The sequence below is a fragment of the Tepidiphilus succinatimandens genome (assembly GCF_006503695.1).
Lineage (GTDB): Bacteria > Pseudomonadota > Gammaproteobacteria > Burkholderiales > Rhodocyclaceae > Tepidiphilus > Tepidiphilus succinatimandens.
In genome coordinates, this window is sequence record NZ_SBIK01000001.1 from 163759 (window position 1) to 384134 (window position 220376).

Annotated in this window: 233 protein-coding genes, 1 tRNA gene, 4 pseudogenes and 1 riboswitch (1 of these 239 running past the window's edge); of the genes and pseudogenes, 97 read left to right on the forward strand and 141 right to left on the reverse strand. The window is 66.8% G+C overall.

Annotated features, from left to right (window positions below):
• From EPD82_RS12120 to yjgA, 3 genes are all read right to left on the reverse strand, one after another.
• Positions 1-682, reverse strand: a 682-nt coding sequence (locus tag EPD82_RS12120) for a 3-deoxy-7-phosphoheptulonate synthase (protein ID WP_240803290.1), incomplete at its 3' end; no start/stop codon positions are given.
• Positions 683-699: 17 nt separating this feature from the next.
• Positions 700-1290 (reverse strand): molybdopterin adenylyltransferase, encoded by a 591-nt coding sequence (gene mog, locus EPD82_RS00795; RefSeq protein ID WP_055422578.1) that lies wholly within the window; start codon positions 1288-1290, stop codon positions 700-702.
• Positions 1287-1850 carry a ribosome biogenesis factor YjgA gene (gene yjgA / locus EPD82_RS00800; protein ID WP_072247874.1) on the reverse strand — a complete coding sequence of 188 codons (564 nt, stop codon included), beginning with the start codon at positions 1848-1850 and terminating at the stop codon, positions 1287-1289. Before yjgA ends, mog begins: the two co-directional genes overlap by 4 nt.
• Before the next feature lie 71 nt (positions 1851-1921).
• On the opposite strand from yjgA, the gene pmbA reads away from it, so the two are divergent.
• The gene (gene pmbA / locus EPD82_RS00805; protein WP_141054329.1) at positions 1922-3268 is read left to right on the forward strand and encodes a metalloprotease PmbA; all 1347 of its coding nucleotides are present in this window, start codon (positions 1922-1924) and stop codon (positions 3266-3268) included.
• Between the two features lie 95 nt (positions 3269-3363).
• Entirely contained in the window at positions 3364-4446 is a 1083-nt protein-coding gene (locus EPD82_RS00810; RefSeq protein WP_141054332.1) for a TRAP transporter substrate-binding protein, read from the forward strand.
• Positions 4447-4494: 48 nt separating this feature from the next.
• Here EPD82_RS00810 and trpE read toward each other — a convergent pair whose 3' ends face one another.
• From trpE to EPD82_RS00850, 8 genes are all read right to left on the reverse strand, one after another.
• Positions 4495-5985 (reverse strand): anthranilate synthase component I, encoded by a 1491-nt coding sequence (gene trpE / locus EPD82_RS00815; RefSeq protein WP_055422574.1) that lies wholly within the window; start codon positions 5983-5985, stop codon positions 4495-4497.
• 19 nt (positions 5986-6004) lie between these two features.
• Positions 6005-6676 (reverse strand): phosphoglycolate phosphatase, encoded by a 672-nt coding sequence (gph, locus tag EPD82_RS00820; protein ID WP_055422573.1) that lies wholly within the window; start codon positions 6674-6676, stop codon positions 6005-6007.
• On the reverse strand, positions 6673-7389 hold the full coding sequence (rpe, locus tag EPD82_RS00825) for a ribulose-phosphate 3-epimerase (protein ID WP_055422572.1): 717 nt from the start codon (positions 7387-7389) through the stop codon (positions 6673-6675). Before rpe ends, gph begins: the two co-directional genes overlap by 4 nt.
• Positions 7386-8045 (reverse strand): FHA domain-containing protein, encoded by a 660-nt coding sequence (locus EPD82_RS00830; RefSeq protein ID WP_055422571.1) that lies wholly within the window; start codon positions 8043-8045, stop codon positions 7386-7388. Before EPD82_RS00830 ends, rpe begins: the two co-directional genes overlap by 4 nt.
• Before the next feature lie 9 nt (positions 8046-8054).
• Positions 8055-9008 carry an ornithine cyclodeaminase family protein gene (locus EPD82_RS00835; protein ID WP_055422570.1) on the reverse strand — a complete coding sequence of 318 codons (954 nt, stop codon included), beginning with the start codon at positions 9006-9008 and terminating at the stop codon, positions 8055-8057.
• A 28-nt stretch (positions 9009-9036) separates the two neighbouring features.
• Positions 9037-9930: a succinate--CoA ligase subunit alpha gene (sucD, locus tag EPD82_RS00840; protein WP_055422569.1), complete on the reverse strand. Its 894-nt coding sequence runs from the start codon at positions 9928-9930 to the stop codon at positions 9037-9039.
• Between the two features lie 26 nt (positions 9931-9956).
• Positions 9957-11126 (reverse strand): ADP-forming succinate--CoA ligase subunit beta, encoded by a 1170-nt coding sequence (gene sucC / locus EPD82_RS00845; RefSeq protein WP_055422568.1) that lies wholly within the window; start codon positions 11124-11126, stop codon positions 9957-9959.
• A gap of 204 nt (positions 11127-11330) precedes the next feature.
• Positions 11331-12077: a Nif3-like dinuclear metal center hexameric protein gene (locus EPD82_RS00850; protein ID WP_055422567.1), complete on the reverse strand. Its 747-nt coding sequence runs from the start codon at positions 12075-12077 to the stop codon at positions 11331-11333.
• A 24-nt stretch (positions 12078-12101) separates the two neighbouring features.
• On the opposite strand from EPD82_RS00850, the gene EPD82_RS00855 reads away from it, so the two are divergent.
• The gene (locus tag EPD82_RS00855; RefSeq protein WP_055422566.1) at positions 12102-13244 is read left to right on the forward strand and encodes a S1C family serine protease; all 1143 of its coding nucleotides are present in this window, start codon (positions 12102-12104) and stop codon (positions 13242-13244) included.
• Between the two features lie 13 nt (positions 13245-13257).
• Here the strand turns inward: EPD82_RS00855 and tatC are convergent, their stop codons facing one another.
• From tatC to hisB, 10 genes are all read right to left on the reverse strand, one after another.
• Positions 13258-14049: a twin-arginine translocase subunit TatC gene (gene tatC, locus EPD82_RS00860; RefSeq protein WP_141054335.1), complete on the reverse strand. Its 792-nt coding sequence runs from the start codon at positions 14047-14049 to the stop codon at positions 13258-13260.
• Positions 14049-14609: a Sec-independent protein translocase protein TatB gene (gene tatB / locus EPD82_RS00865; protein ID WP_141054338.1), complete on the reverse strand. Its 561-nt coding sequence runs from the start codon at positions 14607-14609 to the stop codon at positions 14049-14051. Before tatB ends, tatC begins: the two co-directional genes overlap by 1 nt.
• A 38-nt stretch (positions 14610-14647) precedes the next feature.
• Positions 14648-14887 carry a Sec-independent protein translocase subunit TatA gene (gene tatA, locus EPD82_RS00870; RefSeq protein WP_141054341.1) on the reverse strand — a complete coding sequence of 80 codons (240 nt, stop codon included), beginning with the start codon at positions 14885-14887 and terminating at the stop codon, positions 14648-14650.
• A gap of 30 nt (positions 14888-14917) precedes the next feature.
• The gene (locus tag EPD82_RS00875) at positions 14918-15283 is read right to left on the reverse strand and encodes a histidine triad nucleotide-binding protein (protein ID WP_141054343.1); all 366 of its coding nucleotides are present in this window, start codon (positions 15281-15283) and stop codon (positions 14918-14920) included.
• Positions 15280-15651 carry a phosphoribosyl-ATP diphosphatase gene (locus tag EPD82_RS00880; protein WP_141054346.1) on the reverse strand — a complete coding sequence of 124 codons (372 nt, stop codon included), beginning with the start codon at positions 15649-15651 and terminating at the stop codon, positions 15280-15282. Before EPD82_RS00880 ends, EPD82_RS00875 begins: the two co-directional genes overlap by 4 nt.
• On the reverse strand, positions 15648-16034 hold the full coding sequence (hisI, locus tag EPD82_RS00885) for a phosphoribosyl-AMP cyclohydrolase (protein ID WP_141054349.1): 387 nt from the start codon (positions 16032-16034) through the stop codon (positions 15648-15650). Before hisI ends, EPD82_RS00880 begins: the two co-directional genes overlap by 4 nt.
• Positions 16031-16789, reverse strand: a complete 759-nt coding sequence (gene hisF / locus EPD82_RS00890; RefSeq protein WP_028874112.1) for an imidazole glycerol phosphate synthase subunit HisF — start codon at positions 16787-16789, stop codon at positions 16031-16033. The genes hisI and hisF overlap by 4 nt, the downstream gene beginning before the upstream one ends.
• A complete protein-coding gene (hisA, locus tag EPD82_RS00895; protein ID WP_055422560.1) occupies positions 16789-17556 on the reverse strand; it encodes a 1-(5-phosphoribosyl)-5-[(5-phosphoribosylamino)methylideneamino]imidazole-4-carboxamide isomerase in 768 nt (255 codons plus the stop codon). Before hisA ends, hisF begins: the two co-directional genes overlap by 1 nt.
• Positions 17557-17640: 84 nt before the next feature.
• Positions 17641-18276 carry an imidazole glycerol phosphate synthase subunit HisH gene (hisH, locus tag EPD82_RS00900; protein ID WP_055422559.1) on the reverse strand — a complete coding sequence of 212 codons (636 nt, stop codon included), beginning with the start codon at positions 18274-18276 and terminating at the stop codon, positions 17641-17643.
• 7 nt (positions 18277-18283) lie between these two features.
• On the reverse strand, positions 18284-18889 hold the full coding sequence (gene hisB / locus EPD82_RS00905) for an imidazoleglycerol-phosphate dehydratase HisB (protein WP_141054352.1): 606 nt from the start codon (positions 18887-18889) through the stop codon (positions 18284-18286).
• A 90-nt stretch (positions 18890-18979) separates the two neighbouring features.
• Between hisB and hisC the strand changes: the two genes are divergently transcribed.
• Positions 18980-20056 carry a histidinol-phosphate transaminase gene (gene hisC, locus EPD82_RS00910; protein WP_055422557.1) on the forward strand — a complete coding sequence of 359 codons (1077 nt, stop codon included), beginning with the start codon at positions 18980-18982 and terminating at the stop codon, positions 20054-20056.
• 29 nt (positions 20057-20085) lie between these two features.
• Here hisC and EPD82_RS00915 read toward each other — a convergent pair whose 3' ends face one another.
• Genes EPD82_RS00915 through EPD82_RS00980 form a run of 14 tightly spaced genes read right to left on the reverse strand, consistent with a single transcriptional unit; the run spans position 20086 to position 29579 of the window.
• On the reverse strand, positions 20086-20307 hold the full coding sequence (locus tag EPD82_RS00915) for a type II toxin-antitoxin system HicA family toxin (RefSeq protein ID WP_055422556.1): 222 nt from the start codon (positions 20305-20307) through the stop codon (positions 20086-20088).
• Positions 20300-20506, reverse strand: coding sequence for a hypothetical protein (locus tag EPD82_RS00920; protein ID WP_055422555.1), 207 nt, complete (start codon positions 20504-20506; stop codon positions 20300-20302). Before EPD82_RS00920 ends, EPD82_RS00915 begins: the two co-directional genes overlap by 8 nt.
• 28 nt (positions 20507-20534) lie before the next feature.
• A complete protein-coding gene (gene hisD / locus EPD82_RS00925) occupies positions 20535-21863 on the reverse strand; it encodes a histidinol dehydrogenase (RefSeq protein WP_055422554.1) in 1329 nt (442 codons plus the stop codon).
• Positions 21844-22500, reverse strand: coding sequence for an ATP phosphoribosyltransferase (gene hisG / locus EPD82_RS00930; RefSeq protein WP_055422553.1), 657 nt, complete (start codon positions 22498-22500; stop codon positions 21844-21846). Before hisG ends, hisD begins: the two co-directional genes overlap by 20 nt.
• 9 nt (positions 22501-22509) lie before the next feature.
• On the reverse strand, positions 22510-23760 hold the full coding sequence (gene murA / locus EPD82_RS00935; RefSeq protein WP_055422552.1) for a UDP-N-acetylglucosamine 1-carboxyvinyltransferase: 1251 nt from the start codon (positions 23758-23760) through the stop codon (positions 22510-22512).
• Positions 23761-23771: 11 nt separating this feature from the next.
• On the reverse strand, positions 23772-24032 hold the full coding sequence (locus EPD82_RS00940) for a BolA family protein (protein ID WP_055422551.1): 261 nt from the start codon (positions 24030-24032) through the stop codon (positions 23772-23774).
• A 17-nt stretch (positions 24033-24049) separates the two neighbouring features.
• Positions 24050-24820 (reverse strand): ABC transporter permease, encoded by a 771-nt coding sequence (locus EPD82_RS00945; RefSeq protein WP_055422550.1) that lies wholly within the window; start codon positions 24818-24820, stop codon positions 24050-24052.
• Positions 24813-25706, reverse strand: coding sequence for an ABC transporter ATP-binding protein (locus EPD82_RS00950; RefSeq protein WP_055422549.1), 894 nt, complete (start codon positions 25704-25706; stop codon positions 24813-24815). Before EPD82_RS00950 ends, EPD82_RS00945 begins: the two co-directional genes overlap by 8 nt.
• Positions 25703-26008, reverse strand: coding sequence for an STAS domain-containing protein (locus tag EPD82_RS00955; RefSeq protein WP_141054357.1), 306 nt, complete (start codon positions 26006-26008; stop codon positions 25703-25705). Before EPD82_RS00955 ends, EPD82_RS00950 begins: the two co-directional genes overlap by 4 nt.
• An 8-nt stretch (positions 26009-26016) precedes the next feature.
• Complete coding sequence (locus EPD82_RS00960; protein WP_198288955.1) at positions 26017-26670, reverse strand: MlaC/ttg2D family ABC transporter substrate-binding protein; 654 nt, start codon at positions 26668-26670, stop codon at positions 26017-26019.
• 41 nt (positions 26671-26711) lie between these two features.
• A complete protein-coding gene (locus EPD82_RS00965; RefSeq protein WP_206202121.1) occupies positions 26712-27452 on the reverse strand; it encodes an MlaA family lipoprotein in 741 nt (246 codons plus the stop codon).
• Between the two features lie 18 nt (positions 27453-27470).
• Positions 27471-27941, reverse strand: coding sequence for an outer membrane lipid asymmetry maintenance protein MlaD (gene mlaD / locus EPD82_RS00970; RefSeq protein WP_141054360.1), 471 nt, complete (start codon positions 27939-27941; stop codon positions 27471-27473).
• 28 nt (positions 27942-27969) lie between these two features.
• Positions 27970-28752 carry a lipid asymmetry maintenance ABC transporter permease subunit MlaE gene (mlaE, locus tag EPD82_RS00975; protein WP_028874097.1) on the reverse strand — a complete coding sequence of 261 codons (783 nt, stop codon included), beginning with the start codon at positions 28750-28752 and terminating at the stop codon, positions 27970-27972.
• Entirely contained in the window at positions 28749-29579 is an 831-nt protein-coding gene (locus EPD82_RS00980) for an ABC transporter ATP-binding protein (protein ID WP_055422545.1), read from the reverse strand. Before EPD82_RS00980 ends, mlaE begins: the two co-directional genes overlap by 4 nt.
• Positions 29580-29713: 134 nt before the next feature.
• Between EPD82_RS00980 and EPD82_RS00985 the strand changes: the two genes are divergently transcribed.
• Genes EPD82_RS00985 through EPD82_RS00995 form a run of 3 tightly spaced genes read left to right on the forward strand, consistent with a single transcriptional unit; the run spans position 29714 to position 31151 of the window.
• Complete coding sequence (locus EPD82_RS00985) at positions 29714-29959, forward strand: hypothetical protein (RefSeq protein WP_141054363.1); 246 nt, start codon at positions 29714-29716, stop codon at positions 29957-29959.
• 17 nt (positions 29960-29976) lie between these two features.
• A complete protein-coding gene (locus tag EPD82_RS00990; RefSeq protein WP_055422543.1) occupies positions 29977-30606 on the forward strand; it encodes a FlgO family outer membrane protein in 630 nt (209 codons plus the stop codon).
• The gene (locus EPD82_RS00995; protein ID WP_055422542.1) at positions 30603-31151 is read left to right on the forward strand and encodes a FlgO family outer membrane protein; all 549 of its coding nucleotides are present in this window, start codon (positions 30603-30605) and stop codon (positions 31149-31151) included. Before EPD82_RS00990 ends, EPD82_RS00995 begins: the two co-directional genes overlap by 4 nt.
• A 43-nt stretch (positions 31152-31194) precedes the next feature.
• Here the strand turns inward: EPD82_RS00995 and EPD82_RS01000 are convergent, their stop codons facing one another.
• Positions 31195-33165, reverse strand: a complete 1971-nt coding sequence (locus tag EPD82_RS01000; protein ID WP_141054364.1) for a monovalent cation:proton antiporter family protein — start codon at positions 33163-33165, stop codon at positions 31195-31197.
• Positions 33166-33233: 68 nt separating this feature from the next.
• Between EPD82_RS01000 and EPD82_RS01005 the strand changes: the two genes are divergently transcribed.
• The 10 genes from EPD82_RS01005 to EPD82_RS01050 all read left to right on the forward strand — a co-directional run bounded on the left by EPD82_RS01005 (position 33234) and on the right by EPD82_RS01050 (position 41863).
• Positions 33234-34214 (forward strand): KpsF/GutQ family sugar-phosphate isomerase, encoded by a 981-nt coding sequence (locus tag EPD82_RS01005; RefSeq protein WP_028874093.1) that lies wholly within the window; start codon positions 33234-33236, stop codon positions 34212-34214.
• The gene (locus EPD82_RS01010; RefSeq protein ID WP_055422540.1) at positions 34214-34741 is read left to right on the forward strand and encodes a KdsC family phosphatase; all 528 of its coding nucleotides are present in this window, start codon (positions 34214-34216) and stop codon (positions 34739-34741) included. Before EPD82_RS01005 ends, EPD82_RS01010 begins: the two co-directional genes overlap by 1 nt.
• Positions 34738-35421, forward strand: a complete 684-nt coding sequence (gene lptC / locus EPD82_RS01015) for an LPS export ABC transporter periplasmic protein LptC (protein WP_141054365.1) — start codon at positions 34738-34740, stop codon at positions 35419-35421. The genes EPD82_RS01010 and lptC overlap by 4 nt, the downstream gene beginning before the upstream one ends.
• On the forward strand, positions 35418-35942 hold the full coding sequence (lptA, locus tag EPD82_RS01020; protein ID WP_141054366.1) for a lipopolysaccharide transport periplasmic protein LptA: 525 nt from the start codon (positions 35418-35420) through the stop codon (positions 35940-35942). Before lptC ends, lptA begins: the two co-directional genes overlap by 4 nt.
• A 29-nt stretch (positions 35943-35971) precedes the next feature.
• A complete protein-coding gene (locus EPD82_RS01025) occupies positions 35972-36748 on the forward strand; it encodes an enoyl-CoA hydratase (protein ID WP_055422537.1) in 777 nt (258 codons plus the stop codon).
• A gap of 193 nt (positions 36749-36941) precedes the next feature.
• On the forward strand, positions 36942-37553 hold the full coding sequence (gene phaP, locus EPD82_RS01030; RefSeq protein ID WP_055422536.1) for a phasin family protein: 612 nt from the start codon (positions 36942-36944) through the stop codon (positions 37551-37553).
• Between the two features lie 128 nt (positions 37554-37681).
• A complete protein-coding gene (gene lptM, locus EPD82_RS12310) occupies positions 37682-37786 on the forward strand; it encodes an LPS translocon maturation chaperone LptM (protein ID WP_072247872.1) in 105 nt (34 codons plus the stop codon).
• The gene (lysA, locus tag EPD82_RS01040) at positions 37783-39030 is read left to right on the forward strand and encodes a diaminopimelate decarboxylase (protein ID WP_141054367.1); all 1248 of its coding nucleotides are present in this window, start codon (positions 37783-37785) and stop codon (positions 39028-39030) included. Before lptM ends, lysA begins: the two co-directional genes overlap by 4 nt.
• Positions 39027-40490 carry a D-alanyl-D-alanine carboxypeptidase/D-alanyl-D-alanine endopeptidase gene (dacB, locus tag EPD82_RS01045; RefSeq protein WP_141054368.1) on the forward strand — a complete coding sequence of 488 codons (1464 nt, stop codon included), beginning with the start codon at positions 39027-39029 and terminating at the stop codon, positions 40488-40490. The genes lysA and dacB overlap by 4 nt, the downstream gene beginning before the upstream one ends.
• A 71-nt stretch (positions 40491-40561) precedes the next feature.
• Positions 40562-41863, forward strand: coding sequence for a M23 family metallopeptidase (locus EPD82_RS01050; protein WP_141054369.1), 1302 nt, complete (start codon positions 40562-40564; stop codon positions 41861-41863).
• Positions 41864-41872: 9 nt separating this feature from the next.
• On the opposite strand, the gene rfbC is transcribed toward EPD82_RS01050, so the two are convergent.
• The 8 genes from rfbC to EPD82_RS01090 are packed head-to-tail and all read right to left on the reverse strand — an operon-like array spanning position 41873 to position 49038.
• Positions 41873-42424 (reverse strand): dTDP-4-dehydrorhamnose 3,5-epimerase, encoded by a 552-nt coding sequence (gene rfbC, locus EPD82_RS01055; RefSeq protein WP_141054372.1) that lies wholly within the window; start codon positions 42422-42424, stop codon positions 41873-41875.
• Entirely contained in the window at positions 42424-43323 is a 900-nt protein-coding gene (gene rfbA / locus EPD82_RS01060) for a glucose-1-phosphate thymidylyltransferase RfbA (RefSeq protein WP_141054375.1), read from the reverse strand. The genes rfbC and rfbA overlap by 1 nt, the downstream gene beginning before the upstream one ends.
• Positions 43324-43333: 10 nt before the next feature.
• Positions 43334-44245 (reverse strand): dTDP-4-dehydrorhamnose reductase, encoded by a 912-nt coding sequence (gene rfbD, locus EPD82_RS01065; RefSeq protein ID WP_141054377.1) that lies wholly within the window; start codon positions 44243-44245, stop codon positions 43334-43336.
• Positions 44242-45324 carry a dTDP-glucose 4,6-dehydratase gene (gene rfbB / locus EPD82_RS01070; RefSeq protein ID WP_055422530.1) on the reverse strand — a complete coding sequence of 361 codons (1083 nt, stop codon included), beginning with the start codon at positions 45322-45324 and terminating at the stop codon, positions 44242-44244. Before rfbB ends, rfbD begins: the two co-directional genes overlap by 4 nt.
• Positions 45325-45363: 39 nt before the next feature.
• Positions 45364-46542, reverse strand: coding sequence for a cardiolipin synthase ClsB (clsB, locus tag EPD82_RS01075; protein WP_206202124.1), 1179 nt, complete (start codon positions 46540-46542; stop codon positions 45364-45366).
• A gap of 39 nt (positions 46543-46581) precedes the next feature.
• Positions 46582-47439, reverse strand: coding sequence for an endonuclease/exonuclease/phosphatase family protein (locus EPD82_RS01080; protein WP_206202125.1), 858 nt, complete (start codon positions 47437-47439; stop codon positions 46582-46584).
• Between the two features lie 8 nt (positions 47440-47447).
• Positions 47448-48560 (reverse strand): quinolinate synthase NadA, encoded by a 1113-nt coding sequence (nadA, locus tag EPD82_RS01085; RefSeq protein ID WP_141054380.1) that lies wholly within the window; start codon positions 48558-48560, stop codon positions 47448-47450.
• Positions 48561-48585: 25 nt separating this feature from the next.
• On the reverse strand, positions 48586-49038 hold the full coding sequence (locus EPD82_RS01090; RefSeq protein ID WP_141054383.1) for a rhodanese-like domain-containing protein: 453 nt from the start codon (positions 49036-49038) through the stop codon (positions 48586-48588).
• Positions 49039-49048: 10 nt separating this feature from the next.
• On the opposite strand from EPD82_RS01090, the gene EPD82_RS01095 reads away from it, so the two are divergent.
• From EPD82_RS01095 to EPD82_RS01150, 12 genes are all read left to right on the forward strand, one after another.
• On the forward strand, positions 49049-50323 hold the full coding sequence (locus EPD82_RS01095) for a cation diffusion facilitator family transporter (RefSeq protein WP_206202127.1): 1275 nt from the start codon (positions 49049-49051) through the stop codon (positions 50321-50323).
• A gap of 68 nt (positions 50324-50391) precedes the next feature.
• Positions 50392-51777 carry a type I glutamate--ammonia ligase gene (gene glnA, locus EPD82_RS01100; protein WP_055422527.1) on the forward strand — a complete coding sequence of 462 codons (1386 nt, stop codon included), beginning with the start codon at positions 50392-50394 and terminating at the stop codon, positions 51775-51777.
• Between the two features lie 76 nt (positions 51778-51853).
• A complete protein-coding gene (locus EPD82_RS01105) occupies positions 51854-52303 on the forward strand; it encodes a DUF4124 domain-containing protein (protein ID WP_170210748.1) in 450 nt (149 codons plus the stop codon).
• 62 nt (positions 52304-52365) lie between these two features.
• Complete coding sequence (gene glnL / locus EPD82_RS01110) at positions 52366-53415, forward strand: nitrogen regulation protein NR(II) (protein ID WP_141054389.1); 1050 nt, start codon at positions 52366-52368, stop codon at positions 53413-53415.
• Entirely contained in the window at positions 53412-54803 is a 1392-nt protein-coding gene (gene ntrC / locus EPD82_RS01115) for a nitrogen regulation protein NR(I) (protein WP_141054392.1), read from the forward strand. Before glnL ends, ntrC begins: the two co-directional genes overlap by 4 nt.
• A gap of 45 nt (positions 54804-54848) precedes the next feature.
• Entirely contained in the window at positions 54849-55652 is an 804-nt protein-coding gene (locus tag EPD82_RS01120; protein WP_141054396.1) for a biotin--[acetyl-CoA-carboxylase] ligase, read from the forward strand.
• Positions 55649-56410 (forward strand): type III pantothenate kinase, encoded by a 762-nt coding sequence (locus EPD82_RS01125; RefSeq protein WP_141054400.1) that lies wholly within the window; start codon positions 55649-55651, stop codon positions 56408-56410. The genes EPD82_RS01120 and EPD82_RS01125 overlap by 4 nt, the downstream gene beginning before the upstream one ends.
• Positions 56407-57774: a TrpB-like pyridoxal phosphate-dependent enzyme gene (locus tag EPD82_RS01130; protein ID WP_141054403.1), complete on the forward strand. Its 1368-nt coding sequence runs from the start codon at positions 56407-56409 to the stop codon at positions 57772-57774. Before EPD82_RS01125 ends, EPD82_RS01130 begins: the two co-directional genes overlap by 4 nt.
• A 17-nt stretch (positions 57775-57791) precedes the next feature.
• Positions 57792-58583, forward strand: coding sequence for an SPOR domain-containing protein (locus EPD82_RS01135; RefSeq protein ID WP_141054406.1), 792 nt, complete (start codon positions 57792-57794; stop codon positions 58581-58583).
• Positions 58571-59206: a dephospho-CoA kinase gene (coaE, locus tag EPD82_RS01140; protein ID WP_141054409.1), complete on the forward strand. Its 636-nt coding sequence runs from the start codon at positions 58571-58573 to the stop codon at positions 59204-59206. Before EPD82_RS01135 ends, coaE begins: the two co-directional genes overlap by 13 nt.
• Entirely contained in the window at positions 59203-59961 is a 759-nt protein-coding gene (zapD, locus tag EPD82_RS01145) for a cell division protein ZapD (protein WP_141054412.1), read from the forward strand. Before coaE ends, zapD begins: the two co-directional genes overlap by 4 nt.
• A gap of 15 nt (positions 59962-59976) precedes the next feature.
• Entirely contained in the window at positions 59977-60180 is a 204-nt protein-coding gene (locus EPD82_RS01150; RefSeq protein ID WP_141054415.1) for a DNA gyrase inhibitor YacG, read from the forward strand.
• 4 nt (positions 60181-60184) lie between these two features.
• Here the strand turns inward: EPD82_RS01150 and EPD82_RS01155 are convergent, their stop codons facing one another.
• From EPD82_RS01155 to EPD82_RS01175, 5 genes are all read right to left on the reverse strand, one after another.
• On the reverse strand, positions 60185-61135 hold the full coding sequence (locus tag EPD82_RS01155) for a Nudix family hydrolase (RefSeq protein ID WP_170210749.1): 951 nt from the start codon (positions 61133-61135) through the stop codon (positions 60185-60187).
• On the reverse strand, positions 61132-62028 hold the full coding sequence (locus EPD82_RS01160; protein WP_141054837.1) for an ATP-binding protein: 897 nt from the start codon (positions 62026-62028) through the stop codon (positions 61132-61134). Before EPD82_RS01160 ends, EPD82_RS01155 begins: the two co-directional genes overlap by 4 nt.
• 168 nt (positions 62029-62196) lie before the next feature.
• Entirely contained in the window at positions 62197-62484 is a 288-nt protein-coding gene (locus EPD82_RS01165) for a HigA family addiction module antitoxin (RefSeq protein WP_055422514.1), read from the reverse strand.
• Between the two features lie 38 nt (positions 62485-62522).
• Positions 62523-62804 (reverse strand): type II toxin-antitoxin system RelE/ParE family toxin, encoded by a 282-nt coding sequence (locus tag EPD82_RS01170; RefSeq protein ID WP_141054421.1) that lies wholly within the window; start codon positions 62802-62804, stop codon positions 62523-62525.
• A 151-nt stretch (positions 62805-62955) separates the two neighbouring features.
• Positions 62956-63513 carry a DsbC family protein gene (locus EPD82_RS01175; RefSeq protein ID WP_206202128.1) on the reverse strand — a complete coding sequence of 186 codons (558 nt, stop codon included), beginning with the start codon at positions 63511-63513 and terminating at the stop codon, positions 62956-62958.
• A gap of 107 nt (positions 63514-63620) precedes the next feature.
• On the opposite strand from EPD82_RS01175, the gene mltA reads away from it, so the two are divergent.
• Entirely contained in the window at positions 63621-64823 is a 1203-nt protein-coding gene (mltA, locus tag EPD82_RS01180; protein WP_141054428.1) for a murein transglycosylase A, read from the forward strand.
• A gap of 47 nt (positions 64824-64870) precedes the next feature.
• On the opposite strand, the gene EPD82_RS01185 is transcribed toward mltA, so the two are convergent.
• The 13 genes from EPD82_RS01185 to EPD82_RS01240 all read right to left on the reverse strand — a co-directional run bounded on the left by EPD82_RS01185 (position 64871) and on the right by EPD82_RS01240 (position 79257).
• Positions 64871-65977 (reverse strand): aromatic ring-hydroxylating oxygenase subunit alpha, encoded by a 1107-nt coding sequence (locus EPD82_RS01185; protein ID WP_141054431.1) that lies wholly within the window; start codon positions 65975-65977, stop codon positions 64871-64873.
• 130 nt (positions 65978-66107) lie between these two features.
• Entirely contained in the window at positions 66108-67298 is a 1191-nt protein-coding gene (locus EPD82_RS01190; protein WP_141054434.1) for a class I SAM-dependent rRNA methyltransferase, read from the reverse strand.
• A 14-nt stretch (positions 67299-67312) separates the two neighbouring features.
• Entirely contained in the window at positions 67313-68209 is an 897-nt protein-coding gene (locus EPD82_RS01195) for a tyrosine recombinase XerC (RefSeq protein ID WP_055422509.1), read from the reverse strand.
• A gap of 5 nt (positions 68210-68214) precedes the next feature.
• A complete protein-coding gene (locus EPD82_RS01200) occupies positions 68215-68847 on the reverse strand; it encodes a DUF484 family protein (protein WP_141054437.1) in 633 nt (210 codons plus the stop codon).
• Positions 68844-69701 (reverse strand): diaminopimelate epimerase, encoded by an 858-nt coding sequence (gene dapF, locus EPD82_RS01205; protein ID WP_141054440.1) that lies wholly within the window; start codon positions 69699-69701, stop codon positions 68844-68846. The genes EPD82_RS01200 and dapF overlap by 4 nt, the downstream gene beginning before the upstream one ends.
• A complete protein-coding gene (gene glcF / locus EPD82_RS01210; protein WP_141054443.1) occupies positions 69698-70933 on the reverse strand; it encodes a glycolate oxidase subunit GlcF in 1236 nt (411 codons plus the stop codon). Before glcF ends, dapF begins: the two co-directional genes overlap by 4 nt.
• Positions 70934-70936: 3 nt before the next feature.
• Positions 70937-72001 carry a glycolate oxidase subunit GlcE gene (gene glcE / locus EPD82_RS01215; RefSeq protein ID WP_141054446.1) on the reverse strand — a complete coding sequence of 355 codons (1065 nt, stop codon included), beginning with the start codon at positions 71999-72001 and terminating at the stop codon, positions 70937-70939.
• Positions 71998-72141 carry a hypothetical protein gene (locus EPD82_RS11860; protein WP_170210750.1) on the reverse strand — a complete coding sequence of 48 codons (144 nt, stop codon included), beginning with the start codon at positions 72139-72141 and terminating at the stop codon, positions 71998-72000. The genes glcE and EPD82_RS11860 overlap by 4 nt, the downstream gene beginning before the upstream one ends.
• Positions 72138-73628 carry an FAD-linked oxidase C-terminal domain-containing protein gene (locus EPD82_RS01220; RefSeq protein ID WP_055422504.1) on the reverse strand — a complete coding sequence of 497 codons (1491 nt, stop codon included), beginning with the start codon at positions 73626-73628 and terminating at the stop codon, positions 72138-72140. The genes EPD82_RS11860 and EPD82_RS01220 overlap by 4 nt, the downstream gene beginning before the upstream one ends.
• The gene (locus tag EPD82_RS01225; protein ID WP_072247870.1) at positions 73621-74361 is read right to left on the reverse strand and encodes a FadR/GntR family transcriptional regulator; all 741 of its coding nucleotides are present in this window, start codon (positions 74359-74361) and stop codon (positions 73621-73623) included. The genes EPD82_RS01220 and EPD82_RS01225 overlap by 8 nt, the downstream gene beginning before the upstream one ends.
• Positions 74362-74455: 94 nt before the next feature.
• Positions 74456-76402 (reverse strand): dynamin family protein, encoded by a 1947-nt coding sequence (locus tag EPD82_RS01230; RefSeq protein WP_170210751.1) that lies wholly within the window; start codon positions 76400-76402, stop codon positions 74456-74458.
• 34 nt (positions 76403-76436) lie between these two features.
• Positions 76437-77258 (reverse strand): bifunctional DNA-formamidopyrimidine glycosylase/DNA-(apurinic or apyrimidinic site) lyase, encoded by an 822-nt coding sequence (gene mutM, locus EPD82_RS01235; protein ID WP_141054452.1) that lies wholly within the window; start codon positions 77256-77258, stop codon positions 76437-76439.
• Positions 77251-79257: a YgiQ family radical SAM protein gene (locus EPD82_RS01240; protein ID WP_141054840.1), complete on the reverse strand. Its 2007-nt coding sequence runs from the start codon at positions 79255-79257 to the stop codon at positions 77251-77253. Before EPD82_RS01240 ends, mutM begins: the two co-directional genes overlap by 8 nt.
• 158 nt (positions 79258-79415) lie before the next feature.
• On the opposite strand from EPD82_RS01240, the gene EPD82_RS01245 reads away from it, so the two are divergent.
• The 10 genes from EPD82_RS01245 to EPD82_RS01290 all read left to right on the forward strand — a co-directional run bounded on the left by EPD82_RS01245 (position 79416) and on the right by EPD82_RS01290 (position 88593).
• Positions 79416-80180, forward strand: coding sequence for a (Fe-S)-binding protein (locus EPD82_RS01245; protein ID WP_141054455.1), 765 nt, complete (start codon positions 79416-79418; stop codon positions 80178-80180).
• 12 nt (positions 80181-80192) lie between these two features.
• Positions 80193-81599, forward strand: coding sequence for a LutB/LldF family L-lactate oxidation iron-sulfur protein (locus EPD82_RS01250; RefSeq protein WP_141054458.1), 1407 nt, complete (start codon positions 80193-80195; stop codon positions 81597-81599).
• A complete protein-coding gene (locus tag EPD82_RS01255) occupies positions 81596-82291 on the forward strand; it encodes a LutC/YkgG family protein (protein WP_055422498.1) in 696 nt (231 codons plus the stop codon). Before EPD82_RS01250 ends, EPD82_RS01255 begins: the two co-directional genes overlap by 4 nt.
• 26 nt (positions 82292-82317) lie before the next feature.
• On the forward strand, positions 82318-83163 hold the full coding sequence (yghU, locus tag EPD82_RS01260; protein ID WP_141054461.1) for a glutathione-dependent disulfide-bond oxidoreductase: 846 nt from the start codon (positions 82318-82320) through the stop codon (positions 83161-83163).
• 150 nt (positions 83164-83313) lie between these two features.
• Positions 83314-83583, forward strand: coding sequence for a type II toxin-antitoxin system ParD family antitoxin (locus EPD82_RS01265; protein WP_141054465.1), 270 nt, complete (start codon positions 83314-83316; stop codon positions 83581-83583).
• Positions 83583-83924: a type II toxin-antitoxin system RelE/ParE family toxin gene (locus EPD82_RS01270; protein WP_141054470.1), complete on the forward strand. Its 342-nt coding sequence runs from the start codon at positions 83583-83585 to the stop codon at positions 83922-83924. The genes EPD82_RS01265 and EPD82_RS01270 overlap by 1 nt, the downstream gene beginning before the upstream one ends.
• A gap of 6 nt (positions 83925-83930) precedes the next feature.
• Positions 83931-85538 carry a site-specific DNA-methyltransferase gene (locus tag EPD82_RS01275; protein ID WP_141054473.1) on the forward strand — a complete coding sequence of 536 codons (1608 nt, stop codon included), beginning with the start codon at positions 83931-83933 and terminating at the stop codon, positions 85536-85538.
• 3 nt (positions 85539-85541) lie between these two features.
• Positions 85542-86063: an ATPase gene (locus tag EPD82_RS01280; protein WP_141054476.1), complete on the forward strand. Its 522-nt coding sequence runs from the start codon at positions 85542-85544 to the stop codon at positions 86061-86063.
• Positions 86060-86278, forward strand: a complete 219-nt coding sequence (locus tag EPD82_RS01285) for a hypothetical protein (protein WP_055422493.1) — start codon at positions 86060-86062, stop codon at positions 86276-86278. The genes EPD82_RS01280 and EPD82_RS01285 overlap by 4 nt, the downstream gene beginning before the upstream one ends.
• Positions 86275-88593, forward strand: coding sequence for a DEAD/DEAH box helicase (locus EPD82_RS01290; RefSeq protein WP_206202130.1), 2319 nt, complete (start codon positions 86275-86277; stop codon positions 88591-88593). The genes EPD82_RS01285 and EPD82_RS01290 overlap by 4 nt, the downstream gene beginning before the upstream one ends.
• Before the next feature lie 30 nt (positions 88594-88623).
• On the opposite strand, the gene EPD82_RS01295 is transcribed toward EPD82_RS01290, so the two are convergent.
• The 6 genes from EPD82_RS01295 to EPD82_RS01320 are packed head-to-tail and all read right to left on the reverse strand — an operon-like array spanning position 88624 to position 93349.
• Complete coding sequence (locus tag EPD82_RS01295; protein WP_141054480.1) at positions 88624-88938, reverse strand: hypothetical protein; 315 nt, start codon at positions 88936-88938, stop codon at positions 88624-88626.
• A complete protein-coding gene (locus EPD82_RS01300) occupies positions 88935-89336 on the reverse strand; it encodes a GPW/gp25 family protein (protein WP_141054483.1) in 402 nt (133 codons plus the stop codon). The genes EPD82_RS01295 and EPD82_RS01300 overlap by 4 nt, the downstream gene beginning before the upstream one ends.
• Complete coding sequence (locus EPD82_RS01305) at positions 89333-90385, reverse strand: phage late control D family protein (protein WP_141054486.1); 1053 nt, start codon at positions 90383-90385, stop codon at positions 89333-89335. The genes EPD82_RS01300 and EPD82_RS01305 overlap by 4 nt, the downstream gene beginning before the upstream one ends.
• On the reverse strand, positions 90385-90597 hold the full coding sequence (locus EPD82_RS01310; protein WP_141054490.1) for a tail protein X: 213 nt from the start codon (positions 90595-90597) through the stop codon (positions 90385-90387). The genes EPD82_RS01305 and EPD82_RS01310 overlap by 1 nt, the downstream gene beginning before the upstream one ends.
• Positions 90594-91019, reverse strand: coding sequence for a phage tail protein (locus EPD82_RS01315; protein ID WP_170210752.1), 426 nt, complete (start codon positions 91017-91019; stop codon positions 90594-90596). Before EPD82_RS01315 ends, EPD82_RS01310 begins: the two co-directional genes overlap by 4 nt.
• Positions 91019-93349: a phage tail tape measure protein gene (locus EPD82_RS01320; protein WP_141054493.1), complete on the reverse strand. Its 2331-nt coding sequence runs from the start codon at positions 93347-93349 to the stop codon at positions 91019-91021. The genes EPD82_RS01315 and EPD82_RS01320 overlap by 1 nt, the downstream gene beginning before the upstream one ends.
• Between EPD82_RS01320 and EPD82_RS01325 the strand changes: the two genes are divergently transcribed.
• Positions 93348-93530 (forward strand): hypothetical protein, encoded by a 183-nt coding sequence (locus EPD82_RS01325; protein ID WP_141054496.1) that lies wholly within the window; start codon positions 93348-93350, stop codon positions 93528-93530. The genes EPD82_RS01320 and EPD82_RS01325 overlap by 2 nt on opposite strands.
• Here EPD82_RS01325 and EPD82_RS01330 read toward each other — a convergent pair.
• From EPD82_RS01330 to EPD82_RS01420, 19 genes are all read right to left on the reverse strand, one after another.
• Complete coding sequence (locus EPD82_RS01330) at positions 93527-93661, reverse strand: GpE family phage tail protein (protein WP_141054500.1); 135 nt, start codon at positions 93659-93661, stop codon at positions 93527-93529. The two genes, EPD82_RS01325 and EPD82_RS01330, sit on opposite strands and share 4 nt — an antisense overlap.
• 8 nt (positions 93662-93669) lie before the next feature.
• Positions 93670-93915: a phage tail assembly protein gene (locus EPD82_RS01335; RefSeq protein WP_141054503.1), complete on the reverse strand. Its 246-nt coding sequence runs from the start codon at positions 93913-93915 to the stop codon at positions 93670-93672.
• Positions 93916-94137 carry a hypothetical protein gene (locus EPD82_RS01340; RefSeq protein ID WP_141054507.1) on the reverse strand — a complete coding sequence of 74 codons (222 nt, stop codon included), beginning with the start codon at positions 94135-94137 and terminating at the stop codon, positions 93916-93918. It lies immediately after the preceding gene.
• A 10-nt stretch (positions 94138-94147) separates the two neighbouring features.
• Positions 94148-94654: a phage major tail tube protein gene (locus EPD82_RS01345; RefSeq protein WP_141054510.1), complete on the reverse strand. Its 507-nt coding sequence runs from the start codon at positions 94652-94654 to the stop codon at positions 94148-94150.
• A gap of 12 nt (positions 94655-94666) precedes the next feature.
• Entirely contained in the window at positions 94667-95830 is a 1164-nt protein-coding gene (locus tag EPD82_RS01350; RefSeq protein ID WP_141054513.1) for a phage tail sheath subtilisin-like domain-containing protein, read from the reverse strand.
• A gap of 26 nt (positions 95831-95856) precedes the next feature.
• Entirely contained in the window at positions 95857-96270 is a 414-nt protein-coding gene (locus EPD82_RS01355) for a hypothetical protein (protein WP_141054516.1), read from the reverse strand.
• Complete coding sequence (locus EPD82_RS01360) at positions 96267-97529, reverse strand: reverse transcriptase domain-containing protein (RefSeq protein ID WP_206202131.1); 1263 nt, start codon at positions 97527-97529, stop codon at positions 96267-96269. The genes EPD82_RS01355 and EPD82_RS01360 overlap by 4 nt, the downstream gene beginning before the upstream one ends.
• Positions 97513-97878: a diversity-generating retroelement protein Avd gene (gene avd, locus EPD82_RS01365; RefSeq protein ID WP_170210753.1), complete on the reverse strand. Its 366-nt coding sequence runs from the start codon at positions 97876-97878 to the stop codon at positions 97513-97515. Before avd ends, EPD82_RS01360 begins: the two co-directional genes overlap by 17 nt.
• 54 nt (positions 97879-97932) lie before the next feature.
• Positions 97933-99087: a phage major tropism determinant gene (locus EPD82_RS01370; RefSeq protein WP_141054522.1), complete on the reverse strand. Its 1155-nt coding sequence runs from the start codon at positions 99085-99087 to the stop codon at positions 97933-97935.
• An 11-nt stretch (positions 99088-99098) separates the two neighbouring features.
• Positions 99099-99500 carry a hypothetical protein gene (locus EPD82_RS01375; protein ID WP_141054525.1) on the reverse strand — a complete coding sequence of 134 codons (402 nt, stop codon included), beginning with the start codon at positions 99498-99500 and terminating at the stop codon, positions 99099-99101.
• An 11-nt stretch (positions 99501-99511) separates the two neighbouring features.
• Positions 99512-101755 (reverse strand): hypothetical protein, encoded by a 2244-nt coding sequence (locus EPD82_RS01380; protein ID WP_141054530.1) that lies wholly within the window; start codon positions 101753-101755, stop codon positions 99512-99514.
• A gap of 3 nt (positions 101756-101758) precedes the next feature.
• Positions 101759-102976 (reverse strand): phage tail protein, encoded by a 1218-nt coding sequence (locus EPD82_RS01385; protein WP_141054533.1) that lies wholly within the window; start codon positions 102974-102976, stop codon positions 101759-101761.
• Positions 102969-103913: a baseplate assembly protein gene (locus EPD82_RS01390; protein WP_141054536.1), complete on the reverse strand. Its 945-nt coding sequence runs from the start codon at positions 103911-103913 to the stop codon at positions 102969-102971. Before EPD82_RS01390 ends, EPD82_RS01385 begins: the two co-directional genes overlap by 8 nt.
• Entirely contained in the window at positions 103904-104452 is a 549-nt protein-coding gene (locus EPD82_RS01395; RefSeq protein ID WP_170210754.1) for a phage baseplate assembly protein V, read from the reverse strand. The genes EPD82_RS01390 and EPD82_RS01395 overlap by 10 nt, the downstream gene beginning before the upstream one ends.
• The gene (locus EPD82_RS01400; RefSeq protein ID WP_170210755.1) at positions 104449-104928 is read right to left on the reverse strand and encodes a hypothetical protein; all 480 of its coding nucleotides are present in this window, start codon (positions 104926-104928) and stop codon (positions 104449-104451) included. Before EPD82_RS01400 ends, EPD82_RS01395 begins: the two co-directional genes overlap by 4 nt.
• A gap of 2 nt (positions 104929-104930) precedes the next feature.
• The gene (locus tag EPD82_RS01405; RefSeq protein WP_141054546.1) at positions 104931-105245 is read right to left on the reverse strand and encodes a hypothetical protein; all 315 of its coding nucleotides are present in this window, start codon (positions 105243-105245) and stop codon (positions 104931-104933) included.
• Between the two features lie 67 nt (positions 105246-105312).
• Positions 105313-105681: a hypothetical protein gene (locus EPD82_RS01410; RefSeq protein ID WP_141054549.1), complete on the reverse strand. Its 369-nt coding sequence runs from the start codon at positions 105679-105681 to the stop codon at positions 105313-105315.
• Positions 105682-105689: 8 nt separating this feature from the next.
• A complete protein-coding gene (locus tag EPD82_RS01415; RefSeq protein WP_170210756.1) occupies positions 105690-106583 on the reverse strand; it encodes a phage major capsid family protein in 894 nt (297 codons plus the stop codon).
• 13 nt (positions 106584-106596) lie between these two features.
• Positions 106597-107298 carry an XkdF-like putative serine protease domain-containing protein gene (locus EPD82_RS01420; protein ID WP_170210757.1) on the reverse strand — a complete coding sequence of 234 codons (702 nt, stop codon included), beginning with the start codon at positions 107296-107298 and terminating at the stop codon, positions 106597-106599.
• Positions 107299-107467: 169 nt separating this feature from the next.
• Between EPD82_RS01420 and EPD82_RS01425 the strand changes: the two genes are divergently transcribed.
• The 6 genes from EPD82_RS01425 to EPD82_RS01450 are packed head-to-tail and all read left to right on the forward strand — an operon-like array spanning position 107468 to position 112015.
• Positions 107468-108589 carry a phage portal protein gene (locus EPD82_RS01425; RefSeq protein WP_141054558.1) on the forward strand — a complete coding sequence of 374 codons (1122 nt, stop codon included), beginning with the start codon at positions 107468-107470 and terminating at the stop codon, positions 108587-108589.
• An 11-nt stretch (positions 108590-108600) separates the two neighbouring features.
• Entirely contained in the window at positions 108601-110373 is a 1773-nt protein-coding gene (locus tag EPD82_RS01430; RefSeq protein ID WP_170210758.1) for a terminase large subunit domain-containing protein, read from the forward strand.
• On the forward strand, positions 110367-110807 hold the full coding sequence (locus EPD82_RS01435; protein ID WP_141054564.1) for a phage virion morphogenesis protein: 441 nt from the start codon (positions 110367-110369) through the stop codon (positions 110805-110807). Before EPD82_RS01430 ends, EPD82_RS01435 begins: the two co-directional genes overlap by 7 nt.
• Positions 110804-111286 (forward strand): lysozyme, encoded by a 483-nt coding sequence (locus tag EPD82_RS01440; RefSeq protein ID WP_141054567.1) that lies wholly within the window; start codon positions 110804-110806, stop codon positions 111284-111286. The genes EPD82_RS01435 and EPD82_RS01440 overlap by 4 nt, the downstream gene beginning before the upstream one ends.
• Positions 111283-111819: a hypothetical protein gene (locus tag EPD82_RS01445; protein ID WP_170210759.1), complete on the forward strand. Its 537-nt coding sequence runs from the start codon at positions 111283-111285 to the stop codon at positions 111817-111819. Before EPD82_RS01440 ends, EPD82_RS01445 begins: the two co-directional genes overlap by 4 nt.
• Positions 111809-112015, forward strand: coding sequence for a hypothetical protein (locus EPD82_RS01450; protein ID WP_141054572.1), 207 nt, complete (start codon positions 111809-111811; stop codon positions 112013-112015). The genes EPD82_RS01445 and EPD82_RS01450 overlap by 11 nt, the downstream gene beginning before the upstream one ends.
• A gap of 90 nt (positions 112016-112105) precedes the next feature.
• Here EPD82_RS01450 and EPD82_RS01455 read toward each other — a convergent pair whose 3' ends face one another.
• From EPD82_RS01455 to EPD82_RS01495, 10 genes and pseudogenes are all read right to left on the reverse strand, one after another.
• Positions 112106-113020: a phage minor head protein gene (locus EPD82_RS01455; protein ID WP_141054575.1), complete on the reverse strand. Its 915-nt coding sequence runs from the start codon at positions 113018-113020 to the stop codon at positions 112106-112108.
• Between the two features lie 61 nt (positions 113021-113081).
• Positions 113082-113144: pseudogene (locus EPD82_RS12315) on the reverse strand (hypothetical protein); the annotation flags it as partial.
• Complete coding sequence (locus tag EPD82_RS01460; protein WP_141054578.1) at positions 113141-113488, reverse strand: hypothetical protein; 348 nt, start codon at positions 113486-113488, stop codon at positions 113141-113143. The gene EPD82_RS01460 and the pseudogene EPD82_RS12315, both read right to left, overlap by 4 nt.
• 19 nt (positions 113489-113507) lie before the next feature.
• Entirely contained in the window at positions 113508-114017 is a 510-nt protein-coding gene (locus EPD82_RS01465) for a hypothetical protein (protein ID WP_141054581.1), read from the reverse strand.
• Positions 114008-114433, reverse strand: coding sequence for a phage protein GemA/Gp16 family protein (locus tag EPD82_RS01470; RefSeq protein WP_141054584.1), 426 nt, complete (start codon positions 114431-114433; stop codon positions 114008-114010). The genes EPD82_RS01465 and EPD82_RS01470 overlap by 10 nt, the downstream gene beginning before the upstream one ends.
• The gene (locus EPD82_RS01475) at positions 114417-114608 is read right to left on the reverse strand and encodes a hypothetical protein (protein ID WP_141054587.1); all 192 of its coding nucleotides are present in this window, start codon (positions 114606-114608) and stop codon (positions 114417-114419) included. Before EPD82_RS01475 ends, EPD82_RS01470 begins: the two co-directional genes overlap by 17 nt.
• A gap of 61 nt (positions 114609-114669) precedes the next feature.
• Positions 114670-115131, reverse strand: coding sequence for a hypothetical protein (locus EPD82_RS01480; protein ID WP_141054590.1), 462 nt, complete (start codon positions 115129-115131; stop codon positions 114670-114672).
• 69 nt (positions 115132-115200) lie between these two features.
• On the reverse strand, positions 115201-116142 hold the full coding sequence (locus EPD82_RS01485; protein ID WP_170210760.1) for an AAA family ATPase: 942 nt from the start codon (positions 116140-116142) through the stop codon (positions 115201-115203).
• Positions 116143-116170: 28 nt separating this feature from the next.
• Entirely contained in the window at positions 116171-118396 is a 2226-nt protein-coding gene (locus EPD82_RS01490) for a transposase domain-containing protein (protein ID WP_141054596.1), read from the reverse strand.
• Entirely contained in the window at positions 118393-118593 is a 201-nt protein-coding gene (locus EPD82_RS01495; protein WP_141054599.1) for a DNA-binding protein, read from the reverse strand. The genes EPD82_RS01490 and EPD82_RS01495 overlap by 4 nt, the downstream gene beginning before the upstream one ends.
• A 232-nt stretch (positions 118594-118825) precedes the next feature.
• On the opposite strand from EPD82_RS01495, the gene EPD82_RS01500 reads away from it, so the two are divergent.
• The 3 genes from EPD82_RS01500 to EPD82_RS12000 all read left to right on the forward strand — a co-directional run bounded on the left by EPD82_RS01500 (position 118826) and on the right by EPD82_RS12000 (position 120260).
• Positions 118826-119239 carry a helix-turn-helix domain-containing protein gene (locus EPD82_RS01500; protein WP_141054602.1) on the forward strand — a complete coding sequence of 138 codons (414 nt, stop codon included), beginning with the start codon at positions 118826-118828 and terminating at the stop codon, positions 119237-119239.
• Positions 119240-119582: 343 nt separating this feature from the next.
• Positions 119583-119885 (forward strand): hypothetical protein, encoded by a 303-nt coding sequence (locus EPD82_RS01505; protein WP_206202132.1) that lies wholly within the window; start codon positions 119583-119585, stop codon positions 119883-119885.
• A gap of 48 nt (positions 119886-119933) precedes the next feature.
• A complete protein-coding gene (locus EPD82_RS12000; RefSeq protein WP_206202133.1) occupies positions 119934-120260 on the forward strand; it encodes a helix-turn-helix domain-containing protein in 327 nt (108 codons plus the stop codon).
• Positions 120261-120295: 35 nt separating this feature from the next.
• On the opposite strand, the gene EPD82_RS01515 is transcribed toward EPD82_RS12000, so the two are convergent.
• From EPD82_RS01515 to parS, 14 genes and pseudogenes are all read right to left on the reverse strand, one after another.
• Complete coding sequence (locus tag EPD82_RS01515; RefSeq protein WP_141054605.1) at positions 120296-121450, reverse strand: FAD-dependent oxidoreductase; 1155 nt, start codon at positions 121448-121450, stop codon at positions 120296-120298.
• 65 nt (positions 121451-121515) lie between these two features.
• Positions 121516-121860 carry a carboxymuconolactone decarboxylase family protein gene (locus tag EPD82_RS01520; protein WP_141054608.1) on the reverse strand — a complete coding sequence of 115 codons (345 nt, stop codon included), beginning with the start codon at positions 121858-121860 and terminating at the stop codon, positions 121516-121518.
• A gap of 1 nt (position 121861) precedes the next feature.
• Positions 121862-122407: an OsmC family protein gene (locus EPD82_RS01525; protein WP_141054611.1), complete on the reverse strand. Its 546-nt coding sequence runs from the start codon at positions 122405-122407 to the stop codon at positions 121862-121864.
• 118 nt (positions 122408-122525) lie between these two features.
• The gene (gene cynS / locus EPD82_RS01530) at positions 122526-122969 is read right to left on the reverse strand and encodes a cyanase (protein ID WP_141054614.1); all 444 of its coding nucleotides are present in this window, start codon (positions 122967-122969) and stop codon (positions 122526-122528) included.
• A 22-nt stretch (positions 122970-122991) separates the two neighbouring features.
• Complete coding sequence (locus EPD82_RS01535) at positions 122992-123903, reverse strand: ABC transporter ATP-binding protein (protein WP_141054617.1); 912 nt, start codon at positions 123901-123903, stop codon at positions 122992-122994.
• A 5-nt stretch (positions 123904-123908) separates the two neighbouring features.
• Entirely contained in the window at positions 123909-124751 is an 843-nt protein-coding gene (gene ntrB / locus EPD82_RS01540; RefSeq protein ID WP_141054620.1) for a nitrate ABC transporter permease, read from the reverse strand.
• Between the two features lie 10 nt (positions 124752-124761).
• Positions 124762-126105: a CmpA/NrtA family ABC transporter substrate-binding protein gene (locus EPD82_RS01545; protein WP_141054623.1), complete on the reverse strand. Its 1344-nt coding sequence runs from the start codon at positions 126103-126105 to the stop codon at positions 124762-124764.
• A 165-nt stretch (positions 126106-126270) separates the two neighbouring features.
• Positions 126271-126447, reverse strand: a pseudogene (locus tag EPD82_RS01550) (rubredoxin); the annotation flags it as partial.
• A 14-nt stretch (positions 126448-126461) separates the two neighbouring features.
• Positions 126462-127643, reverse strand: coding sequence for an acyl-CoA dehydrogenase family protein (locus EPD82_RS01555; RefSeq protein WP_206202134.1), 1182 nt, complete (start codon positions 127641-127643; stop codon positions 126462-126464).
• 150 nt (positions 127644-127793) lie between these two features.
• Positions 127794-129419 (reverse strand): sigma-54 interaction domain-containing protein, encoded by a 1626-nt coding sequence (locus EPD82_RS01560; RefSeq protein WP_141054629.1) that lies wholly within the window; start codon positions 129417-129419, stop codon positions 127794-127796.
• Between the two features lie 156 nt (positions 129420-129575).
• Positions 129576-129749: a hypothetical protein gene (locus tag EPD82_RS11865; RefSeq protein WP_170210761.1), complete on the reverse strand. Its 174-nt coding sequence runs from the start codon at positions 129747-129749 to the stop codon at positions 129576-129578.
• A gap of 45 nt (positions 129750-129794) precedes the next feature.
• Positions 129795-130094 (reverse strand): annotated as a pseudogene (locus EPD82_RS01565) (IS21 family transposase); the annotation flags it as partial.
• Positions 130095-130255: 161 nt separating this feature from the next.
• On the reverse strand, positions 130256-130732 hold the full coding sequence (locus tag EPD82_RS01570; RefSeq protein ID WP_141054635.1) for an RES family NAD+ phosphorylase: 477 nt from the start codon (positions 130730-130732) through the stop codon (positions 130256-130258).
• Positions 130732-131184 carry a type II RES/Xre toxin-antitoxin system antitoxin gene (parS, locus tag EPD82_RS01575; RefSeq protein ID WP_141054638.1) on the reverse strand — a complete coding sequence of 151 codons (453 nt, stop codon included), beginning with the start codon at positions 131182-131184 and terminating at the stop codon, positions 130732-130734. The genes EPD82_RS01570 and parS overlap by 1 nt, the downstream gene beginning before the upstream one ends.
• 105 nt (positions 131185-131289) lie before the next feature.
• Here parS and EPD82_RS12470 point away from each other — a divergent pair.
• Positions 131290-131394, forward strand: a pseudogene (locus EPD82_RS12470) (oxidoreductase); the annotation flags it as partial.
• A 140-nt stretch (positions 131395-131534) separates the two neighbouring features.
• Here the strand turns inward: EPD82_RS12470 and glmS are convergent.
• Positions 131535-133367, reverse strand: coding sequence for a glutamine--fructose-6-phosphate transaminase (isomerizing) (glmS, locus tag EPD82_RS01585; protein WP_141054641.1), 1833 nt, complete (start codon positions 133365-133367; stop codon positions 131535-131537).
• A 4-nt stretch (positions 133368-133371) separates the two neighbouring features.
• Positions 133372-134739 carry a bifunctional UDP-N-acetylglucosamine diphosphorylase/glucosamine-1-phosphate N-acetyltransferase GlmU gene (glmU, locus tag EPD82_RS01590; RefSeq protein ID WP_141054644.1) on the reverse strand — a complete coding sequence of 456 codons (1368 nt, stop codon included), beginning with the start codon at positions 134737-134739 and terminating at the stop codon, positions 133372-133374.
• 147 nt (positions 134740-134886) lie between these two features.
• On the opposite strand from glmU, the gene EPD82_RS01595 reads away from it, so the two are divergent.
• The 4 genes from EPD82_RS01595 (at position 134887) to EPD82_RS01610 (ending at position 140049) form a co-directional block, all read left to right on the forward strand.
• Entirely contained in the window at positions 134887-136302 is a 1416-nt protein-coding gene (locus tag EPD82_RS01595) for a bifunctional enoyl-CoA hydratase/phosphate acetyltransferase (protein ID WP_141054647.1), read from the forward strand.
• A gap of 18 nt (positions 136303-136320) precedes the next feature.
• Positions 136321-137580, forward strand: coding sequence for an acetate/propionate family kinase (locus tag EPD82_RS01600; RefSeq protein WP_141054650.1), 1260 nt, complete (start codon positions 136321-136323; stop codon positions 137578-137580).
• Positions 137577-139304 (forward strand): proline--tRNA ligase, encoded by a 1728-nt coding sequence (locus EPD82_RS01605; protein ID WP_141054655.1) that lies wholly within the window; start codon positions 137577-137579, stop codon positions 139302-139304. Before EPD82_RS01600 ends, EPD82_RS01605 begins: the two co-directional genes overlap by 4 nt.
• Before the next feature lie 88 nt (positions 139305-139392).
• Complete coding sequence (locus EPD82_RS01610) at positions 139393-140049, forward strand: lytic transglycosylase domain-containing protein (RefSeq protein WP_141054861.1); 657 nt, start codon at positions 139393-139395, stop codon at positions 140047-140049.
• On the opposite strand, the gene tldD is transcribed toward EPD82_RS01610, so the two are convergent.
• From tldD to EPD82_RS01625, 3 genes are read right to left on the reverse strand one after another with little or no spacing between them, the layout of a single operon-like run.
• The gene (gene tldD / locus EPD82_RS01615) at positions 140024-141484 is read right to left on the reverse strand and encodes a metalloprotease TldD (protein WP_141054858.1); all 1461 of its coding nucleotides are present in this window, start codon (positions 141482-141484) and stop codon (positions 140024-140026) included. The two genes, EPD82_RS01610 and tldD, sit on opposite strands and share 26 nt — an antisense overlap.
• 5 nt (positions 141485-141489) lie before the next feature.
• Positions 141490-142341, reverse strand: a complete 852-nt coding sequence (locus EPD82_RS01620; protein WP_408646096.1) for a carbon-nitrogen hydrolase family protein — start codon at positions 142339-142341, stop codon at positions 141490-141492.
• Complete coding sequence (locus EPD82_RS01625; RefSeq protein WP_141054658.1) at positions 142338-145592, reverse strand: YhdP family phospholipid transporter; 3255 nt, start codon at positions 145590-145592, stop codon at positions 142338-142340. Before EPD82_RS01625 ends, EPD82_RS01620 begins: the two co-directional genes overlap by 4 nt.
• 122 nt (positions 145593-145714) lie before the next feature.
• Here EPD82_RS01625 and glnE point away from each other — a divergent pair, with 122 nt between their 5' ends.
• From glnE to EPD82_RS01650, 5 genes are all read left to right on the forward strand, one after another.
• On the forward strand, positions 145715-148390 hold the full coding sequence (gene glnE / locus EPD82_RS01630) for a bifunctional [glutamate--ammonia ligase]-adenylyl-L-tyrosine phosphorylase/[glutamate--ammonia-ligase] adenylyltransferase (protein ID WP_055422480.1): 2676 nt from the start codon (positions 145715-145717) through the stop codon (positions 148388-148390).
• 16 nt (positions 148391-148406) lie between these two features.
• Complete coding sequence (locus EPD82_RS01635; RefSeq protein WP_141054661.1) at positions 148407-149900, forward strand: CYTH and CHAD domain-containing protein; 1494 nt, start codon at positions 148407-148409, stop codon at positions 149898-149900.
• A gap of 5 nt (positions 149901-149905) precedes the next feature.
• Positions 149906-150361 (forward strand): SixA phosphatase family protein, encoded by a 456-nt coding sequence (locus tag EPD82_RS01640; RefSeq protein WP_055422478.1) that lies wholly within the window; start codon positions 149906-149908, stop codon positions 150359-150361.
• A gap of 146 nt (positions 150362-150507) precedes the next feature.
• Positions 150508-151446, forward strand: coding sequence for a hypothetical protein (locus EPD82_RS01645; protein ID WP_055422477.1), 939 nt, complete (start codon positions 150508-150510; stop codon positions 151444-151446).
• 42 nt (positions 151447-151488) lie between these two features.
• A complete protein-coding gene (locus EPD82_RS01650) occupies positions 151489-152130 on the forward strand; it encodes a DUF2238 domain-containing protein (RefSeq protein ID WP_141054664.1) in 642 nt (213 codons plus the stop codon).
• On the opposite strand, the gene mnmA is transcribed toward EPD82_RS01650, so the two are convergent.
• On the reverse strand, positions 152090-153262 hold the full coding sequence (gene mnmA, locus EPD82_RS01655; RefSeq protein WP_141054667.1) for a tRNA 2-thiouridine(34) synthase MnmA: 1173 nt from the start codon (positions 153260-153262) through the stop codon (positions 152090-152092). The two genes, EPD82_RS01650 and mnmA, sit on opposite strands and share 41 nt — an antisense overlap.
• Positions 153263-153271: 9 nt before the next feature.
• Positions 153272-153733, reverse strand: coding sequence for an NUDIX hydrolase (locus EPD82_RS01660; RefSeq protein WP_141054670.1), 462 nt, complete (start codon positions 153731-153733; stop codon positions 153272-153274).
• A 215-nt stretch (positions 153734-153948) separates the two neighbouring features.
• On the opposite strand from EPD82_RS01660, the gene EPD82_RS01665 reads away from it, so the two are divergent.
• Positions 153949-154578, forward strand: a complete 630-nt coding sequence (locus tag EPD82_RS01665; RefSeq protein WP_055422474.1) for a glutathione S-transferase family protein — start codon at positions 153949-153951, stop codon at positions 154576-154578.
• 15 nt (positions 154579-154593) lie between these two features.
• Here EPD82_RS01665 and EPD82_RS01670 read toward each other — a convergent pair whose 3' ends face one another.
• On the reverse strand, positions 154594-155169 hold the full coding sequence (locus tag EPD82_RS01670; RefSeq protein ID WP_055422473.1) for a chalcone isomerase family protein: 576 nt from the start codon (positions 155167-155169) through the stop codon (positions 154594-154596).
• A gap of 187 nt (positions 155170-155356) precedes the next feature.
• On the opposite strand from EPD82_RS01670, the gene ylqF reads away from it, so the two are divergent.
• A complete protein-coding gene (gene ylqF / locus EPD82_RS01675; RefSeq protein WP_141054673.1) occupies positions 155357-156271 on the forward strand; it encodes a ribosome biogenesis GTPase YlqF in 915 nt (304 codons plus the stop codon).
• Here the strand turns inward: ylqF and EPD82_RS01680 are convergent.
• A complete protein-coding gene (locus EPD82_RS01680; protein ID WP_141054676.1) occupies positions 156253-157146 on the reverse strand; it encodes a TonB family protein in 894 nt (297 codons plus the stop codon). The genes ylqF and EPD82_RS01680 overlap by 19 nt on opposite strands.
• 119 nt (positions 157147-157265) lie before the next feature.
• On the opposite strand from EPD82_RS01680, the gene EPD82_RS01685 reads away from it, so the two are divergent.
• Positions 157266-157832 carry a hypothetical protein gene (locus EPD82_RS01685; RefSeq protein WP_141054679.1) on the forward strand — a complete coding sequence of 189 codons (567 nt, stop codon included), beginning with the start codon at positions 157266-157268 and terminating at the stop codon, positions 157830-157832.
• 3 nt (positions 157833-157835) lie between these two features.
• Here EPD82_RS01685 and EPD82_RS01690 read toward each other — a convergent pair whose 3' ends face one another.
• Together EPD82_RS01690 and cysK are read right to left on the reverse strand one after the other, a co-directional pair.
• Positions 157836-158708 (reverse strand): 23S rRNA (adenine(2030)-N(6))-methyltransferase RlmJ, encoded by an 873-nt coding sequence (locus EPD82_RS01690; protein ID WP_141054684.1) that lies wholly within the window; start codon positions 158706-158708, stop codon positions 157836-157838.
• Positions 158709-158727: 19 nt separating this feature from the next.
• The gene (gene cysK, locus EPD82_RS01695) at positions 158728-159708 is read right to left on the reverse strand and encodes a cysteine synthase A (RefSeq protein WP_055422468.1); all 981 of its coding nucleotides are present in this window, start codon (positions 159706-159708) and stop codon (positions 158728-158730) included.
• Between the two features lie 157 nt (positions 159709-159865).
• Between cysK and EPD82_RS01700 the strand changes: the two genes are divergently transcribed.
• The 5 genes from EPD82_RS01700 to ttcA all read left to right on the forward strand — a co-directional run bounded on the left by EPD82_RS01700 (position 159866) and on the right by ttcA (position 162058).
• Positions 159866-159941: transfer RNA gene (locus EPD82_RS01700), tRNA-Asn, on the forward strand.
• Positions 159942-160000: 59 nt separating this feature from the next.
• Positions 160001-160429: a pyrimidine dimer DNA glycosylase/endonuclease V gene (locus EPD82_RS01705; protein ID WP_141054687.1), complete on the forward strand. Its 429-nt coding sequence runs from the start codon at positions 160001-160003 to the stop codon at positions 160427-160429.
• Positions 160430-160628: 199 nt separating this feature from the next.
• Complete coding sequence (locus tag EPD82_RS01710) at positions 160629-160823, forward strand: type II toxin-antitoxin system HicA family toxin (RefSeq protein ID WP_055422719.1); 195 nt, start codon at positions 160629-160631, stop codon at positions 160821-160823.
• A 1-nt stretch (position 160824) separates the two neighbouring features.
• A complete protein-coding gene (locus tag EPD82_RS01715; protein WP_055422466.1) occupies positions 160825-161037 on the forward strand; it encodes a type II toxin-antitoxin system HicB family antitoxin in 213 nt (70 codons plus the stop codon).
• Between the two features lie 139 nt (positions 161038-161176).
• Entirely contained in the window at positions 161177-162058 is an 882-nt protein-coding gene (gene ttcA, locus EPD82_RS01720; RefSeq protein ID WP_082438314.1) for a tRNA 2-thiocytidine(32) synthetase TtcA, read from the forward strand.
• Here ttcA and EPD82_RS01725 read toward each other — a convergent pair.
• Positions 162048-164369, reverse strand: a complete 2322-nt coding sequence (locus EPD82_RS01725; RefSeq protein WP_141054690.1) for a TonB-dependent receptor plug domain-containing protein — start codon at positions 164367-164369, stop codon at positions 162048-162050. The genes ttcA and EPD82_RS01725 overlap by 11 nt on opposite strands.
• A gap of 226 nt (positions 164370-164595) precedes the next feature.
• On the opposite strand from EPD82_RS01725, the gene EPD82_RS01730 reads away from it, so the two are divergent.
• The 3 genes from EPD82_RS01730 to EPD82_RS01740 are packed head-to-tail and all read left to right on the forward strand — an operon-like array spanning position 164596 to position 166229.
• Positions 164596-165216 carry an SCO family protein gene (locus EPD82_RS01730; protein ID WP_141054695.1) on the forward strand — a complete coding sequence of 207 codons (621 nt, stop codon included), beginning with the start codon at positions 164596-164598 and terminating at the stop codon, positions 165214-165216.
• Positions 165217-165247: 31 nt separating this feature from the next.
• Positions 165248-165730 carry a copper chaperone PCu(A)C gene (locus EPD82_RS01735; protein WP_055422463.1) on the forward strand — a complete coding sequence of 161 codons (483 nt, stop codon included), beginning with the start codon at positions 165248-165250 and terminating at the stop codon, positions 165728-165730.
• Positions 165720-166229 (forward strand): Crp/Fnr family transcriptional regulator, encoded by a 510-nt coding sequence (locus EPD82_RS01740; protein ID WP_141054698.1) that lies wholly within the window; start codon positions 165720-165722, stop codon positions 166227-166229. Before EPD82_RS01735 ends, EPD82_RS01740 begins: the two co-directional genes overlap by 11 nt.
• On the opposite strand, the gene cfa is transcribed toward EPD82_RS01740, so the two are convergent.
• Together cfa and EPD82_RS01750 are read right to left on the reverse strand one after the other, a co-directional pair.
• Complete coding sequence (cfa, locus tag EPD82_RS01745) at positions 166222-167415, reverse strand: cyclopropane fatty acyl phospholipid synthase (RefSeq protein WP_141054701.1); 1194 nt, start codon at positions 167413-167415, stop codon at positions 166222-166224. The two genes, EPD82_RS01740 and cfa, sit on opposite strands and share 8 nt — an antisense overlap.
• 54 nt (positions 167416-167469) lie before the next feature.
• The gene (locus EPD82_RS01750) at positions 167470-168936 is read right to left on the reverse strand and encodes a catalase (RefSeq protein WP_055422461.1); all 1467 of its coding nucleotides are present in this window, start codon (positions 168934-168936) and stop codon (positions 167470-167472) included.
• Between the two features lie 288 nt (positions 168937-169224).
• Between EPD82_RS01750 and EPD82_RS01755 the strand changes: the two genes are divergently transcribed.
• Entirely contained in the window at positions 169225-171114 is a 1890-nt protein-coding gene (locus EPD82_RS01755) for a potassium transporter Kup (protein ID WP_055422460.1), read from the forward strand.
• Positions 171115-171171: 57 nt separating this feature from the next.
• Here EPD82_RS01755 and ahpF read toward each other — a convergent pair whose 3' ends face one another.
• Positions 171172-172755, reverse strand: a complete 1584-nt coding sequence (gene ahpF, locus EPD82_RS01760) for an alkyl hydroperoxide reductase subunit F (protein ID WP_055422717.1) — start codon at positions 172753-172755, stop codon at positions 171172-171174.
• A 168-nt stretch (positions 172756-172923) separates the two neighbouring features.
• Positions 172924-173487: an alkyl hydroperoxide reductase subunit C gene (gene ahpC / locus EPD82_RS01765; RefSeq protein WP_141054704.1), complete on the reverse strand. Its 564-nt coding sequence runs from the start codon at positions 173485-173487 to the stop codon at positions 172924-172926.
• A gap of 262 nt (positions 173488-173749) precedes the next feature.
• On the opposite strand from ahpC, the gene EPD82_RS01770 reads away from it, so the two are divergent.
• Positions 173750-177646: a DUF3683 domain-containing protein gene (locus EPD82_RS01770; RefSeq protein ID WP_055422458.1), complete on the forward strand. Its 3897-nt coding sequence runs from the start codon at positions 173750-173752 to the stop codon at positions 177644-177646.
• A gap of 39 nt (positions 177647-177685) precedes the next feature.
• Here EPD82_RS01770 and EPD82_RS01775 read toward each other — a convergent pair whose 3' ends face one another.
• Together EPD82_RS01775 and pyrE are read right to left on the reverse strand one after the other, a co-directional pair.
• The gene (locus EPD82_RS01775) at positions 177686-178216 is read right to left on the reverse strand and encodes a hypothetical protein (protein WP_141054708.1); all 531 of its coding nucleotides are present in this window, start codon (positions 178214-178216) and stop codon (positions 177686-177688) included.
• Positions 178217-178311: 95 nt separating this feature from the next.
• Positions 178312-178971, reverse strand: a complete 660-nt coding sequence (pyrE, locus tag EPD82_RS01780) for an orotate phosphoribosyltransferase (RefSeq protein WP_141054711.1) — start codon at positions 178969-178971, stop codon at positions 178312-178314.
• An 82-nt stretch (positions 178972-179053) separates the two neighbouring features.
• Here pyrE and EPD82_RS01785 point away from each other — a divergent pair, with 82 nt between their 5' ends.
• Genes EPD82_RS01785 through EPD82_RS01795 form a run of 3 tightly spaced genes read left to right on the forward strand, consistent with a single transcriptional unit; the run spans position 179054 to position 180774 of the window.
• On the forward strand, positions 179054-179854 hold the full coding sequence (locus tag EPD82_RS01785; protein WP_141054714.1) for an exodeoxyribonuclease III: 801 nt from the start codon (positions 179054-179056) through the stop codon (positions 179852-179854).
• A gap of 29 nt (positions 179855-179883) precedes the next feature.
• Entirely contained in the window at positions 179884-180441 is a 558-nt protein-coding gene (locus tag EPD82_RS01790) for a hypoxanthine-guanine phosphoribosyltransferase (RefSeq protein ID WP_141054717.1), read from the forward strand.
• 12 nt (positions 180442-180453) lie between these two features.
• Entirely contained in the window at positions 180454-180774 is a 321-nt protein-coding gene (locus tag EPD82_RS01795; protein WP_141054719.1) for a DUF1840 domain-containing protein, read from the forward strand.
• A gap of 48 nt (positions 180775-180822) precedes the next feature.
• On the opposite strand, the gene murB is transcribed toward EPD82_RS01795, so the two are convergent.
• Both murB and EPD82_RS01805 read right to left on the reverse strand, forming a co-directional pair.
• Positions 180823-181869: a UDP-N-acetylmuramate dehydrogenase gene (gene murB, locus EPD82_RS01800; protein WP_141054722.1), complete on the reverse strand. Its 1047-nt coding sequence runs from the start codon at positions 181867-181869 to the stop codon at positions 180823-180825.
• Positions 181866-182423 (reverse strand): PACE efflux transporter, encoded by a 558-nt coding sequence (locus EPD82_RS01805; RefSeq protein WP_206202137.1) that lies wholly within the window; start codon positions 182421-182423, stop codon positions 181866-181868. Before EPD82_RS01805 ends, murB begins: the two co-directional genes overlap by 4 nt.
• 31 nt (positions 182424-182454) lie before the next feature.
• On the opposite strand from EPD82_RS01805, the gene EPD82_RS01810 reads away from it, so the two are divergent.
• The 5 genes from EPD82_RS01810 to EPD82_RS01830 are packed head-to-tail and all read left to right on the forward strand — an operon-like array spanning position 182455 to position 187059.
• Positions 182455-183228, forward strand: a complete 774-nt coding sequence (locus EPD82_RS01810) for an ABC transporter ATP-binding protein (protein WP_055422450.1) — start codon at positions 182455-182457, stop codon at positions 183226-183228.
• Complete coding sequence (locus tag EPD82_RS01815; protein ID WP_055422449.1) at positions 183225-183959, forward strand: ABC transporter ATP-binding protein; 735 nt, start codon at positions 183225-183227, stop codon at positions 183957-183959. The genes EPD82_RS01810 and EPD82_RS01815 overlap by 4 nt, the downstream gene beginning before the upstream one ends.
• A 13-nt stretch (positions 183960-183972) precedes the next feature.
• A complete protein-coding gene (locus tag EPD82_RS01820; RefSeq protein WP_141054864.1) occupies positions 183973-184836 on the forward strand; it encodes a branched-chain amino acid ABC transporter permease in 864 nt (287 codons plus the stop codon).
• An 11-nt stretch (positions 184837-184847) separates the two neighbouring features.
• Positions 184848-185807, forward strand: a complete 960-nt coding sequence (locus EPD82_RS01825; RefSeq protein ID WP_141054727.1) for a branched-chain amino acid ABC transporter permease — start codon at positions 184848-184850, stop codon at positions 185805-185807.
• Positions 185808-185853: 46 nt separating this feature from the next.
• The gene (locus EPD82_RS01830) at positions 185854-187059 is read left to right on the forward strand and encodes an ABC transporter substrate-binding protein (protein WP_055422446.1); all 1206 of its coding nucleotides are present in this window, start codon (positions 185854-185856) and stop codon (positions 187057-187059) included.
• Between the two features lie 37 nt (positions 187060-187096).
• Here the strand turns inward: EPD82_RS01830 and EPD82_RS01835 are convergent, their stop codons facing one another.
• Positions 187097-188701 carry a peptide chain release factor 3 gene (locus EPD82_RS01835; RefSeq protein ID WP_141054730.1) on the reverse strand — a complete coding sequence of 535 codons (1605 nt, stop codon included), beginning with the start codon at positions 188699-188701 and terminating at the stop codon, positions 187097-187099.
• A 50-nt stretch (positions 188702-188751) separates the two neighbouring features.
• Between EPD82_RS01835 and EPD82_RS01840 the strand changes: the two genes are divergently transcribed.
• From EPD82_RS01840 to EPD82_RS01855, 4 genes are all read left to right on the forward strand, one after another.
• Positions 188752-189957, forward strand: a complete 1206-nt coding sequence (locus EPD82_RS01840; protein WP_141054733.1) for an exo-beta-N-acetylmuramidase NamZ family protein — start codon at positions 188752-188754, stop codon at positions 189955-189957.
• A 73-nt stretch (positions 189958-190030) separates the two neighbouring features.
• Positions 190031-192091, forward strand: a complete 2061-nt coding sequence (locus EPD82_RS01845; protein WP_141054736.1) for a diguanylate cyclase — start codon at positions 190031-190033, stop codon at positions 192089-192091.
• Complete coding sequence (locus EPD82_RS01850) at positions 192088-193059, forward strand: ABC transporter substrate-binding protein (protein WP_141054739.1); 972 nt, start codon at positions 192088-192090, stop codon at positions 193057-193059. Before EPD82_RS01845 ends, EPD82_RS01850 begins: the two co-directional genes overlap by 4 nt.
• A 16-nt stretch (positions 193060-193075) precedes the next feature.
• The gene (locus EPD82_RS01855) at positions 193076-195538 is read left to right on the forward strand and encodes a putative bifunctional diguanylate cyclase/phosphodiesterase (protein ID WP_170210762.1); all 2463 of its coding nucleotides are present in this window, start codon (positions 193076-193078) and stop codon (positions 195536-195538) included.
• Here the strand turns inward: EPD82_RS01855 and EPD82_RS01860 are convergent.
• Positions 195529-196185, reverse strand: a complete 657-nt coding sequence (locus EPD82_RS01860) for a hypothetical protein (RefSeq protein WP_141054745.1) — start codon at positions 196183-196185, stop codon at positions 195529-195531. The genes EPD82_RS01855 and EPD82_RS01860 overlap by 10 nt on opposite strands.
• Positions 196186-196296: 111 nt before the next feature.
• Between EPD82_RS01860 and EPD82_RS01865 the strand changes: the two genes are divergently transcribed.
• From EPD82_RS01865 to EPD82_RS01880, 4 genes are read left to right on the forward strand one after another with little or no spacing between them, the layout of a single operon-like run.
• Positions 196297-196932: a TetR/AcrR family transcriptional regulator gene (locus EPD82_RS01865; RefSeq protein WP_141054749.1), complete on the forward strand. Its 636-nt coding sequence runs from the start codon at positions 196297-196299 to the stop codon at positions 196930-196932.
• Entirely contained in the window at positions 196929-198068 is a 1140-nt protein-coding gene (locus tag EPD82_RS01870) for an efflux RND transporter periplasmic adaptor subunit (RefSeq protein WP_141054752.1), read from the forward strand. Before EPD82_RS01865 ends, EPD82_RS01870 begins: the two co-directional genes overlap by 4 nt.
• Positions 198069-198079: 11 nt before the next feature.
• Complete coding sequence (locus EPD82_RS01875) at positions 198080-201202, forward strand: efflux RND transporter permease subunit (protein ID WP_141054755.1); 3123 nt, start codon at positions 198080-198082, stop codon at positions 201200-201202.
• Positions 201195-202637 (forward strand): efflux transporter outer membrane subunit, encoded by a 1443-nt coding sequence (locus tag EPD82_RS01880; protein WP_141054758.1) that lies wholly within the window; start codon positions 201195-201197, stop codon positions 202635-202637. The genes EPD82_RS01875 and EPD82_RS01880 overlap by 8 nt, the downstream gene beginning before the upstream one ends.
• A gap of 1 nt (position 202638) precedes the next feature.
• On the opposite strand, the gene metH is transcribed toward EPD82_RS01880, so the two are convergent.
• The 6 genes from metH to EPD82_RS01910 all read right to left on the reverse strand — a co-directional run bounded on the left by metH (position 202639) and on the right by EPD82_RS01910 (position 210775).
• Positions 202639-206322: a methionine synthase gene (gene metH, locus EPD82_RS01885; protein ID WP_141054761.1), complete on the reverse strand. Its 3684-nt coding sequence runs from the start codon at positions 206320-206322 to the stop codon at positions 202639-202641.
• A gap of 51 nt (positions 206323-206373) precedes the next feature.
• A riboswitch (S-adenosyl-L-homocysteine riboswitch) is annotated at positions 206374-206440 on the reverse strand.
• 9 nt (positions 206441-206449) lie between these two features.
• A complete protein-coding gene (hemW, locus tag EPD82_RS01890; RefSeq protein ID WP_206202139.1) occupies positions 206450-207595 on the reverse strand; it encodes a radical SAM family heme chaperone HemW in 1146 nt (381 codons plus the stop codon).
• Positions 207592-208203 (reverse strand): RdgB/HAM1 family non-canonical purine NTP pyrophosphatase, encoded by a 612-nt coding sequence (gene rdgB, locus EPD82_RS01895; RefSeq protein ID WP_206202140.1) that lies wholly within the window; start codon positions 208201-208203, stop codon positions 207592-207594. Before rdgB ends, hemW begins: the two co-directional genes overlap by 4 nt.
• Positions 208200-208913, reverse strand: a complete 714-nt coding sequence (gene rph / locus EPD82_RS01900; protein ID WP_141054764.1) for a ribonuclease PH — start codon at positions 208911-208913, stop codon at positions 208200-208202. Before rph ends, rdgB begins: the two co-directional genes overlap by 4 nt.
• Positions 208914-208916: 3 nt before the next feature.
• Entirely contained in the window at positions 208917-209834 is a 918-nt protein-coding gene (locus EPD82_RS01905) for a PP2C family protein-serine/threonine phosphatase (RefSeq protein WP_055422431.1), read from the reverse strand.
• Entirely contained in the window at positions 209831-210775 is a 945-nt protein-coding gene (locus tag EPD82_RS01910) for a serine/threonine protein kinase (protein ID WP_141054767.1), read from the reverse strand. The genes EPD82_RS01905 and EPD82_RS01910 overlap by 4 nt, the downstream gene beginning before the upstream one ends.
• A 62-nt stretch (positions 210776-210837) precedes the next feature.
• On the opposite strand from EPD82_RS01910, the gene EPD82_RS01915 reads away from it, so the two are divergent.
• From EPD82_RS01915 to EPD82_RS01950, 8 genes are all read left to right on the forward strand, one after another.
• A complete protein-coding gene (locus EPD82_RS01915) occupies positions 210838-211689 on the forward strand; it encodes a YicC/YloC family endoribonuclease (RefSeq protein ID WP_206202141.1) in 852 nt (283 codons plus the stop codon).
• Complete coding sequence (gene gmk / locus EPD82_RS01920; RefSeq protein WP_055422428.1) at positions 211686-212312, forward strand: guanylate kinase; 627 nt, start codon at positions 211686-211688, stop codon at positions 212310-212312. The genes EPD82_RS01915 and gmk overlap by 4 nt, the downstream gene beginning before the upstream one ends.
• A 4-nt stretch (positions 212313-212316) precedes the next feature.
• Positions 212317-212535: a DNA-directed RNA polymerase subunit omega gene (rpoZ, locus tag EPD82_RS01925; protein ID WP_055422427.1), complete on the forward strand. Its 219-nt coding sequence runs from the start codon at positions 212317-212319 to the stop codon at positions 212533-212535.
• Positions 212536-212542: 7 nt separating this feature from the next.
• On the forward strand, positions 212543-214777 hold the full coding sequence (locus tag EPD82_RS01930; RefSeq protein ID WP_141054773.1) for a RelA/SpoT family protein: 2235 nt from the start codon (positions 212543-212545) through the stop codon (positions 214775-214777).
• Between the two features lie 83 nt (positions 214778-214860).
• Positions 214861-215313, forward strand: a complete 453-nt coding sequence (gene dksA / locus EPD82_RS01935) for an RNA polymerase-binding protein DksA (protein WP_072247866.1) — start codon at positions 214861-214863, stop codon at positions 215311-215313.
• Positions 215314-215356: 43 nt separating this feature from the next.
• Positions 215357-216817: a cysteine--tRNA ligase gene (gene cysS / locus EPD82_RS01940; protein WP_141054776.1), complete on the forward strand. Its 1461-nt coding sequence runs from the start codon at positions 215357-215359 to the stop codon at positions 216815-216817.
• Between the two features lie 12 nt (positions 216818-216829).
• On the forward strand, positions 216830-217024 hold the full coding sequence (locus EPD82_RS01945) for a DUF3460 family protein (RefSeq protein ID WP_037989220.1): 195 nt from the start codon (positions 216830-216832) through the stop codon (positions 217022-217024).
• Positions 217025-217028: 4 nt separating this feature from the next.
• The gene (locus EPD82_RS01950) at positions 217029-218471 is read left to right on the forward strand and encodes an exonuclease domain-containing protein (RefSeq protein ID WP_141054779.1); all 1443 of its coding nucleotides are present in this window, start codon (positions 217029-217031) and stop codon (positions 218469-218471) included.
• 158 nt (positions 218472-218629) lie between these two features.
• On the opposite strand, the gene EPD82_RS01955 is transcribed toward EPD82_RS01950, so the two are convergent.
• Positions 218630-219532 carry an AEC family transporter gene (locus EPD82_RS01955; protein WP_055422423.1) on the reverse strand — a complete coding sequence of 301 codons (903 nt, stop codon included), beginning with the start codon at positions 219530-219532 and terminating at the stop codon, positions 218630-218632.
• Positions 219533-219541: 9 nt separating this feature from the next.
• Positions 219542-220376, reverse strand: partial view of an ATP-dependent protease ATPase subunit HslU gene (gene hslU / locus EPD82_RS01960; protein ID WP_055422422.1) — the 3' portion only. It continues 491 nt past the right edge of the window; 835 of the gene's 1326 nt are visible here — the last part of the coding sequence; its start codon lies beyond the right edge, outside the window — the gene reads right to left on this strand; it ends in the stop codon at positions 219542-219544.

Consider the following 220376-nt stretch of genomic DNA (forward strand, 5'->3'; position numbering starts at 1 on the left):
CGATGGCCGAGTGCCCGGCCTTGGTCACCGACAGGAAATGGTGCGGCGCCTGGGCCGCCTTGATGGCGTCGATGGCGATGCGCACGTTGCCGTCGGTGCCGTTCTTGAACCCGACCGGGCAGGAGAGACCCGAAGCGAGCTCGCGGTGCACCTGGCTCTCGGTGGTACGCGCCCCGATCGCGCCCCAGGCGATGAGGTCGGCGATGTACTGCGGCGTGATCATGTCGAGGAACTCGGTGGCGGCCGGCAGCCCCATCTCGGTGATCTCCCACAACAATCGACGGGCGAGGCGAATGCCGTCGTTGATGCGGTAGGAGTCGTCCAGGTAGGGATCGTTGATGAGTCCTTTCCAGCCCACCGTCGTGCGCGGTTTCTCGAAGTAGACCCGCATCACCACCAGCAGCTCGCCGCGCAGCCGGTCAGCCTGTTCCTTGAGCCGGCGGGCGTACTCCAGCGCCGCTTCCGGATCGTGGATGGAGCACGGCCCGACGATCGCGAGCAGCCGGTCGTCGGCGCCGTAGAGGATGCGATGGATCGCCTGGCGCGCGAGGAAGGTGGTCTCGGCCGAGGCCGGCGTGGCGGGAAACTCGCGCAACACGTGCGCTGGTGGCACGAGCTCCTTGATCTCCTTGATGCGCACGTCGTCGACGTGCAAACGGGTATGGGCTTTGACGGTGTTCATAGGCTTTCCTCGTTGGCTCATCCCTGAGAGGGTTTGACGGCGCTCTTGGGGCGAAACGCTGCGACGACCGCGGGATCCGTTTCCAGATAGGGCCCGCCGATGAGATCGATCGCGTAGGGAATCGCCGCGAAGATGCCGGCGTGGATCACCTTGCCGTCGGCATCGCGCAGCCCCTCCAGGGTTTCCTGAATGGACTTCGGCTGCCCCGGAAGGTTCACGATCAGGGTGCGACCGCGGATCACCGCCACCTGGCGCGACAGGATGGCGGTGGGGACGAAACGCAGGCCGATGCGCCGCATCTCTTCGCCAAAGCCGGGCAGCTCCTTCTCACCCACGGCGAGCGTCGCCTCGGGCGTGACGTCGCGCGGGGCCGGACCCGTCCCGCCGGTGGTGAAGACGAGGCAGCAGCCGAGCTCGTCGGCCAGTTCGATCAAGGTGCGCTCGATCACGGGCCGCTCGTCGGGAATCAGGCGCTTCTCCGCGCGCCAGGGCGAAACGAGCGCCCGGGAAAGCCATGCCTCCAGCGCCGGCAGGCCACGATCCTCATAGACGCCCTGGCTTGCCCGATCGCTCACCGACACGAGTCCGATCACCGCTTCCGCCTTCATTCCTCTCCCCCTTCTTCTGCGGCCGAATCCAACCTTCCCTCTGCCTCGCGCGCCTCGAAGAGCACCTTCAGCTCGCGATAGAGCGCACGATAGGACTCACCCGTCGGCTCCCCCTTCTGCCGTTCTTCCAGCACCTTGCGCCGCAGCGCACGCAGGTGCTGCACGTCGGCCTGCGGCGCCCAGGCAAGGATCTCGCCCAGCACGCGTTCGTCTTCGAGGAAACGCTCGCGCAGCCGTTCCAGCTGCGCCCGGCGCGCTTTGGCCTGCGGCGAATCGCCCTCCAGCCCGGCAAGCCGCTGTGCGATTCCCGCCGCATCGACGTCGCGCATGAGGCGGCCGACGTACTGCATCTGCCGCCGCCGCGCCTCATGCTTGCCTTCCAGACGCTTGGCTTCCAGGATGGCCCCAAGCAGAGTTTCGGGCAGATCGAGCCGCGCCAGACGCTCGCGCGACAGCGCCGTGAGCCGCTCGCCCAAATCCTGCAAGGCGAGCATCGCTTTCTTTCGCCTCGTCTTCGAGGGCGGAGCTTCGGGGCGGGACGGCGGCAGGGAGGAGGTCATCGGCAAGGATTGCTCGGGATTACGGTCAGGGAAGGATAGAATTATAAGCCAGTCCCTCAGGAGAGCCCGGAATGCCAGCGGTCGAATTTGCCTATCCCCGCGATGAACTCGCACGCATCGCCGAGGCGGCGCTCGCCCAGGCGCGCACGCTCGGCGCCGATGCGGCCGAAGTCAGCGTCTCCGAAGACCGGGGCCTGTCGGTGACGGTGCGCCGCGGCGCGCTCGAGACGCTCGAACACCATCACGACAAGGGTTTGAGCGTCACGGTCTATGTCGGCCAGCGCCAAGGGCATGCAAGCTCGAGCGACCTGAACCCGGAGGCGATCGAACGCACCGTCGCCGCTGCCGTGGCCATCGCCCGGCTCACCGCCGAAGACGATGCGGCCGGCTTGCCCGAGGCGCAGCGCCTGGCCGACCCGCAGCGCGTTCCCGACCTCTCGCTTTTCCACCCCTGGGCGCTGGAAGCGGAAGCGGCGATCGAACTCGCCCGCGCCTGCGAGGCGGCCGCCCTCGCGGTGGATGCCCGCATCGCCAATTCCGAAGGGGCGACGGTCTCGACCCAGGCGCACCAGTTCGTGCTCGCCAATTCGCTCGGTTTCCTCGCCGGCTACCCGACCACGGCGCATAGCCTCTCCTGCAGCGTGATCGCCCAGGACGAAGCGGGCATGGAGCGCGACCATTGGTGGGATTGGCGGCGCGATCCGCTCGATCTCGAACCGGCCGAGACGATCGGACGCAGTGCCGGACGGCGGGCGATCGCCCGGCTCGGCGCCCGGCGCCTCCCCACCGGTACCTACCCCGTCGTGTTCGACCACACCGTCTCGGGCAGCCTGCTGTCCCACTTCGTCCATGCCGCGAGCGGCGGCGCCCTCTACCGCAAGTCCTCCTTCCTGCTCGGTAAACTCGGCGAACGCATCTTCTCCCCCCTCGTCACCGTGCTCGAGGATCCTTTCATCGCCAAGGCCCCCGGTTCGGCCCCTTTCGACGACGAGGGCGTGGCCACGGCCAAACGCACCGTGGTGGCCGAAGGCGTGCTGCAGGGCTGGTTCCTCTCCACCTACTCCGGGCGCAAACTGGGCCTGCCGAGCACCGGCAACGCCGGCGGAGCGCACAACCTGTTCGTGCCGCCGACGCACGAAAGTCGCGAAGCGCTGCTGCGCGAGATGGGGCGGGGTCTGCTCGTCACCGAACTGATGGGGCATGGCGTCAATCCCGTCACCGGCGATTATTCCCGCGGCGCGGCCGGCTTCTGGGTGGAGGGTGGTGAAATCGTCCACCCGGTGAGCGAGATCACCATCGCCGGCAATTTGCTGCAGATGTTCGCCGCCATCGGCGGCGTGGCCGACGACGCCCGTCCCTGCCACCGCTACCGCCTCGGCTCCACCCTGATCGAAGCGATGCAGGTGGCCGGCGACTGAAGCCAGGGCACACGCGAGCTCTGGTTTTTACGCTACCATCGCAACGGCGTTTCGGCGCGCCATCCAGCCTTCAACCACACAAAGGGAGACCCACCATGCAACGACGCAAGTTCCTCCAGGGAGCCGGCATCGCCGGCATTCTCGCCAGCGGCACCGCTCCAGCCATCGTCATGGCGCAGCAGAACATCCGCTGGCGCCTCGCCTCGAGCTTTCCCAAGTCGCTCGACACCATCTTCGGCGCGGCCGAGGAGATGAGCAAAACCATCAGCGAACTCTCCGAAGGCAAGTTCCAGATCGACGTCTTCGCCGCCGGCGAGCTGGTGCCGGCCTTCGGCGTCTTCGACGCGGTGCAGCAAGGTACCGTCGAGATGGCCCACACCGCCTCGTACTACTACGTCGGCAAGAACGACGCGCTTGCCTTCGACTGCGCCGTCCCCTTCGGCCTCAACGCACGCATGATCAACGCCTGGATGTACGACGCCGGCGGTCTGCAGCTGATGCGCGAGCTCTTCGCCCGCTACGACATCGTCAACTTCCCCCTGGGCAACACCGGCGCCCAGTGGGGCGGCTGGTACCGCAAGGAGATCAAGTCGGTCGAGGATCTGAAAGGGCTGAAAATCCGCATCAGCAACCTCGCCGGCCGCGTGCTCACCAAACTGGGCGCCGTGCCGCAGGCGATCCCCGGGGGCGAGCTCTACCAGGCGCTGGAAAAAGGCACGATCGATGCGGTGGAATGGACCACCGTCTATGACGACTACAAGCTCGGTTTCCACAAGGTGGCACCCTACGGCTACTACCCCGCATGGTGGGAAGGCGGCGCCCAGCTGTCGCTCTACGTCAACAAGAAAGCCTACGAAGGGCTGCCCAAGCGCTACCAGGAACTGATCCGCATCGCCGCGAGCGACGCCCACACCCGCATGACGGCAAAGTACGACGCACGCAATCCCGACACCATCCGCAAGCTGGTCGCGGAAGGAGCGAAGATCAACCGCTTCCCCAAAGACATGATGGACGCCTCGTTCAAGGCCCGCAACGAGCTCTTCGCCGAGCTCAACGACACCAACCCCGACTGGAAGAAGATCTACGCGCACTACGAGAAATTCCTGCGCGACGAGTACTCCTGGTTCCGCCTCTCGGAGATGAGCTACGACCAGTACATGACGAGCATCAAGCTCTGAGCCGGCCAGGTTTTTGGGTGGCAAAGAACGGCCCCGCGGGGCCGTTCCTCATTGCGCCGGCGGCTCGTCCAACCCCGCTTCGGCCATCTCGGCGGCCTTGAGCATGGCGCGCGCCTTGTTGCGCGTCTCCTGCCATTCGGCCTCCGGGTTGGAATCGGCGACGATGCCCGCGCCCGCCTGCACGTGGATGGTCCCGTCCTTGATGACGGCGGTGCGGATGGCGATCGCCAGATCCATTTCCCCGTGAAAGCCGATGTAGCCCACCGCCCCGGCGTAGATGCCGCGCTTCACCGGTTCGAGCTCATCGATGATCTCCATCGCCCGCACCTTGGGTGCGCCGCTCACCGTTCCGGCGGGGAAGGCGGCGCGCAGCACCGACAAGGGCGTCTCGCGCTCACCGAGCTCGCCCTCGACCTGCGAGACGATGTGCATCACGTGCGAATAGCGCTCGATGGCGAAGGACTCGGTCACTTTCACCGAACCGGTCTTGGCCACGCGCCCCACGTCGTTGCGCCCCAGATCGAGCAGCTGCACGTGCTCGGCGCGCTCCTTCTCGTCGGCAAGCAGCTCCCGCTCCAGCGCCTGATCTTCGGCCGGGGTGGCGCCGCGCGGGCGGGTGCCGGCGATGGGACGCACGATCACCTTGCGCGCCGTGCCTTCGTCTTCGAGGCGCACGAGGATCTCGGGCGAGGCGCCCACCACGTGAAACTCCTCGAAGTCGAAGTAGAAGAGATAGGGCGAAGGATTGAGCGAACGGATGGCGCGGTAGAGCGTGAGCGGATCGGCGCGAAAGGGCTTGCTCATGCGCTGCGACAGCACCACCTGCATGACGTCGCCCTCGACGATGTAGCGCTTGATCCGCTCCACGGCCGCTTTGAAAGCTTCCTCGCCGAAGGCCGACGCCGGCTCGCTGGGGGGAAAGGGGCGCGAGACGGGGATACGCACCGGCGTGCGCAGCCGCTCGAGCAGTTCCTGCAGGCGTTTCTTGGCACGGCGATAGGCTCCGGGCACCTCGGGCTCGGCGTAGACCACCAGCGTGAGCTTGCCGGTGAGGTTGTCGACGATGGCGAGCTCTTCGGAGACGAGCAAAAGGATGTCGGGCGTGCCGATCGGATCGGGTTTCTCGATGCCGGCAAGGCGCGGCTCGATGTAGCGCACCGTGTCGTAGCCGAAGTAGCCCACGAGCCCGCCGAGGAAGCGCGGCAGCCCGGCACGCGGCGGCACCTTGATGCGATCGAGATACTCGCCGATGAAGGTGAGCGGATCGCCGTAGTCGCGCCGCTCCACGAGCCGGTTGCCGTGCAGCAGCAAGGCGCTGCGGCCGTAGACTTCGAGGCGCACCGGGCTGGAGAGCCCAATCATGGAATAGCGCCCAAAACGCTCGCCACCCTGTACCGATTCGAGCAGGTAGCTCCAGGGTCCATCGGCGAGCTTGAGATACAAGGAGAGCGGCGTGTCGAGGTCGCAAAAGGTGGTGAGCGTGACCGGGATGCGGTTGTAGCCCTGCGCCGCGAGGGCGTCGAATTCGGATTCCTGCATGGCTTCGCCCTGGAAGGACTCAAGCCAAGTAGTTTAGCAGCTCCGGGAAGCGATCGAGAAAGACGGCGACCGGCAGACGACGCAAAGCGTCGGGATCGCCGTAGCCATAGGTGACGAGTGCCACCGCCACCCCTGCCCCCTGTCCTGCCTGGGCGTCGATGGCCGAATCGCCCACGAGCAGCGCCCGCTCGGCCGGACGGTTGAGGTGTTCACAGGCGTGCAGCACCATGGCCGGATCGGGTTTCTTCACCGGCAGGGTGTCGCCGGCGACGACGACGTCGAAAAACGGCGCCAGATCGAGCGCTTCGAGCAGCGGCAGGGTGAATTCCCAGTCCTTGTTGGTGACGCAGCCCATCACCAGGCCGCGGCAGGAAAGTTCGGCGAGCGTCTCCGGCACACCCTCGTAGGGGCGGCTGGCCGTGCCATTGACCACGGCGTAGTGCGCCTTGAAGCGGTTCGTGGCTTCGGCCACCTCCGCCGGGTCGGTACGGCCGTTGGCGGCCATGAAGCGGCGCACCAGCTCGGCGATGCCATCGCCCACCCAGCCGCGGATCGCCTGCGGCGAGGAAACCGGCAGGCCGAGGTCGCTCAAGGTGCGCGCCGCAGCCTCGGCGAGGTCGGGCAAGGTGTCGACCAGGGTTCCGTCCAGATCGAACAGCAAGGCTTCCGCCGCGATCGGCTTGGCACTCATCTTTTCTTCCTTTCCACGGTTTGCAGCCGGGCCTTCATCCCAGCGATGATCGAATCGTAGCGGTGGGGATCCTCTGAGCGGGCGGCGCCGAACACCGCCGAACCGGCGACGAAGACGTCCGCCCCCGCTTCCGCCACCTCGGCGAGGTTGTCGAGGTTCACGCCGCCGTCGACTTCCAGAAGCAGACGGCGGCCACTCTCATCGGCATAACGATCCAGCATGGTACGCGCGGCGGCGATTTTTTTCAAGGCATGCGGAATGAAGCGCTGGCCGCCGAAACCGGGGTTGACGCTCATGAGCAGCACGAAATCGAGCCGATCGAGTACGTGTTCGAGCCAGACGAGCGGGGTGGCCGGATTGAGCACGAGCCCCGCGCGGCAGCCGCAGGAGCGGATGAGCTCGAGCGTGCGGTCGACGTGCTCGGACGCTTCGGGGTGAAAGGAGATGAGATCGGCCCCCGCCTCGGCGAACTGCGGCACCAGCGCATCGACCGGTTTCACCATCAGATGCACGTCGATCGGCACGGTGGCGTAGGGCTTGATCGCACGGCACACCATTGGCCCCATCGTGAGATTGGGGACGTAGTGGTTGTCCATCACGTCGAAGTGGATCCAGTCCGCCCCGGCGGCGATCACGTCGCGCACTTCTTCACCGAGACGGGCAAAATCGGCCGACAAGAGACTGGGAGCGATCAAGAAAGTCGAGGCATTCATGAGGCGGGGGGTGGCGCGTAGAGGAAGATGAATTCCACGGTGTCGATCACCACGCGATCCCGGTCGTGCAGCGGCACGAAGGGCGCGTTGGGGAAGACGCCGTTGATCTTGGGTGGCGCTCCGCTTTCGTGGCGCAGTAACACCCGCCAGCCCTGATCGATGAGGGCGATGACGGTGTGTCCGGCCTTCCCCAGGCGGGTCACCTCGCGCACCAGGGGAATCGTGCGGGTCTGACCGTTGTTCATGCCCATCCGCAGTTGGGGAACGAGCCCGCGGCGCAGCAGCGCGTCTTGGGTGGCGGCGGGCCAAGGAGGGGTGCGCTCGAGGCGGGAAGCACCGTAGAGGAAATGGTAACGGGCGATGCGAAACGCTTCGCCCGGCTTGAGGCGGTATTGCTGGATCTTCTTGCCCTCGACCCAGGTGCCGTTGCGGCTGCCCAAATCCTCGAGAAGGAGCTCGCCCCTCGAGGGCTGCAGGCGGGCATGCTGCCCGCTCACCGCCAGGCTATCGATGCGCAGATCGTTGCCCGGTTTGCGGCCGATGAAGAACTCGCGGGCGGGAAGATCGACGCGCACGAGCTCGCTGCCGTGATGGATGACCCGCAAGTGCCCCGCCCCTGCGGCAGGGGCGGGATCGGAATCAGTCGCAACCCCCATGGCATGTCCTCAGTAGGGCAAGGGACGACCCAGCCCGCGCTCGCGCGCGCGTTCGAGCACCAGGGCCGCCACGGCGAGATCCTGCACCGCCATGCCCTGCGATTCGAAGAGGGTGATCTGGCGCCCGTCCCTGCGTCCGGGGCGCATGCCGGCGATCACCTCGCCCAGTTCTGCCCACAGCCCCGGGCGGGTGCGGCCTTTCTCCAGCGCCGGCAGCAGGTCACCCGCCTCGCGCAAGGCCACCTCGCGGCTGTCGACGCAGATGAGGTCGGCGCGCAGCACGGCCTTCTCCGGTAGCTCTTGGCGCGCGAGGCTGTTCGAGCCGGCGGCGGTGACATGCACCCCCTCTTCGAGCCAGTCGGCCTCGAGCACCGGCTTGGGCGAGGTGGTGACGGTGACGACGACGTCGGCGCCACGCACCGCCGCCTCGATGGACTCGGCCGGCACGAACTTCCGCCCGGTACGTTGCACCATGGTCTCGCAGAAGGCGCGCACGTGCTCGGGGGTACGCGCGGCGACACGGAAGGTCTCGATCGGCAGTGCTTCGGCAAGCGCCAGCGCCTGCCCCTGGGCCTGCCAGCCGGCGCCGACGATGGCGGCGATCTTCGCATCGGGCCGAGCGAGGTATTTCGCCGCCACGCCGCCAGCCGCGCCGGTTCGCATCATGCCCAGCGTGTCGGCTTCCAGCACGGCCACGGGCTCGCCCGTGTCGCTGTCGAAGACGTGCACCCAGAAGCGGGCGCGGCCGCCCGAGGAGGTATAGACCTTGAAGCCGGTGAGCCGCTTGTCCGGCACCGCGCCTTGCAGCATGTGCGTCATCGAGGTGGGCAGGCGCACGCGCTGTCGGGGGTAATCCACGACTTCGCCCCTGGCGTGCGCCGCCATCACCGCCTCGACGGCGGCCATCACGGAGGGCATGTCGAGCAGCCCGGCGACTTCTTCTTCCTGCAGATAAATGGCCACGCTCGCCTCCTCGGCGCCAGGGATGGGATCAGAGCAGGCTCTTCATCAGCTTGCCCATCTCGGACGGGTTGCGCGTGACCTTGAAGCCGCACGCTTCCATGATCTCGAGCTTGGCCTGGGCCGTTTCGGCGCCCGTGGAGATGATGGCGCCGGCGTGCCCCATGCGCTTGCCCGGGGGCGCCGTGACCCCGGCGATGAAGCCGACCACCGGTTTTTTGAAGTGCTCCTTGCACCACATGGCGGCGTCGACTTCATCGGTGCCGCCGATCTCGCCGATCATGATGACGGCGTCGGTGTCGGGATCGTCGTTGAACATCTTCATCACGTCGAGGTGCTTGAGTCCGTTGATCGGGTCGCCGCCGATGCCCACCGCGGTCGACTGCCCCAGGCCGAGCTCGGTGAGCTGCGCCACCGCTTCGTAGGTGAGCGTGCCGGAGCGTGACACCACTCCGATGCGGCCTTTCTTGTGGATGTGACCGGGCATGATGCCGATCTTGAGTTCGTCGGGCGTGATGACGCCGGGGCAGTTGGGGCCCAGCAGCAGCGTCTCCTTGCCGCCGGCGGCGACCTTGTGCTTCATCTTGTTGCGCACGATGAGCATGTCACGCACCGGGATGCCCTCGGTGATGCAGATGACGAGGTCGAGGTCGGCCTCGACCGCCTCCCAGATGGCATCGGCCGCGCCGGCCGGCGGCACGTAGATGACCGAAACGGTGGCGCCGGTGGCCTCTTTCGCTTCTTTCACCGTGGCAAAGATGGGGATGTCGAAGATCTTCTCGCCGGCTTTCTTGGGGTTGACGCCGGCCACGAAGCAGTTGCGGCCGTTGGCGTACTCGAGGCACTTCTCGGTATGGAACTGACCGGTCTTGCCGGTGATGCCCTGCGTGATGACTTTCGTGTCTTTGTTGATCAGGATCGACATGGGTGGATTCCTTGGCGGCGGTTCGGTCAATGAGCGGCGGAGACGGCGGCGACGATCTTCTGCGCCGCGTCGGCCATCGTTTCGGCGGAGATGATGGGCAGGCCGGATTCGGCGAGGATTTTCTTGCCGATGTCCTCGTTCGTACCCTTCATGCGCACCACGAGCGGCACGTTCAACTGCACTTCGCGCGCGGCGGCCACCACGCCGTTGGCGATGGTGTCGCAGCGCATGATGCCGCCGAAGATGTTGACCAGGATGCCCTTCACCTTGGGATTGCGCAGCATGATCTTGAAGGCCGCGGTGACCTTTTCGGTGGTGGCGCCGCCGCCGACGTCGAGGAAGTTGGCCGGCTCGCCGCCGAAGAGCTTGATCGTGTCCATGGTGGCCATGGCCAGCCCCGCGCCATTGACCAGGCAGCCGATGTTGCCGTCGAGCGCGATGTAGGAGAGCCCGTACTTGGAGGCTTCCACCTCGTCCGGATCCTCTTCGTCGAGGTCGCGGTAGGCCACGATCTCGGGATGGCGGAAGAGCGCGTTGTCGTCGAAATTGAACTTCGCATCCAGCGCCTTGATGCCGCCGTCGCCTTCGAGGATGAGCGGGTTGATCTCGGCGAGCGAAGCATCCGTCTCCATGTAGCAGGTATAGAGTTTTTTCAGGGTGTCGACGGCCGCCGGCACGGACGCCTCGGGAATGCCGATGCCGCGTGCGAGCCGCTCGGCCTCTTCGTCGGGGAAACCGACGATGGGATCGATGAAGGCCTTGAGGATCTTCTCGGGAGTCTTCGCCGCGACTTCCTCGATCTCCATGCCGCCCTCGCTGGAGGCAAGCACCGCGACTTTCTGCGTGGCCCGGTCGGTGAGGATCGAGACGTAGTATTCGTGTTTGATGTCGGCGCCCTCTTCGATGAGCAGGCGCTTGACGATCTGGCCTTCGGGGCCGGTCTGGTGCGTCACCAGGCGCATGCCGAGGATGGCCGAAGCGTGCTGGCGCACCTCGTCGAGCGAGCGGGCGAGCTTGACGCCGCCGCCCTTGCCGCGCCCGCCGGCGTGGATCTGCGCCTTCACCACCCACACGGGGCCGCCGAGCGACTTGGCCACTTCCAGCGCTTCCTCCACCGAAAACGCCGGCCCGCCCTTGGGCGTGCGGATGCCGAACTTTCTCAGGACTTCCTTGGCTTGGTATTCATGGATTTTCATGTTCACCCTTCGTTTTTCCATGCCCGATCGGGCACGAGGTTGATCGGTCGCACCGCAGCGGATCGCGACGGCGCGGCGTTCTCCCGGGGCCGAACGTTTCGGCCCCGTCCCTTGGTTTGGCACGGATAATTATAACGACAATCGTCCCCGCCTTCGTGCGGCGGTGCACGATTTCTTCGTTTGCGGCCAGCGCTCGGTGCGCTTTCAGACGGGGCTCGGCACTTCATGATAGTCGACCACGAGCCCAAATTCCTGCGCCAGCCAACACCCCAGTGCCTGCACGCCGAAGCGCTCGGTGGCGTGGTGCCCTGCGGCGATGAAGGCCACGCCCGCATCACGCGCCAGATGCACGCAGGGCTCGGAGACTTCGCCGGTAATATAGACGTCGACGCCCTCGGCGATCGCGGCGGCGAACTCGCCCTGCGCCGCGCCGCTACACCAGGCGAGCCGCTCGATGCGCCGTTGCGGCTCGCCCAGCACCAGCGGCTCATGGCCCAGCATGGCGTTCAGCCGTTCGGCCAGGGCGGAGAGCGTGAGCGGCTCTTCGGGCCAGCCGAGCCAGACGAGATCCTCCCCGCCGCAGCGGCCCTCGGGGCGCCAGCCCATCGCCCGCGCCCAGGCGGCGTTGTTGCCCACTTCCGGATGCGCGTCGAGCGGCAGGTGATAGGCGATGAGGCTCACTTCGTGCACGAGGAGCGGCCGCAGGCGCCGGAGCCGCCAGGCGGTGAGGGTAGGATCCTCGCCGCGCCAGAAAAAGCCGTGATGCACCAGGATCGCGTCGTAGCCGCCAGCGATCGCGCGTTCGATGAGCGCGACGTTGGCCGTCACGCCGCAGAGCACGCGCCTCACGTCCGGCCGTCCTTCCACTTGCAGCCCGTTTGGGCAATAATCGCGAAACGATGCAGGCTGCAAGAGGCCGTCCAGGGCCACCACCAGATCCGACAATCGCATGTTCGCCGCTCCTTTGGGGAATCGATGAAGAAACTGTGGCAGATTTTCGCGCAAACCGTCACCGTCGTCGCCCTCGCCGGCTTCGTCGTGGCGCATCTGAAGCCGCACTGGTGGTTCGGCGCGGGCGCCCCGCTCACCGTCGAACGCAACGCGCCCGCCGCCGCGGCGGCCAAGGACTACCGCCTCGCCGCCGCCCGAGGGGCCGCCGCCGTCGTCTCGCTGCAGCCGATGGAGGCGGATCGGGCGGAGGCAGAGAAAGCCCCGCGGCGGCTGCAGCTGCCCGAGGGTCACCCCGACATTCCCCTGCCCGACGAAGACTCGCCCCGCCTGCCCGAAGCCATGGGCTCGGCCGTCCTCATCGCCGAGGATGGCGTGCTGGTCACCAACGCCCACGTCGTGGAAGGGAACGAGCGCTTTCTTGCGCGTTTTGGCGACGGGCGCAGCATCCCGGCGCGCGTGGCGGGACGCGATCAGGAGAGCGACCTCGCGATCCTGCGGCTCGAAGCCCCCGGCCCCTTCGCCGCCCTACCCTTCGCACCCGCCGACAGCTTTGCCGTGGGCGACGTGGTGCTCGCGGTGGGGCATCCCTTCGGCGTGGGGCAGACGGTGACGATGGGAATCATCTCGGCGCTGGGGCGCAACGACCTGGGCCTTTCCACGTTCGAGAATTTCATCCAGACCGACGCGGCGATCAATCCCGGCAATTCGGGCGGCGCTCTCATCGACACCCAGGGGCGGCTGGTGGGCATCAACACCGCCATCTTCTCGCGCACCGGTGGGTCGCTCGGCATCGGGTTCGCCATTCCGGTGCAGATCGCGCAGCCGGTGGTCGAGGAGCTGCGCTCGCGCGGTTATGTGCGTCGCGGCTGGGTCGGAGTGCAGTTGCAGCCGCTGGAAGCAGCCCTTGCCGAGGCCATGGGCGTGATGGCGCGCGAAGGGGCGCTGGTGGCGGCGGTGCTGCCCGACTCGCCGGCTGCCGCCGCTGGCCTCAGGCCCGGCGATGTCATCCTCGCCATCGACGGCAAACCGACGCGCACCGTGCGCGAAGTGCTCGACACGGTGGCGGCGATCCCGCCGGGCAAGGAGGTCACACTGCTTCTGGAACGCGAACGGCGCACGCTCGAGGTGAAGCTCGTCGCCGGTGAGCGGCCGCGACCGGGCTCGTGACCTTTCTTCCGCGTCAGTCCTGCATCCGCTGCGGCGACTTCTCTTCCCGCGGCGCGGGCAAGGTCTCTTCGGCCGCGTCCTTGGCCGAAGCGCTCCACCGTACGAAGACGACTCCCAGCTCGTAGAGCAGGATCATCGGCACCGCCAGCATGAACTGGGAGACGACGTCGGGCGGAGTGACGACCGCCGCGACGACGAAGGCGCCGACGATCACGTAAGGCCGGGCCTGGCGCAGCTTGGCGGCGTCGACCACCCCGGCCTTGGCGAGCAGGATCACCGCGATCGGCACTTCGAAGGTGATGCCGAAGGCGACGAACATGGTCATCACGAAGCCGAGATACTGCTCGATGTCCGGCGCCACCTGGACGCTCGCAGGAGCGAATTCGGCGATGAAGCGGAACACCCCGCGAAAGACGAAGAAGTAGCAGAAGGCCACGCCGAGCAGAAAAAGCGCGGTGGAGGCGATCACCAGCGGCGCGACGAGGCGCTTTTCGTGGGCATACAGGCCGGGGGCGACGAAAGCCCAGGCCTGGTAGAGCACGTAGGGCAGCGCGATGAGGAAGGCGAGCAGCATCGTCACCTTGATCGGCACGAAAAACGGGGTGACCACGCCGGTGGCGATCATGGTCGCGCCGGCCGGCAAGGCATCGAGCATCGGCTTGGCGAGCAGGTCGTACCAGAATCCCGCCCAAGGCGCCAGACAGAGGAAGACGAGCAGTACCGCGATCGCCGAGTGGACCAGGCGGCTGCGCAGCTCGACCAGATGCGACAGGAAACTCTCTTCGCCGGACGTCGGTTCGCTCATCACGTCTTTCCGCTGCCAGGAGAGGGGGATGCCACTGGAACGGGCTCGGCAGGGGATGGGGCCAGCCCCAGGCCGGAGGGCAAGCTCATGGCCTCGCGTGCATCACCCGAAGGCGCGGTGCCCGTGCCAGCCGTCGAGCCCGAAGGGGCAGGCGGATGGGGGTGCGTCATGGGCAGCTCCCGTCCCGATGCCCGCACATCCGCCTTGGCGGACGGCACATCCTCCGGTTCGGCAGCGTGCGACGGGAGCGGCTCGCCGACAGCAAGCGCCTGACGCGCCTCCTCGACGCTCTGACGCAGCGGCGCCTGGACCTCCTCGGCCTGACGGCGCATCGTCTCCTGCAGCTCGCGCGCCTGGGATTCGATCTGGGCCTGCAGTTTCTTCAGTTCCTCGAGCTGGAGCTCACGCTCGATGTCCGCCTTGACGCCGGAGACGTAGCGCTGCAAGCGTCCGATGAGCTCTCCCGCCGTACGGGCCGCCTTGGGCAGGCGCTCGGGACCGAGCACGATGAGCGCCACCACGGCGATCACGATCATCTCGGAGAAGCCGATGTCGAACACACTCGCTCCTCAGCCGGACAACGAATGCGGCAGCCGGCTCACGCCTGCGTCCGCGACGCGTCGCTCTTCTCCCGCACGCCCCCTTCGATCGTGGTCTGGTCGCTCACGGCCTTGGGTGAAGCGGCGGCGGGCTCTTCTTCCGCGCTCTTCATCCCTTCCTTGAACCCGCGTACGGCGCCGCCCAGATCCTGCCCGATGTTGCGCAGCTTCTTCGTGCCGAAGATCATCACGACGATGAGCAGCACGATGAGCCAGTGCCAGATGCTAAACGAACCCATGACAGTTCTCCTATGACCTACGTCGCCGCTTCAGCGCTTGAGCATGATGGGCAGCGGCTCGTTTCCCCCGCCGAGGAGATGCACGTGCAGGTGCATCACTTCCTGGCGACCGATGCGCCCGGTGTTGATGATGGTGCGCCAGCCATCGGCACAGCCGGCCGCGAGCGCCACCTTGGTGGCGGCGACCATCAGGCGCCCCATCCAGCCGGCGTCGGCGTCGGTGAGCTCCTTGGTCGAGGGGATGTGGTGCTTGGGGATCACCAGCAGATGAACCGGCGCCACGGGACGGATGTCGTGAAACGCCAGCACCTCGTCGTCTTCATAGACTTTCTTCGCCGGAATCTCGCCGGCGACGATCTTGCAGAACACGCAGTTCGGATCGGCTTGCGTCGTCATGCTTTCCCCCCTTTGGCAATCACCACGGACTCGGCCTCGGCCGCCGTGGCCAGACGCGAGCGCTTCTCGTCGATGCCCGAGACGCCTTCGCGGCGGCGGAACTCGGCGGCCACGTCTTCGACCGACAGGCCGAAGTGCGCCAGCAGCACCAGCGTGTGGAACCACAGGTCGGTGACTTCCCACACCAGATGCAGCCGGTCGCCGTCCTTGGCCGCCATGATCACTTCGGCGGCCTCCTCGGCCACTTTCTTAAGGATCGCCTCCGTACCCTTCTGGTACAGGCTGGAGACGTAGGACTGGTCGGGATCGGCCGCCTTGCGTTCCATCAACGTCTGGCTGACGCGGCGCAGTACTTCCAGGTCGATCATGAGTATATCTCCTTCGGATCCTTGACCACCGCTTCGACGACTTCCCAGCCCCCGTCGCGCCAGCGGCGGTAGAAACAACTCCGCCGTCCGGTGTGACAGGCGATGCCGCCCTTTTGTTCGACGCGCAGCAGCAGCGCGTCGCCATCGCAGTCGAGCCGCAGCTCGACGAGCTTTTGCACGTGTCCGGAAGTCTCGCCCTTGGCCCACAGCCGACCGCGCGAGCGCGACCAATAGACGGCCTGCCCGCGCGCGAGCGTCTCGGCCAGAGATTCGCGGTTCATCCAGGCGAGCATGAGCACTTCGCCCGTGGCTGCGTCCTGGGCGATTGCCGGCACCAGGCCGTCTTCGCCCCAGCGCACGGCGTCGAACAGATCTTCGCTCACAGCCGTACCTCCACGCCGGCCGCCTGCATCGCCTCCTTGGCCTGGCGGATGCTGTATTCACCGAAATGGAAGATGGAGGCGGCGAGCACCGCGTCGGCGTGCCCCTCGGTGACGCCTTCGACCAGATGCTGCAGCGTGCCCACGCCGCCGCTCGCGATCACCGGCACGGGCACGGCGTCGGACACCGCGCGGGTGAGTTCGAGGTCGAACCCCTGCCTGGTGCCGTCGCGATCCATGCTGGTGAGGAGGATCTCACCTGCGCCGAGCGCACAGACTTTCTGCGCCCATTCGATGGCGTCGAGCCCCGTGTCGACGCGCCCGCCGTGGGTAAACACCGACCAGCGTCCGGGCGCGACGCGTTTGGCGTCGATGGCCACGACGATGGCCTGCGAGCCGACGCGATCGGCCGCCTCGGCGATGAGCTCGGGCCGCTGTACCGCCGCGGTGTTGATGCTCACCTTGTCGGCCCCGGCAAGGAGCAGCGCGCGCACGTCCTCGAGGCGGCGCACGCCCCCGCCCACGGTCAGCGGGATGAAGACGCACTCGGCCACCCGCGAGACGACCTCGAGCAGGATGGCGCGCTCTTCGCTCGAAGCCGTGATGTCAAGGAAAGTGAGTTCGTCGGCCCCCTCGGCATCGTAGCGCCGCGCGATCTCCACCGGGTCGCCCGCATCGCGCAGCGACACGAAATTGACCCCCTTGACCACGCGCCCGGCATGGACGTCCAGACAGGGGATGACGCGCTTGGCGAGCATCAGGCCGTCCTTTGCGCACTGCGCCGCGCCGCGAGTTCGTCGGCGAGCGCCTGCGCGGCCTTGAAGTCCAGCGTGCCTTCGTAGATGGCGCGCCCGGTGATCGCCCCCATCACGCCATCTTCCTCGATGGCGCACAGCGCCTCGATGTCGGCGAGCGTGGCGATGCCGCCGCTGGCAATGACCGGAGTGGCACGCAACGCACGCGCGAGCCGCGCCGTCGCCTCGACGTTCACCCCCGAGAGCATCCCGTCGCGGCCGATGTCGGTATAGACGACGGCCTCCACGCCGTAGTCCTCGAACTTGCGCGCGAGCTCGACGACGTCGTGGCCGCTCGAACGTGCCCAGCCGTCGATCGCCACCTTGCCGTCCTTGGCGTCCAGCCCCACCATGACGTGACCGGGGAAGGCGACACAGGCGTCCTGCAGGAAACCGGGATGCTTCACCGCGGCCGTGCCGATGATGACGTATTCGATGCCCAGCTCCACGTAGCGGTCGATCGTGTCGAGGTCGCGGATGCCGCCGCCGAGCTGCACCGGCACCTCGCCGTCGATTTCTTCCAGGATGGCCTCGATCGCCGCGAGGTTCTTCGGCTTGCCGGCGAAGGCCCCGTCGAGGTCGACGAGGTGAAGCCGCCGCGCCCCCTGGTCGAGCCAGTGGCGCGCCATGGCGGCCGGATCTTCGGAGAATACCGTGGCCTCTTCCATGCGCCCCTGGCGCAAGCGGACGCATTGGCCGTTTTTCAGGTCGATGGCGGGAATCAAGAGCATGATGTCACAGGTCCCCTTGGGCGGTCTCGGCCGCCGTCGTTGTCACCCGGTGCGGCAAACCGCACCTCCTCCCCTGCGCCGCGCTCATGGAGCCCAGCGCACGAAGCGCTCGAGTAGCGCCAGCCCTGCCCGCCCGCTCTTCTCGGGGTGGAATTGCACCGCCACGAGATTGTCGTGCGCCACCGCCGAGGCGAAGACGACGCCGTAATCGGTGCGGGCGAGCACGAGTGAATCATCACGCGGCGCGACGTAGTAGCTGTGCACGAAATAATAGCGCTCGCCGCTGCCCTGCACCGGCAAGATGGGATGCTCGCGCACGTTCTCGACCCGGTTCCAGCCCATGTGCGGCACCTTGAGATGCGCCTGCCCGGGAGCGAACGCCCCGTCGCGCGGGAAACGCACCACCTCGCCGGCAAAAAGGCCGAGCCCGGCGGCACCCCCTTCTTCGGATCGCTCGAAGAGCATCTGCAGGCCGACGCAAATGCCGAGAAACGGCCGCTCGCGCGCCGCCCAGGCCACCGCCTCGTGCATCTCCTGACGCTGCAGCGCCCCCATGCAATCGGGCATCGCTCCCTGGCCGGGAAAGACGATGCGGTCGGCCTCGCGCACCTCGCGCGGCGTGCGCGCCAAGGCCACCTCGACGCCAGGAGCGACGGCCTGCAGCGCCTTCTGCACCGAGCGCAGGTTCCCCATGCCGTAATCGATCACCGCGATCTTCATGGCTGGCTCACAGCACCCCTTTGGTCGAGGGCATCCGTCCCTCCAGGCGTGGATCGCGGTCGCAGGCCATGCGCAGCGCCCGGCCGAAGGCCTTGAAGAGCGTCTCGCACTGATGGTGGGCATTGACGCCGCGCAAGGTGTCGAGATGCAGCGTCACCGCGGCGTGATTGACGAACCCCTGGAAGAATTCGCGCACCAGATCGACGTCGAAGGCGCCGATGCGCGCACGGGTGAATTCGCAGCAGAAAACGAGCCCCGGGCGGCCGGAGAGGTCGACCACCGCGCGCGACAGCGCCTCGTCGAGCGGCACGTAGGCGTGCCCGTAGCGGGACACGCCGCGCTTGTCGCCCAAAGCCTTGGCAAACGCCTGGCCGAAGGTGATGCCGACGTCCTCGACCGTGTGGTGGTCGTCGATATGCGTGTCGCCCTCGGCGCGGATCTCGAGGTCGATGAGGCCATGGCGGGCCACTTGCTCCAGCATGTGGTCAAGAAAAGGCACGCCGCTGGAGAGTTCGGCGCGGCCGTTGCCGTCGAGATCGAGCGCCACACGCACGCGGGTCTCGAGGGTGTTGCGTTCGACGACGGCGGTGCGGCCCACTGAGGATTCGGTCATGGAAAAGCCGGAGAAACGGAACGTGGCGACCCGCGCATGATACCATTGGCCGTGTCAAGCGTAGCAACCCCGATTCCGAGAAAACGGCGCATGGACGATCGTTACTGGAGCCCCACCGTCAAGCGGCTCACCCCCTACGTTCCGGGCGAGCAGCCCCGAATCCCCGATCTCGTCAAACTGAACACCAACGAGCATCCGCACGGCCCTTCGCCTCGGGTACTCGCCGCCATCCAGTCCGAGCTCGACGAGCGGCTGCGTCTCTATCCCGACCCCGAAGCGACGGCGCTGCGCCACGAACTTGCGCAACGCCACGGCGTGGAGCTGGACAACGTCTTCGTCGGCAATGGCTCCGACGAAGTGCTCGCCTTCGCCTTCCAGGCGCTCCTGGGTCATTCGGGGCCGGTCTGGTTTCCCGACGTCACCTACAGTTTCTATCCCGTCTATTGCACGCTCTATGGCCTGCCCCACGAGACGGTGCCACTGACCGACGACTTCCGTCTGCCCACAGACGCCTTCCTGCCCCAGCAGGGGCGCGCCGCCGGCGGCATCGTCTTCGCCAATCCGAACGCCCCCACCGGCATCGCCCTGGAACTCACCGAAGTCGAACGCATCGTGGCCGGCAACCCGCAGTGCGTGGTCCTGGTCGACGAGGCCTACGTCGATTTCGGGGCGCAGAGCGCCATCCCGCTCGTCAAGCACTACCCCAACCTCCTGGTGGTGCAGACTTTCTCCAAGAGCCGGGCGCTTGCCGGATTGCGCGTGGGCTACGCCATCGGCCAGGCGCCGCTCATCGAGGCCTTGCGCCGCGTCAAGGACAGCTTCAATTCCTACCCCCTCGACCGGCTCGCCCAGGTCGGGGCGATCGCGGCGCTGCAGGACGAAGCGCACTTCGAGGCCATGCGGCTGGACGTGATCGCCACACGCGCCTCGCTCGCGCGCGGGCTCGAAGCGCTGGGCTTCGAAGTGCTCCCCTCGCAGGCGAACTTCGTCTTCGCCCGCCACCGGGAACGGAGCGGCGCGGAGCTCGCGCAGTCCTTGCGCGAACGCAAGGTGCTGGTGCGCCGCTTCGATCAACCGCGCATCGCCGATTTCCTGCGCATCACCGTAGGCACCCGCGAGCAGTGCGCCCGGCTACTGGAGGCGCTCGCCGAGATCCTGGGGGGTTAGGAGTAAAGACCATATCTACATGTCAAGCATCAGGCATGAAGCGCCTCGAGAAACGCCTCGATGGAAACGCCAGCCTGCTTGAGCACGCCGACCAAAGTGCCAACTTTCAGCTCACGGTGATTCGGCACGACGCATCCTGCCGAGCCGCGACGCATCACGAGATGACTGCCTCGCTGACGCACGATCACGAACCCGAGCCGCTCCAAAGCGCGCACGACTTCGGCCCCGGATACGACCGGCAATTTAGGCATGTTCGGGCACGTCGAACGTCGTCAGCAATGGCCGCCCGGCAACGGCCAGGGGAAATTCCTCCAGGTAGAGCGCCGTCGCCTCACGCAAGTTGGCCAAAGCCTCTTCGATGGTTTCGCCCTGCGTCGTCGTGCCGGTTTCGGGGTTGAATGCCACATAGCCCCCTTCCGGCGCCGGAGTCAAAACAGCGGATAGTTCCATCGATCCTTCCTCATCGGTTCTCACGCCATCAAGGCAAAATGCGCATCTGCGCCGAACGCGCGTGCGCCATGAGCCCTTCGCCTTGGGCGAGCGTGGCAGCGATGGGGGCGAGCTTTTGCGCGCCGGCGCGCGATACGGCGACGAGGCTCGTGCGCTTCTGGAAATCGTAGACGCCCAGGGGGGAAGAGAAACGGGCGCTGCGCATCGTCGGCAGCACGTGGTTCGGCCCGGCGCAGTAGTCGCCGATCGCCTCCACCGACCAGTGGCCGAGGAAGATCGCCCCGGCATGACGGATCTTGTCGGCCCAGGGTTCGGGATCTTCCAGGGCGAGCTCGAGGTGCTCGGGGGCGATGCGGTTGGCGATCGCCACCGCCTGCTCCAGGTCATCCACCCGGATGAGCGCGCCGCGATGGGCGAGCGAGGCGGCGATCACCTCGCGGCGCGGCATCGTCGGCAGTAGCCGCTCGATGGCTTCGGCCACTGCATCCAGAAAATCCGCCTGCGTGCTCACCAGGATCGATTGCGCGAGTTCGTCGTGCTCGGCTTGGGCGAAGAGATCCATCGCCACCCAGGCCGGATCGCCCGAGCCATCGGAGAGGATCAGCACTTCGGAGGGCCCCGCCACCATGTCGATGCCCACCACGCCGAAGACGCGCCGCTTGGCTTCGGCCACGTAGGCGTTGCCGGGGCCGACGATCTTGTCGACCTGCGGAATCGTCTGTGTGCCGTAGGCGAGCGCCGCCACCGCCTGCGCCCCGCCGAGGGTGAAGACGCGATCGACTCCGGTGAGGTGCGCTGCGGCGAGCACCAGGGGATTTTTCTCGCCGCGCGGCGTGGGCACGGTCATGATGAGCTCGCCCACGCCGGCCACTTTGGCCGGGATGGCGTTCATCAGCACCGAGCTGGGATAGGCGGCGCGCCCGCCGGGGACGTAGAGCCCGACGCGATCGAGCGGCGTCACTTTCTGCCCCAGGCGCGTGCCGTCCGCCTCCTCGATCACCCAGCCCTCGAGTTTTTGCCGCTCGTGGAAGGTTTCGATGCGCTCGGCGGCACGCACCAGGGCGTCTTTCTGCTCGGCGGGCAGCGCGGCAAAGGCCTCGGCGAGCGCCGACTTCGGTAGTTCCAGCTCGGCCATGTGGGTCACGGTCAGACCATCGAAGCGGCGGGTATAGTCGAGTACCGCCGCATCGCCCGTGGTGCGCACCGCGCGCAGGATCTCGTCGACGGCGCGGCCGACGGCCTCGTCCGTCTGCGCCTCGAAGGCGAGCAGCGCGTCGAGCTGGGCGAAGAAGTCGGGGTCGCGCACGTCCAGCCGGCGGATGCGCGCGGCGGACGAATCAGGCGTCTGGCTGGTCATGGAGGGTCTCCGCGAAGGTGTCGATGAGCGGCTGCACCAAGGTACGCTTGAGCTTCAAGGCGGCCTGGTTGACGATCAGACGGCTGGAAATGGACATGATTTCCTCGACCTCGACCAGATGATTGGCGCGCAGCGTGTTGCCCGACGAGACGAGGTCGACGATGGCATCGGCCAGGCCAACCAAGGGCGCGAGTTCCATCGAACCGTAGAGCTTGATGAGATCGACGTGTACGCCCTTGGCGGCGAAATGCGCCTTGGCGGTCTTGAGGTACTTGGTCGCCACGCGGATGCGGCTGCCGAGCTGAACCGCCGCGCCATAATCGAACCCCTCGGGCACGGCCACGCACAGGCGGCAGCGGGCGATGCGCAGGTCGAGCGGCTGATACAGCCCCTGCCCGCCATGCTCGAGCAGCACGTCCCGCCCGGCGATGCCCAGGTCCGCCGCCCCGTATTGCACGTAGGTGGGCACGTCGGTGGCGCGCACGATGAGCAGCCGCACCTCGGGACGGTTGGTCTCGAGGATGAGCCGACGCGAGGTCTCGGGGTCGTCCTGCGGCACGATGCCGGCCGCTGCGAGCAGCGGCAGCGTCTCAGTGAAGATGCGCCCCTTGGAGAGCGCGAGCGTGATCCGTTCCATGAGCCGATTCTACCGGATGCGGCGCACCTGGGCACCCAAGGCGCCGAGCTTTTCTTCGAGCTGCTCGTAGCCGCGATCCAGATGATAGATGCGCTCGATCACCGTCTCGCCTTCGGCCTTGAGCGCGGCCACCACCAGCCCGGCAGATGCCCGCAGGTCGGTGGCCATGACGGTGGCCCCGTCGAGCCGCGCCACCCCCTTGACCACGGCGGTGTTGCCGTCGATACGGATGTCGGCTCCGAGTCGCTGCAGCTCGACGGCGTGCATGAAGCGGTTCTCGAAGATGGTTTCGCGGATGACACCGCTGCCCTCGGCCACCGTGTCGAGGGCCATGAATTGCGCCTGCATGTCGGTGGGGAAACCCGGGTAGGGAGCGGTGCGCACGTCCACCGCCCGCAGCCGCGGCGGCGCCTCCAGCGCCACCCAGTCGGGGCCGGTCTCGATGCGGCAACCGGCCTCGGCGAGCTTGGCGAGCACCGCTTCGAGCGCATCGGGGTCGGCCCGGGTGAGCCGGACCTGCCCCCCCGTGATGGCGGCGGCGCACAGATAGGTGCCGGTCTCGATGCGGTCGGGCATGACGCGATAGCGGGCGCCATGCAACCGACGCACGCCGCGCACGCGCAGGGTGTCGGTGCCAATGCCTTCGATGTCCGCGCCCATGGCCACCAGGCAGCGGGCGAGATCGCTCACCTCCGGTTCGCGCGCCGCGTTCTCGATCACCGTCGTTCCCTCGGCCAGGCACGCGGCCATGAGCAGGTTCTCGGTGCCGGTGACGGTGACCAGATCCGGCACGAGCCGCGCCCCGCGCAATCCTGGCGTGGTGGCGTGGATGTAGCCGTGTTCGACGCGCACCTCGGCACCCAGCGCCTGCAACCCCTTGATGTGCTGGTCGACCGGGCGCGCGCCGATGGCACAGCCGCCGGGCAGGCTCACGACGGCTTCGCGGCAGCGCGCCACCAGCGGCCCCAGCACGAGGATGGAGGCGCGCATCGTCTTGACGAGCTCATAAGGCGCTTCGGGGGACGCGATGCGCTGCGCCTGCAGCCGCAGGGTCGCACCCTCGCGCTCGATCGCCACCCCCATGCGCGCCAGGAGCGCGAGCAGGGTGTCGACGTCGCGCAAGCGCGGAACGTTCTCGATCTCGAGCGGCTCGTCGGTGAGCAGCGCCGCGCACAGAATGGGCAGCGCCGCGTTCTTCGCCCCGGAGACGGGGATCTCACCGGCAAGCCGCGCGCCGCCGACGATGGCGAGTTTGTCCACCCCGTTCTCCTTCAGCGCGACTCGAGCTCGGAGCGCAGCCGTTCCCACTCCTCGGGCGTGAGGGTGGTGAGCGCAAGGGCGTGGATCTCCGTGCCCATCGCCGGGCCCAGCGCCTGATAGACCAGCTGGTGCTGCTGCACCTTGCGCTTGCCGCGAAACGCCTCGCTCACCACCAGGCCGGTGAAATGCACCCCATCCTCGCCCTCGACCTGCACGTGCAGGCAGGGCAGATGGGCCGCGATGGCCGCTTCGATCGCCTTGGGATCGTACATGTCGGGCTCCAGGAAGCTCATTGACGCAGTTTGTAGCCGCGGGCGAGCAGGGCCAGCGTCAGCGCCACCACCACGGCCGTGGCCGCGAGCGACACCCCCAGACTCACCCAGGGATTGGTGTCCGCCTGGCCGAAAAAGCCATAGCGAAAGCCGTCGATCAGGAAGAAGAACGGGTTGAGGTGGGACACTTTCTGCCAGAAGGGAGGTAGCGCCGCGATCGAGTAGAACACCCCCGAGAGCATGGTGAGCGGCATGACGAGGAAGTTCTGGAAGGCGGCGAGCTGGTCGAACTTGTCCGCCCAGATGCCGGCGACGATTCCCAGCGACCCCAGCAGCAGCGAACCGATCACCGCAAAAGCGAGCGCCCACAGCGGCGCGGCGAGCGGCAGATCGACGAAGACGAGCCCCACCAGGATCACCCCCAACCCCACGGCGAGTCCCCGCACCACGCAGGCGAGCGCGTAGCCCCAGAAAAATTCCTGGTGCGACAAAGGCGGCAGGAGCACGAAGACGATGTTACCCGTCACCTTGCTCTGAATGAGCGAAGAGCTGGAGTTGGCGAAAGCGTTTTGCAGCACCGACATGATCGCAAGACCCGGGATGAGAAAGGCCGTATAGGGTACCTCGCCGTAGGTCGTCACATGCCGGTCGAGCACGTTGGAGAAGATGAGCAGAAAGAGCAGCGCGTTGAGGATGGGCGCGGCCACCGTCTGGAAAGCCACTTTCCAGAAGCGCATCACTTCCTTGTAGAAGAGCGTGCGGAACCCCGCGCCGAAACATTCAGGCACTTCGCATCACCTCGACGAAGACGCGCTCCAGATCCGGCTCGCCCACGCGTAGCTCGCGCACCTCGGCCCCGGCCTCGCGCAGGCGGCGCAAGATGAGTTCGATGTCGGTGTAGTGCTCGAAGGGGATGCGCACCCAGCCATCCTCGCCTGCCTCGCCGCCCAAGGCGAGCGCCGCCTGGGGCTGGTCGAGCCGCACTTCCAGCTCATGGGCCTGGAAGCGCGCGAGCAGCCGCTCGGTGGTATCGAGCGCCACGATGCGGCCGGCCTTGAGCATGGCGATGCGGTGGCACAGCGACTCGGCCTCTTCGAGATAATGGGTGGTGAGCAGAATCGTGTGTCCTTGATCGTTGAGCTTCTGGATGAACTGCCACAGGCCGTGGCGCAGCTCCACGTCCACGCCGGCGGTGGGCTCGTCGAGCACGATCACCGGCGGGCGATGTACCAGGGCCTGCGCCACCAGTACCCGGCGCTTCATCCCACCCGAGAGCGTGCGCATGTTGGCCTCGGCCTTGTCGGCCAGCCCCAGGCCGTGCAGCAGCTCCTCGATCCAGGCTTCGTTGCGGGTGAGGCCGAAATAGCCGGACTGGATGCGCAGGATCTCGCGCACCGTGAAGAAGGGGTCGAAGACGAGCTCCTGAGGAACCACGCCGATGGCACGGCGCGCCTGGCGGTAGTCGCGCACGACATCGAAGCCCATGACGCGCACGCTGCCCTCGCTCGGGCGCGCCAGCCCCGCCAGAAGCGAAATGAGCGTGGTCTTGCCTGCCCCGTTGGGTCCGAGCAGGCCGAAGAATTCGCCGCGCTCGATGGTGAGGTCTACGCCAGCGAGCGCCGTAAAGCCACCATAGCGCTTGACGGCGCCTTGCAAGGCAATGGCAGCGGTCATGTCCCGGACGGCTCCGGCGCCAAGGGCAACAGGGTATCGACGCCGTAGAGCTGCGCGAGCGCCAGCGCCTGATGTGGCAGACCGGCGATCTCGATCGTGGCCCCGCACCGGCGCGCCCGACGCAGCCAGTCGATGAGGAGGGCCACCAGCGAGGAATCGCAGCCGCTCACGCCAGAAGCATCGACGAGGACGCGCGAGCCGGCAGCGACCCCCTCCGGCCAGCGGTCGAGGAAACCGGTGACACTGCGTAGATCGATGCGCCCTTCGAGCGGCACGCGCAGCGCCTGGCCTGAAGCAGACATCGCCTTGCTCACCCCTGCTTCGCCGTATCGGCCGGCATGGTCTCGCCGTGGGCATTCTTCTCGGCAAGTGTCTGGATGAGCCCGTCGATCCCCTTGGCCTGGATCTCCTGGCCGAAGGTGCTGCGATAGCTGGTGACCAGGCTCACGCCGGCCACCACCACGTCGAACACTTTCCAGCCGTCACCTTTGAGTTCCATGACGTAGTCGATGGCGATCGGCTCGCTGCCAGGACGGATCACCATCGAGGAGACGCGCACGGTCTTGTCGCCCGGCGCCATGCGCAGCGGCTTGAATTCGAGTTTCTCGTCACGGTATTCGCGCAGCGCGTTGGCGTAGGTGCGCACCAGCAGGGTCTTGAATTCCTGGGTGAGGCGTTTGCGCTGCTCGGGTGTGGCCTGGCGCCAGGGCTGACCGACGGCGAGCATCGTCATGCGCTCGAAGTCGAAATGCGGCAGGACGCGCTGCTCCACGTAGGCGAGCCATTCGTTCATGTCCGCATCGGTCTTGATCGGGCGCTGTTTGAGCCGCTCGATCACCTCGTCGGAAATCTCCTTGACCAGCACGTCCGGCGCCTTGGGTTCGGCCCGCAGGGCCGCCCCCCATGTCATGGCCAGTAGAGCCAGGCAGGCGGCCAACCATCGCCGCATCATCGTTTGCTTCATCGCACATCCTCTCTCATGTCGGGTTCGGGAAAGCCAGATATTCAGCGACTCCCGCCGTTCGAAGCGCCGTTGCCGTTGAAATCCTCATATTCGATCGGCGGGTTGCCGTCGTGTATCAGATAATTACGCCGCTGGAAGTAGACATCGCGCAGGTGTGCGTACTTGTCGATGATCTGCCCTTCGGTAGCCCGATCGGCCGGCAGCAGCTCGGCGCGCTTGACCACGATCTCGGCCGCCTTGAAGGAATATTTCGCCGCATCGCCTTCGACGTAGGTGGTCGGATCGCTGTAGTAGTCGACCGGCAGCGCGGCGGTGTCGCGCAGGTTGTGACCACCGAAGAGCGGCAGCACGAGGTAAGGGCCGTCGCCCACGCCCCACACGGCGAGCGTCTGGCCAAAATCTTCGTTGTGCTTGGGCAAACCCGCCTCGCTCGCGATGTCGAGCACGCCAAGCAGCCCCCAGGTGGAGTTGAAGGCGAAGCGAACGAGGTCGTTCAAGGCTGCCTGCGGCTTGCCCTGCAGCAGGTTGTTGGCCGCGTTGCCCAGATCGCCCAGGTTGCTGAAGAAGTTGCCCACGCCCGTCTTCACCGGCGAAGGCAGGACGTTGTCGTAGACCACCGCCGCCGGGCGGATCACGACGGTATCGAGCGCGTCGTTGACCTGGAACATCGCCCGGTTGAAGCCTTCCCAAGGGTCCTTGGGATTGGACGGTTGGCTGGTCGCGCAGCCCGACATTGCCACGCAGGCGGCGATCGCCGCGATCGCACGGGTTTTCTTGTTCACCTCGTTCCCCTTTCCTCGTTATTTGCTGCCGCCTTCGGCCGCCTTGTTGAACAGGAACTGGCCGATCAGCTTTTCCAGCACCAGCGCCGACTGGGTCATCTCGATGCGATCGCCGTCCTTGAGCATCTCGCTATCGGCTCCGGCCGCCAGCCCGACATATTGCTCGCCCAAGAGGCCCGAGGTCAAGATCGAAGCGATCGTATCCTTGGGAAAAGGATAGGCCGCCGAGACCTTCATTTCCACTTCGGCCTGGTACGTCTGCGGGTCGAAACGGATCGCTGCGACCCGGCCCACGACCACCCCGGCGCTCTTGACCGGAGCCTTGACCTTGAGCCCGCCGATGTCCTCGAAGCGCGCGCGCAGCGTGATCGTCTCGCCCCGCGTTCCTTCCTCCGAGACGTTGGCCACCTGCATCGCCAGGAACATCAGCGCCGCGAACCCCAGCGCCACGAACGCCCCCACCCACAGATCCAGTATCGCTCGATTCATCGCCACTCCCGGGACCGTCGCCCGTCCGTCATTTACCGATATACATGAAAGAAGTCAGAATGAAATCCAACGCCAGCACCATCAGCGAGGAATAGACCACCGTCTTCGTGATCGCCCGCGACACGCCCTCGGCCGTCGGCGTGCAGTCGTAGCCTTGGAAGACCGCGATGAGGCTAACCGCCCAGCCGAACACGAAGCTCTTGACGACACCGTTCACCACGTCTTCGCGGAAGTCGACGGAATTGGCCATCTGCGACCAGAAGGTGCCGTTGTCCACGCCGATGACCACCACGCCGATGAACCAGCCGCCGATGACCCCGACGGTGCTGAAGATGGCCGCCAAGAGCGGCATGGACAGCACCCCGCCCCAGAAGCGCGGCGCCACCACGCGGGCGATGGGGTTGACGGCCATCATGTCCATGGCCGTGAGCTGCTCGGTGGCCTTCATGAGGCCGATCTCGGCGGTGACCGCCGAACCGGCACGGCTGGCGAAGAGCAGCGCCGCCACCACCGGCCCGAGCTCGCGCAGCAGCGACAGCGCCACGATGCTGCCGAGTGCCGACTCCGAACCGAATCGCTGCAAAGTGTCGTAGCCCTGCAAGCCCAGCACCATGCCGACGAACGCGCCCGAGACCACGATGATCACGAGCGAGAGCACGCCGGAAAAATAGAGCTCGCGGATCGTGAGGGAAAAACGCGCGAACGACGGCCCCGAGTGGCGCAGCATCGCGAAGAGGAAGCGGGTCGCGAATCCGACCTGCCACACCCCATCGACGGTGAGATGCCCCAGGGTACGCAGCAGCTGGATCATGGCGCGACCTCCGCTTCGAGGAGCAAGCTTTCTTCGAGGGGAGGCGCCGGATAATGAAACGGCACGGGTCCGTCGGCTTCGGCGTAAATGAACTGATGCACGAAGGGATCGGGGGAATTCCGGATTTCGTCGGGCGTGCCCTGGGCGATGATCTTCCCCTGCGAGACGAGATAGACGTAATCGACGATGGACAGCGACTCGACCACGTCGTGCGTCACCAGGATGGAGGCGGCACCCAGCGCATCGTTGAGCTTGCGGATCGCCTGCCCGATCACGCCGAGCGAGATCGGATCGAGCCCGGCGAAAGGCTCGTCGTACATGATGAGTTCCGGGTCGAGTGCCACCGAGCGGGCAAGCGCCACGCGCCGCGCCATGCCACCCGAGAGCTCACTGGGCATGAGCGTGGCGGCTCCCCGCAGACCCACCGCGTTGAGCTTCAAGAGCACGAGGTCGCGGATCATGGATTCGGGCAGGTCGGTGTGCTCACGCAAGGGGAAAGCGACGTTGTCGAACACCGACAGATCGGTAAAGAGCGCACCGAACTGGAAGAGCATCCCCATGCGCCGGCGCAGGGCGTAGAGCTCCTTTTCGGAGATGCGCTCCAGAGACTGGCCGAACACGCGCACGCTTCCCTTGCGGGCGCGCAGCTGGCCGGAGACGAGACGCAGCAAAGTCGTCTTGCCCGAACCGCTGCCGCCCATCACGGCCACGAGCTGCCCGCGGCGCACCGAAAAATCGATGCCGGAGAGGATCAGGCGCTCGCCGTAGCCGGCGTCGACGCCGCGCAACTCGACCACTGGATCTGCAGAATGAGGATTCGTCGTCACCGTCTCACTTCCACCTCGGATCTGCCCAATGATACACGAAACCCGCAAACGGGACCAAGCAGGCGGCCGCGACGAAAATCCTAAAGTCCGCGCTCGGTGCGCCGATAACCCTACAAAACCCGGAGCCCAGCAAAATGCGCCCCCTGACACTTTTACCCTCACTCCTGACGCTCATCCTCCTTGCCGGCTGCGCCTCGCAGCATCAGAATGTACAGGTCGTCGTGAGCGGCAACGGTGGTCCGGAGGCCAGCGCAAGCGTTCGCGGCACCCGCAAACCTTCGCCTCCGCCGGGCGATTATGCCTACACGTACGTCGAAAATTACGACCCCTCGTCTGGCGAAGACTTCCTCGTCACCCATCGCCCAGGCGAGCGCAATTGATGTCCAGGAGAACGACGATGAAACGCCTCGCCCCTCTTTGCCTCGCCCTGCTGCTGGCGGCTTGCGCCCAGAGCGCCACCCGCGAAGTGAGCACCACCTCTGCTCCTGCCGCCCCGGCAAGCCCTGCAACCGCTCCCGACGCCCTCGCCTACCGTCCAGCCAATTCCGGCGCGGCCCGGTTCAACAGCAAAATCATCTTTCTCGCCGACCAGATCGAACGCAACATCCAGCACAAGAACCTGCTACCGGCGGTGCTGGCGAGCACCTTCGTCAATCTCGACGATCTCGACGATACCTCGCCGCTGGGGCGCCTCATCACGGAAAACCTCATCCACGAGCTGCAGGTGCGCCACTGGAACGTCTACGACATCCGCCTGAGCAAAGCGGTAGCCGTAAATCCTGCGGGCGAATTCGTCCTCACCCGCGACCCCAAACTGCTCGAATACCAATACCTGGTCGCCGGCGTGCTCGCCGGCACCTATTCGGTCACCGACGACGAAGTCTTCGTCAATGCCCGGGTGATCGACGTCAATACCGGCGTGGTCGTGAGCTCTGGCCAGATCAGCCTGCCCATCGACGACTTCGTCGCCCGGCTGCTCGTCGATGGCGACCAGCTCAAACCGATGCGCATCATCCGCGGCAAATGACCTTCCGCTTCTCGGCTACGGCCGCGGCGTTGCTCACGGCGGGGCTCCTTTCCGCCTGCAGCCTCGCCCCCACGGCCAGCATGTGCCGCGAAGCGACCGAGAACGAGCTCGGTCGCATGGCCCGGCAGACCTGCCCGCGCGGCGGCAGCGTCATCATCCCCGATTTCGTCGAGGTCGACGGATACCGCACGGGGCGCTTTGGCAAGGCGCTGGGCGAAGCGTTTGGTCTGGCGTGGAGCCGGCATTGCGCCGCGCCCATGCGCCAGGTCGAGGTAGGCGAGCACCTCAGCCTCGACGAGGACGGCCTGCGGCTCCTCACCCGCGACCCCGAATCGATCCGGCAAGACATCGTGATCGACCGCTACGCCCTCGTCGGCACCTACCGCCGCGTGGGCGAGGCGCTGCAGCTCGGCGTGCGCCGCATCGATCTGGTCGACGGCACGGTGCGCGCCGCCGCCTCGGGCCAGATTCCCGAGCGCTGCTTCGGTGCGGAACCGACCCGCCGCGGCAGCAAGGAAAAGCTGCGCACCACGGTCAGCGATTGATGGTCCCGCGCGGGGATCGTCCGGCGGCTCGGCGTGCGAGCGCTCACGGCCCCTGCAGCAGAATCGCCTCGCCGCGCTCGAGCGCTGCCTGCTCGCCACGCAGGATCACCACGTCGCCCGCCTGCAATACCAGCTGCGGTTCCGGCGTCTGGGCGCGGATGCCGCGCCGGCGCACCGCCGCCACCGTCACGCCGCACTCTTCCAATCCCACATCTCCCAGGCGCCGCCCTACCGCCCAGGAATCGGGCGACAAAAGCACCGAATGCAGACGCATGCCGCCCTCGCCCGCTTCGCTCTCGTCGGAGCGGCCGGCGAAATAGCCGCGCAGCAGCGCATAGCGCTGCGCCCGGATCTCGCGGATGCGCCGCGCCACGCGCGTGAGCGGCATGCCGATGAGCGCCAGCGTGTGCGTGGCCAGCATCAGGCTCACCTCGATCGCCTCCGAGATCACCGCCGTCGCTCCGGCCGCCATCAAGCGATCGACGTCGTTCTCGGTGCGGGCGCGTACCACCACCGGCACGTCCGGGCGCAATTCGCGCAGCACCGACAGCACGCGCAGCGATGCCCCCAGTTCGGCAAAGGTCACCACCACCGCCCGCGCCCGCAACAAACCCGCCGCGATCAGGGTCTCGCGCCGGCTCGCGTCACCGTAGAGTACGCTCTCGCCGGCCACTTCCGCCTCCCGCACCCGCTCCGGATCGAGGTCGAGCGCCACCGTGGGCACCGCCTCGTGCTCGAGCAGCCGCGCCAGATACTGACCCGTGCGCCCGTAGCCGAGCACCAGCACGTGCTGCTTGACGAGCATGGTGCGCGAGGCGATCTGGGTGAGTTCCATCGAGCGGGCGAGCCACTCTGAGGCGACGAAGCGCAGCACCAGCCGATCGGACACCGCGACGATCAAGGGTGCGGCCAGCATCGACAAGACTAGCGCCGCCACCGCCGTCTGCAGCCATGCCGACGGCAGCAGACCCAGCCCCGCCGTCTGCGCGAGCAGCACGAAGCCGAACTCGCCGCCCGTACATAGCCACAGTGCCGAGCGCATCGCCACTGCCGCGTTCGAACCCAGGGCGCGCGAGGCGCCCCACACCACCGCCGCCTTGATGCCCAGCATGCCGACGAGCAGCAGCACGACGAAGACGAAATTGCGCGTCACCTCGCCCACGTCGAGGAACATGCCCACCGTAATGAAGAAGAGACCGAGCAGTACATCGCGAAACGGCTTGATGTCCTCTTCCACCTGGTAGCGGTATTCCGTCCCCGAGATCAGCATGCCGGCGAGAAACGCCCCCAGCGCCAGCGACAGCCCCAGGGCGTTGGAGAGCGCAGCCATCCCCAGCGTCACCAGCAGGACGTTGAGCATGAAGAGTTCGGGCGATTTCTGCCGCGCCACCCAGGTGAACCAGCGGCGCATCACCGGCTGTCCGAAGCGCAGCACCAGCACGAGCAGCACGGCGATCTTGAGCACCGCCGCCCCCAGCGTCACCCACCAGCGCTCGCCGTCGGGCGCCGCCAGGGCGGGCACCAGAATGAGCAGCGGCACCACCGCCAGATCCTGGAAGAGCAGCACACCGATCACTTCCCGTCCGTGCGCTTTGTCGAGCTCCAGCCGCTCGACGAGCAGTTTCGAGAGGATGGCCGTCGAAGACATCGTCAGTGCCCCGCCCAGCGCCCAGGCCGCCAGCAGCGACAAACCCAGAGACCAGCCGAGGAGCGTGAACACCAGGTGCGTGACGAGCACCTGCAGCGCCCCCAGGCCCAGGACCACGCGGCGCATCGCGTTCAACTGCGCCAACGAGAACTCCAGGCCGATCGAGAACATGAGGAAGACGACGCCGAACTCGGCCAGCACCGCCGCCCCGCCCTCCTCCGGCATCAGGCCGAGCGCGTGCGGCCCCACCGCCACGCCGACGAGCAGATACCCCATCAGCGCCGGCAAGCCCATGCTCTTGAACAAGGCTACCGCCGCGAGCGAACCCGCCAGCAGCAGCAAGACCGTCGTCAAGCCTCCCTCCATGAAAAACCCGCTCCCTGCGTTTTTGCTATACTGGGCTTCCCAGTATAAACGAGGCCGCAGCCGAGCCCATGGATCGCCCTCTCGATCCCGGGCGCATCCTCGAGAGCGCCCGGCGCACCCTGCGCATCGAATCCGAAGCCATCGCCGCCCTCGCCGAGCGGCTCGGCCCTTCCTTCGCCGAAGCCGTGCGGCTCGTCCTCGGCGCGCGCGGCCGGGTCATCGTCACCGGCGTGGGCAAATCCGGCCATATCGGGCGCAAGATCGCCGCCACCCTCGCCTCGACCGGCACCCCCGCCTACTTCGTCCATGCCGCGGAGGCCGCGCACGGGGATCTCGGCATGATCGCCCCCGACGACGTCGTCATCGCCATCTCCTACTCTGGCGCGAGCGACGAGGTGCTGATGATCCTGCCCGCCATCAAGCGCCAGGGCGCCGCCTTGATCGCCCTCACCGGTCGGCCGGACTCGCCGCTCGCGCGCCAGAGCGACGTGCACCTCGACGTGAGCGTGCGCGAAGAAGCCTGCCCGCACAACATCGCCCCCACTGCGAGCACCACCGCCGCGCTCGCCATGGGCGACGCGCTCGCGATCGCGCTCCTGCAAGCGCGCGGCTTCGGTCCGGAGGATTTCGCCCGCTCGCACCCCGGCGGCGCGCTCGGGCGCCGGCTGCTCACGCGCGTGGCCGACGTCATGCGCCCGCGCCCCGAGGTCCCGACCGCGCCACCCAACGTTCCCCTCACCGAAGCGCTGCTCACCATGTCGCGCGGCGGCATGGGCATGGTCGCGGTGGTCGATGCCGACGACCGGCCGCTGGGCATCTTCACCGACGGTGACCTGCGCCGCACCATCGAACAGGGCGCCGACCTGCGCAGCGAGACGCTCGCGCAGCGCATGAACCCATCGCCCAAGACCATCTCCCCCGAGGCGCTCGCCGCCGAAGCGGCGCGCCGCATGGAAGATGCGCGCATCAGCCAGATGCTGGTGGTCGAGGACGGCCGGCTCGTCGGGGCGCTGCACATGCACGACCTCATGCGCGCCAAGGTGCTGTGATGACCACCGCCACGGCCAAAGCCGCCCGCGTACGTCTAATGGGCTTCGACGTCGACGGCGTGCTCACCGACGGGCGCCTTTACTACGGCCCCGAGGGCGACACCCTCAAGGCGTTCCATACGCTCGACGGGCACGGACTCAAGCTGCTCGCCCGCGCTGGAATCGAACCGATCGTCATTTCCGGCCGAACTTCCGCCGCCCTGGCGCGCCGCTGCGCCGAGCTGGGGCTGCCGCTGGCGATGGGAATCGAAGACAAACACGCCGAGATGGCGACGCGGCTCGCCGCGCGCGGGCTCGGGTTCGAGGCGGCCGGCTACATGGGCGACGACGTCGTCGACCTGCCCCTCATGCTTTCCTGCGGCTTCAGCGCGGCGCCGGCCGACGCGCACGAGCTCGTCAAGTCGCGCGCCGACTGGATCGCCCCTCGCCCGGGCGGGCGCGGCGCCGTGCGCGCGCTGTGCGACTTCCTCCTGCACGCCCAAGGGCGCTGGGACGAGCTCCTCGCGCCCTACCTTCGCGCCCCATGACCCTCCTCCGCCCCACCGTCCTCCTGCCGCTCCTCTTCGCCACGCTGGTGGCCGCCTTCTCCTTCTGGCTCGAACGGCGGGTGAATCTGCTCACGCAGTCGCCTCCCGTGGAGCCCGCCGGCGAGATCGACCTCGTCTCCGGCGAGCTCGCGGTCGACGTCTATTCCGATACCGGTCTGCCCATGCACCACATCGAGGCCGATCATGCCATCCATTACCTCGCCGGCGATCGGACCGCGCTCGAGCGTCCGCGCGTCACGTCCCTGCGCGAGGACGTGCGCTTCACCGGCCGTGCCCAGCGGGCCGACGTCTTCGATCATGGCGAGCGCATCGAAGCCTTCGGCGACGTGCTCGTCACCCGAGTGCTCGACGGCGCCGAGACCCGCTACGAGGGGCAGATGCTCGTCTGGTGGCCCGACGAGGGCCGCGCCCGCTCCGACCTGCCCGTCGTGATCACTCGCGGCGAGCGCCGCGCCACCGGCGACCGGATGGAGGCCGAAGACCATCTCGCGAAAATCACCCTGATCGGCAACGCGCACGTGCATTGGCCGCCCGAGCCCAAGACGGCTGCCAACGCGCTTGCGCCGGCAAAACCCGCCGCTGGCAAAACGACCGCACCCACCCCTCGCGCCAGACCCGATTCCCGCCAACCCGCCCCCCGACGGAGTCCCAGCCGATGACCCGCCTTTTTCTGCTCCTCTGCCTGCTGTTCGTGCTCGCCGTACCGCTCGCGCACGCGGAGAAGGCCGACAAACAAAAGCCCATCGAGATCGATGCCGACCGCATCCACGTCGACGACCGGCAGAAAGTGCACGTCTTCGAGGGCAACGTGCTCATGAAACAGGGCACGCTGGAGATCCGGGGCGATCGCGTGGTCGTGACGCAAGACGAGCAGGGCTTCAAGACGGGCGTGGCCACCGCCCAGGGCGGCAGGCTCGCCACCTTCAAGCAGAAGCGCGACAACAGCAACGAATGGGTCACCGGAGAAGCCGAGCGGCTCGAGTACGACGCGCGCACCAACAAGATCAAGCTCATCGGCCGGGCCCGCGCCACTTCCGGCCAGGACGAAGTACGCGGCGCCTACATCGAATACGACCAGAACACCGACCAGTACTACGTCACCACCGCCGGCGGTGCCTCCAGCGCCCCCTCGGGCCGCGTGCGCGCCGTGATCCAGCCCAAGGACGACGGCGGACAATGAGTTTTTCCCACCCACGAGAGGAGCACTTCATGGACTACCAGAACATCATCGTCGAGACCCACGGCCGCGTCGGTCTCATCCGGCTCAACCGGCCCAAGCAGCTCAACGCCCTCAACGATGCGCTGGTCGACGAGCTGGGGCATGCGCTCGACGTCTTCGAGGCCGACGAAGGAATCGGCGCCATCGTCATCACCGGCAGCGAGAAAGCCTTCGCCGCCGGCGCCGACATCGCCGCCATGGCCAATTTCTCCTACATGGACGCCTACAAGGGCAACTACATCACGCGCAACTGGGAACGCGTCAAGACCTGCCGCAAGCCGGTGATCGCCGCGGTGGCCGGTTTCGCTTTGGGCGGCGGCTGCGAGCTCGCCATGATGTGCGACCTCATCATCGCCGCCGACAACGCCAAGTTCGGCCAGCCCGAAGTCAAGCTCGGCATCCTGCCCGGCGCCGGTGGCACCCAGCGCCTGCCGCGCGCCGTGGGCAAGGCAAAAGCCATGGAGATGTGTCTCACCGGCCGCTTCATGGATGCCGAAGAGGCCGAGCGCAGCGGCCTGGTGGCGCGCGTGGTGCCGGCCGAGCGGCTGCTCGAAGACGCCCTCGAGACCGCCAAGACCATCGCCAGCTACTCGCTGCCGGTGGTCATGATGATCAAGGAGTGCGTCAACCGCGCCTACGAGAGCCCCCTCAACGAGGGACTCCTCTTCGAGCGCCGCACTTTCCATTCCAGCTTCGCGCTCGAAGACCAGAAGGAAGGCATGGCTGCCTTCCTCGAGAAACGCGCGCCGCAGTTCAAGCACCGCTGATCTCCCGGCATCCCGACGCCGCACCCGCGCCACGATCCCCTTGGGTGAGGATCGTGGCGCGGAACCTTGCAAGGCATCGAACATTCAAAGGCTTTGTGCAACGCACAAAATCACTTGACACGCAGAAATCCTTGAACTATAGTGAGTGCGTTGCTGCGATGCAGCAATCTCAATCCCTCAAGGAGGACGTACCATGAGCACCACCGACACCCTCACCCAACGCGGCCGTCAAATCTCCGATGCCTGGCTCGCCGTCGCCAGTTCCGGCTTCTCCACCATCGAACGCCTCATCGCGCTGCAGATGAACGCCCTGCGCGAAACGATCGAGCAGTCGCTCGCCCACGCCAAGCAAGTGGCCGAGACCAAGGACGCGCAGGAATTCTTCAAGCTGCAGCAGGAAGCCCTCACCCCCTCGATCGAGAAAACGCTCGCTTATCAGCGCAACGTCTACGAAGTGCTGCAGCAGAGCCAGACCGAGATCGCCAAGATCGTCGAGACCCAGCTCTCCGATCTCAACCGGCAGATGATCGAGCTGCTCGACAAGATGGCCAAGTCCGCACCCACCGGTGCCGAGACGGTCATCGCTGCGGCCAAGTCCGCCATCGCCGCGGCCAACAGCGCCTATGACAATCTCGCCAAGGCCGCCAAACAGGTGGCCGAGATCGCCGAAGCCAACATGACGGCGGCGACCAACGCCACCGTCAAGGCCGTGACCTCCGCCTCGCAGCAGCTCGCCACCAAAGCCGCTCCGGCGGCGACGGCTGCCCGGAAACCCTCGGCGAGCGCTTCCCAAAGCGCGGCCTGAGTCGCAAACTGAATGCGGTGCCATGCACCGCGTTGCGTGAAACGCCCGCCCCGAGCGGGCGTTTTGCTTTCCCCCTGCCCCCGGCTCTGCTAGGATAGCGTTTCGACCGAACTTCCTTCCTGCAGACCATGCGTTTTCTCCTCCCCCTCGTCCTTGCCCTGGCGCTTTCCGGCTGCGGCGTGAAAGGACCGCTCTACCTGCCTTCCCCGCCCTCCTCGGGGGGATCGAAATGAATTTTCCCATGCCGACGCTACGGGTCACGGCGCACGGACTCGCCCTCGAAGACGTTCCGCTCACGACCATCGCGGCCACTTACGGCACGCCCTGCTACGTCTATTCGCGCACGGCGATCGAAGAAGCGTTCGAGCGCTATCGCACGGCGCTGCCGCCCGAGCGCGCCGAGATCTGCTACGCGGTCAAGGCCAATGGCAACCTATCGATCCTGCGGCTGCTCGCTGCGCGCGGAGCGGGCTTCGACATCGTCTCCCGCGGCGAGCTCGAGCGCGTGCTCGCGGCCGGCGGTGAGGCGAAGCGCGTCGTCTTCTCGGGCGTCGCCAAAGGGGCCGCCGAGATCCGCCGCGCGCTGGAAGTGGGCATCGGCGTGTTCAACGTCGAATCGGCGGCGGAGCTCACCCGCATCGCGCACATCGCCCGCGAGATGGGGCGACGCGCCCCGGTGGCGCTACGCATCAACCCCGACGTCGACCCCAAGACGCATCCCTACATCTCCACCGGGCTCAAGCGCAACAAGTTCGGCATTCCCGTGGCGGAAGCGCTCGCGCTCTACCGCCAGGCCAAGTCGATGCCCGAGCTCGAGCTCGTGGGCATCGCCTGCCACATCGGCTCGCAGCTGCTCGACCCTTCCCCGCTGCTGGAAGCTGCCGAGCGCGTGAAAGACGCGGTAGAGCAGCTCGAGCGCGACGGCATCGCGCTGCGGCACATCGACCTGGGCGGGGGGTTAGGCATCCGCTACCGCGACGAGACCCCGCCCGACATCCCCGCCGTGCTGCGCGCGCTCGCCGAGCGTTTCGCCGATCGGCCCGAGCGGCTGATGTTCGAGCCGGGGCGCTCCCTCGTCGGCAACGCGGGTTTGCTGCTCACGCGCGTCGAATACCTCAAGCACGGCGAGGAGCAGGACTTCGCCCTGGTCGATGCCGGCATGAACGACCTGATGCGCCCGGCGCTCTACGACGCCTGGCACGAGATCGTCCCGGTCGTGCCGCGCTCCGGACCGGTACGCCGCTACGACGTGGTCGGGCCGGTGTGCGAATCGTCCGATTTTCTCGGCCGCGGGCGCGAACTCGCCCTCGAATCCGGCGACCTTTTGGCGGTGCTCTCGGCCGGCGCCTACGGCATGGCCATGAGCTCGAACTACAACGCCCGGCCGCGCCCGGCAGAAGTGCTCGTCGAAGGGGCGACGCACCGCCTCATCCGTGCGCGCGAACCGCTGGAAGCCTTGTGGGCCCTGGAGCAATGAACGGGCGGCGCACCTGGCGCCCGCCCCTGCCCGCCGCCGTGCGCTTCATCCTCCTCATTCTCTTCGCCGCGCTTCCCTGGCTGGGGCCGGAGGACGTTCGCGCCGACACGCTCCCGCCGCCGGTGCGCGAAGCCCTGAACAAAGCGCAGGTGCCGCCCGAGGCCGTCTCCGTCCTCATCCAGCCCCTGGAAGGCGGCGCGCCGCTCCTGGCGGCGAACGAGACCGTGCCGCGCAACCCGGCCTCGGTGATGAAGCTCGTCACCACCTTCGCCGCCTACGAAACCTTCGGCGCCCAGCGCCGCTGGACGAGCCGCTTGGTGGCCCGCGGCCATGTGCTCGGTCAGGAGCTCGTGGGCGATCTGGTGCTGCAAAGCGACGGCGACCCTTACCTCACCGCCGAGCGGGCCTGGAAGCTGCTGCGCACGGCGCGCGCGCTGGGGATCCAGACCATCCGTGGACGGTTGAGGCTGGAGGCCGACGGGCTGCGCATCCCCCCGACCGACCCGTTCGCCTTCGACGGCGACGGCTATCGACCCTACAACACCCCCGCGAGCGCGGAACTGGTCAATTTCAACACGGTGATCGTGCAGATCCAGCCCTCTCCCGACGGCACGCGGGCACTCGCCACGCTGCACCCGCCGCTTGCCGGCGTGAACGTCGGCAACGCCCTGAAGATCGAGGCCGGCCTCTGCCCCGCCGACGTCGTCAAACGCCTCGAGACGGGTGTGCAGGAAGATGCGCAAGGCGTGGCGATCACCCTTTCCGGACGCTATCCGACGAGCTGCGGCATCCGCTGGCTCGGACTCTCGCCGCTACCCGCCGAGCGCTTCGCCTCGGCCATGCTCGAAGGCATCTGGCGCGAGCTCGGCGGCCGGCTGCTGCCCGCCGATGCGCCCGCCCCAGCCACAAGCGAATGGCTCGTGGCCAGCGACGACTCGCCCACGCTCACCGAGATCGCCTACCAGATGAACAAGTGGTCGAGCAACCCGATCGCGCGCCAGCTCCTCGCCCTCGTCGGCGCGGCGCGCTCGCCCGAGGCGCCGGATCACGTCGCCGCCGGCGCGCAGGCCGTGCAGGCACTGCTCGCTGAAGCGGGGATCGATCGCCACGGCGTGGTACTGGAAAACGGCGCGGGGCTGTCGCGCGAAGAGCGCATCGCCGCTTCCGACCTCGCCCGCCTGCTGCAGACGGTCTGGAACCGTCCCTACGCGGCCGAATTCATCGCCACCCTGCCGGTGGCCGGGGTCGACGGCACCGCCCGGCGCCGCTTCAAGGACACCCCCATCCGCGAGTGGGCGCATGTGAAGACGGGGACGCTGCGCGACGTGCGCGCGATCGCCGGTTTTGCCCAGAGCCGCTCGGGACGGCGCTACGTGATCGTCGCCTTCGTCGAACACGCGAACGCGGCTCAGGCCGGCGACGTCCTCACCGCCCTCTTCGACTGGTTGTGGGAGCACTGATTCCCATTGCACCTCCGGCGCAGGTTGCGCCATAATCGCGCCCTGGCGCGTTCGCCCGAAAGGAAGTCCCGATGCACCGATCGACCGTCCGCCGGCATCTCTGGTTGCGCACATCCATGGCCCTCTACGGCGCGGCCGTCTTCGGCCTTGCAGTGGCCGCCCTCTCGGATCCCAACCCTTACGGGCGCAAGGCGGTGGTGGCGGAACTGCCGCCGATCACCCTCACCCCGCCCTCGTCGGGCGATGCCGCGCACGCTTACGTGATCCGCGAAGCCTTCCGCCGCGGCGAAACGCTGCCCGCCTTCCTCGAGCGCATCGGCGCCGAAGACGAAGCGCTGCTCGACTATACCTCGCTCGATGAAGAGGTCCGCGCCATCCAGCGCCAGCTGCGCGCGCACTCCACCGCCACGGTGCGCCTGCGCGCCGACGGTCAGGTCGATGCCCTGGTGCTGCCTCTGGTGAGCGGCGAGCGCGTCACCATCCGCCGCAGCGACGAGGGCTTTCGCCTCGAATCCCCGGCTCCAGAGACCGCCGGCAGTACCCATCCCTTCCTCGAGCTGCGCCAGGGCGTGATCACGCACTCGCTCTTTGCCACCGCCGCCGAGATCGGCATGCCGGATGCCATCGCCACCAAGCTCGCGGAGATCTTCGGTACCGAAATCGACTTCTCCCGCGACCTGCGCGAGGGCGACTCCTTCGCCGTCATCTACGAAACCACGCTCGACGCCGAGGGGTTGCCGCAACCCGGCGAGATCGTGGCCGCCGAATTCGTCAATCAGGGCAAGCGCCACGTGGTACTGCGCCATACCGATGCCGGCGGCAAGAGCGGCTACTACACCCCCGACGGCCGGGTGCTCGGCACCGGGTTCCTGCGCTATCCGCTGCAGTTCACCCGCGTGAGCTCGAGCTTCGGCGCCCGCTTCCACCCCATCAAGAAAGAATGGCGCCACCACGCCGGCACCGACTTTGCTGCCGCCCCCGGCACGCCGGTGATGGCCGCTTCCGACGGCGTGGTGAAGTTCGCCGGCTGGCAGAATGGCTACGGCAACTTCGTGCTCATCGAGCACCGCAGCGGCTATGCCACCGGCTACGGCCACCTCAAAGGCTTCGAACCGGGCCTCAAGGCGGGCAAGCGCGTGTCGCAGGGCGACGTGATCGGCTACGTGGGTTCCACCGGCTGGGCCACCGGACCGCATCTGCACTACGAGGTGCGCATCGGCGGCAAGGCGCAAGATCCGCTCAAGATCGCCCTGCCCGCGCCCGAGCCGCTGCCTGCGCGCGAGCTCGCCCGATTCCGTCAGGAAACGGGGCCGCTGCTCGATAAACTCGCGCTGCTCACGCGCACACCGACCGAAGTCGCCGCGGCCGATTGAGGCGAGGGTTCAGTCGAAGCCTTCGGCTTCGGCCAAGAGCGGCGCCGCACGGTCCTTGTCCGAGACGATGGGCTCGATCCCCAGATCCGGCCAGGCAATCGCCAGCGTCGGATCGTCGTAGCGCAGCGAGCGGTCACACTGCGGCGCGTAGTAGTCGGTGGTCTTGTAGAGGAGCCGCGCGTACTCGGAAAGCGCGAGAAAGCCGTGGGCGAAGCCGGGCGGGATCCACAGCTGGCGCTTGTTCTCGTCGGAGAGCTCGGCGGCCACCCAGCGCCCGAAAGAGGGCGAGCTTCGGCGCAGGTCGACGGCCACGTCGAACACCGCCCCCTCGGCGCAGCGCACCAGTTTCCCTTGCGCGTGCGGCGGCAGCTGGTAGTGCAGGCCGCGCAGCACACCGCGGCGCGAGCGCGATTCGTTGTCCTGCACGAACTCGACATCGACCCCCGTGGCGGCGAAGAATGCGCGCCGCGTGTAGACCTCGAAGAAATAGCCGCGTGCATCGCCATGCACCCGCGGCTCGAGGAGGATCACCTCGGGGATCTCCAGTGCCGTCGCGCGCATCACAGCGCCTCCCGCCCGTGTTCCAGGAGCTGGCGCAGGTAGCGCCCGTAGCCGCTCTTGCCCAGCCGCTCGGCCTGGCGCAGGAGCCCCTCGTCGTCGATCCAGCCCTGCATCCAGGCGATTTCTTCCAGGCAGGCGATCTTCAGCCCCTGACGCCGCTCGATGGTGGCGATGAACTGCCCGGCTTCGAGCAGCGAATCGTGCGTTCCCGTGTCGAACCAGGCATAGCCGCGCCCCATGAGTTCGACCGCGAGCCGCCCTTCCTGCAGGTAGCTGCGGTTGAGGTCGGTGATCTCGAGCTCGCCGCGCGCCGAAGGGCGCAGCGCCCGCGCGCGCTCGACCACGCTGCCATCGTAGAAGTAGAGCCCCGTGACGGCGTAGTTCGACTTGGGACGGGCGGGTTTCTCCTCGATGTCGATCACGCGCCCGGTGGCGTCGAAGGCGACCACGCCATAGCGCTCCGGATCCTGCACGTGGTAGGCGAAGACGGTGGCGCCCCGTTCGCGCGCGTCCGCCGCCCGCAGCAGCTGCGGCAGGTCGTGGCCGTAGAAGAGATTGTCGCCCAGCACCAGGGCCGAAGGCGCGCCGGCAAGGAAATGCTCGCCGATGAGGAAAGCCTGCGCGAGCCCGTCGGGCGAGGGCTGCTCGGCGTAGGACAAGGACAGCCCCCAGGCGCTGCCATCGCCCAGGAGCTGGGCGAAGCGCGGCGTATCCTGGGGCGTGGAGATCACCAGGATGTCGCGGATGCCGGCGAGCATCAGGGTAGACAGCGGATAGTAGATCATCGGCTTGTCGTAGACCGGCAGCAGCTGCTTGGAGACGGCGAGCGTCGAGGGATAGAGCCGGGTGCCGGAACCGCCGGCGAGGATGAGGCCCTTGCGTGCAGAAGTCGGATTCATGGCGGATGCGTCAATGGGGAAGAAGGGAGAGCGGCTCGGCGAGCACGGCCACCGTGCGCGCCACTTCGTCCTGCCACGGCGGCAGGCGCAGGCCGAAGGTGGTGGCAAGCCGCGTGGTATCGAGGCGCGAATTGGCCGGGCGCGGCGCCGCGGTCGGATAGTCGGCGCTCGCGATCGGCTCGAGCGCTTCGAGTGCGAGCGGCCAGCCGGACTCGCGCGCGCGCTCGAAGACGAAGGCGGCGTAGTCGTACCAGCTGGTCTCGCCGGTGGGGGCGAGGTGGTAAAGACCAGAGGGACAGGTATCAGGCGCAGTGCGCAGGCGGCGCACGAGCTCGGCGCTCACCTCGGCGGCAAGCCCGGTACCGGTGGGCGCGCCCACCTGGTCGGCCACCACGCGCAGCACGCGCCGGCTCGCGCCCAGGCGCAGCATGGTCTTGAGGAAATTGGCGCCGTGCAACCCATAGAGCCAGCTCACCCGCAGGATGAGGGCACGGGCACCGCTTTCGAGCACCGCTTCTTCCCCGGAGCGCTTGCTGCGGCCGTAGGCGTTCACCGGATGGGGCGCGTCGTCCTCGCGCCAGGGGCGGCTCCCCGTACCGTCGAAGACGTAGTCGGTGGAATAGTGGATGAGCCACGCCCCGTGCGCCGCTGCCCAGCGGGCGAGCTCGCCGGGCAGCTCGGCGTTGAGCCGCCAGGCGAGCGCCGTCTGCGTCTCGGCCTGGTCCACCGCGGTGTAGGCCGCGGCATTGACGATGCCCTGCGGGCGCAGGGCGTCGAGCCGCGCGCGCAGCGCCGCTGCGTCGCCGAGATCGAGCTCGGCGCGCGAAGGCGCCACGAGCGGGGCCTGCAGCGCGAGGAGCGGGGCGAGCGCCCAGCCGAGCTGGCCGCTTCCCCCCAGCAAGAGGATGGGTGCCTCGCTCATCGCGCCTGGGCCGGCAAGGACGCGCCGTAGTGGCACGACAGCCACTCGCGGTAGGCGCCGGAGGTGACGTGCTCGACCCAGTCGCGGTGCGCGAGATACCAGCGCACCGTCTTCTCGATGCCGGTATCGAAAGTCTCGGCCGGCCGCCAGCCCAGTTCGCGCTCGATCTTGCGCGCGTCGATCGCGTAGCGCCGGTCATGCCCCGGACGGTCGGCGACGAAGGTAATCTGCTCGGCGTAAGAGCGGCCGTCGGCGCGCGGCGCGAGCGTATCGAGCCAGCGGCACAAGGTGTGCACCACTTCGAGGTTGGTGCGCTCGTTCCAGCCGCCGATGTTGTAGGTCTGCCCCGGCTGGCCGGCTTCCAGCACGCGCCGCAGCGCCGCGGTGTGATCGCCCACGTAGAGCCAGTCGCGCACCTGACGGCCGTCGCCGTAGATGGGGAGCGGCTCGCCGGCGAGCGCGCGCGTCAGGCACAGCGGGATGAGCTTTTCCGGAAACTGGTAGGGGCCGTAGTTGTTGGAGCAGTTGGTGGTGATCGTCGGCAGGCCGTAGGTGTGATGGAACGCACGCACGAAGTGGTCCGCCCCGGCCTTGCTCGCCGCGTACGGAGAATTGGGCGCGTAGGGCGTGGTTTCGGTGAAGGGCGGATCGTCCGGGCCGAGCGTGCCATAGACTTCGTCGGTGGAGACGTTCACGAAGCGAAAGGCCGAGCGATCGGGTTCGGGCAAGCACTCCCAATGCGCGCGCGCCGCCTCCAGCAGCCGCAAGGTGCCCAGCACGTTGGTGCGCGCGAACGCCTCGGGCCCGTGGATGGAGCGATCGACGTGCGATTCGGCGGCGAAATGCACGATGGCGCGCACCCGGTGTTGGGAGAGCAGGCGACGCACGAGGTCCTGATCGGTGATGTCGCCGTGCACGAAGACGTGGCGCGCATCGCCCTCGAGCGCGGCAAGGTTTTCCAGGTTGCCGGCGTAGGTGAGCGCGTCGAGATTGACGAGAGGTTCGTCGTGTCGCGCGAGCCAGTCGAGCACGAAGTTGCTGCCGATGAAGCCGGCGCCGCCGGTCACGAGGATCGTCATGGTCGGTAGGGATCGCGGAAAAGCGCGATGATACCAGCCTCAGCCTTCCATGTCGCGCGTGTAGCCCGCCCAGCCGATGATGAGCCGCACCCAGCCGAGCACCACCCAGCTGAGCGCCTTGCGCCAGCGGGGCAACCGGGCGAAGCCCTCTTCGTCGAGCCGCACCGCGCCCTGCGCCACATGCTGCTCGAGCCGCGCGCGCAGCTCCGCGCTGAAGCCGAGGTCGTCGACCCACACGTTGGCCTCGCGCGCCATGAAGAGGCTGAAGGGGTCGATGTTGCTCGAACCCACCGTGGCATAGCGATCGTCGAACACCGCCACCTTGGCGTGCATCTCGGTGGCATGGTATTCCCACAGCTCGACGCCCTGGCGCAGCAGCCAGGGATAGAGGGCGCGCGTGGCCTGCGACAGGATGGGATGGTCGCTCAGTCCCTGCAGGACGAGGCGCACCCGCACGCCGCGCGCCGTGCAGGCCGCGAGCGCCCGGCGAAAGCGTTTGCCGGGGAAGAAATAGGCGCAGGCGATCCACACCTCCTTTCGGGCGCGGGCGAGCATGTGCAGATAGGCGTTCTCGATGTCGTGGCGATGGCGCCAGTTGTCGCGCAGCACCAGGACGGCGCGATGCGGCCCGGCCGGGCCGTCGTGCGCGGCACGCGCCACGAGGCGGGGCGGGCGGCGCCGGCCATTCGTCCAGCACACCAGGCGCCACAGCCGCTGCATCGCCTGCTGCACCGAACGCACGAGCGGCCCCTCGATTCGAACCGCATAATCCCATCGCGGCAGACGGATCCGGCGCCCGGGCAGGCGGGTGAAATCGGAAAGGATGTTGATGCCGCCGACGAAGGCGACTCGCCCATCGCAACAGGCGAGCTTGCGGTGCAGGCGCCGCAGGCGACGGCGCCGCGGGATGAACCAGGGGCCGCGCAGCGGGCGATAGACCTCGACTTCGACGCCGGCGGCGGCCACCCCGTGCATGCGATGGACGATGAAATCGCGGGCGCCGAAGCCGTCTACCAGCAAATACACGCGCACACCGCGCGCCGCCGCCCGCACCAGCGCCGCGAGCACCGCCTCGCCGATCTCGTCGCACTCGAAGATGTAGGTCTCGAGCCGCACCTCCTCGCGCGCCGCATCGATCGCCCGTAGCAGCGCGGGAAAGAATTCCGCGCCGTTCTCCAGCAGCTGCAGACGGTTACCGGGCAGGAAATCCAGGGCCATCGTCCGGCCCCTCGGCCAGGAAGCGGTGCGGCGGCGCGCTCATCCGCCCTCCAGGGCGAGATCGACCACGAGCGGCAGATGGTCGGACAAGTGCGACCACGGCCGCCCGCGCGGCACCTGGGCCGCGTGCACCTCGCAGCCACGCACGTAGAGCCGGTCGAGCCGGCCGAAGGCCAGGCCGCGCGCCGGGTAGGTGCGCGGCGGCGCACGGCGACCGACGGCAGCGAAGGCGTCTTCCAGACCCAGGGGCGCGGCGAGGAGTTCCTCCGCCTCCCGCCCCCAATCGTTGAAATCCCCGCCCACGACGATCGGCGAGCGCGGCGGCAAGCCGGCGATCAGCTCCCGCAAGCGTTCGAGCTGCATCCGGCGCCAGCGCGCCCGCAGGCCCAGATGGACGCAGAAGACGTGCAGGCAAAGGCCATGCGGCAAAACCATGGCGCAATGCAGGATGCCGCGGCGCTCCCAGCGGTGCGCCGAGACGTCGTGATTGGCCCAGTCCTGTACCGGAAAGCGCGACAGCACGGCGTTGCCATGATGCCCCAGCTCATGGAAGAGGTTACCGCCGTAGATGCGCTCGGGCCAGTGTTCAGCGCCGAGATAGTGATGCTGCGGCTGGGCAGGCCAAAGGGGATGGCGCTGCGCGTGTCCAAGATGCGCCCCTTGAACTTCCTGCAGCAGCACGAGGTCTGGGCCAAGCTCGCGCAGCGCCTCGCGCATCTCGGCGATGGTCAGGTGGCGGTTGAACGGCCCCCAACCCTTGTGGATGTTGTAGCTGACCACACGCAACGCCACCCCCGCCTGCCTCGCCCCGGCAGGAACGAGCTGGCGCGGATCTTCCAATGGCGCGCGCCAAGAGCGCCACCGCCCCCAGAGTTTCTGCCGTTTTTCTGCAATCATCGGAACGTTCATGTGGCCGAGAGCATCCGCTCGAGCGCCACTTTCGCCCATTGCGCGACCTCCCCGGGCACGGCGATGCGATTGACCACCCGCCCCTGAACCAGATTGTCGAGCGTCCAGGCGAGGTGCTGCGGGTCGATGCGCTGCATCGTCGAGCACATGCACACCACGCCGCCCATGAACTGCACCGTCTTGCCCTGCGGAGCCATCTCCTCGGCCAGGCGGCTCACCAGGTTGAACTCGGTGCCCACCAGCCATTCGGTGCCGGCCGGCGCCGCGCGCACCGTGCTCTGGATGAATTCGGTCGAACCGACGTAATCGGAGGCGAGGCACACCTCGAAGGCGCACTCCGGGTGCGAGATGACGTAGCCCTGGGGATGCCTGGCGCGCCAGCGCTCGATCTGCGCCTTGGTAAACATCTGATGCACCGAACAATGCCCTTTCCACAGCAGGATGGTAGCCCGCCTGATCTGCTCCGGGCTCAAACCGCCGTAGGGCAGGTCGGGATCCCACACCAGCATGTCTTCCAGCGGGATGCCGCGCTGGTGGCCGGTCCAGCGTCCCAGATGCTGGTCGGGAAAGAAGAGGAGCTTGGGGCGGCGCGCCAGCGCCCACTCCATGATGTGCGGCGCATTGGTCGAGGTGCACACGATGCCGCCGTGGCGGCCGCAGAACGCCTTGAGATCGGCCGCGGAATTGATGTACGTGACCGGCGTATAGACCTCGGCCGGATCGCCGTCGAGCACCTCGCCCAGTTCACGCCAGGCGCGCGTCACCTTGGCGAGATCGGCCATGTCGGCCATGGAACAGCCGGCGGCCAGATCCGGCAGGATCGCCACCTGCTCGGGCTGCGACAGGATGTCCGCGACCTCGGCCATGAAATGCACGCCGCAGAAGACGATGTAGCGCGAGGAAGTCTGTGCGGCGAGCCGGGCGAGCTTGAGCGAATCGCCGGTGAGATCGGCGTGCCGATAGACGTCGGCGCGCTGATAGTGGTGGCACAGGATCACCGCCTCCTCGCCCAGCCGCGATCGCGCCGCGAGGATGCGCTCCTGCGCCTGCTCGTCGCTCATCGCGGCATAAGGCGCGAATGGCAAAGATTTCTCGAGGACCGTCGTCATCTCCTCCCTCCCAAAGGGTAGTGATTCAACTCTGCACCCACGGCAGACCGTGGAACTTCCATCCGCCCACCGTGCCGCGATGGCCGGCGGCGTCTTTCGCGCCCTCGAAGCCTTCGAGCACGTTGTAACACGAAGTAAAACCGGCCGCCGTAGCCACACGCGCCGCCTGATCGGAACGGCCACCCGAGCGACACAAGAACATCACCAAGGACTCGGGGTCGACCTGGGCCCGAAGGTGGGTGACAAAATCGGGATTCGGCATCAAGTCGGGATAGTGTAGCCATTCGATCTCCACGGCACCGGGAATACGGCCTACCCAATCCCACTCGGCGCGGGTACGGCAATCGACGAGTACCGCGCCGGGCGCCGTTTGCCACACCAAAAACGCCTCGGGGGGCGTCAAAGCCCCGGCGTAGGGCAGGCCGAAGCGCTCGGCGCGCTCGCCGGCAAGCGCTAGAATATCGTGCAGATTTCCCACGGCGTCCTCCATGAGCTCCAAACCTAGTATACCGTCTCCACCGCCCGACGCAGCGCGGATGCGCGGCAACGCCATCGCCCGCGCCAGTTTCACGGCCATGGCCATCAACGCCACCCTGGCCATATTGCAGATCCTCATCGGGCTGGCCGCCAACGCATTCAGCCTCGTGGCCGATGCGATCCATACCCTCGCCGACCTCACCACCGACGCCATGGTGAGCTGGGCAGGACGAAGCGCCGGCGCGCCCCCCGATGCCGAACACCCTTATGGACATGGACGCTTCGAGACTCTCGTCAGTTTCATCCTCGGCCTGGTGCTGCTGGGCGTGGGCTGCGGCTTCCTGTGGGCGGCGGGCATGAAACTGCAGACGCTCGAACATGCCCCGCCGATCGAGATCCCCGCCCTCGTCATGGCGGTGATCACCCTGCTCGCCAAGGAAGGGATGTTTCACTGGCTGTACCGCCGCGGACGCGCCCTCAAGGCGAAAGTGCTGGAAGCGGCCGCCTGGCATGCCCGCTCGGATGCCGCCTCCTCGCTCGTGGTGGCGATCGGCATCGGCGGAAGCCTTGCCGGCTACCGCTTCCTCGAACCGCTCGCGGCGGCGCTGGTCGGCTTCATGATCGCCTCGATGGGAGTGCGCTTTGCCTACCGTGCGGTGCGCGAGCTCGTCGACACCGGGCTCGAGCCGGAAGAAGTCGCCCGACTGACCGAGACGATCCGCACCACCCCCGGCGTCGAGGATCTGCACCAGATCCGCACGCGGCGCATGGCCGACCGCATCCTGGTGGATGCGCACATCCAGGTCGCCCCCCGCCTGTCGGTCTCCGAAGGGCACCGCGTGGCCGATACCGTATTCGCCCGCCTCAAGGGCCGCTTCCCCAACCTCGACGACGCGCTGATCCACGTCGATCACGAAAACGACACGACCCGCCCGCCCGGTCAGCTGCAGGCGCTCACCGACCGCACCGAAGTGGTGCAGGACCTGCGCGCGCTCCCGGCTTTCGCCGCCGCTTCGCCCGACTGGATCGTCCTGCACTATCTCGGCGGGCGCACCTATCTCGACCTGCTGGTTCCGGCCAAACACGCGCCTTCCCTGCTCGCCGCGGACCGTGCGGCCCTTTTCTCCCAGCTCGACGCCCTGCGCCAACGCCATCCCGACCTCGCTTCCCTGCGGCTCTTCGTCGAGCTTGCACCGGAACCGGGCACAGGAAGCGAAAAATTGCACCAAATCAGTGCAAACGAAGTCCCTCCTCCCCCTCCTCCAGCCGGAAATGCCTCCCTTTGAGGCAAACCAAAAGCTGGCACGACACTTGCTAAAATCCTTCCACTTTTTCCTGACCCGGAGTCGATCCGATGAATGCCCAAGACGTCCTCAAGCTCATCCACGAAAGTGAAGCCCGTTTCGTGGACTACCGTTTCACCGACATCCTCGGCAAGGAGCATCACGTCACGGTGCCGGTCTCGGCCTTCGACGAAGAAGTCTTCGAGCGCGGCCACGCCTTCGACGGCTCCTCGATCGCCGGCTGGAAAGGCATCCAGGCCTCCGACATGCTGCTCGTGCCCGATCCGGATACCGCCTACGTCGACCCCTTCTACGAAGAACCCACGGTGGTCATCACCTGCGACGTGGTGGAGCCGGCCGACGGCAAGGGCTATGACCGCGATCCCCGCTCGATCGCCAAGCGTGCCGAAGCCTATCTGAAGTCGACGGGGCTGGGCGACACCGTCTACTTCGGCCCCGAACCCGAATTCTTCATTTTCGACTCGGTCGAGTGGTCGGTCGACATGTCCGGCTGCTCGGTGAAGATCCAGTCGGGCGAGGCCTCGTGGGAAGGCACCGGCCACCGTCCGCGCGTCAAGGGCGGCTATTTCCCCGTCCCCCCGGTCGACAGCCTGCACGACATCCGCTCCGCCATGGTGCTCGCCCTCGAATCGATCGGCGTACCGGTGGAAGTGCACCACCACGAAGTGGCCAACGCCGGCCAGTGCGAGATCGGCACCAAGTTCAACACCCTCACGCGCCGCGCCGACTGGACACAGGCGCTCAAATACGTGGTGCACAACGTGGCGCACCAGTACGGCAAGACGGCCACCTTCATGCCCAAGCCCATCGTCGGCGACAACGGCTCGGGCATGCACGTCCACCAATCCATCTGGAAAGCGGGACAGAACCTCTTCGCCGGCAACGGCTACGCGGGGCTGTCCGAATTCGCGCTCTACTACATCGGCGGCATCATCAAGCACGCCCGGGCGCTCAACGCCATCACCAACCCCGGCACCAACTCCTACAAGCGCCTGGTGCCGCACTTCGAGGCCCCGACGAAGCTCGCCTACTCCGCGCGCAACCGCTCGGCCTCCATCCGCATTCCCTACGTGGCCAATCCCAAGGCGCGGCGCATCGAAGCGCGCTTCCCCGATCCGCTCGCCAACCCCTATCTCGCCTTCGCCGCGCTGATGATGGCGGGGCTCGACGGCGTGCAGAACAAGATCCACCCGGGCGATCCGGCCGACAAGAACCTCTACGACCTGCCGCCGGAAGAGGACGCCAAGATCCCGACCGTGTGCCACAGCCTCGACCAGGCGCTGGCAGCGCTCGATGCCGACCGCGAGTTCCTCACCCGCGGCGGCGTCTTCTCCAACGACTTCATCGATGCCTACATCGAGCTGAAGAACGAGGAAGTGCAGCGCATGCGCATGACCACCCACCCGCTCGAATTCGAGCTCTACTACAGCCTGTGAGTGCGAGCTGCCCCCGCAGGGGGCGATGAAAGGAAGAGGGCGGCCGCGGCCGCCCTTTTTCCTTTATACTTGCTGCATGATCCGGTTTCCGTCCCGCCTCGCCTCCTGCGCCGTCCTCCTGGGTTTCGGCATGCTGTGCGCACCGAGCGCCGGGGCGACGCTGTGGAAATGCAGCGACGGCGACGGACGCATCACCTACACCAACGATCGCGCCAGCACCAAAGGGATGCGCTGCGAGGCCCTGCGCGATCTCCCCTACCTCGACGCGACGCCCGCCCCTTCCGCCCCCGCTGCCGCTTCCCCCTCGAACTTTCCCCGGGTGAGCCCCGGCGAACAGCGCCAGCGCGACGACCTTCGCCGCCGCATCCTCGAAGAAGAGAAAGCCGCAGAGAACCAGCGCCTGCAAGAAACGCAGCGCGCGCTGCAGACCGCCTCGCCGGAGCGCGCCGCCGAACTCAAAGCCCAGGCCGAACGCCAGCGGCGCAACCTCGAAGCGATCGAACGCGAACTCCAGCGCCTGCGCTGAGTCTGCAGCATACCTGGCACCGTTCTTGCTGCATTTCTCCCGTTCCGACACCAGGCACCGCCATGCCGCCCGACCTCACCGCCCTCGACTGGCTCTCCACCGCCGTCGTCCTCGCCGGCCCCGACCGTCGGCTACTGACGGCCAACGCCGCGGCCGAGCACCTCTTCGGTCTCGCCCGCGAACGCCTTGCCGGTCGCCCCTGGGAAGAGATCTTCGGTGCCTCGCCCACCTTGCGCACCGCTCTCGACGAGGCCGAACGCAACCGCTGGTTCTACGCCTGCCACGGCATCGGCCTTCATCTTCCTTCCGGCCAGACGCTCGCGGCCGACGTCACGGTGAGCCCCATCCAGGACGACGGCGAAGGATTCACCCTCGAATTCCGCCCCATCGACCAGCGCCTCAAGACGACCCAGGAAGAAGAGCGCCTGCGCCTGCAGCAGGCCGCACGCGAACTCGTGCGCGCGCTCGCCCACGAGATCAAGAACCCCTTGGGCGGCATCCGCGGCGCGGCGCAACTGCTGCAGATGGAACTGCCCGATCCGGCACTGGCGGAGTACACCGAAGTCATCATCCTCGAGACCGACCGCCTGCAGCGCCTGCTCGCCGGGCTGCTGGCCGCGCACCAGGCGCCGCACCCGGCCCCGGTCAACGTCCACGAGATCCTCGAGCACGTGCGCCGGCTGCTGCTCGCCGAATTCCCCGCCTTGAGGGTCGAGCGCGACTACGACGCGAGCCTGCCGGAGCTCACCGCCGACCGCGAGCGCCTGCTGCAGGCGATCCTCAACATCGCGCGCAACGCCGCCCAGGCCACCGGGGGCAAGGGTAAAGTCGAGCTGCGCACCCGCGCCGCGCGCCAGGTGACGCTCGCCAAACGGCGCTACCGCCTCGCGCTCCACGTCGAGATCGCCGACGATGGTCCCGGTATCCCCGAAGCGCTGCGCGAGCGCATCTTCTATCCGCTCGTGAGCGGGCGCGAGGGCGGCGCGGGACTGGGACTGGCGATCGCCCAGGATATCGTCGCCCAGCACCACGGCGCCATCGAATTCGACAGCCGCCCCGGGCGCACGCGCTTCCACCTCCTGCTGCCGCTCGCTTCCGGGAGCCCGACATGAACGACGCCATCTGGATCCTCGACGACGACAAATCCATCCGTTGGGTGCTCGAGCGCGCCCTCGAACGCGAGAACCTGCCGCATCGCGGTTTCGATCGTGCCGAGACGGCGCTGGAGGCGCTCACGCAGGAGCGGCCGGCAGTGGTGCTCACCGACATCCGCATGCCCGGCACCGACGGGCTCGAGTTCGTGCGCCGGCTGCATGAGCGCGCCCCCGGCACGCCCGTGATCGTGATGACCGCCTATTCGGACCTCGACAGTGCCGTGAGCGCTTTTCAGGCCGGCGCCTTCGAGTACCTGCCCAAACCCTTCGACGTACCCGAAGCCGTGCGCCTGGTGCGCCGGGCGCTGGAAGCGCGACCCGCAGCCGCCGCCCAAGACGAACCAGACGCCGCCCCCGAGATCTTGGGGCAGGCCCCGGCGATGCAGGACGTCTTTCGCGCCATTGGGCGGCTATCGCACTCGAGCGCCACCGTGCTCATCACCGGTGAATCCGGCAGTGGCAAGGAGCTCGTCGCCCGGGCGCTGCACCGCCACAGCCCGCGGCGCGACGGCCCCTTCATCGCCATCAACACTGCGGCGATCCCGCGCGAACTGCTCGAAGCCGAGCTCTTCGGTCACGAGAAAGGCGCCTTCACTGGCGCCGCCAGCGCCCGGCGCGGGCGATTCGAACAGGCCGAGGGCGGCACGCTCTTTCTCGACGAGATCGGCGACATGCCGGCCGATCTGCAGACGCGGCTGCTGCGCGTGCTCTCCGACGGGCACTACTACCGCATCGGCGGGCAGCAGCCGCTGCGCGCCAACGTGCGCATCATCACCGCCACCCACCAGGATCTGGAAGCCCGCGTGCGTGAAGGGCTCTTTCGCGAAGACCTCTATCACCGCCTCAACGTCATCCGCCTGCGCCTGCCGCCGCTGCGCGAGCGCGCCGAAGACATTCCGCTGCTTGCGCGCCACTTCCTGACCAAGAGCGCACGCGAGCTGGGCGTGGAGCGCAAGACGCTCTCGCCCGCTGCCCTGGAAGCGCTCAAGCGCTACCCTTTCCCCGGCAACGTGCGCCAGCTGGAGAACCTCTGCCACTGGCTCACCGTCATGACCCCGGCGCAGCAGGTCGAGCCGCACGACCTGCCGCCCGAATTCCGCACCCCCCTCGCCCCTGAAGCCCCCCTGCCGGATTCCCCGGCTTCCCCGGCGTGGGAGCAACTGCTCGCCGAAGAAGTCGACCGGCTGCTCGCCTCCGGTGCAAGCGCCCTCTACGACGCGCTGCACGCGCGCTTCGAGCGCGTCCTCTTCGAACGGGCGCTCGAGCATACCGGCCGGCGCCGCGCGGAAGCCGCCGCCCGGCTCGGCGTGGGCCGCAACACGCTCACGCGCAAGCTCAAGCGCTAGCGCCTGCCGTACAATAAGCGCTTCGCACCCTTCCTGCGACGCTCCATGCCCGCTCCCTCCGCCTTCGATCCGGCGGCATTGCACCGGCTCCTGCCCGAGGCGCTCGCCCGACGGCTCGACCTTCATTGGCTTGGCGAATGCGCCTCGACCAACGACGAGGCGATGCGCCTGCCGCTGCCCGATCCCGGGCGCCTTGCCGTCGTCGGTGCCGACCGGCAGACCCGGGGAAGGGGACGGCAGGACCGGATCTGGCAATCCTGGCCCGATGCGAGTCTCACCTTCTCCTGCCTCTTCGCGTTTCCTCCGGGCACCTCGCTCGAAGCGCTGCCGCTTGCCGTCGGCGTGGCGCTCGCTCGAGGCTTGCAGGCGCTGGGCGTGCCCGGCGTCGGGCTCAAATGGCCCAACGACCTCCTCATCGCCGGCGCCAAGGTGGCCGGCGTGCTCATCGAAGCGCAAAGCCGTCATGCGGCGCCGACCCGCGTCGTCGTCGGCATCGGGCTCAATCTCGAACTGCCGCCGGACTTTCATCCCGCAAGCGGCCTGCCGGCCACCGCGCTGGCGCATCACCTCGCCCCCCTGCCGCCGCGGGAAGCGGTGCTCGCCGCGCTCCTCGAACGGCTCGACGCCGTGCGCGCAAGCTATCTCGCTGGCCACGGCTTCGCTGCCTGGCGCGACGAATGGAACGCGCTCGACGCCTACGCCGGCCAAGAAGTGGCGGTACGCGACGGCGAGCGCGAGCTCGTCGGGATCGACGCCGGTGTCGACGACACCGGCCGCCTGCTGCTCGACACCGCCAGCGGGCGCATCGCCTGCTGCGTCGGTGACGTCTCGCTGCGCCCCCTCGCATGAATCCGACGCTGCTCCTCGATCTGGGCAACACGCGGCTCAAATGGGCCTTGCTCGAGGGCGAACACTGGCGCGAGAGCGGCGCCTGCCGCCACGTCGACATCCCGCAGTGGATCGAAGCGATGCGCGTACGGCTGCCCGCTTCGACCCGGCGTTTCGGCGTGAATGTGGCGCACGACCGGCTCGCCCTCGAACTCGAACGCCAGCTCGGCCCCATTCGCTGGCTCGTGGCCGAGGCGCAGTGCTGTGGCGTCACGAACGGCTACGACGAACCCGAGCGGCTCGGCGCCGACCGCTGGGCCGCGCTCATTGCCGCGCACCACCTGCACGACGGCGCGGCCCTGGTGGTGTGCTGCGGCACGGCCACCACGGTGGATTGGCTCGAGGCCGACGGACGCTTTCGCGGCGGTCTGATCCTGCCGGGGCTCACCACCATGCGCGAAAGCCTGGTACGGGCCACCGCAAAACTGCCGCTCGCCGCCGGCGAAGTGCGCCTGCCGCCCACGAACACGCGCGACGCCATCGCCAGCGGCTGCCTGCTCGCCCAGGTCGGGGCCATCGAACATTACTATCGTGTCATGGAGGGGACTGCCTGCGGCGCCGTGGCGCTCGTCTCGGGCGGCGACGCCGAGATCATCGCCGCGCATCTGGCCATTCCGGCCCGGACGGTGGATAATCTCGTTCTGCGCGGCCTGGCCGTGGTCGCCGCAGCCAGCGCCAGCCCGAATCCTTCCCATGACACCCGAGAGACCGCCCCATGAGCGAACCGACCCGGATCCTCCTCGAGGAACACGAGATTCCGACGCACTGGTACAACATCGCCGCCGATCTCTCCACCCCTCCGGCACCCCCGCTCGGGCCGGACGGCAAGCCGATCGATCCCTCCGCGATGGCCGCGATCTTTCCCGAGCCGATCCTCGAACAGGAGATGAGCCGCGAGCGCTGGATCGCCATCCCCGAGGCGGTGCGTGAAACCTATGCCATCTGGCGTCCCTCGCCGCTCATGCGCGCCGTGCGCCTGGAGCGGCGCCTGGGCACGCCGGCCAAGATCTTCTTCAAGTACGAAGGGGTTTCGCCGGCCGGCTCGCACAAGCCCAATTCCGCCGTACCTCAAGCCTATTACAACCGCCAGGTGGGCATCAAACGGCTCACCACCGAGACCGGCGCCGGCCAGTGGGGCTCCTCGATCGCCTTCGCCGGCCAGATGTTCGGTCTGGAAGTGCGCGTCTACATGGTGCGCGTGAGCTACCAGCAAAAGCCGCAGCGCCGCGTGCTGATGGAAACCTGGGGCGCGGAAGTGCACGCCAGTCCTTCGCCGCTCACCGAGACCGGGCGGCGCATCCTCGCCACCGAACCGGATCATCCCGGCTCCTTGGGCATCGCCATCTCGGAAGCCGTCGAGGAGGCCGCCTCCCGGCCCGACACCAACTACACCCTGGGCTCGGTGCTCAACCACGTCCTGCTGCACCAGAGCCTCATCGGGCTGGAAGCGAAGAAGCAGTTCGAGAAGATCGGCCTTTATCCCGACGTGATCTTCGGTCCCTGCGGCGGCGGCTCGAGCTTCGGCGGCATCGCCTTCCCCTTCCTCGCCGACAAGTTCGCCGGCGAACGCCGCGCCGCGGGACTGCGCTGCGTAGCGGTGGAGCCCGAATCCTGCCCCTCCCTCACCAAGGGCACCTACGCCTACGATTACGGCGATGCCTCCGGTTTCACCCCCCTGATGCGGATGTACACCCTGGGGCACGACTTCGTGCCGCCGGGCATCCACGCCGGCGGGCTGCGCTACCACGGCGCCTCCCCGCTGGTGTCGCAGCTGGTGCACGAAGGCCAGGTCGAAGCGCTCGCCGTGCCGCAGCGGGCCACGTTCGAGGCCGGCATCCAGTTCGCCCGCGCCGAGGGGATCATCCCCGCGCCGGAATCCTGTCACGCCATCCGTGCCGTGATCGACGAGGCGCTGCGTTGCAAGGAAACCGGCGAACCCAAGGTGCTGCTCTTCAATCTCACCGGGCACGGGCACTTCGACATGAGCGCCTATGAGCGCTACCTGCGTGGCGAGCTCGAAGACTACACCCTGCCCGACGAGCTCTTGGCCGAGGCGCTGCGCACGCTTCCGAGCGTGGGCTGACGCAGAGGCAAGCGGCGATGCGCCTCCTGATCGCGCTGCTCCTGCTCGTCAATGCCCTGCTGCTGGCGATGACCGCGGGGCTGCTGCCGCGACCTGCTCCCGAAGCGGTGCGCGCCACCGCCGAGCAGCCGCTGCGCCCCGACCGCCTGCGCATCCTCGCCGCCGCGGCGGGTCACGACGTCGCTGCACCTCTGCCCCCGACCGTTCCCGCCAACCCGCCGGCGAGCGAACCCCCGGCGCGCGACAACGCCGCGCCCGACTCCGCCTCCGCCGCAGAACCCGCGCCAACGGCTGCCGAACCACCGCCTCCCAAGCCGACGGACGCTGCGGCCGCTGCGGCCGCTGCTCCCCCCGCTCCCCTCTCCTGCCTGCGGCTCGCCGAGGTCGATCCCAAGCTCCTGCCGGCGCTCAAGGAACTGCCGCAAGGACTGAGCGGCGTCCAAATTCAAGAGCGAACAAGCGAAAAACCCACCAGCTGGCGCGTGGTGCTCCCGCCCCAAGGCAGTGCGGCCGCGGCGAACCGCCGGCTGGAAAACCTGCGTCAGGCCGGGGTGGACGACGCCTTCGTGATCCGCGACCCCGGCCCCCTGCAGTGGGGCATTTCGCTCGGCCTCTTCCGCGCCCAGGAAAGCGCCGAGAAGCGCATGGCCGAACTGCGCGACAAGAACGTCAAGGGAGCGCAGGTCGTTACGCGCACCACCCCCGTTGCCGAACTCGTCTACCGATGCCCCTCGTCCGTGGCCGATGACCTGCGCCAGCGCATCCAGACCCGTTTCCCCCAGCTTTCCGTCGACGCATGCCCCCCCTGAACCGTTCCCCCTTCATCGTCGGCCTGACCGGCGGCATCGGCAGCGGCAAGAGCGCCGCTGCCGAGCACTTCGCGCGCCTCGGCGCCGCCGTGGTCGACACCGACGTGATCGCCCACGAGCTCACCGCCCCCGATGGTGCGGCCATTCCCGCCCTCGCCGCCGCCTTCGGCCCCGACATCCTCACGCCGGCCGGGGCGCTCGATCGCGCCAAGATGCGCGCGCTCGCGTTTACCGACCCCGCGGCAAAACACCGGCTCGAAGCCATCCTGCACCCCCTGATCCGTCAGGAAGCCGACGCCCGCTGCCGCGCCGCCGTCGACGCACCCTACGTGGTGCTGGTGGTTCCCTTGCTCATCGAAGCGGGCGAAGACTACCGCCGCCGCTGCCAACGCATCGCCGTCGTCGACTGCCCCGAAGAAGTCCAGATCGAGCGAGTACGCGCGCGCAGCGGCCTGGACGAAGCGCTGATCCGGCGCATCATGGCCCAGCAGGCAAGCCGGGCCGAGCGGCTGGCGGCGGCCGACCACCTCATCGACAACGGCGGCGATCTCGCCCAGCTCCACGCCCAGGTCGAGGCGCTCGACCGCCTCTACCGCGAACTCGCCCGAACCGCGCCGCCATGATCCTCTTCGAATTCCCCTTCACCGAGCGCATTCGCACCCTGCTGCGCCTCGAAGACGTCTGGCGACGCTGGACCCATTTCCTCGAGGGCAGGCATCGCGACGATCACCACGCCGCCCTCATCACCCTCTTCGAGCTCGCCGACATCGCCGGGCGCACCGACCTCAAGCTCGACCTGATGCAAGAACTCGATCGCCAGCGTTCGGCCCTGCTCACGCTACCCGTCGAGCAGGTCGACACCGAACGCGTCGCGGCTCTGGTGGAGCATATCGAACAGATCCGCGCCGCCCTCCTCGGCATGGTCGGACGGGTGGACCACTATCTGCGCGGAAACGAATGGCTGATGGCGCTACGCGCGCGGGCCCACATCCCTGGGGGTTTGTGCGCTTTCGACGCCCCCGCCTATCACTTCTGGCTGGAGCAGCCGCCCGAGCGGCGCACCGCCCAACTCGAACGCTGGGTCGCCCCCCTGCAGCCGATTCGCAACGGCATCGAACTCGTGCTCAGCCTCCTGCGCGGCAACGCCGAGCGCCATGAGGCCGTCGCCGTGCGCGGCGCCTATCAGCGCGAGCTCAAAGGCGCCTGCTGCCTGCTCGCCCGCGTCCACGTCGACCCCGCGCTGCAGGTCATCCCCTCGATGTCGGCCAACAAATACCTCATCAACCTGAGATTCGGCCCGCCGCGCAGCGACCTGCGCCCTTCCACGCAACCGCTGGAACTCGACGTCCCCTTCGTGCTCGAACTGTGCCGACTGTAAAAGGGATGCAGCACCATGAACGACCCCGCGCCGAAGACGCCACGCCTCGTCTCCTGCCCCACCTGCGGCAAAGCGGTCCCCTGGACGCCGGAATCGCGCTGGCGCCCGTTCTGCTCCGAACGCTGCAAGCTCATCGACCTCGGCGCCTGGGCCGACGAGCGCTATCGCCTCCCCTCGGGCGGAAAAACGCCGCCCGAGGCCGGCAACGAGTTGCAATAGACGATTAGTCCCACCAGGCGCGGATCGCCGCCACCCCGTGCGCTCCGGCGTGGTGCGCTGCTTCCAGGTCCTCTGGGCCCAGCCCGCCGATGGCGTAGACGGGGATCGCCGCTGCCCGGGCGATTGCCTCGAATCCCGGCCAGCCGAGCGCCGCCGCCCCCGGATGCGAGCGCGTCGGCCGCACCGGCCCCAGCACGGCGTAATCGAGCCCCAGCGCTTCGGCCCGGCGCAAGGCGGCCGCCCCGTGCACCGAGGCGCCCACCCAGGGTAGCTCAGGCCGCCCAGAAAGCGCTTCCAGCCGCCGCTGTGGCAGATGCAGCCCCGTGCCCAGCGCCTGGGCAGCATCGACCTCGCCATTGACCACCAAGAGATCCTCCGCCCCCAGCTGGGGACGCAGCCGCCGCACCAGCGCCTCGGCGAGCGCCGCCGGCTCGCGCACCTGCACGAGCACCGGCCCCTGGGCACGAGCGCGCGCAAGCGCCGCCTCCTGCCGTTCGAACGCCGCCGCGAGCGGCTCCCCTGCTTCGAGCAGAACCGCCACGCCGCTCACCAGCATCTGCTGCGGCAGGGCGAGGAATTTCCACACTGGGCCATTGGCGGGCAGCATCGGCGCCACCGTCTGCTGCGGCGGCTTCACCCAGGCGAGCGCCGCATGCACCCGCGCCCGAGGCTCCCCCGCCCAGCGCGGGACGCGAAAGAAGTGCAGACGCACCTGCGCGTGGGGATAGACGTGCTCGCGCACCACCCACGGCAGCAGGTCTTCGGGCGCCACGGCGATCTCCAGCTCCTCGGCGAGCTCCCGCAGCAGCGCCTGCGCCGGCGTCTCGCCCGGCTCCACCTTGCCGCCGGGAAATTCCCAATACCCGGGATAGAACGTCCCCTCGGCCCGCTGCCCCAGCAGGACGGCACCGTCGCCGCGGCGCAGCACCGCCGCGGCCACGTCCACGCGCTTCATGCGCACGCTCCCTGCTGCGGCAGGCCGTGCCGTCCCGCCCAGTCGCGCGCGAACTGCCAGGCCACCCGGCCGGAGCGCGAGCCGCGCTCGATCGCCCACTGCAACGCCTCGGGACGCGCCGCCTCGATCTCGGCCTCGGAGACGCCGAACGAACGCAACCAGTGCGCGACGATGGTGAGGTATTCCTCCTGCGAAAAGGGATAGAACGACACCCACAGGCCGAAACGCTCGGAGAGCGAGACTTTCTCCTCCACCGCCTCGGCCGGATGCACTTCTTCGCCCACGTAGCGCGTGCGCTCGTTCTCGTGAAAGAACTCCGGCATGAGATGGCGCCGGTTGGAGGTCGCGTAGAGCAGCACGTTGTCCGGCTGGGCCCACACCGAGCCGTCGAGCACGCTCTTGAGCATCTTGTAGGCCGGCTCGCCTTCCTCGAACGAGAGGTCGTCGACGAAGACGATGAAGCGCTCGGGCCGCGTCTCGAGGCAGGCGAGCACGTCGGGCAGATCGACCAGATCGGTCTTCTCCATCTCCACCAGCCGCAGCCCCCGAGCGGCGTACTCGGTGAGCAGCGCCTTCACCAGGGAAGACTTCCCCGTGCCGCGCGCCCCCGTGAGCAGCACGTTGTTCGCCGGACGGCCGGCGAGGAACTGCTCGGTATTGCGCACCACGCGCGCCTTCTGCGGCTCGATGTCCTTGAGATCGTCGAGCCGCAGGCGATGCGGCCGGCGCACGGGTTGCAGCACGCCGCGACCGCCCACGCGCCGGTACCAGTAGGCCAAGCCTTCCTCATCCGGCCAGCGCACCCCCGCCCCCTGCTTCGCCCCCAGTGCCTCCAGCGCCGCAGCCAGGCGCTCGAGTGCAACGACCAACCCCTGCACGTCCTTCGCTTCCATCGTCTCTCCGTCCGAACCGGGCATCGCACCCCTCGCCCATGAGGAGGATGAGTATACCTGCGTCCTGCCCGGAAACGCGCCTGCCCAAAGGCAGGACGATCGTCGGCACCCACGGGATCTCCCAGCGCCAGCCCAGCGCAAGGTTGGGTTCGAGGGCACTCCGATCACTCACGCAGGTACATGTTCGGCCAGCGGACGCACAGGGGGTTGCTCATGCTGCATGGCTTGCCATAAATCGTAATTCGCCTGCATCTGCAGCCAGGCCCGCGCCGTTGCGACCCCCGCCCGTTCCAGCCGTATCGCCAAATCAGGACTGATGCCCGCTTTTCCGTTGAGCACGCGCGATAACGCTACCCGCGACATCCCTAACCGCCGAGCCGCCTCCGTCACCGACAAGCCCAAAGCGTCGATCACTTCTTCCCTCAAGATTTCTCCCGGATGCGATGGATTGTACATGGCATTTTTCCATATGATATTTACATTTAAACACGGCTTTAATTATAATCGATATAATTTATGTCACATATGTTTCCATCTTTGAAGCGAAAAATGACCCTCCAGTTCTTATTGACGGTCATTGCCCAAAAGCCCGCCATGTCTCCCTGCAAACGATGGAGCTTGAAGCCGGGCAATGCCAAATCCCGTGGCTCATGAGCCGCATCGAGCGCTGACAAGATGCGCCGCAATTTTGCTTCGTGACCCGGCTGTATCCCCTTGAGGGAACCACTCGCGTAGAACCAATACAGGCCCTTGTGAGCGAACTGACTCTCATCCATGGAATCTCCCCTCGGCAGGGGCGAAACTGTATCTCGTATCGATACAGTTGTCAATCTCTGCCCGCTCGCTCAAAAGGATACCCACTCGGTGAGCATCCGGGCACGGGGCGAGGCCGCCATCCGGCCGTGCAGCCGTCTGCTCGCGGTACCCTCACCGTTCCCGGGACAAGAAATCCATGAGGTCGGGCGCGCGGATCAGCCCAGGAATGCGCCTTCCCGACGGCAGAACGATCGTCGGCACCACCGAGATTCCCAACCGCCGGCCCAGCGCAAGGTTGTGTTCGAGCGCGCTCGCGTCACAGCCCGGCGACGCCGATGCCGGCTCTTTCCCTTCGAGCATCCACGCCCGCCATGCCCGCGCCCGATCCGGAGCGCACCAGATCTGCCGAGATTTTTCCCACGAATCCCCCTCCAGAATGGGATAGAGGAAGACATAGACGGTCACGTCGTCGACTGCCTCGAGTTCGCGCATCAGTTTCTTGCAGTATGCGCAATTCGGATCTTCGAACGAAACGATCTTCCGCGCCCCTGCGCCATGGACCATGGCGATCGCCCGTTCGAGGGGTAAACGAGAAAAATCGACGCGCTCGGCCCCGGCGCTTCGCTCCTGCCCAAACTCCGGCCAAACCGCCTCGCCGCCGCTCACCACCGACGGCTCCCCTGCCGCTGTCAGCGTCCACACCAGACCCAGACCCGCCCACCATGCCATTCGTTTCCGCCCCTGCCGCATCGCCCCCTCCCTGCGCGATCGTCCCCCGTGCCATTATGCTCTTGGCGGATATACTTGGGGCAGGATTCCATCACCCTCGACCGCTCATGAGACGTTTCATTGCGCCGCGCCGCACTCTGCTTGCCGTATTCCTCCTCGCCCTCGCTGCCTGCCGCGGCGAGGTGCCGCAAACGCCGCTCTGCGTCTGCCCGCCCACCGAACCTCCGCGCACGCCGCAAGCCACGCCTGCTTTGCGCGCCGAACCCGCCTCATGGGAAGCGCTTCCCGGCTGGTGCGCCGATCGTCCTTCCCAGGCGTGGGATGCTTTCTTGGCGGGCTGCCCGCGGCTCGAAACGCTCGATCCCGCATGGCAAACGCTGTGCCGCGAGGCGCGCGAGCAGCCGCGCGAAGACGCGGTACTGCGCCGTTTTCTGGAGCAACGCCTGCGGCCCTGGCGGCTCGTCGCGGTGCAGCCCGACGGCAGCGCCCGCGACACGGGGCTCGCCACCGGTTATTACGAACCGCTGATCGCCGCGAGCCGCACGCCGGATGCCCGCCACCGCACCCCCATCCTCGGACCGCCCGCCGACCTCGTCACCGTGGATCTGGGCGAGGTCGCGCCGGTGACGAAGAATCTGCGCCTCAAGGGCCGGCTGGAGGGCCATCGGCTCGTGCCCTATCACAGCCGCGCCGAGATCCGCGCCCTGGGCGAGCGGCTCCCTGCGCCGGTGCTCTTCTGGGCGGCCGACGAGCTCGATTTCTTCTTCCTGCAGATCCAGGGCTCCGGCCTGCTGCGTCTGCCCGATGGCGCCACCTTGCGCATCGGCTACGCCGATCACAACGGCCACCCGTACCGCTCCATCGGGCGCCTGCTCATCGACTCCGGCGAGCTCACCTTGCAGGAAGCCTCGGCACAGGGAATCCGGCGCTGGCTCGAACGCCACCCCGAACGGCGTCGGGAAGTGCTCGACGCCAACCCGGCCTATGTCTTCTTCCGTGAATTGCCCGCCGACGGCCCCGGTCCCCTCGGCACCCTGGGCGTGCCGCTCACGCCGCAGCGCAGCCTCGCGGTCGATCCGGCCCATCTGCCGCTGGGCGCGCCGCTCTACGCCGTGGTCTCGGGCACGCAACCGTTCGCCCGGCTGATGCTGGCGCAGGATACGGGTGGGGCCATCCAGGGGCCGCTGCGCGTCGACGTCTATGAAGGCAGCGGCAAGGAAGCGGGCGAGCGCGCCGGGCGCAGGCGCGACGAAGTCGCCCTGTGGCTGCTGTGGCCGGCCGATGCCGATCCGCCTGCGGCGAGCCGATGAAAAAGGCGCCCGCAGGCGCCTCGAGGAACACGGGACAAGCGGCTACTTCAGCAGCCGCCTTCCAGCCCCATCATCCGGCGGTAGAACGCGTGGAAATGCGGCATTCCCACTTCGAACGGCTCCTGATAGGGCCCGACCTCGTCCCTGCCCTCGGCCAGGAGCGCCTTGCGGCCGCGGTCCATGCGCTCGGCGATTTCATCGTCCTCGACCGCCGTTTCCATATAAGCCGCCTGCTGCGCTTCGACGTACTCGCGCTCGAACTCGACGATCTCTTCGGGATAATAGAATTCCACCACGTTGATCGTCTCGCTCACCGACACCGGCCACAGGGTGCTCACCACCAGGGTATTGGGATACCACTCCACCATCACGTTGGGGTAGTACAGCATCCAGATCGCGCCGTGCTCGGGGAGTTTCCCTTGATGATAATCGAGTACCGCCTTGTGCCAGCGCGCATAGACCGGCGTGCCCGGCTTGTCGAGCGCCGTAATGCCCACGCGCTGTACGGAGTACCATTCGCCGAACTGCCACTCGAGGGCGCTGCAATCGACGAAATTGCCCAGCCCCGGATGGAAGGGCACGACGTGGTAATCCTCGAGATACACCTCGACGAAAGTCTTCCAGTTGTAGTGGCAGTCGTGGCGCACGACCCGGTCGAGCTTGTAGCCGGAGAAGTCGAACCAGCGGGCAAGCTCCATGCCAGCGAGATCGGCCGCCGCCGAGCGCGGCCCGCGGAAGAGGAGCCCGTTCCACGATTCCAGCGCCTCGCGCTGCAGGTTCAGGCAGGGCGTCTCGGAAAAATGCGGCGCACCCACCAGCCGCCCCGTGAGATCGTAGGTCCAGCGGTGCAGAGGGCAGACGACGTGCTCGGTCTTCCCTTCCCCCTGCAGCATGATGGCCTGCCGATGGCGGCAGACGTTGGACAGCAGCGCCGGCCCCTGGGCATCGCGCACCAGCGCCTTGGCGTGGTCGAGCCACTCGAGCGAGCGGTAGGAACCCGGCTCGGGCACCATGGCCTCGTGCCCGACATAGCCCGGCCCCTGACGGAAAAAAACCTCCAGCTCGCGGCGAAACAGCGCCTCGTCGAAATACCACGACACCGGAAATTGCAACGCCGCCGGCTGCAGACGGACCCCAGAACCCATCTCCGACATGATCGAACCCTCCATGGACGAAAGGACCCGACCTCGACGCCGAGGTCGCCGAAAGAGCGCGGGATGGTACCACGAAACGAATGCAAGGGGTTGATCGAGCGAAAAATCTTTCGCCTCGCCCCGATCGGATTCATTCCAGCCGCACGAGCAGCCCCTTGAGGTATTCGCTCTCGGGCACCGCCAGACCCACCGGATGATCCGGTCCGGCCTGCAGGCGGGCGAGCACCTGCGCGTCGCGCCCGTTCTTGGCGGCGCACTCGGCGACGATCTCGCGGAATTCCTCCGCGCCGATGCCGCCGGAGCAGGAAAACGTCATCAAAAGCCCGCCGGGGGCGACCAGGCGCATGCCGTGCAGGTTGACGTCGCGATACGCCCGCCGCGCCTGGGGCACGTGGGCCGCCGAGGGAGCGAACTTGGGCGGATCGAGGATGACGAGGTCGAAGCGCTCGCCGTCGCGCTCCCACTCGCGCAGCAGAGTGAAGACGTCGGCCTCGAACCAGCGCGCCCGATCCGCCGGCAATTCGGCATCGAGGGCGAGGTTGCGCCGCGCGAGTTCCAGCGCCGGACCGCTCGAATCGATCGAGCAGACCTCGCGCGCGCCGCCCGCGAGCGCGTGCAGCGAAAACCCGCCGCTGTAGCAAAACGCATTGAGCACCCGCGCCCCCTCGGCGAGCTGCCCGGCGAGCCGCCGGTTCTCGCGCTGATCGAGATAAAAGCCGGTCTTGTGCCCCTGCACCACGTCGACGAGCAGACGCACGCCGTACTCCTCGATCACCACCGTCTCGGGCAAGGTTCCAAAAACGAGCCCCGTGCGCGGTTCCAGCCCTTCGAGCCGGCGCGCGCCGGAATCCGACCGCTCGTAGAGCGCCTCCAGCTCCGGCAAGACGCGCCGGATGGCATCGACGATGGCCTCGCGCCAGCGCTCGGCCCCGGCAAAGGTCATCTGCAACACCGCCACCGCGCCGAAGCGATCGAGGATCACGCCGGGCAGGCCGTCGGCCTCGCCGTGCACCAGCCTCAGACCCTGCTGCCCGCGCAAGAGGGGATGCGCCAGACGCCGGGCGATCGCCTGGGCGATGCGCCGCCGGAAGAAGGCGTGATCGACGGGCGAATCCGGCGTGAAGTGCCACACCCTCGCGCGGATGCGCGAAGCGAGCGACACCCCGGCGCGCGCGAGCGGCGTGCCGTCGTGGCGCGCCACGAGCACGGTGTCGCCGTTTCTCACCGGCCCGTCGATGCGCTCGACGCTGGTGTCGAAAATCCAGGGGTGACGCCGCATGAGCGAGCGCTCCCGCCCCGGTTTGAGGATCAAGGTCACCATGAAGACATTCCGTTCTATTTGCGTTTGGCCCGCGGATGGGCCGCGTCGTAGATGCGTGCCAGATGCTGGAAATCGAGCCGGGTATAGACCTGGGTGCTGGCGATCGAGGCGTGTCCCAGGAGTTCCTGTACCGCCCGCAGGTCGCCCGAGGATTGCAGCAGGTGACTGGCGAAGCTGTGGCGCAGCCGGTGCGGATGGAGGCTCCCTTCCACGCCATGCTTGCGCCCCCAGCGCACCAGGCGGCTTCCCACCCCCTGAGGGGAGAGGCGCGTGCCCTCGCGGCTCACGAAGAGCGCCTTCTCGCCCGGCGCCACGAGCTCGGCGCGCAGCGCGAGCCACTGGTGCAGCGCCGCGATGGCCGTGCGCCCCAGCGGCACGGTGCGGCGTTTGCCGCGTTTGCCGGTCACGCTCACCCAACCCTGGTCGAGATCGAGGCAGGCGGGATCGAGGTCGAGCGAGACGAGCTCGGCCACCCGCAGCCCCGTGGCGTAGAGGAGTTCGGCCATGGCGCGGTCGCGCACCTCCAGACCCGCCTCGGGCGCGGCGTCGAGCACGCGCTGCGTCTCGTCCACCCCCAGCGCCTTGGGCAAGAGGCGCGGCGCACGCGGCGCGCGCAGCCCGTCGGCGGGGTTGGCCGCCACCCAACCCTGGCGCAGCGCCCAGCGGTAGAACCCGCGCCAGCACGACAGGCGGCGCGCGAGCGAACGCGGCGCCAGACCCTGCCCGTGCGCCCGGGCGAGCGCCGCGCGTAAGGCAGCCGCATCGGCGCGCAGCGGCTCGCCGCCCGTGGCCTCGGCCAGGGCTGCGAGTTCCAGCCGGTAGGCACGCACGGTCGCCGTGGCGCTGCGGCGCTCGGCCTCGAGCGCGACGAGGTAGCGCTCGATCGCGTCGGGCAGCTTGGCTTCGTCCATGAGGCTCACGCCGCCTCGCGGCAGCGGGCGAGCGCCGCTGCCGCGAGCTCGCCGATACGCCGCAGAAAGACGGTTCCCATCGCCGGGTAGAAGCGCTGCGGCTCGGGACTGCCGAGCGCCAGCAACCCCACGCCCTCCTCGGGCACCGGTAGCGGCAACACGGCGCAGGAGGCGACGTCGGTACCGAGCCAGGCGGCAAGCGCCGGATGCGGCGGCGAGCCCACGTGCACCTCGGCGAGCGTGCGGGCGAATTCGGCCAGCGCCTCGGGCAATTCCGCCGCGAGCCAACCGGGCAGCCCCAGGCGCACCGTCGGCACGGCGAATTCTTCGCTGAGCGCGCGCGTGAGGATGTGGCGCACCTGCGGCCGTGTCTCCGCCCCGATGAGCGCGAGCGCGAGGCGATGCAGTTTCTCGGCGAGCTGGTCGTTCTGCCGCCCGATCTGCAGGAGCTGGGCGAATTTCTCTTCCAGCGCCTGGAGCTGACCGCGCAGCAGGCTCGCCTGATGCTGCGCGAGCGACACCGTCCCCCCCGGCCCCTCGGAGGGCAGGGCCAGTGAGACCACCAGCGCTGGCTCGCGCAGGAAGAAATCCGGATGCTCCTGCAGATAACGGCGAACGTCGTCGTGCGAGCAGCTCATCGCGGCAGCTCCCGGGGCTGGTCGAGATCGATCACGCCTTCGAACACCGTGCGCGCCGGCCCGATCATGATCACGGGCTGGCCGGGACCGGCCCACTCGATGCGCAGCCGCCCGCCGCGCGTGTGCACCGTCACCGGCGGGCGCAGCAGCCCGCGCAGGGTGCCGGCCACCACCGCGGCGCAGGCGCCCGTGCCGCAGGCAAGCGTCTCGCCCGCCCCGCGCTCGAACACCCGCAGCCGGATCGCATCGGGCGCGAGCACCTGCATGAAGCCGACGTTGACGCGCTCGGGAAAACGGGGATGGCGCTCGATCTGCGCGCCGAGCTCGGCCACCGGCGCCCGATCGACGTCCTCCACCACCAGCACCGCGTGGGGATTGCCCATGGAGACCGCCGTGAGTTCCACCCGCGCGCCATCGACTTCGAGCGTCTGCACCACCGCGTCCGTGTCGCTCACGAAGGGGATGCGTGCGGGCTCGAGTACCGGCACCCCCATGTCGACGGCCACCTCATCTGCTTCGCGCAGCTCGGGTTCGATCACGCCGCTCGCCGTCTCCACGCGCAGGCGCCGCTTGCTGGTGAGCCCTTTCTCCACCACGAAACGGGCAAAGCAGCGCGCGCCGTTGCCGCACTGCGCCACCTCGCCGCCGTCGGCGTTGAAGATGCGGTAGCGGAAATCGGCGTCGGGACGGGTAGGCGGCTCCACCAGCAGGAGCTGGTCGCAGCCGATGCCGAAATGCCGGTCGGCGAGCCAGCGCACCAGTTCAGGCGAAGGGGTGAAGCGCTGGCGGATCGCGTCGATGACGACGAAATCGTTGCCCAGACCGTGCATCTTGGTGAAATGGAGGAGGTTCATGTCCTCAGCGCCTCGTCGAGGAGTTCGATCCAGTGCTGCACCGGCACGTTCGCGCCCTGTTCCAGGTGGGTGATGCAGCCGATGTTGGCCGAGGCGATCCGGGCCGGGGCGTGCTCGGTGAGCGCGGCGAGCTTGTTGCGCTTGAGCGCCTCGGCCAATTCCGCCTGCAGCAGGGAGTAGGTTCCGGCCGAGCCGCAGCACAGGTGCGCATCGCGCACCGGAACGAGCGTGTAGCCCGCGCGCGCGAGCAGCCGTTCCACCACCCCGCGCACTTTCAGGCCGTGCTGCAGCGAACAGGGGGCGTGAAAGGCCACGGCGCCGCGCGAGGTCGGCTGTGCCGGCAGGAGCGCCTCAAGCGAAGCGGATTCGGCGGCGAGCACTTCGCTCACGTCGCGCGCCCGCTGCGCCACTTGCGCCGCCCTGTCGGCATAGAGCGGATCCTCGGCGAGCCAGAAGCCGTAGTCGCGCACCTGCGCCGCACAGCCGGAGGCGGTGATGAGGATGCCCTCGATGTCGCCCGACTCGATCGCCGGCCACCAGGCGTCGATGTTGCGCCGCGCCCGCGCGCGCGCCCGCTCCTGCTCGTCGAGGTGCCATTCGATCGCCCCGCAGCAGCCCGCCCCCGGCGCCGCCTCGAGCGAGATGCCCAGGCGGTCGAACACGCGCTCGGCCGCCGCGTCGATTGCCGGCTTGAGCTCGGGCTGAACGCAACCTTCCAGCCGCCACCAGCGGCGCGCGTGCCGCAGCGCCGGCCGGGGCCCGGCTTCCTGAGGGGCCGGAATCTTCCCGGCCAGGGAATCTGGCAGCACCCCCTTGCCCATACGGGCGAGCCGCAGCGCCGCGGCGAAGCGTTTTCGCTCGGGCAGCACGCGCGCGAGCGCCCAGCGCTTGGCCCGCTCGGCAAGCGGCCGTGGCACGCGCGCATCGACTTCGTGCCGGCCGATGTCGAGCAGATGGGCGTACTCCACGCCCGAGGGACAGGTCGTCTCGCAGGCGCGGCAGGTGAGGCAGCGGTCGAGGTGCTGCTGGATGGCGCGCGTAGGCGGCACCCCTTCGAGCACCTCCTTGATCTGGTAGATGCGCCCGCGCGGCCCGTCGAGTTCGTCGCCGAGCAACTGGTAGGTAGGGCAGGTGGCGGTGCAGAAGCCGCAGTGCACGCACTTGCGCAGGATGGCGTCGGCCACCCGGCCGGCGGGGGTGTCACGGATGAAATCGGCCAGATTCGTCTGCATCGCTCACTCCAAGGGCAAGCGGCGCGCGAACACGCCGTCGGGGTCGAATGCAGCCTTGAGCCGCGCTTCGATGGCGCGCTCGGCGGCGCCACGCGGCGCGAACACGCGCCCACCGGTCCGGGCACCGCGCCAGCGCATGGCATGTCCGCCCACGGCGCGGGCGCGCTCGAACCAGGAATCGTCGGCCGCCGGCCGGCGTAGCCAGCGCAACCCGCCGCCCCATTCGACGAGCGCATCCTCCGCATCCGCCCAGGCGGGCGTGGTCGGCGGCAGCGCCAGGCGCCACAGCACCTCGCCCTCCTGCAGCTTCCAGGCGGGCAGCCGCTGCTCGCGCACGTCCTCCCAGAAAACGCGAGCCGCCTCCTCGGGCAGCACCTCGCCGCCCAGGCGCGTCGCGGCCGCTTCCACCGCCGCCCGGGCGCCGGCAAGGCCCAGGGTCATTTCCCCCTGCCACCACACGCCCGCCGACAGCGGCAGCGGCTGCCCCGCCAAACGGTTGAAGCGCTCGATCGCCTCGTCCTGGCTGCAGGCAAAGCGCAGGGTACGGGTAGCCGGAGGCAGCGGCAACACTTTCAGCGACACCTCCAGGATCACCCCTAGCGTGCCGAGCGAGCCGGCAAAGAGCCGGGAGACGTCATAGCCGGCGACGTTCTTCATCACCTCGCCGCCGAAGCGCAGCACCCGTCCCTGACCATCGAGCACCCGAACCCCCAGCACGTAGTCGCGCAGCGCCCCGTGCCCCCAGCGGGTCGGGCCGGAGAGGCCGGAGGCCACCGCCCCGCCGATCGTGGCCGAGTCGGCGAAGTGCGGCGGCGAGAAAGGCAACCATTGCCGGTGCTGCGCGAGCAGCGCCTCCACTTCCGCGAGCGGCGTGCCGCCATAGGCGGTGAGCACCAATTCCGAGGGCTCGTAGCGGATGATGCCGGAGAGCATACCCACTTCCAGCGGCTCGGCTTCTGGGTCCGACGCGCCGTACCAGGATTTGCTGCCCCCGCCGCGGATCTCCAGCCGCCTGCGCCCGCACGCCTCCAACACCTGCTCGCGCAGGCGATCGACGATCGCGTTCATTGCTCCTCCTGTCGTTTTTTTCGGTGTCGCTCGGCAAGCCGCGCCTCGTCGCGCAGCCACAGCAAGGAACCGATCAGCCCCAGCACGGGAATGCCGACCAATAACAGCTGCACCCAGGCCCGCTCGCTCACGCCGTTCAAAAGCGCGGCAACTCGGCAAAAGGCAGCTTGCCGCGCGACACGCGCATGCGGCCGTATTCGGCGCAGCGGTGCAGCGTGGGAATCGCCTTGCCGGGGTTCAGAATCCCCGCCGGGTCGAAAGCCGCCTTCACCTGGAAGAAGGCTTCGAGCTCCACGGGCGAGAACTGCACGCACATCTGGTTGATCTTCTCCATCCCCACGCCGTGCTCGCCGGTGACCGTGCCGCCGAGCCGCACCGAGAGCTCGAGGATGTCGGCGCCGAACGCCTCGGCCCGCTCCCATTCGCCGGGCTGGTTCGCGTCGAACAGGATCAGGGGATGCAGGTTGCCGTCACCGGCGTGAAAGACGTTGAGACAGCGCAGGCCGTATTCGCGCTCCATCTCGGCGATCGCCTCCAGCATCTCGCCCAGGGCCTTGCGCGGAATCGTTCCGTCCATGCAGTAGTAGTCGGGCGAGACGCGCCCGGCGGCCGGAAACGCCGCCTTGCGTCCAGCCCAGAAGCGCAGCCGCTCCTCCTCGTCGCGCGAGACGCGCCACTCGGTGGCGCCGCAGCGCTCGAGCACCGCTCCCATGCGCGCGATCTCTTCTTCCACCTCCTCGGGCGTGCCGTCGGACTCGCACAGCAGCACCGCCGCGGCCTGAAGCGGATAGCCGGCGTGGACGAAATCCTCCGCGGCGATCGTCGCCCCCTGGTCCATCATCTCCAGCCCCGCGGGGATGATGCCTTCGGCGATGATCGCGGCCACCGCCTCGCCGGCGGCGCGCACCGAGTCGAAGGCAGCGAGGATGCAACGCGCCGTCTGCGGCCGGGGCAGCAGTTTCACCGTGATCTCGGTGACCACCGCCAGCATTCCCTCCGAGCCGATCGCCAGCGCGAGCAGGTCGTAGCCCGGCGCATCGGGGGCGAGGCTGCCAAAAACGACGGGCTCCCCTGCGGCGGTGTAGCCGCGCACGCGCAGCACGTTGTGCACCGTGAGGCCGTACTTCAGGCAATGCACGCCCCCGGAATTCTCGGCCACGTTGCCCCCCAGGGTACAGGCGATCTGCGAGGACGGATCGGGCGCGTAATAGAGCCCGTACGGCGCGGCTGCTTCCGAAATGGCGAGGTTACGCACTCCCGGCTGCACCGTGGCGGTACGTGCGAAGGGGTCGAGGGCGAGGATGCGGTTCAAGCGCGCGAGCGACAGCACCAGCCCCTGCGGGTGCGGCAGCGCCCCGCCAGAGAGCCCCGTGCCGGCTCCGCGCGGCACGACCGGCACCCGCAGACGGTGACAGGTCTGGAGCAGTGCCACCACCTCTTCCTCGCTGCGCGGCAGCGCCACGGCCCAGGGCAGCTCGCGAAAGGCCGAAAGGCCGTCGCACTCGTAGGCGCGAAGTTCGGCCTCGTCGTGGATCAGGGCGTCTTCGGGCAGCAGCCGGCGCAGCTCGGCGACGAACGCCTCGCGAGAAACGGTCGGGGAGAGGGAATCGGACGGGGTTTCAGCCATCGACGCGCTCCAGCGGGGCAGAGGGTTCTTCGACGGGATTCTCCGCCGGGCACAGCACTTCGGCCACACGATCGGCCGTTCCTTCCAAATGACGTTCGGCCGCGCGCCATGCCGCCGCCGGATCGCCCGCACGCACCGCTTCGAGGATCTCGCGGTGCTCGGCGTTGGCTACGAGCGGCCAACCCCGCACCTGCCCCTCCTCGCCCCAGAGGACGCGGTGCACGGCGGCATTCTTCGCGCCCAGGTATTCCTGGAAACGCTCGATCTCGGGGTTGTGCGTGGCGCGGGCGAGCGCCAGGTGGAATTCGTCGTCCCACTGCGCCCCGGTCGTCCCCTTGGCAGGCGAGTGCGCCGCCTGACGGGCCCAGCGGTCCATGGCAGCCACCACCGCTTCGAGATGGTGCAGATCGGCCTCGCTGCGCCGCAGCGCCGCCAGTTCGGCCACGCCGGTCTCGAACACCTTGCGCAATTCGAGAATATGGCGCAGCTCTTCGAGCACGTCGACTTCCTCGACGTTCTTGAGATGGAACCCCTTGCGGCCTGGACGATCGATGACGTACGTGCCCGAGCCCTGACGCGCCGCCACCACCCCCTCGGCCTTCAGATCGGCAATGGCCTCGCGCACTACCGTCCGGCTCACCCCTAACTTCGCACACAAAGCATGCTCCGAGGGCAAGCGGGCGCCCCGGGGATGATGGCCGGCAAGGATGGATTCGACCAGCGATTGGACCACCCGCTCACATTCCCGCGTCGTTTTTTTTCGTGTGTCCATGGCCTTGGCTGCGTGAATGAGCTCACGAGGAATTTACACGCAAGCCGGGCTAGGATCAAGCGGCGCGTTCGAGCAAGGGGCGGGCGATGGTCTCCAGGCCCTGCTGCAGCGCGGTTTCGAGCCGCTGCAGCTGCTGCTCGAGCCGCTCGCGCTCGGCGCGCAGTTCGGCCAGCTGGGATTCCAGCGACTCGGCCGCCTGATGCACCCGCACGATGCCGTTCATGCGCAGCTCGAGTTCGGTCTTCTTCTCTTTCAGGGCCGCCTCGAGCGGCAGCAGCGCCTGCCGCACCCAGGTGGCCGCCTCGCGGTGCATCGCCTCCCAGCGATGCTGGACTTCGCTCGCGACCAGGGAAAGGAATCGCTCGATGACACCCGACTTGGTATGCACGAGCATGGTACCCCAGCTGGCGAGCTGGCGCAGGGCCAGGGTTCGCGCCGTCTCGAGCGAAGCGCGCGCGGCGGCGAAATCGAGCGGAGCCGGCGGTCGGCAGTCGATGCCATGCTCCACCTCGAGCTGGCGCATCATGGCCGTGAGCATTTCGTGGATTTCCTTTGCCTTGGCCTGCGCCCGGTCGACGAGCGCAAACACCCGCTCGAAGAACTGCTCGATGCGTTCCTTGAGATCCAAGGAAAAGGCCGCCATTTCCATCTGATGGCGCACGTCGGTGAGCTCGAAGCGGAACCGCGACACCGCCACCGCGTCGAGCAGCTCCCGGCACTGTTTGGCGTAGACGGCCCGGGTAGCCTGATAGCGGCGCAGGGCTGCGTCGAACTCTTCCTTCTCCGCCTGGGCCTTGCGCAGCAGATAGGCCACGCGGCTGCGGTTCTGGCCCCGCAGGGCGGCCAGCTCGGATTCTTGCGCCGCCACCGCCGACAGACGCTCACGCACCATCCCCGCCGCCAGCGCGCCGATCTCGCGAAAGGCAGCCGCCACCGCCTCGCGCGTGAGCGCCTGTCGCTTGCCGAGCAGATCCTGCGACAAGGCCTGTTCGAAAGGCTCGATGCGGCTGCGGCGCAAGAGCGCCTCGTCCCCATGGATGCGCGCAGCCAGCGCCTTCTGCGCCGACAGCGGGAAGACGTGCTCCGGGCGCACCTCCAGCATGCGGGCCACGGACTGGACCTGGGCGGCGATCTCGCGCTCGATCTCGGCTTCGGTGCGGATGCCGTCCCACAGCGAGTCGATCTTGTTGAGCGCGACGAGGCAACCCTCGTCGGGATCGACGCGCGACTCGAGCACGTAATGGCGCCAGATCTTCATGTCGCTCTGGGTGACGCCCGTGTCGGCAGCCAGCACGAAGACCACGGCGTGGGCCTGCGGCAGCAGCGAGAGGGTGAGCTCCGTCTCGGCGCCGATGGCGTTGAGCCCCGGCGTGTCGAGGATCACCAGCCCGCGGGCGAGCAGCGGATGCGGATAGCGCACGATGGCATGGCGCCAGGCAGGCACTTCCACGAGGCCGTCCTCACCGGGCACCAGCCCCTCTTCCCCGCTCGGGTCGATGTGAAAGCCCAGGGACTCGGCCTCATCGACGGGAATACGCCGGGTTTCGCCCACGCGCTCGAGCGCCTGCTGCACCGAGGCCAGGTTCTCCGGGTTGTAGGACTGCACGCTCCAGCACTCGCGCCGACGCCGCGCCTCGTGCAACGAGACGATCTCGCGGCGCGTGTCGATCGGCAGCAACAGCACCTCCGGGCGCGCCCCCTCGAACCATTCGATCTCGGTAGGGCACATGGTGGTGCGTCCGCTACGCGAAGGCAGCGCCCGCGCACCGAGCGAAGAGAAGACGAGCGCGTTGATGAGCTCCGACTTGCCGCGCGAAAACTCCGCCACGAAGGCCAGACGCAGGCACTCCTCGCGCAGCCGCTCGCGGGCGGCATCGAGCCGGCTCCTGAACACCTCGTTCGCCACGCCCAGGGATTCCAGCGTGCGGGCGAGCGACTTCAGCGCATCGAGCGCCCCTTGGCGCCATTCGTCATAAGCCGTGAAATACCGTTCGAGACTCACCGCCAATCCCCGCGCATGGGAACATCGCATAAGCTTACCATGCCGTTCGCCCCGGAGATTGGCAAACCGGGCAAAAGAACGTGCTTCGCCCCCCTTGGAGCACCCGCCGCACCGGCGCAGCGCAACGCGGACAGGGTTCGCCTTCGCGTCCATACACCGCGAGCCGGTCGCGGTATTCACCCCCCTTTCCTTCCACCGTGCGGTGATCGCGCAGGGTCGTGCCGCCGGCGGCGATCGCCGCCTCGAACACCGCCCGCAGCGCTGCGAGCAGCCGCGCCCAATCCTCTTCGCCGAGCGTACCCGCTGGCCGGTCCGGATGGATACCGGCATGAAAGAGCGCCTCGCAGGCATAGATGTTGCCGGCGCCCACCACCACGTCGCCCGCGAGCAGCACCTCCTTGATCGCCCGCCGCCGCTCCTGCACCCGTTCGCGCGCCAAGGCCGGCGTGAGCCGCGCATCCCACGGCTCCAGCCCCAGGCGCACCTCCAGCGCCCGCTCGGCGGCCGCATCCAGCGGCAGGATGAGGCCGAAACGCCGCGGGTCGGTATAACGCAGCAGATTCTCTTCGAAGAGGAAATCCACGTGATCGTGCCGCCCCGGCGGCACCTCCGGCGCTGCGAACGCGAAATGGCCGCTCATCCCCAGATGCACGAGCAAGGCGCCTTCGTCGAAGCGCCACAGCAGATACTTCCCCCGCCGCTCCACCCGCAGCAACCGCCGCCCCACCCAAGGCGAAAGGGGCGGCACCGGCCGGCGCAGGCGCGGCTCGCGCACCCGCACTTCCGTCAGACTTTTCCCGACGAGGCGATCCTCCAAGCCGCGGCGCACCGCCTCCACTTCGGGCAGTTCAGGCATCCTTTCCTCCGCGAAACCGACGCCGCGGCCTCTCCTCCTTCACCTTCCCAACGGGCGCATCCTGCCACGGCACCAGCTGATCCGGCCGGTTGCCGATGAGATCGCGCCGCCCCATCTTCAGCAGCGCCTCTCGGATGAGCGGCCAGTTGGCCGGATCGTGCCAGCGCAGCAGCGCCTTGTGCAGCCGCCGGCGCCGCCCCTCGCGCACCACTTCCACCGTCTCGCCGCGCGCGAGCGGTCGCAGCGGATTGCGCCTGCTGTGATACATCGCCGTGGCGAGCGCCATCGGCGTGGGCAGAAAGGTCTGCACCTGGTCGGGGCGAAAGCCGTTCTTCTTCAGCCACAGCGCCAGCGCCACCATGTCCTCATCCGTGGTGCCCGGATGCGCGGCGATGAAGTACGGGATCAGCTGCTGGTTCTTGCCCGCCTCGCGCGAGAAGCGCTCGAAGAGGGCGCGGAACTGCTCGAAGGTCTCCACCCCCGGTTTCATCATCTTGGAGAGCGGCCCCGGCTCGGTGTGCTCCGGCGCGATCTTCAGCCGCCCGCTCACGTGATGGGTGACGAGCTCGCGCACATACTCGGGCGAGCGCACCGCCAGATCGTAGCGCACGCCCGAACCGATGGTAATGCGCTTCACCCCCGGCACCTGCCGCGCACGGCGATAGAGCCGGATGAGCGGCGCATGGTCGGTATCCAGGTTCGGGCAAATGCCGGGATAGACGCAGGACAGGCGCCGGCAATGGCGCTCGATCGCCGGATCCTTGCAGCGCATCCGGTACATGTTCGCCGTCGGTCCGCCCAGGTCGGTCACGTGCCCGGCAAAGCCCGGCGTGCGGTCGCGGATCGCCTCGATCTCGCGCAGGATGGAGTCTTCCGAACGGCTCTGGATGATGCGCCCCTCGTGCTCGGTGATGGAGCAGAACGTGCAGCCGCCGAAACAGCCGCGCATGATGCTCACCGAGAACTTGATCATCTCCCAGGCCGGAATGTGCGCCTGCCCATAGCTCGGATGGGGACGACGCGCGTAAGGCAAGCCGTAGATGAAATCCATCTCGGCGGTAGACAGCGGCAGCGGCGGCGGATTGACCCACACCTCGCGCGCCCCCGGCCCTTCGCCGTGGCGCTGCACCAGGGCGCGGGCGTTGCCCGGGTTCGATTCCAGATGCATCACGCGCGAGGCATGCGCATAGTGCAGGGGATCGTCGCGCACCGCCTCGAACGAAGGCAGGCGCACCACCTCGCGGCTGCGGTCGCGCTTGGCGCCCACGGGCTCTCGACCCTCGGCGGGCTGCGGCGCGGAGGGCATGGGACGCACGGCGTAGGGATCGGGCGGAGGCATGGGACGTCCGGGCGCCTCGATCTCGCTTGCGTCGATCTCACGCCAGTCCGCCTGCGGTTTCCAGCCCGGCGGCACCGCGAACACCGTGCCGCGCAGATCGCGGATCGAACCGATGGGCTCGCCCGCATCCAGCCGGCGCGTGAGCGCGAGCAGAGCCCGCTCCGCGTTGCCGTAGAGCAAAATATCGGCCTTCGCGTCGAGCAGCACCGAGCGGCGCACTTTCTCCGACCAGTAATCGTAGTGCGCCAGCCGCCGCAGGCTCGCCTCGATTCCCCCCAGCACCACCGGCACGCCAGGAAAGGCCTCGCGCACCCGCTGCGCATAGACGATCACCGCCCGGTCCGGGCGCTTGCCCGCCACTCCGCCCGGCGTATAAGCGTCGTCCGAACGGATGCGCCGCTCGGAGGTATAGCGGTTGACCATGGAATCCATGTTGCCGGCGGTGATGCCGAAATACAGCCGCGGGCGCCCCAAGGCCTTGAACGGCTCGGCGCTGTGCCAATCCGGCTGGCTGAGGATGCCCACGCGATAGCCGTGCGCTTCCAGGAAACGCGCGAGCAGCGCCATGCCGAAACTCGGATGGTCGATGTACGCGTCCCCCGTCACCAGGATCACGTCGCACGCCTCCCACCCCAGCCGTGCCATTTCCGCGCGCGTCATCGGGAAGAACGGCACCGGCGCCCGGCCGCTCGCCGGCGCGATGATCGTATCCTCCCCCCTGTCTTCCGTCTGCTGCATCGTCTCTCGCCCTTCGCCCGCCTTGCCGGGCTCATCGATTCTCATTATCCTACGCAAAGAACGCTTCTGGAGCGAATCCCATGCCCCCCGATCGCACCGGCACCGTCGGCCTGTTCGCCACCTGCCTCATGAACGCGATGCGGCCCAACATCGGCTTTGCCGCGGCGCGGCTCCTCGAAGACGCCGGCTGGCGCGTCGAAGTTCCGCGCGAGCAGACCTGCTGCGGTCAGCCCGCCTACAACGGCGGCGACGAAGACGCCGCCCGCGCGCTCGCCCGCCGCACCATCGCCCAGTTCGAAGCCTTCGATGCCCTCGTGGCCCCCTCCGGCTCATGCCTGGCCACCCTCAAGCACGACTACCCCCGCCTGCTGCGCGACGACCCCCTCTGGGCTGGCCGTGCCCAGGCGCTCGCCGACAAATCCTGGGAACTCCTCACGTTTCTCCACGAACGAGTCGGCCCCGAGCACATCCGCAGCCGATTCCCCCATCGTGTCACCTACCACGACAGCTGCTCGGGGCTGCGCCAGCTCGGCATCCACGAGGCGCCCCGGGCATTGCTTGCCCGCGTCGAAGGGCTAAGACTCGTCGAAGCCGAAGAACGCGAAGTCTGCTGCGGCTTCGGCGGCACTTTCAGCGTCAAGTATCCCGCCCTCTCCGAGCGCCTCGCTGAAAACAAGGTGCAGCGGCTGCTCGCCACCCGCGCCGAGGTCGTGCTCGGGGGCGACCTCGGCTGTCTGCTGCACCTCGCCGGGCGGCTTTCCCGCATCTGCGCCCCGGTGCGCGTCTATCACACGGTCGAAGTGCTCGCCGGCCTGGCCGACGGCCCCGGCATCGGCCAATCCTGAACGGAGCGCCCCATGCAGATCCGCACCCGCGAGTTCATCCCCCGCGCCACCTTCGCGCTGCACGACCCCAACCTGCAGCGCGCGCTCGCCAAAGCCGCCGACGGGTTCATCGGCAAGCGCGCCAAGGCCATCGCCGAAGTCCCCGAGTTCGAAGCCCTGCGCGAAGCCGCCCGCGTGCGCAAGGACGAGATCCTCTCCGAGCTCGACCTCTGGCTCGAACGCTACGAAGCGCGCGTACGCGCCGTGGGCGGTCAAGTCCACTGGGCGCGCGACGCCGAAGAAGCCCGCGCCATCGTGCTCGCCCTGTGCCGGCGCGCCGGTGCCAAGACCGTGGCCAAGGGCAAATCCATGGTCTCCGAAGAAATCGGGCTCAACGAAGCGCTCGCCGCCGACGGGCTCGAAGTGATCGAGACCGACCTCGGCGAATACATCGTGCAGCTGGCCAAGGAACCCCCCTCGCACATCATCGCCCCGGCCGTGCACAAGACCAAGGAACAGGTCGCCGAACTCTTCGCCGAGCACCACGGCACCACCCCCGAGCCCACGGTCTCGGGCCTCGTCACCGAAGCGCGCCAGCAGCTGCGGCGCGCCTTCTTCCGTGCCGACGTGGGCATCACCGGCGCGAATTTCCTCATCGCCGAAACCGGCGCCTCGGTCATCGTCACCAACGAAGGCAATGGCGACCTCACCCAGACGCTCGCCCGCGTGCACATCGTCACCGCCGGCATCGAGAAAGTCGTCCCCGCGCTCGAAGACGCCACCCTCTTCCTGCGCCTGCTCGCGCGCAGCGCCACCGGCCAGGACAGCGAAACCTACACCACCTATTCCATGGGCCCGCGCCGCGCCGGCGATCCCGACGGTCCGCAGGAATACCACGTCGTGCTCGTCGACAACGGCCGCAGCCGCATGCTTGGCGGCCCTTGGCGCGAGATGCTTCGCTGCATCCGCTGCGGCGCCTGCATGAACCACTGCCCCGTGTACGGCGCCATCGGCGGGCATGCCTACGGCTGGGTCTACCCCGGCCCCATGGGCTCGGTCCTCACCCCCCTCTTCGTGGGACTCGACACCGCCTACGACCTCCCCAACGCCTGCACCCTCAACGGCCGCTGCGGCGAAGTCTGCCCGGTCAAGATCCCCCTGCCCGATCTCATCCGCGAAGTGCGCCACGCCCAGCAGCGCGACGGCCTGCACCCCCCGGCCGAGCAGCGCGTCAAGGCCCTGTGGCGGCGCGTCGCCGAACGCCCCGCCCTCTACCACGGGCTCGAGCGCCTCGCCGTGCGGCTCCTCGCCACCCTAGGCCACAAAGGACGCATCCGCCGCCTGCCGGGGCTCTCCGGCTGGACGGACGCGCGCGACCTCCCCGCCCCCGCCGGGCGCACCTTCCTCGAACTCTGGCACGCCAAAGGCCACGACGAATGAGCGAATCCGCCCCCCTCGACCCCGCCCTCGCCGCCCGACGCCGCGACACCGTGCTCGGCGCCATTCGCCGCAACCTCGGCCGCGACGCCGCCCCGCCCGCCCCCGAATTCCCCATGCCGCCGGCGCACCCGCGCCTTGCCGTGCCCGAAGAAGACCTGGTCGAACGCTGGCGCAAGCGCTGGGAAGCCCGCGGCGGCACCAGCGCCCTCGTGCCCACGAAAGCCGCCGCGGTCGAGCACCTCGTCGCATGGTGCCGCGAACATGGCCTTCCCGCCCCCACCCACGCCGCCCGGCCCCTGCTCGAACTCCCCTGGCCCGCCGACTGGCACCTCGACCCTGGCCCCGCCGGCATCGACACCCAGAGCGCCGTGAGCCTCGCCTTCGCCGGCATCGCCGAAGTCGGAACCCTCGCCTTCCTCTCCGGCCCCGAGAGCCCTGTCACCCACCTCTTCGTGCCCGACAACCACTTCATCCTGCTCGACGCTGCCACCATCGTGCGCCACTTCGAAGACCTCTGGCAGCGCCTGCGCCACCACCTCGCTCCCGCTGGCGGCGACTGGCGCGAACGGCTGCCGCGCACCATCAACTTCGTCGCCGGCCCCTCCCGCACGGGCGACGTCGAACAGACGATCCAGCTCGGCGCGCATGGACCAAGGCGGGTGCATGTGGTGATTTTCCAAGAAAATCGTTGAAACACCCTTTGACGAGGAGCCCCCCCATGACCGACCAACCCTACACCCCGCCGCGCGTCTGGCAATGGGAACAACCCAGCGGCGGGCGATTCGCCAGCATCAACCGCCCCGTGGCCGGGCCCACGCACGAAGCCGAGCTGCCCGTGGGCAAGCACCCCCACCAGCTCTACTCGCTCGGCACGCCCAACGGCCAAAAAGTCACCATCCTCTTCGAAGAGCTGCTCGAAGCCGGCCACGCCGATGCCGAATACGACGCCTGGCCCATCGACATCATGAAAGGCGAGCAATTCTCGACCGGGTTCGTCGCCATCAACCCCAACTCCAAGATTCCGGCCCTGCTCGACCGCAGCACCAATCCCCCGACGCGGGTGTTCGAATCCGGCGCCATCCTGGTCTATCTGGCGGAAAAATTCGGCCAATTCCTCCCCGCCTCGGGTGCTCCGCGGGCCGAGTGCCTCTCCTGGCTCTTCTGGCAAGTGGGTTCCGCCCCCTACCTGGGCGGAGGCTTCGGGCACTTCTACGCCTACGCGCCCATCAAGCTGCAATACCCCATCGACCGCTTCGCCATGGAAGTCAAGCGCCAGCTCGACGTGCTCGACCGCAACCTCGCCCAACGCCGCTTCATGATCGGCGACGAATACACCATCGCCGACATGGCCATCTGGCCCTGGTACGGCGGCCTCATCCTGGAAAACCTCTACGACGCCGCCGAGTTCCTGCAGGTCCACAGCTACAAGAACGTGGTGCGCTGGGCCAACGAACTCGCCGAACGCCCCGCCGTCCAGCGCGGCCGCCGCGTCAACCGCATCCGCGGACCGGAATCGCTGCGCCTGCCCGAGCGGCACGGACCGGAAGATTTCCTTGCGTCCTAAGCTCTTGCGGCAAACGACGAGACAAAGGCGGCCCAACCATCAGAAGCCTGTCTGTTCAGAAGTGGGCGCTGTGCCAAGGCTGGGCCGGCCCTTGACAAGGGGCAGGAGCCCGACTTTAATAACTGTTGTTAGTCATCAAGAGACACCGCAATGCCGACCAGTGTGGCACTCAGCCCCCATTTCGAGGCCTTCATCCGCCAGCTGGTGGAGTCGGGCCGTTTCAACAACGCCAGCGAAGTGGTGCGCGCCGGACTGCGCCTACTCGAAGAGTACGAAGCCGAACGAGCGGCCAAGCTGCAGGCCCTGCGCGAAGCCGTTGCGGTGGGGCTGGCCAGCGGACCGGATATCCCGGCGGACGAGGTGTTCGATCGACTGGAGGCGAAGTATCTCGCCATGGCTGAAGCGACCGAAAGAACCTGATGCGGCTTATCTTCCTGCCGCAGGCCGAGACGGATCTCGAAGCCATCGGTGACTACATCGCCCGGGACAATCCCCGACGGGCGCTGAGCTTCGTGCGCGAATTGCGCGCCCAGTGCCGCAAGATCGCGAAGGCGCCAAAAGCCTATCGTCCCCGGCCAGAGCTCGGCCCGGGCCTGCGCTCATGCCCCTATGGCAACTACCTCGTGCTGTTTTTTGAAGAGCCTGGTCTCGTGCGGATCGTGCGGGTGCTGCACGGGGCCATGGACGTCGACGCGCAGTTCGCCGAAAAAAATTTCAACGGAAACGCGACGCCTGCCGGGTTTCCCCCCTCCACGAAATGAGCGCCCATGCCAACATTGAACTGGATCGGCAAAGAAGCCGTCGTCAAACACCACCGGGAAGTTCCTTTTCGCCTGCTCGAGCCGGTCGCCGATCTCTCCTGCGGCCCGGCCGATTCGGGCAACCTGATCGTGCAGGGCGACAACCTGCACGCCTTGAAGGCGCTGCTGCCGCGCTACGCCGGCCAGGTGAAATGCATCTACATCGACCCGCCCTACAACACCGGCAACGAGGGCTGGGTGTACAACGACAACGTCAACAGCCCGGAGATTCGCAAGTGGCTGGGCGAGGTGGTCGGCAAGGAAGGCGAGACCCTCGACCGCCACGACCGCTGGCTGTGCATGATGTACCCGCGGCTGGTGCTCTTGAGGCAGTTCCTGCGCGAGGATGGGGCGATTTTCGTGTCGATCGACGACAACGAGGTGGCGACGCTGCGGTTGTTGATGGATGAGGTGTTCGGGAAAAGAAACTTCATCGAAACAATAATTTGGGAAAAAAACTATGCCCCCAAAGCCTCATCTCGTCATTTTTCAGAATCACATGACTACATAGTCGTATATGCTATGAATTCAGATCGTTGGACTCGAAACCTGATTCCTCGCTCTGAAAAACAGAATAAAATGTACAAAAATCCTGATAATGATCCTCGTGGTCCATGGCGCCCAAATAATCTTGCTGCTCGAAATTTTTATAGCAAAGGAACATATTCCATTACTTGTCCATCAGGAAGAGTCATTTCTGGCCCTCCAAAAGGATCGTACTGGCGTATTTCTGAAGAAAAGTTCAAAGAATTAGATGCCGATGGGCGAATTTGGTGGGGGATAGATGGGAACAATATACCAGCGCCTAAAATTTTTCTTTCAGAGGTCACTCAAGGCGTTGTTCCCATGAGTATTTGGTATTACAAAGACGTAGGCCACACACAGGAAGCCAAGAAAGAATTGCTCGAACTGGTCGATTTCGCCTCCAGCGACGACGTGTTCATTACCCCCAAACCCACCCGCCTAATTCAGCGCATCCTGCAAATCGCCACCGACAAGGGTTCACTCGTCCTCGACAGTTTCGCCGGCTCCGGCACCACCGCCCACGCGGTCCTGAAACAAAACGCCGAGGACGGCGGCAAGCGCCGTTTCATCCTTGTCGAGATGGACCCGGGCATCGCGCAAAACGTCACCGCCGAGCGCGTGCGCCGGGTGGCGCAGGGCTACACCAATGCCAAGGGGCAGGCGGTGGCAGGGTTGGGCGGCGGATTCCAGTTCTGCCGCCTGTCGGCCGAGCCTCTGTTCGATGCCGACGGGCAAATCCGCCGCGATGTGACCTTCGCGCAACTGGCCGAGTTCGTCTGGTTTGCCGAAACCGGCACCGGCTTTACCGGCATGGCCGATTCGCCGCTGCTGGGCGTGCACGAAGGCCGCGCCATCTATCTGCTCTACAACGGCATCTTGAAAGACAAGTCCGTGGCCGGCGGCAACGTGCTCACCGGCGCAGTGTTCGACGCGCTGCCGCCGTTTGCCGGCCCCAAGGTGATCTACGCCGCCGCCTGCCGCCTGGGCAACGCACGGCTGGCGCGCGAGGGCATCATCTTCAAGCAAACGCCCTACGCGCTGGAGATGTGAGCCATGCAGGCGCGCAAGGTCATCATCATTGCCGGGCCAAACGGCGCGGGCAAAACCACGTTTGCGCGCGAATTCTTGCCCAACGAGGCCGGCTGCCCGGTGTTTGTGAACGCCGACCTGATCGCCGCCGGACTCGCGCCCTTTGCGCCCGAGACGGCGGCCGTACAGGCCGGCCGCCTGATGTTGCAGGAACTCGCGCGGCACTTCGCGGCTCGCGAGAGTTTCGCGTTCGAGACCACGCTCGCCGGGCGCGGCTACGTACACCACATCCGCGACTGGCAGGCGGCTGGCTACCGGGTCAAGCTGATTTTTCTGCAGCTCGACAGCCCCGAGGAAGCCATAGCCCGTGTCGCGCAGCGCGTCCGTCAAGGCGGACACGCCATTCCCGAGACGACGATCCGCCGCCGCTTTGCGGCCGGCCGGGAAAATTTCGAGCGCCTGTACGCCCCGCTGGTGGGCGCTTGGGCGCTGTATGACAACGCCGGCGCCACGCCGGTATTGCTGGACTGGAGCGAGAAGCCATGAATCCACGACCGATCGAAACCGCGCAGGATGAGGACTTGCGCCTATCACGTCAGGCCATGCAACGCGCCGCCCTACGTGCCTGGGAAATCGCAGCGCGGACCGGTACGGCCATCATCATCCGCCGTGCCGGCGCGATCGAGGCGGTACGGCCCCAAGAGCTCGAACCGCCGCAGCTGCAGCAGACACTGCACGCGCCAGACACGGGAAAGCCATGACCCCCTTCACCCCCAAAACCTACCAGCAGCAGGTGCTGGACAGCGTGCAGGCCTACTTCACGGCGTGCCATGAGCTGCCTTCGCCTTCGCTCGCCTTCACCGCCACCACCGAACGCCTGTGGGGGCGCGGTAATCCGTACCATGCGCTCGTGGGCTTTCCGGCCGACATGCCGTATTTCTGCCTGCGCGTGCCGACCGGCGGCGGCAAGACCTGGCTCGCGGCGAAAAGCGTGCAACTCGTCAATACCCATCTCTTGCGCTCCCAGTACAGCGTGATTCTGTGGCTGGTGCCGAGCAAACCCATCCGCGAGCAGACCCTCAAGGCGCTGAAGGATCGTGCGCATCCCTATCACGCCGCGCTGCGCGAGGCGGGGCCGGTGACGGTGCTCGATCTGGAAGAAGCCAAGAGCGTGACGCGCGCCACGCTGGACACGTCCACCACGGTGATCGTCGCCACGCGCCAAGCCTTTCAGGTGGAGGACGAGGAATGCCGCAAGGTGTATCAGTCAAGCGGCGCGCTGATGCACCACTTCGACAATCTTGTGCCCAGCCAGCGCGATGCCCTGCTCTCCGAGGGCGAGGGCAGCGAGCGCACCGTGCCCTATTCGCTCGCCAACGTGCTGCGCCTGCGCCGGCCGTTCGTGATCGTGGACGAGGCGCACAACAGCCGCACGGAGCTCGCCTTCGACATGCTGGCGCGCTTTCGCCCGAGCGGCGTGATGGAGCTCACCGCCACGCCCGATCTCACGCGCACGCCGAGCAACGTGCTGCACAGCGTCTCGGCCGCCGAGTTGAAGGCGGAGGAGATGATCAAGCTGCCGGTGGTGCTGGAAACCGAGCCCAACTGGCGGCAGTGCCTCGCCGATGCGCTCACCCGGCGCGAGACGCTGCACCGGCTGGCGGAGGAAGCCCGCCGCGCTGGCGCGCCCTACCTGCGCCCGGTGGTGCTGATTCAGGCCGAAGCTCGCCGCGCCGGGGTGGAAACGCTCGATGTGGCGCGCGTAAAAAACGAGCTGATCACCAACCACGGCATTCCGCCCGAGGAGATCGTCGTGGCCACGGGTGAGGAAAAGGGGTTGGAAAGCATCGACGCCTCGTACCCCAAAGGGATTGCCGACCCCGCCTGTCCGGTGAAATTCGTCATCACCCAGAAGGCGCTCGCCGAGGGTTGGGATTGCCCGTTTGCCTACATTCTGGTGAGCATGGCCGAGCTGAAATCGGCCACGGCGGTGGAACAGCTGCTGGGGCGCATCCTGCGCCAGCCGAACGCGCGCCACTTTGCCGACCAGCGCCTCAATCAATCCTACGCATTCGTGGTGTCGCGCAACTTTGCCGAAACAGCGGCCGCGCTGCGCGACCGGCTGGTGGCCGGGGCCGGCTTCGAGCGGCGCGAGGTGGCCGAATTCGTGGCTGCGGCTTTGCCGGAGCAGGCGCGTCTCGACCTGGAAGCTCACGCCGGGCGTGTGGTGGTGCGGCCGGTGGCGGTGACGCTGCCGGAAAAGCCCGACCTCAAAAGCGTGCCGAAACCGGTGCGCGACAAACTGAGCTGGGACAGTGCGCTCAACACCCTGACCCTGCACGCGCCGCTCTCGGAAGATGAAACCGAAGCGCTCAAGGCATCGGTCACTTCCGCAACGGCAGCCGCGGCCATTGAGGAAGCTGCCGAAAAGAGCCGCACGACGGCGATCGAGTTTTTTCAGACACCGGCCGAACAGGGTGAGCGCTTTCGCGTGCCGCAGCTGGCCTTGCGCGTGCAGGGCAAGTTGCAGCTCTTCGACGATCCGGAAGTGCTCGAATATCCGTGGAACCTCTCGCTCTACGACGCCGAACCGACGGCCGGCGAACTCGCAGCCTTGGGTGCGGCGCTCAAGGTGGCCGAGGGCGGCGAAATCGACGTCGACGCGGGTGGTCACGTGGTGTCGCGTTTCCTGCCCGAATTGCAGCGCGACTTGGGTCTCGTGTATCCACCCGAACACTGGGACGAAGTACGCCTCGCCACCTGGTTGTGCCGCAACCTGCCCGAACCGTCGCTGACCCATGAGAACAAGCAGGCGTTCGTCGCCGCGTGGCTCACGGCCTTGCTGCGCCGGGACGGCTTCACGCTGGCGCGCGTCAACCTGCAGAAGTTCCTGATCCGCAATCTGATCGAAGCGCGTATTCGGGAACTGCGCAAACAGGCTGTCGGCAAGGCGTACCAGCAGACCTTATTCGGTGACGATGCGGCCTCGCGCGTGGCAGTGAGCGACCAATACGTCTTCGAGTTTCACGCCCTGGCTGTAAGCGCGCAATTAGTTTGCGACACTTTGCGCAATTAGTTTGCGACTTTTAGCGAATTGTTTGCTACATCAGACGCCTATTGACCGCTCGCAGTGATCTGGGTCGAGCGCGTCGAGCAGGCGGCATAGGAGGCATGCCCAGCGCCGTCCTTTGCGCCGCGCGCGGCCGGCGCGGCTGCTGATGGTTTCGTCTTCGTTTCCGCCAAATGCCGTGTTGGCGAGCTGGTCGTAGGCGATGGCGAGACGCCATGCGCGGCGTCCGTGCGGGCTGATGATGGAGGCGGCGAGCATCCACAGGCTGGCCACGATGTGGGCAATTTGGCAGAGCAGCCACAGGGCGATGAGGAGCGTCATGCGGCGCAGGTGGAGCGCGATACGTTTCATGGGGATACCTCGATGCTCAGCGTCTGCGGATCTTCAGATCCGAGGCGCAGCGTCAGATCGAGCGTGACGTGGCCAGACGACGGCATGGCGGCTGCGACGCGCAGCACGCGCACGCGCGGTTCCCAGCGGGTGATGGCCTGCGCGACGTTGAAATATAGATCGGCAAGCCACTGGGCGTTGACCGGGCGGTCGATGAGGTCGCGGATGCGGCTGCCGTACTCCGGGCGCATGATGCGCTCTCCGGGGTAGGTGGTGAGGATGTCGATAATTGACTGGCGCAGATGGTCGATACCATCGATCGCGCTGGCGCCGTTGCGTCCCAGACCGCGCCAGCGCTTGAGACTGGCGAGATTCGGCGCGCGGCGCGGCAGAATGTCGATGAGGGTGGCGTCGGTCATTCGATCTCCTCAAGGATGCTGTCAGTGAGGTCTGTGCTGGCGCGCCCGCCTGCCGACGGCGGCACGCATTCAATACGAGTTTTGAGGCCGCTGGCGTCCAGCGTATGCTCGGCGCGCTCGATGACCCATTGCCCGGCGACAGGTTCGGATAGCCCGGTAACCAGCACATGATGGCCCGCCAGCAAGCGCGTGTCGCCTGGCATCTCCAGCGTCAGGCTGCCGGATGCTCGGCGCAGCTGTCGAAGGCGGGCGGTGGCCAGATCGAGCGCCGATTGCTCGTCGCGGGCATCGTGCCTCAGGTCGAGCGTGGGGGCGTCCAGTTGCTCTCCGTCATCCACCTCAACGGGGACGCGCCGCCCGGTGTCATGGTCGTAGTACCAGGAGCGCACCTTGCCGTAGCGGCTGCGGGCGTTGGTGGTGTAGTCGTAGCGGGTAATTCTGCGCGCGTCGATGCGGTGAATGGCCGGCTGCCACTCGGATGCCTCACGCGCCGGAGGGAGATTTCCGGCGTGCGGTCGCAGGATCAGGCGGTTGCCATCCAGCCTGGTCACCCAGTCGCGGTCGCGGCCGATGCGCGTGAGCAGCGCCATGTCGGATTCGGTCTGCTGGTCGATGTGCCCCAGCGGGATGCGCTCGGCGTCAGGGTGGATTTGCACCTCGTAGCCATGGCGCTGTGCGATGCGCCGTGCCAGATCGGCCAGAGTGTCGTCGTCGGCGTCGTCGATGATCGGGGCCTTGAGTGATCGCGTCATGTCCGCGCCTTTGGCGGTAAAACTGATGGACAGCGGCGGGCCGGACAGCCGCACTTCGTCGACGACGAAATCACCGATCACTGGAATCGGCGTGCGCTCCAGGTAGCCCATCATGAGCCGTAGGCGGTCGCCGATGGCTGGCAGCTGCACGAACTGGCCACGGTCGTCGAGCTCGACTTCCAGCGTGTCACTTGAGACGCCCTCGGCGTCGGTGACGGTGATGCGCGTGGTGCGGTCGATGAGCGTGCCGGTGAGGTCACTACCGTTGGCATCGAACAGGTAGAACACCGGCCTCATCAGAAAATCCTTGTCCCTGGCGCGCTGCGTGCGGGCAGCGGCGGCATGATGATCTCGGTACGTGCGGGCAGCCTGGCCGGATCACGGGCAGCCAGGCCTGGGTTGGCATCCAGCACACGCTCGACTACACGGTTGCCCAGCGTGCCGTAGTAGCGGTAGCAGATGAGGTCTAGGCGCTCTCCATCGCGCGTGGTAATGTACGTTGTGCTCATGCGGCGTCCCTCGCATAGGCGGCCAGAGTTAGCCGGAATCGCTGCTCCAGCGGCGCGCCAGATGGGCCTATTGTGGGCTGCTCTTCCTCGATACCGGTGATGACCCACTCGCCCAGCACGTCGCCGTAGCCGGTGACAAGCAGCAGCGGACGCGCACCGCTGCCGTCGCGCAAGGCGGCGTCGGAGAGGTCTCGCATGGCCTTGATCTGACCGATGCCACCGCGAAAGGCTGGCAAGATCACGCCTTCCAGTGTGATCTCGTCGTTGCCCTTGCCGGTGAACTGGCGCGCCGGGTCGTTCCACAGGCGATCCTGCGCGGGCCAGCGCCACTCGGTGCGGCGTTGCAGGCTTTGGTAGGCGGCGGTGTCGATGGCAAAGCGGAACTGCGCCTGCCCGTCGCCCAGGGTCATGAGCACGTCCATCAGGCAAGCCCTCCGTCAATCATGGAAGCGCGGCGGGCCAGCGCATCGCGCCGCGCAGATTCGGCCAGCGCGCGCTCGACCTCGCGGCGCACGGCGGCGGCGATGTCGTTGGCAGCCTCTGGGGTAGCCGGGCCGTTGAGGTTGACCGTGACCTGAATGGCCGCAGGTGCAGCGGTTGGCGACGAAGCTTGCGCAGGCTGCGGCATCTGCACGATCGGCTGCGTCATCACAGGCTGCGGCATCTGCACGATCGGCTGCGTCATCACAGGCTGCGGAACGGAGAATGCGGAATTTTCGCCCAACATCAGGCCGCCAGCAGCGATCGGCACCGCAAGCCCGGTCGCTACGCTGCGCATGGCGGCCAGCGGCAGCCCTGCAGTGCGCTCGATGCCCTGAGATAGTCCATCCATGAGGTGTCCGCCGATCTCTGCAAACACGCGGCTTGGTGAGTTGATGCCCAGCATGCCGCGTACCGTGTCGGCGATCCCGCTGGCAATGCTTGATATGCCGTCTTTGAGCGCTTGCCAGCGTTCGCGGATGCCGTTGATAAACCCATCTATCAGATCTCGCCCAATCTGCATGATCTGTGATGGGATTGCGCTCATCCACTCGACCACGGCCATGGCGCCCGCCTTGATCTCGTCCCAATGCTGAATCACCTGACCGACGGGCGTCATGTTCAAAAACGCCCACTTCAGGGCATCGGCCACGGTCTGGCCGGCGGATTGGAGCCATTGCCACGTGGCGGCCAGAGCCGCCTTGACCGTATCCCAGTTGCGCCAAATGAGATAGGCCGCACCGGCGATGGCAGTGATCGCCAGGCCGATGGGGTTCATCAGTAGCGCGCGCCCAAGCCAGAGGATGGCGCGTCCGGCAGCAAGCAGCGCGGTTTTGAGTGTGCCCCCGATGGCCGTCGCTGCCGCGCCGGCGTGGAATGCCAGCGCCCGCAATGGCGCGCCGGAGTTGGCGATTTCAAATGCCACCTTGGCGGCGGTGGTGGCAGCGAAGGCCAGCCGCAGCCTTCCCAACACGGCGATGAGCGTGCCGATGCCACCCACCACCGCCGACACCCCGGAGAGCGTAACCGAGAGCGCGCCGAACACGGCCGCCGCTGCGCCAAGCGCCACCAGGCCGGTGGCGAGCCGACCGGCAAGCTCCTCGTTCTGGTTCATCCACTGCACCATCGACGAGAGCCGGTCGATCAGCGCGTCGAGCCACGGCATGGGGGTCGTTTCGAGCTGGATGCGGAATTGTTTCCAGCGCTCGGCCGTGGTGCCCATCATGCGCGTGAAATTTCCCTCGATCACGCCGTTGGCGCTGTCAATCTCGGCGACGAGCTTTTTGTAATCGTCGGTGTAGAGCAACAGCGGCTTGATGAAATTCTGGACCTGCATGTCGCCGAAGAGCTCGCCGAGCTTGAATTCGTCCCCGCCGGTGGCCTTTTGGACGGCCTTGAGCGTGACCAGGAACGGATCGAGCCCGCGCTCGCGCGCGGTTTTGAGCAGGCGCGGCAGGTCGATGCCAAACTTGGCGAAGTTCTTCTGCACCTCGGGGGCGGCCAGCTTGACGAGGAAATTTTGCAGGTTGTTCGCCGCTTCCGCTGCGTCGCCCGCGCCGCGGCGGGCGATCTGCAGCGCCGCCCCAAGGCGTGAGACATTCTCAAGCCCAGTAAACTTTAGCACCCCCATGCTTACGCCCAACTTATCGAATTCGCGCGCCATGTCCTTGAGCTCGAATTGCCCAGACTGGCCTGCCACAATAAGGCGCTCGAATGCTGTACGCATTTGATCAAGCGGCACGAGCATGGAGGTATGAATCGAGTAACCTGTTTTGGCTAGGTCTCCAACTGCGGCCTGTGATGCTGTGGCAACCTCGCCGATTATCGGTGTGATGTCCAGCGCCTTGCGCCACTCGAGGCCGGCGGCGATGAGCTGCTCGTTGGCGGCGAGCAGATCGGACGTGAATTGGTTGGTTGCCCGCGCGGCTTGTTTGATCCGATCGTACATCTCATTGAGTTCGCCGTTGGACATGTTCGCTGTGTTGCCCAGCGCGGCGAGCCGATGTTCCACATCCAGAGCGTTGCGGGCGTAGCTTTCGAGGCCAAACCCGGTCGCCAGCTGCCCGGCCGCGGCGGCCTGCGCCGAGAGCGTTGCCACGTGGCGCGCGGCGTCAGCTACGCCGCGCAGCGCCACACTCACCTTTTGGGCTGCGCCATGCGCCTCTTTCATGCGCGCCGCCAGCGCCGCCACCCCGCTTTGCGCCGCGCGCAGCGGTGCGCTAAGCTGGTCTTTGAGCGTTAATATCGCGGCAATCGACAGGGTGGCGGACATGCTCGAATCAATCCTTTCGTATGCCAACGATCACGCGTGGGCGGGCTGGACTCTGGTGGGGCTGCTGTTTGCGCCGCCCATGCTGATCAGCCTGGCGCAGGGGGAGCGTGGAATCTCGCCCATCGGCACGATGTTGGGCTGGTGGGCTCTACTGCTCATCGTTGCGCTCCTGCTTGCCTAGGCTGTTGCGCCGCGCGACTTGATCGCCCGCTCGGCGCGCCGCACCCAGTCCATGAACTCGTCGAGATCCATCGCGCGGCCCACCTCCGGCGGCCAGTGGTAGGCCAGCGCCAGCAGCTCAAGGCCGTCCATGGGCGCGATCAGTCGTTTCCCAGCATTTCGGCCACCGCTTTGGACGCGGCAGCGAAATCTGCGGCGTCGAGCTCGCGCACCTGATCCGGCGTCCATTCGGCGAGGTTGGCGATCAGCGCGACGGTCTTGGCAGTCTCGCCGGGCACTTTGTCGATGGCCTCGAGGTCGCGCACCTTGGGACGGCGCAGGCGCAGCACGCCAATGGAGGCGCCGTTGAGGGTCACGGGTTCGCGCAGGGTGATTTCGATCATCATTCAAACCTCCTTCGATGGGCGTTTGCGGGATGGTTTGCCCGCATTCGATGCGACGATGGCGTTGTCGTCGGCGTCCGGCGGCGTGGCATCAGACAGCCGCACGATGCCGCGGCGCGCCAGCGCCTGGGCAGTGTCCGCGTCGAGCGTGAGCGTCTCGCCCGTGATGAGTGCGCGCCGTGGCAGCCACCATCCGCCGACCAGTACGGTTACGGTTACGGTCACGGTATCCACATCACACCCCCAGCGCCGCACGCATGGCCTGGAGTTGATCCTGACCGTTGATGACGGCGACCATGTTCACGGGGTCGATCTCGTGCAGCGTGCGGCCATCGATGTCCAATTTGTAGTAGTGGATCATCGCCGAGGCTTTCAGGTCACTGGCTTCGCCCGGTTTCCATGCGTCCGGCTCGAACGACAGCACCGCGCGCAGCGTGATCTCGATCGGGCGCGTGGTGCCGTCGTAATCCACCATGGCCCCGGTGAATCGCAGTTGCACCAGATTGCCCGGGACCACGGAAAACTGTACGAGCAGGTCCGGGTCGTAGCCGGTGAGAGTGAAACTCGCCTCGAGCTTTTCGACGGCGCCCATCGGGATGGACACCTCGGCGCCCATGCCGCCAGCCTTGTACTCGCGCACGACGGGGGCGAGCTTTGGCGGGCTGAACTCGGCCACGCGGCCGAGATACCCTTTGCCGGCCACGAATGCAGAGAGGTTGGAGAGAATGTGCTGAATGGCCATGTCTGCCTCCTATCAGGCGGTGAAGATTTCGGCGGCATAATCGGCCACCAAGTGAGAGCGGAACGTCACGCGCTCAGCCGGAGCGGGCGGGGTGAAGTCGAAATCGAAATACACCCGGCCCGCTGCGATGTTGGCCGGGGTGTTGAGCTCCTCGTCGAGCCAGCAGCGGCCGCCGAGGATGGCCCCTAGGCTCTTCAGGTGTCGCAGGTAGGCGTTGACGGATTCCTGCACGTCGCGCACGTAGGCCTTGCCGATGGCGCGATCCACTGCCCACAGGTGCGCCTGCAACAGCGACTCGTGGATCATGTCCGCCGTGCGACGAACCGAGAGGAACGACCATTTAGGATCGCTCGAGCAGGTGCGGTTGCCCCATAGGCGGATGCCCTGCTCGGTGATCAGCGTGGCCACGCCGTGCTCGTTGAGCAGGTTTGATTCTGAATCTGCGCGGCCAAGGCCGAAGTCGATGGGGCGCGCAGGGCGCTCGATGCCAAGAAGCGGGTTGTTGGAAGGAGACCACCAAAAACCGCGCTCGTTGTCGATCTTGGCGATCAGCCCGGCGACATGGGGCGATGCCGGCACCACCGCGCCGTCGGACACCGCCCACGGATCGATGAGGTAGGCGCGCGAGCTGTCGAACTGTGCGCGGTAGGCGATGGCGTCCGGCGTGGTTTCGTTTGGTCCGTCGAGTAGCGCCGCGGCGCGCAGTTTTTCGGCCTGCGCGATGAGCGCATCGGCGACCAGTTTGTGTTGCGAAAACCCCGGCGCGAGCAGGATGCGCGGCGTCACCCCCAGCACAGATCGCGCCGTCTCCAGCGCCGCGATGCCCGTGCGCTCGCCGGTCGTGGTATCCATCCCCCCAATGATCGCTGCCAGCCGCTCGTCTGGCGTGGTATTGGGGTCATCGGCCACATCATCGACGCGGATGAGGACGATGAGTGGCGCGTACCCCTGCGCGTGGATCGATCGCACTGCAGACGGCAGCGTGCCAGCGGTGCCCAGCCCGGCCGCGCTACGCGGCGTGATCAGGAGCACGGGCACGTTGAGCGGGAATGCGCTGGCGGTAGCGTCTGGCGCGGTGCCGATCAACCCGATGACGCTCGAGCGAGCGGTCTGAATGGGGCGGATGCCGTCGTCGATCTCGACGACCTCGACGCCGTGGTGAAAGTTTGTGGGCATGTCATTCTCCTTGGATGATGCGACCGTTACAGACCAGCCGCCGTAATGAACAGTTTGTCCATCTGCTCGTCGGACAAGCCGATCTTGGCCGAAAACATCGCGATGAGCGATGAATCCCGGCGCACTTCGTTGGCGTAATCCCACTCGATGCGAGCGGCTTTGCCTTCGTCCCCGGCCAGGGACGCGATGGCCGCGTCGATCTGATCGAGCAGACTGGCCTGCAGCAAGGCAAGCCGCGCTTGCCGCATGGTCACGGCCTCCGGAACCTTCGGCGCAGGCGGTGCAGCCTGCACCACTTCCCACCGATCACCGCGCCAGAAACAGCCGGACGTGGCAGGGTCGAAATCCGGCGGCGGCACGTTGGTGGTTCCCATCCAGTCTGCCACGCGGTCGGTACGGATCAGTTCGGCGGTGGCTGGGTTGTACGCGTACAGGGTCATGCTGTTACTCCCATTCGGTTGAGCAGGTTGTAGGTATTGGCCCATCGCGCGTGACCGCGCCACGACGCGAGGAATTTTTCGAGCGATTCGGCATCGCCGTACTTTCGGTAACGAGCAATCTTGCGCTTTGCCATTGCTACGGATCGGCGGCGCAACAGCTTGTGGGTCGGCCAAATGCGGTACCCGCAGAAATTTGCACCCATGCTGGCCGGTTGCACCGACCAGTGCGAGAATCTCAGACCCATCGTGGATGCGGCAAAACTCCCCATGAGGACGTGCAGCAGGCGCATGGCCTCGGCGCTATGGCCGATGACCACCACGTCGTCCATGTACCTGGCGAACGAGGTAATACCAATACGGTGCACCAGCCATCGGTCGAGAATATGGCCGTAAATGTTCGCGGCAAGCTGGCTGGTCAGGTTGCCGATAGGAACCCCCTTGCCGTCGGCCGGGATGAATGTCTCTATCAGGTCGAGCGTGCGCCGGCAGGCGATCTTTCGGCGAATCTCCTGATGCAAAACAGACCGGTCGATGCTGGCGAAGTACCTGGAAAAATCGGTTTTGAGCACCCATGCGTTGGGGGTCTTGCGCAGCATGGCCTGCACGGCAATGGCTGCCAGATGCGTCCCCTTGCCACGGCGGCAGGCGTAGCTTTGCGGCAGGAACACGCGATCGAAAATTGGCTCGATGACGTTGCACAGCGCGTGCTGGACGACGCGATCCACGAACGGCATCGCGCTGATCTGGCGCGGTTTTGGCTCGTGAATCATGAATCGGCGAGGCTCGCCCGGCACGTAGCTGCCCGCCTGCAGCATTTCTTCGAGTCGAGCTATGTTGGCCGCCTCGTTTTGGCGGAATCGCAGATAGCCAACGGTGTCGCGCTTGCCCTGCGCAGCCTTGCGGTACGCGCGCCACAAATTGTCGCGACTGACCACTGCATCAAAAACGTTTTTGTGTCTTTTTCCCATGGGAATAGCCGGCGCGGCTTTCGGTCGGTGACCTACTCGCCGTTCTCCGGACCTCGTAGTGTGTTTGCCGAAGCCGGCAGGAGTGTGCTGACCATCATGTGAAGGTCCGCCGCGGACGCCGTGGCAGCCGCGGCGTGGGTGTTGCTGATCGTCACAGGCGGCGCGCAGGCCAATGTTCCAGTTCGAGTTCCACGCCGCGTTGTTCCAGTTGGAACAGCGGGACCCGGACGAGGCCGCGTTGTTGCGGTCGCCGCCGAAAAGTTTAATCACACCCCTACCGCTTTTGCGCATGGCGAATCCATCCTCCCAGCATGGCTCCAGTCTCGGCGAGATGGACGGACGCCACCTCGTACTGGCGACGGGACACCAGCTTGCGAGCCGGGTCCGCCATAAATCGCAAAAGTCCTTTGATGTGCGCAAGGCCGGCGTCGGCGACATACGCGCGCGACACCTGACTGCTCTTCGCTGCATCGTAAAAAAGCCTGTACTGCTCAAACAAGGCCGTGAGCATCGCATCACGCAGTACCCGGTGCTTGTGGCTCATGTTGAGCAACAGCGGGTACAGATAATTGACCGCGCCCTCGTACCGCTCGACGATGGCCAGTACGGGCCCTGGGGCATGATCAGCGATGACAGTCATATTCATTCAATCCCTTGCGCCTTGTTTTTGCGGTCGCGGTCGCTTCCGCTCCCGCTACAGGTTCAGGTGGTCACAGGCGGCGCGCAGGCCAATGGGCCAGTCCGAGTTCCACGCCGCGTAGTACCAGTAGGAACAGCGGGACCCGGACGAGGCCGCGTCGTTGCGGACGCCGCCGAAAAGAGCTCCGTATGGTGTGCCATATGACTGGCCGCGGTTTGGTCCGCTCACCCAGCCAGATCCGCCGCTACCGTGCGCAACGCTCCCCCATGTCCAGTGGTGGCCGGTCATCTGTTCGCCGCCCCACCGCGAGGTGTAGCCCGGTTGTCGCGCCGTGGCGGGGATGGTCGACGAGGCTCCACCAAGGGATTGGTTTTCGGTCACCCCGAAGGCCGCCGCCGCGAATTCCTGGTAGCTCATCAGGCGTTTGCGATGGCTGAATGCAATCTCGGCGGCCTCGTACCACGACAGCGCGCTGTAGGAGGTCGATCCGTTGCCGCCAAACATCAGCGGGATGAGCGGCAACACCGTGCCGCTGGCGACGTTGGTGTTGTATCGGCTGGTGCCGTTGAGGATATGGTTTGTCGAGCAGAAGTAGAGGTCGAACCAGAACAGCGGCCTTCCTTTCGCGTCCTTGACGCACGCCATGCCGCGCGGGTCGCACAGCGGACGCCACGTCAAATCCCAGATCGAATATGCATTGATGCCTGCAATGGCGTCCACGTCGTTCTGCGTCCATATCATGCCGGGTCCGCTGGTGGCAAATGTGCCGGCGGCGACGGTGGTTCCCGGTAGCACCAGACCATAGTGGAATCCGCCGATCTTGATTGCGCCCGACGCCGGCGGGGACGCGGGAGATGGCGCGGGGTCGGGTGTGGCGACCGCGGTTCCGTCAGGCATCACCCACACGCAGTAATCCTCTCCGGGAATCAGGGTTTGAATGGCGACGGGAGTTTGCGCCGCGAACGTTACCGGGCCACCTGGCAGCTGCACGGTCGTGCCGGCTGCGATCGCCAATGTGGTGGCGCTTGTTTTGAGCAGGCACGGGGATGACGGATCGGCTCTCGTGATCTTGCGGTATAGCCTGACCGGTTCCAGCGCACTGATCGTTTGGTTGACACTCTGTTCGATCTGCGCCATCTTTCCGCTGACCTCGTTCGTTAGCGCGTGGGTCTCCGTGACCAGGTCGGCGATGGCGGTTTCAATACTCATCTGAGGCTCCGTTACAGGTAGTGGGTACCCAGCAGCAAGCGCTGCATGGCGATGACGGCTGCAGACAGCGCGGCGATTGCCTCTGTTTGGTCTGATGCGCGCTGCTCTGCGGCTTGAAGTTGCGTTTTGGTGGCGAGATCGAACACGTTGCCAACGGCAGCTTGCAGCGCATCGCGCAGGGCCAGCGCATCGGCAATCGCCGCGTTGAGCTGCGCGAGCGGCGATTGCATCACGGCGTCGATACGCTCGAGCCCAAACCCCTGCAGCGAGGCGATAGCGCTCTCCAGATCGGCGCGCCGATCTTCCAGCGCCGCGATGCGCGCGTCGATGTCGGACAGTATCGGGTTGAAATAGTCCTCGGCGAGCGGCGTAACGCCGTCGCGCATGCGGTACGCCTCGAACCTGGTCGGCATGGTCGTTTACCTCACAGGGCCAGATCGTAGCGCTCGGCCACGTGCCACGGGTACTGCCCCGTCACCCCCGTGCCGTCGATGCGGATGCGGTAGGACGTGGCGGGCGTGCCCGGACTGAACCGGAACTCGCGCCAGCGGCTGCGGCCATCGACGATCTCGTCGCGCGTGTTGGACGGGTTGATGGTGTTGGCGCCGATGATAAGCTGACACGAGACCGTGTGATTTGCCGACGGGTCGAAATCCTCCAGCAGCAGGCGAACGCGGATGTTGCTGGAGGCCGTGGCCAGCGTGCGCGGCGTGCTCACGTGCGTGAACGCCGTGCCTCGCCGGCGCACGGTCACCTGGGCCGTCCCCGGGCGAATGGCCGGCATCAGGTCGCTGGTGCCGATGAACACCGCGCGCAGCGGCACCAGCGCGGCCCCGCCAAACTGCGGCGGGTTATTCACGGTAACCGGACGCCACAGGCCTCCGGTCTGGTATTCCCATACCAGGCTGCACCCGGCGGGGACCGCCGAGTCGTAGAGCATGTCCAGCTCCTGAATGCCACCGGCCAGCTGCAACGGCTGCATCTGTACCACGGCGCGCGGGCTGGAAAACCGCGCAAAATTCAACCGCAGCATCAGGTCACGCTCGGCGGCCGCCGTGAAATATGCGCCGTCCTGGGCGTACATGAGCAGCCCTTGGGTGTATTCGGTGCCGTTGGTAAATCCTACCCGGTGGGCCGCGCCGCTGGCCAGCACGATGGCGTATCGTTTGCCCGCCTCGACCAGCAGCGGGTCCGGCAGCAAGATCTTGAGCCACCCGGCCGTGACGGCGCCGGGCGCGAGCGTGGCGCGCGCCAGCACCTTGGTGACGTCGGGTTGCCCCAGCGCGGCCTCGGTCACCAGCACCGTCAGCCCGCCAGAGGGATCGGCGCTGGTCACGAATACCTCGAGACTGGTGAGCCATCCGGTTTGCGCCATCAGTACCGTCTGCGCCAGCACCGAGCCCTGCACGGTGTGCGTGTCGGTCACCACATCCCAGTACGGCTCTTCCCATCGGTCGATCCACACGCGGGTCACGCGCACGAAGGCGTGCCCGAGTGCGGCGGCGCGGTCTTCCGGCACCACCTGCCACGTCTCGTTGCCACGGCGCAGAATTCCGGTGACGGGGTCGTACACGCCAGATCGCCAGAAGTTGCTGTTGGTGCAGTAGGTCAGCGTCTCGCCATAGCGCACGCGCTCGCGGCTGATGGTGCGCTGCACGATGGTGAAGGTTTGGTACTGATATTGATTGATCGTGATCTCGCCCGCGCGGGTCTCCATGCGCAGGCGGGTGATTTCATCGAATGCCGGCAGTAGCAGCCCTGCAGCAGAGACGCGGGACTCCGGGTCCATGGGATTGAGCAGCGCCAGTGCGCCCGTCTGGCTGGCCACCACTGGCGGGCGAATGCCCTCGAACGCCTCGGCGCTATAGGCCGGGTGTGCCGTATCACTCTCGCGCGCATCCAGATAGTGGTCTGCGCCATAGAACACATAGTCGTCGGGGATTTCCATGCGCTCCTTGAGCTTGGCCATATCGATGCCGAGCTGGGCGACGTGCTCCAGGCTCGCGCGGGTAGAGAGGTCCGATGCCAGCCCGGCGATGTCGCTCATGATGTGCGCGATGCGCGGCTCGGCGCTGGTGATCCACCCCTCGGCGGCGCGCAGGCGCTGATCAACCGCGAACAGGTTTGGTAGTTTGCGGCTGGTGGCCAGCACCACCTCCTGAACGCCAGTCGCGCTCAGGCGAACGTGCGCGAGCAGCGTGTAGCCGGTAGGGGGCTCGGGACGCTCTGGCGTTGGGCTTTCCAGTCCCTGGGCGATGTGCACCACCGCCACGCGGCGGCGCTGCATGGCCACCGCCTCGGGCTCCACCTCGCGCGTCTGCAGATCGATCAGGAAATCCCGCGGCTGGATGTCGGTATCTTCCTCCTGCCCGAACGCCGAGACCGCCAACCACTTCTGATCCTGCAGCGGCAGCATGGCGAACACCGAATGCACCTGCGCGCTCTCGATGGCGTAGACCTTGCCCGACGGGCCGTCGTACAGGCGGCCGGGCGCGACCTCGATCTCGGTGGCGCTGCGCGCGGTGACCGTGAGGCCGACGAACTGCCGCTCGGGCGTGATCGCGTCCGACACCAGGTGGCGCTGTGCCTCATCCGCCCAGGATTGGGTGTTGTTGAGGTCGGCGGCCTGCAGCTCCTGGCGGTCGCGGTAGAGGACTTGTTTTTCCATGTATCAGCTCCGGGTGATCGTCTGTCCGGCCAGCACGCTGCCGGCCTTGTGGATGCGCGAGGCACGCGCGCGGGCATGCAGCCGCGTGCGCACCAGAATCTGGTCATGTACGGCGCGCGCCCAGTCCATCGCATCGAGCACCGGGGCGATGCGCGCCCGGGCGTCTCCCGATGAAAGCGCGGCGCGCATGGCGGTGGAGGCCATGGCAAACGGCACGCGGCGCGGCGGCATCGCCACATGCGCCACCGCCACGAAGGGCGGGCTGGTCAGGCGCGTAAACCCAAGATACGTGGGGCCGTGCTTTGGTTGCGCCGCCACGGCAGGGTCGTGCAGCCGCACGCGCGCGTACAGCCGCGCATCGGTATCCGACCGTACGGTATGCGCGCCGCCAAGCGTCGCACCGAATGCGAGCACGCCCGGTCGCCGGGCGCGCTCGGCCACGGTCTGCACGTCGGGCGTGAGCGGCGTGAGCGACGGGCTCGTCTGCCGCAGCGTGAGGATGTTGAGTCGGTCTCGGTACTGCACACGGGCGATGCGCCAGTAGCGCGCCGATGCATCCGCCCGGCTGATCTGCCCGGCAAGCGGCATCCCGCAGACGATGCCCACGGCCTGAGCACGGCCCGCCAGATCGACCGTGCCGCTCGACTCGGTGTCCAGCGTCGTCCAGCCGTGGCTGGTGAGCGGCTCGCTGCGGCCGTCCGGCCAGACGATTTCGGCGCGGATCGCGCTGCGCGCCATGGCGGCCGTGCGGCAGGGCGGCTCGCCGCGGTGGGCGATGAAGGCGCGGCCCAACATCAGGCCCTCAGACTGGCTGCGCTGGCGCTGCGTGCGGATGCGCATCTCGGGGTGGGCGGCCAACCATTGCTGGCGGCTCGCCTCGTCCCAGAACCCCAAAAACGTCTTGGCCGGGGGCATCTCCAGCCGTGCGATGCGCGCTCCGGCCATACGGGCCAGCGCGCGCAGCCCGGCAGGCGTGCCGATGAGCGCGTGCAGCCGCGGGCTCGCGGCAATCAGCGCACGGCGGGATGCCTCGTCATCCGGCCAGACGGGCGGCAAGTCCTCGCCGGCGCCCAGGTGTGGCAGCAGCGCCGCCGGAATGCGGCGCGGATCGCCAAGCGCAGGGATGATCTCGGCGCCCGGAGTCCACGGCCCGATGGCGCGGCTGATGGCGCGCTCGACGGGCGTGGCGTTGGCAGGCAGCAGGTCGGCGCGCTCAGTCACGGCGGGCCTCCGTCTCGATGATGATGTCGGTGATCGCGGGGATTTCGCCCAGGCCCGCCGGCACGTCCTGCGCCGGCGCGTGCAGGAGCACATCGCGCACGCCGTCACCCATCAGCGCGGCGATGAGCTGCGCGCGCGTCAGATCCACCCGAAACGCCGCTTGCGCCGCGAGCGCCATCACCCGTACACGGGCAGCCTGGGCGAGCGTCGCGCCATCCGGCCCTGGTGGGTGGATGAGGGTGGCGCGCACCGCCACCGGCAGCACCCGTGCCACGGTCACATCCACCTCCACCGACAGCGGCCGCACATCCTCGGCCAACAGCGCCTGCGCAACCTGCGCAACGATGGCATCGGATGCCTGCGCCACTCGCCAGCGCATCGGTTGCGCGCCATCGTGCTGCGGGTGACGGCCAAACAAAGCCACCCCTATGGCCTCATCATCGGCGCTCACGGCGTACAACGGCTGCGCCACACGCGCGAGCAGGCACACCTTGACGCGCCCTGGCCGGTCGGCCCACACATCGACCTGCCGGATGTCGGCCGACACCGACATGGCGCGCAGTCGCCAGCTCGCCGCACTGCCCGCCGCGCTCAGTGCGTGATAACCAATGAGCACCCGCGCGCGCAGCCGCTCGTCGTCCTCGCCGGGCAGCCGCACGAGGTCATAGCGTGCGGCCAGATTGTCCAGATCGGCGCCTGCGGCCCACGGCAGCATCACCGCGCGCGCCGCATCGTTGATGCGCGCACGCAGCACCATCTCGCGCCATGCGGCCACCTCAAGCAGCTTGACCAGCGGCTCGCTCTCCAGCGCCAGCACTGGGGCCAGCTCTGGCGCGCGCGCCTGAAGGTCGGCCTTCAGGTCGGCCAGCACCGCCTCGAAGTCGAGGGCCTCGACCACCCCCGGCGGGGGCAGGCTGACGAGATCGATCACTGACATGCCGGTGACTCCCCGCCAGTAGGCCCTGCGCTGGTGTCGTTGCCAGCCCGAACGCCGGTGTGCTTGTGCTTGCGCAGGCTCACACCGCCCGCAAACACGTCACCGCTGACCAGCAGGTCGCCATCCACGCGCACCACGCACGGCGCATGCAGCACCATGCGGTGTGTATCGCGCTCATAGCGGATGAAGCCGCCGTCATCCCACTGCAACAGCGTGTGCTGCGGGTTGCTGCTGGGCGCCGGGAAGGCCCCGGCCTGCTGGAACACGGCCGGCACCGCCAGCGCCTGCGCCAGGTCGCCGCTGGGGGCCAGCACCAGGCACTGCTCGCCGATGGCCGGCGGGCTCCACACGCGCAAATGGCCAGCCGCCCAGGTCGCCCACGGCAGCCATCCGGTGCGCACGGCCTGGTCATCCTGACCGGCCAGCCGCACGCGCACGCGGCAGCGGCCAGCGTCAAAATCCGTGACCACGCCCACGCGCACGGCACTGCCGCGGCCCCAGTCGGCGGCGTCCAGCGTCAGTGCGTCGCGGTCGATCATGGCAGCATCCCGTCCAGCGTCTCGCCCGGATCGGGCACATCGGCCGCAAGGGGTCGGTACATCGGCTCGTGCGCCGCGCCGATCCATGGGGCCCATGAAGAGAACAGGATTACCGCGCCAGCAGCGCCGGCGCCCAGCAACGCGGTCGATGGCGCCTCGGCGGCATAACGCGCACGCACGATGACGCTTGCCTCGTCCATCGTTTGCATTAGCCGCACAAACCGGAACATCAGCCGTCCGCCATTCCCCCTGGCGATGACCACGGGAGGAAGTAGCGCATCGCACAGCGCATCAATATCGATCGCATCGGCGTCGGGCAAAGTCAGCAGCGCGTCGGCCTCGATGCGATAGCAGTCGTCAAGCGATTCGACCTGCGTGAGCAGCACGGGAACATGCTTCCCGCCCCATGCATCGCGCAGCAGATGCGCATGCGGTTCAAGGCGTAGGGCAATGGCTTCGGCCAGCGCACGGCGCATCATTACCCCCCGAAGACCCGTGTGATCGCCATCGAGGAAAGCGTCGCCAGCGCCGCAGCGGCCAGGCTTGCCACCCACGCGCCCACCGCGCGCGCCTGCTCGAGCGATACCATGCGCTCTTCCGCCTTGTCCATCCGCGCTTCCATCGCATCCAACCGCGCATGCACCTGCTGCACGGATTCGCGCATCACGGCCTGCTGCTCCTCGATGCGCACCAGCCGCAAAATCGCCTCGCGCATCGCCGAGATGTCGGCGCGCGTCGCATCGAGCACCGCCTCGATGCGCGCCAGACGGCTATCGTGATCATCGACGCCCACAAAAACCCCCGTTTAATGCGTTTAAAACCCGTTTAAAAACGTCTATCGCCCATTCGCCCATGCCACCCTACACGCTCGCAAGAAAAATAGCCCAGGCGGCCTGCATTCCTGCAAGACGCGAGATGCACTTTTCAGCCTCGTCCTGGCAGTGGCGGGCAAAGGCCTGCGCCTCGACAGGCGTGAGAAACCGCCACTCCACCGCCCCCTCCAGACGCCCTACCTTGGCCGCGCCGGAGAGGGCGAAGGCGTGCAAGAGCGGAGCGAGGCTTGCTGCCGCGAGCCATGAGATGGCGTCCTGCGCGTCCTGGCTCGACGGCGCCACACCAGGCAATCGTTGCGCGAACTGGCGCTGCGCCAGCCCCAGATGCGAGAGGATCATCTCCTCCGGCACCTCGGGCGGCCAACCAGTGAGCTCGCGCACGCGCTGCGGGGTCATGTCGTTTCTCAATAACCATACACACACGCCTGCTTGACCACGATCTCGTAGTCGCAGGCGGTATCGAAGGTCCACTCCACCGCACGGGCGCGCTCGTTGAACCGCCGCGTCTGCACCATTTCCGTATGCAAGCCGAACACCAGGTTGGTGGGCGGCGTCAGCAGCACCTTGCCAGCAGGCATATACGGGTTGTCGATGATCGGCACGCCGAGGAAACGGCGCAGCGGGCTTTCCGCCACCAGCGCCGAACCGGTCACGTGCGTGCCCAATTCCATGGCGTAGGTATCGGCATCGCCGGTATTCATGATGAATGCCGCCTGCGCGCGATACTGAGCCGGCAGGGCATCGAGCAGCTGCTTGAGACTCGCCCGCCAGCCGTTCGCGCCCGGGTCGATGTTCACCTTCACTGTGTCGCTGGTAGCCTCGCTGGCGATCTGCACCCAGCCCTTATTGAGCGTGAGAAACCCCGCCGAATTATCGTCATTGGTACCGTTGAATCCGAGGTCGAGATACTCCAGCGCAAACTTGCGCGCAAAGCTCGCCTCCACATCCGACACCAGCTGCGGGTTGTTGGCATTGTCGCGCAGGAAGGAAAGCGACAGCGTCGGGAAGAGCTGCACCGGCAGCGCCCGCAGCGTGCAGCCCACGCCGGAACCGTTGGCGATTTGCGCTGCGCTCGGCTCCGTACCCTCCGGCACGCGCACCAGCTGGCGGCTGGCGACATCGAACGCCATTACGTCGGCGGAGAGTTTGCCCATGCGCCGCGTGGTGATCTTGGTCAAGAACGGATCATCGAACACCAACGAAATCAGTCGCTCGGAGGCTTCCGGGCGCAGCGTGCCTCCAGGGGTCAAATCGCCAGGCTGGATCACCCCCTTGGCGAGTTTTACGAGTTCATGCATGCTGCCATCTCCTTCAGATAAAGTGCGCGCCAACATCCGGCGCAGGCTCGCCGCCGCCAGCACCCTTGCCCTGCGCCTCGAGCCGTGAAAGTCGCGCATCCAGCTCGGAGAGCGTCTTGTCCTTCTCGGCCAGAGATTTCTTGAGCGTCTCGATCTCGGATTCCTTCTCGGTCACCGCCTTCTTGAGCTCAGCCATTGCTTCACGGTCATCTTCGGCTTGCGCCGCCTTTACCGTCTCATCCAATACCTCGCGCACGATGGCGCGCACCTCGTCATGCGTCATATCCCGCTCCTTCTGGAAAAACCGATGGAAAAAACGCTTGCTGCTGGCGATGCGCGCTGTGCCCGCGAGACTCAGACCTTCCACCGCTCCGGACGCGATCTCCTGCCATAGCGCCTCATCCTCTACCTGGATGCCCACCGCCCAAGCCCCTGGCTTCTCGTCGGCAAAGATCGGATCGCCGCTTCGCACGATCCAGCTCTCGGCCACGAAAGCGGGCACAGGCTCGAATCCGTGCTCCACGTCCACCGCCCGCGCGCGTGCCTCGCGCATGAACGCATCGGCCGCCTTGCGGATCGTCTCCGCATCGGCATAGTCGCCATGCGCATCCACGTCATCAGGCGCATACACGATCCCATAGACGCGGTGCAGTTGCGAGTCGGCCTTGAGTAGCCGAACGCCTCCGCCGCGCGAATCGAGCGCCTTGAGGATCACCCCGCGCCCGTTGGCCGGGCGCTTGACCAGTGAAATCCACTCCACGGTGAGATCAGTGAGCTTTGCCATGCGATCAGTGTCGCGCATTCGCCGTCGTCCGTGCGCATGTCTTCACCATATATGGTGATCGGCTGGCAGCAAGGCCGGACGCGCGATGGATACTTGACGCATGCACATCGACCTCATCAAGTCAACCGCGCTAGACGCCATCGCTGCCGCTGCGCAACCCGGAGAACGGCCGTGGCCGGTGGCTCCAGCCCGCATCGCTGCCTGGTGCGCAGCCGACGCCACCCATGCGCGCGCCCTGCAGCTCAAGGCCGAAGGCATCGCCAGCGGGGGACTCATCGGTCCGGCCGCTGACCGCGCGCTCGAGCTCCTCGGCGGCGCTGCCGCACTCATCGAGTGCGCACTGGATCTGGAAACCTACGGCAACCTCTTCCTCGAACGCGTCAAGGACGGCCGTGGCCGGCTCGCCGCGCTGCGCCGCCTGCCCGCCTGGAGCATGGCGCTAAAAGAGCGCGACGGGTTTCGCCAGCGCGTCTGGAACGGTCAAAAAGAAGTCGTCACCGACTACGCGCCCGATGAAGTCGCCTGGCTCAAACTCCCCACCGTCGCCCCGGGATGGTATGGGCAACCGTCATGGATCGCCGCATCCGGCGTCATCGAGCTGCTCGATGCCATCACCCGCTACAACACGCGATTCTTCGAGCACAACGCCGTGCCAGATCACCTTATCAAGGTCTCCGGCGGTAGCCTCACTGACACGCAGAAAGAAGCCATCAGGGGATTCTTCCAAAGCGAATTCAAAGGGCTTTCCAACGCCCGCAAAACCCTGTTCATCGCGCTCTCCGAGGGCCAGACGCTCGAGATTACGCCCGTTGCCCAACCCAACGACGGCAAATTCATCGAGCTCTACAAGACGGCGCGCGAAGTACTCCCTGCCGCCCACGGCGTTCCGCCGCGCCTCTTGGGGATCGCCACGCCGGGCGCGCTTGGCGGGCTATCCGAAGTGGCGCAACAGATGCACATGTTCGAGACCTTCACTCTCGCCCCGCGCCGACGCCTGCTCGCGGGATTTCTACGCCGCGAAACGGGACTCGACATCGACCTGGCCGTGATCGACCTCACCCCGCCAGGGCAGGACATCGCTGCGCTGCCGCCGCTTATCGCCGCCGGCGTCATGACGCCTGACGAAGCGCGAGCCTGGATCGACCTTCCGGTCGTCACGCAGAAGTCCGCCGAGATCGATGGCGAACTCGCCGCCGCGCTGCTCGCCGCCATGGGCGGCTGATGGGGCGACGAATGAAGCTTGACCAAGCAACCATCGCCGACATCGTGCAGCGAATTCGCCAAGGGAAAACGCTCAGGGAAGTCGCCGCCGAAACCGGCCATGCCTACGGCACCATCCAGCGCATCGCCGCGCGCAACATCGGCCCTGGCCTGACGGGGAAACGTCCGCGCTACAACGACGACATCCGTCATGAGGCCCGCCGCCGATACATGACGGGCGAGCCCATCGCGCTGATTGCCAAAGCCGTCGGCGTGCACGAGAACACCCTCCGCGCTTGGGCGCGCGACTACGGCTGGCGCGAAGAACTCGCCCAGCTGCGCCAGATGCCAAGCCATCTCGACGAAGAAATCGCCCGCACCGTAGCGCTTTTGCGCCAGAGCAAAGGTGGAAAGGAATCGCACAGGCTCGCCATGCGCCTGCGCATGCTGCAAAAGGCGCGCGATGGCCTGCTCAAATCCCAGCCAAAGCCCCGCGACATCCCGCGCGTGGCCACAGCCCACCATGCCGATCTGCTCGCTCGAGCGCTATCAGACGACTATGGGCTTTTACCCTACCAGCGCGCATTCCTCGCCGACGACGCGCGATTTCGCTGCGTGCTCAAGGCGCGCCAGATCGGCTTTACCTACCTCATCGGCCTATCTGCCGCGATGGGGCTCGCCGCCGGGCGCGATCAGGTCATCGTCTCGGCCTCCGAAGACCAAGCAGCGCTCGTCATGCAGCACCTTCGCGACCATGCCGAACGGCTGGGACTCGACATCGAACACGACACCGACCGTCAGGTGCGCATCGCGGGGTCTACTGCCACCGCCTTGTCCACCAACTGGCGCACCGCGCAGGGCTACACGGGCGACGTCTGGTTCGATGAATTCGCCTGGGCACCACGCCCGGATCAACTATGGGGCGCCATCGTGCCCGCCATCACACGCGTTGGCGGACGCGTCACCGTCTGCTCCACCCCATGGGTGCCCGGAAACCTCTTCTGGAAGATCGCCACCAATCATCAAGGCAAGTATTCCTACTTCTCCCGCACCACCATCACCATCCACGACGCCATCGCCCAAGGCATGCCGCTACCAGGAGGACTGGACGAACTGCGACTCCTGTTCGATGCCGCCTCATGGGCCATGTTCTACGAGTGCCAATGGGCCGAGGAAGAAGGTGCGATCCTGCCATGGGGCCTGCTCGACGAACTCGCGCAAGACATGCCCTCGCCCGCAGGCAACAAGCGTGGCGCTGCGCCGCGCTTTGGCCGCATCCGCATCGGCATCGACCTCGGGCGCGTCGCCGACCGCACCGTCATCGTCATCGTGGGCGAATCCTTCGACCCTATCGCCGACGTCGGCACCGGCCACTATCGCGTGCTCGCCTGGCACAGCCTCCATCAGGCCGACTTTGCCACCCAGCGACGCCACATCGAAGAGGCCATCGCCCGCTGGCAGCCGGAACGCGTCGACATCGACCGCTCAGGGCTGGGTTGGCAGCTCGCCGAAGAACTGGCCCGCGCCCATCCCGGGGTCGTACAACCGCGCGCCTTCACCGCGCCCATGAAAGAACGCCTGGCGCTGGGGCTGATGCGATTGGCCGAACAAAAACGGCTGGCCATCCCGCGCGACTCAGCCCTCATGGCTAGCCTCCATGCCGTAAGACGCCTGCCGTCCGGCAACAGCATCAAATACGACGCCCCGCGCGATGCCTCGGGCCACGGCGATGCCTTCTGGGCGCTGGCCCTCGCGCTCGACGGAGCAACCCCCATCAGCCGCACCACGGAGGTCGAGCTATGGTAAAACCCATAGACACCCGACAGCTCATCGGCCAGCTCGCCGCCCAGATCGAAGAGATCGCCACCCGCCAAGGCAGAATCCCCTACCGCACCGGGCAACTGCAAAAGAGCATCACATCCCAAGTGCTCTCCGACACCGAAGCCGTGGTCGGCAGCAATCTCTTCTACGCCCGTTTCGTTCACGACGGCACCGGCATCTATGGGCCGCTACAGCGAAAAATCACGCCCAGACGCAAGAAGGCGCTTTATTGGAAAGACGCGGCGCATCCGGTCAAATCCGTGCGCGGGCAAAAACCGCAGCCCTTCCTCGCTGAAGCAGTGGAAGAATTCGCCCGGGTTGGCCCCGCCCCCGCCATCATCGATCGCTTCGGCCGCGACGTGGCCGATGCCATCGCGCTCGAACTCCAACGGCAAGGGCTGGAGGTCAAGCGCGGATGAAACGCACCCTCATCACCAGCATCGGCGCATCCGCCATCGCCGTTGGCCTCATCGCTGGGTTCGAAGGCTACCGCGGAAAAGCCTACGACGACGGTGTCGGCGTGCAAACCGTAGGGTTTGGATCAACCCGCCACCCATCCGGCCAGCCGGTCACGGCTGGCGATACCGTCACCCCCGAGCGAGCCGTGGTTATGCTAGCCAATGATGCAGACCGTATTGCCCGCGAGCTCGCCGCCTGTATCGGCAACGTGCCGCTTTACAAACACGAGTGGGACGCCTATGTCTCGTGGGCCTACAACGTCGGCGCATCCTCCGCCTGCCGTTCCACGCTCGTCAAAAAACTGAAACAGCAACCGCCCGACTACGAAGGCGCCTGCCGTGAACTCCTCAAATGGGACAAAGCCGGCGGCCGCGTCCTGCCCGGACTCAAAAAGCGACGCGAGGCCGAATATCGCCTCTGCATCGGAGAAACCAAATGACCCAGATACGCATGATGGTCATCGCCGTCGCGCTCATGGCCGCATTCACTACCGGCGTCTTCCTCAAAGGGCGAGCAGACGCCGCCAACATCGCGCGGATTCAAGGTGAGATACAAGCCATGCGCGCAGCCTATGCCGAAGAAAAGCGCCAGCAAGCCGAATCCGCGGCACGAGCCATCGCCGCTGCGCAAAAGGCCGCCGACGACGCCGCCTCGCGTGCAGCGCGCCTGCAAACCCGCCTCGAAGAGGAGAAAAACCGTGTCAAAACCGCGTTATATGGGCTCTCTGACCGCCCTTGCCTTGGCAGCGATGCTCTCGGCCTGCTCGAGCAATCCCCCGGCATTGCCCTGTCCGCGCCCGCCGGCAAGCCTGCTGGCGCCCCTTCCAGCGCTTCCGCCTCTACCGGTGACCAACCCCACGCCAGCGAGCGCGACCTCGCCCTCTGGATCAACGACGCCGCCGCCCTATACGAAACCTGCCGTGCCCGCATCGACGCACTGAGGGAATGGGGAGAAAAACTCGATGGCCGATGATGCAGACCGCGCGCAAGACCGCATGGAATGGGAAGAATCCTTGCGCCGACGCATGCCCCTGCCGCAGGGGCCGAAACCTACCGGTTACTGCCTGTGGTGCGAATCCACTCTGCCACCAGACCGGCGCTGGTGCGACGCCGACTGCCGCGACCACTGGCAGCGCTACCAGCGGGCGGATGGCCGCCTACACCAGTAAGAGGACGGTATCACTGGCACTCTGCCGTCCTTGCCCAAGAGGGGCGACCGATCATGAACGCCACATCCTCGTTGAAATCGCCTCAAGCCTTCATTCCGCCCGGCCAAGATACGCCACCGTGCGCGTGCGGCACCGAAAGTGATACGGCGGCAACCCAACGTTACCAGGCAACCGATCCGTCGGCGTCCCGGAAAAATCCGTCCCATCCGGCAGCATCGGCCAAGCCGACATGGCCGCATCCATCCGCCCGGCCGCCACCGCATCCAGATACGCCGCGCGCTGCCCCATCATACGGCTGACCGCGATCACCCGCCCGTGCAGGCTGCGGCAAATAGCCGTCGTTCGCTCATCCATGCGCGCCCGGATTTGCACATACTCGATGCCCGCCTGCGCGTAGCCCCCAATGCGCCCCATCTCGCGCGTCTTGGTCGCCATCGCATCCGCGGCGAGCTCCCAATAGCTCCGCCCTTTCTCATCGATTCCTGCAAACGCCTCGCGCAGCCGCTCGGCCATCTGCGCATACGTCATGCCACGCTCGAAGTATTCCGTCACCGCGTCGGAAAGCCGCTTTTGCGTGAACGCGTCCCACGACCGCCCGATCCAGTACAAATCCCCGCGCTGCGCCAACTCGAGTGCTGCGCGGTCGGGCAGATCGAATCGATAATCGATCCCGGCGGCTCGCGCCGCCTCTTGCCCGCCAACGCGCCAGATCGCCTCGGAGAGCGTCACAACCGGGCCATCCAGCAATCGCGGCAACGCGGCAGGGCCAACCTCGGCCTCGAACTCGGAAAGGATTCTCGCTCCGTCGCGCGACTCATCGAAGGTTTCAGCAGGCGTCGCCTCCAACAACCGCAAAGCGCGCGCCGCCGCCTCACGATAGCCCTGCGTCCATGTCCGCGTGATTACCATCTGCAGCCGTCGTGCCAGCCGCTCCCACGCCTGACTGTCCTTCACCAGTACCGCGATCAGACGCTCTTTCAGCGCGCCATACATCTCTTCCATCATGCTCTTCCCACGTTCGAAACCGCGCCCCGCAGGCACGGCATGCCCGCCATCGACGAACCAATCCCTCTACCCGCTGCGTGCAAGTTACATACACATCGCGTGAGCCACACGCCGGGCACTTCATTGCATGCCTCTGGTGAGCGCTTCCCGCGCCTTGGCCAGCATCTCACGCACCCGCGCGCGCTCTTCTTCCGTCGGCGCAGGAGGCGGAAGCGCCTGCTGCGGCTGCCGCGCAGGCAACGCATCGAGCAAGAGCTTCGGCGCCGGCCATCGATCGCAGGTCGTTTCCAGTACATCGAATGCCGCATGAATGCGTGGCGCATCGAGCCGCTCATCGGCCATCGGCAAACGTGCCGCGATGATTTCCGCCCACAACTGCACCACCGCCCCCATCGACCGACCAAGAGGGCGGCCTTCCAGGCCAAGAATCACCAGGCGCTCCATGCGCGCCTTGACGATCTCCAGCATCCACGAAGGAACGATTGCGTTATTCGTCATCATGTAACCCAATCTGATTTGGGTGATGATCGTCTGGCCTGGCTGGATATTTCTGCCCAACCGACCGGATGGCCAGAATTGCCTCCTCCGTGGCCGACAGCCGACCGACGATGCGTGGAGCCGCTGACCGCGTCGCGCTTGCAGTTCCAATGCGCGCCGCCACGCTCTCGGCCACACGCCGCAGATAATTGTGATTCTCGAGCGGCCTGATATCCCCGGCCTCGCGCTTCGCGCGCATCGCCTCCACGGTTTCGGCAAGCGCCGCCGTCAGCACCGCGCCATCGTCATGCACTGCCAGTGCCTCGCGCGCCAGCCGCAAGGCCCGCTCCCAAGAAAGCGCCCTCGAGCGCGAGCGAAACAACCCCAAATACGCCACCAGCGGTCGACCAACGTCGGCATCGAGCCCGGAAAGCAGCCCCATCATCTCACGCGCCGCCCCATCCTCCGCCCACGCCTCCAGGCTCGCCTCGGCATGGCACACCGGACACCTCAATCGCATGTCCGCGCTCCAGCGCGCTTTTGCTGATAGGCAAGCGCCGCCACCACCTTGCGCAGCAAAGGCGCCGGCACCCAGTCGATCACCGCCGGCGCCTCCCCCTGCATCTGCCGGACGATCCCTAGCGCGTAGGCTGGGAAGGGCACATCGAGCGCATGGCACTGCGCCGCGATCTTGGCAATCAGTGGCGCACGATCCTTCGCCGCCACCACCCGCGCCGCAGGCACGTAAATATCCGCCCCCTTGCGCTTGTAATGCGCGAGCAATCGCATCAGTGCCGCCTCGTCCATGTCTCGGCAACTCGCCGCCCCCGTCACCGCCAGCTGCACCGTCCGACGCGCATCCTCGTCCAACGCAAGCTGCTTGGCCGCCAGATGCGCCAACGCGATCAGCTTCTTGCGCTCATTCTGACGATTCATGGCGATACTCAAGCGCCTCGGCCAGCACTTTCTCTGCCATCCGGTAGGCGGACATCTCGCGCGTACCAGACGGCATGACGCACATCATGCCAGCCAGAGCGCCCATCAGACGCCGTACGATGGCAGCATCATCGATCGTTGCCATTCCTCTCTCGATCCGCTCGACCACGTCCATCGAAAACTCCTTCCCTAGTGATACTGCCGGGTGGCCCGCTCGCGCAGGCCACCGAGCCGGATCACTTCTCCGCGCGCCAAGTCACGGAATGGCTCTTGCCCACCGTCAGGCACTGACGGATCGACGGCGCCAGAGGCTCGTCGGCATTAACCGCCATCTCGATGAGCTTCTGCTCCGGCTTGTAGATGACCTCCGTTCTCACCAGATCGGTAAAGCGGAACCCAAGCACCCCTTTGAGCCGCTCGGCATCCTCGATTCTCACCGACTCGCGCTCGACCAAGCTCGCCCGGCACAGGCCAGACACCACCAGCGCACACCCCGTGCCATGCGCCTCGATCAGCCGGCCATTGATCGCATCCAGTCGCGCCTTGAGCTCATCCATCTGCCGCTTGATCTCCCACCCCTCGATCAGGAGCCGAATACTCCCCTCATCGAGCGGCGTCTCGCTCTTGTCGACGAGCTTCACGCCGGAGGGCAACGCCTCCTCGGTCACAGTCTTCGTCTTCACTGCTGCTCTTGCCATGTTTTTCGCTCCTTTTTTGCCGCCCGCCAGCGACATCAACCCCTCTATAACTCAACGTCGAGGCCGCTTTCACGCCCCTTCCAGCTCGCGCCGCGCCGCCGCCACATGCGCCTCAGCCAACGTCTCGCCAGACGCCTGCGCCATCATCCGCGCAAGGCGCAGCGTCTTGGCCAGCGCCCTCAGCGCCCCAAACCCCGCCCGGCCCGCGATCTCGCGCACCTCGCGCCAGCTGCCAGATGCCCCATAAGCCGCAGCCACTGCCTCGATATCCTCGCGGCTGGCCGCCGCGATCCGCAGCCGCTTGCCGATCCGGGAAAACAACCGATCCAGATACGCCGCCCGGCTGCCGCCCGTCATGCGCCCATACACCAACTCATTGCCGATCAACGCCAGCCCGACTCCCGCCGCATCGTGGATCGAACGCAGCGCATCCAGCGCCGCCACCCCAAGATGCTGCGCCTCATCCACCACGATCACCCCGCCAGTGCCGCGCACGCGCACCACCACCTCGCGGTGAATCCGCGCCGGCGACTGCGGCACATCCCGCAACCCGACGGCCATCGCCACCTCCTCAAGCGCCGCCGTCACCCCGGCATGCCCCGGCGTCATCGTCGCCAGCCACACGCTAGGCCGCGTCGCCGCATAGCGCGTCGCCGCCAGCGTCTTGCCCACGCCTGCCGCGCCGTAGATCACCGCCACATCGGCAGCCATCTGCGCATATGCCAGCGCCGCCTCGATGCGCTTGGCCGTTGCCGTCTCCACGAACCCCACATCCTGCGGCAAGCTCGCCGCCGCCCGCTCGCGCCGCGCCGCCAGCCACGCCGCCAGCTTCTCCAAAAGCTGCGACGGGTCAGCCGGATACGCGCCCTTCAACACCTGCGACAAGCTCGTTGCCGAAACCCCCGCCTCACGCGCCACCTGCGCCTGCGTAAGCCCCGCCGCGATCAGCGAGCGCACCTCATCCAGCACCGCAGCGCCGCTATCCACTACCTGCTCGATCACATCCGCCATGGATCCACTCCCTCTACATTGATTGCCCCTACTGCCCCACCGCGCGGGACAGTCCCAAAACCGCCGCCTCTGCCAAGCGCGAATAACGCTCCGCATCAGCACTGGAAACCGCGCACGCCGGCTGCGCCGCCTGCACGATCTGCACCACCGCGGGCTGCGGCGGTGCCGATGGAGACACCTCGGGCAAACGCGCCTCGATCTCGCCCATCCTCCGGATCGCATCCAGCTGCTGGCGCGCCGCGCGCTTCGCCTGCGCCTTCATCCGCGCATGAGCCACTGCCGCCGCCTGGTCATCAAAGCGCGCTAGCATCGGCTGCGCATCCGCAATGTGCACACCATCGAGCCGATCCACCCGAACCGGCAAATCCAGCCGATCCGGGTCGAACCGCACGATCACCTTTTTGCCCGCAAACGCCATCAACTCCGGCGACCCATAACGGTTCCCCAAAAGCTCAACCGACCCGTCCGCGCGCACCGTCACGCCCTCAGCTGCCAGCAGCAACACCGCCCGCTGGCTCGGCGCAAGCTTTCTCACCACCTGACCGGCATACAATCGCGCAAACGCCGCATCGAACGACTCACCCTTTGCCGTCTCCGTCCGCCGCCCGCCTCTCGCGTTATGCCGCGCGATCCCCTCAGCCACGATCTTCTCGAACGCATCCCAATCCATCGCCTTCGACCCATAGTTCTCCGGCTTCGCATCAGGCTTGTTCCCCGTGTAGGCCCCCGCGCAGCGCGGGTCCTTGGCGATCTCCTCGCACAAATCGCGGAACGCCCGCTCGATCGGCTTCGCCTGCCCGTGAAACGGCGTAGCCCAATGCACCTCGACGCCCAGCATCGGCAACACCCCAAGCGGCTCATCCTCTCGCACCTTGAACCGAAAGCGCCACGGCACGCCGCCCGTCATCACCTTCGCCCCAAACTCGCGCCCGTTATCCATCAACGCGTGCTGCGGCACCCCGTAGGCCTCAACCAGATCAGCAAAACACAGCTGCACCGACAACGCATTGAGCGTCGGCGACAACCGCCACGCCAAAATCTTGCGGCTCGCCACATCCTGCCAAGCAATCAAATGCGGCCGTCCAACCCCGCCCCCAAAACGCTCGGGGAGCCGCACGAACACATCGAACCGATGCCCGTCCGCATTCACCCACTCCAGCGCCCCGAGATGCGCCACCGAACGCTTCAGCGCAGGCAACCGCTCCTCGAGCGCCCGACGCCCCTCTCGCGCCAAGATGGCCACCGCCGACGGGATCGCCTTCAGGCGCCGCTCGAACGTCGCATAGCTCGGCACCTCCCATCCCATCGCCGGCGCCGCCGCGCACAAATCCCGATACACCCGCAGCGCCGAAGGCTTCTCTGGCCGCAAATACTGCGCCAGCGCCCAATCCCACGCCGGCCCGGAAAACCGCGCTTGGCGCCGCGCCTGCACCCCATAATCCGGCGCCAAGAGCGGAACCCAATCCTCGACGGGCTGATCGAACACCCCGACTTTGCCATGGCGGCCATACCACCATCCCAGCACCGTCGCCGCCGACTCGCCCGCCGCGGCCGCCGCCTCCGTCAGCGCCCGCCGCACGGGAAGTCCCGCATCCATTGCCCGCTTCGCCTGCAACAAAATCTCGAACCGACGCCGCGCCTCTGCCTGCACCGACTCCGGCCGCTTCAAAAACGCATTCCACAAAGCATCCGTGCGTGAAAAAGGCCCCGCCGCCGGCGCTTGCGCGCCAGCGGCAGGCAAAGCCGGCATCGCACCGGCGGAGGAGGCCGGGTACTCAAAAGCGCCCCCGGCAGGCGCGTCGATCAGGGTGGGGGCAGCCGGAGTCGAACCGGCTCCACGGGGTAGCGGCCCGTTGCCAGCGTCCGCAGCTGCCGTCGCAGCGCATCCGATCTGGTACCCCTGCGGCATGGCGGCGCCGCCACCCGCAGCGAAGGTGTATCCCACACCGCCCCCACGGGTGAGTCCTCCCGCACCCGTGGCGGCGGGGCTAGCATCGACGGCAGAGGGAACGGCCGCCGGGAAGGACTCGCCGGTAGAGGCGGAGCGAATCGCCGACACCGCCTGCTCGGCGACGTGGCGCTCCACGGCCGCCCGCACATCGGCAGGCAGCGCATCCAACGCATACACCCGCCGCCGCCCGCCTCGGCACGTCTGTTCGGTGTATGGCCAACCTTCGCGGGCGGCGCGACGCTCGGCGCTCCTCTTGGATATTGCTATCGCTTCTGCGATTCGCTCAATCGTCAGGTTTGTCATTCGACAACCCCATCCTTGAGTCCGAGCAGCACGGCGACCTTGTGCGTCTGCCCGCGCCGACCTTTCAGGCGTCCCCTTAGCACCTCATAGACGATCCGATCGGAAAAGCCATGTTCACGGGCCCAATCGCGTACTGACTTGCCGCGCCGATCAAACTCACGGCGAACATCATCGATAGACTTTGTCGGTTGACTCATGTTTGATGTAACCTTGTCGAACACAGTGCAATAATATTCGACAATAGACAAACATGTCAACCGTCAATCGACTAATTTTTTGTTCCCCACTTCCCCGCTTACAAGTGGGGAAGTGGGGAATTTCCCCGCTTTCGCGTTCCCCGCTTTCGTGTCGCACTTGTCGCGCTTTCGTGTCGTACTTGTCGCACTTGTCGCGCTTTCGTGCGTCGCACTTTTTCAAAGGAAGTACGACATGGATATAGGCGACAGGATCAAAGCATGGCGCCACGCGCTTGGCCTGACACAGGACGAGTTCGCAAAGCGAGCAGGGATTTCAAAAGCAACGCTTGTCGGCTATGAAGTGGGGCAGAGGAAACCAGGAGCTGACGCTTTAGCAGCCATCGCCAAGACCGGATGCAACATGACATGGCTGCTTACTGGAGAAGGTGATATGCTGCCGAAAACCCGCGTCAGTGCTGAAGAAAACGCGAGCCAGTACGCTCGACGCTTGGAAAAAATCATCGCCCTCGTGGAGGGCATCGAGGACGAACAAGAGCGCGCCGCCTTCATCGACGAGCTATACGCCCGCGCCCGTCAGACGGCGGAACTAGCCGAACTCCGCAAGGCCGTCCGCGAACTCTCGGCGGCCATCAAAAAGATGGCCTGACCGCGTTCAAACGCCGCTTAAACCATTTTAAACGCCGCCAGCCCACTGCCTGAACAGTCGCAAACCAAATGATCAAAAATCTGAATTTTCGACTTATCCACAGGTGTGTAGCAAACTGGCTCCGCCCCAAAAACTGCACACAACCCTTTGAATCCACGCAATTTCCCGCGCCCCCGCCCCTCACACTCATCTGTATCAAACCAATTGATCACACACACTGGCTTATGCGCCCAGTCGCGACTACGACGGACGATTCGGGCATTTCGACTTCCGCAAGCACTTCTACGGCCGCATCGGCGACTTCGACAGCAAAGAGGAGTTCGAATGTGCCTGCCAATTGGACATGTGGGCACAGCAGGACCGCATCAAGTTCTGGGTACGCAATCTCGTGCGCCGCGAAGGCTGCTCCTTTTTCCTGCAGAAAGCCGACGGACGCTTTTACCCGGATTTTCTGTGCCAGTTGCCCGGTTCAGAAGATAAACCGGGCCCTGTGCTGGCCGTCGAATACAAAGGCGCCGACCGTTGGAGCGGAGCCGAAGATGACCGCCTGATTGGCGGCCTGTGGGCCAGTCTGTCGCAAGGCCGCTGCCGCTTTGTGATGGTCACAGATAAGCGCTGGGATTGGATCGAGGAAAAACTGGGGTGACGAAACTGAGTATGAGCGTGAAAAAAGACACTCGCAGCAGCCGTTCGGGTGGAATCGAGGATTGATCCCAACACACCTGAATCCCTAAACCTGGGACGCATCGACCCTGAGCGGGTGGATGCCACGACGAAGGCCGAGATCGCCTGGCAAGTCGCCGCCAATTATGCATATGACATGAAAAGCACCGCACGTTTTGTACGTCACATCCGTCTGCGTTTGGGGCTGAGTCAGGCGGAATTCGCCGAGCGAATCAATGTTCCCCTCGAGGCCACCCGTAACTGGAAACAAGGTAAGCGCCGCCCCACGAGGGCCGCCAAAGCGCTACTCAAAATATTGGACAAAGCACCGGAGGCGGCCTTGGTCGCATTGCACTGAACAACGGCCGCACACACAAACCCAAAGGGACACCTTTATTTCAGCCGGATGGCCGGCATCATGGCCGCCAGCGCGACGCGCTCACGGGTGCATTTGTCCTGCAAAACGAAACCCGTTGGCTCACCGCTCGCATGGTCCAGATACAAGGCCCGCAAACCGTCCTCCGCGATCTGAATATCCCAGTGACCAAGCCGCCCGGCGGGAGGAGGCGAGACAACGGTCGGACAGGCCGGTGTCTTGAGTACGATAGGCATCGCCGGGTATATCACCGGCTCGGGCCGACCGCACAGCGTAGTAGCCAGTTTCATGGCGCCCTTCATGATTGGCATAACATAAGGAAGAAAAATTCCATCTAGTTCGACACAGTCACCTAGTGCGTAGATATGAGGGTCGGAGGTGCGCAAGAAAGGGTCGGTGACGATGCCCACGCCAGTCGCCACGGTAGCCGTCCTAGCCAGAGCGAGATTCGGCCGCACGCCGATTGCAGAAATCACCAGATCATAGGGTCGCCACCTGGCCTGGCTGTCCACGACGATTTGGCGTTCGCCGTCCCGGCAGATGGATTCCAGCCGTGTCTCAAGATGAAAGCCGACACCGATTGCCTCTAGCCGGTTGCGTAAGCGCTTAGCAGCAACGGGAGGAAGCAGTCGTCCCATCGGGTTTTCGAGCTGGTCGTACACATCGACGTCAAAACCACCGAGACGGAGGTCGTTGGCAAACTCGCAACCAATCAGGCCGGCCCCGATGATAGCAACGCTACGCTTGCCCTGCAGTCCCGTGCGCAGCCGCGCGTAGTCAGCCAGACTGTTGATGGATAAGACATCCTTAACGCCCTCACCGACCAGCGATAGGGGAATCTGCGACGCACCGACAGCAAGCACGAGTTGATCGTAAGCAAGTACTCCATGCGAACCTTTGATCGTTCGCTGCCTGGCATTGATCTCGGTAACGACAGTATTGGCCATGACGCGGATGTCCAGATCGCTTGCCAGCCGCCCGGCAGTCATCAGCACCATCTCCTCGGGCCGCTTGTTGGCGGCAAAAGCGTTAGACAGGCCGGGCTTGGAGTAGAAGGCGCCATCGTCAGCCGTGACGACGGTGATCTCCCGTTCCTTGTCGATCTTGCGCAATTCGCGAACCAGCGTGATTCCGGCCAGGCCGCTACCAATGATCAGAGTGTGATAGTTCATCTCAGGCTTTCAGTGAAAGCCAAGCTACCGGCAGGGTAGCCGCCGGCACCTGGCGAATCGGGCGATCAGTCGCCCGCGAACTCTTCGTAGGCGCGCACAGCTTCGGCGGCGTACATTAGCGTCGGTCCACCGCCCATGTACACGCAGATAGCCAGTGTTTCCATCAACTGCTCACGCGTCACGCCAAGTTTAATCAGGGTCTTGACGTGAAAACCAATGCAGGCATCGCAGCGTGAGGAAACACCGATGGCCAGCGCTGTCAGTTCCTTGTGCAAGGAGGACAATGCGCCATCGGCCAAAGCGGCTTGCGACATTTGACCGAAACCCTTCATCGTCTCGGGAATGGCGCTGCGCAATTTGCCCAGCGCCTTTGAGACGTCCCCGGTGATGACTGAAAACGATTTGCTCATCTCAGACCTCGGACACCCTAGCTATGGCAAAAGGGATCGGATTGCGCAGGGTGTTTGCAACCGGCGAGTAGTAGCTAGCTTTCTGCACGATGTCGTCGAGCTCTTCCTGGCTGGCATCTCCCTCAACAATAACCTTGACGCGGATTTCCTGGAAACCCATCTCCTCTGGCTTGCGTTCGGCACCACCGGCTCCCCAGGCGGCGGTATTGCCGATATCGGCTTCCATGAAAATCTCTAGACGGGAAAGCTTGATCTGTCGATATGTGGCGATGGCAGTGATGCCGACGCCGAGGCAGCCGCCGAGAGCGGAGAGGACAATCTCGCCGGGCGCCGGGGCAGTGTTCTCGCCAAACAGGTGTAAGGGCTCATCAACGACCACTGGATTGTGGATACCGGTGAAACTCCAGGAACGGAACTGCCCTTGCATGACAGTATGGACCTTGTTAGTGACGCGGTACTCAGGGTTCTCCCTACCTCTAGCGGCAAATTTCAGTAAACCGTCTCGATCGATTGGACGGAGGTAGGTTTTTGTGGTTTCTGCAGACATGATGTTCTCCGTTGGGGAAGTTAAAAACGCGAAATTCAGGCATGAGCTCCCCTGTCAAACGCACAGGCCTGAAACGGGGTGACTTTTGTAGAAAAACCACCCCAAAATAGGATACAGATCAGTAGGTCTTGTACGGCAGGAACTTGCCCGACATGGTGATGTTGACGCGATCACCCAGAGGGTTTGGCTCGCGTTGCAGATCCATCTTGAAATCGATGGCGGACATAATACCGTCGCCAAATTCCTCGTGAATCAGTTCCTTTAAGGTCGTGCCGTAGACGCTGATCAGCTCGTAGAATCGGTATATCAGCGGATCGGTAGGTACAGCCGTCGGTAGCGACCCTTTATAAGGAACGACCTGAAGCAGCTTGACCGCCTCTTCAGGCAAATTAAAGGTATCGCCGAGAATTTTGGCCTGCTCGGCAGTAAATGTCATTTGGCCAAGGCAGCCAGCGGTGACCCACTCCTTGGACAAGCCGATTTTGTCGGCGATATCTGCCCATTTCAGACCCTTGTTTACCTTGGCTGCAATGATCATTTCAGTGACGTCGTTGCGATTCATGATGTTTTCTCCTGGGTAAATATTAGTGATTGACGGCCTGCTTGAATTGCCGCAGCTGGCGAAAGGTGGTCATCTCTGGCTCCGTCTCTTTGAGCAGACCAGGCCGGACGACCGGTGGATGCTTCGCATCGTGCAGCACGGCGGCGTCGCTACCGGCGTAGTCCTTCGAGCGATTGACTAGGAAATCGACCAGGTGGTTACGGATTCGGTAGAACTGTGGATCGTGATGCATTTCGGCGCGTGTTCGGTCTCGTGGCATGGTGATCTCAACGATTTCGACGATCTTGGCTAGCGGGCCGTTGCTCATCAAGATCACCTTGTCGGCGAGCAAGATGGCCTCGTCGACGTCGTGAGTGATCATGAATACGGTCTGGCGCGTAGCCTGAACGATCTTCAGAAGCTCATCCTGGATGGTGCCCCGGGTCAGCGCGTCGAGCGCACCGAAAGGCTCGTCGAGCAGCAGCATCTTCGGTTCGATGGCGAAGGCACGGGCAATGCCGACGCGTTGTTTCATGCCGCCCGACAGTTCCGCCGGTTTCTTGTGGATAGCCTGACCGAGGCCGACCATTTCCAGATAGTGCGTGCTGTGTTCAGCAATCTTCGCCTTCGACCAGTCCGGCCACTTTGACTTAACGGCGAAGGCTACGTTGGCAAGCACACTCATCCAGGGCATTAGGGCATGGTTCTGGAAGACTACGCCGCGATCCAAGCTGGGGCCAGCGACCTCTCGGCCGTCCATAATAACGACACCGTCGCTAGATTCCTCGAGACCAGCCAAGATATTGAGTATGGTCGTCTTACCACAGCCGGAATGGCCGATGATGCAGACAAACTCGCCTTTGTCGATACCAAAGTGGATGTTCTCGAAAATCGGTGTTAAAGTTCCCGGGTAAACTTTTTTCAGTCCTTCAACGCTGAGAAAATGCTGAGTCATTGTCATTACTCCCGGTAGGTGACGAATTTCTGCAACACGCCGAAGATCTGGTCGAGAATCATACCGACGAAACCAATCATGACAACAGCGAATATCACGTTGTGCAGTGCCAGGTTATTCCACTCGTTCCAGACAAAGTAACCGATGCCAATGCTACCGACCAGCATTTCGGCCGCGACAATGACCAGCCAGGCGATGCCCATCGAGATGCGCATGCCGGTCAGGATGGTCGGCGCGGCGGCCGGTAAAATCACCTGAAAAGCCTTGCGCAGCGGACTGACTTCTAGCGTCCGGGCGACGTTGATCCAGTCCTTACGCACCGAAGCGACGCCGAAGGCGGTGTTGATCAGCATTGGCCACAGCGAGCAGATGAAGATGACGAAAATCCCGGAGACGTCCGAGTCCTTGAGGCTGTACAGGGCGATCGGCATCCAAGCGAGCGGCGAGATCGGCTTGAGGATCTGGATGAAGGGGTTGAAGGCCTGCAGTAACAAGGGCGACATGCCTATGGCAAAACCAAGTGGCAGGGCGACGATGACCGCCAGCAAGAATCCGAGGGCAACGCGACCAAGCGAATGGGCGAGCTGTATGCCAATGCCCTTATCGTTCGGCCCGTTGTCGTAAAAGGGGTCGGATAGGTATGTGATGAAAGCCTCGCCGACCTTGCTTGGCGTCGGGAATCCGCTCGACTTCTCGGCCCCCTTACCCATCAGTACGGTATACTCGGCATCAACGCTGCTCAACGTCGCCTGTTCCCTGGTGAAGGTGGCCAGCGACCACATCCCCAAGAACAGGAGAAAGAGAAGCAGCGAGATCAGTGCCGCCTGGAACCCTTGGGGCTTGAACATGGTCCGCTCCTCAGACTTTCTTGATGGCAAAGCTGTTGACGTAGTCATCGGCCTTGGGCGGGTCGAACTCCTTCCCCATCACCGAGAACTTCTTCATGTTCTCCTTTGGCGGATTCATGCCAAGCTCCGCCATGTACTTACGCGCGTCGGTCAGGCGGTAGACCTTTTCGGCGATGTCCTTGTAGCGCACCTCACCTTTAACGTAGCCCCATCGCTTCATCTGTGAAAGGATCCAATAGGCCATCGAGTACCATGGGAAGGGGTCATAATCAACGCGTTCTGGCACATTGCGCACATTGCCCAGGCCGTCGGCAAACTTGCCGGTGAGCACCTGCTCAAGAACTGTCTTCGGCTGGTTTAGATAGTTGGCCGGCGCTAGAACTTCGGCCATGATCGGCCGGTTCTTCGGGTCTCGGGCCATGGCTGCAGCCTTAAGGATGGCACGGTAAAGGGCGGCGAAACTGTTCGGATTCTGCTGGATGAACTCGGTCGGGACGGCGAAGGAGCAGCAGGGATGTCCATCCCAGATTTCGCGTGAGAGGATGTGGATGAATCCCAGTTCGTCATAGACGGCACGCTGGTTAACCGGATCGGGACCGAGAAAACCGTCGATGTTGCCGGCGCGAAGATTGGCCACCATCTCCGGCGGCGCAACAACACGCAACTGGACGTCGGTGTCCGGATTGATGCCATATTCGGCCAGGTAGTAGCGCAGCAGCAGGTTATGGATCGAAAACTCGAAGGGAATAGCAAACTTGAAACCCTTCCAGTTCTTTGGGTCGCGGTTGTTCTTGTGCTTGTTGGCCAGGACGATGGCCTGACCGTTAATATTCTGAATGGTCATGACTTCGATCGGCACAGCGTTCGAACCGATGCCCATTGAGATGGCCAGCGGCATCGGCGCCAGCATGTGGGCCGCGTCGTACTCCTTATTCAGCACCTTGTCACGGATCAGGGCCCAGCCGGCCGTCTTCATCATCGTGACATTTAGTCCTTCGTTCTTGTAAAAACCCAGCGGGTCGGCCATAATCAGCGGACTGGCGCAAGTAATAGGAATGAAACCGATCTTGAGGTCCTTCTTCTCCAGAGCACCTTTTTCCTGGGCCATGGATTCCAGCGCGCCAAAGGGGATAAGCGAGGAGATCGCTGCCCAGGCCGTCGATGCACCGACGGAGCGCAGGAAATTGCGGCGCTCCGCATCCTGCGGGAACAGCGCCCGCATCACCGTGGCCTGGATCACGCGTTGGTTCAGCGCATCGACTTCCGCCAAGTCATGGTCGGCTTGCGAGGCATGCTGACCACAACTGCAGGTGTGCAGCGTGCTGTTCGGGTCAAAGGGGTTGTTCAGCAACATGATGAAATCCTTAGGGCTTTAAGACTCTATATTGCAGAGCAAAATTCGTTCCACTCTGATCGTATGTAATCTAACAATCTGTTTTAATTTATTATTTTTTCAGTCTACCGAAAGCCTCGTTGTTGCTGATGCACGCAGTTGGTGCATCCATGCCGACCATCAGGACTGCAACGGCTCAAAATCAGCCTTGGTAACGCCGCACTCCGGGCAGTACCAGTCGTCAGGAATGTCGGCGAAGGGGGTACCGGGTGCGAGGCCGTGCTCGGGATCGCCAACAGCCTCGTCGTAGATCCAGTTACACACCTTGCAGATCCATTGAGTTGTTTGGACGGTTGTACTCATGGCTTTCCTCCCGCTCACATGCCGTCGCAACTGTGGCCGCCCTTGATACGAGCGATTTCGCGCCGTAGGTGCTTGATCGCTGGGGTGACGATGGCAACGAAGTAGGCTTCCCTTAGGCGCCGCTGTGCCGGATTGCGCACCAGATAGCCCTTGGCACCCTGATAGAGCATGGCAGCGTTGGCTGCCCTCAGGCACAGTTCGCCAATGGCCAAGCGCAGTTTCAGGATGTCCAGAGTGTGCTCGCTGCCCAGGCCCTCGGATAGCTCATCGGCGATGTCGTACACTGCTATACGGATGCTGTCGAGAACGGTCTCGATGTCCTCGACCTGGTCGTCAAGATACTGATTGACGTGGGCATGAGTACGGTTCGACTGGTGCATAATCTTGCAGCAGGCATCGATTAAGCCAAGTCCCATTCCCGTCTGAGCATGGATCATGCCAGGTTTAATGCGTTTGACGTATTCCGCCGAATCGCTCGTGTGGGCCAAAACCATTCTGTCTGGTATGAACGATTCCTTGAAATGGCAGGCCAGTGTGCGCGTGCCGTCGATGCCTATAAAGTGTGCACAGTCCACCAGCTTGAAGCCGGCCTGGCTGCAATCGACAAGGACGAAGATTAATTTGTTGTCCTCGCCAATGACCGGACAACCGGTGGTAAAGACATGGCTAGTACCTAGGTTTGAAACCCACGGAAGGACACCGTTGATGACGTAACCGCCGTCTACACGCCGGGCTGCGAGGCGGAATTCCTCGATCGTGTCGCAGGACTTGATGGTGTTCGAAAGACCGGTTCCCGCGAGTTGCTCCCCGCTGACGATGCGCGGCAGAAACTGCTGCTTCAGCCAGTCGTTGTTGGACATCTGGATGTAGCGGGCGCAGGCTGTCTGACACCAGACGAGGAATGCGCTAGACAGACATTCTTTGGCCACCATCTCCATGACTTGAATGACATGCTTCATTCCCAGCCCGTTGCCACCATAGGTCGGATTGACGGCCCCCCGGTAGCCACCGGCTTGGCCGAGGGCGAGCAGAAAGTCTTCCGGATACTCGGCCTTGAGGTCGACATCAAGAACCTTCGGTACCAGTAACTTGGCGATGACATCTCGAATTGCGGCAAGTCCGTCATCGTCCGGGACGGTCGGGGTAAATGGACTCATCTGGGTGGCGACAGGGGCATCAAGGGTAGTAGCAGACATGGACAATCTCCTGAACTGAAAGACTTTCACCGTAAGAATTTTCTTGTCTTCATCTAAGCAACTACCGTGCCAATCATTTAGTTATATAAAAATCAATGAGTTGCATACATCTCACGAATTGTGCGCATGCACAATAAGTGCACAAATTGTTCACAATTTGTTTTTTTCAGGCTGAGGGATAGCCAACACTTGGATGCGATAATTGAGCTGGCGCAAGGTCAGGTTGAGCGCCTTAGCCGTGCGCGACTTGTTGCCACCGTGGACAGCCAGAACAGCAGCAATGCGGTCGCGTTCGCTCGCTGTGACGGTCTGGTAGGAACGAATTAGCGAAGGGCTGTCAGAGATAATGGGTGACATCGTTGCTGGCGGTGCCAGGACCTCGACAGGTTGCCCCTGGGCTTCGGTAACCAGTACGTAATCGACCATGGCCTCGTCGATTTCGTCGCTTCGCGACAGAAGCACAAGGCGCTCGCAAACGTTGTACAACTGCCGGATGTTGCCTGGCCATGGATACGACACCAGGCTACGCATCGCTTGCGACGTGATCAGGACGTTGCGCTGATAATGCTGGTTGAGTTGTGAAACGAAATAGCGAACCAATAACTTGATATCGCCCATACGTTCGCGTAGTGCTGGCAGGCGGATGGGGATTACGTTGAGACGGTAGAAAAGATCAAGACGAAAGCGTCCGTTACGCACCAGCGCCATCATGTCCTGATGGGTGGCAGCAACGATGCGCACATCGACCCGAACCTCGCCGCTCCCACCAAGACGCTCGATAACCCGCTCCTGAAGCACGCGCAGCAACTTGACTTGGACCGGCAGTGGCAGATCGCCGATCTCGTCGAGGAAAAGGGTGCCACCATCAGCCTGTTCGAAACGGCCGATGCGTTGCTTGCTGGCACCGGTGAAAGCGCCTTTCTCGTAGCCAAACAACTCAGCCTCGAACAGCGTCTCCGGGATAGCAGCGCAATTCACTTTGACAAAGGGTTTGTCGCGGCGATGACTCTGCAGGTGCAGTGCCCGAGCGAACAGTTCCTTGCCGGTCCCCGATTCGCCAAGAAGCATGACAGTGGCGTCGCTTCCCGCAACCTGCTCCAGTTGTTCGAGCGCAGCAATCAACTGCGGTGCCTCACCGATGATTCCCCAGTTTGACTTTCCGCCCTGGCGCTGCTGTACGGTAGCTCGCAAACGCTGATTCTCTTGACGCAGATCAGCGGTACGCTTGTCGATCAACTCCTCGATCTTGAAAATCTGGCCGATCAACTCCGCTATCATCTTCAACACCTGTAAATCTGCACCAATTTGGCGCTGACGTGAGCGCAAACGATGCACACCGAGGACACCGATCACTGTGCGGTTGACCATAATGGGTAGGGCAATGAACGACACAGTCTCGTTCGGCAAAGTCTCGCGCTTAACTGAACGGGCGAGATATGCCGGCTCGTTGTCGATATCCTGGATGATCAAAGTCTCTCCGGTCTGCAACACCCGCCCGGTAATTCCTTCGCCAGGAGCGTAACGCCCGCGTTCGATCTCTGCCTTAGTCAGGCCATACGCGATGGCGATGCGCAGCTCGCCCGTCTCCGGATCCGGAAGTACCACGCGCCCGCGGTTCAGGCCGAGCAGCTCAGAAAGCAGGTGCAGCATCTCCCTGATCGCTTGATCCTTTGGCAACCCACGGCTCAGCAGCCGAACCGCTTGACGGATCAGCAACTGCTCCTGGTCGGCCAGTTCTTCCTCGGGTTTGTTATCAGACGTAATGCTCTTTGCCATGGGCGCTCGAATGATTGATGAGAGCCACAAACAAGCAAGATGCTTGCCATGATCCGAAAATCACGGATTGAGTCCGGTATCTGTAGGGTGTAGCCACCGATTCAAATCGGTAAATTTGACGTTACGGGACGTTAAAACTCCTCGCTATCGGTCCATTCAGCGGCCCCGCGTCGTCGGCTCATCCTTGTCGAACGACACGCTGTCGGAGATACCGCGGATATAAGTAGTAGTGCGCCGCGAGCTAAAATCGTCAGGCGCGGCGCTCAGCCGGAACGGCACCGAGTAGAGCATCTTGCGCACCTGGATGGTGCTGGAGGTGATAACGCGCACGGTCACTTCGCTGTAGTCGGTGCTGGGGCAACTGAGAAGCGGCTACAGCGCGCCACGCTCGACGGTGATGCGGACATTCTCGTGCACGTGTCCCGGATTGTTGCGGGCTGACGTCATGCCATAGTGGGCGCGCAGGGTGGCATAACGCTCAGCAAGATCCGCCTCGCTCTCTCGACCCAGGTTGCGGAAGGTCGCCGACAGACTGTCGGTGCGGTGCTCCGCGGGGGTCCCGCCGAGGCGCTCCAGCGCGTGGGGCAGACCTTCAGCCAGCGCCGGGTAGCTCTCGCCACCGAGCACCACCTGCACGTCGCACCAGCCGCTGCATGTTAGGCGGAAGTGATAGAGCGACTTGCCTGCCCTTGACTCGGCGTTGCAGGGTACGCGGCAGCCTGGCCGGATACCGGCCAGGATACTGCTCCTGCAACCAATCCAGCAGGGTCAGCGCCTGCAGGCCCGGAGCAACGACCTTCTGGGTCTGACCTCGTTGACGTTGCGACATACAGCCGTTACAGAGGGTTGCCGAGATTGCGCAATAGTCGCGTATTGGTCAGCAAGGACTGCGGCTCACCGATCACGATGCGCGCAAAGTCAGGGTGACGTGGGTTGAGCAGGTAGTTGCGCTCGGCGGGCACCACCGCGCTGGGTACGCTCAAGACCGCCGTCCGAGCACTTTTGAGCCAGGCCAGCCCCAGGGAGCGCAAAACCTCCCTCTCGCCGAGGGTGCGCCAGTCTGCTGGTAGCTGGTCGATATCGATACGCGTCTGTGGCAGATCGTCGGGTAACTGTGCCGGGATCAGGACGTAGTGCGCCCCCAGGGGCTCGTCCTGCACCATCAGTTCGAGCAAGGCCAAAGACTGGGATTCGGCGGTATAGACCACCTCCCAGCCTTTGGGATTCCAGCGCCCTCCGTAAGCTCGAGCACCTTCGCCGCTGAAAGCGCTCTGCGCAAAGCGTGCGGTGGTGATGCGCCAGACGGTGCGCATCAGGCAAACACCCCATGCTCGATCCGACCCAGCGTGTCGAGCACGCTCTCCGCCCCAATGTCGGTATCCAGCAGCGAGAGGGGGGTGACCCCGCCGAGCGCCGCATTCGGACTTTGCAGCCAGTTCAGGGCGTTTTCGAGGTCTTCGAAGACGGTTTCGGCGCGCTCGAGCACGCGGGCAAGGCGCACGAACTTGGCCGACTCTTCCGGCGACAGTGCCCCTTCGCGCTTGCGTCTGGCCAACGTGCGCTCGGGAATGGCCAGGGCGCGCGCCAGTTCGCTCTGCGTGATGCGCGTAATGCGCACCAGCGCGTCGACCGAGGCCGCTGGCAGGCCCTGCCGAACCAAGGGAATCCAGTCCAAGTCCCCCCGTGGTTGAGCCTGCAGCACCGATTCGCCACCGAGGAGTTTCACCGCCGAAACAAACGTGGATTCCAGACTGGCCGTGGTCATGATGCCCCCTGTTGAGCTAAAGCCATTTGGCTTTCATTCTAGTCAACAATGGCATCAACATCCATCCCGTTCCATCTTCATTCTTTGCAAGAGGAGTCTTCCATCATGTCCGCTTTGTTTTCCCCTTTCACACTCAAGGACGCGCGACTGCGCAACCGCATCGCCGTCTCGCCGATGTGCCAGTACAGCGCCGAAGAGGGCGTAGCCAATCTTTTCGACGCCGACAGCGAAGATTCCCAGGGCACCGGCCTTCATGGTGCCGATCGCGGCGCGGGTGCGCTAGGCCACGGTCCTGCCGGCGCCCTACGCCCATTGGCTGGAGCGCTACGGCAGGGCGTGAGATCGACCCCTCACTCCACCGTCACGCTCTTGGCGAGATTGCGCGGCTTGTCCACGTCGGTCCCTTTGACGAGCGCCACGTGGTAGGCCAGCAGCTGCAGCGGCACCACGTGGAGGATGGGGGCGAGCATGGCGTCGTGCGAGGGCACGACGATGGCGTGCACGCCCTCTTCTCCGCCCACACCGCTGCCATCTTCGGCGAAGACGAAGAGTTCGGCGCCGCGGGCGCGCACTTCCTGCAGGTTGGACTTGAGCTTCTCCAGCAGGTCGTCGCGCGGAGCCACCGCCACCACGGGCATCTCGCGGTCTACGAGCGCGAGCGGCCCGTGCTTGAGCTCGCCGGCCGGGTAGCCCTCGGCGTGAATGTAGCTGATCTCCTTGAGCTTGAGCGCGCCTTCGAGGGCGATGGGCCAGTGCGTGCCGCGCCCGAGGAAGAGCGCGTGCTGGCGTTCGGCGAAGCGCTGCGCCCATTGCTCGATCTGGGGTTCGAGTTGCAGCACGCGCCCGAGCGCCGCCGGCAGGCGCCGCAGCGCATCCAACCGGTTCGCTTCCACCGCCTCGGGCAGCCGTCCGCGTTGCTTGGCGAGCGTGAGCGCAAGGAGCGCGAGCGCCGTGAGCTGGGTGGTAAAAGCCTTGGTCGAGGCCACGCCGATCTCGGGGCCGGCGCGGGTGAGAAAGGCGAGCCTGGCCGTGCGCACGATGGCCGATTCGGGGACGTTGCAGATCGCCAGCGTCTGCGTCATTCCCCGGCCCTGGGCGTGGCGCAAGGCGGCGAGCGTGTCGGCGGTCTCGCCGGATTGGGAGATCGCCACCACCAGCGTCTTCGCATCCGGCACCGAGACGCGGTAGCGGTATTCGCTGGCGATCTCCACCGTGGTGGGTAGGCCCGCATATTCTTCCAGCCAGTAGCGCCCGACCATGCCGGCGTGGAAACTCGTGCCGCAGCCGAGGATCAGCACCCGGTCGATGGCGGCGAAGGTCTTCTCGGCCTCGGGGCCGAAGAGCGCCGGGGTGAGCCGCGCCCCGCCGGCCACGGCTTCCAGGGTGTCGGCCACCGCCTCGGGCTGCTCGAAGATTTCCTTCTGCATGTAGTGCCGGTAGCCGGCGAGCTGCACCGCGTCGGCCGTGACGTGAGTGAGCCGCACCGGCCGCTCCACCGTTTCACCCGATTCGTCGACGATCTGCACCCCCTCGAGCGTGAGCCGGGCGCAGTCGCCCTCTTCCAGATAGACCACGCGGCGCGTCTGCGCCACCAAGGCCGAGACGTCGGAAGCGGCATAGACGCCCTCTTCGCCCAAGCCCAGCACGAGGGGGGAACCGCGCCGGGCCGCAACCACTTCGCCCGGTGAGGTCTCGTCGATCACGGCGATGGCAAACGCCCCTTCGAGCTCGCGCATCGCCGCCTGTACCGCGGCAAAGAGCGGCGCGCCGGCCCGGCGCTTGCTCGCCACGAGGTGCGCGATCACCTCGGTGTCGGTCTCGGAAGTGAAGACGTAGCCTTCGGCTTCGAGGCGCGCGCGCAGGGCGGCGAAATTCTCGATGATGCCGTTGTGCACCACCGCCACCGTCCCCGAGACGTGGGGGTGCGCGTTGCGCTCGGAAGGCGCCCCGTGCGTGGCCCAGCGGGTATGGGCGATGCCTACCTGCCCGTCCAGCCCTTCTTCGGCCACCAGCCGGCGCAGCTGGGCCACCCGCCCCTGTACCCGGGCGCGGGCGATTCGGCCTTCACCGTCGATCAGCGCCAGTCCCGCCGAGTCGTAGCCCCGATACTCCAGGTGCGCCAGCCCGTCGAGCAGGATGTCCACCACCGAAGCGCGGCCGATGGCCGCGACGATTCCACACATCGTGCTACTCCTTTTTCTTGGTCGGCCGTTGCCAGCCGGAAAGGGTGCGCTGCGGCGCCCGGGAGACGGTGAGCGCCTCGGGTGGCGCGTCGCGCGTGAGCGTCGTGCCCGCGCCGAGCGTCGCGCCGCGCCCCACCCGCACGGGGGCGACGAGTTGGGTGTCGCTGCCGATGAAGGCGTCGTCCTCAATCACCGTGCGGTGCTTGTTCGCCCCGTCGTAGTTGCAGGTGATGGTGCCCGCGCCGATGTTGACGCGCGCTCCGATCTCGGCATCCCCCAGATAGGCCAGATGATTCGCCTTCGTCTCCGGCCCGAGGGAGGAATTCTTCACTTCGACGAAATTCCCTACATGCACGCCCTGCGCCAGCCGGGTACCGGGGCGCAGGCGCGCGTAGGGGCCGACCACCGCCTGCGGGCCGATTTCAGCGCCTTCTAGGTGGGAAAAAGCTCGGATCTCGGCCCCATCGCCCACCGTGCAGTCGGAAAGCACGCAGTAAGGGCCCACCCGCACCCCGTCGGCGAGCACCACGCGGCCGGAGAAGACGCAGCCGACGTCGATCGTCACGTCCAGGCCGCACTCGAGCGTGCCGCGCACCTCGAGCCGCGCCGGATCGAGCAGCGTCACCCCGGCGCGCAGGAGCCGCTCGGCCTCGCGCCGCTGATAGAGGCGTTCGAGCTCGGCCAGTTGCGCCTTGTCGTTCACGCCGGCCACTTCCGTCGCATCCTCGGCCTCCACGCCGATCACCGGCACGCCGTCGCGCACTGCCGCGGCGACGACGTCGGTGAGATAGTACTCGCCCTGGGCGTTGGCGTTGGTAAGCGCCTCGAGCCAGGCGGGAAGACGCGCGGCCGGCAGGGCCATCACGCCGGTGTTGATCTCGTCGATCGAGCGCACGTTCGCATCGGCGTCTTTCTCCTCGACGATGGCGCAAATGCGCCCGCTCGCGTCGCGCACGATGCGCCCGTAGCCGCTCGGATCGGGTAGCCGCGCCGTCAGGAGCGCCAGCGCCTTGCCCCCCTCGGACGCCTCCAGCAAGCGGGCAAGCGTCTGCGGCCGCAATAGCGGCACGTCGCCGTAGAGCACGAGCACCACGTCTTCTTGGCTAAGGCAAGGCAGCGCCATGCGCAGCGCGTGCCCCGTGCCCAATTGGGGGTGCTGTTCCACCCACACGAGATCGCCCTGCGCCGCAAACGCCTCGCGAACCTGTCCCGCCTCGTGCCCGACGACGACGAGCAGACGCCGCGGATCGAGGCTTCGGGCCGTGTCGAGCACGTGGGCGAGCAAGGGACGGCCGGCGAGCGGTTGCAGCACCTTGGGCAGGCGCGAGCGCATGCGCGTGCCCTTGCCGGCGGCCAGGATCACCACGTCCATCGTCTTCCTTCCGCACCGAAAAAAGGAATTATCGCGTAGACCCCGCTGCGAGCGGACGGGATGAACGTTTACGAACGTTACGCACCAGCCTGTTCATTCTGCCTATACCACCTATAATGGTGCAGAGCAAAAAACGGAGCCACGTAAATGACCTCGCTTGCCACGGAAACCATCGAGAATCATCCGTTCGACGAAATCCAGATCGGCCAGACGGCACAGATGACGCGCACGCTGCGCCCCCAGGACATTCCGCTCTTCGCCGCCATCTCCGGCGACGTCAACCCGACCCACCTCGACCCCGAATTCGCCAAGCAAGGGCCCACGCATGAAGTGGTCGGCCATTCCATGTGGGGCGGAGCGCTCTTCTCGGCCATCCTCGGCAACCAGCTCCCCGGCCCCGGCACCGTCTATGTGCGCCAGGACCTGCGTTTCCATCGCCCCATCGCCGTGGGGGATACCCTCACCGCCAGCGTCACCGTCAAGGAGAAGCACGCGGAAGATCGCCGTGTCGTCTTCGAATGCCTGGCCGTCAATCAAGACGGGCTCAAGGTGATCGACGGCATCGCCGAGGTCATCGCCCCGGCGGAGAAGATCCGCTGCGCCAAACTCCATCTGCCCGAGATTTCGGTCACCGACAAGGAATTGCGCTACCGCCAGATCATGTCTCGGGTGAAAGGTCTCGAACCGATTACCGTGGCCGTGGCGCACCCCTGCGACGAACCCTCGCTGGGCGGCGCGCTCGAGGCGATGCAGGCCGGCATCATCCGCCCCATCCTCGTCGGGCCCAAGGCGAAGATCCTCGCCGCGGCGCAGGCGCTGGGCGCCGATCTCTCCGGGTTGCAGATCGTCGACACGCCGCACTCGCACGCCTCGGCCGAAGTCGCCGTGCAGCTGTGCCGCGAGGGCAAGGCCGAAGCCCTCATGAAAGGATCGCTGCACACCGACGAGCTCATGTCGGCCGTCGTGGACAAGGAGAAGGGGCTACGCACCGCGCGGCGCATCAGCCACGTCTTCCTCGCCGACGTGCCCACCTATCCCCGGCCGCTGATGATCACCGACGCCGCCGTCAACATCGAGCCCACGCTGGAAGAAAAAGTCGACATCGTGCAGAACGCCATCGACCTCGCCCATGCGCTGGGTATCGCCGAGCCGAAAGTCGCCATCCTCTCGGCGGTGGAGACCGTCACCTCGAAGATCCGCTCGACGATCGACGCCGCCGCCCTGTGCAAGATGGCCGACCGTGGGCAGATCAAGGGGGGGCTGCTCGACGGGCCGCTCGCCTTCGACAACGCCGTCTCGCAGGTCGCCGCCCGCATCAAGGGCATCCGCTCGGCGGTAGCGGGCAATGCAGACATCCTCGTCGTGCCCGACCTGGAAGCCGGCAACATGGTGGCCAAGCAGCTCGAATACCTCGCCAATGCCCTGATGGCTGGCATCGTGCTGGGAGCCAAGGTCCCCATCGTGCTCACCAGCCGCGCCGACACGCCCGAGACGCGCGCCGCTTCCTGCGCCGTGGCCCAGGTGCTCGCCCATGCCAAGCGCACCACCGGCCTTCCCTCCTGACCGACTCCGAGGTATTCCATGCGACGTCCTGCCCTTCTCACACTCAACGCCGGATCGAGCAGCGTCAAATTCTCTCTCTTTCTCGTCGAGGATGACACCATCGTCGAAACGCCCCACGTATGGGGTCAGATCGACGGCATCGGCACGGCCCATCCCCGCTGGCGGGTGCGCCGCGGCAAAAACCCCAGCGAAACGGTCGCGCTTTCTCTGACAGGCTCGCTCGACCAGCAACATGAAGACGCGTTCACCCACCTCGTCGACTGGCTAAGCACCCACGTCGACGACGTGAAGATCCTCGCCACGGGGCATCGCATCGTCCACGGCGGAGCGCGCTTCCACGAACCCGTGCGGCTCACGCCCGAAATGGTCACGGAGCTGGAGCAACTCGTACCGCTCGCCCCGCTGCACCAGCCGCACAACCTGCGCCCGATCAAACGCATGCTCGAACGACGCGCCGATTGGGTCCAGGTCGGCTGCTTCGACACGGCCTTCCACACCACCCAGCCAAAACTCGCCCAGATGTTTCCTCTACCGCGAAAGCTCTTCGACGAGGGCATACGGCGCTACGGCTTTCACGGCCTGTCCTACGATTACGTCAGCCGTCGCCTGCCCGAAGTCCTGGGCCCCGAGCGTGCCAAGGGACGGGTGATCATTGCCCACCTGGGCAACGGCGCCTCGCTGTGCGCCCTGCGCGAAGGCAAGAGCGTGGCCACCACCATGGGATTCACCACCATCGACGGGCTGATGATGGGCACGCGCAGCGGCAGCATCGATCCCGGCCTCGTGCTGCACCTCATCGAATACGGCGGCATGAGCGTCACCCAGGTCGATCACATGCTCTACAAGGAATCGGGGCTGCTGGGCGTATCCGGCATCAGCCAGGACATGCGGGAGCTGCTCGCGAGCGACGATCCGCACGCCAGGGAAGCGGTCGAGCTCTTCTGCTACCGCCTGGTACGCGAGATCGGGTCGCTCGCGGCCGCCCTCGGCGGGCTCGACGCGCTCGTCTTCACTGCCGGCATCGGCGAGCATGCCGCGCCGGTGCGCGCGCGCGTGATCGAACGGCTCGACTGGCTCGGCGCCGTGCTCGATCCCCAGGCGAACGAGCGTACCGCCGGCATCGCCGGGCGCATCGACGCGCCGGATAGCCGCGTGGCCCTTGCCGTGGTACCCACCAACGAAGAAGCGATGATCGCGCGCTATACCCTGGAAGTCCTGCGGCGGGAAGGCTCTGCTACAATCGCCGCCAATCCTCCAGCCGCCGATGCGAACCGATGAAAGCCAGCCACGCCCACCTCGTCACGCTCAAGGAAGCCCCGGCCGATGCCGAGATCGTCAGCCAGAAACTCATGATCCGCGCCGGCATGATCCGGCGCATCGCCGCCGGTATCTATACCTGGCTCCCCTTGGGCTTGCGCAGCCTGCGCAAGGTCGAAGCCATCGTGCGCGAAGAGATGAACCGTGCCGGCGCCGTCGAGGTGCTCCTGCCGGTGGTGCAACCGGCGGAGCTGTGGCAGGAATCGGGGCGTTGGGAACACTACGGTCCGGAGCTGCTGCGCTTCAAGGACCGGCACCAGCGCGACTTCGTGCTCGGCCCCACGCACGAAGAGGTCATCACCGAGCTCGTGCGCCGCGACGTCAAGAGCTACCGCCAGCTGCCGCGGCACTTCTACCAGATCCAGACCAAGTTCCGCGACGAGATCCGCCCGCGCTTCGGCGTGATGCGCGCGCGCGAATTCATCATGAAAGACGGTTACTCGTTTCATGCCGATTTCACCGATCTCGAGCGCGAATACCGCAACATGTACGACACCTACACGCGGATCTTCACCCGGCTCGGGCTGAAGTTCCGTGCCGTGGCGGCCGACACGGGTTCCATCGGCGGCACCGGCTCGCACGAATTCCACGTCATCGCCGACACCGGCGAAGACGACATCGCCTATTGCCCCGCCTCCGACTACGCGGCCAACGTGGAGCTCGCCGAAGCCCTGCCCCCGCCCGGACCTCGCCCCGAGCCGCGCGAGCCGCTCGTCAAGGTGCACACCCCCGGCGTCAAGACCATCGCCGATCTGGTCGATTTCCTCAAAATTCCCGTCGAGCGCACCGTCAAGGCGATCGTCGTCGAAGGGGAAGACGGCGCCCCGGTGCTGCTGCTCCTGCGCGGCGACCATGAACTCAACGAGATCAAGGCGCAGAAACTTCCGGGCATCAAGAATCCGCTCACCTTCGCCGAAGAAACCGCCATCCGCGCCGCCTTCGGCGCCGGGCCGGGGTCGCTCGGGCCCATCGGCTTCACCGGCCGCGTCATCGCCGACCGCACCGTGGCCAAGATGGCCGACTTCGTGGTCGGAGCCAACGAGGACGAGCACCACTACACCGGCGCCAACCTCGGCCGCGACTTCCCCGAACCGGAAGTGACCGATCTGCGCAACGTCGTCGCCGGCGACCCTTCGCCCGACGGCAAAGGCACGCTCGAGATCTGCCGCGGCATCGAAGTGGGGCACATCTTCCAGCTGCGCACGAAGTACTCCGAGGCGATGCACTGTACCTTCCTCGACGCCGAAGGGCGTGAGCGCCCGATGGAGATGGGCTGCTACGGCATCGGCGTCTCCCGCATCCTGGGCGCGGCGATCGAACAGAACCACGACGAGCGCGGCATCCTCTGGCCTGCGGCCATCGCCCCCTTCGAAGTCGTCATCTGCCCCATCGGCGCGGCCAAATCCCCCATGGTGGCGGAAGCGGCCGAAGCGATCTACCGCGACTGTCTCGCTGCCGGCCTCGACGTCGTGCTCGACGATCGCAACGAACGTCCCGGCGCCATGTTCGCCGACTGGGAACTCGTCGGCGTGCCCTGGCGGGTGGTGGTGAGCGAGCGAGGGCTCGCCGCGGGTCGCTACGAAGTACAGCACCGCCGCGAACGCGAGGCACGCACGCTCCCCATCGGCGACGTCGTGGCCGAACTCGCCGCCGCGATCAGCGCCGAGAAAAGACCGCTGGGGTGATTTCGGGACGAGTTCGGTTACGCCGAATGGGTCGCGCCAAGGCCCGAGCCATTGGGTGAAAGTATTTGGCAAGAATCCGGTGCCCATGATGCAGCCGCCGTCTCACCCGCGCTTTTTCTCCCGGTCCGCGGCCAGATTCCTGCTCGCGGCGGCGCTCCTGCTCGCCGCGCTCGCCCCCGTCACGACGCAGGCAGGCGCCCAGATCTACGAACCGCTCGCCGACAGCGTGCGCGAGGCGCTCTCGGCCATCGTCGCCGACGCTCCCGTCGCCCCCGAGCGCATCCGCCGCGATCCGCTTGCCGCGCGCTGGATCGATGCGCAAAGCGAGCGGCTCGCCCGCCGCGTTCCCGACCCGGCCGAGCGCGAGGAGCTGCTCGCCACCGTCTACTACGAATCCGCCCGCGCCGGGCTCGACCCGGAGCTGGTGCTCGGCCTCATCGAGGTGGAGAGCGGTTTTCGCAAATACGCCGTCTCCACGGCCGGAGCGCGCGGCTACATGCAGGTGATGCCCTTCTGGGTCGGGCTCATCGGCATGCCCCAGCACAACCTCTTCCACCTGCGCACCAACCTACGCTACGGCTGCACCATCCTGCGCCATTACCTCGACATCGAAAAGGGCGATCTCTACCGCGCGCTGGGGCGCTACAACGGCAGCCTGGGGCGACCCGAGTACCCCAACGCGGTGCTGGCGACCTGGCGCAAGTACCGCCAGCCCGAGCTCAGCCCTGCGTCCCTCCGACGGTGATGCCCTCCACGCGCAGCGTCGGCTGACCCACCCCCACCGGCACGCTCTGCCCGTCCTTGCCGCAGGTGCCGATGCCCAGATCCAGCGCGAGATCGGTGCCGATCATCGAGACGCGCTGCATCACCTCGGGGCCGCTGCCGATCAAGGTCGCCCCCTTGATGGGGTAGCACACTTTCCCGTCTTCCACCCAGTAGGCTTCCGACATGGAAAAGACGAACTTGCCGGAAGTGATGTCGACCTGTCCGCCGCCGAAATTGACCGCGTAGATGCCGCGCTCGACGGAAGCGAGGATTTCCTCGGGGTCGTGCGATCCCGCGAGCATGTAGGTGTTCGTCATTCGTGGCATCGGCCCGTAGGCGTAGGACTCGCGCCGCCCGTTGCCGGTGGGCTTCATGCCCATCAACCGGGCGTTGAGGCGATCCTGCATGTAGCCCACGAGGATGCCATCCTCGATGAGCACGGTCGGCTGGGTGGGTGTGCCCTCGTCGTCGAGGGTGAGCGAGCCGCGGCGCAGCGGCAAGGTCCCATCGTCGACCACCGTCACACCCGGAGCGGCCACCCGCTCGCCGATCCGCCCGCTATAGGCCGAAGTCCCCTTGCGGTTGAAATCCCCTTCCAGGCCGTGCCCCACCGCCTCGTGCAGCAGCACGCCCGGCCAGCCGGGTCCGAGCACCACGGTGAAGACGCCAGCCGGGGCCGGCCGCGCCTCCAGGTTCACCCGCGCCTGATGCACCGCCTCACGGGCAAGGCGCTCGAGCGCCGCCTCGTCGAAGGCGGTAAGGCCATAGCGCCCGCCCATGCCGCTCGAGCCGCTCTCGCGCCGCCCGTCCTGCGACAGGATGACGGTGAGCGACAGACGCACGAGCGGACGCAAGTCGGCGGCAAGCAGCCCGTCGCTGCGGGCGACGAGCACCGTCTCCCACGAAGCGGCGAGCCCCGCCATCACCTGCTCGACGCGGGCATCCAGGGCGCGCGCCTTCGCTTCCAGCCGCTCCAGCAGCCGCACCTTCTCCGGCGCGGGCAGGGTTCCCACCGGATCGACGGCCGGGTAGCGCGCCGGCGGCAACGCGCCGCGGCGCAGGTCCACCCGCCGCGCCTGTCCGAGCGCGGCGACCGCACGCACCGTGCGCGCCGCCTCCAGGAGCGAGGCCGGTCGCAGGTCGTCGGTATAAGCGAGCGCCTGTTTGTCCCCGGCGATCGCCCGCACCCCCACGCCCTGCTCGATGGAGAAGGCGCCGGACTTCACGATCCCCTCTTCGAGGGACCAGCTCTCCACGTGGCGCAGCTGGAAATACACGTCCGCCTCATCCACGGCGTGGGTCTGCACCTGTGACAAGGTCGAAGACACGTCCTCCAGCCTCAATCCATTGGCCGCGAGCAACCGCTCTTCGGCCAGCGCCAGCGCGTCGACCTTTGCTTCCTTCACCTCCGCCATTTCCTTCATGCGTACACTCTCCTGATGAATGATCCTTCCCGTCGGTGCTGCCACGCCGGCAGCCTCGCGCGGACCTCGTCGAGTCGCTCGCGCCGCAGCGTTCCCTGCACCACGCCTTCCCCTTCGGGCAGACTGGCGAGCACCTCGCCCCATGGATCGACGAAGAGCGAATCCCCCCAGGTGCGCCGTCCCGCCTCGTGCCGTCCCCCTTGCGCCGCGGCGAGCACATAGCATTGATTCTCGATCGCCCGGGCGCGCAGCAGCACCTCCCAGTGCGCCCGGCCCGTGGTCCAGGTGAAGGCCGCCGGCAGCACGATGAGGTCCACGAGCCCCATGGCGCGATAGAGTTCCGGAAAACGCAGGTCGTAGCAGATGGACAGCCCCACCGTCCAGCCTTCGATGTCGACGGTGACCACCGCCTCGCCCGGCTCGATCGTCTCTCCCTCGTCGTAGACTTCCTCACCGTGGCGCAGGCCGAAGAGATGGATCTTGTCGTAGCGCGCCACGCAGCGCCCGTCCGGAGCATGGACGAGGCAGGCATTGCGCACCTTGTCGGGCACGTCCGCTTCCAGCGGCACCGTTCCGCCCACGATCCATAGCCCCAGGCGCGCCGCCTGCCGCGCCAGCCAATCCTGGATCGGCCCGGCGCCGAAGCGCTCGCGCAGGCGTACTTTCTCACGCGCATCGGCTGAAATGATGGCGAAATACTCTGGCAGCACCGCGAGCCTCGCACCGCTGTCTACGGCCAGCTCCAGCAGCCGTTCGGCAGTGGCCAGATTGTCCGCCACGCGCGGCGTCGACACCATCTGCAGCGCCGCGGCGCGCAAGGACGGGCGTTCCTTCTCCTTGTCCATCACTTCCCTCCCTCTCCTTCCACCGGAACGGGTTCCAGGGGTTTGACCTCGGGCTCCGACCATGGGCCCGTCACATGAAACCGCCGCCCCAAGATCCGCCCGAAAGGATCGCCCAGAAGCTTCTGCCCGATGAACGCCACCGCCCCGGCGAGCGGATTGGCGATGCCCACGGCCACCGCCGTGCTGTCCGACAACTGGGGCACCACCGTCACGTCCAGCTCTTGCGTCTGCTTGCGCAAATCCACCATGCCGACCATCTCCACCGTCGCGCTCGGCGCCGAGATGCGCAGGTTTCCCGTCGTCAGGTAGCCATCGTTGAGGGCAAAGCCCCCGTACAGGCGATCGAAGGCCATCCCCTTGGCAAACACGTCACCAAAATCGAGCAACAAACGCCGCGGCAGGCTCTGCAGGCTCAAGATCCCCAGCAAGCGCCCCACCCCAGGCTCGATCTCCTCGAACCGCCCGTTGACGATCTCGATCTCCCCTCGTCCGGCCACCTTGTAGAGATCGAAACCGAGCGGCGAACCCGGCCAGCGCCACTGGGCCGTCACCTGCCCCTTTCCTCCCTTGAGCCCGGCGGTATCGAACCAATGCCGCACCGTCTTGCCCGCATCCTCGATCGTCATCTTCGTGGCAAACTCGGTCTGCGGCCGCTCGCCATCGCGCCACACACCGCTCGCGTCGATGCGAAACACCGCCGGCACCTCCAGCGTGAGCGCATCGAGCGACCATCTTCCCGGCGCGAGGCTCGCGCGCAGCGCCAATGCCCCCAGCCAGCGTTCGCCCAAGCCGAAGCGATCGACCGTGAGATCGAAGGCCGGCAGGCGCCCTTCCTGCGGGGCTTGCCCCCCCTCTTCCGCCTCCGGCATCATCAGCTTCGCGAACCGCCCTTCGACGCGCTCGGCCCCCTCCCTGCCCAAGGTCACGCGCACGTTCCCCTGGGCTTCGTCGGCGGTCAGTGCCAGCGACCAGACGGGCCCCTTGCTCTCGCCCTGCACGTGCACGCGATGCCAATGCCGCCCAAGGAAACGGGCCGCCGCCGCATCCACCTGCAGTGCGGCAAACGCCGTTCCCCCTCCCCCATCGCCGATGTCATCGGTCACGGCCAGCCAACGATCCAGGTCGAGCTCGGAGGCGGCAAGTTGCAGCATGCCGCCCTTGCGCGGTGCCGGCGGCGCATCCACCGCTCCCACCGCCGCCGCCCAGGCGCCGTCGCGCGCGCGCACGAAACGCAGGCGATCGTCGAGCTGCGCTTTTACTTCCATGCCTACAGGCAAAAACTTGAACTCCGCCCGGCTCGGCCAGCGCACCCCGGCAGGTTTGTCCAGGGGCGGCGGCAGGTCCGAGCCCATGCCCGTGAGATCGGAGGTGAGCACCAGCGCCGGCCCATCCCTGGCGAAGCTCATCGTCCCGCTCACCGCCGTCGAACCGGACAGGGGCAGTTTCCCGAATACGGCCGAGAGCTGCGCTGCCGAGAACGATCCCTGCAAGGCGAGCTTCGGCGGATCGCCCCCCAGCCATTTCGCCGTCACCGGCGCATCCCACCATTTGCCCGCGGCCTGCGCCGAGCGCACGCCCTGCCCGTCGAACACTACCTCGCCGCGAATCTGCTCGATCGGCCAGCCCGTCACCTGCGCCGGGATCCGTCCCTCGGAGAACGTCAGCGACCCGCTCACCCCCGAAGCGAGATCGCCAGCGAAGGGCATCGTCAGCCCCAGGCGCAGCGCCGTCTTCGCCTCCAGCTGCACCGCCTGCAGAGCCGAGAGCGGCAAATCTTGGCGCAAAGGACTGGCGGCGGCATAGCGCAGAAACGCCGACCACGGCCCCTCGGCTTCGCCCGTCAGCGTCAGCACCGGAATCTCGGCGTCGAACGCAGGAATGAAGGCGTGGATCGGCCCGAACCGCACCCCTTGGGCGTGCGCCTGGGCCACCTCGATCGCCACCGCTCCCCGATCGAAGGTCACCACCCCCTTCACCTGCTCGAATTCCGGCCACTGCGGCGCAAAGCGCAGCGTCACCCCTTCGAGCGGCAGGCGCAGCCAGAACTCCCCGCCGTTGCCGCGGAAGGGAAACTCGGCGAGCGGCCCGCGCAGGCGAAACTCCACCGCCGAGAGCTTGCCGGCCACCAAGGCATCGCGCAGCCATCCCTGCAGCCGCGGTCCCACCGCGCCGCCCGGCAGATAGCGCACCAAGCGATCGAGCGCCACCTCGTCGAGCGAACCTTGCAGATCGGCCACGTCGCCCGCACGCGCCAGGCGGTAACGCCCCGATACCCGCGCGGTGAAATCCTCGGTGCGCAGCCGCCCTTCCTCCAGCGTCAGGTCGTAGCCGTTGCCGTCGTACGCCCAACGCCCCTGGATCACGCCCTCGGGTACCGCCACCGTCTCGAGCCGCGGCCACACCGCCGGCCAGCTCATCGCCCCTTGCGCGACCGACAGCGCGAATTCGCCCCCCGCGCGATCCCCTGCGATGCGCCCGCTCACGCCGCGCACGCCAAAGGAATCTCCCACCGCCGCCCAGCCCACTTTTTCCAGGGTGAGGTCGAACGACTGCAGGTTCTGGCCACCCAAGACCACGACGCCGGAGGCCGATCCTTCGGGGCGCAGGCCCGCCGCCTGCGGCCACCACAGCGCAAGCGACTCGCCGCCGATCTCCTTCAGGTCGAAATGCGCCTCCACCCGCCCCAGGCGTGAACCGGAAAGCAGCACCGACGCATGCCGCACCGCCCCAGGCGCCTCGCCCTCGAACCCCGCCTGCCAGCCCCACACCCCTAGCGCCAGCGCCAGCGACCCACGGGCGTGCGCCTCCTGGCCGTCGCGCCGCCACGCGAGCCGCGCTTCGCCCACTTCGACGCTCACCCCCGTCGGCAAACCCGACGCTGGCGCAGCGCCCCCAGCCTGCAGCCGCTGCTTCAGCGCCGCCGCATCGTCCACCCGCACCTGCGCCGCCGGCACGAGGATCTGCACCACCCCCTTGCCGCTGCGCCACGCCTCCCACCCTCCGCCCAGGGTCACCTGCACGAGCGGCAGCGAGGCCTCGGCCCCGTCGGTATGAACCTGCACGTCGTTCGCCACCGCTACCGGCCACCAGCCGTTCCATTGCCCTTCCAGACGGCCGACCGAGACCTGCATCCCGCTACGCGCCGAAAGCTCGCGCACCAGCGCCTCGCGCCAGCGGTCGAGCTCCGGCCACAGCCAGAACCGCAACGCCGCAAGCAGCATCACCATCAGCACCGCCGCGACGCCTACGAGCATCGCCGCCGCGATCCCTAGCCTGCGCACTCCCGTTGCGATCCTCAAACCCCGAACCCTCCGCTATCGCAATACACTACAATGGATACAGCCCGCATTGTAACGGACGCCCACCCGAGCCTGTCATGCAGACCCTGCCCGCCCCCTACGCCGAAACCCTCCGTTACAGCCCCTTTCTCGCGCGGCTGCTCGATTCCCGTCCCTGGCTCGCGGAGCATCTGGCCGCCACGCTCGACTCCCCCATCGACCGCGAGGCGATGCAGGCGTTCCTTACCGACCCGCCCGGTCCGCTGCCGTTCGACCCCGACGAACGGCTGGAAGCCTCCCTGCGCCGACTGCGCGCCCGGGTGCTCGCGCACGTGGCGCTGCGCGACCTCGCCGGGCGAGCCAACCTCGACGAAGTCACCGGCACCATGACCACGCTGGCCGAAGTCGCCCTGGAAGCGGCCCACGACCACGCCTTCGAGCATCTCATCGAGCGCCACGGCCGCCCGCTCTCCTCCTCCGGCTGGGAACAGGAACTGCTCGTCGTCGGCATGGGCAAGCTCGGCGGGCGCGAGCTCAACGTCTCCTCCGACATCGACCTCGTCTTCCTCTACCCCGAAGACGGCGACACCGCCGGTCCCAAGATCCTCAGCAACTTCGAATTCTTCGAGCGGCTCGGCCGGCGCCTCATCCACCTCCTCAGCGCCCCCACCGCCGACGGCTTCGTCTTCCGCGTCGACATGCGCCTGCGTCCGCACGGCGACTCGGGGCCGCTCGTATGTTCCTTCGACATGCTCGAAGACTACCTCCTCACTCAGGGGCGGGAATGGGAGCGCTATGCCTGGATCAAGGGGCGCGTGCTGCGCGGCGAGCGCTGGCAGGAACTCGAAGCCCTGGTGCGCCCTTTCGTCTTTCGCAAATACCTCGACTACGGCGCGATCGAAGCCATGCGGGCGCTGCATGCCCAGATCCGTCACGAAGTGATGCGCCAGGATCGGCTCGACGACGTCAAGCTCGGCCCCGGCGGCATCCGCGAGATCGAGTTCATCGCCCAGGTGCATCAGCTCATCCGCGGTGGCCGCGACCCCGAACTGCAGATCCGCCCCACGCGCCAGGTACTGCGCCGGCTCGCCGAGCGCGGCATCCTGCCCGCAGAAACCGCCGCGGCGCTCGACGAAGCCTACGTTTTCCTGCGCCGTGTCGAACACCGCCTGCAATACTGGGAAGACGCCCAGACCCACCGCCTGCCGCGCGACGAAAACCAACGCACGCTGCTCGCCCAGGCGATGGGCTACCCCGACTGGAGCGCCTTCGCGCGCGAACTCGAGCGCCACCGCGAGCGCGTCGCCGCCGAATTCACCCACGTCTTCGGGCACGAAGAGCAAAGCACCACCGTGGCCGTACCGGTACTCAGTGCCGCCGTCGACGAACTCGAACACTGCCTGCAAGAACGCGGTTTCACGCGGTCCGCCGAACTCGCCCGACGCCTCGACGCCTTCCGCGCCTCGCCGCGCACCCGCGCGCTCACCGCAGCCGACCGCAACCGGCTCGAAGCCCTGCTGCCGCGCGCCATCGACATCGCCGCCGCACATCCCAAACACGACGACGTGCTCGAACGCCTCCTCGATCTCTTCGAAGCCATCGGCCGGCGCAGCGCCTACCTCTCGCTGCTGCAGGAATACCCGCAGGCGCTGCGCCGCGTGGCCGAACTCGTCGGCGCGGCGCGTCAGGCCGCCACCTACCTCTCGCGCCACCCCATTCTGCTCGACGAACTCCTCGACGAGCGCCACCTCGACGAAGAACCCGACTGGCCCGCTTTCGCGCGCGAGCTCGAGCGTCTGCTCGACGCCCTCGAACCCGACGCCGAGCGCCAGATGGACCTGATGCGCGAGCATCACCACGCCCAAGCCTTTCGCCTGCTCATGCGCGACCTCGCCGGCCGGCTGACGGTGGAGCGCCTCTCGGATCACCTCTCGGCGCTCGCCGACACCCTGCTCGAGCTCAGCCTGCGCTACGTCTGGCGCAAGCTGCGCCGCCGCCACACCGACACCCCGCGCTTCGCCGTGATCGCCTATGGCAAGCTCGGCAGCAAGGAACTGGGCTACGTCTCCGATCTCGACCTCGTCTACCTCTTCGACGACCCCCACCCCGACGCACTCGAAACCTACACCCGCACCGCCCAGCGCCTCAACACCTGGCTCTCCACGCGCACCGCCGCCGGCATCCTCTACGAAGTCGACCTGCGCCTGCGCCCCGACGGCGAAGCGGGGCTGCCGGTCACTCCTCTCGAAGGCTTCCACCGCTATCAGCGCGAGAAAGCCTGGACCTGGGAACACCAGGCGCTCACCCGCGCCCGCTTCTGCGCCGGCGACCCGGAGCTCGGCGCGCGCTTCGAAGCCATCCGCCGCGAGATCCTCTGCCTGCCGCGCGAGCCCGCCAAGCTCAGGGAAGAAGTGCTCGCCATGCGGCAGAAGATGCGCGACGCCCACCCCTCCCGCCCGGGGCTCTTCCACCTCAAACACGACCCGGGCGGCCTCGTCGACGTCGAATTCCTGGTGCAATACCTCGTGCTCGCGCACGCCCACCAACACCCCGAACTCACCGCGAACACCGGTAACATCGCCCTGCTACGCTGTGCGGCGCAGATGGGCCTCATCGACGCCGCGCTCGCCCGGCAGGTCGCCGACGCCTACCGCGAACTGCGCCGTCTGCAGCACCGCCAGCGCCTCGACGAACTTCCGGCCGTCGTCCCCGAAGGGGAAGCCGCGGCGCTGCGCGAACCCGTCCTCGCCCTGTGGCGGCAAATCTTCACCTGAGGTACCAAGAACGGTCATGACCATCGAAACCGAACTCAAGCTCGGCATCCGCCGCGGCGACCTCCCCCGTCTGCGGGCGCACCCTCTGCTCGCCACGGCGCGTCACCATCCCCCGGTGCGTGTGGACAACACCTACTACGACACCGAAGACGAAGCGCTCGCACGCCACGGCATCGCCCTGCGCCTGCGCCAGATGGCGGGACGCAAACTCCTCACCGTCAAAACTGCCGCTCCCAGCCGCAGCGGGCTCTCCTCGCGCCAGGAATGGGAAGCTCCCTGGCCCGGTACGTTCGACTTCACCTTCGTCGAAGACGACGCTGTGCGCGAGCGCCTGGAAAAAGTCCGCGAGCGCCTCGAACCGCGCTTTCGCACCCGGTTTCGCCGCGAGATCTGGGAACTCCCCTGCGGCGAGGGGCACATCGAGATCGCGCTCGACCTCGGCCGACTGGAAGCCGGCGCAGCGAAATTGCCGATCCATGAGCTCGAACTCGAGGCCTACGCAGTCCCCGCCGCCGAACTCCTGACGCTCGCCCGGGCGCTGGCGCAAGATCTCTCCCTGTGGCCCGAAAACCGCAGCAAGGCCGAGCGCGCCATGCAGCTCGCCGCCGGCACCTGGGCCGCGCCGGTCAAGGCCGTCGCAGTCGAACTCGACGCCAAGGGCGACCCCCTCGCGGCGCTGCGCGCCCTTGCCGACGAAGTGCTCGCCCACTGGAGCGGCAACCTGGCGCTGCTGCCTTACCGCCACGACCCCGAATACCTGCACCAGATCCGCGTCGCCCTGCGCCGGCTGCGGGCGCTGCTGCAGATCTTCGAACCGGTCACCGGCCCCGAATTCGCCAGCCACTGGCGCGAACGCCTCGGCGAGCTCGCCGCCGAACTCGGCCAGCTGCGCGACCTCGACGTGCTCCTCGACGAGCTGCTCACCCCCGCCCTCGAACGTTGCCCCGTCGAGCGCGAGGCCCTCGGCGAGCTCGCCGCTCGGCTCTCCAGCGAACGCGAGCGCCTGCGCCGTCGCAGCGGCCGCCTCGACCCCGGCCGCCACGGCCGGGTGCTGCTCGACTTCCTCGCCGCGCTCGAAGCCCTGCCCGGCAACGCCCTCATCCGCGCGAGCGACCTGCGCCACTTCGCCCGTGACCGGCTCGAAGCGCTGCGCAAGAAAGCCCGCCGGCGGCTGGCCGCCCACCTCGGCGACCCTTCCCCCGCCGTGCGCCATCGGCTGCGCATCGCCCTCAAGAAACTGCGCTATGGGCTGGAATTCTTCCGTTCCCTGTGGCAGGGCAAGGCCACCGCCCGCGCGCTCGCCCGGCTCAAGCGGGCCCTCGACGTACTCGGCCGCGCCCAGGACTGGCAGGCGGCGCAAGAGGCACTCGTCCAGCGGCAAAAGCGCTATCCTGAAGAACGGCTCGCCGCCGCCGTGCTGCTTGCCTGGCACCACGAGCGCATCGCCCGCGACACCGCCGAGATCCTCGGCAACCTCGAAGACTGGCTCGAAGACGACCTCACCGGATGACGCACATGGATCTTCTTCTCTGGCGCCACGCCGAAGCCCAGGACGGGCAAGACGACCTCGCCCGCCCCCTCACCGAACACGGACACCGTCAGGCCAAGCGCATCGCCCGCTGGCTGGAACGGCACGCCCCCGAAGACCTGCGCCGCTGCTGCAGCCCCGCGCGCCGCGCCCGTGAGACGCTCGAAGCCTGGACCCAGGACTACGAGCTCCTGCCCGAGGCCGCCCCCGGCGCCGCGCCCCTTGCCGTGCTCGCCGCCATCGGCTGGCCCGAGCTCGAACGCCCCACCCTCATCGTCGGCCACCAACCCACCCTCGGCGGCATCGCCGCGCTCGTACTCGCCGGCCAGCACAGCACCTGGTCCATCCGGCGCAGCGCCCTGTGGTGGTTCAAACGCCGCCAGCGCCACGGCCACGTCGAGACGGTGCTGCGCGTCGTGCTCGATCCGGAACTGCTCGACTGAAGCGCCATCCAATCGCTCATCGACCGGCTCTTCCCCTTCTCCGCACCGCACCCCAGCCGGTGCGAATGCCCTCCTTCCATCCGCCCCTATTGCGACGCATCAATCGCAGCATTACACTTCTTCTTTTCCAGAAACAATTTGCAACGATGGCCCACGACAGCACCACTTCTCCGCCCAACGGCACGCGGCGCGTCATCGACGGCGTCGAACGGGTCTATTACGACGGCTACTGGATCAAGACGTACCCTATCCCCAAAGATACGATCCAGGCCAAGCGCACCCTCATCGCCGCCCTCACCCGGCGCCTCTTCAACCACGTCGAGCACGGCCTCAACATCCCTGGCAAACGGCTCGATGAAGCCCGCGCGGCCTATCAGGCGGAAACCGACCCGCAGAAGAAGCGCGTCAAGGGCGCGATGCTCGCCGGCGCGCTCTTCAACCGCGCCACCGACATCTTCACCAAGCTCACCGAGCTCGAAGAGCTCGGCGTCAAAATCACGCCGGACAACGAACTGATGCGCGAATGCGGCCGCTGCCTGCAGGAAGCTCTCTCCCTGGGGCGGCTCGTGCTGCATCGCAGCGGCGAAGAAGGCATCGACGAGCTCTGGGGCGAGCCCTTCCGCGCCTTCTCCATCCCCATCGAAGACTTCTACGAGAGCCGCTACCTCAAGATCGCCTGGACCATGCGCGACATCGACCGGATCGCTCAGGTCATGTGCCGCACCATCGGCGCCCACCCCTTCTTCCAGGGCATCAACCCCTACGTCGAAGCCTACGCCCGCGCCGCCAAGGTCAAGACCGAGACGCTGCGCACCGACAAGGAAATCTTCGACGTCTGGGCCGACTTCGTCGTGGCCGGAGAAAATCTCGCCAACTACAAACCCAGGCTCTCCACCCCCCCATCGCGCGACGAGCTGCTGCTCATCACCGATGGCGAGCGCCTCATCCTCGACGGCAAGGAACTCATCGGACACATCACCCGCGCCCGCACCCCCATGCCCAAGAGCACGCAGAACTACATCGCCCGCTGCGAACACTTCGCCACGGGGGCGCTCGCCATCACCCGGCACCGGCTGGTCGCCTGACCCCCCCGTCGCGCGAACGCCGCCCCATCAGCCCGTCACTCGATGACCCCGCCCAAACCCCTGGCCGCGCTCCTGCTCATCGTGCTGCCGGTGCTCGCCTGGTCTTGGCACGAAGCCGCCGATCGCCTCACCTGGTGGCTCGAAGCCCTGCCGGTCGTGCTCGCCCTGCCGTTGCTGCTGGTCACCGCCCGGCGCTTCCCCCTCACGCCGCTGCTCTATGGGATCATCACGATCCACATGGTCTTCCTGCTCGTGGGCGCCCACTACACTTATTCCCAGACACCCTTCGGATTCTGGCTCAAAGAGCTCCTCGCGCTGGAGCGCAACCCTTACGATCGCCTTGGCCATTTCCTGCAGGGAGTCACGCCGGCGCTGCTCGCCCGCGAGCTCTTCGTGCGCCTGGCCATCGTGCGCGGCAAGGGCTGGCAAGGATTCCTGGCCGTGGCGGTGGCGCTCGCCTTCAGCGCCTTCTACGAACTCCTCGAATGGGGCACCGCCATGACCTACGGCGCCGAAGCCGAACACTTCCTCGCCATGCAGGGCGACATCTGGGACACCCAGTGGGACATGGCCACGGCACTCTTCGCCGCCGTGCTGATCCTGCCGCTCACCGCTGCGCGGCACCGCTGCCAGATCGCCTTGCTCAGCGCCCGATCGGTTCCTGCTGCCCCACCGTCTCGATGATCCCGCCCCCCAGGCACACGCGGGACTCGTACACCACCACGCTCTGGCCCGGCGTGAGTGCCCACTGCGGCTGCGCGAACACGAGCTCGGCGCGCTCCCCTTCCACCCGCTCGATCTCGCAGGGCGCATCGGGGGAACGATAGCGAGGTTTGGCCGTATACACCCAATGCGTGTGTGGCGCCCGGCCCGAGATCCAGTGGCAGCGCACCGCCGTGAGCCGGTCGTGCCACAGCGCCGGATGCTCGCGCCCCTGCACCACGTAGAGCACGTTGGCCGCCACGTCCTTGGCCGCCACGTACCACGCCTCGTGCTCGGCAGGATCCTCGCCGCCCTTCACCCCGCCGATGCCCAGTCCCTTGCGCTGCCCCAAGGTGTAATACATCACTCCCTGGTGCGTGCCCAGCACGCGCCCGTCGTCGAGCGAGCGGATCTCGCCGGGGCGCGCCGGCAGATAGCGCTGCAGGAATTCGCGAAACGGCCGCTCGCCGATGAAACAGATCCCGGTCGAATCCTTCTTCTCCGCCACCGGCAGTTCCAGCGCCCGGGCGATTCTGCGCACCTCGCGCTTGTAGAGCCGCCCCAGCGGAAACATCGAGCGCGAAAGCTGCGCCTGGTCGAGCCGGTAGAGGAAATAGCTCTGATCCTTCGTGCCGTCCTCGGCCTTCAAAAGCTGATACGTCGCCCCCTCCTCGTCCTCCCAGCGCCGCACCTGAGCGTAATGGCCGGTGGCGATGCGCTCGGCCCCCAGCGCCATGGCATGATCGAGGAAACAGGCGAACTTGATCTCGGCGTTGCACAGCACGTCCGGGTTCGGCGTTCGGCCGGCGGCGTATTCGGCGAGGAATTCGGAGAAGACCCGCTCCTTGTACTCCTTGGCGAAATTGACGACTTCCAGCTCGATGCCCAGCAGATCGCACACACTCACCACGTCGATCAGGTCCTGGCGCGTGGAGCAATACTCCTCGTCGTCATCGTCCTCCCAGTTCTTCATGAACACGCCCGTCACGCGCCAGCCCCGCTCCTTCAGAATCCAGGCCGCCACCGACGAATCCACCCCACCCGAGAGCCCCACCACCACGTGGCGCCCCTCGCCCGGCTCGACGCCGATCGCATCCCAATCGAGTTGCTCCATCACGACTCCTCAGCCCGCCAAATGGCGGATCAAATCCAGGCTGTAGCGCCGCCCCTCGCGCCAATCGCGCACGCAAGAAAGCACCATGGGGCTGCGCAGACGCCCTTCGCGCCCCGCCGCCTCCACTTCTTCCGGCGATAGCCACAACGTGCGCAAAATCCCCTCGTCCAGCGCGCGATCGGGCTCCTCGCCCGTCACCTTGCCGGAAAAGGCAAAGCGCAGGTAAGTGAGCGCCCCATCGGGCCGGGTCCATTGATACACCCCTACCACGGCATTGGGCACGAACCGCAGGCGCGACTCCTCCAGCGTCTCGCGCACCACCGCCTCGACGAGCGACTCCCCCGGCTCCAGATGCCCCGCCGGCTGGTTCAGGCGCACGCCGAACTCCGTGTCCTCCTCGACGAACAAAAAGCGCCCCTCACGCTCGATCACCGCCGCCACCGTCACGTGCGGCCGCCACACTTCGCCCATCGCGCGCCTCAGACTTTACCGAAAAGAGCATTATAAGACCGGCGAAGCAGCCTATGGGCGCCCGAGCGATCGCCGACACGGCTACAGGACGGCGTCGTGCGGTGCTCGAACGCCCCCCGATCGGAGGGCTTCGCAACCGACCCCGCTCGTAGTGGTTTTTCACGAGACCCGGGAGTGTGCGATCATCTTCTGCTCGAAAGCATGAGGAGACGACGATGAAACTCTATGACTATCCGCCCGCGCCGAACCCCCGACGCGTTCGCATCTTTCTCGCGGAGAAAGGCATCGAAGTGCCGACCGAAGCCGTAGATCTACGCCAGGGTGCGCAACTCAGCGAAGCGTTCCGCCGAATCAACCCGCAGTGCGTGGTCCCCTACCTCGTGCTCGACGACGGCACCGGCATCAGCGAATCGATCGCCATCTGCCGCTATTTCGAGGCGCTGCAACCCGACCCGCCGCTCTTCGGCAAGACCCCGCTCGAGCAGGCCCTGGTCGAAATGTGGAGTCGGCGCGCCGAGTTCGAGGGACTGCTCGCCGTCGCCGACGCATTGCGCAATTCCGCACCGGCTTTCAAGAACCGCGCACTGCCCGGGCACGATGACTACGAGCAGATCCCCGCCCTCGTCGAACGCGGACAGCGCCGCACGAAACGCTTTTTCGACGTCCTGGAAGAACGGCTCGCGCACTCGACTTTTCTGGCGGGCGATTTCTTTTCAGTGGCCGACATCACCGCCTTCGTCACGGTGGACTTCGCCGGCTGGATCAAGCTCACGCTGCCAGAAACGCACATCAACGCTCGACGCTGGTACGAAACGGTACGGGCACGGCCGAGCGCGTCCGCCTGAGCGTCACGAACGAAATCACCGACCGACCAAAGCCCCCTTCAGGGACTCCTGCGCAGGCGAAGGACCCAGCCAGATCGCCAGCAGCACCGGGAAGAAACCCGGCTCACGCACCGGCTCCATCAACGCCTGTCCATCGACGAGAATGGAAGTTTCTCCATGAAGGTTCTCGGTGATTTCCACGGCGGTCCCTGCTTTCATCTCGCCTGCCGCTGCCATCGCCGCCCTGAGTCTGGCCAAAGGATCACGAAACGGGGCGAGCGCATCCGGCGCATGATTCTTCTCGAGTCCCTCCCACAGCGCTTCGACAAAGGTGCGTCCGTCCAAGCGTCGCAGCAAGCGAATCGCAATCACCCGCGGCGGTGGAGACGACAATGCCGCCTCGGCCGTTTCCGCCCGCTGCGGCAGATACAAAGCGATGGCATAGACGTCGAAGACGAGTCTCGTACGCACCCCCGAACCGTTGCGCACGAGCACCTGTCCTTCACGTTCGAGGGTTGGTGCGAATTCCCCCTGCCCCTCTCCGCCCCAAGCCAACGACCCAAAGCACGACAAACCGCACAAGATGAGCATCCAGCGGCGCAAGGTATTCATACAAAACTCCAACAAACGTTTGAATAAAATAAATGCTAGTGACAATGCTTTCATTCGTCAACGCCCTCATGCGTAGGGTAGCTCGCAGAACCATCGCACCAAGATAGGCGGGCATCCGAGCACCGCGCAACGCCGCCATACGGCCGCACCGTAGGTCATTCGCGACGCTCCATAGTATGATCGCCCCATGCCCATCCAATGGTTTCCCGGCCACATGCACGCGGCGCGGCGCAAGCTCGAAGAGACGCTTGCCGACGTCGACGTGCTCATCGAAGTGCTCGACGCGCGCATTCCCGCAGCGAGCCGAAATCCTCTGCTCGAGACGCTGCGCCGCAGCCGGCAGCGCCCCTGCCTGAAGCTGCTCAACAAGGCCGACCTCGCCGATCCGGCCCGTACCACCGAATGGATCGCCGCCTTCGAGCGCGAAGAGGGCGTGCGCGCGCTCGCCGTCTGCGCCAAGAATCCGGCCGACGTGCGCCGTATCCTGCCCGCCTGCGAGCGACTCGCGCCACACCGCAGCGAGCCGACCAAACCGCTGCGGCTGATGATCGCCGGCATCCCCAACGTCGGCAAATCCACGCTCCTCAACGCCCTCATCGGCCGCAAGGCCGCCAAGGTCGGGGACGAGCCGGCCGTGACGAAGAGCGTGCAGCGCTATGATCTTCCGGGCCTGCGCAGCATCACCGACACCCCCGGCCTGATGTGGCCCAAGATCGAATTCGAGGCCGACGGCTATCTGCTCGCTGCCTGCCACGCCATCGGGCGCAACGCCGTGGCCGAAGAGGAAGTGGCGGCCTTCCTTGCCGAGACCCTGCTCGCCCAAGGATACGCCGATCGGCTCACCGCACGCTACCGCTTCGATCCCACAGGCATGAACGGCGAAGAGATCGTCGAGGCCGTCGGCGAGCGGCGCGGCTGCCGGCGCAAGGGCGGCGAGCTCGACCGGGAAAAGGCGGCCAATATCCTCCTGCAGGATTTTCGCGAGGGCAAGCTCGGCCCCCTCACCCTGGAGACGCCCGCCTCGCGTGCCGCCATGATCGCTGCGCACGAAGAAGCGGCGCGCGTCAGCGCCGAAGAAAACGCTCAGCCGACCAGCCGGTAGCCAATCGGCACCGTGAACCCCCCTAGGGCGCACACGGCCGCGTCCCCCTCCAGCGCCGCCACCGCCTCGCGCACGAGCGCGAGCGCCGCCTCGTCGAGCCAGGGGGCACCGGAGGATCGCTCGAGCTGCACGACCGCCTTCCCTCCCGAGCAATGGAGCCGCACCCACACGGTCCCCTCCACACCGAGGCGCCGCGCCTTCGGCGGATAGACCTTGTGCGCCTCGAGCCAGGCGCGCAGCCGCTCGGACCAGGGCGCCCCGCCCTTGGAACCAGCACCCCCGCCCCCTTCTCCCTCCTTTCCGGAAGACGGCCCGGACGCCCCGTTCCCGCGTCCGCCCGCGCCCGCCCCTTCGCCCGTCGCAACGGCAGGCTCGGCACCGCCGCGCCCCTCGCCCGCTTCCTGCGAGGCCCCCTGCGATGGAGCATTTCCCTCCTCGCTGGCCGGCACGGCCGCTTTGACCTCGGGTAGCGCTTCCGCAGGGGGGATCCGCTTCTCGGGCAAGGGCATGTGCACCGGCTTCACCGCCACGGCTCGCGGCGCAGCCGTCGTCCGAATAGGAGCGGGCATCGAGGGCCGAGAGGGGGGCGCGTGCGGCGAAACCTCGGCCGGCGGCTCGGACACAGGTGCCGCGAACCCACCCTCCCCCCCTCCCGCCTCGCCCGCAGCGGCCGAATCCGGCGCCTCCTCCACCGGCCCGATCAAGGTCACGGCAAAAGGAGGCGGCTCGCGCGGCGGCCAGGCGGACGAGAGTCCCGCCGCCAGCAGGCCGAAGGCGAGCGCATGGACCGCGAGCGCCAAGGCCCACGCCGCCAGCGACGGCCGCCATTGCCGGCCCCCACGCCGCGCCGTCCCCCCGAACGAATCTTCTTGCATCGAAGCATTTCAATGAAAGGCAAAGAGGGATTATCGCACTGGCACCTCGCCGGAGCGCGCTTCCCTTCGCCGCGCCGGATTTACGCTATCATTGAACATACCCCAGAGGGAGCGAGACCATGACCGACAAAATCCCCGACCCGGTGCCCCAACACCCGCTGCTCGAGGGAAAACCCGAGATCGCACGGGGACGCTACAGCATCGTGCTCGAGAAGGGAGACGGCGAGCGCGTCTATAAGATCATCACCCATCCGGACGAATACCTGCTCTACGCTGCCGACGACCGCCCCCAGGGACCGCATTTCCCCACCGTCTACGCCTACCACGGCATCATCGGACGCGCCAGCAACGGTTTTCCCATGCACCTTTTCGAGGTGGAAAAGCTCTATCCCATCCCCGAAACCAGCCCCGCCGCCGACGCCGCCCGTCGGCTGATCCACGCCTGGTGGGATCTGTGCCAGCAGTGGCAGCAGCTGGGCCAGATGATGGGCCGCATCGCGCTGCAGCAGCTCACCGAGCTCAAGCCGCCGCCGTTCGATGCCGGCATGAAACAGGCAGTAGAGACGCTGGCGCGCTTCGCCGAAACCTATCGCGTGATTCCTGATCTGCTTAGCCGCGACAACCTCATGATGCGCAAGGACGGCACGCTGGTCTTCTCCGACCCCATCCGTCCCGGCAAGGACTGAGGCTCAGGCGATCTTCGCCTCCAGCACCCACCCGCCCTGCCCCGGCGCTTCCTCCAGCTGTCCGGCGAGCCAGGGCAAGCCTTCCTGCAGCCGCTGTGCCAACACATAGGGCGGATGCAGCACCACCAGGCCGCTCGCCGTCATGCCGCGGCCGCCCACGGGGGGCGGCGCCACCTGCAGCTCCACCCGCAGATGATCCTCCGGCGCGAGGTTCACCAGACGCCGGCGCAGCTCCTCCGCCTCCACCCGACGCAGGCGCGGGTACCACACGAGCACCGTCGCCTGCGGAAACTTTTCCAGCATCGCCCGCACGGCCGGGATGAGCCGCACGTAGTCGCCGCGCACTTCATAGGGCGGATCGATGAGGATCACGCCGCGGCGCGAGGGCGGCGGCAGCACCTGCAGTGCGCCGGCAAAACCGTCGCTCGACAGGCAGCGCACCTGCGCGTCTCCGGCAAAGAGCCGCTCGAGCGCGGCGAAATCGCGCGGATGGCGCTCGAAACACACCAGCCGATCGCCCCCCTTGCCGCGGGCGCCACTGCGGGCAAACTGCCGTGCGATCGCCGGCGACCCGGGATAGAGCTCCAGGCGCCCAGCGGGATTGAACGCCGCCACGGCCTCCAGATACGCGGAAAACACCGCCGGCGCCTTGGCGCGCGCCGCCCACAGGCGCGCGATCCCTTCACGGAATTCGTGGCTCGCCTGGGCACCACCTACCCCAGCCCCCAGTCGATAGAGGCCGGCACCGGCATGGGTGTCGACGTAGGTCCAGGGCGCAGGCTTTTCGTTGAAGTAGGCCAGCACCTCGGCCAGCACCCAGTGCTTGAGCACGTCGGCATGGTTGCCGGCGTGGAAACCATGACGATAGCTCAGCACTGCCCTTTCCTTTCGCGCTTCATCGAACCGGCAGGCCGGAGGCGTCGAACATGCCTTCGAAAAGCGCCGTGCTCAGGTAGCGTTCGCCCGAATCGGGCAGAATGACGACGATCGTCTTTCCGGCGTATTCCTCGCGTTTGGCAAGGCGCAGCGCCGCCGCCACCGCCGCGCCGCTCGAAATCCCGGCAAGGATTCCCTCCTCACGGGCAAGCCGCCGGGCGGTCTCCATCGCCTCCTCGTCGCCCACCTGCTCGATCAAGTCGATGAGCGACAGATCGAGCACCTCCGGCACGAACCCCGCGCCGATGCCCTGAATCTTGTGCGGCCCGGGCTTCACCGGTAGCCCTTCGCGCGTCTGCGTGAGCACCGGGCTACCCGCAGGTTCCACCGCCACCGACACGACGGGCTTGCCGCGGGTTTTTTTGAGGTAACGGCTCACGCCGGTGATGGTCCCGCCAGTGCCCACGCCAGCGACGAAGACATCCACCTGTCCGTCGGTATCGTGCCAGATCTCCGGCCCCGTGGTCTGCTCGTGGATGGCCGGATTGGCCGGATTGCGGAACTGCTGCAGCATCACGTAGCGCCGAGGGTCGGAAGCGGCGATCGCCTCGGCCCGCTCGATCGCGCCCTTCATCCCCTTGGCCCCTTCGGTGAGCACGAGCTTCGCCCCGAAGACGGCCAAAAGCTTCCGGCGCTCCAGGCTCATCGTCTCGGGCATGGTGAGCGTGAGGGGAATCCCCTTGGCCGCAGCCACGAATGCGAGCGCGATCCCCGTGTTGCCGCTCGTCGGCTCGATGAGCTCCTTGCCCGGACCGAGCAGGCCGCGGCGCTCGGCATCGGCCACCATGGACGCCCCGATGCGGCACTTCACCGAAAAAGCAGGATTGCGCGCCTCGATCTTGGCGAGTACCGTCGCCTTGGCCCCGGCAGTGAGGCGATTCAAGCGCACGAGCGGCGTGCGCCCGATGGAGGCAGGGTTATCGGCAAACCAGTTGGCCATCGTCTCTCTCCTCGATCAAGCGATGGTCGCATGATACCCTGCGCCGCACTGTCGCCCTACAACCCGCCGCTCGAAGCTCATGACGATTCGGACATAAGCCGACTACGCCCGATCGTCTTGACACGGATGGGCCGTCCGCTATAATTCGAGCCTCTCTTCCCCGATAGCTCAGTCGGTAGAGCAACGGACTGTTAATCCGTGGGTCGCAGGTTCGAGCCCTGCTCGGGGAGCCAATACATGCCTGCCTTTCTTTTCCATTCGCCTGCTCGATGAATCGAGCCGGGGTCTTTCGGTGCGACTCTGGTCACTCCACCCCGCGCTGCTCGATGCCAAAGGGCTCGTCGCCCTGTGGCGCGAGGGGCTGCTCGCCCAGGCGGTGCTCGCCGGGGCCACGCGCGGCTACCGCCACCATCCGCAGCTCGTGCGCTTCCGCGCGCATCCGATGCCGCTCACGGCGATCGCCGCCTATCTGCACGCGGTGGCCGACGAAGCCGAAGCGCGCAACTACCGCTTCGATCGCGCGAAACTTCCGCCCCGCGAGAGCGTCGCACCCATCGAAGTCAGCGAGGGACAACTCGCCCACGAATTCGCCCACCTGCTGCGCAAGCTGGAGCAACGCGACCCAGCGCGCGCGGCGCGGCTCTCCGGCACGGCACCGCTGCCGCATCCGCTGATGCGCGTGGTGCCCGGGCCGGTGGCCGAGTGGGAAGTCGGGCGCTGAACCTCTCGCCATGCGCTCGCAAGAAGGCACAGGTGCGTCCGCGCGGTTTCGAGTGGAATACTCGAAACAAGGCAAGGGTCGACCGTGCCCTTGCCGTCTCCGTCGACACCGATTGCCAGGCGCCTCTCGGCCTTACGGAGATGGGATGCGGCTGCCCCACGAAGACACCTGCCCGTATCGCTGGGATACAATGCCCGACATGAAAGTCAAAGAATTCATCTCGCTGCTCGAACGCGACGGCTGGATTCAGGTACGGCAAAAAGGTAGTCACCGCCAGTTTCGCCACCCGACCAAGCCGGGTACGGTTACCGTCGCCGGCAAGCCAAGCGCCGACATCCCTCCCGGGACGCTTGCCAGTGCGCTCAAACAAGCCGGCCTCACCCTAGGAGAATGAGATGCGCTACATGGTCATCATCGAACGCAGCCCCCAGGGATACGGCGCCTACGTTCCCGATCTGCCAGGCTGCATTGCCGTTGCTGACACAGAAGAAGAAGTGCGCCGCCTCATCCAAGAAGCCATCGAATTCCACCTCGAAGGGCTCAAGGAAGAAGGGAAAGAAATTCCCGCTCCTCGCTCCTACGGCGAATTCGTCGAAATCCCGGCCTGAACCTCGCGCAGGCGCTGCTCGCCGCATCCGCTGATGCGCGTGGTGCCCGGGCCGGTGGCCGGGTGGGAAGTCGGGCGCTGAAGCGGGCCCCGGCTCGTGCTATCCTCGCAAGCCCTGTCGTTTTTCGCCCCCCTTGCCGATGATCCCCGAACCCTCCGATTCTCCCTCGCAAAAACTGCTCAAGCTGGAAAAGCGCCTGCTGCGCCAGGTGGGCCAGGCGATCGGCGACTTCGGCATGATCGAGGAAGGCGACACGGTGCTGGTGTGCGTCTCCGGCGGCAAGGATTCGCTCGGGCTGCTCGCGCTGCTGCAAAAGCTCCAGGCGCGCGCACCGGTACGCTTCCGGCTGATCGCGATGAACCTCGACCAGCGCCAGCCGGGTTTTCCCGAGGACGTGCTGCCGCGCCATTTCGCTCAGGTGGGGGTGGAGTACCGCATCGTACGCGAGGACACCTACTCCATCGTCAAGGAGAAGATCCCCGAAGGGAAGACCACCTGCTCGCTGTGCTCGCGCCTGCGCCGCGGCATCATCTACCGCACGGCGCGCGAGCTGGGGGCGAACAAGGTGGCGTTGGGGCACCACCGCGACGACATCCTCGAGACGTTCTTCCTCAACCTCTTCTTCGGCGGGCGTCTGAAGGCGATGCCGCCCAAACTGCGCAACGACGAGGGCGACCTGGTGGTGATCCGGCCGCTCGCCTACTGTGCGGAAGAGGATCTGGCGCGCTACGCTCGCGGCATGAACTTCCCCATCATCCCCTGCTCGCTGTGCGGCTCACAGGAAAACGCCCAGCGCCAGCAGGTGAAAGCCATGCTGCGTGCCTGGGAACGGGAGGATCCGCGCCGCATCGCCTCCATCTTCACCGCGCTCGGCCACGCCGTGCCCTCGCACCTGCTCGACCGCGCGCTCTTCGATTTCGCCTCGCTCGCCGCGGGAGCCGGGGGAGCGGAAGCGGCGCTCGACGAGGCCGTCGGTGCCGCCCCCGTGCATTTCTTTGCTCCCTCGCCGCTCAGAACTTGACGTTGATCGCGGCGTAGACCGATCGCCCCATGCCCGGCACGGCGATGCCCCAGGGTACGGCGTTGATGCTCATCGTCGTGCCCTGGCCGACGTAGGCTCCGCCGGTGGGCAGGTAGTAGAGCTTGTCGAAGAGGTTCTCCACGCCAAGGTCGAGCCGCACGTCTTTCCAATCGTGACTCGCACGCAGGTGCACGAGGCCGTAGCCCGGCGTCTCGATCTCGTTGCGCGCATCCGACACGTCGTCCTTGCGCGCACTCAGTTCCCAGTCCACGGCATTGTTCCAGCCGGCGAGCTGGTGCGTGAGGGTGAGCGTGGCGCGCCAAGGCACGATGTTGTAGAGGTCGTCGTCGGTGTCGCGGTTCTCGCCTTTGGTGTAGCTCAGCACCCCCTCGAAGCCGAAGGCGCCCAGGCCGGTGCGCGCAAGCGGCGCCTTGCCCGAGAGGTCGAACCCGTAGAGGCGCGCCGACTGGTTCTCGTAACGTAAGACGACGAACTGGTTGCGCGTGAGCCTGGCCGCCGGGGCGTTCTTCGCCGCATCCCACTGCAGCGCGTCGATGTAGTCATCGACGTAGGTGAGATAGGGCGTGAAGCGCAGGCCCCATTGGCGGTCGGCGGCGTGCCAGTCGATCGTGGCCGACAGCGTATAGGCTTTCTCCGGTTCGAGGTCGGGGTTGCCGATGTAGCCGTTGCCGTCGCCGACGAAGTTGTTCATCACCGCCGCCATCGTCCAGGTCGACCACGGATAGCGCTCGTAGAGGCTGGGCGAGCGAACCTTGCGCGCAAAGCCGAGCTCGAATTCGCGCATCTCGTCCAGGGTGTAGCGCGTGAGCGCGGTGAAGTCGAGGTTGTCGTCGGTGCGCTTGCGCTCGCGCGCGTTGAAGGCGGCCGCGTCCCTTTTCTGATAGTTCAGCATCGTTCCCATGCCGTTCGTGTCGGCATAGCCCTGCACCGGATCGGCATCGGTGGTGACGTGCTCGTAGCGCACGCCGGCGAGCGCCATCCAGCGGTCGCTCAATTTCGTCTCCCACTCGCCGAAGAGACCGGCGCGGTCGCGCTCGCCGTTCTTGATGTTCCAGAAGGTGCCGGGCCACATGTTGGCGCCAGAAGGCGGCCACCAGTCGTCCAGCGTGTAGTGCTGGTACTCGCCGCCCAGGCGCAGCACGTCGCGCTCGCTCAGGGCGATGTTGGCGGTGAGTTTCGCCCCCGTGGTCCTGCTCTCGGTGTTCATCGGCATGCCGGCGGCGCAGCTCGATCCGATCGGCGAGCAGGGCTTGCCGTTTGGCGCCGTCGGGCCACCCGAGGCCGTTCCGTACCAGTAGCGCTTGTCTTCGCCGAAATCCATGAAGTGATCGACGCTCTGGTGATAGGCCCGGGCATCGAGCGAGCCCCAGTCGAACTGGCCGAGATAGCGCAAGTTGAAGAGGGTGGAATCGTTGTCCAGCATGTCCATGCGCTGGTTGGGATAGAGCTGGTCGGCCACGTTTTGCACGGCGACCGAGGCATCGAGGAGATGCGCGCCGCTCTTGAGCGCGAAGCCGACGAGGTGATTGCTCAGCTCATAGCTGGTGGAGCCGACTTCGTCGCGATCCAGCGTATGGCCAGCGCGTCCGGTGGCGGTGAAATCTTTGAAGTCTCCGCCTGCGGTGTAGTCGTTCGCCTTGGCGTACGCCCCGAGATAGCGCACGCTCAGCTGCTCGCCGGCAAGCGTGGCGGAGCCGTGCACTCCGAAGCCATCGCCATTGCTGCGGTAATAGGTGCCAGCCTCGCCGGTGACGAGCGTGCCCTGACCGGGCGCGGCGAAGCGCGGTTTGGGCGTCTCGACCACGATCGCCCCGCCGATCGCATCGCCCCCCACGCTCACCGGCGTGACCCCGGTCCACACCTGGATGGTCTCGACCTGGCTCGGGTCGAGATAGGAGAAGGCCGGGTTCATGTGATTGGGGCAGGCCGAGAGCAGATCCATGCCGTCGACCTGCAGGCGCAGCCGGTCGTCGGCCAGGCCATGGATGGCCGGAAGGCTGGAAGCGCCGCCCGCGCCGTAGAGCGTCACGCCCGGTACCTTGCGCAAGAGGCTTGCCGTGTCGGCAGTGGCGGCGCGCAGCGGGGCGAGTTCCTGCGGGCCGAGCGTCGTAGCCGGCGGGGCGGCCTGTTCCTTCGTATCCAAGACGATCACCGGCGCGAGCACCGCGCCGCCTGGCGGCACCGCTTCGCTTTGCGCCCAGGCAGCAGGCATACCGGCAAACGCGAGCGCCAGGGCGAGCGACAAGGGGCTGCGCCGCGGCGGAGACGAAGAAACGGGAGAGACGGTCATGGAACGAGACTCCTTTCGGGAGAGACGAAAAGGGGTCGCCGACGCAGGCGACGACGGGCGGCGTCATCGTAACGTTTCGTTTCCTGCGGCTCAATTGAGGATTGTCAATTTTCCCGGGGGCGGTTTTGACTTCGCGCAAACTCCCTGCGCGCACGCATTGTCAACCCGGTTGCGCACGCCTAAGATTGCCTCATCGGCAGATGTGCCGCACAAAGGTCGAGACACGATGACATGCCCGGATTTGCACCGTACATTTGCGCTCATGCTGCTTCCCGCCGCGCTGCTGCTGTCGGCCTGCGAGAAGGTCTCATCGCCGCCCGCCTTTCACGCCACCGAGATCCGCGAAGCCAGCTTCGGCCGCGAGCTGCGCCTGCCCGACACGGAAGGGCGCGTGCGCACGCTCGCCGACTTCCGCGGCGAAGTGGTGGGCGTCTACTTCGGTTTCCTGCAATGCCCCGACGTGTGCCCCACGGCCCTGTCGCGCGCGGTGGAGGTGAAGCGGCTGCTGGGCGAAGAGGGGAAACGCTTTCGCATCGTCTTCGTCACGGTGGACCCCGAGCGGGATACGCCCGAGGTCGTTCGAGCCTATCTCGACGCCTTCGATCCTTCGTTCGTTGGCCTGGTAGGAAGCCCGGAAGAGGTGGCCCGCACGGCCAAGGAATTCCGCGTCTATTACCGCAAGGTACCCACCGGCAGCTCCTACACGATGGATCACACCGCCACCACTTTCGTCTATAATGCCGACGGCAAGCTTCGACTGGCCGTACCCCATACGCTTCCGGCCGAAGCATTCGCCGCCGACGTTCGGCGGCTGCTCGCCGAAGCGCCCGCTGCTCCAGGACGTTGATCGCCCGCTTTTCCCACGCAAGGAGTCGATGATGCCGACCACCCAAACCCGCCGTTCTCTCGGTCTCGCGCTGATGTTCGGCGCCTTCGCGCTGCCCGCCTGGGCGCAGACGGTCAAGGTCGAAGACCCCTGGGTCCAGGCCACGGTAGCGGGGCAGAAAGCCACGGCCGCCTTCATGAAGCTCACCGCCGACGCGCCGGTCAAGCTCACCGGCGGCAAGACGCCGGTCGCTCCCGTGGTGGAGATCCATGAAATGGTGATGGACGGCGACGTCATGAAGATGCGCGCCATCCCCGGCGGTCTGCCGCTCGAAGCCGGCAAGACGATGGAGCTCAAGCCCGGCGGCTACCACGTGATGCTCATTGACCTACCCAAGCCCGTGGAAGTCGGCCAGAAAGTGCCGCTCACCCTCATCTTCACCGACGCGCAGGGCAAGGAATTCGAGGTTGCCGTGGAAGCGCCGGCGCGTCCGCTCAAACGCGATCACGGCCAGAAATCCAGCCATGGCATGTGAAACGCCTCTCACCGAGCGGCGTCTGGGCAAACGCGGCCAGGCGCTGGTCGTGGCAGGAGAGAGCGGCCCGGCCTGGCGGGTCGTGGAGGGGATCGTGCGGCTCGACCTGCCGGTCCCCTTCGGCGAGGAGCCCGGCGAGGAGCATTTCGTCGGCATCGCCTGGGGCGGCGACCTGATCGGGGCGGAAGCGCTGATGTTCGGCCGCTATGGCTACACCGCCACCGCCGTCACGCCGGTGGTGCTCGAAGGCTGGAGCCAAGTGGCCGCCAAGGAACCGGCGGCCCTGCTCTATGCCCGCTTCGAGCACCGCATGGGCGAGGTGCTGCGCCTGCGCGCGGGCAAGGCGCCCGAGCGCATCGCCCGCCTCTTCGAGCTTGCCCAGTCGGTCGGAGCCGAGCCGCTGCGCCTGCGCCTGCGCGACATCGCCGCGATCACGGGGCTGCGCATCGAGACCGTGTCGCGCACGCTCAAGGCGATGGAAGCCGGCGGCCTCAGCTGAGACGCCGGTAGCCTCCGGGCACGCCATCCGGCGAAAATACGAACTGCCACAGCTGGTTGGTACGCGCACGGAACGTGCCGGCGCAGGCAAGCAGGTAGTAGCGCCACATGCGGTAGAAGCGCTCGCCGTAGCGCTCGCGAAAGCGCGGCCAGGCGGCTTCGAAGCGCTCGTACCAGGCCATCAGGGTCTTGTCGTAGTCGGCGCCGAAGTTGTGCAGGTCTTCCATCACGAACCAGTGCTCGCTCGCATCCGCCACTTCGCCGATCGAGGGCAGCTCCCCGTTGGGGAAGATGTATTTCTCGATCCACGGATCGGTGCCCCCACCGCGGCGGTTCTTGCCGATGGTGTGCAGCAGGAAGAGCCCGTCGTCGCGCAGGCTGCGGCGCGCCATGGCAAAATACGCCTTGTAGTTGCGCACCCCCACGTGTTCGAACATCCCCACCGAGGCGATGCGGTCGAACCGCTCCTTGCCATCGACGTTGAAGGTGCGGTAGTCGGCCAGGATGAAACGCACCGGCAGCCCCGTGCAGCGCTTCTGCCCCCAGGCGGCCTGGTCCTTGGAGATCGTCAGCCCCACGCACTCGACGCCGTAGTGCTCGGCGGCGTAGCGCATGAGGCTGCCCCAGCCGCAGCCGATGTCGAGCAGCCGCATCCCCGGTTCCAGCCCCAGCTTGCGGCAGATGAGGTCGAGCTTGGCGACCTGCGCCTCTTCCAGCGTCTTGGCGTTCGCCCAGTAGCCGCAGGAATAGGCCATGTAAGGATCGAGCATCGTTTCGAAGAAGTCGCTGCCCAGGTCGTAGTGCACCTCGCCCACGTGCCAGGCGCGGCGCACGGATTGCAGGTTGATGAGCCGCGCTTTCAGCGCCCGCCACACGAGCGAAGGATTTTTCACCCGCTCGTCGAGCCGCGCGCGCAGCACCCGGGCGAAGAACTCGTCGAGCCGCTCGCACTCCCACCAGCCGTCCATGTAGGCCTCGCCCAAGCCGAGACTGCCCTCGGCAAGCACGCGTTCGAGCACCTTGGGGTGTTTGATCTGGAAATCCCACGGCCGATCGCCGTCCAGTTTCACGTCGGCCTCGTCGAGCCAGGACTGCACCAGGGCCCGCAGCCGGTCGGCGCCGTGCGCCGGTCTCCTCGCCGGCCTCGGCCGTTCTTCGACCAAGCCTTGCTGTTGTAGTGTCGGCATATACCCCTCCAGGATGGAACGGAAGGCGGAGCCCTTCGGCCCCGCCTCGTTTCATCATAGACGATCGAGCGCGCGACGCACACCTTCGGCGTAGGCTGGATCGATCTGGGCAAAGAGGGCGAGCTGGCGCTCGACGATGAAATCCGGCACGCCTTTCATCGAACGCGCGAGGTTGCCATAGAGCCGCTCCTTGTGCGCCTCGTCGAAGAGCGCCCACAGCGCGCGCGGCTGCGAGAAGTCGTCGTTGCCGTCGCGATGGCTGTAGCGGTCGATCATGCCGATGGCCGACAGGGGCGGCTCCTTGACCTCGGGCCGCTCGACCGGACCACCGAAGGAGTTGGGCTCATAGTAGGCGTCCGGGTTTTCGTGGAAGTTGTCGAAGAAGCGCATCGACCCGTCCTTGTGGTAATGGTGCACCGGACAGCGCGGGCGGTTGACCGGCAGCGCCTCGTAGTGCGTCCCCAGGCGGTAGCGGTGGGCGTCGGCGTAGGAGAAGATGCGCGCCTGCAGCATCTTGTCGGGCGAGAACCCGATGCCCGGCACCACGTTCGAGGGCGAGAAGGCCGCCTGCTCGATCTCGGCAAAGTAGTTGTCCGGGTTGCGATCGAGTTCCATCACGCCCACTTCGATGAGCGGGGCGTCGCGATGCGGCCAAACCTTGGTGAGATCGAACGGATTCCAGCCGGTGCGCTCGCTCCAGGCGTCGGCCTCTTTCTCGCTCATCACCTGCACGTACATCGTCCAGCGAGGGTATTCGCCGCGCTCGATCGCGCCGAAGAGCGCCTCCTGGTAGCTCTCCCGCGTCTTGCCGATGATCGCTTCGGCCTCTTCGTCGGTGAGCGTCTCGTGCCCCTGCCGCGTCTTGAAATGGAACTTCACCCAGAAGCGCTCACCGGCCTCGTTCCAGAAGCTGTAGGTGTGGCTGCCATAGCCGTTCATGTGCATGGGCGAGCGCGGGATGCCCCGATCGGAGAAGAGGATGGTGAGCTGGTGCAGGCTCTCGGGCGAGAGCGACCAGAAGTCCCACATCGCCGTGGGCGAGCGCAGGTTGGTGCGCGGATGGCGCTTCTGCGTGTGGATGAAATCGGGGAACTTGTAGGCGTCGCGGATGAAGAAGACCGGCGTGTTGTTGCCCACGAGATCCCAGTTGCCTTCTTCGGTGTAGAACTTGAGCGCGAAGCCGCGCACGTCGCGCTCGGCATCGGCCGCGCCCATCTCGCCGGCCACCGTGGAGAAGCGCGCCAGCATGGGGATTTTCGCCCCGATCTGGGAAAATACCTTGGCACGCGAATACTTTCGGATGTCACCGGTGATGGTGAGCGTGCCGAACGCGCCCCAACCCTTGGCGTGCACCACGCGCTCGGGGATGCGCTCACGGTTCTGGTGCGCGAGCTTTTCGAGCAGGACGTAGTCTTGCAGCAGCGTGGGGCCGCGTGGCCCGACGGTGAGCGAATTCTGGTTGTCGGCCACCGGCGCACCGGCCGTGGTGGTGAGATGATAGGGGCACTTCTGCTCGCTCATGGCGCGTTCTCCTTGCAGGGTCGAATGGCCGAACCACGCGGTCTGACGGTTTGAAAACAGGCACACCACGGGCTGCGGAACTCATGAAGGTGCAGCGCCTTCGCGCCGCGCCATCGACTTCATCATAGAAGAGGACTGCCCCGCGGCCAATCGTTCCTGCCTATCGACGGAATCAGGGAAAATTCCAGAATCGCCCTATGTCGTTCCCAAACCCCCGCCGATGACCTAAGATTGGCAAAGATCTCCCGGCGCGCCAGGGGCTGCGCCGCAAAAAAACGAGGAAAAGCCATGGAACATCGACCGTCGAGTGAAGCCCGCGGCAAGGAACTGGCGCTCTTGTGCCTGGGAGCGCTGGGGGTCGTCTACGGCGACATCGGCACGAGCCCGCTCTATGCGATGAAGGAAGTCTTCGCCGGCAACCATCCCATCGCCCTGGAGCGGGCCAACGTGCTCGGCAGCCTCTCGCTCTTCTTCTGGGCGCTCATCATCATCGTCGCCGTAAAATACGTTATTTTCATCATGCGCGCCGACAACCGCGGCGAGGGCGGCATCATGGCGCTCATCGCGCTCGCGCTGCGCGACACGCGCCCCGGCAGCCGCTCGCAGGCGGTCGTACTCGGCGTCGGCATCCTGGGCGCGGCCATGTTCTACGGCGACGGCATGGTCACGCCGGCCATCTCGGTGCTCTCGGCCGTGGAAGGGCTGCAGATCGCCGCACCGGCGCTGCATCACGTGGTGCTGCCGGTGTCGCTGACGGTGCTCCTCATCCTGTTCTACCTGCAGCACCACGGCACGACGCTCGTCGGGCATGCCTTCGGGCCGGTGATGTTGGTCTGGTTCGTGGTGCTGGCGCTCCTTGGCCTCAACCAGATCCTCGATGCGCCGGAAGTGCTCGCCGCCCTCAGCCCGGCGTACGCAATCTCCTTTCTCGTGCACCATCACGCGATGGCCCTGGTGGCGATGGGCAACGTCGTGCTGGCGATCACCGGGGCGGAGGCGCTCTACGCCGACATGGGGCACTTCGGACGCAAGCCCATCCGGCGCAGCTGGTTCCTGCTGGTCTTGCCCGCGCTGGTGCTCAACTACTTCGGCCAAGGTGCGCTGCTGCTGCGCGACCCTTCCGCAATGCAGAACCCCTTCTATTTCATGGCCCCCGAATGGGCGCTCTACCCCATGCTGGGCCTGGCGACGCTGGCGACCGTCATCGCCTCCCAGTCCGTCATCTCGGGCGCCTTCTCCATCACCCGGCAAGCGATCCAGCTGGGGTTCCTGCCGCGCATGGAAGTACGCCACACCTCGGAGCGCGAGCAGGGGCAAATCTACATACCCGTGCTCAACTGGGCGCTGATGGCCGCGGTGATGCTGCTGGTGCTCGGGTTCCGCTCCTCGAACAACCTCGCGGCGGCCTACGGCCTGGCGGTGACCGGTGACATGGTGATCACCTCGCTTTTGGCCACCGTGGTGGCCGCCCGCGTCTGGGGCTGGGGCTGGGCCCGCGCCGTGGCGCTCTTCGCCTGCTTCCTCGCGGTGGAATTGACCTTCCTCACCGCCAACGTGCTGAAGATTCCCGATGGCGGCTGGTTCCCGCTGTGCGTGGGGCTGGTGGTCTTCGTGGTGATGCTCACCTGGAAGCAGGGGCGGGAACTGCTCATCGAGCGGCTCGAGGGCGGACGCATGAGCCTTGTCGGCTTCATCGAGTCGCTGCGCGGCGGCATGCCGCTGCGCGTGCCGGGCACGGCGGTCTTTCTCAACGCCCACCCCGACCGCGTGCCGCACGCCTTGCTGCACAACCTCATGCACAACAAGATCCTGCACGAGCGCGTAGTGGTGGCCAGCGTGCACTTCGAGGACGTTCCCTACGTGCCACCTGAGGAACGGCTGGAAATCCGGGAGCTGCCGGAGAACTTCTGGCAGGTGATCGTGCGCTATGGTTTCATGGACGAGCCCGATCTGCCAGCCGCGCTCGTCGGCGCCGCCCCCAGAGGGTTGGAGTGCGAGCCGCTCGCCACTTCGTGGTTTCTGGGTCGCGAAACGGTCATTCCCCGCCCCAGTCCCGAGATGCGGCAGTGGCGCAAGCGGATCTTCGTCGCCCTGCATCGCAACGCCGGCAGCGTCACCGCCTTCTTCAAGATTCCGCCCAACCGCGTCGTCGAGCTCGGCACCCAAGTGCTGCTGTAGACGCAACAGCCTCCCGCCGGGAAGGACGGGAGGCGAACCAAAAATCGGGCTTGCTCCTTACGACTGCGCCGGGGCGAGCCGAATCAGATAATCGAACGCCGACAGCGCCGCCTTGGCCCCCTCGCCCATGGCGATGACGATCTGCTTGTAGGGCACCGTGGTGCAGTCGCCAGCCGCGAACACCCCCGGAGCGGAAGTCGTGCAGCGCGCGTCGATCTCGATTTCGCCGAAGCGGTTGCGCGCCACCGCCCCTTCGAGCCAGTCGGTGTTGGGCACCAGGCCGATCTGCACGAACACGCCGGCCAATTCCACCGTATGCTCTTCGCCCGTTGCACGGTCGCGGTAGCGCAGGGCGTTCACCTTGCTCCCATCGCCAAGAATTTCCATGGTCTGGGCGTTGGTGACGATGGTCACGTTGGGCAGGCTCCTGAGCTTGCGCTGCAGCACCGCATCGGCGCGCAGGGCATCGGCGAATTCGATGAGCGTGACGTGCTCGACGATGCCGGCCAGATCGATCGCCGCCTCCACGCCGGAATTGCCTCCGCCGATCACCGCCACTTTCTTGCCTTTGAAGAGCGGCCCGTCGCAGTGCGGGCAGTAGGCCACTCCCCGGCCGCGGTATTCCTGCTCGCCGGGCACGCCCAGCTCCCGCCAGCGCGCGCCGGTGGCGAGGATCACCGCCTTGGCCCCGAGCTCGGCGCCGTTGGCGAGCGCCACCTTCGCCGTCTTGCCCGGCTCGGCGGGAACGTCAAGGCGTACCGCGCGCTGATGATTCATAATATCTACATCATAGGCCTTGACGTGCTCTTCGAGCCCCGCGACGAGCTTGGGCCCCTCGGTCTCCTTCACCGAGATGAAGTTCTCGATGGCGAGCGTGTCCATCACCTGACCGCCGAAGCGCTCGGCCACGATCCCGGTGCGCAATCCTTTGCGCGCGGCGTAGATCGCCGCTGCGGCCCCGGCCGGTCCACCGCCGACGATGAGGATGTCGAACTCGCCTTTCTGGGAGAGCCGCGCCCGCTCGCGCGCTTCGGCCTGCGTGTCGACCTTGGCGAGGATCTCCGGCAGCTCCATGCGTCCTTGGCCGAAGAGCTCGCCGTTGAGATAGACGGTGGGCACGGCCATGATCTGCTTGGCCTCGACCTCGGCGGGGAAGCTCGCCCCGTCGATCATCACCGCCTGCACCTTCGGATTCAAGGCGGCCATGGTGTTGACCGACTGCACCACCTCCGGGCAGTTGTGGCACGACAGCGACACGTACACTTCGAAAGAGAGCGGCGACTCCAGGCTCTTGACCTGCTCGATCACCTCCGGCTCGAGCTTGGGCGGGTAGCCGCTCACCTGCAGCAGCGCGAGAATGAGCGAGGCGAACTCGTGCCCCAGCGGCAAGCCGGCGAAATGCACCCGCGGGGCTTCGCCGGGGCGCGTCACCGCGAACGCCGGGCGCCGACCGCCGGCGACTTCCTCACCCACCGCTTCGCGCACCGTCACCTTGCCGCCGCCGGCAGCGACGATCTCCTGCACCAGCTCGGCCAGCTGCCGACCGCGCTCGCTGTCGTCGAGCGCCGTGACGAGCTCGATCGGCCCGGCGAGCCGGGTCAGATATTGCGTCAAGGCGTTCTTCGTTTCTTGATCGAGCAATGCCATGGTAAATCCCCCCTTCGTCGAAACTTCGGATGAAAAAAGCCCCTCGGCCTCTTTCGGCCGACGTCTCCGTGATGCAAGGAAAAGGCGCCGCCGCCTCGTGCGGACGGTCGGCGCCCGGAATCTGGCTCCAACCGGGAGTGACCGCGGTTGGAATCCAGGCGATCAGATCTTGCCGACCAGATCGATGGAAGGCTTGAGCGTCTCGGCGCCTTCGTTCCACTTGGCCGGGCAGACTTCACCCGGATGCTCGGCCACGTACTTGGCAGCTTTCACTTTGCGCAGCAGCTCGGCGGCATTGCGGCCGATGCTGTTGTCGTTGACCTCCATCCCCTTGATGACGCCGTTGGGGTCGATGATGAAGGTGCCGCGCAGCGCCACGCCTTCTTCCTCGATCAGCACGTCGAAGGCGCGCGCCAGTTTCTGCGCCGGGTCGCCGAGCATGGGATAACGCACTTTCTTGATGGCGGGCGACGCCTCGGCCCAGGCTTTGTGCGTGAAGTGGGTGTCGGTCGACACGGAATAGATCTCGCAGTTGATCTTCTTGAACTCGTCGTACAGATCGGCGAGGTCTTCGAGTTCGGTCGGGCACACGAAGGTAAAGTCGGCCGGATAGAAGACGAACACCGACCAATGGCCGCGCAGATCGGCGTCGGTCACTTCGACGAACTTGCCGTTGTGATAAGCCTGCACTTTGAACGGAACGACTTGGGTGTTGATCAAGCTCATAACGGTTCCTCCTGTCTGGGTTTGCACATGGCGCCGGTCGGCCGACCGGCGGAGGCCCGGCGCTGCTGCCGGTCACCACGCGAACCATTCTAGGTCAGGTTCCAGGCAAAATCCAATCGTTCCTGGCAAACGTCATGATAGTTAAAAACTATCAAAAAAACACATGATTTAAAGCGTTCTCAATGATCCACACTTCCGTCGTGGGCGACGCCTTTCGGGACATGCGCTAGAATTGCCCCTCGAACCGTGCCCGGAGAGGATGATGGACCCGCGTCTGCGCGAAATCCCCTACAACTACACCTCCTTGTCCGACCGTGAGATCGTGATCCGGCTGCTGGGCGAGGAAGCCTGGGCGATCCTGGAGGCCCTGCGCGCCGAGCGCGTCACCGGCCGCTCGGCCCGCATGCTCTTCGAGATTCTCGGCGACATCTGGGTGGTGCGGCGCAACCCCTTTCTCGAAGACGATCTGCTCGCCAACCGCAAGCGGCGCCAGGCACTCGTCGAAGCCCTGCGCCACCGGCTCGACGAGGTGGAGAAACGGCGCGTGGCAAGCGCCGCCGCCGATCCCGAGCGCGCCGCGCGCGTGGCGCGTCTGGTCGAGCTCACGGCGGCCGCGATCGACGCCTTCGAGCGCTCCTTCGGCGAAACCGAACGGCTGCGCAAGGACGTGCTGCGCGTGCTGTCGCGCCACACGCGCCGCGACAACATCCGCTTCGACGGGCACGCACGCGTCTCGCACGTCACCGACGCCACCGACTGGCGCGTGGAGCTGCCCTTCGTCGTGCTCACGCCGGACACCGAAGAGGAAATCGCTCCGCTGGTGCGCGGCTGCATCGAGCTAGGGCTGACCATCATCCCGCGTGGCGGCGGTACCGGCTACACCGGCGGCGCCGTGCCGCTCGATGCGCGCTCGGCCGTCATCAACACGGAGAAGCTCACCTCGCTCGGCCCGGTCGAGGAGGTGGATCTGCCCGGGCGCGAAGGGCCATTGCCGCAGCGCTACCCCACCATCCGCACCGGCGCGGGCGTCGTCACGCAGCGCGTGGCCGATGCCGCGACCGCCGCGGGGCGCGTCTTCGCCGTCGACCCCACCTCGGCCGAAGCCTGCTGCATCGGCGGCAACATCGCCATGAACGCCGGCGGCAAGAAGGCGGTGCTGTGGGGCACGGCGCTCGACAACCTGCTGTGGTGGAAAATGGTCACGCCCGACGGCAACTGGCTCGAAGTCGAGCGGCTCGAGCACAACCTCGGCAAGATCCACGAGCAGGAGACGGTCTACTTCCGCCTGCGCCGCTTCGACGGGCTCACCTACGCGCCTTTGGGCGAGGAGATCATCAGCGCGCCGGGCGCGACGATGCGCAAACCGGGCCTGGGCAAGGACGTCACCGACAAATACCTGCACGGCATCCCCGGCATCCAGAAGGAAGGCACCGACGGCCTCATCGTGGCCGCGCGCTGGGTGCTGCACAAGATGCCGCCGGTCACGCGCACCGTCTGCCTCGAATTCTTCGGCCAGGTGCGCGACGCGGTGCCGGCCATCGTCGAGATCACCGACTACTTCAAGCCCGGCGGCGAAGGGCACGCAGCCGGAGTGCAACTGGCCGGCCTCGAGCACCTCGACGAGCGCTACGTCAAGGCCGTGGGCTATACCACCAAGGCCAAGCGCCGCGGTCGGCCCAAGATGGTGCTGGTGGGCGACATCGTCGGCCACGACGAAGAGGCGGTGATGCGCGCCGCCTCCGACGTGGTGCGGATGTGCAACAAGCGCGACGCCGAAGGTTTCATCGCCGTCACCCCCGAGCAGCGCAAGCGCTTCTGGCTCGAACGCTCCCGCACCGCGGCCATTTCCCGGCATACCAACGCCTTCAAGATCAACGAAGACGTCGTCATTCCCCTGCCCAAGATGGGCGAGTACTGCGACGCCGTCGAGCGCATCAACATCGAGCTGTCGCTCGACAACAAGCTCGCCCTGTGCGACCGGCTCGAAGCCTTCCTGCGCGAACCCAAGCTGCCGCTCGATCCGGGCGACGCCGACCTGCCGCCGGAGACGCTCATCGGCGAGAAGCGCGAGCACGCGCTCGAGCTCGTCGACGCGGTGCGCCGGCGCTGGCGCTGGCTGCGCGACCACCTCGACCTGCCGCTCGCCGAAGCCGAGCCGCACTTCGCCGCATACGGCATCGAAGCGGGCGAACTCACCAACCAGGCCGAGGCGCTCACGCTCTTCCACCGCCTGCAGGACTACTCCATCCGCGTCTCCTGGAAACGCGAACTGCGCCCGGGGCTCATGCGCATTTTCGACGGCGACGTCTTCCGCCCCACGCGCGAGCGCATCCTCGAGCTCCACGAGCAGGTCAAGCGCGGTCGGCTCTTCGTGGCGCTGCACATGCACGCCGGCGACGGCAACGTGCATACCAACATCCCGGTCAATTCCGACGACTATGAAATGCTGCAGACCGCCAACCGCGTGGTCGACCGCATCATGGCGGTGGCGAAGTCGCTGGGCGGGGTCATCTCCGGCGAGCACGGCATCGGCATCACCAAGATCGACTATCTCGACGAGGAGCAGCTTCGCCCCTTCTGGGACTACAAACGCCGCATCGACCCCAAGGGGGCGTTCAACCGCGGCAAGCTCATGCCTGGCGGCAACCTCTCCCGCGCCTACACGCCCTCGTTCAACCTGCTCGGGCACGAGTCGCTCATCATGGAGCAGACCGAGATCGGGGCGATCGCCGACGACATCAAATCCTGCCTGCGCTGCGGCAAATGCAAACCCGTGTGCTCGACGCACGTGCCGCGCGCCAATCTCCTCTACAGCCCGCGCGACAAGATCCTCTCCACCTCGCAGCTCATCGAGGCGCTGCTCTACGAGGAGCAGACGCGCCGCGGCGTGTCGCTGGCGCACTGGGCCGAGTTCGAAGACATCGGCGATCACTGCACCGTCTGCCACAAGTGCGAGAAACCCTGCCCGGTGGACATCGACTTCGGCGACGTCTCGATCAAGATGAGGAACCTGCTGCGCAAGCAGGGGAAGAATTCCTTCAACCCGGGCACGAAGGCGGCGATGCTGCTGCTCACGATCAAGGACCCGACCACGGTCAAGCTCGTGCGCAAGACCATGGTCGAGTGGGGCTACAAGGCGCAGCGCCTGGCGCATCATTGGGCCAAGCGCCTCGGGCTCATCCAGGAGCAGACGCGCCGCCCGCCGCTCACCGTGGGCAAGCCGCCGATCCGCGAGCAGGTGATCCACTTCGTGAACAAGCCCATGCCGGGCAATCTGCCCAAGCGCACGGCACGGCAACTCCTCGACATCGAGGACCAGACGGTGATCCCGGTGATCCGCAACCCGCAGGTGCCGGCGGGCGAGTCGGAAGCCGTGTTCTACTTCCCCGGCTGCGGCTCCGAGCGCCTCTTCAGCCAGGTGGGTCTGGCCACCCAGGCCATGCTCTACCACGTGGGCGCCACCACGGTGCTACCGCCGGGCTACCTCTGCTGCGGCTATCCGCAAACGGCCGCCGGCAACGACGACAAGGGGCAGCGCATCACCACCGAGAACCGCGTGCTCTTCCATCGCGTGGCCAACACGCTCAACTATCTCGACATCAAGACCGTGGTCGTCTCCTGCGGCACCTGCATGGACCAGCTGCTCGACTACCACTTCGAGCAGATCTTCCCTGGCTGCCGCCTGCTCGACATCCACGAATACCTGATGGAGAAAGGCATCGCGCTCGATGGCATTCCCGGCGTGCGCTACATGTACCACGAGCCCTGCCACACGCCGATGAAGCAGTACGCCGGCATCGAGGTGACGAAGAAACTGCTGGGCACCGAGGTCGTGCTCAACGACCGCTGCTGCGGCGAATCGGGAACGCTCGCCGTCACGCGGCCGGACGTGTCGACGCAGGTGCGTTTCCGCAAGCAGGAAGAACTGGAGAAGGACGCCGCGCGGCTTCGCGCCGACGCCGCGCCGGGCACGCCGGTGAAGGTGCTCACCTCCTGCCCCAGCTGCCTGCAGGGGCTGAGCCGCTTCGAGCACGACGCGGGAGGGCTGGATGCCGATTACGTGGTGGTGGAACTGGCGAAGCACCTGCTCGGCCCTGAGTGGCTCGAGCGCTACGTCGAGGCCGCCAACCGCGGCGGGATCGAGCGCGTGCTCCTGTGAGCTTGGCGCGGCCCGTCTGTGGGACGGGCCGCGCCGGGATCATCGCCCCTGCTGCTGTGCGCGCAAGGCTTCTTCGAGCTCACGGCGCTCGGCAGCGAGGCGCTCCGCCGCCGTGCGCCGCTCGTCCAAGAGGCGCTGCAGGGTCGGCACGAGCGCATCGGGGTCCGTCCCCTCGGCGAGCAGGGCGCGGATCTGGGCGATCTGCCGGTCGTAGTCGGCCAACTGCGCGTCGCGCCAGGCATCGAACGCCTGCAACGTCGGAAAAGCCTGCAGCAGACGCTCCTGCTTGCGGCGCAGGCCCTGTTCCTGCGGCGAGAGCGCCCCGGCCCCGCTTGCCTCCTGACGCTGCGCCCGCTCGGCCGCCGGATCGATCACCTTGCGGATCATGCCGCTGTCGTCGACCAGCCAGTATTTGCGCCCATAACACTCGGCGGGCAACGGGTTGCCGCACACGCGCCGGCCGTTGGCATCGTCGCAGCATGCCACCCCGGTCGGGCCGCCCGCCGTGGCCGACGCCATGACCGCCGCCAGCGCCCCCATCAAGACCCCACCCCCGATCCACCGCCCCATCGTCCCCGGCCCTCACGGCTCGATCCGCATATGATATGCGATAAGGACGATCGATACCACGTCCACCTTGGCATGGGCGTGCCGGGAGGACTTTCTCATGCGCGGCGCGCCGCCTCGCCCTGCACGCCATAGCGCTCGCGATACGCCCGCACCGCCGGTAGGTGCTCGCGCAGCCGCGGATCGTCGGCAAGCAGCGCAAGCAAGTCCTCGAGCGTGGCTACGGCGATCACGGGGATGCCGAAGCGCCGGCTCACTTCCTGGGCGGCGGACTCCTCGCCCTCGCCGCGCTCCATACGATCGAGCGCGATCACGACGCCTGCCGGCTCCGCCCCGTGGGCGCGGATGAGCTCGATCGAGGCCCGCACCGAAGTGCCCGCCGAGATCACGTCATCGACGATGAGGATGCGCCCGTGCAGCGGCGCGCCGATGAGCCGCCCCCCTTCGCCGTGGTCCTTGGCTTCCTTGCGATCGAACGAAAAAGGCTTATCGAGGCCGCGCTCGGCCAGACGAATCGCCACGCCCGTCACCAAGGGAATGCCCTTGTACGCCGGCCCGAAGAGTCCGTCGAAGGCGATGCCGCTTGCGCGGATCGCCTCGACGTAGAAGCCGCACAGGGCGCGAAACGAGGCGCCGTCGTCGAAGAGCCCCGAATTGAAGAAATACGGCGAGCGCCGCCCGGCCTTGGTGACGAACTCGCCGAAGCGCAGCACCCCCTTCTCGCAGGCCAGGCGCAGGAATTCCCGGCTAAAATCCATGAACTTCCCCTTTTTTCATGCACGCAACGGGCGGCAATGGTACGCGCCGGCCCGCCGCGCCGCAAGCCGCCCTGGAGACGACATGACCCTGCGCATCCTCACGCTGAACCTCAACGGCATCCGCTCTGCCGCCGACAAAGGCTTCTTTCGCTGGTTGCCCACGCAAGACGCCGACCTCGTTGCCGTGCAAGAGCTCAAGGCGCAGGAAAAGGACCTCGCCGCAGCCATGCGCCACCCCGACGGCTACAGCGGGCACTTTCATTTCGCCGAGAAAAAGGGCTACGCCGGGGTCGGCCTCTACCTGCGCACGCCCCCGCTCGAGCTCGTCCGCGGCATCGGCGAGCCCGAATTCGACGCCGAAGGGCGCTACCTCGAGGCGATCTACCCCGGTCTCTCGGTGGTCTCGCTCTATCTTCCTTCCGGTTCGGCCGGCCCCGAGCGGCAGGCATCCAAGTTCCGCTTCATGGAGGCGTTCTTTCCCAAGCTGCGCGAACTGCGCCACTGCGGCCGCGAGGTGGTGATCTGCGGCGACTGGAACATCGCCCACACCGAGAAAGATCTCAAGAACTGGCGCAGCAACCAGAAGCACTCCGGCTTTCTGCCCGAAGAGCGCGCCTGGCTCACCCGCGTGTTCGACGAACTGGGCTGGGTCGACGTCTATCGCCGCCTCTACCCCGAAGCCACGGAAGAAGGCTACACCTGGTGGTCCAACCGCGGCCGCGCCTGGGAAAAGAACGTCGGCTGGCGCATCGACTACCAGATCGCCACCCCCGGCATCGCCGCCACCGCCCGCGCCGCCCGGGTCTACAAGGACGAGCGCTTCTCCGATCACGCCCCGCTCATCGTCGATTACGCCTTCGCCCTGGCGCAAAATCCGCGATAATTTCACCTTTTCGTCACGAGAGCGCCACGATGAACCCCAAAGTCGAAGCCATGCGCCGCGTGCTCGCCCAGGCCGAATGCATCGCCGATTCCGCCGAGGTGCAGCGCGCCATCGACCGCATCGCCGCCGAGATCACGGAAGTGCTCGCCGAACGCGACCCGCTCGTGTATGTGGTCATGAAAGGCGCCGTCGTCTTCGCCGGCCAGATCCTGCCGCGGCTGCGCTTTCCGCTGGAAGTCGCCTACCTGCACGCCACGCGCTACCATGACACCACCGCCGGCAGCCGGCTGGAGTGGCGCGTCGAACCCACCGCGCCCATCGAAGGGCGACCCGTGCTCGTGCTCGACGACATCCTCGACGAAGGCTATACGCTCGCCGCGGTGATGCAGCGCCTGCGCGACGAAGGCGCCGAAGACGTCTATCTCGCGGTGCTGTGCCACAAGCGGCACGAACGCAAGGCCTATCCCGGCATGCGGGCGCACTTCACCGGCCTGGAGATCCCCGACCGCTACGTCTTCGGCTACGGCATGGACTATAAAGGGTACTGGCGCAACGCCGACGGCATCTACGCCGTACGGGAACCCTGAGGAGGATTCACCATGCTCGTCACCTTCAAATCCGACGCCGATGCCGACATCGTCATGTACCGCAAGCACGCCGAACCCATCCTGCAGATGCTCGGCAAGGACGTCGAACGCGGCATCCTCACGCCCGAAGAACTGCCGCAGGCCATCGCCCAGCTCGAAGCCGCGATCGAGGCCGACCGCCAGGCGCACCCTGGCCTGGACGAGACCGAGGAAGAAAAGGCCAAGGAAGAAGGCAAGGAGCCGCCAGTGGAATTCCACCGCCGCGCTTGGCCGCTGCTGCAGATGATGAAGCGCGCGCTCGCCGAGAAGAAACCGGTCGTCTGGGGCATCTGACCCGCCCTGCACCGTCGGCCTCGCCGCCCAACCGGCGGAGGAAAACGGCTACGCCAGCGGCTGCACCACCCCTTCGCAGCCCACGAGCACCGGTTCCACCTCCAGCCGCACACCGAAACGCTCGGCCACCGTTTCGCGCACGCGGCGCGCGAGCGCGAGGAAATCCGCTCCTTTCGCTCCCCCCGCGTTGCACAGCACCAGCGCCTGGCGCTCATGCACCGCCGCGCCCCCTTCGCGCACCCCTTTGAGGCCGCAGCGCTCGATCATCCAGCCTGCGGCGAGCTTGACGCGCCCATCCGGCAAGGCGTGGCGCGGCAGCTCGGGATGGTGCGCCGCCAGGCGTTCGGCCACCTCGGGCGATACCACCGGGTTCTTGAAGAAACTGCCGACGTTGCCCTGCACGCGGGGATCGGGCAGTTTGCGCGCCCGGATCTCGGCCACCGCCGCGTACACTTCGGCGGGCGAGACGTCTTGCCCCAGGCCGGCGAAGCGGCGCTGCAAATCGGGATAGTCGAGCCGCGGCGGCTCGTTCCGCGGCAGGCGGAAGGTCACCGCCGTGATCACCAGGGAAGCAGACTCCCGCGCCTTGAAGCGGCTCGTGCGGTAGCCGAAACCGCACTCGGCGGTCGGCAGCCGCCACGCCAGCCCCGTGTCGCGCTCCACCCCTTCGACCCAGGCGATGCGCTCGCCCACCTCCAGCCCGTAGGCGCCGACGTTTTGCACCGGCACCGCCCCCACGCTGCCGGGAATGGCGGCGAGGTTCTCCAGCCCACCCCAGCCCTGCGCCACGCACCAGCGCACGAACCCGTCCCACGGCTCCCCGGCGGCCGCGCGTACGAGCCGGGCCGCGTCGTCTTCCGCCAGCAGTTCGCGCCCGCGGGTAGCCAGGCGCACCACCCGTCCGGCGAAGTCTTCGAGGAAGACGACGTTGCTGCCCCCGCCCAGCACCAGCTCCGGCATCGGCGCGGCTTCGCGCCGCTCGCGCCAGCGGGCGAGATCGGCTTCTTCTTCCAGCACGAGCAGTTCGCGCGCCCGGGCGGGCACCCCGAGGGTAGTCCAGGCCGAAAGATCGACGTCCGTGAAACGCTGCATCATTCCCCTTGATCCGGACCGATGGGAAAGAGCCGGTCGTAGCACCAGTTGAAGACGTAAGCATAAACGGTATAGGCGAGCGCGAGCCCCAGATCGGCCACGAGCGCCTCGAGCCATCCCAGGCCGGTCCAGGCGACGATCAGCGGCAAGGTGAGGAACAGGAGCCCGCCCTCGAACCCGAGCGCGTGCACGATGCGCCACGAAGGGGGGCGCAGGTCGGCACGGCGGCCCGCCAGACGCGCCTCCAGCCGGTCGAACACCGTGTTGTAGAGGGCATTCCACAGCGCGGCGATGAGCGCAAGGAGCGCCAGCAAACCCAAGGAATCGAGCACCGGCGCGCCGCTCGCCCAAGAAAAAGGCGGCGTGATGAGCACGAGACCGCCGGCTTCGAACGCCAGCACCTGGCGCAGGCGATCGCGCCAGGTGCGCAAGGCCACGCCGCCATCCTTCGCCCGGAACGTCTGGTTGCGCTCTTCCATCGGCGGCGATTGTACCGCCCCACCCCAGGTAAACCCTAGTTTGCAGGGGGCGGTTTTTCCGCTATCCTGCCCCGCCAAGATCGGGATCCTGGGAGGGACGAGGGTGGCGATGCTCGAACTGGAAGGCATCGTGATGGCCTTTGGCGGCTTTCGTGCCGTCGACGGCGTCACGCTGCGCGTCGAGGAAGGGCAGGTGCTCGGGCTCATCGGTCCCAACGGCGCGGGCAAGACGACGCTCTTCAACGTAATCGCCGGAGCCTATACGCCCACGGCCGGCACCATCCGTTTCCTGGGCGAAGACATCACGCGGCTGCGCACCGACGAGCGTTTCCACAAAGGGCTGGTGCGCACCTTCCAGATCCCGCACGAATTCCACCGTCTGAGCGTGCTGGAAAACCTCATGGTGGTGCCGCCGCACCAACCGGGCGAGAACCTCTTCGCCAACTGGTTCGACTGGCGAAAGGTTCGCCGCGTAGAGGAAGAGGTGCGGCAGAAGGCGATCGAGGTGCTCGCCTTCCTCGAACTCACCCACGTGGCCAACGAGCGCGCCGGACATCTCTCTGGCGGACAGAAGAAACTGCTGGAGCTCGGCCGCACCATGATGACCGACGCGAAACTCGTGCTCCTCGACGAACCGGCGGCCGGGGTGAACCGCACCCTGCTGCGCAAGCTCGAAGAGAAGATCCAGATCCTCAACCGGGAATGGGGCTACACCTTCATCCTCATCGAACACGACATGGAGATGATCGCCAAGCTCTGCCACCCCGTCGTCTGCATGGCCGAAGGCAAGGTGCTCACCCAGGGGGAATTCCTCGACGTGCGCAACGACCCCCGCGTGCTCGAAGCCTATCTGGGCGAAACGGTGACGGAGGAAGCCGCATGAATGCGACCACGGCCCGCGACCGCCCCCAGCCCATCCTCGTCATGCACCAGGTGCGCGGTGGCTATGGCGATGCCGACATCCTGCAGGGCGTCTCGCTCGCGGTGATGCCGCAGGAAATCGTGGTCATCGTCGGCCCCAACGGCGCGGGCAAGTCGACGGCGATGAAGGCGGTGTTCGGGCTGGTGCGCATCCGCAGCGGTGCCATCGTCTTCGACGGCGAGGACATCACCGGCTGGAGCCCGGATCGTATCGTGCGCCGCGGCATCTCCTACGTGCCGCAGGTCGACAACGTCTTTCGCGAGATGACGGTGCATGAGAACCTTGAAATGGGGGCTTTCCTCTCCAAGGGTGATCTGAGCGCGGCCTTCGATCGCATCTACGCCCTCTTCCCCGACCTGAAGGCCAAGCGCCACGCCCTCGCCGGCGACCTCTCCGGCGGGCAGCGCCAGATGGTGGCCATGGGCCGCGCCCTCATGCTCGAGCCCAAGCTCTTGCTGCTCGACGAGCCCACCGCCGGGCTCTCCCCCAAGTACATGCAGCAAATCTTTCAAATCTGCCGCGACGTGCGCGACTCGGGCGTGTCGATCCTGCTGGTGGAGCAGCACGCCAAACAGGCGCTCGCCTTCTGCGACCGCGGCTACGTGCTCGCCACCGGTGCCAACCGTCACGAAGGCAGCGGTCGCGAGCTTCTCGAAGATCCCGAAATCGCCCAGATGTTCCTCGGCGGATGAAGGGCCGACCATGATGGAATTCCTCAACTTCTACGTCGTTCCCGGCATCGTGACCGGCTCGGTCTATGCACTCGGGGCGATCGGCATCACGCTCATCTTCGGCATCCTGCGCTTCGGCCATTTCGCCCACGGGGACCTCGCCACCAGCGGAGCCTATCTCGCCCTGGGCGCGACGGCGCTGCTCGGACTCACGCCCTGGGCGGCGCTGCCGGTGGCGATGGTCCTCACGGCGCTCCTTGCCTATGGCATTCACCGCCTCTTCTACCGCCATCTCGAATCCCGGCCCAAGATCCTCACCGTGATCGCCTCGCTCGGCATCGGCATGATGCTGCGCTCCATCGTCCAGGTCGTCTGGGGCGTGGATCCGCTCGCCTACGGCAGCGGCATCGCCCGGGCCCAAGCCTTCGGCCCCCTGATGCTGCGCCCGCGCGAGATCGCCACGCTCGCGCTCACGCTCGCGCTGGTGGCGGCACTGCTCGCCTTCCTGCGCTACAGCAAGTGGGGCAAGGCGATGCGGGCAATGTCGGACAACCCCGATCTGGCGCGCCTGTGCGGCGTCGACAACGACCGGGTCACGCGGCTCACCTGGTTCATCGTCGGCGCGCTCGCGGCCGCCTCGGGCTTTTGCCTGGGCATCAACACCGAACTCACCACCATGATGGGCTGGTCGGCGATGCTGTCGATGTTCGCCGCCGCGGTGCTGGGCGGCGTGGGGCGCGTGGAAGGGGCGGTGGTGGGCGGTCTGGTGATCGGCCTTGCCGAGGAACTCTCGGTACTCCTCGTGCCCGGCCCCTACAAATCGGCCACCGCCTTCGTGATCCTGCTCGCCATCCTGCTGCTGCGGCCGCAGGGCATCTTCAAGGGCAAAGTGCTGTAAGGAGCGACATCATGGCCTCGATCGGCCTCATCAACTACGCCACCTTCATGGGCACCATGATCGGCATCTACGCCATCCTTGCCCTGGGCCTGAACGTGCAATGGGGCGTGACCGGGCTCTTCAATGCAGGCATCGCCGGGTTTTTTGCCGTGGGCGCCTACCTCTCGGCGCTCCTCACCGCGCCCCCCTCGCCCGAGCGCATCATGGGCTGGGAGCTCCCCGTCGCCGTCGGCTGGCTTGGCGCCATGGCCGGCGCCGCCCTCATCGCCTGGCCGATCGGGCGCATCTGCCTGCGTTTCCGCTCGGATTATCTGGCGATCGCTACCATTGGCGTGGCCGAGGTGATCCGGCTGGTGCTGCGCACCGAAGAAATGCTCTCGGGTGGCGCCCGCGGCATCACCGGAGTTCCCCGTCCCTTTGGCGGCCTCGAATACTCCCTGTCGCAGTTCGCCTATTTCGCCCTGGTGATCGCCGTGCTGCTTCTGGTCTACTGGGCCTTGGAGCGCCAGCTCGCCGCCCCCTGGGGGCGGATGATGAAGGCGATCCGCGATAACGAGCAGGCCGCCGCCGCCATGGGTAAGGACATCGCCAAACGCCGTCTGGAAGCCTTTGTGCTCGGCGCAGCGGTCATGGGTCTGGCCGGTGCGCTCTACGTCCATTTCATGCGCGCGATCACCCCGGAGGCCATCGATCCCATGATTTCCACCTTTCTCGTGTGGATCATGCTGATCCTGGGCGGATCGGGCAACAACCGCGGCGCGATCCTCGGAGCGGTGATCGTCTGGCTTATCTGGTCGATGTCGGAATTCGTCACCGACCAGCTCCCTGCCGACATCGCCACCCAGGCCAAGTACATCCGAGTCTTCCTCATCGGCCTGATGCTGCAGCTCATCCTGCGTTTCCGCCCCGAAGGATTGTTGCCGGAAGAAAGCGGGCAGCGCACCGCTTCCCTTCCTCCTTCCCCGCGCTAAACTCCAACGACTACCCCCTCGAAACCTCACCCGAAGGAGACCGACCATGAAGAAGAAAATCCTCGCCTCGCTCAGCGTCCTTGCCCTCGGCGGAGCGATCGCAAGCGCCCCGGCCATGGCGCAGAACGTCAAGGTGGCTTATCTCGTGGCCATCACCGGGCCGATCGCCGGCATGGCGCCGACGATGGTGCAGTCGATGAAGTTCGCCGCCGAGCAGGTCAACGCCCAGGGCGGTATCGGCAACGGCGGCAAGCTCGACCCTCAAGTCTACGATTCCGGCTGCAACCCGCAGCTCGCCACCGACGCCGCCACCAAGGCGGTGAACGTCAACGGTGTGATCGGCATCGTCGGCCCCTCCTGCTCCGGGCCGGTGATCGCGGTGGCCAATTCCGTGAGCGTGCCGGCCGGCGTGCTCCTCATCACCTCCTCGGGAACCTCGCCCAAGATCAGCACGCTGGATGACAAAGATCTCGTCTTCCGCACCGTGCCGTCCGACGACTACCAGGGCCGGGCGCTCGCGCGCACGATCAGGGCCCGCGGCATCGACAAGGTGGCCATCACCTATCTCAACAACGACTACGGCCTGGGGCTGGCCGAAGCCTTCACCGACGAATTCAAGAAACAGGGCGGCACCGTCACCGCCAGCCGGGCGCATGAAGACAAGAAAGCCTCGTACCGCTCGGATCTGGCCGAACTCGCCAAGGGCGGAGCCGACACGCTGGTGGTCTTCGCCTACGGCAACTCCTCCGGGCTCACCATCCTGCGCCAGGCGATCGAGAACGGGTTTTTCAAGAATTTCGTCGGCGCCGACGGCATGCGCGACGAGGGCATGGTCAAGACCCTGGGCCCGGACAATCTCAAGACCCTTCTCGTCTCGGCTCCGGCCGGGGCAACGGGCACCGGGTTCGAGAAGTTCAGCAAAGACTTCAAGGCCGCCGGCGGCGACCCCAACGGAACCTTCGCCGCCACGAGCTACGACGCCGCCTTCCTCATGGCGCTGGCGATCGAGAAGGCCGGCGGCGACAAGGCGAAACTGCCCCAGGCGCTGCGTGAAGTCGCCACCGCCCCGGGCGAACCCATCCTGCCGGGCGAATGGGCCAAGGCGAAGAAACTGATCGCCGAAGGCAAGGACATCGATTACAAAGGCGCCGCGGGGGATCAGGAATTCGACGCGCACGGCGACGTGCCGGGCGACTACGTCCTCTACAAAGTAGGCGGCAGCGGCTTTGCCGAAATCGAACGCATGAAGTGATGGCCGGCGCCGCCCTGCGCCCATGCGGGGCGGCGCTTCAGCCGAAGACCTGGCGGTGCTCGCGTGTGGCGCGAAACTGCACCGTCGGGTACTTCTCCATCGTCACCTCCAGGTTGTAGCGCGAGGAGGCCAGATACACCGGATTGCCGTCGATGTCGCGCGCAAGGCGCAGGGCCTGCTCGCGCTCGAAGCGCGCGCGCGTGGCCTCGTCCGGATAGACCAGCCAGCGGGCGGTGTAGATCTCCGCCGGCTCGAAGATCGCCTCCACGCCGTATTCGCTGCGCAGCCGCTCGGCCACGATCTCGAACTGCAGCACCCCGACCGCCCCGAGCAGGATCTGACCGCCCTCGAGCTCGAACACCTGGATCGCCCCTTCCTCCCCCAGTTCCTTCAAACCCTTGTGCAGCTGCTTGGCTCTGAGGGGATCGCGCAGCCGCGCCATGCGGAAGAGCTCCGGTGCGAAGTAAGGGATGCCGGTGAAACCGAGCATTTCGCCTTCGGTGAGGGTGTCACCGATCTGCAGCTGACCATGATTGTGGATGCCGATGATATCCCCAGCAAACGCCTCTTCCTGGATCGCGCGCTCGTTGGCCATGAAAGTGATGGCGTTGGCCAGGCGCATCTCGCGCCCGGCACGCACGTGCCAAGCTTTCATACCGTTGTGGTAGCGACCGGAGCAGACGCGAAAGAAGGCGATGCGGTCGCGGTGCTTCGGATCCATGTTCGCCTGGATCTTGAAGACGAAGCCGGAGAATTTTTCCTCGGTGGGCAGGACCAGACGCACCCCGGCATCGCGCGGCTGCGGTGGCGGTGCCCAGTCGATGAGCGCCTGCAGGATCTCCTGCACCCCGAAATTGTTGATCGCCGAGCCGAAGAAAACCGGCGTCTGTCGCCCGGCAAGGAATTCGCCCAGGGCGAAGGGTGAGAGCGCCTCGCGCGCGAGCGCCACCGCCTCGCGCATCGCCCCCACTTCGGCGGGAAAGCGCGCATCGAGCTCGGGATTGGCGAGCCCTGCGATCACCTCGGCCTCGACGCGCTTCTCCTCGCCCGGGCGAAACACGAGCGTACGGTCGTGCAGCAGGTGATACACCCCGCGAAAAGCCTTGCCGCTGCCGATGGGCCAGGTGATGGGGGCACAGTCGATTTTGAGCACCGACTCGATCTCGTCGAGCAGCTCGAAGGGCTCGCGTACCTCGCGGTCCATCTTGTTGATGAAGGTGATGATGGGCGTGTCACGCAGGCGGCACACTTCCAGCAGCTTGATCGTCTGCGCCTCCACCCCCTTGGCCGCGTCGATCACCATCACGGCGCAGTCGACCGCGGTGAGCACGCGGTAGGTATCCTCGGAGAAATCCTGGTGACCGGGGGTGTCGAGCAGGTTGATCACATGCCCGTCGTACTCGAACTGCATCACGGAGGAAGTCACCGAGATGCCGCGCTGTTTCTCCACCTCCATCCAGTCGGAGGTGGCGTGCCGCGCCGACTTGCGCGCCTTCACGGTACCGGCCAGTTGAATCGCTCCGCCAAAGAGGAGCAGCTTCTCGGTGAGGGTGGTCTTGCCCGCGTCCGGGTGCGCGATGATACCGAAGGTACGCCGCCGTGCCACCTCCTGCGCCAGTCGTTCTGCCAATGCGTCGCCCATGTCCGTCTTTTCTGGGAAAATCGTTCATTTTAGCAGCAGGAACGTCCACCATGATCCGCTTCGGTCTCGACCGCCTCCTCGCAGAACCCGAACTGCGCCGCCCTCTCGCCGGTCGGCGCGTGGCACTCCTGGCGCACCCGGCTTCCGTCACGCGCGAGCTGATGCACGCGGCCGACGCACTCGCGGCGCTGCCGGAGGTGCGGCTCACCGCGCTGTTTGGCCCGCAGCACGGCGCGCGCGGCGACAAGCAGGACAACATGGTCGAGTCGCCCGACGAGTTCGACGCGCGCCTGGGCATTCCCGTCTTCAGCCTCTACGGCGCGGTGCGCCGCCCCACCCCGGCGATGATGGACACCTTCGACGTGCTGCTCGTCGACCTGCAGGACCTCGGCTGCCGTGTCTACACCTACCTCACCACGTTGCGCTACGTGCTGGAAGCGGCCGCCGCCTACGGCAAGAGCGTGTGGGTGCTCGACCGTCCCAATCCGCTCGGGCGCGGCATCGAAGGGGGGCTGCTGCAGCCGGGGTGGGAGAGCTTCGTCGGTTCCGGGAGGCTCCCCATGCGCCACGGCCTGACGCTGGGCGAGGCCGGGCGCTGGTTCATCGCCACATTGAGGCTCGACGTGGATTACCACGTGGTGCCGCTCACCGGATGGGAGCCGGACGCCGCCCCCGGCTACGGCTGGCCGCTGGGCGAGCGCACCTGGATCAACCCCAGCCCCAACGCCCCCACCCCCTGGATGGCGCGCTGCTATCCCGGTACCGTGCTCATCGAGGGCACCACGCTCTCCGAAGGGCGCGGCACCACCCGTCCCTTGGAAGGGTTTGGCGCCCCCTGGATCGATCCCTGGCGGCTGCTCGCAGAAATGGAAACGCTCGCCCCGCACTGGCTGGAAGGCTGCCGCCTGCGCCCCTTTTTCTTCGAGCCGACTTTCCACAAGCACGCGGGAAAGCGCTGCGGCGGGATCATGATCCACGTGGAAGACCCGGCGCACTACGATCCCCGCCGTTTCCGCCCCTGGCGGCTGGTCGCGCTCGCGCTCAAGGCGCTGCGCCGGATCGAGCCGGATCGGCCGCTATGGCATGCCAACCCCTACGAGTACGAATACGAACGCCTGGCGATCGATCTCATCGACGGCGGCCCGCGCCTGCGACAGTGGGTCGAGGACGAAGCGGCCACGCCGGCCGATCTCGACGCGATGATCGTGCCCGAGGAGCGCGCCTGGGCGCAGATGCACGCCCCCTTCCTCCGTTGACGCCATCCGCCCTATGCTTCCCCTATAATGAGGGTGACGGTGCATCCCGCGCCCAGGCGAGCGGCTCATTCGCATGTGTTTTCTTCCCCTGATCTTTCGCCGTGCCGCCCGCGCCGCGCCGCAGCATGGCCGGCCCCGAGGCAGCGCCAGCGGCCCGACGCGGATGGCGCGGCAGCTGCTCACCTTGCTCGTCCTCTCGCTCGCCCTCGTCGCCGCGGCACGCGCGGAGTACCACCTGGGTGTCTTCGGCCACCGTCCCACCGAGACCCTCCAGCGCCAATGGCAGCCGCTCGCCGACGAGCTCTCGCAGGCGCTCGCCGAACCGGTCACCCTCGAAGTCCTCACGCCCGAGGCGCTCGATCGCGAGATCGCCGCCCGCCGCATCGATTTCCTCTTCACCAACCCCGTCCACTACATCCAGGAAAAACACCGCCACGCCTTTTCCGGCCCCATCGCCACCCTCATCACGGTCGAGCACGGCGTCAAGACTTCGGCCATGGGCGGAGTGATCCTGGTGCGCCGCGACGGTCCCGTTCGGCGCCCTGAGGATCTCAAAGGCAAACGCGTCCTAATTGCAGGGGGCAAAGGGCTCGGGGGCTATCTGGCCCAGGCCGCGTGGCTGCTCGAACAGGGCGTGCGCGTGCCGCAAGACGTCACGCTCCTTCCCCAAGGAAATCACGACGCTGTCGTCCAAGCCCTGCTCGAAGGCAAGGGCGAGGCCGGATTCGTGCGCACGGGCCTTCTCGAAGCGCTCGAGCGCGAGGGGCGGCTCTCGCCCGAGGACGAAGCTCGCCTCATGGTGCTCGGCGAATGGCATCCGCCAGGTTTTCCCTACAAGGTCACCACCGCGCTCTATCCCGAATGGGCATTCGTCGTCCTGCCCCACGTCTCGCCCGAGGTCGCCCGCAAGGTCGCGCTCGCCCTCTACGAGCTCACCGACCGGCTAGATGCCATCCCCGACCCCCGCTTCACCGCCGCAGGCATCGGCGGATTCACCGTCCCGGCCGACTACGCCGGCGTGGAACGCCTCGCCCAGCGGCTTCGCGTACCGCCGTTCGAGCACGTGGAAGTGGAGCTGCGCGACGTGCTGCACCAGTACGCCCTGCCCTTGGTGCTGCTCGCCCTCTCGGCCGTTCTGCTCGCCTTGCTCACGCTGCGCCTGTGGCACACCCGGCGCCAGCTCGAGCACCAGCGCGCCCGCCTCGCCTCGGCGCTCGCCGAGACCCAGACCATCCTCGAGACGGTGGATGAAGCCATCTACGGCACCGACGCACAGGGCCGCTGCATCTTCTTCAACCGCGCCGCCTCCGAAGTGCTCGGTTTCCGGCCGGAAGAAGTCTTGGGTAAGGATCCGCACGAGCTCTTTCACGCGCGGCGGCCGGATGGGCAGCCCTATCCGGCCGAGCACTGCCCCTTGCACCGCGCGCTCGAGGCGGGGCAGAAGGTGCGCCAGGACGACGTCTTCTGGCGGCGCGACGGCCTGCCGGTGCCGGTGCACGTCTCCGCCAGCCCCCGCGTCGAGCACGACCGCGTGATGGGCGCCGTCGTCGCCTTCCACGACATCACCGAGGAAATGCGTCTGCTCGAAGAACTGCGCCGCCTCGCGGCCTACGATCCGCTCACGGGCCTGGCCAACCGCGGCCACCTCGAACAGCGTCTACAGGAAGCCCAATCGGCGGCGCAGCGCCACAAGCGGCCGGCGGCGCTCCTCATGTTCGACCTAGACCACTTCAAGAAGGTCAACGACACCTACGGGCACGCCGTGGGCGACCGCATGCTGCAAGCCTTCGCCCGCGTGCTGCGCCACAACCTTCGCCCCACCGATTTCATCGCCCGCTACGGCGGCGAAGAGTTCATCGCCATCCTGCCCGATACCTCGCTCGACACCGCCGTCAAGGTGGCCGAACGGATCCGGCAAGCCTGGGCCCACACCCAGCTGCCGATCGACGATCAAGGAAAGGTCATCAGCGGCACCGTCTCGATCGGCGTGGCCCCGCTCGACCCCGATGCTCCTTTGGACGAGAGCCTCGCGCGGGTCGACGAGGCCATGTATCGCGCCAAGCGCGAAGGCAGGAACCAGGTCGCCTTGCCTCCCACGGGAAACAAGCGGCTGGAAGCCGGGGTCTGCTCGTGAAACTGCCCTTCGACCGCGCCCGTCGCCGCTGGCTCGGCACCCTCGGTGCGGGGGCACTCGCCGCCGCTGGGATCGGCGGCTGTACGCCCGAACCGCCCCTGCGCGTCTCCTACCATCTCTGGGCGGGCTACGAGCCGCTGCGCCTCTATGTCGACGCCGCCCCCGGCGAAGCGGCCGGCCTGCAGCTCGTCGAAGTGGCGGACGCCGAAGCGCAGCTGCAGCTCCTGCGCCTCGGGCGGGTGGAAGCGGCCATGCTCACGCTCGACGAAGTCCTCCTCGGCCGGGCGCAGGGTCTGGATCTGACGGTCGTGTGCATTCTCGACGTCTCGGCCGGCGCCGACCACGTCATGGCACGCGGCCCCTGCCGCGATGCCTCTGGCTGGCGCGGCGCCCGCGTGGCCGTGGAGCGCATCGGCCCTGGCCGGGTCCTGTTGCAGGCCTGGTGCGAGCACCTCGGGCTCGATCCCCGGCACCTGCAGCGTATTCCCTATTCGCCGCCGCGCCAACTGGAACCCTGGGCGCGGCACGAATTCGACCTCGCCGTGACCTACCAGCCCTACGTCGAGCGCCTGCGCCGCCTGGGGGCCGTCTCATGCTTCGATTCCGCCGCCCTGCCGCCGGTCGTGCTCGACGTCCTGGCCGTGCGCAGCGCCGTCCTGCACACGCACGGGAAAGCGATCGAACGCCTCGTGCGGGCCCACTTCCTCGGCCTCGAGTGGATGCGCGACAACGCGATCGACGCGCGCCACCGTCTCGCCCGGCGCTTCGGCCTGGCGCCCGAAGAGGCCTTCACCCCCTTCGTCGGCCTCGTCTTCCCGCCGCTCACGCAGCAGCGAGACTGGCTCGAACGCATGCTCGCCGACTCCGTCGCCACGATCGCGGGGCTGCTGCAGCGCGCCGGGCTGCTCCATGCGGCAGCTCCGCCGGTTCCGGCCTCGGCCCGTTTCCTCCCCCACCCCTCGCCGTGATGCAGGAACGACGCCGATGCAGCCCCCTTTTCGCCTCTCCCTCGCCCTGCGCCTCGCCGCCATCTTTCTCGGGCTGATTCTGATCGTGCTCGCGGCCGAGAGCTGGCTCGCCTGGCGCAACGCCCGCGAACGCACGCTGGCCGACGCGCAAGAGCATCTGCTGGGGCTCGCCGCCACCCTCGTGCGCGCCGCCGAACGCCGCTGGAGCGAGCGCCCCGACGAAGTGCGCGCCGACATCGAATTCCAGGCCACATCCCCCGGGCACCGTGCCACCCTGCTCACCGATGGACAGGGTCGCATCCTCGCCGCCCATCGCCGGGACTGGGAAGGGCTGAGCCTGCCCGACGTCCTGCCAAGCCTTTCCCTGCCGCTTCCGCCGCCTGCGCTGGATGCCTTGCGCTGGCAGATCCAAGGCGATGCGATGCTCCTGGCAGTCCCTTGGATGCTGCCCGAAACCGCGGACACGGCCCCGGGAACGCCGCTCGGCTGGCTGATCCTCTCCTACGATTTCCACACGCTCCTCGCGCAGCGCCTCGCCGAGCACCGCCGCGCTCTGGCCTGGCACGCCGCCCTGCCGGTAGTCGTGATGCTGCTCCTCGGGCTCTATATCCACTATCGCGGCGCCCGCCCTCTCGAAACCCTCACCCGCGCCCTGCGAGCGGTCGCCTCACCCGGGGGCTACCGTCCGCCCGAGCTCGGCGGCGCCATCCCCGAAGTTCGCGCCCTGGGCGAGGCGATCGCGCAGACCATGGCTGCACTCGCGCGCCAGCAGGAACGCCTGCGCCAGCTCGACGTCGCCATCGACGCCAGCCCAGCCCAGCTCATCATCACCGACACCCAGCCCGCCATCCTCTACGTCAATCGCGCCTTCACCGAAGTCACCGGCTACCGCCCCGACGAAGTGCTGGGCAAGAATCCGCGCCTCCTCCAATCCGGCAAGACCCCGCGCGAAACCTACCTCGACCTGTGGACCCGCCTGAGAAGCGGCCGCCGCTGGAGCGGCGAATTCATCAACCGGCGCAAGGACGGCAGCGAATACGCCGAATTCGCCACCATCGCCCCGGTCTTCGACGAAGCAGGGCAGATCACCCACTACATCGCCGTCAAGTTCGACCTCACCGAACAGCGCCGCATCACCGAACGCCTCTCGCACCTGCTCACCCACGACCCCCTCACGGGCCTGGCCAATCGCTCCCTGCTGCTCGAGCGCATCGCCCTACGGCTCGAGCAAGGCAAGAACGCCGGACAAAACTTCGCCCTCGTGCTTTTCGACCTCGACGGTTTCAGCGAAGTCAACGAACGCTACGGCACGCACACCGGAGATGAACTCCTCAAGGAGATCGGCCGCACGCTGAAGTACACGCTCACCGCCTGCGACACGCTCGCCCGGCTCGAGGCCGACGAATTCGCCATGCTCACCGACGCCCAACCCGACGCGACCGAAGCCGGAAACTTCGGCTGGAAGCTCGCCCGCACCATCTCCCATCTCCTCGAGCAGGAAGTCCGGACGCGTTTTGCCGAGCGCCACCCCATAGAACGGCTCACCGCGGCTGCCGGCATCGCCGTCTTCCCCGACGATTTCGCGGACGCCGAGGAGATCCTCGCCGCGGCGGCCCTGGCCTTGCAGCAGGCCCGCATCAGCCGCCAGCCCGCAGCCGTGCGCGTCTACGAAAGCCTCAGCGCCGATCTGCTGGCGCGGCGCAGCGCCATCGAGCAAGGCTTGCGCGAGGCGCTCGCCGGCCAAGGATCGCACGTCCTCGAGCTCCACTACCAAGGCCAGTTCGACCTTCAGCATCGCCTGTGGGGGGCCGAAGCGCTGCTGCGCTTCAGCCACGCCACCCTGGGTCGCATCTCCCCGCTCGAATGCGTCTCCGTGGCCGAACGAAGCGAGCTCATCTTCACCCTCGGCTCCTGGATCGTGGGAACGGCGCTCACCGAGGCCATGGGCTGGCGGCGCACCACCGGCTGGGACGGGACGCTCTCGGTCAACCTCTCCCCCTTCGGCCTGCGCGACCCCCATTTCGCCGCACGCATCCTCGAGCTCCTGCAGCAAAGCGGCCATCCCGCAGACCGGCTTCTGTTCGAGATCACCGAGAGCAGCGCCCTCGATCATCTCGAAGAAGCCGAGCGCGTCATGCGCCGCGTGGCCGCCGCCGGCATTCGCTGGTCGCTGGACGACTTCGGCACGGGCTTCTGCGGCCTGCACTACCTCGACCGCCTGCCCGTGGCCGAGATCAAGATTGACCCCTCGTTCGTGCAGCGCGCCCCGGGCGAGGCCCGCGCGCGCCATCTCATCAATGCCATGGTGGAGGCTGCCGCCGCCTTTTCCTGCCGGGTGGTCGCCGAAGGCGTGGAAGACGAAGCCCAGGAACGGACGCTTTCCGCCTGGCCCGAGCTCCTGCTGCAGGGCTGGCACCTCGCCCGCCCCGAGCCGGCAGAAGCGTTCGTCCGCCGGCTCGGCGGAGCCATTCAAGGATAGCGCCGGTTGCAGATATCCACGCAGATGAGATAGACCTGCATGCAATCCACCGTGGTCTCCCCTACCCGGCCGCCGGCAGCGCGGCAATCCCCCATCTGCTCGCCACACACCTCCACGCAGCGGCTCCAGTCACGCTTGACCCCCTCCACGTCCCTGGCGAGCGACTCGACGATGCGCCGGTAGCAGGCGGCCACTTCCACCCGGCGCGGCGCCTCGGCCACGAATCGCCAGTCGCTGCGGCGCAGGCCGTTGAGCGCCTTCTCGATGAGACCGATGTCGTCGGCCCGCACCCGGCCGTTGCGGACCAGCCATTCCACCGCCTGGCAATCGAGCGAACGATCCTGCGCCACCGTCTGCGGCGCCGGTGGCAGATAGCCCGCCTGGATGCGGGCGCATTCGTGGGCGAAGAGAAAGAGCCGTGCGGCGGGCCACAGATCGGGCAGCAGCTGCGGATTGTGCACGATCACCGGCACACCCCCGACGAGGCGCGTCTCGAAGACCCTTCGGGCCTTGGAATCTTCGAGTACCGCCACGGCCTGCCCCTTGGCGTCGGTGCACCCCGTATATTCCTGTGCCCTGGCCCCCTGCCCGGCCAGCGCCGCCCACAGGAACACCGCTGCCACCGCCCAGCGCCACGTCACTCGCATCGTCTTCCCCTATCGTTTTGTTTCACTATAGCCGCCGATCGCTCGCCTCGCTTGCCCGAGGCGCCGAATCGGATTATACTAGACGGCCTAGTCTAACCCAAACCCGAGCACGTGAGCGACGACACCCGGCAAAAAATCCTCGAAGCGGCCAGCGAGGCCTTCATCGAACGCGGCTACCGCGTCTCACTCGACGAGATTGCGCGCCACGCCGGTGTGGCCAAGCAGACCGTCTACCACTATTTTCCGAGCAAGGACGAGCTCTTCGCCTGCGCCGTCGAGACGATGGGCGAAGACATCCTGGTGGCGCTCTCGCCGCTCGAGGGCGAGGCACTGCCCGACACCCTCGCCCGCTTCGCCCTGGCCTTGCGTGAGCGGGTGCTCGGCGCATCCTGCATCGCTCTGCATCGCCTACTCATTGCCGAAGCCCCCCGCTTCCCGCAGCTCGCCCGCACGGTCTATGAGGCGGGGATCGGAGAGACGGTGCGCCGTCTCTCCACCCTGCTCGGGCGTGCCATGGACGAAGGACGGCTGCGCCGCGATGATCCGCGCCTCGCCGCCGAACTGCTGCTCGAGATGCTCATCGGCGCCGAGCGCAATCGCTGCCTCTATGAAGTCCAGCGCCCGGGCGGCGTACCGGCCGCCGAGGCCGCCCCGCATATCGTCTCCATCTTCCTTCGCGCTTATCACCCTGAAAAACCGATAGAATCGACGCTTTCGCCGTCGCCCCCCAGGAGCACGACCCCATGAAACCAAGCACCCCCTTGCGGCTGGCATGTGCTGCCGCCCTCGTCCTGTTGACTGCCGCCTGCAGCCGCAACGGCGGCGATGCCGCCACGGCCCAGGCCGCCCCTCCTCCACCCGAAGTCGCGGTGATCGAAGCCCGCTACGGCAGCGCCGTGCTGCGTCGCGAGCTTCCCGGCCGGCTCGAAGCCTACCGCACCGCCCAGGTGCGCGCCCGCGTCGAAGGCATCCTGGAAAAGCGCTTTTTCGAAGAAGGCAGCGACGTGAAGGAAGGGCAACTGCTCTACCGCATCGAGCCGCGTACCTACCAACGCGCCTTTGAAGCCGCCAAGGCCGACGTCGCCGCCACGAAATTGCTGGTCGACCGCTACCGGCCGCTGGTGCAGATCAACGCCATCAGCCAGCAGGAGTTCGATTCGGCCGAAGCCGCCTGGAAGCAGGCCGAAGCGAAACTCGCGCAGGCCGCGCTCGACCTGGAGAATACCCGCGTCCCGGCGCCGATTTCCGGGCGCATCGGCCGCTCGCTCGTCACCGAAGGCGCGCTGGTGGGCCGGGGCGAGCCAACGCATCTGGCCACCATCGAGCAGATCGACCCGATCTACGTCAATTTCACCCAGCCCAGCGCCGAGCTGCTCGCGCTGCGCGAGGCGCTGCGCTCCGGCCAATGGAAAGAGGCCGACCGCAGCAACGTGGAGATCGTGCTCGACAACGGCAAAACCTATCCCATCCCCGCCAAGCTCCTCTTCGAGGACGTCTCGGTCGACCCCGCCACCGGTGCCGTGCTCATGCGCGCCCTGGCGAAGAACCCCGAGCACGTGCTGCTGCCGGGCATGTTCGTGCGCGTGCGCCTGCCGCAGATGCAGATGGACAAGGTGATCACCGTGCCGCAGCGCGCGGTGCAGATCAACCCACAGGGGCACTTCGTCATGGTGGTCGACGCCAACAACACGGTCGCGCCCCGCGCGATCAAGGTCGGAGGCATGAGCGGCACCGACTGGGTGGTGCTCGACGGCCTGCAGGAAGGCGAGAAGGTGGTCGTCGAAGGGCTGCTCAAGGTCCGCGCCGGCGCGCCGGTCAAGCCCGTGCCCTGGCAGCCGAAGAACGCGCCCGCCGCGGCGGCACCCTCCACCGCCGCGAAGTGAGGACTTGAGCCATGTCCGTCAATTTCTTCATCGACCGGCCGGTCTTCTCCTGGGTCATCGCCCTGGTCATCCTGCTCGCCGGCGGGCTTGCGGTGCGTTCCCTGCCGATCGCGCAGTATCCCGAAGTCGCCGCGCCGGCGCTGGCGATCTCGGCAGACTACCCCGGCGCCTCGGCCGAGGTGATCGAGCAGACCGTCGTCGCCCTCATCGAGCAGGAGCTCAACGGCATCGAGAACCTCATCTACATGGATTCGCAGTCGGAGCTGGGGCGCGCGACCATCAACCTCACCTTCTGGCCCGGCACCAACCTCGACATCTCCTCGGTCGAGGCGCAGAACCGCATCAAGCGGGTGGAGGCGCGCCTGCCCGACGACGTGCGCCGCCTCGGCGTCACCGTCAAGAAGATGCGGCGCAACTACCTGATGTTCATCTCGCTCTTCTCGCCGGACAACTCGCTCAACAACGTCGACCTCGCCAGTTTCGCCTCCACCACCATCCTCGACCCGCTGCGGCGCGTGCCCGGGGTGGGGGATGCCGAGCTCTTCGGCGCCGAATACTCCATGCGCCTGTGGGTGTCGCCCGAGAAACTCGACAGCTTCCAGGTCACTCCCGGCGACGTCATCAATGCGGTGGCCGCGCAGAACGTGCTGCTTGCAGTAGGCGAAGTCAATGCGCCGCCATCGGTACCCGGCATGGAATACGCCGCCACCGTCGTTACCCGCGGACGGCTGAAGACGCCCGAAGAATTCGGCGAAGTCATCGTGCGCGCCAAGCCCGACGGCTCCATCGTGCGGGTGAAGGACGTGGCCCGGGTCGAACTCGGCGCCCAGGATTACAGCGTCTTTGCACGGCTCAACGGTCAGCCCAACGCCGCCATCGGCATCAAGCTTGCGCCAGGCTACAACGCCCTGGAGACGGCGCAGCGCGTACGCGCGCAGGTGGAAGACCTCGCCAAATACTTCCCGCCGGGCATCGACTGGATCGTCCCCTACGACACCACCCCCTTCATCGAGATCTCCATCCGTGAGGTGGTGAAGACGCTGTTCGAAGCGGTGGTACTCGTCTTCATCGTGATGTACCTCTTCCTCGGCAACCTGCGCGCCACCCTCATTCCGACCATCGTCGTGCCGGTGTCGCTGGTGGGGGCGGCCGTGGGGCTATGGGTGCTGGGATATTCCATCAACGTGCTCACGCTCTTTGCCATGGTGCTCGCGATTGGCATCGTGGTCGACGACGCCATCGTGGTGGTGGAAAACGTCGAGCGCGTGATGGCCGAGGACAAGCTCCCGCCGCGCGAGGCGGCGCACAAGGCGATGTCGCAGATCGTGGGCGCCATCATCGGCATCACCCTGGTGCTCACCTCGGTCTTCATCCCCATGGCCTTCTTCCCCGGCTCGGTGGGCGTGATCTACCGCCAGTTCTCGATCACCCTCGTGCTCTCCATGCTCTTCTCGGCGCTCATGGCGCTCACCCTCACCCCGGCGCTGTGCGCCACCCTGCTCAAGCCGCACAAGCCCGGTCACGGTGAGAAAGGCTTCTTCGGCTGGTTCAACCGCGGCTTCCAGGCCAGCACGCGCAGCTACGTCAACGGGGTGCGCCACGCCATCACGCGCCCGTGGCGATTGATGATCCTCTACGCCATCATCCTCGGCTGCACCGGCTGGCTGTTCACCCGCCTGCCCAGCAGCTTCCTGCCGGAAGAAGACCAAGGCTACTTCATCACCATGGTGCAGCTGCCTTCTGGTGCCACGCAGCAGCGCACGCAGGAGATCGTCTCGCAGGCCGAGCAGTACTTCCTTGCCCAGCCCGAGGTGCAGAACACCATCGGCATCGTCGGCTTCTCCTTCCTCGGGCGCGGACAAAACGCCGGTCTGATCTTCGTGCGCCTCAAGGACTGGAGCGAGCGCAAGGCGGCCGAATCCTCGGCGCAGGCACTCATCCAGAAAACGAACCGGCATTTCGCCCCGCTCAAGGAAGCGATCGTCTTCGCCATCAACCCGCCGGCCATCCCCGAGATGGCGGCCATCGGCGGGTTCGACTTCCGGCTGCAGGATCGCGCCGGGCTCGGACGCGTGGCGCTCAACGCCGCCAAGGATCAGGCGCTGCAGCTGGCGGCGCAAAACCCGCGGCTCACCAACGTGCGCCTGGAAGGGATGCCCCCCGGGCCGCAGCTCATGCTCGACATCGACCGCGACAAGGCCGAGACCCTGGGCGTATCCTCGGCCGTGCTCAACCAGACGCTGCAGGCGATGTTCGGCGTGGCCTACATCAACGACTTCGAGCGCCAGGGCCGCATCCTGCGCGTGCAGCTGCAGGCCGACGCCCCGGTGCGCATGAGCCCCGAGGAGATGCTGCAGGTGTCGGTGCGCAACAATGGCGGTCAGATGGTCAAGCTCGCCGAGCTCGTCAAGACGCGCTGGACGATCGGCCCGCCGCGGCTCGACCGCTACAACGGCGTGCCCTCGCTCAAGCTCACCGGCTCGCCCGCGCCGGGCGTCTCCAGCGGCGAGGCGATGCAGGCGATGACCGCGATCGCCGCCGAACTGCCCACCGGCATCGGCTACGAGTGGTCCGGCACCTCCTTCGAGGAGAACCTCTCCGGCTCGCAGGCGCCGATGCTCTTCGCCATCTCGCTCATCGTCGTCTTCCTGTGCCTGGCGGCGCTCTACGAGAGCTGGTCCATCCCCTTCTCGGTGATGCTGGTGGTGCCGCTGGGTGTGTTCGGTTCGCTCCTGGCCGTCACCTGGCGCGGGCTGCCCAACGACGTGTACTTCAAAGTCGGCCTGGTGGCCATCATCGGACTCTCGGCGAAGAACGCCATCCTCATCATCGAGTTCGCCCGCGAACTGCACGAAAGCGGCAAGAACCTGATGGAGGCCACGCTGGAAGCCGCCCGCATGCGCTTCCGTCCCATCCTGATGACCTCCATCGCCTTCATCGTCGGCGTGCTGCCGCTGGCCATCTCCACCGGCGCCGGCGCCCAAAGCCGGCACGCGATCGGCACCGGCGTGATCGGCGGCATGCTCGCCGCCACCGTGCTCGCCGTCTTCCTCGTCCCCGTCTTTTTCGTGGTGGTGCGCCGTCTCTTCCCGCCCAAGGGCGAGACCGCCGCCCAGGAGCCTCACCATGCCTAAGCTACGCCGCACTCCCCTGGCGCTCGCCCTGCTGCTCGCCAGTGCCGGCTGTTCGATGATGCCCGACTATTTCCGGCCCGAACCGCCGGTGGCCAAGCAGTGGCCCGCTTCGGTCGACCCGCGCGGCGAGCGCGACATCGCCGACATGCCGTGGCAGGAATACTTCCCCGACCCGCGCATGCAGGCGCTCATCGCCGCCGCGCTCGAGAACAACCGCGACCTGCGCGTGGCCGTGGCCCGCGTCGAAGAAGCGCGCGCGCTCTACCGCATCCAGCGCGCCGACCGCTTCCCCAACGTCGGCGCCAATGCCTCCGAGCAAGCCGCTCGCACTCCGGCAGATCTCTCCTCCAGCGGCCGCTCGATGACGACGCACCGCTACGACGTCGGTGCGAATCTCCTCTCCTTCGAGCTCGACTTCTGGGGCCGCGTCGCCAGCCTCACCGAAGCTGCCCGCCAGCAGTACCTCGCCACCGAAGAGGCGCAGCGCGCCTTCCGCCTCTCGCTCATTTCGGACGTGGCCAACGCCTACCTCTCGCTCAAGGAGGCCGAGGAGAGCCTGCTGCTTGCCAAGGAGACCTTGCGCACCCGCGCCGACATGCTCAATCTGGTCGGCGAGCGACGCAACATCGGCGTTTCCTCCGAGCTCGACTACCTGCAGGCCCGGGGCTCCTACGAGACCGCGCGCGTGGCGGTGGAGCAGCTCGACCAGCAGCGCGTGGCCGCCGAGAACTACCTTCGCCTGGTGATCGGCACCGACCGTGCCGACTGGCCCGACGGCCGCAGCCTGCGCGAACAGGATCTCATCGGCAATTTCGCCGTCAACGTCCCCTCCGAAGTGCTGCTGCGCCGCCCGGACGTGCGCGCCGCCGAACGCCAGCTCATCGCCGCCAACGCCAACATCGGCGCAGCGCGCGCCGCCTTCTTCCCCCGCATCACCCTCACCGGCATGCTCGGCACCGCCAGCGCCGCCTTCAGCGGGCTCTTCGACGCGGGCAGCGCCGCCTGGACCTTCCAGCCCATGATCACCCAGCCGATCTTCGACGCCGGTCGCACCCAGGCGAACCTGGATCTCGCGCTGGTGCGCAAGAACATCGCCGTGGCGCAGTACGAGAGCACCATCCAGCAAGCTTTCCGCGAAGTGGCCGACCTGCTCTCGGCCCGCGAGCGCATCGCCCGCCAGCTCGAAGCGCAGATGACACTCGAGCGCACCCAGCAGCAGCGGCTCGCGCTCACCGAGGCGCGCTACCGCGAGGGCATCACGAGTTTCCTCGAAGTGCTCGATGCCCAGCGCGACGCCTTCCAGGCCTCGCAGGCGGTGATCTCCACCCGCCGGCAACTGCTCTCGGCCGCGGCCCAGCTCTACAAGGCGCTCGGCGGCAGCCGCGAATTCGAGGGCGAGCCGATCGTCGAGGCCAAGGCGACCGATTCTCCCTGAGCTACAAAATGGGCGCGAGCCAGCGCCGCGCCTCCTCCAGCGCCAGGCCGCGCCGCCGCGCCCAGTCGGCGAGTTGATCCTCCCCGATCCTGGGAATGGCGAAGTAGCGCGACTCGGGGTGGCTGAAGTAGAACCCGGCCACGCTCGCGGCCGGGCGCATGGCGTAGTGCTCGGTGAGCGTCATGCCAGCGCGTGCGGGCGCATCGAGCAGGGCGAACAGGTCCCCCTTCACCGTGTGATCGGGGCAGGCCGGATAGCCCGGCGCGGGACGGATGCCGCGGTAGCGCTCGGCCACCAGCTCCTCGGGCGAGAGCCGCTCCTCGGGCGCGTAGCCCCAGTCCTCGCGCCGCACTTTCTCGTGCAGCCACTCGGCGCAGGCCTCCGCCAGCCGGTCGGCGAGCGCCTTCAGCAGGATGGCGTGATAGTCGTCGTGCGCCGCCTCGTACTCGGCCAGTTTCTCCTCGATGCCGTGCCCCGCAGTCACGGCGAAGGCCCCGATCCAGTCCAGCACCCCCGTTTCCTTGGGCGCGATGAAATCGGCCAGGCACAGGTTCGGCTGACCCGGCGGACGCTGGTGCTGCTGGCGCAGGCCGTTCCACACCATGGCGAGTGCGTGGCGCGATTCGTCGGCGTAGATCTCGATGTCCTCGCCCAGGCTCGCCGCCGGGAAGAGCCCCCACACCGCGCGCGCCTTCAGCCACCCTTCGCGCACCAGCACGTCCAGCATCGCCTGCGCCTCGCCATAGACCTGGCGCGCCGTCTCGCCCACCACCGGGTCTTCCAGGATCTGCGGAAAAGACCCGGCCAGGTCCCAGGTCTGGAAGAAAGGCCCCCAGTCGATGTAGGGCACGAGCCGCGCGAGCGGCACTTCCTCGGCGAACACCCCCAAGCGGCGCGGGCGCGGCGGCGCATAGGCCGTCCAGTCGGTGCGAAACGCGTTGGCGCGCGCGGCTTCCAGCGGCAGCAGGGTGTAGCCGGTCTTGGCGGCATGCCGCTCGCGGATGCGCGCGTAGTCCTCGCGCAGCTTGGCCACGTACGCCTCGCGCTCGCCCGGCGAGAGCAGCGCCGAGACCACCCCCACCGCCCGCGAGGCATCGGGCACATACACCACCGGCCCCTCGTAGTGCGGCGCGATCTTCACCGCCGTGTGCGTGCGGCTGGTCGTCGCGCCCCCGATCAAGAGCGGCACGGTGAAGCCTTGGCGTTGCATCTCGGCGGCCACGTGCGCCATCTCCTCGAGCGAGGGCGTGATGAGCCCGGAGAGCCCGATCGCATCCGCCTTCAGCTCGCGCGCCGCGGCGAGGATCTTCTCGCACGGCACCATCACGCCCAGGTCGTGCACCTCGTAGCCGTTGCAGGCAAGCACCACGCCGACGATGTTCTTGCCGATGTCGTGCACGTCCCCCTTCACCGTGGCAAGCACCAGGCGCCCTTTGGTATGCCCGCCCGTCTTCGCCTTCTCCGCCTCAATGTAGGGCAGCAGGTGCGCCACCGCGAGTTTCATCACCCGGGCGGATTTCACCACCTGCGGCAGGAACATCTTGCCCGCACCGAAAAGATCGCCCACCACGTTCATGCCGGCCATGAGCGGCCCCTCGATCACCGCGAGCGGCCCCTTGCCCTCGGCGGCGAAGCGCGCGCGCAGCTCCTCGGTATCCTCGACCACGTGCTCGGTGATGCCCTTGACGAGCGCATGCTCCAGGCGTTTTTCCACCGGCCAGGCGCGCCATTCCTGCACTTCTTCCGCCCTGGCCTCGCCCGTCTGCAGGGTCTGGGCGTAGGCCACCAGCTCCTCGGCCGCGCCGGGGCGGCGGTTGAGCACCACGTCCTCGACCAGCGTGCGCAGCCGCGGCTCCAGCTCGTCGTAGATGCCCAGCTGCCCGGCATTGACGATGCCCATGGTGAGTCCGGCGCGGATGGCGTGATAAAGGAAGACCGTGTGGATGGCCGCGCGCACCGTTTCGTTGCCGCGGAAGGCGAAGGAGACGTTGGAGATGCCGCCGCTCGTCTTGGCGTGCGGCAGATGCCCGTGGATCCAGCGCACCGCCTCGATGAAGTCGACGGCGTAGTTGTCGTGCTCGGCAATCCCCGTGGCGATGGCGAACACGTTGGGATCGATCACGATGTCCTCGGGCGGAAACCCGTCGGCCACCAGCAGCCGATAGGCGCGCTCGGCGATCTCGATCTTGCGCGCGAAGGTATCGGCCTGGCCGCGCTCGTCGAAGCACATCACCAGAACCGCCGCGCCATGGCGCCGCGCGAGCCGCGCCTGCGCGAGGAACGTCGCCTCCCCTTCCTTGAGCGAGATCGAATTGACGATGCCCTTGCCCTGCAGGCATTTGAGCCCCGCCTCGATCACTTCCCACTTCGAAGAATCGACCATCACCGGCACGCGCGCGATGTCCGGCTCCACGGCCACGAGCCGCAGGAAGCGCGTCATTGCCGCGGCGGAATCGAGCATCGCCTCGTCCATGTTGACGTCAATCATCTGCGCGCCGGCCTCCACCTGCTGGCGCGCCACCGACAGCGCTTCATCGTACTTCTCTTCGAGGATGAGGCGGGCGAACTTCTTCGAGCCGGTGACGTTGGTACGCTCGCCCACGTTCACGAAGAGCGAATCCGGCCCGATCTCGAAGAGATCGAGCCCCGCGAGCCGCATCACGGGCTTCGCCTGGGGCAGCGGGCGCGGCGCGCGGCCTTCCACGGCCTGCGCGATCGCCGCGATGTGCGCCGGCGTCGTGCCGCAGCAGCCGCCTACCAGATTCACCCAACCCGCCTCGACCCAAGAGACGATCTCCGCGGCGAGCGCCTCGGGCGTCTCGTCGTAGCCGGTGGGCGAGAGCGGATTGGGCAGCCCCGCGTTGGGATGGGCCGAAACGAAGGTGGTGCAGATGCGCGCGAGCGTCTCCACGTGCGGACGCAGCTCGCGCGCACCCAGGGCACAGTTGAGCCCGAAAGTGAGCGGGCGCGCGTGCGCGAGCGAAGCCCAGAAGGCTTCCGGCGTCTGCCCCGAGAGCGTGCGCCCGGCCGCATCGGTGATGGTGCCGGAGATCATCACCGGCCAGCGCCGGCCATGCTCCTCGAAGAGGCGCTCGAGGGCGAACACCGCCGCCTTGGCGTTCAAGGTGTCGAACACCGTCTCGATGAGCAGCAGGTCCGCTCCGCCCTCCACCAGAGCGCGCGCCGACTCCAGATAGTCGGCCGCGAGCGTGTCGAAGTCGATGGCGCGAAAGCCGGGATCGTTCACGTCGGGGCTCAGCGACAGCGTCTTCGAGGTCGGGCCGATGACGCCGGCCACGAACCGGGGCTTGTCCGGCGTGCGCGCGCTGTACTCGTCGGCGAGCGCGCGAGCGAGCCGCGCCGCCTCCCGGTTGATCTCGTAGGCCAGATGCGCCAGACCGTAATCCGCCTGCGAGGCGCGCGTGGCGTTGAAGGTGTTGGTCTCGATCACGTCCGCCCCGGCCTCCAGATAGGCGCGGTGGATCTCGCCGATCACCTCCGGGCGCGTGAGCACCAGGAGATCGTTGTCGCCCTTGAGCTCCACCGGGTGATCCTGCAACCGCTCGCCGCGGAAATCGGCTTCCGTCAGCCGGTACTGCTGGATCATGGTCCCCATGGCGCCATCGAGCACCAGCACGCGCTCGCGCAGCAGGCGCACGAGCTCCTCGGTCCGGTCCGCTTGCATGCCTCTTTCCTCCATAAAAGCGAAACGCCCGTGAAACCTGCCGGCGGCAGGGCTTCACGAGCGTCGTTGTCCCATCCGAGCCTGGCGGCGAGGCGCCGCTGCAACGCTCCTCGGAAAGCCTCGTATTTTACGGCAAGAATGCTTCCAGCACCGCGTTGAGCAGGCGCCAGCCGCGCTCGGTGGCGGCGATGCGCCAGGAAAGCGGCTCCACCAGCCCCTGCGCTTCGAGCCGCGCCCAGCGCGGTGCGAGCGTCTCCAAAGAAAGCCCCGTGCGCGCCGCGAACCATTCCCGCGGCACCCCCGCGCGCAGCCGCAGCGCGTTCATGAGAAACTCGAACGGCAGCGCCTCGGGCGCCACCACTACCTCTTCCTGCACGAAAGGGGCGACGGCCGCCAGATAGCGGCGCGGGTGCTTGTGCTTCATGCGCCGCACGATGCCTCCGGGTGTGCTGAGCTTGCCGTGGGCGCCCGGCCCCACGCCCAGGTAGTCGCCAAAGCCCCAGTAATTCAGGTTGTGCCGGCAGGCTTCCCCCGGCAGCGCCCAGGCCGAGACCTCGTAGTGGACGAAGCCCGCACGCGCGAACCGCTCCTCCACCGCCGCCTCGATCGCCGCCAGCTCCTCGTCGGCAGGCAAGGCCGGCGGCGCAGCGGCAAAAGGCGTGTTCGGCTCGATCGTGAGCTGATAGCAGGAGAGATGCGTCGCCCCGCCAGCGAGCGCCGCTTCCACGTCGGCGAGCGCCGCCGCCGGGCTCTGGCCGGGCAGGCCGATCATCAGATCGACGTTGACGCGGGAAAAAAGACGCACCGCCGCGGCGAGCGCCGCGCGCGCCTGGGCGCCGTCGTGGATGCGCCCCAGGCGCCGCAGGGCCGCGTCGTCGAAACTCTGCACCCCCAGCGAGAGCCGATTCACCCCGGCCTGCGCGTAGGCCGCGAAGCGCGCCGCTTCGAAGGTGCCGGGATTCGCCTCCAGCGTGACCTCGGCGTTTGGCGCGAGCGGCAAGTGCCGTCGAATCGCCGCCATGAGCCGTGCAAGAGCCTCCTCCGAGAGCAGGCTCGGCGTGCCGCCGCCGAAGAAGACCGTGTCGACCGGCCGCCCGCCGGCGCGCTCGACCTCGGCCTCGAGGTCGGCTTCCAGCGCCGCGAGGAATTCCGCCTCGGGCACCTCGCCCGCGAGCGGATGGGAGTTGAAGTCGCAGTAGGGGCACTTGCGCACGCACCAGGGCACGTGCACGTAGAGCGACAGCGGCACCCGCGCCGGATCGAGCGTGCTCAAGCCCCCTCCCGCTCGAGCCGCGCGCGCAGCCGGCGCAAGGCCCGGCCGCGGTGGCTCAGGCGATTCTTCTCCTCAGGGGCAAGCTCGGCTGCGGTCTTGTCCCGTTCGGGCAGATAGAAGAGGGGGTCGTAGCCGAAGCCCCCCTCCCCGCGCGGTTCCGTGAGGATCTCTCCCCACCAGCGCCCCTCGGCCACGAGCGGCAAAGGATCGTCCGCCGTGCGTAGAAAAACCACGCAACTATAGAAGAATGCCCGCCGCGCCGCCCCTTCCAGACCCTGCATCGCCGCGAGTAGCGCCGCATTGTTGCGTGCGTCCGACCGGGGCTCACCGGCGAAGCGCGCCGAGCGCACCCCGGGCGCCCCGCCGAGCGCCGGCACCGCCAGGCCCGAATCGTCGGCGATCGCCGGCAGGCCCGCAGCGGCCGCCGCGTGCCGCGCCTTGGCGAGCGCATTTTCCAGGAAGGTCGGATGCGGCTCCTCGGCCTCCGTAATGCCCAGCGACCCTTGCGCCAGAACCTCCCAGCCGAGCGGCGCGAGCAGCGCCTCGAGCTCGGCCGCCTTCTTCGCGTTGTTGCTCGCGAGCACCACCCGGCGTTTGCCCGAACTCACGCCCGGCTCTCCCGCTGGGCGGCGAGCAGCTCGCCGATGCCTTTCTCGGCGAGCGCGAGCAGGGCTTCGAGCGCCTTCCGGTCGAACGCCCCGTGCTCGGCCGTGCCCTGCAATTCGACGAAGCCGCCCGCGCCGGTCATCACCACGTTCATGTCGGTGTCGCAGGTGGAATCCTCGGCGTAATCGAGGTCGAGCAACACCTCGCCCCCCACGAGCCCCACCGACACCGCCGCCACCTGGTCGCGCACGGGCGAAGCGGAGAGCACCCCTCGCGCTACCAGCGCCTCGCACGCATCGGCGAGCGCCACCCAGGCCCCCGTGATCGCCGCCGTGCGCGTGCCGCCGTCGGCCTGCAGCACGTCGCAATCGAGCACGACCTGCCGCTCCCCCAGCGCCGCCAGGTCCACCACCGCGCGCAGCGAGCGCCCGATCAGGCGCTGGATCTCCAGCGTGCGCCCGCCCTGCTTCCCTTTGGCCGCCTCGCGCGGCGTGCGCGTGTGCGTGGCGCGCGGCAGCATGCCGTATTCGGCCGTCACCCAGCCCTGCCCCGTCCCCTTGAGGAAAGGCGGCACGGATTCTTCCACGCTCGCGGTGCATAGCACCCGCGTGCGCCCGAAAGATACCAGCACTGAGCCTTCGGCATATTCCGTGAAGCCTCGTTCGATGCGCACCGGACGCAGTTCGTCGGCGCGCCTGCCATCATGCCTCATGCATCATCCCTTGAATTTCTGGATCGTCTCGTTGATCTCGCGGATCGCCCGTTCGATCTCTTCGTTGTCGAGAGGTTCGGCCGAAAAACCCGGCGGCTGCTGCGGCAGAGAGAAGGCCGTCGTCACCTGGTCGAGCGCCATGGTCTCGGTGGAAACCGTGTCCGGCGCCAAGGAGGGTTCGCCCTCCTCCCAACGCATGGCGATGAGCGAGACGTTGTCCGAGTTGGGCCCCGCCTCCATCTCCGCCTGCTCCACCAGTTCGGGCACCACCCGCACGAGCGGTCCGCGCGCGAGGCGCTCGGCGATCTCCTCGTCGTCGAGCACGCCCCACAGGCCGTCGGAACACAGGGCGATCACGTCCCCAGCCTGCAACACCGCCCGCCGACCGAAGTCGACGTGCGGCAAGGTTTCCCCGCCGAGCGAGCAATAGAGGCGGTTGCGGCTGTCGTGCGTGCGCAACTGGGCTTCGCTGAGCACCCCCTGTTCGATCAGGAGCTGCGCGTGCGAGTGGTCGATGGTGCGCGTGAGCACCTTGCCATGGCGGATGTGATAGAGGCGCGAATCGCCCACGTGCGCCCACCAGGCGTATCCCCCTTCCTGCACGAGGCAGGTGACGACCGTCGCACGCGGGTTCCCCTCGATGTGATTCACGCGAGCATATTCCAGGATCGCATAGTGCGCGTTGATGATCGCCTGCGACAGGAAACTCAAGGGATCCTCGACGCGCGGCTTGGCCGACAGGCGAAACGCCTGGATGAGGCTCTGCAGTGTGATCTGCGCCGCCACTTCGCCAGCCGCATGCCCTCCCATACCGTCGGAGAGCACCATGAGGAGCGCCTCGCGCGAATAGGCGTAGCCCACCCGGTCTTCGTTTACCGGCCTTCCACCCACGCTCGTGGCCTGATGGATGGAGAATTTCATCGTTCGGCTCCTTCAGGAAGGGACGGCATCAGCGAGCGGTATTCGGTGGCGGCCACCAAGAACGGCACGTAGGCCGAGAGCACCTTCTGCACCGCATAGGCACTCTGCGGCCGCTTCTCGGGATCGAGCTGCATCAGGTCGACGATGAGATCGATCAGCTCCGGCGTATAGTGCCCCCGATAGGGTTCGAGGCGCTGCGCCAGATCGTCCTTCTCCTGCCGCGCCTCCGCCCGCGGCGGCGCCTGCCCGGTGACGCAGGTATAGAGCGTGGCGCCGAAGCTGTAGAGATCGGTCCACGGCCCGATGTCCTCCCGCTTGCCGCTGAGCTGCTCGGGCGGAGCGTAGCCGGGCGTGAACATCGTGCGCACCCACTCCTGGTCGGACGACAAGCTCTGACGCGCCGAACCGAAGTCGATCAATACCGGGTCGCCATTGCGGCGCAGATAGATGTTGGCCGGCTTCAGGTCGAGGTGCAACAGTTTGTGCGTATGCACCTCGCGCAGCCCCGAGAGCACCCGCAAACCCATCGCCCGAATGAAGCTCTCGCGCAGCCCCCCTTTTTTCTGCCGGACGTACTGCAAGAGGGTACGCCCCTCCTCGTACTGCATCACCATGTAGACGGTCTGGTTTGCCCGAAAGAAGTTGAGCACCCGGATCACGTTGGGGTGGTTGATGCGCGCGAGCGACCGCCCCTCCTCGAAGAAACACTTCAACCCGAAGAGAAAGGCCCGCTCACAATCGGGCAGGATCTCCGGCTCGATATCCCCTTCCTCGCGCCGCGCCAGGGTATGCGGCAGATACTCCTTGATCGCCACCGTTTTTCCTTCGCGATCGCGGGCGCGATAGACGAAAGAAAACCCCCCTTTGGCGAGCAGGTCGAGAATGCGGTAGCCCTCCACGAGCCACCCCTCGGGCAACGGAGCGTTTTGTTGTGTCGACATGGCCGGACCGGGTATGATAAACCGCCTCGGACGAAGCGTGGAATCACTCAATGATACACAGTATGACAGGGTTTGCCAGCGCGCAAACCCAAATCGGCGCTCGGCTCCTGCGCCTCGAACTGCGCAGCGTCAACGGACGCTTCCTCGACCTCTATTTCCGCCTGCCCGAGGACTGGCGCTCCTTCGAGCCGCTGCTGCGCGAACGCCTGCAAAAGGCGCTCGGTCGCGGCAAGGTCGAATGCCGGCTCGACGTACAAAGCGCCCCGGTGCAAGCAGCGCTCACGCTCGACTCCACCGCCCTGCAAGCACTCGCCCTCACCCAGACCGAGATCCATCGGCATCTCCCCGAAGCGACCTCCCTCACGGTGGGCGAGATCCTGCGCTGGCCCGGTGTGGTGCGCGAACCCGAGCTCGATCCCGAGGAAACGCAACGGCGCCTGCTCGAGCTGCTCGAAGCGGCGCTCGCCGAGCTCCTCGCGCACCGTGCCCGCGAGGGCGAGGCACTCGCCAGCGCCATCCGCGAACGTGCCACGGCCATCGCCGCACTCGTCGAACGCGCCCGCGCGCTCGCACCCGAAGCCGTCGAGGCCCAGCGCCGCAAGCTCCTCGAAGCGCTCGAAGCGCTCGGCCAGACGCCCGATCCCCAGCGCGTGGAGCAGGAAGTCGCCCTCGTCGCCCAGCGCCTCGACGTCGCCGAAGAGCTCGACCGCCTCTCCTCCCACCTCCAGGAACTTGAACGCACGCTCACCCGCGGCGGAAGCGTCGGCAAACGGCTCGACTTCCTGCTGCAGGAATTCAACCGCGAAGCCAACACCCTCGCTTCCAAGGCCGGCAGCCTGGCACTGTCGCGCCTCGCGCTCGAGATGAAAGTGCTCATCGAACAGATCCGCGAACAGGTGCAGAACCTCGAATGAACGCGCAGCCTCTTGGCACCCTCTACATCGTCACCGCCCCCTCCGGCGCCGGCAAGACCACCCTCGTGCATGCCGTGCTCGAACGCGAGCCGGGGCTGGCGCTGTCCATCTCCTACACCACCCGCGCCCCGCGGCCGGGCGAAGTCGACGGGCGCGACTACCGCTTCGTCAGCCGGGAAGAATTCCTGCGCCTGCGCGACGGCGGCGAACTTCTCGAATGGGCCGAAGTCCACGGAAACTACTACGGCACTTCCCGTACCTGGATCGAAACCCAATTGCAGCAAGACCGCGACGTGCTCCTCGAAATCGACTGGCAGGGCGCGCGCCAGGTGCGCCGGATGTTCCCGCACGCCGTGAGCATCTTCATCCTGCCGCCCTCGCTCGAGGCACTCGAAGCGCGCCTGCGCGGCCGCGGCACCGACAGCGAAGCCACCATCGCCCGGCGCCTGGCCGCCGCCCGCGAGGAGATGCGCCACGTGGAAGAATTCGACTACGTTATAATCAACGACCGGCTCGAGCGCGCCATCGACGAACTCACCGCCGTCGTGCGCGCCGCGCGCCTGCGGCTGCCGGTGCAAAAGCGCCGCCACGCCGCCTACTTCGCCCAACTCCTACAGGAATGACCCCATGGCCCGCATCACCGTCGAAGACTGCCTCAAGCACATCCCCAACCGCTTCGAGATGACGCTCGCCGCCGCCACCCGCGCGCGCCAGCTCTCCATCGGCGCCGAACCGCTCGTGCCGCTCGATCGCGGGCGCGAACGCGACAAACCCACCGTCATTGCGCTGCGCGAAATCGCCGCCGGCAGAGTCGGGCGCGACATCCTCGACCGCGCCCAGAGCTGAGACCGCCATGCCCGCCGCCGAGATCCTCTCCCCCCCCGACGAGAGCTCCGCGGCGCGCGAACCCTTCGTTTCCGTGGAGCTGCCGCCATCCTACGGCGCCCTGCGCGAGAAGCTCCTCGGCTATCTCCCCTCCGCCGAAGTCGAACGCATCGACGACGCCGCCCGCTTCGCCGCCTGGTCGCACCAAGGCCAGAAGCGCGCGAGCGGCGAGCCCTACGTCACGCATCCCATCGCCGTCGCCTCCCTGGTGGCCGACTGGAAGCTCGATGCTTCCGCCATTGCCGCCGCGCTCTTGCACGACGTGATGGAAGACGCGCACATCCGCAAGAGCGAGCTCGCCCACCGCTTCGGCCCGGTCACCGCCGAGCTCGTCGACGGCCTCACCAAGATCGAGCGGCTCGAAAGCCAGAGCCTCGAGGACAACCAGGCGGAAAACTTCCGCAAGATGCTGCTCGCCATGGCGCGCGACCTGCGCGTCATCCTCATCAAGCTGGCCGACCGCACCCACAACATGCGCACGCTCGGTGCCGTCGCCCCGGCCAAGCGCCGCCGCATCGCCCAGGAAACGCTCGAGATCTACGCCCCCATCGCCAACCGGCTCGGGCTCAACACCCTCTATCGCGAACTGCAAGATCTCGCCTTCCAGCACCGCCATCCCTGGCGATACGCCGTGCTCGCCCACTCCGTCGAAGCCGCACTCGGAGCGCGCGACGAACTCCTCGACAAGATCCGCACGCTCATCGAACGCCAGCTCGTCGTCTGGGGCGTGGACGCCCAGATCAGCAGCCGGCGCAAGCACCTCTATTCCATCTATCAGAAAATGCGCAGCAAGCACCTGCGCTTCGAGCAGATTCTCGACCTCTTCGGCTTTCGCGTCGTCGTGCCCGACGAGAAGAGCTGCTACCTCGCCATCGGCGCCCTGCACGCCGCCTTCAAGCCGGTGCCCGGCAAGTTCAAGGATTACCTCGCCCTGCCCAAGCCCAACGGCTACCAGTCGCTGCACACCACCGTCATCGGCCCGCAGGGCATTCCCGTCGAAATCCAGGTACGCACCCAAACCCAGCACCGGCTCGCCGAAGACGGCGTGGCCGCCCACTGGATCTACAAAGACGCCGGCGAGCGCGTCGACGCCTTCGAGCGCCAGACCCACGCCTGGCTGCAATCGCTCGTGCAGCTGCAATCGAACGACCCCGAAGCGCGCGACTTTCTGGAAAGCTTCAAGATCGACCTCTACCCGGACGAAGTCTTCGTCTTCTCCCCACGCGGCGAGATCTTCGCCCTGCCGCGCGGCGCCACCCCCGTCGACTTCGCCTACGCCATCCACACCGACGTCGGCCACCGCTGCATCGCCTGCCGCATCAACGGCGAACTCATGCCGCTGCGCACCGAGCTCGCCAACGGCGACCGAGTCGAGATCATCACCTCCTCCTACCCCAGCCCCAACCCCGCCTGGCTCAACTACGTGCGCACCGCCAAGGCCCGCGCCGAGATCCGCCACTTCCTGCGCCACCAGAAAAACGAGCAGGCCGTCTCGCTCGGCGAGCGCCTGCTCGACCAGGCGCTGCGCCCGCGCGGCCTCACGCTGGGGCAGATCAGCGTCTTCGCCTGGGACCGCCTCCTGCGCCAGCACACCGGCCGCAACAAGAAACAACTCCTCGAAGACATCGGCCTGGGGCACCTCAACCCGGCGCAGATCGCCGAAGAGCTCACCCACGCGCAAGACCTCGAATCCGGCCGCCCCGGCGTGCTCAAGCCGCGCGCCTCCGGCCCCGTGCTCATCCGCGGCGACGAAGGGCAAGCCGTCGTCTTCGGCCGCTGCTGCCATCCGCTACCCGGCGACCCCATCGTCGGGCTGCTCAGCAAAGGGCACGGCCTGGAGATCCACCGCCACGACTGCCCGCGCCTGCGCCGCCAGGGCGGCGACCGGCGCTGGATCGACGTCGACTGGGATCCCAACCGCCCCGAAACCACCCGCTTCGAAGTGGGGCTGCGCGTGCTCGCCCGCGACGCCGTCGGCATGCTCGCGCGCATCACCGCCGCCATCGCCGCCGAGCACGGACACATCCTCGCCGTGCAGATGGAAGCCCACCAGGGGTTGTATCTCGCCATCTCCTTCACCCTGCAAGTGGCCGACCGCATCCACCTTGCCCGCATCATGCGAGCGATCCGCCGCGTGCCCGAAGTCGTGCGCCTGCAGCGCGGCTTCGACGCCCAAGGAAGCACCCCCCGGGCAGAGCCCTGAACCGCGCCACCCTTCCCAAGCCGAGCCAAGCCCATTACAATCGCGCACGCCCGACTCGACCCGAGGCACACCGGAGAGGAACGATGAACACGACCAACATGACGCAAGAAACCCTCGAAGACGACGACATCCCCACGGTGGAGGAGCTGCTGGCCATGCCCGAAGAGGACTACATGTCCCCGCGCCAGCTCAAGTTCTTCAAGAAACTGCTGCTCGAAGAAAAGCGCAAGCTGCTGGAAAAAGCCGCCGAGACCACGCAATACCTCCAGCAGGAAAACGAAGTCACCCCCGACTGGACCGACCGCGCCACCATCGAGGAAGAGCAGGCGCTCGAGCTGCGCGTGCGCGACCGCGAACGCAAGCTCATGAAGAAGATCGACGAAGCGCTCGAGCGTATCGAAAAAGGCACCTACGGCTGGTGCGAAGAAACGGGCGAACCCATCGGCCTGAAGCGCCTGCTCGCCCGCCCCACCGCCACCCTCTGCCTCGAAGCGCAGGAACGGCACGAGCGCCTGGAAAAGCTGCAAGGCGGCTGAACCCCCCTCCCGCTTTCGTTCCCGACCACCGCCGGAGAAACCGTTGGAGCCATTCCTGCACGACACGCTCACGCAAGACAAGCGCCGCTTCGAGCCGCTCGACCCCGCCCGGGTGACGATGTACGTCTGCGGCCCCACGGTCTACAACTACATCCACATCGGCAACGCCCGGCCGGTGGTCGTCTTCGACACCCTCTTCCGCCTGCTGCGGCTCTGCTACCCCCAGGTCGTCTACGCCCGCAACATCACCGACATCGACGACAAGATCAACGCCGCGGCCCAGGCCGAAGGCGTGCCCATCCGGGAGCTCGCCGAGCGCTACGCCCGCGCCTTCCACGAAGACATCGCCCAGCTCAACGCGCTCCCGCCCACGGTCGAGCCCTACGCCACCGATCACATCCCCCAGATCATCGCCCTCATCGAGCGGCTCATCGCCCGCGGCCACGCCTACGTCGCCGAAGGGCACGTGCTCTTCCACGTCCCCTCCGACCCCCACTACGGCATCCTCTCCAAGCGCAAGCGCGACGAGCTCATCGCCGGCGCCCGCGTCGAACCCGCCCCCTACAAGCGCGACCCGGCCGACTTCGTGCTGTGGAAACCCTCCCCGCCCGAACTCCCCGGCTGGGATAGCCCCTGGGGCCGCGGCCGTCCCGGCTGGCACATCGAATGCACCGCCATGATCGAGACCCACCTGGGCCAGACCATCGACATCCACGGCGGCGGGCAGGACCTCATCTTCCCCCACCACGAAAACGAGATCGCCCAGGGCACCTGCGCCCACGGCGGGCTCACCTACGCCCGCTACTGGGTGCACAACGGCTACCTCACCATTCACGGCGAGAAGATGTCCAAGTCGCTGGGCAACTTCCGCACCGTGCGCGAGCTGCTGGCGCGCTATCCCGGCGAAGTGCTGCGCTACGCCCTCCTCTCCGGCCACTACCGTAAACCGCTCGACTTCACCCCCGAGTTGCTGGAACAGTCGCTGCACGCGCTCGACCGGCTCTACACCACGCTCGCGCTCACCGAATCCGTCCCCGCTGCCCCGCTCAACCCCCAGGCCGCGGCCGAGCGCCTAGAGCTCTCCCCCGAGCGGCGGGCCGCACTCGTGCCCGAAGCGCTGCCGCACGGGCTCGGCGCCGCGCCCGAATTCGTCGCCGCGCTCGCCGACGACCTCAACACCCCCCAGGCGCTGGCGCTCTTGCACGAAGCCGCCGCGCAGCTGCGCAAAGACCCGACCCCCGAGCGCAAGCGCGAATTCCTCGCCGCCGCCGAGCTCCTGGGGCTACTCGCCGACACGCCGCAGTCCTGGCGTCAGCGCCTGCCCGCCCAAGGGGAAGAAACGCTCAGCGAAGAACGCATCGAAGCGCTGATCGCCGAACGCGCCGCCGCCCGTCGCGACCGCGACTTCGCCCGGGCCGACGCCATCCGCGACGAGCTCAAGCGCGCCGGCATCCAGATCGAAGACACTCCCAGCGGCACCGTTTGGCGCCGCGCCCTCGCCTGAAGGAGTACCGTCATGTACGAATCCGAACACACCAAGTTCATCCGCGACTGGCTCGCCAAGCACCCCGAGCAGCTCGAAGAGCGCCGCAAAGGCCGGGCGCTGTGGTGGGACAAACCGCAGGACCCCGAGCTCACGGAACAATTCCGCCGCGCCGAGGTTCCAACGTATCCCTATTATTACGACGCCGACTCCGCCCATCACGCCTGAACTCATGCCCGAAGACGTCGCGACCGCCGCCCCGCTTGCCGAGCGCTACGTCCTCCTCGACCTGGAAACCACCGGCGCGCACCCCGAGCGCGACCGCATCACCGAGATCGCGCTGCTGCGCTTCGAAGGCGGCCGCCTCGTCGATCGCTGGCAAAGCCTCGTGCGCCCCGACGTCCCCATCCCCCCCCTCATCGAGCGGCTGGTAGGCATCACCAACGCCATGGTCGCCGACGCCCCTCCCTTCGAGGCGCTCGCGCACGAACTGCTGCCGCGGCTCGCCGACGCCGTGCTCGTCGCCCACAACGCCCGCTTCGACTACGGCTTCCTGCGCCAGGCCTTCCGCCGCTGCGGCCTCGCCTTCGAATCCCCGGTGCTGTGCACCGTCAAGCTCTCGCGCGCCCTCTACCCGCAATACCACAAACACGGCCTCGACAGCCTGATCGAGCGCCACGGCTTCAGCTGCAGCGCCCGCCACCGCGCCATGGGCGACGTCGAAGTGCTCGCCCAATTCCTCGATCTCGTGCAGCGTGAATTTCCGCCGGAAACGCTGCTCCTTGCCAAGCGCAAGGCCATGCAGTGGCCCAGCCGCCCGCCGGGGCTCGCCGACGGCGTGCTCGAATCCCTGCCGGACGTGCCCGGTGTCTATCTCATGTACGGAGAAAACGACCTGCCGCTCTACCTCGGCAAGAGCAAACGCCTGCGAAGCCGCGTGCTCGACCACTTCTCCCAGGCGCAGCACCACGGCACGGAAGCCGAGATCGTCCGGCAGGTCCGACGCCTCGACTGGCTCGAAACCGCCGGCGAGCTCGAAGCGCTGCTGCTCGAAGCCGAGCTCGTCAAGCAACTGCAGCCCCTCTACAACCGGCAGCTGCGCGCGCGCGGCGCCTGGGCCATCGAACCGCTCCCCGAACCCAGGCCGCGCGGCCCCGTGGTCGGCTACCGCAACCTCGCCGGCACCGACCCGGCCGAGTGGCTCGGCCGCGTCCACGGCCTTTTCCCCGAGCGCAAGCACGCGGAAAAGGCCCTACGCCAGATCGCCCGCGCCCACGCCCTCTGCCCGCAACGCCTGGGGCTGGAACCCATGCGCCGCGGCCCCTGCCTCGCGCATCAGATGAAACAATGCCTCGGCGCCTGCGCCGGCAAGGAACCGCCCGAAGTACACGACGCGCGCCTTCGCGCCGCGCTCGCCGCCCTTCCGCCTCGACCCTGGCCCTACGCCGCCGCGGTGCGCCTCACCGAATACGACCCCGAGCGCGAACGCCGCATGACGATCGTCGCCGACCGCTGGTGCCTCCTCACACGCTTCGACCACGAACCCACGCCCGAAGAACTCGCCGCCGCCCTCGAGCGCCCCCGCCGGTTCGATGCCGACCTCTACCGCATCCTGGCGCACGCCTTCGCCGCCAGCACCGAGTGCGTCAAGACATTCACGCTTCAGCCGAAATAGGCCAGGGTCCACACCTGAACAGCAGGGCATGAGGCGGCGAAAAGCGGACAAAAGGGGGCAAGTCGGGAAAAATTCCGTATCGAATGTCAAAGGGCGGCCTACTTCACACTCGAAATTCCCCGAAAAAACAAAGATTGATCGGGGTATCCCCTGAATTCTTAGCTCGCCAGCACCGCCGCCAGCGCCAGTGGTAAAAACGCCACAGAGGCGAGGTTGCCCACCAGCACGATGGAGGCGACCTTGTCCGGCTCCTGGCCGTAGCGCTCGGCGAAGAGGTAGTTGAGCACCGCCGGCGGCAGGGCGCCGAAGAGCAGCAGCAGCGCCGCCTGGAGAGGCTCGAGGCGCCAGGCGCCGTCCATCAACTGGTAGAGGCCGATCATCGCCGCGGCAAGCGCCATGCCCGACAAGGGGCGGGCCAGGGCGACGATAACGCCCAGGCGCCAGGCGCGGATGGGGGTTTCGGCCAGACGCACGCCCAGGCCGAAGAGCATGAGCGGAATGGAGATGTCGCCCAGCATCTTGAGGGTGGTGAGTAGCGGCGGCCACACCGTCCAGCCGGCCGCGCCCACGGCGAGCCCGGCGACGGCGGCGAGCACCGAGGGCACGCGCCAGAGATGGGAGAGGCGGGCGCGGCGATCGAGCAACCACACGCCCAGGCTGAAGTGCAGCAGGTTGCTGACGATGAAGAGCACCACCATCGGCGCCAGGGCCTGCTCGCCGAAGGTGAGCAGCGCGAGCGGCAGGCCGAGGTTGCCGCAGTTGTTGAACATCATCGGCGGTGCGAGCGTGCGCGGGTCCTCCTGCAGGCGATGCGCGAGCCACCAGCCGAGCGCCCCCGAGCCGAGCACGAGCACGAGGGCGGCGAGCACGAGCGGCAGATAGGCAAGGACGTCGACCTGCCGGCCGGCGAGCGCGGCGAAGACGAGCGCCGGCGTGAAGACGTCCATGTTGAGCCGGTTCGCCCCCGAGAGCTCGGGGCGGTGGCGCTTGCCGATGACGTAACCCAGCGCCACCAGGGCGAAGAGGGGAAAGAGGATCTCGACGAGGCGCTGGGCGAGCACGGCCGCGCCTCAGAGCACGTAGCGGGCGAGATCCTCGTCGCCGGCCAGATCGGCCAGCCGCCCGTCGACGTAGGCCGCATCGATCAGCACGCGCGGCAGCGGCTCGCCGCCGGCGCGGAAGGAGACCTCTTCGAGCAGTTTCTCCATCACGGTGTAGAGGCGCCGCGCGCCGATGTTCTCGACGCGCTCGTTCACTGCCCAGGCGATCTCGGCAATCCGCCGCACACCGTCGGGGGAGAATTCGAGTTCCACCCCGTCGGTGGCCAGCAGCGCCCGGTACTGCTCCACCAGGCTCGCCTCGGTCTCGGTGAGGATGCGCACGAAGTCGTCCACCGTGAGGCTGTCGAGCTCGACCCGGATGGGGAAGCGGCCCTGCAGCTCGGGGATGAGGTCGCTCGGCTTGCTCAGGTGGAACGCGCCCGAAGCGATGAAGAGGATGTGATCGGTGCGCACCATACCGTACTTGGTGGCCACGGTGGTGCCTTCCACCAGCGGCAGCAGGTCGCGCTGCACCCCCTGGCGCGAGACGTCGGCGCCGGAAGTTTCCTGACGCGCGGCGATCTTGTCGATCTCGTCGAGAAAGACGATGCCGTTCTGCTCCACCGCCTGGAGCGCTTCCTGCTTGAGCTCCTCGTCGTCGACGAGCTTGGCCGCCTCTTCCTCGGTGAGCGCCTCCATCGCCTCGCGCACCCGCATCTTGCGCGTGCGCCGCTTGCCGCTGCCCAGGTTCTGGAACAGCCCCTGCAGCTGCTGCGTGAGCTCTTCCATGCCGGGCGGGCCGAAGATCTCGGCACGCAGGGCGGGGGCGGTGAGTTCGATCTCGATCTCTTTCTCGTCGAGCTGG

Excerpts from the sequence above, each read along its gene's own strand:
- ahpC (WP_141054704.1), bottom strand. The coding sequence starts at position 173,487 with ATGAGCTTGATCAACACCCAAGTCGTTCCGTTCAAAGTGCAGGCTTAT.
- EPD82_RS01645 (WP_055422477.1), top strand. The coding sequence starts at position 150,508 with ATGGCCCACGACAGCACCACTTCTCCGCCCAACGGCACGCGGCGCGTC.
- zapD (WP_141054412.1), top strand. The coding sequence starts at position 59,203 with ATGATCCTCTTCGAATTCCCCTTCACCGAGCGCATTCGCACCCTGCTG.
- gmk (WP_055422428.1), top strand. The coding sequence starts at position 211,686 with ATGAACGCGCAGCCTCTTGGCACCCTCTACATCGTCACCGCCCCCTCC.
- hisA (WP_055422560.1), bottom strand. The coding sequence starts at position 17,556 with ATGCTCTTGATTCCCGCCATCGACCTGAAAAACGGCCAATGCGTCCGC.
- EPD82_RS01150 (WP_141054415.1), top strand. The coding sequence starts at position 59,977 with ATGAACGACCCCGCGCCGAAGACGCCACGCCTCGTCTCCTGCCCCACC.
- EPD82_RS01380 (WP_141054530.1), bottom strand. The coding sequence starts at position 101,755 with ATGGAAAAACAAGTCCTCTACCGCGACCGCCAGGAGCTGCAGGCCGCC.
- EPD82_RS01325 (WP_141054496.1), top strand. The coding sequence starts at position 93,348 with ATGCTCGAATCAATCCTTTCGTATGCCAACGATCACGCGTGGGCGGGC.
- EPD82_RS00950 (WP_055422549.1), bottom strand. The coding sequence starts at position 25,706 with ATGACCGCTGCCATTGCCTTGCAAGGCGCCGTCAAGCGCTATGGTGGC.
- rfbD (WP_141054377.1), bottom strand. The coding sequence starts at position 44,245 with ATGAGCGAGGCACCCATCCTCTTGCTGGGGGGAAGCGGCCAGCTCGGC.
- EPD82_RS01080 (WP_206202125.1), bottom strand. The coding sequence starts at position 47,439 with ATGATTGCAGAAAAACGGCAGAAACTCTGGGGGCGGTGGCGCTCTTGG.
- tldD (WP_141054858.1), bottom strand. The coding sequence starts at position 141,484 with ATGGCGGAGGTGAAGGAAGCAAAGGTCGACGCGCTGGCGCTGGCCGAA.
- EPD82_RS01355 (WP_141054516.1), bottom strand. The coding sequence starts at position 96,270 with ATGACCCTGTACGCGTACAACCCAGCCACCGCCGAACTGATCCGTACC.
- EPD82_RS01120 (WP_141054396.1), top strand. The coding sequence starts at position 54,849 with ATGCCCGCTCCCTCCGCCTTCGATCCGGCGGCATTGCACCGGCTCCTG.
- EPD82_RS01670 (WP_055422473.1), bottom strand. The coding sequence starts at position 155,169 with ATGAATACCTTGCGCCGCTGGATGCTCATCTTGTGCGGTTTGTCGTGC.
- EPD82_RS01105 (WP_170210748.1), top strand. The coding sequence starts at position 51,854 with ATGATCCGGTTTCCGTCCCGCCTCGCCTCCTGCGCCGTCCTCCTGGGT.
- EPD82_RS01195 (WP_055422509.1), bottom strand. The coding sequence starts at position 68,209 with ATGGACGAAGCCAAGCTGCCCGACGCGATCGAGCGCTACCTCGTCGCG.
- EPD82_RS01250 (WP_141054458.1), top strand. The coding sequence starts at position 80,193 with ATGCAGATCCGCACCCGCGAGTTCATCCCCCGCGCCACCTTCGCGCTG.
- EPD82_RS01290 (WP_206202130.1), top strand. The coding sequence starts at position 86,275 with ATGACCCCCTTCACCCCCAAAACCTACCAGCAGCAGGTGCTGGACAGC.
- EPD82_RS01860 (WP_141054745.1), bottom strand. The coding sequence starts at position 196,185 with ATGCGAGTGACGTGGCGCTGGGCGGTGGCAGCGGTGTTCCTGTGGGCG.
- EPD82_RS01350 (WP_141054513.1), bottom strand. The coding sequence starts at position 95,830 with ATGCCCACAAACTTTCACCACGGCGTCGAGGTCGTCGAGATCGACGAC.
- glnL (WP_141054389.1), top strand. The coding sequence starts at position 52,366 with ATGCCGCCCGACCTCACCGCCCTCGACTGGCTCTCCACCGCCGTCGTC.
- EPD82_RS01795 (WP_141054719.1), top strand. The coding sequence starts at position 180,454 with ATGCTCGTCACCTTCAAATCCGACGCCGATGCCGACATCGTCATGTAC.
- ntrC (WP_141054392.1), top strand. The coding sequence starts at position 53,412 with ATGAACGACGCCATCTGGATCCTCGACGACGACAAATCCATCCGTTGG.
- EPD82_RS01600 (WP_141054650.1), top strand. The coding sequence starts at position 136,321 with ATGCGACGTCCTGCCCTTCTCACACTCAACGCCGGATCGAGCAGCGTC.
- EPD82_RS01175 (WP_206202128.1), bottom strand. The coding sequence starts at position 63,513 with ATGGCATGGTGGGCGGGTCTGGGTCTGGTGTGGACGCTGACAGCGGCA.
- EPD82_RS01490 (WP_141054596.1), bottom strand. The coding sequence starts at position 118,396 with ATGACAAACCTGACGATTGAGCGAATCGCAGAAGCGATAGCAATATCC.
- EPD82_RS01855 (WP_170210762.1), top strand. The coding sequence starts at position 193,076 with ATGCAGCCCCCTTTTCGCCTCTCCCTCGCCCTGCGCCTCGCCGCCATC.
- avd (WP_170210753.1), bottom strand. The coding sequence starts at position 97,878 with ATGACTGTCATCGCTGATCATGCCCCAGGGCCCGTACTGGCCATCGTC.
- EPD82_RS01945 (WP_037989220.1), top strand. The coding sequence starts at position 216,830 with ATGTACGAATCCGAACACACCAAGTTCATCCGCGACTGGCTCGCCAAG.
- EPD82_RS01660 (WP_141054670.1), bottom strand. The coding sequence starts at position 153,733 with ATGGGCGAAGTGTGGCGGCCGCACGTGACGGTGGCGGCGGTGATCGAG.
- EPD82_RS01305 (WP_141054486.1), bottom strand. The coding sequence starts at position 90,385 with ATGAGGCCGGTGTTCTACCTGTTCGATGCCAACGGTAGTGACCTCACC.
- EPD82_RS01555 (WP_206202134.1), bottom strand. The coding sequence starts at position 127,643 with ATGTCTGCTACTACCCTTGATGCCCCTGTCGCCACCCAGATGAGTCCA.
- EPD82_RS01710 (WP_055422719.1), top strand. The coding sequence starts at position 160,629 with ATGAAAGTCAAAGAATTCATCTCGCTGCTCGAACGCGACGGCTGGATT.
- EPD82_RS01200 (WP_141054437.1), bottom strand. The coding sequence starts at position 68,847 with ATGAGCTGCTCGCACGACGACGTTCGCCGTTATCTGCAGGAGCATCCG.
- EPD82_RS01715 (WP_055422466.1), top strand. The coding sequence starts at position 160,825 with ATGCGCTACATGGTCATCATCGAACGCAGCCCCCAGGGATACGGCGCC.
- hisD (WP_055422554.1), bottom strand. The coding sequence starts at position 21,863 with ATGACCAGCCAGACGCCTGATTCGTCCGCCGCGCGCATCCGCCGGCTG.
- EPD82_RS01535 (WP_141054617.1), bottom strand. The coding sequence starts at position 123,903 with ATGACTCAGCATTTTCTCAGCGTTGAAGGACTGAAAAAAGTTTACCCG.
- hisB (WP_141054352.1), bottom strand. The coding sequence starts at position 18,889 with ATGACCGAATCCTCAGTGGGCCGCACCGCCGTCGTCGAACGCAACACC.
- EPD82_RS01275 (WP_141054473.1), top strand. The coding sequence starts at position 83,931 with ATGCCAACATTGAACTGGATCGGCAAAGAAGCCGTCGTCAAACACCAC.
- EPD82_RS00955 (WP_141054357.1), bottom strand. The coding sequence starts at position 26,008 with ATGTCTGCTTCAGGCCAGGCGCTGCGCGTGCCGCTCGAAGGGCGCATC.
- EPD82_RS00940 (WP_055422551.1), bottom strand. The coding sequence starts at position 24,032 with ATGTACGATCCCAAGGCGATCGAAGCGGCCATCGCGGCCCATCTGCCC.
- EPD82_RS01050 (WP_141054369.1), top strand. The coding sequence starts at position 40,562 with ATGCACCGATCGACCGTCCGCCGGCATCTCTGGTTGCGCACATCCATG.
- EPD82_RS01320 (WP_141054493.1), bottom strand. The coding sequence starts at position 93,349 with ATGTCCGCCACCCTGTCGATTGCCGCGATATTAACGCTCAAAGACCAG.
- lptC (WP_141054365.1), top strand. The coding sequence starts at position 34,738 with ATGACCCTCCTCCGCCCCACCGTCCTCCTGCCGCTCCTCTTCGCCACG.
- dacB (WP_141054368.1), top strand. The coding sequence starts at position 39,027 with ATGAACGGGCGGCGCACCTGGCGCCCGCCCCTGCCCGCCGCCGTGCGC.
- glcE (WP_141054446.1), bottom strand. The coding sequence starts at position 72,001 with ATGAACGCGATCGTCGATCGCCTGCGCGAGCAGGTGTTGGAGGCGTGC.
- rph (WP_141054764.1), bottom strand. The coding sequence starts at position 208,913 with ATGAGGCATGATGGCAGGCGCGCCGACGAACTGCGTCCGGTGCGCATC.
- EPD82_RS01155 (WP_170210749.1), bottom strand. The coding sequence starts at position 61,135 with ATGAAGCGCGTGGACGTGGCCGCGGCGGTGCTGCGCCGCGGCGACGGT.
- EPD82_RS01295 (WP_141054480.1), bottom strand. The coding sequence starts at position 88,938 with ATGAAACGTATCGCGCTCCACCTGCGCCGCATGACGCTCCTCATCGCC.
- glmU (WP_141054644.1), bottom strand. The coding sequence starts at position 134,739 with ATGGACGTGGTGATCCTGGCCGCCGGCAAGGGCACGCGCATGCGCTCG.
- dapF (WP_141054440.1), bottom strand. The coding sequence starts at position 69,701 with ATGAACCTCCTCCATTTCACCAAGATGCACGGTCTGGGCAACGATTTC.
- nadA (WP_141054380.1), bottom strand. The coding sequence starts at position 48,560 with ATGACGACGGTCCTCGAGAAATCTTTGCCATTCGCGCCTTATGCCGCG.
- EPD82_RS01930 (WP_141054773.1), top strand. The coding sequence starts at position 212,543 with ATGCCCGCCGCCGAGATCCTCTCCCCCCCCGACGAGAGCTCCGCGGCG.
- EPD82_RS01625 (WP_141054658.1), bottom strand. The coding sequence starts at position 145,592 with ATGCTCGTAGGCGTCGCGGCGGTGCTGATGGTGATGCTGCTTGCGGCG.
- gph (WP_055422573.1), bottom strand. The coding sequence starts at position 6,676 with ATGAGTGCCAAGCCGATCGCGGCGGAAGCCTTGCTGTTCGATCTGGAC.
- EPD82_RS01010 (WP_055422540.1), top strand. The coding sequence starts at position 34,214 with ATGACCACCGCCACGGCCAAAGCCGCCCGCGTACGTCTAATGGGCTTC.
- EPD82_RS01390 (WP_141054536.1), bottom strand. The coding sequence starts at position 103,913 with ATGTCAGTGATCGATCTCGTCAGCCTGCCCCCGCCGGGGGTGGTCGAG.
- EPD82_RS01525 (WP_141054611.1), bottom strand. The coding sequence starts at position 122,407 with ATGTCTGCAGAAACCACAAAAACCTACCTCCGTCCAATCGATCGAGAC.
- EPD82_RS01025 (WP_055422537.1), top strand. The coding sequence starts at position 35,972 with ATGGACTACCAGAACATCATCGTCGAGACCCACGGCCGCGTCGGTCTC.
- EPD82_RS01130 (WP_141054403.1), top strand. The coding sequence starts at position 56,407 with ATGAGCGAACCGACCCGGATCCTCCTCGAGGAACACGAGATTCCGACG.
- hisF (WP_028874112.1), bottom strand. The coding sequence starts at position 16,789 with ATGCTCGCCAAGCGCGTCATCCCCTGTCTGGACGTCCATGCCGGGCGC.
- metH (WP_141054761.1), bottom strand. The coding sequence starts at position 206,322 with ATGCAAGCGGACCGGACCGAGGAGCTCGTGCGCCTGCTGCGCGAGCGC.
- EPD82_RS01470 (WP_141054584.1), bottom strand. The coding sequence starts at position 114,433 with ATGAATCGTCAGAATGAGCGCAAGAAGCTGATCGCGTTGGCGCATCTG.
- EPD82_RS01370 (WP_141054522.1), bottom strand. The coding sequence starts at position 99,087 with ATGAGTATTGAAACCGCCATCGCCGACCTGGTCACGGAGACCCACGCG.
- EPD82_RS01375 (WP_141054525.1), bottom strand. The coding sequence starts at position 99,500 with ATGCCGACCAGGTTCGAGGCGTACCGCATGCGCGACGGCGTTACGCCG.
- EPD82_RS01770 (WP_055422458.1), top strand. The coding sequence starts at position 173,750 with ATGGACCCGCGTCTGCGCGAAATCCCCTACAACTACACCTCCTTGTCC.
- EPD82_RS00810 (WP_141054332.1), top strand. The coding sequence starts at position 3,364 with ATGCAACGACGCAAGTTCCTCCAGGGAGCCGGCATCGCCGGCATTCTC.
- pmbA (WP_141054329.1), top strand. The coding sequence starts at position 1,922 with ATGCCAGCGGTCGAATTTGCCTATCCCCGCGATGAACTCGCACGCATC.
- glnA (WP_055422527.1), top strand. The coding sequence starts at position 50,392 with ATGAATGCCCAAGACGTCCTCAAGCTCATCCACGAAAGTGAAGCCCGT.
- dksA (WP_072247866.1), top strand. The coding sequence starts at position 214,861 with ATGAACACGACCAACATGACGCAAGAAACCCTCGAAGACGACGACATC.
- ttcA (WP_082438314.1), top strand. The coding sequence starts at position 161,177 with ATGATCCCCGAACCCTCCGATTCTCCCTCGCAAAAACTGCTCAAGCTG.
- rfbA (WP_141054375.1), bottom strand. The coding sequence starts at position 43,323 with ATGAATCCGACTTCTGCACGCAAGGGCCTCATCCTCGCCGGCGGTTCC.
- glcF (WP_141054443.1), bottom strand. The coding sequence starts at position 70,933 with ATGCAGACGAATCTGGCCGATTTCATCCGTGACACCCCCGCCGGCCGG.
- EPD82_RS01830 (WP_055422446.1), top strand. The coding sequence starts at position 185,854 with ATGAAGAAGAAAATCCTCGCCTCGCTCAGCGTCCTTGCCCTCGGCGGA.
- mog (WP_055422578.1), bottom strand. The coding sequence starts at position 1,290 with ATGAAGGCGGAAGCGGTGATCGGACTCGTGTCGGTGAGCGATCGGGCA.
- EPD82_RS01360 (WP_206202131.1), bottom strand. The coding sequence starts at position 97,529 with ATGCGCAAAAGCGGTAGGGGTGTGATTAAACTTTTCGGCGGCGACCGC.
- EPD82_RS01915 (WP_206202141.1), top strand. The coding sequence starts at position 210,838 with ATGACAGGGTTTGCCAGCGCGCAAACCCAAATCGGCGCTCGGCTCCTG.
- EPD82_RS01820 (WP_141054864.1), top strand. The coding sequence starts at position 183,973 with ATGGAATTCCTCAACTTCTACGTCGTTCCCGGCATCGTGACCGGCTCG.
- EPD82_RS01410 (WP_141054549.1), bottom strand. The coding sequence starts at position 105,681 with ATGACCCCGCAGCGCGTGCGCGAGCTCACTGGTTGGCCGCCCGAGGTG.
- EPD82_RS01335 (WP_141054503.1), bottom strand. The coding sequence starts at position 93,915 with ATGATGATCGAAATCACCCTGCGCGAACCCGTGACCCTCAACGGCGCC.
- hisC (WP_055422557.1), top strand. The coding sequence starts at position 18,980 with ATGGACGATCGTTACTGGAGCCCCACCGTCAAGCGGCTCACCCCCTAC.
- EPD82_RS01680 (WP_141054676.1), bottom strand. The coding sequence starts at position 157,146 with ATGCAAGAAGATTCGTTCGGGGGGACGGCGCGGCGTGGGGGCCGGCAA.
- EPD82_RS01450 (WP_141054572.1), top strand. The coding sequence starts at position 111,809 with ATGGCCGATGATGCAGACCGCGCGCAAGACCGCATGGAATGGGAAGAA.
- EPD82_RS01685 (WP_141054679.1), top strand. The coding sequence starts at position 157,266 with ATGACCGACAAAATCCCCGACCCGGTGCCCCAACACCCGCTGCTCGAG.
- EPD82_RS01345 (WP_141054510.1), bottom strand. The coding sequence starts at position 94,654 with ATGGCCATTCAGCACATTCTCTCCAACCTCTCTGCATTCGTGGCCGGC.
- EPD82_RS01905 (WP_055422431.1), bottom strand. The coding sequence starts at position 209,834 with ATGAAATTCTCCATCCATCAGGCCACGAGCGTGGGTGGAAGGCCGGTA.
- EPD82_RS01165 (WP_055422514.1), bottom strand. The coding sequence starts at position 62,484 with ATGTACAATCCATCGCATCCGGGAGAAATCTTGAGGGAAGAAGTGATC.
- mnmA (WP_141054667.1), bottom strand. The coding sequence starts at position 153,262 with ATGGAGCAACTCGATTGGGATGCGATCGGCGTCGAGCCGGGCGAGGGG.
- EPD82_RS01610 (WP_141054861.1), top strand. The coding sequence starts at position 139,393 with ATGCAGCCGCCGTCTCACCCGCGCTTTTTCTCCCGGTCCGCGGCCAGA.
- EPD82_RS01315 (WP_170210752.1), bottom strand. The coding sequence starts at position 91,019 with ATGGACGTGCTCATGACCCTGGGCGACGGGCAGGCGCAGTTCCGCTTT.
- EPD82_RS01435 (WP_141054564.1), top strand. The coding sequence starts at position 110,367 with ATGGTAAAACCCATAGACACCCGACAGCTCATCGGCCAGCTCGCCGCC.
- EPD82_RS01875 (WP_141054755.1), top strand. The coding sequence starts at position 198,080 with ATGTCCGTCAATTTCTTCATCGACCGGCCGGTCTTCTCCTGGGTCATC.
- EPD82_RS01790 (WP_141054717.1), top strand. The coding sequence starts at position 179,884 with ATGAACCCCAAAGTCGAAGCCATGCGCCGCGTGCTCGCCCAGGCCGAA.
- EPD82_RS00985 (WP_141054363.1), top strand. The coding sequence starts at position 29,714 with ATGCGCCCCCTGACACTTTTACCCTCACTCCTGACGCTCATCCTCCTT.
- EPD82_RS01185 (WP_141054431.1), bottom strand. The coding sequence starts at position 65,977 with ATGTCGGAGATGGGTTCTGGGGTCCGTCTGCAGCCGGCGGCGTTGCAA.
- mlaE (WP_028874097.1), bottom strand. The coding sequence starts at position 28,752 with ATGATCCAGCTGCTGCGTACCCTGGGGCATCTCACCGTCGATGGGGTG.
- EPD82_RS01430 (WP_170210758.1), top strand. The coding sequence starts at position 108,601 with ATGAAGCTTGACCAAGCAACCATCGCCGACATCGTGCAGCGAATTCGC.
- EPD82_RS01515 (WP_141054605.1), bottom strand. The coding sequence starts at position 121,450 with ATGAACTATCACACTCTGATCATTGGTAGCGGCCTGGCCGGAATCACG.
- EPD82_RS01595 (WP_141054647.1), top strand. The coding sequence starts at position 134,887 with ATGACCTCGCTTGCCACGGAAACCATCGAGAATCATCCGTTCGACGAA.
- phaP (WP_055422536.1), top strand. The coding sequence starts at position 36,942 with ATGAGCACCACCGACACCCTCACCCAACGCGGCCGTCAAATCTCCGAT.
- EPD82_RS00855 (WP_055422566.1), top strand. The coding sequence starts at position 12,102 with ATGAAGAAACTGTGGCAGATTTTCGCGCAAACCGTCACCGTCGTCGCC.
- EPD82_RS01285 (WP_055422493.1), top strand. The coding sequence starts at position 86,060 with ATGAATCCACGACCGATCGAAACCGCGCAGGATGAGGACTTGCGCCTA.
- EPD82_RS01845 (WP_141054736.1), top strand. The coding sequence starts at position 190,031 with ATGTGTTTTCTTCCCCTGATCTTTCGCCGTGCCGCCCGCGCCGCGCCG.
- EPD82_RS01255 (WP_055422498.1), top strand. The coding sequence starts at position 81,596 with ATGAGCGAATCCGCCCCCCTCGACCCCGCCCTCGCCGCCCGACGCCGC.
- EPD82_RS01605 (WP_141054655.1), top strand. The coding sequence starts at position 137,577 with ATGAAAGCCAGCCACGCCCACCTCGTCACGCTCAAGGAAGCCCCGGCC.
- EPD82_RS01455 (WP_141054575.1), bottom strand. The coding sequence starts at position 113,020 with ATGATGGAAGAGATGTATGGCGCGCTGAAAGAGCGTCTGATCGCGGTA.
- EPD82_RS01505 (WP_206202132.1), top strand. The coding sequence starts at position 119,583 with ATGTGGGCACAGCAGGACCGCATCAAGTTCTGGGTACGCAATCTCGTG.
- EPD82_RS00830 (WP_055422571.1), bottom strand. The coding sequence starts at position 8,045 with ATGGGGGTTGCGACTGATTCCGATCCCGCCCCTGCCGCAGGGGCGGGG.
- EPD82_RS01000 (WP_141054364.1), bottom strand. The coding sequence starts at position 33,165 with ATGGAGGGAGGCTTGACGACGGTCTTGCTGCTGCTGGCGGGTTCGCTC.
- EPD82_RS01310 (WP_141054490.1), bottom strand. The coding sequence starts at position 90,597 with ATGAGCACAACGTACATTACCACGCGCGATGGAGAGCGCCTAGACCTC.
- rpe (WP_055422572.1), bottom strand. The coding sequence starts at position 7,389 with ATGAATGCCTCGACTTTCTTGATCGCTCCCAGTCTCTTGTCGGCCGAT.
- murB (WP_141054722.1), bottom strand. The coding sequence starts at position 181,869 with ATGATGCAGCGTTTCACGGACGTCGATCTTTCGGCCTGGACTACCCTC.
- EPD82_RS01395 (WP_170210754.1), bottom strand. The coding sequence starts at position 104,452 with ATGATCGACCGCGACGCACTGACGCTGGACGCCGCCGACTGGGGCCGC.
- EPD82_RS01190 (WP_141054434.1), bottom strand. The coding sequence starts at position 67,298 with ATGGTGACCTTGATCCTCAAACCGGGGCGGGAGCGCTCGCTCATGCGG.
- yjgA (WP_072247874.1), bottom strand. The coding sequence starts at position 1,850 with ATGACCTCCTCCCTGCCGCCGTCCCGCCCCGAAGCTCCGCCCTCGAAG.
- EPD82_RS01445 (WP_170210759.1), top strand. The coding sequence starts at position 111,283 with ATGACCCAGATACGCATGATGGTCATCGCCGTCGCGCTCATGGCCGCA.
- EPD82_RS00920 (WP_055422555.1), bottom strand. The coding sequence starts at position 20,506 with ATGGAACTATCCGCTGTTTTGACTCCGGCGCCGGAAGGGGGCTATGTG.
- EPD82_RS01415 (WP_170210756.1), bottom strand. The coding sequence starts at position 106,583 with ATGCATGAACTCGTAAAACTCGCCAAGGGGGTGATCCAGCCTGGCGAT.
- EPD82_RS01300 (WP_141054483.1), bottom strand. The coding sequence starts at position 89,336 with ATGACCGACGCCACCCTCATCGACATTCTGCCGCGCCGCGCGCCGAAT.
- rfbB (WP_055422530.1), bottom strand. The coding sequence starts at position 45,324 with ATGACGATCCTCGTGACCGGCGGCGCCGGCTTCATCGGCAGCAACTTC.
- EPD82_RS01640 (WP_055422478.1), top strand. The coding sequence starts at position 149,906 with ATGGATCTTCTTCTCTGGCGCCACGCCGAAGCCCAGGACGGGCAAGAC.
- EPD82_RS01095 (WP_206202127.1), top strand. The coding sequence starts at position 49,049 with ATGAGCTCCAAACCTAGTATACCGTCTCCACCGCCCGACGCAGCGCGG.
- EPD82_RS01475 (WP_141054587.1), bottom strand. The coding sequence starts at position 114,608 with ATGGACGTGGTCGAGCGGATCGAGAGAGGAATGGCAACGATCGATGAT.
- EPD82_RS01270 (WP_141054470.1), top strand. The coding sequence starts at position 83,583 with ATGCGGCTTATCTTCCTGCCGCAGGCCGAGACGGATCTCGAAGCCATC.
- EPD82_RS01170 (WP_141054421.1), bottom strand. The coding sequence starts at position 62,804 with ATGGATGAGAGTCAGTTCGCTCACAAGGGCCTGTATTGGTTCTACGCG.
- EPD82_RS01245 (WP_141054455.1), top strand. The coding sequence starts at position 79,416 with ATGCCCCCCGATCGCACCGGCACCGTCGGCCTGTTCGCCACCTGCCTC.
- EPD82_RS00875 (WP_141054343.1), bottom strand. The coding sequence starts at position 15,283 with ATGACGACGCAAGCCGATCCGAACTGCGTGTTCTGCAAGATCGTCGCC.
- EPD82_RS01570 (WP_141054635.1), bottom strand. The coding sequence starts at position 130,732 with ATGCGCACCGTCTGGCGCATCACCACCGCACGCTTTGCGCAGAGCGCT.
- hisH (WP_055422559.1), bottom strand. The coding sequence starts at position 18,276 with ATGAAGATCGCGGTGATCGATTACGGCATGGGGAACCTGCGCTCGGTG.
- cfa (WP_141054701.1), bottom strand. The coding sequence starts at position 167,415 with ATGCCGACACTACAACAGCAAGGCTTGGTCGAAGAACGGCCGAGGCCG.
- EPD82_RS01840 (WP_141054733.1), top strand. The coding sequence starts at position 188,752 with ATGATCCGCTTCGGTCTCGACCGCCTCCTCGCAGAACCCGAACTGCGC.
- EPD82_RS01220 (WP_055422504.1), bottom strand. The coding sequence starts at position 73,628 with ATGGCTGAAACCCCGTCCGATTCCCTCTCCCCGACCGTTTCTCGCGAG.
- rfbC (WP_141054372.1), bottom strand. The coding sequence starts at position 42,424 with ATGCGCGCGACGGCACTGGAGATCCCCGAGGTGATCCTCCTCGAGCCG.
- pyrE (WP_141054711.1), bottom strand. The coding sequence starts at position 178,971 with ATGGATTTTAGCCGGGAATTCCTGCGCCTGGCCTGCGAGAAGGGGGTG.
- EPD82_RS01950 (WP_141054779.1), top strand. The coding sequence starts at position 217,029 with ATGCCCGAAGACGTCGCGACCGCCGCCCCGCTTGCCGAGCGCTACGTC.
- glmS (WP_141054641.1), bottom strand. The coding sequence starts at position 133,367 with ATGTGTGGAATCGTCGCGGCCATCGGCCGCGCTTCGGTGGTGGACATC.
- EPD82_RS01815 (WP_055422449.1), top strand. The coding sequence starts at position 183,225 with ATGAATGCGACCACGGCCCGCGACCGCCCCCAGCCCATCCTCGTCATG.
- EPD82_RS01460 (WP_141054578.1), bottom strand. The coding sequence starts at position 113,488 with ATGCTGGAGATCGTCAAGGCGCGCATGGAGCGCCTGGTGATTCTTGGC.
- ylqF (WP_141054673.1), top strand. The coding sequence starts at position 155,357 with ATGCCCATCCAATGGTTTCCCGGCCACATGCACGCGGCGCGGCGCAAG.
- EPD82_RS01280 (WP_141054476.1), top strand. The coding sequence starts at position 85,542 with ATGCAGGCGCGCAAGGTCATCATCATTGCCGGGCCAAACGGCGCGGGC.
- EPD82_RS01730 (WP_141054695.1), top strand. The coding sequence starts at position 164,596 with ATGACATGCCCGGATTTGCACCGTACATTTGCGCTCATGCTGCTTCCC.
- EPD82_RS01825 (WP_141054727.1), top strand. The coding sequence starts at position 184,848 with ATGGCCTCGATCGGCCTCATCAACTACGCCACCTTCATGGGCACCATG.
- EPD82_RS01910 (WP_141054767.1), bottom strand. The coding sequence starts at position 210,775 with ATGTCGACACAACAAAACGCTCCGTTGCCCGAGGGGTGGCTCGTGGAG.
- EPD82_RS01870 (WP_141054752.1), top strand. The coding sequence starts at position 196,929 with ATGAAACCAAGCACCCCCTTGCGGCTGGCATGTGCTGCCGCCCTCGTC.
- hisG (WP_055422553.1), bottom strand. The coding sequence starts at position 22,500 with ATGGAACGGATCACGCTCGCGCTCTCCAAGGGGCGCATCTTCACTGAG.
- EPD82_RS01400 (WP_170210755.1), bottom strand. The coding sequence starts at position 104,928 with ATGCGCCGTGCGCTGGCCGAAGCCATTGCCCTACGCCTTGAACCGCAT.
- EPD82_RS01330 (WP_141054500.1), bottom strand. The coding sequence starts at position 93,661 with ATGGACGGCCTTGAGCTGCTGGCGCTGGCCTACCACTGGCCGCCGGAG.
- EPD82_RS01750 (WP_055422461.1), bottom strand. The coding sequence starts at position 168,936 with ATGAGCGAGCAGAAGTGCCCCTATCATCTCACCACCACGGCCGGTGCG.
- EPD82_RS01735 (WP_055422463.1), top strand. The coding sequence starts at position 165,248 with ATGCCGACCACCCAAACCCGCCGTTCTCTCGGTCTCGCGCTGATGTTC.
- EPD82_RS01160 (WP_141054837.1), bottom strand. The coding sequence starts at position 62,028 with ATGGAAGCGAAGGACGTGCAGGGGTTGGTCGTTGCACTCGAGCGCCTG.
- EPD82_RS01265 (WP_141054465.1), top strand. The coding sequence starts at position 83,314 with ATGCCGACCAGTGTGGCACTCAGCCCCCATTTCGAGGCCTTCATCCGC.
- parS (WP_141054638.1), bottom strand. The coding sequence starts at position 131,184 with ATGACCACGGCCAGTCTGGAATCCACGTTTGTTTCGGCGGTGAAACTC.
- mlaD (WP_141054360.1), bottom strand. The coding sequence starts at position 27,941 with ATGAATCGAGCGATACTGGATCTGTGGGTGGGGGCGTTCGTGGCGCTG.
- coaE (WP_141054409.1), top strand. The coding sequence starts at position 58,571 with ATGCCCCCCCTGAACCGTTCCCCCTTCATCGTCGGCCTGACCGGCGGC.
- EPD82_RS01810 (WP_055422450.1), top strand. The coding sequence starts at position 182,455 with ATGCTCGAACTGGAAGGCATCGTGATGGCCTTTGGCGGCTTTCGTGCC.
- tatC (WP_141054335.1), bottom strand. The coding sequence starts at position 14,049 with ATGAGCGAACCGACGTCCGGCGAAGAGAGTTTCCTGTCGCATCTGGTC.
- yghU (WP_141054461.1), top strand. The coding sequence starts at position 82,318 with ATGACCGACCAACCCTACACCCCGCCGCGCGTCTGGCAATGGGAACAA.
- EPD82_RS01650 (WP_141054664.1), top strand. The coding sequence starts at position 151,489 with ATGACCCCGCCCAAACCCCTGGCCGCGCTCCTGCTCATCGTGCTGCCG.
- EPD82_RS01755 (WP_055422460.1), top strand. The coding sequence starts at position 169,225 with ATGGAACATCGACCGTCGAGTGAAGCCCGCGGCAAGGAACTGGCGCTC.
- EPD82_RS00995 (WP_055422542.1), top strand. The coding sequence starts at position 30,603 with ATGACCTTCCGCTTCTCGGCTACGGCCGCGGCGTTGCTCACGGCGGGG.
- EPD82_RS01240 (WP_141054840.1), bottom strand. The coding sequence starts at position 79,257 with ATGACGCGCGCGGAAATGGCACGGCTGGGGTGGGAGGCGTGCGACGTG.
- EPD82_RS00960 (WP_198288955.1), bottom strand. The coding sequence starts at position 26,670 with ATGAAGCAAACGATGATGCGGCGATGGTTGGCCGCCTGCCTGGCTCTA.
- EPD82_RS01635 (WP_141054661.1), top strand. The coding sequence starts at position 148,407 with ATGACCATCGAAACCGAACTCAAGCTCGGCATCCGCCGCGGCGACCTC.
- rpoZ (WP_055422427.1), top strand. The coding sequence starts at position 212,317 with ATGGCCCGCATCACCGTCGAAGACTGCCTCAAGCACATCCCCAACCGC.
- EPD82_RS01665 (WP_055422474.1), top strand. The coding sequence starts at position 153,949 with ATGAAACTCTATGACTATCCGCCCGCGCCGAACCCCCGACGCGTTCGC.
- EPD82_RS01480 (WP_141054590.1), bottom strand. The coding sequence starts at position 115,131 with ATGGCAAGAGCAGCAGTGAAGACGAAGACTGTGACCGAGGAGGCGTTG.
- EPD82_RS01440 (WP_141054567.1), top strand. The coding sequence starts at position 110,804 with ATGAAACGCACCCTCATCACCAGCATCGGCGCATCCGCCATCGCCGTT.
- ntrB (WP_141054620.1), bottom strand. The coding sequence starts at position 124,751 with ATGTTCAAGCCCCAAGGGTTCCAGGCGGCACTGATCTCGCTGCTTCTC.
- EPD82_RS00915 (WP_055422556.1), bottom strand. The coding sequence starts at position 20,307 with ATGCCTAAATTGCCGGTCGTATCCGGGGCCGAAGTCGTGCGCGCTTTG.
- EPD82_RS01560 (WP_141054629.1), bottom strand. The coding sequence starts at position 129,419 with ATGGCAAAGAGCATTACGTCTGATAACAAACCCGAGGAAGAACTGGCC.
- EPD82_RS01135 (WP_141054406.1), top strand. The coding sequence starts at position 57,792 with ATGCGCCTCCTGATCGCGCTGCTCCTGCTCGTCAATGCCCTGCTGCTG.
- clsB (WP_206202124.1), bottom strand. The coding sequence starts at position 46,542 with ATGGCCCTGGATTTCCTGCCCGGTAACCGTCTGCAGCTGCTGGAGAAC.
- cynS (WP_141054614.1), bottom strand. The coding sequence starts at position 122,969 with ATGAATCGCAACGACGTCACTGAAATGATCATTGCAGCCAAGGTAAAC.
- EPD82_RS01545 (WP_141054623.1), bottom strand. The coding sequence starts at position 126,105 with ATGTTGCTGAACAACCCCTTTGACCCGAACAGCACGCTGCACACCTGC.
- EPD82_RS01880 (WP_141054758.1), top strand. The coding sequence starts at position 201,195 with ATGCCTAAGCTACGCCGCACTCCCCTGGCGCTCGCCCTGCTGCTCGCC.
- EPD82_RS01500 (WP_141054602.1), top strand. The coding sequence starts at position 118,826 with ATGGATATAGGCGACAGGATCAAAGCATGGCGCCACGCGCTTGGCCTG.
- sucC (WP_055422568.1), bottom strand. The coding sequence starts at position 11,126 with ATGAAAATCCATGAATACCAAGCCAAGGAAGTCCTGAGAAAGTTCGGC.
- EPD82_RS01005 (WP_028874093.1), top strand. The coding sequence starts at position 33,234 with ATGGATCGCCCTCTCGATCCCGGGCGCATCCTCGAGAGCGCCCGGCGC.
- EPD82_RS01485 (WP_170210760.1), bottom strand. The coding sequence starts at position 116,142 with ATGGCGGATGTGATCGAGCAGGTAGTGGATAGCGGCGCTGCGGTGCTG.
- EPD82_RS01520 (WP_141054608.1), bottom strand. The coding sequence starts at position 121,860 with ATGAGCAAATCGTTTTCAGTCATCACCGGGGACGTCTCAAAGGCGCTG.
- cysK (WP_055422468.1), bottom strand. The coding sequence starts at position 159,708 with ATGGCCAACTGGTTTGCCGATAACCCTGCCTCCATCGGGCGCACGCCG.
- EPD82_RS01125 (WP_141054400.1), top strand. The coding sequence starts at position 55,649 with ATGAATCCGACGCTGCTCCTCGATCTGGGCAACACGCGGCTCAAATGG.
- EPD82_RS01495 (WP_141054599.1), bottom strand. The coding sequence starts at position 118,593 with ATGAGTCAACCGACAAAGTCTATCGATGATGTTCGCCGTGAGTTTGAT.
- EPD82_RS01740 (WP_141054698.1), top strand. The coding sequence starts at position 165,720 with ATGGCATGTGAAACGCCTCTCACCGAGCGGCGTCTGGGCAAACGCGGC.
- EPD82_RS00850 (WP_055422567.1), bottom strand. The coding sequence starts at position 12,077 with ATGCGATTGTCGGATCTGGTGGTGGCCCTGGACGGCCTCTTGCAGCCT.
- EPD82_RS01785 (WP_141054714.1), top strand. The coding sequence starts at position 179,054 with ATGACCCTGCGCATCCTCACGCTGAACCTCAACGGCATCCGCTCTGCC.
- lptA (WP_141054366.1), top strand. The coding sequence starts at position 35,418 with ATGACCCGCCTTTTTCTGCTCCTCTGCCTGCTGTTCGTGCTCGCCGTA.
- EPD82_RS00880 (WP_141054346.1), bottom strand. The coding sequence starts at position 15,651 with ATGATCGACCTGGAAGTACTGCGCCGCGTCAGCCAGACGTTGATGGAA.
- sucD (WP_055422569.1), bottom strand. The coding sequence starts at position 9,930 with ATGTCGATCCTGATCAACAAAGACACGAAAGTCATCACGCAGGGCATC.
- EPD82_RS00990 (WP_055422543.1), top strand. The coding sequence starts at position 29,977 with ATGAAACGCCTCGCCCCTCTTTGCCTCGCCCTGCTGCTGGCGGCTTGC.
- tatA (WP_141054341.1), bottom strand. The coding sequence starts at position 14,887 with ATGGGTTCGTTTAGCATCTGGCACTGGCTCATCGTGCTGCTCATCGTC.
- trpE (WP_055422574.1), bottom strand. The coding sequence starts at position 5,985 with ATGCAGGAATCCGAATTCGACGCCCTCGCGGCGCAGGGCTACAACCGC.
- EPD82_RS01465 (WP_141054581.1), bottom strand. The coding sequence starts at position 114,017 with ATGCGATTGAGGTGTCCGGTGTGCCATGCCGAGGCGAGCCTGGAGGCG.
- lysA (WP_141054367.1), top strand. The coding sequence starts at position 37,783 with ATGAATTTTCCCATGCCGACGCTACGGGTCACGGCGCACGGACTCGCC.
- EPD82_RS01725 (WP_141054690.1), bottom strand. The coding sequence starts at position 164,369 with ATGACCGTCTCTCCCGTTTCTTCGTCTCCGCCGCGGCGCAGCCCCTTG.
- EPD82_RS01775 (WP_141054708.1), bottom strand. The coding sequence starts at position 178,216 with ATGGGGCGGTGGATCGGGGGTGGGGTCTTGATGGGGGCGCTGGCGGCG.
- EPD82_RS01425 (WP_141054558.1), top strand. The coding sequence starts at position 107,468 with ATGCACATCGACCTCATCAAGTCAACCGCGCTAGACGCCATCGCTGCC.
- mltA (WP_141054428.1), top strand. The coding sequence starts at position 63,621 with ATGAGACGTTTCATTGCGCCGCGCCGCACTCTGCTTGCCGTATTCCTC.
- EPD82_RS01835 (WP_141054730.1), bottom strand. The coding sequence starts at position 188,701 with ATGGGCGACGCATTGGCAGAACGACTGGCGCAGGAGGTGGCACGGCGG.
- mutM (WP_141054452.1), bottom strand. The coding sequence starts at position 77,258 with ATGCCTGAACTGCCCGAAGTGGAGGCGGTGCGCCGCGGCTTGGAGGAT.
- glnE (WP_055422480.1), top strand. The coding sequence starts at position 145,715 with ATGCAGACCCTGCCCGCCCCCTACGCCGAAACCCTCCGTTACAGCCCC.
- lptM (WP_072247872.1), top strand. The coding sequence starts at position 37,682 with ATGCGTTTTCTCCTCCCCCTCGTCCTTGCCCTGGCGCTTTCCGGCTGC.